Below are 229,642 nucleotides of genomic sequence, written 5' to 3'. Positions count from 1 at the left end.
CTGCTGGCGCGCCTGCGCATAGGCCCCGGCGGCGCCAGCCAGCGCCTGGTGGATGCCAAACGCCTCCTCGCGTCGGCCATAGGCCTGGCTGCTGACGTCGATCACCGCGACGATGGCGCGTTTGGCGCCCTCGCGATCCGCCGCGATGGCCTCATGCACGGACTGCGCCAGCGCCCAGCCTTCGATCAGCCCTGTCTCGCCGGTACGCGCACGCGGGTAGCTGCTTTCGGCATCCGGCACCACTGCGATGTAGCGCGCTGGCTGGCCGGCCAGCATCGCATCGGCCACGCGAACCGAGGGCGGATAGCCCCGCAACACGTCAGCGTTGTCGGTCAGGGCAGCCAGCCAGATGGCGCCACGGCTTGGGGTTTGCTCATTCATGTCCGGCTCCTGCGCTGTTGACGCGATTGACGCTATCGGTGTGAGTGACGTTGTAGACCTGCCGCACGATGTCGGGCGTGGCCTGCACGCCGGCGTCGTAAGACGACAGCCGCGCCAGGTAGTGCGCGTACTGGTCGCTGCGCTCGACGCCGGGGCGGCCGCGCGCCAGCAGGCCGACGACGGCGCTGCGGATGTCGCTGGTGTCGTCCTGGACATAGGCATCGACCAGCCCGGTGCGAAAGCGCTGCTCGCCGCCGGTGAAGCTCCAGATGAAGGGCCGGTCGCGCGAATCGTATTCGGCAATGCCGGCTTCCTGCTCGATCACCTGCGGCCCGTTCAGGCCCAGCCGCGCCTCGCGCGTGGCGACCAGGTAGCTGCACAGGCCCGCGGCAATCGACATGCCGCCAAAGCAGCCCACGCTGCCGGCAATCACGCCGATGACCGGCTGGTACTGCCGCAGATCGACAATGGCCGAATGGATCTCGGCAATGGCGGCCAGGCCCAGGTTGGCTTCCTGCAGGCGAACGCCGCCGGTTTCAAACAGGATGACGGCGCGCATCGGCACGCCTTGGCGGTTGTCATCAGCCGCCAGTTCCAGCGCGCCGGCCATCTTTGCCCCGCCAACCTCGCCCAGACTGCCGCCCTGGAACGCGCCTTCAATCGCCAGCACGACGGCCGGCTGGCCGTCGATGCAGCCCTTGGCAACCACCACGCCGTCGTCCGATTGCGTCACCACGCCTTGGCGGGCCAGCCACGGCGAGGTCATGCGCTCGAACGGGTCGATGAGTTCGCGAAATGTCCCGGCATCGAGCAGCGCGCGCACCCGGGCCCTGGCGTCGAGTTCGACAAAGCTGTCATGGCCCGTCAGGCCCAGGGGCAAAGCGCTCATGATTTTTCTCCTGGGGCCGCATCACCCAGCGTCTGGAAGGCCTGCGCCACGCGCATGCCGACCACGCCCGGTGTCGCGCCAAAATCGTTGATCTCAAGCGCTACCGCAGGCCAGCCCTGTGCATCGGCCTTGAACAACCGGTCGAGCTGCGCCTGCCAGACAGCGCCATAGCCATTGACCGAGGTCGTCACGCGCACGCGGGTTTGCCCCGCCGTGCCCGGCTCCAGCAGCACTTCAAGGTCGCCGGAGCCAACAACGCCGACCATCACCCGCCCACCAGCGGGCTGGCCTGCAGGGTATTGAAAATCAAAGGTTTCCATATCAGCTTTCAATTAAGTGAAGGCCTGCAGACCGGAAGGTCCAGGCGATCGAGAAACAAGGTGGCGGCCAGCAGATCGGCCGCACCGCCCGGCGAGGCATTCAAGGCCAGCGCTCGTGCATCGAGTTGATGCAGCAGACGCCGGCCCGTCAGGCTGGCCACGCCGCCTCCGGCCAGCACGTCGGCGGCATCGTCTTGCAGCGCCCGCAACGCGGCCGGCCCGGCCCGGGACAGCACGCAGGTGTCGTCCAGACCACTCAAAATGGCCAGCAGCGCATTGAGGCGGGACGCCGTTTCGCTATTCCCGCGCGCGCGGCTGCGCTGCAGTTCGGGCAATCCGCGCTCGATGACCTGCGGAAATCCGGCCTGAGCCTGGCCGCGTGCGCCAGTGACGCCAAAGTCGCGGCAGGCGCGTTCACCCTTATTGCCGGTCACTTGCGGTGCATGGCAGTCCGGCATGCGGGCAATGGCGGCGGCCAGCTGCGCCGTTCGCGCCGGGCTGGTCGCCTCGGACTCCAACGCTGCGCCGGCCACCAGCAGGCCCAGCGCCCAGATCGCGCCTCTGTGGGTGTTGACGCCCTGTGTCGTCTGCATCATGGCGGCCTCGGCTTCGCGGCCAATCCGGCCCAGCGATTCGCGCAGCCCCAGCGTGGGCGCGCCGGCGTCGCGTGCGACCTCGGCCATTTCAATGAATGCCGGCGCCAGCGCGCAGGCCGAGCGGCACATCAGCTCCAGGTCCAGGTCGGTGTGCGCGCCCCGGCCCCGGCGGTCCACCAGCCCCGGCTTGGGCGTCAGCCGCGCTTCGTCGAGCAGCGCATCGACCGCCTGCACTGCCAGCCTTGACGAGTGGCTTGGTGCAGGGAGGAATTCAAGGTCCAATGCCTTCATTACCAGCTCCTGAACCGGGCCGGCGGCTCGTACAGCCCGCCCGACCAATCCACCAGATCGGCCATGCTCTTGGCCGCGAGCAGCGAGCGTGTGGCTTTGGATCGGTCCACGCCCAGGTCTTCCGGCAGCGCGATCAGCCCTTCGCTGCGCATCTGCCGCGTCTGCGCCGGGTCATGGCGCAGGCCAATCGGCGTGACGCCCGCGACGGCTGCGATCATCGCCTGGCGCTGCGCCAGCGACTGCGCCTTGTACAGGTAGGCAATGCCCTCCTCCGTCAGCACATGGGTCACGTCGTCGCCGTAGATCATCACCGGCGCCAGCGCCATGCCTGAATCTTTGGCAACCTGCACTGCGTCGAGTTCCTCGACGAAGGTCGGCTTGCCGCCGGCCTGGAAGGTCTCGACCATCTGCACTACCAGTTTGCGGCCCTTTTCCAGCGGGCTGTCGGTCTGCAGCATGTCGAGCCAGGCGGGCGTGCAGTGGCGCCGGCCGCCGGGCTGGTGGCCCATGTTGGGCGCGCCGCCAAAGCCTGACAACCGGCCCCGGGTGACGGTCGAAGAGTGGCCGTCGCCGTCAACCTGCAGGGTGGAGCCGATGAACAGATCGACCGCGTACTGGCCCGCCAGCTGGCACAGCGCGCGGTTCGAGCGCATCGAGCCGTCGGCGCCGGTGAAGAACACATCGGGCCGCGCCGCGACGTACTTTTCCATGCCGAGTTCGCCGCCAAACGAATGCACGCTCTCGACCCAGCCCGACTCGATGGCCGGAATCAGGGAAGGGTGCGGATTGAGCGCCCAGTGGCGGCAGATCTTGCCCTTGAGCCCGAGCGACTCGCCATAGGTCGGCAAGATCAGCTCGATGGCGGCGGTGTTGAAGCCGATGCCGTGGTTCAGCGACTGCACCTGATGGCGCTCGTAGATGCCGCGAATCGCCATCATCGCCATCAGGATGTGCACCGGCTTGATCAGGCGCGGGTCGCGGGTGAACAGCGGCTCGATGAAGAAGGGCTTGTCAGCTTTCACCACAAAGTCGATCCATGAGCCCGGAATGTCAACGCGCGGCAGGTCGCCCACATCGTCCACGATCTCGTTGACCTGCGCGATCACGATGCCGTCGCGAAACGTCGCCGCCTCGACCAGCGCGGGCGTGTCCTCGGTGCTGGCGCCCGTGTACAGGTTGCCGGCACGGTCGGCCGTGAAGCCGGCGATCAGTACGACGTTCGGCGTCAGGTCGATGTACAGGCGTGCATAGAGTTCGATGTAGGTGTGGATGGCGCCGATCTCTAACTGCCCGTCTTCGAGCAGTTGCGAGATGCGCAGGCTTTGCGAGCCGGCGTAGGAAAAATCGAGCTTGCGGGCAATGCCGCTTTCAAACAGGTCCAGGTGCTCGGGCCGGCTGACGCTGGGAATAATCATGTGCAGGCCGTTGACCTTGGCTGCATCGACTTGCGCCAGCGAGCGCGACAAAAAATCCGCCTGCTTCTGGTTGTTGCCCTCCAGCACCACGCGGTCGCCGGGCGCGATCAGCGCTTCAAGAAAGGAAACAATGTCGGCTGTCGGAACCACCCGGCCGTCAGTGAAGGCGGCGGCACGCGCCAGGCGCCGTTTTTTTTCGGTCCGGCGGGTGTCCCATGACCGGCTGCTGGGTTGAGTCTGCATTTTTGCTCCATAAAATCGCTTTGACAGCAAAGATATTCGAGCGGGCTGGTCGGGTCAATGAACCTTGCCGTGGATTCATTACGCTGGGCGCAAAGGTTGCGGCCGGGAAAGACCTCAAATCCATGAACGGCGGCGGCAGGCAGGCCAGCCTCAGCGCCTTCTGCCGCGCCGTTTCGCCATCGTCCGCCAGCGCCAGACCAGCGAGATCAGTGCATAACTGAGCAGCCCCATCAGGACGGCGGTGATGCACAGCCCGACCACCAGCGGCTTGCCCAGGGCGGCAATGCGCTGCCACAGGCTCAGGGTATTTTCGATCTCCTCCGCGCCGATGACTTCGAGGTCTTTGTGCACTGCCTTCTCGCCCGTGACCCAGATCCCCAGCCGGTAGGCGCCGTAGTAGATCGGCGCGAAGGTCAGCGGATTGCTCACGAGCGTGCTGGCCACGGCAGCCGGCACGTTGACGCGCAGCACAATCGCCGCGCCCACCGACAGCGGAATCTGCGCAAGTGGCACCAGCAGGCCAAAAAAGACGCCCACGGCCACGCCCATCGCCACACCGCGCCGCGACCAGTGCCAGAGCTTGGGCTGGTCCAGCCACGGGCCGAGCCAGGCCAGCCAGCGGTTGCGGCTGATCTGCTGACGGCTCGGGATGCGGGCACGCAATCGATCAAGCAGGCTCATATGCCATGGTTTCCCGGTGGACAAGCAGCTCTTGCGTTACGCATCACCGCTGCCGGCTGAAAAAGACAAGAACAAGGCGCTCATCAATGTAAGCCCGCTTAAAAGAGCAGGGTTTCAACGCCGTCATCCGTTCCCAGCAAGCACACATCCGCCTTCTGGAAGGCAAACACCCCCACCGTCACCACGCCAGGCCACTGGCTGACCAGCGACTCGAAGGCCAGCGGATCGGTCATCTTCAGGCCGGTCACGTCCAGGATGTGCTGGCCGTTGTCGGTCACCAGCGGCTGGCCGCCCTTGTGGCGCACCGTGGCGGCGCCACCCATGGCCTCGAACTGGCGCGCAATGCGCCGCGCGGCCATCGGAATGACCTCGACCGGCAGGGGAAAGCCGCCCAGCGTGGCAACGTATTTGGACTTGTCGGCAATGCAGATGAAGCGGCGCGACTGCGCGGCGACGATCTTTTCTCGCGTCAAGGCCGCGCCGCCGCCCTTGACCATGTGGCCGGCGTGGTCGATCTCGTCGGCGCCGTCGATGTAAACCGCCAGTTCGTCTACTTCGCTGGCATCGAACACCTTGATGCCCAGCGCCTGCAGCCGCTCGGTCGAGGCGTTCGAGCTGGACACGGCCCCTTGAATCCGGTCCTTCATGCTGGCCAGCGCGTCGATAAACTTGTTCACCGTCGAGCCGGTGCCGACGCCGACGATGCTGCCGTCCTCGATGTAATGCAGGGCCGCCTGGCCCACCAGGGTTTTGAGTTCGTCTTGGGTCATGGTGTGCTTTGTTGGGAAATGCGGTTGGGGTGAAGCAGTTTTTGCGACAATCGCGGCTCATGCCTTTCGGGGCCAAGCGCTTTGCCAGGCCCATAAAAATCCACTGCTCTCTGCCCGAATTATCCAATGCCCCTGCTCCCCTATGCCCTGGCCCGCCCCTTTTTATTCGGATTCGACCCCGAGACCGCCCATGACCTGACCATGGCGTCACTGGCGCGCACCCAGGGCACGCCGCTGTCAGCCCTGTATTGCGGCACGCGGGTCAGCGATCCGATCGAGCTTGCCGGCTTGAGCTTTCCCAACCGGGTGGGCTTGGCCGCCGGGCTGGACAAGAACGCCCGCTGCATCGACGGACTGGCAGCCATGGGATTCGGCTTTGTCGAGGTCGGCACGGTGACGCCGAAAGCCCAGCCTGGCAACCCGAAGCCACGCATGTTCCGCCTGCCCGAGGCCAATGCATTGATTAACCGCCTGGGCTTCAACAACGACGGGCTGGACGCTTTCCTTGCCAACGTGCAGAAGTCGAGCATCCGCAAGCCAGGCGCGAAAAGCCCGTTGCTGCTGGGCCTGAACATCGGCAAAAACGCCGCCACGCCGATTGAAAACGCGGTGGACGATTACCTGATCTGCCTCGACGGCGTGTACCCGCATGCCGACTACGTGACCGTCAATATTTCCAGCCCCAACACCAAGAACCTGCGCGCGCTGCAAAGCGACGAGGCGCTGGACGCCCTGCTTGGCCAGATTGCCGAACGCCGCGAGACACTGGCGGGCCGGCATGGCAAGCGGGTGCCGATTTTTGTCAAGATTGCGCCCGATCTCGATGACGCGCAGGTCGAAGTGATTGCCGCCACTTTGAAACGCCACGCGATGGACGGCGTCGTCGCGACCAACACCACGCTGAGCCGCGACGCCGTCAAAGGCCTGCGACATGCCGAAGAAATGGGCGGCCTGAGCGGCGCGCCAGTGCTCGACGCCAGCAACCGCGTCATCGGCCAGTTGCGTGCCGCGCTGGGCACGAATTTTCCCATCGTCGGCGTGGGCGGCGTGATGAGCGGGCTGGATGCAGTGTCCAAGATCAAGGCCGGTGCCGACGTGGTGCAGATCTACACCGGCCTGATCTACAAAGGCCCGGCACTGGTCGCCGAGGCTGCAAATTCAATTAAAAAGTGCCGCTAGCTCAATACTGGCGGGCGCAAGCAGCTACTATTTTGATAGCTTAAAACACTTGAAAAGTGGCTTGAAGGTTGCCTGAAAGTGCGTAGGGCGTGCATGTCGATTTCCATGCTGTTGTGATGCATGCGTTAGCGCATGGCGGGGCACCACCTGGTTGGCACGCTGCCGCTTTGCCCGCACTCAGCGCGGCATCCACCCCAGGCCAGCCGAAGTTCCTCCTGGCTCGCCGCCCTTTTTCGGGCGGTATTCGCAGCCAATCCAGCCGTCCCAGTTGCAGCCCGCCGACACCTCGTCGATCACTCTGAACAGGTAGGAATAATTCATTTCGCCGATGTCCGGCTCGTGGCGCTCGGGCACACCGGCCACCTGAAAGTGCCCGACAGCGCCCGTGGGCAGGTACTTGCGGATTTTCATGGCCACATCGCCTTCGACAATCTGGCAGTGGTAGAGGTCCATCTGCACCTTGAGGTTGGGCGCGCCGACCTCGGCAATGATCTCGTGTGCGTGGTCCTGCCGGTTCAGGAAGAAACGCGCAATGTCCCGCGTGTTGATCGGCTCAATCAACACGTCGCGCCCACACTTCGCCGCCTCGCCCGCCGCCCAGCGCAGGTTTTCCACATAGAGCGGCTGTGTGTCCTCGCGCTCCTGCCCTTCGGCCACCAAACCGGCCATCACATGAATACGCGGGCAATCCAGCGCTTCGGCGTAGTCAAGGGCGAGCAGCACACCGGCACGAAACTCCGCCTCGCGGCCAGGCACGCTGGCTGTGCCTCGGTCACCGGACTTGTCCCAGGCCATGGCAATGGAGGCGGCATCGACGCCACCGGGTGGCGCATTGAACAACACCTGCTGCAATCCATTGGCTTTCAAGCGCGCAGCCAGTTCAGGTTTGTCGAAGGCATACGGAAAAAGAAACTCTACCGCTTTGAAGCCGTCAGCGGCTGCCGCTTCAAAGCGGTCCAGAAACGGCAGTTCGGGGTACATCATGGACAGGTTGGCTGCAAATTTCGGCATGGCGATCTTTGTGAGGTGATAAAAAAACCGTTTAAATTGATAGCTGCTTGCGCATTCAGGGAAAGGGCTACAGCCTGATTGAACCCATATTCAGCCTACCAGCGCGCTCCGAAGGTCTGGCGCAACGCGTCGATCTGCTCTGCGCTCAGGGGCAGCGGCGGCGACGCTGCCAACACCATCAGCCGTGCGGTTTCTTCCAGCTCTTCCAGCACGGCCATGGCGGATGCGGGACTGTCGTGCCAGACATTCGGTCCGAGCCGGGCCAGCATCACTGCGCGTACGGGCGTTCCTTGCTGCCCGTAATGCGTGATGGCCTGCGCCACTTTGGCTGCGGCTGCGCAATCGCCGGGCCGGTGGTAGTCAATGAGCGGCACATGACCCACCTTCATGACAAAGTAAGGCGTGATGGGCGGCAACAACTCTTCACCCGTGGCGCACAGGCTCAATGCGACGCAGTGCGTGCTGTGGGTATGAATCACGCACTGCGTTGCCGGGTCAAACGGTTCGGCCGAGGCATAAACGCCGGCATGCAGCGCAAGGGTCTTGCTGGCGGTGTCGCCACTTAGCTGCCTTGCGTTGGCGTCAAGCCGCGCCAGACGTGCCGGGTCCAGATAACCCAGGCAGGCATCGGTGGGTGTGATCAAAAAGCCCCCGCCTTCGGATGCCGCCAGCCGCACGCTGATATTGCCTGCAGTGGCATGCACGTAACCCCGGTCAAACAGGCTTTTTCCCACGCGGCAAATTTCTTCGCGCGCCCGGGTTTCGCTCAGCCCTGTCATGTCGCCCGCCAGGCAACCGCAAGAAAGACCGCTGTTCGCATCGGTGGCAACGCCGCTATAAAACGGCAAACGTGGTGGCGGTGCTTCATGCCAGCATGGTAAAGGCTTTGGTGAAGAAATCGTCGCTGCCGAAGTTGCCGGACTTCAGCGTCAGGTGCAGTCCATCGTGGCTGGCCATGGCCGGCACGTACTGGATCGCAGCAGGGACATCGTCAGCCACTGGGGCGTCGGCGATGACCTTCGGAGCAGATCGCGGGGACGCTGGTCTGGCGTGACACCACGGCACACCGGGATCAATCTGCGGGCCGATCTGTAGTTGCGTGACGCCCAGCGCCTGCACACAGGCGCCCGAGGTTTCACCCCCTGCCACCACAAGCTGCCCTACACCGCATTCCACCAGGCCGCGCGCCACTGTCGCCAAGGTACGCTCGACCAGCGCACCGGCTTGTTCGGCACCCAACCGTGACTGCACGGCTTTGACGTCAGCGCTATCGGCCGTGGAATACACCAGCACCGGACCCTGCGCCAGCAGCGGACGGGCCCACGCCAGCACTTCGGCCGCCACATCGACGCCGGAGGCGACACGCAACGGTTCGATGGCGAAGGCGGGATGGCCCCGCTTGATGAAATCCAGCACCTGCCGGTTGGTCGCCAGCGAGCAACTGCCAGACACCACCGCCTGCAGCCCCCCTGCAGCCGGCAAACGGCTGGCCTGCAGCGAAGGGGTGATGCCAAAGTTGGCCGGCAACCCGATCGCCACGCCGGAGCCTGCCGTTACCAATGGCATGCCCTTGAGGGCGCCGCCAAGAAGCAACAGATCCTCGTTGGACACGGCATCCACAATCGCCACGCCCACCCCTTCGGCTTGAAGTCGGGCCATGCGCTCGCGCACTGCGACTTCACCGAGCGCCACCACCCGGTGGTCGATCAGTCCGACACGTCGTCTGGTCTGGGCCTGCATCACCCGCACCAGGTTGGCGTCTGCCATGGGCGTCAGTGGGTGGTTCTGCATGCCGCTTTCGTTGAGCAGCACGTCGCCGACGAACAGATAACCCTTGAATACGGTGCGCTGATTGTCGGGAAAAGCCGGGGTGGCAATGGTGAACCCGGTGTCAAGCGCGTCCATCAATGCATCCGTCACCGGTCCGATGTTGCCCTGAGCCGTGCTGTCGAAGGTTGAGCAATATTTGAAATAGATCTGCTGCGCGCCCCGGCCCTGCAGCCAGGCCAGCGCGGCCAGCGACTCCGCCACCGCCTGCTCAGCCGATACGGTGCGCGACTTGAGGGCCACCACCACGGCGTCAACATCGGCGTCCAGGGGGCCGTCAGGCACACCAATGGTTTGCAGCACCCGCATGCCGGCGCGCACCAGGTTGTTGGCCAGATCCGTGGCGCCGGTGAAATCGTCGGCGATGCAGCCGAGGCTGATCGGACTCATGCTTTTTTTGGCAACTCAATGCCCGGGAAAATCTTGATTACGGCACTGTCGTCTTCATTGGCAAAACCGGCCGTCGAAGCCTGCATGAACATCTGGTGCGCGGTGGACGACAGCGGCAGCGGAAACTTGCTGGCGCGCGCCATGTCTAGCACAAGACCCAAGTCCTTGACAAAGATGTCCACTGCCGAGAGGGGCGTGTAGTCAGCCGCCAGCACGTGCGCCATGCGGTTTTCAAACATCCAGCTGTTCCCGGCGCTGTGCGTGATGACCTCGTACAGCGCAGCTGCATCCACCCCTTCGCGCAGTCCCAGTGCCATCGCTTCAGCAGCGGCCGCGATATGAACACCGGCCAGCAGCTGGTTGATGATCTTCACCTTGCTGCCCGCGCCGGCCGAATCGCCAAGTTTGTAGACCTTGGCAGCCATGGCATGAAGCACCGGTTCGGCTTTTGCATAAGCCGCTGGCGCGCCCGAGGTCATCATGGTCATTTCGCCACTTGCCGCCTTGGCCGCCCCGCCAGAGATGGGCGCGTCGATATAGAGCAGACCCAGTTCATTGAGGCGCTTTTCCAGGGCAATGGACCCGTTGGGGTCCACCGTCGAACACATCACGAAAACACTGCCTGGCCGCATGGCCGCAGCACAGCCGTCGGGGCCAAACAGCACCGCCTCGGTTTGCGCGGCGTTAACCACTACCGAAACAATCACATCACATTGCCGGGCCAGTTCCGCCAGCGAAGGGCTGGCAAAAGCGCCGCCTTCCTCGGCAAACGCGCTTGCGATTTCTGGCCGAACGTCAAACACATGCGGTGCATATCCGGCGCGGCGCAGCGACTGCGCCATGCCTTTGCCCATGGCACCCAGACCCACCAAACCTGCGACTGGTGTCATGTTCACTCCTTCAACCAAGGGTAATTTTTGCAAAGCTGGCAACGCGTTTCCACTTTTGCGCGTCGGCCGCCATAAAGGCGCCCATGTCTGCGGCCGGCATGAAGCCAACCTCGGCACCACGGGACTCCATGGCGCGGATAACTTCAGGCTCACGCATGATCTTTTGCAGCGCCTGCTCCAGGGCACTGACAACAGCAGGAGGGGTGCCTGCGGGCGCCGCGACGCCGTACCAGGCGCTGACGTCAAACTCCGGCATGCCCAGCTCGACCAGCGTGGGCACGTCAGGCAGCGTCTTGCTGCGGCGAAGGGTTGTCACGGCAAGGGCTTTCACCGTACCGCCCTGGATCTGCCCCAGCACCGAAGGCAGGTTCTCGAACATCATCTCGACCTCCCCCGCGATCAGGCCTGTCACCGCGGCAGCGGCACCGCGGTAGGGAATGTGCGTGACAAACGTTCCCGACGTGCTTTTGAAAAGTTCGGCACTGAGGTGCAGCGAGGTGCCGTTGCCGTTCGAGGCGTAGTTCAACTTGCCGGGTTCGCGTTTGGCGCGTGCCAACAGGTCGGCAACCGAACCGATGCCGCTTTTGGGGTTGACCACCAGCACATTGGGCACACGGCCCAGCAAGGCAACCGGCGCAAGCTGCTCGGGCTTGTAGGGAAGGCTCGCATACAGCGCCGGGCTGATGGTCAGCGGCGGCGAAGCCATCAACAAGGTGTAGCCATCGGCTGGCGAGCGGGCCACTTCAGCGGCGCCCACATTGCCGCCCGCCCCGGGTTTGTTGTCGATGACCACCGCTTGCCCGAGTTCCTGCGCCAGCCGGGAGCCGACGAGACGCGCCATGTTGTCGATCAACCCACCTGGCGGAAAAGGCACGACCAAACGAATTGGCCGGGAAGGCCAGGTTTGTGCCATGGCAAGCTGTGGGGCGGCGAGTGCGGTGCCGCTCCACACAATGGCCTGTCGCCGCGTGATGGGTTTCATGATTTTCTCCAGGTATTAAAAAAGGCCGCTGCGAGAACGGTGTGCAGATGCACGCGAACAACGAACACTCAAGATAAAAATTTCGTTTTTCATGGCTTGCCTGTTGGTCTCACAACAGGGGATAACTTAAATTTCAGCCAATATTTATATGGTCATCCTACAACTTTTTGGTGGTTTGCTCATCCTTGTTTACCCTGAGCATTTTGCAAACCCTCACTGATCTGGCTGAACATGCCGCGCCAGCAGGGTTCAAACGGGTTCTATAAAACCATGATCAGACGGAGCGTCGAGCGGTGCTGCAAGTGGATGTAGCGGCAAATATGCGTGCCAGGGCGCATCGCGTCTTTGGGGAGTTCACACGGTATGAAAATCGTCTGATCGAATGCTGAGGCTTCAATTTTTCACACCGCCGTGTGCCGGCGAGGGATGCGAAACAAGCGTCCATGCACTGGGTGCGAGGCTTACCGCCGGGTGGCGCCGGACACCAGGGGGCTTGCCAATTGCACACCGGCCTCTTTCCAAAAGTCTGGATCGGCCTGCTCGATGCGCTCGATGGCGTTGTCCATGTGCTGTGCCGCAGCCCGGCGCGCCATGGTGGGGTCGCCCGCCTCTATGGCCGCAGCGATGGCTTCGTGTTCGTCGCGAACCTGGCGGGCAAAATCCGCTCGCCGGGCCTCGTTGGCGCGGGTCACACGCGTCACCCCGCGCAAAAACTGGCGCAGGTAATCCAGCGTGCTGATGAGAAACGGATTTTGCGCAGCATCTGCAATAGCACGGTGGTAGTTCACGTCTTCATCGGCACCGTCGCCCCCGGCCTTGACCGCCTCGTCCAGGGCCACAATCGCCTGGCGAATGCGCGCGATGTCGGTTGCATTTCGGCGTTGCGCAGCAAGCGCCGCCACCTCTGCTTCCAGTGCGCGACGCACCTCCACCATTTGAATGACAGCCTGCCTGGACGCAGCCGAGCGGGTGTCGAAATTCAGCGGCGCAAACGCAGCCTGTCGCACAAACACCCCGCTGCCCTGGCGCGACTCGACCACGCCCAGCGACTTCAGCCGCGACACCGCCTCGCGCACCACTGTGCGGCTGACCGCAAACTGCTCGACCAGCGCAGCTTCGGTCGGCAGCTTTTCACCAGCGGCCGGCCGGCCCGCGCGGATTTCGGCAGACAGTGCCTCGGCCACCCGTTCGGACAGATGCACGCCGGGCGTGATGGAATGAAAACGTTGGGTCATGGAATGCTGAAACTTGTCATATCACTTTACAACATTCTTGCGCCATGGCGCCGCCCTTACTGGCCGACCCGGATTTCCTCAACAATGCTGCGCAGGGACGAAGCCAGGACTAAAACATTTGTATTGCCTGAAACGAGGCCTGACTGGACCACGTCTTGAAGGCCAGCCGGGCGGGTTGCCTGGTCAATCCACCCGATGGGCATGAAACCGAACGGGTCATCCACATCGCCCCGGCCAAAACGCAGGGTGGTGATGGGCGCCGGTCAGAAACCATTTCGCGAGTGTCTGGAGCTGCTGCGCGCCGCAGGCATGAAGACGCACCTGATCGGCGGCGCCGGCGAGTTCAATGCCAAGCAGGCGAATGACCAGGAAACGCGGCTCGCGGCAGGGCTGGAGCAGTCTGAGCGTCCGGCCGGCGTACTGCCAGCCAACGGCTCTGGCGGTCACCATACCCTCATCCACTTCACTGCGTAACATCAGTTACTTGATCCGGAAACTTTCTGCACGCTGGAATGCCGCTGTCCACCGGCTCTGCGTTTAGAGTTGGCTAGCATCCGGCCGATGCCTGCCTAATTGCGCCACGGTTCTTGCCATCGATGGGCGAGCAGACAGTCTGCCGGAACGGCGTGAAACACATCGGGGTGGCGGCCATGGAACTGCTTCAGCGGCTCAAGGAATCGATTGCCTGGCTTGGCGGTGCCTTGGCGGCATTGACCGCCATCTGCTATGCCACCGGCTACTACGCCTTTCATGCCCACCTGACAATGCTTGGGCTGGGCCGGGTGGTGGACTTCAAGCACGAGGACATGCTGCTGGAGGGCGCACGCTTCTTTTTCGCCGTCACCGCCCACCTGCTGCAGATGGTGCTGGCCCTGGGCGCCGGCGGCGTCGGCGTGCTGGTGCTGCTGGCGCTTCTGGGTGAAATCGGACCGCTGGCCCGAGGTGGGCGGCGTGCGGGCGAATGGCTGGCCCAACGGCGCGCCGCGCTGGCTGCGGCGCGTCCGGCGCTCAAGGGCACGCTGCTTCTGACGGCGCTGGTGGTCTTGCTGATTGCGCATACCGACCGCTTTTTCTACCCGCTTTTGGCGCTGGGGCGCATTGACAGCCTGCTGTTTCGCAGCGGCGTGCAGGCCGCAGCAGACTGCCGGGCCTTGATTCCGGTGGCCGGCAGTGGATTGCCTCCGGATGTGGCGGCTTCGCTCCTGATGCAGGGCGAGCGCTGCAATGTGTTCCTGCTGGCCGAGTTCAGGCGTCTGCTCGACGGCTACCTGGTGCTGCTGATCGCCATAGGCGCGTCGTTTTCCTTCACTGCGGCCATCCGGCCCGAGATGCTGGCGCGGGCCTGCCGGCTGGTGCTGGCCGTCTATGGCATGGTCTATACGCTCTTGCTGCCGGTGGCTTTCGGCATCCTGGTGCGGGCGGCGGTCTATCCGCTGGCCAGCCTTGAATTCAGGGACGGTGCGCTGGCCAGCGGCAACCTCATGACGCGCAACGACAAAAACCTGCTGCTGTGGCTGCCTGCCGAGCGAAAGGCCGTGTGGTACCCGAGCGAGACGATTGCACGGCTCCAGGTGACGGGCCAGACCAACCTGTTTTTAATCCCGGAAGGAGGCGCCAGATGACCCTGAACCGTATTCTCTATCCGTCCAGCCGCTTCGGGCTGGTCTTGCTGCTTGCGCTGCTGCCGGCATGCGCTCCCCTGCCGCCAGCCCCTGCGCCCGTTCCCGCCAGCCAGGGGCAGGCACCCGTGCTGCGCCCGGTCGGCCGCATCACCTTCATCGAGGGACCGAATGCGTTTGTCGACCGGGGCAACCATGGCGCCGGGCAGCCCGCCCAATTGGGCCAGGCGCTGCTGGCCGGCGACCGCTTTTATACCGGCCCGGGAACGCGCATGAAGATCGATTTCTGGAACGGCGGCTATATCGAAATCGACGAAAACACCGACCCCAGCCTGTTCCAGGACCTGAACTGCCTGGTCGTCAGCCTGTTTCGCAGCGGCCGGATTTTTATCGACAAGTCCAATGCCTGCGTGGAATCGCTGGGCACCAAAAGCCAGCAGTTCAGCAAGGTGGCTTATTCCGTAATGCCGGCGGGCGCCTACCTTCAGATCACCGTGGTCGAGGGCGAGGCCCGCACCCTGGAACCCGCGCCGGCCACGGTCCCGGCGGGGTGGCGCATCGACCTGACGGGTCGCGGCCTGCTGGGCGACGGCCGCGCCTACCGGGTGCCAGAGGAAGCCATCCGCCAGTCCATCGGCTGGACGCAGTACTACCGCAATCGCATCCGCAGCACGCCGGCGCCTGAATTCCCGCCGTTCAGGTTTCCCCGTCCGCAGTATCCAACGCCCCAGGTGCCGCGCAGGCCAGGATGAATATAAAAATACAAAATTAATAGCAAACTATGCTCGCAGTACATGCGCAAAGTGCCATTTACTTCATAAATATCCAGGCGTTTTCAGTCCAGCTTGATGCTGGCCTGCTCGACGACCTTTGCCCAACGGGCTTTTTCGCGGTTGAAGAATTCGTCCTGCTGCACCGGCGCCATGGTCACCACCTCGGCCCCCTGCCCCGCCAGCTTGGCGCGGATGTCGGGATGGCGGATGACCTTGATCAGTTCGCTGTTGAGGCGGTTCAGGATCGCGGGCGGCGTGCCGTTGGCTACCAGCATGCCCTGCCAGGTGCCAGACTCGAAACCGGTCAACCCCTGTTCGGCCAGCGTCGGTACATCGCCAATCAAGGGCATGCGGCTGCTTTTGGAAACGCCCAATATCTTGAGCTTGCCGCTTTGCACAAACGGCAGGGTTGCCAGCATGCCGTTCATCAAAATCTGGGTCTGGCCGGCAATCGTGTCGGTGATGGCCTGCGAGCCGCCCTTGTAAGGGATGTATTGCCATGTGGCGCCGCTGGCACGCTCGACCGCCACGCCGGCCAGGTGCGGCGCACTGCCCATGGCGGTGACGGCAAAGTTCAGCTCGGTTTTCTTCGACAGCGCCACCAGCTCCTTCAGGTTGCTGGCCGGCACTGACGGATGCACCACCAGCAGGTGCGGCGAATAGGCCAGCATGGTCACGCCGCGCAGGTCTTTGGACGGATCGAAAGGCAGCTTGGTGTACACGGACGGGCTGATGGCCAGCGCGCCGGTGTCGCACAACAGCAGCGTGTAGCCGTCAGGGGCCGACTTGGCGACGTAATCGGCGCCCAGGTTGCCATTTGCGCCGGCCTTGTTTTCCACGATGACGGACTGCTTGAGCGCTTCGGACAGGGGCTGGGCAATCGACCGGGCAATGATGTCGGACGAACCGCCTGGCGGGTAAGGCACCACGATGCGGATCGGTTTGACGGGCCAGTTGGCTGGCTGCGCGTTGGCGGCGCCCAGGCCAAGGGCCAGTGAAGCGCCTAAAAGATCACGTCGATTGAGGGTCATGTCTGTCTCCTTGAACAGTGTGGAAGCAGCGGCTGGCTCAGGCCACCGTGTGGTTGGCCATGATTTCCAGGCTGCGCACCAGTGCGGAATGGTCCAGGTCCTGCAGGCCGTTGGCAGCGCACACCTGCATCAGTTGCGCCGCGCCGGCGGTTTGCGGCAGCGCCACACCCAGCGTTTTGGCACCGGCCAGCGCCAGCCCCAAGTCCTTCTGGTGCAGGCCGATGCGAAAGCCCGGATTGAAGGTCCGCTTGATCATGCGTTCGCCATGCACTTCCAGGATGCGCGACGCGGCAAAACCGCCCATCAGCGCCTGGCGCACCTTGGCCGGATCAGCGCCGGCCTTGCTGGCGAACAGCAGCGCTTCGCCGACGGCGGCAATGTTCAGCGCCACGATGATCTGGTTGGCGACCTTGCAGGTCTGGCCGTCGCCGTTGCCGCCGACCAGCGTGATGTTCTTGCCCATCAGTTCGAACAGCGGCTTGACCAGCTCGAACGTTGCATCGGGACCGCCGACCATGATGGTCAGGCTGCCGGCCTTGGCGCCGACTTCGCCGCCCGACACCGGCGCATCGAGGTAATCGCAGCCGAGCGCATTGATTTTTTCAGCGAACTCCTTGGTGTCCATCGGCGAAATGGAACTCATGTCCACGACGGTCTTGCCCTGGCTCAGGCCGCTGGCCACGCCCTCGCCTTCGAACAGCACCTTGGCCACATCGGGCGTGTCGGGCAGCATCAAAAAAATGATATTGGCTTTTTCAGCGACTTCCCTGGCCGAATCGCAGGCCGTGGCCTGGCCGGTCAGCAGGTCCGCGGGAACGTTGCTTCGGGTGTTGAGGAACACTTCATGCCCCGCAGCGATCAGGTGGGCGGCCATTGGCGCGCCCATAATGCCGAGGCCGATAAATCCAAGCTTGCTCATTTTTTTGCTCCAGTCAAAAAGAAATTGAAAATGTGGGAATCAGCTGCGGTAGCGTTCGCACAGGGCCTGCGTGGCCGAACGGAAGGCGCCCAGGTCGCTGCCGACGCCGACAAAGGTCGCGCCCATCGCCAGGTAGCGGCGGGCGTCCGCCTCGACCGGCGCCAAAATGCCTGAAGGTTTGCCGCAGGCCTTGGCATCGGCAAACACGGCGGCAATCACAGCCTGCACGTCAGGATGTCCGGAGTTGCCCAGGTGGCCCATGCCGGCGGCCAGGTCGGACGGTCCGACAAAAATGCAGTCCACGCCGTCGATGGCGGCAATCTCGCGCGCCGCCGCCACGCCGGCATGGCTTTCGATTTGCACCATGACGCAGATATGCTCGTTCACCGACTTGAAGTAATCAGGCACCGTGCCGTAGCGGTTGCTGCGCTGCGACACCGACACGCCACGAATGCCCTGCGGCGGGTAACGCGTGGCAGCCACCGCGCGCCGCGCCTCGTCGGCGCTTTCGACAAACGGAATCAGGAAGTTGTAGAAACCCGCGTCCAGCAGGCGCTTGATTTCCACCGCGTCGTTGCAGGTCGGCCGCACCACCGGCGCGCTGACGCTGTCTTTTAGCGCCATCAATTGCGGAATAAAGGTCGTCACGTCGTTGGGCGAATGCTCGCCGTCGAGCAATATCCAGTCAAAACCGGCCACGCCCAGCACTTCGGTGGTGATGGCATTGGAGAGCGACGACCAGCAGCCGATCAGCTTTTTGCCAGCCAGCAGGTCCCGCTTGAGGCTATTGGGAAAACTTTGGTAAGCGCTCGCTTGTGTCATGGAAGGTCTCCTTTTTCAGCCTGCCGGTTTTCACGGCCGGGCCGTTGACGAATCGATGGGCCGGTTGCGTTGCGCCTCACGCCAGCGTGTAGGCGGTCTTGACGACGGTGTAAAACTCCTGCGCATAGCGGCCCTGCTCGCGCGGCCCGTAGCTCGAACCCTTGCGGCCGCCAAACGGCACGTGGTAGTCCACGCCGGCGGTCGGCAGGTTGACCATCACCATGCCGGCCTGGCTGTGGCGTTTGAAATGCGTGGCGTATTTCAGGCTGGTGGTGGCGACGCCGGCGGCCAGGCCAAACGGCGTGTTATTGGCTTCAAACAGCGCTTCGTCGTAACCCTTGACGCGGATGATGCTGGCGACCGGGCCGAACACTTCCTCGCGGTTGATGCGCATATCTGCCGTGGTGTCGGTCAGCAGCGCCGGCGCCATGAAGAAGCCGTCGGTGGCCAGCTTCAGGCGCTCGCCGCCGGCCAGCAGCACCGCGCCTTCCTTCTGGCCGATGTCCACATAAGACAAATCCTGCTCCAGCTGCGCCAGCGACGACACCGGGCCGATGTCGATGCCGGCGGCCAGCGCGTCGCCGACCTTGAGCGTCGCCATGCGCGCCTTCATCGCCAGGGCGAATTTCGGGTAGATGCCTTCGGTGACGATCAGCCGGCTCGACGCGGTGCAGCGCTGGCCGGTCGAGAAGAACGCGCTTTGCACGCTGAGTTCCACCGCTTGCGCCAAGTCGGCATCGTCCAGGATGACCTGCGGGTTCTTGCCGCCCATTTCCAGTTGGACTTTTTTCAGGTTGACCGCGCATTGCTGGGCAATGCGGGCGCCTACAGATTGCGAGCCAGTGAAGCTGATGGCGTCCACGCCGGTGTGGTTGACCAGCGGGTCGCCGATCACGCTGCCCCGGCCCATGACCAGGTTGAACACACCGGCCGGAATGCCGCTGCGGCTGATGATCTCTGCCAGCGCCCAGGCGCAGCCCGGCACCAGATCGGCGGGCTTCATCACCACGCAGTTGCCATAGGCCAGCGCGGGGGCGATCTTCCATGCGGGAATCGCAATCGGGAAGTTCCACGGCGTGATGATGCCGACCACGCCAACGGGTTCACGGGTGATTTCAACGCCGATGCCGGGGCGCACCGAGGGCACGACCTCGCCGGTCAGGCGCAGGCATTCGCCGGCGAAGAACTTGAAAATGTTGCCGGCTCTGGCGGCTTCGCCAATGCCTTCAGCCTTGGTCTTGCCTTCTTCCCTGGCCAGCAACGTACCGAGTTCCTCGCGGCGCGCCAGGACCTCGGTGCCGATCTTGTCGAGCGCGTCGGCCCGGGCCTGGATGCTGGACACGGACCAGTCGGGAAAGGCGGCGCGGGCGGCCTGCACGGCGGCGTCGAGCTGCCCGGCGCTGGCCTGGGTGTACTCGCCAATCACATCGGAAAGGTCCGATGGGTTGATATTGAGCGAATAGCCGGTGCCGGCCAGCCACTGGCCGGCTATCAGGTTGTCGTGTTTCTGGGTCATTTCGTAATCCTTGAAGTTTGTTGTTGGGTTGTTGTTCTGGTCACGTCACGGGCGCCGGGTTGAACAGCACCAGCGCGTTGTGCAGCTTCCAGTGTTCGGCCCAGGTTTTCTTGCGGCCGCTGGCCACGTCGAGCATGAACTGGAACAGTTCGCGGCCCACGTCCTCGATCGTTGCGTCGCCGTCGGCAATGCGGCCGGCATTGATGTCCATCAGGTCATGCCAGCGCCGCGCCAGGTCGGTGCGCGTCGCCACCTTGATCACCGGCACTTCGGCCAGGCCATAGGGTGTGCCGCGTCCGGTGGTGAACACATGCAGGTTGATGCCGGCGGCCAGTTGCAGCGTGCCGCAGATGAAGTCGCTGGCCGGGGTGGCGGCATACACCAGTCCCTTCAGGCCTTTTTGCTGGACTTTCTCGCCCGGCGACAGCACGCCGCTGATCGGCGCACTGCCCGACTTGACAATCGAGCCCATGGCTTTTTCAACAATGTTGGACAGGCCGCCTTTCTTGTTGCCCGGCGTGGTGTTGGCGCTGCGGTCGACCTGGCCTTTTTCGAGGTAGGCGTCGTACCAGGCCATTTCGCGGATCATCGCCTGTGCCACTTCCGGCGTGCTGGCGCGCGACGTGAGCTGGTCGATGCCGTCGCGCACCTCGGTGGTTTCGGAAAACATCACGGTGGCGCCGGCGCGCACCAGCAGGTCGGTGCAATAGCCGACCGCCGGATTGGCGGTGACGCCCGAGAACGCATCGCTGCCGCCGCACTGCACGCCGACCACCAGCTCGCTGGCCGGCACGGTTTCGCGCCGGCGCGCATCGAGCCGCTCCAGGTGCAGCTCGGCAGCGCCCATGATGGAGTCGATCATCGACATGAAGCCGACATGGTGTTCCGACTGCAGGCAGACCACATCGAGCGGTGCCTCCGCCGTCATGCCGACATCGGCGACGTTGCGCTCATCAACAATCTGAATCGTGCCGGGCGGCAGCAGACGCTCGGGCTGCAGCTTTTCACAGCCCAGGCTGACGACCATGACCTCGCCGCCAAAGTTCGGGTTGAGCGTGATGTTGCGCAGCGTGCGGATCGGGATGATGGCGTCGGGTGCGTCAATCGCCACGCCGCAACCGTAGCTGTGCTCCAGCCCGACCACGTCATCGACGTTCGGGAAGCGTGGCAGCAGTTCGTCCTTGATGCGCTTGACGGCGAACTCGACCACGCCGGCCACGCACTGCACCGTGGTGGTGATGGCCAGGATGTTGCGGCTGCCGACCGAGCCGTCGGCATTGCGGTAGCCCTCAAAGGTATAGCCCTCCAGCGGCGCCATAGGCTCGGGTTTCACCGTGGCGATGGGCAGGTTGTCCAGCCCGCGCGCGGCCGGCATGTCGAGCAGCCGCTCGTGCACCCAGCTGCCGGCCGGGATGTCTTTGACGGCATAGCCAATAGGCACGTTGTAGCGCCGCACGATGCCACCCTGCGGCACGTCGTTCAGCGCGACCTTGTGGCCTTGCGGGACCTTGTCGCGCAGGCTCAAGCCGCTGTCAAAAACGGTGCCTGCAGGCAGGCCGCCGTCATTCACGACGATGGCCACGTTGTCGGCCTCGTGCATGAGGATGTAGCGGGGCTGGGCGCTTGGCAGGAGGGTCATGAAAAGCTCCGGTTGATTACTGCGGGCCGAGCGTCTTGATCAGCGCGGCCAGCGCTTCCATCTCGGCGGGCTTAAGGTCAATCAGGGGCGGACGCACCGGGCCGGCACTGTGGCCGACGAGGGTCGCGCCGGCCTTGACGATGCTGACGGCGTAGCCTGGATTCTTGTTGCGAATCGCCAGATAGGGCATGAAGAAGTCCTTGAGCAGGCGGTGCTGGGTCGCCATGTCGTCACTCGCCACGGCATGGTAGAAATCCATGGCGGTTTTCGGGATGAAGTTGAACACCGCCGATGAATACACCGGCGTGCCCAGCGCCTTGTAGGCGGCGGCATAGACCTCCGCCGTGGGCAAGCCGCCCAGGTACGAGAAGCGATCGCCCAGCTTCAGGAAGATGGATGACATGGTTTCAATGTTGCCCACGCCGTCCTTGAAGCCGATCAGGTTCGGGCAGCGGTCGGCCAGGATGGCCAGCGAATCGGCAGTCAACTTGCAAACGTTGCGGTTGTAGACGATGACGCCGAACTTCACGCTCTTGCAGACGGCTTCGACATGGGCAATCAGCCCTTCCTGGCAGGCTTCCATCAGGTAGTGCGGCAGCAGCAGGATACCGTGGGCGCCCAGGCGCTCGGCTTCCCTAGCGCAGGCAATGGCAAAACGGGTCGAGCCGCCGACGCCGGCAATGATGGGCACCTTGCCGGCGCAGGTGTCAACCGCCGTCTTGATGATGGACGGGTACTCGTCGCCGGTGAGCGAGAAGAATTCGCCCGTGCCGCCGGCGGCAAACAGCGCGCTGGCGCCATAAGGTGCCAGCCATTCCAGACGCCCGGCATAGCCCTTGGGATTGAAGTCGCCCTGCGCGTCAAAGTCGGTGACGGGGAAAGACAAGAGACCGGAACTGACGATGGTTTTGAGGTCTTGCGGGTTCATGGATGGTTGTTCAGGAAAATTTTGTGTGGGATCGAGGAAAAACAAAAAAAGCAGCGGCCAGCACGCCATGAATTTCATGCCATGGCAAGAACCCTTCTCCAACAGGCCGCTAGCGACGGTTCGCAAGAGAGGGGTGAAACTAAAGAGTTTTAGCCGGCAAACACCTTTAAGAAAGTGCCCGCTTATTTCAAGAGCAGGTTCGGCAGCCACAAAGACAATGCCGGGATATAGGTCACTGCCAGCAGCACCAGCAGCAGCGCGCCAAAGAAGGGGTACAGCGCCTTGACCACTTTTTCAATCGGCAGCTTGGCCACGGCAGCGCCGACAAACAGCACGCCGCCCACCGGAGGCGTGATCAGGCCCATGCCCAGGTTGACCATCATGATCATGCCGAAATGCACCGGATCAACACCCATGGCGGTCACGACGGGCAGCAAAATGGGCGTCATGATCAGGATCAGCGGCGCCATGTCCATCAGCGTGCCCAGCACCAGCAGCAGCACGTTGATCATCATCAAAACCACATACTTGTTGTCCGACACACTGGTGAACAGCTCGGTGATCTGCTGCGGAATCTGCATCAGCGTCATGACGTAGCCGAAGCTGGCGGCAAAGCCGATCAGGATCATCACGATGGACAGCGTCTTGACCGTGCGGTGCACCAGCTTGGGCAACTCGTTCCATTTGTAGTCGCGGTAGATGAACATGGTGACAAAGAAGGCCCATATCACGGCAATCGCGGCCGACTCGGTGGCCGTGAAGATGCCTGACAAGATGCCGCCCAGGATGATCACCATGGTCATCAGGCCCCAGAGTGCATCGACGCAGATCTTGAGGGCCTGGCGCATGGGAATGCGCTCGCCCTTGGGGAAATTGCGTTTTTTGGCAATGAACAGGCACATGATGGCCAGCGTCAGGCCCAGCAGCAGCCCCGGCAAGATGCCCGCCAGGAACAGCGCGGCAATCGACACGCCGCCGCCCGCCGCCAGCGAATAGATCACGGCATTGTGGCTGGGCGGAATCAGGATGGCCTGCACCGAGCCGCTGACCGTCACGGCCGTGGCGAAGTCACGCGGATAGCCCTTCTTTTCCATCTCGGGAATCAGCACCGATCCAATCGAGGCGGTGTCGGCCATGGACGAACCTGAAATCGCGCCAAAAAAGGTTGACGCCAGGATATTGACCAGCGACAGTCCGCCCTGGATGAAGCCAACCAGCACGCTGGCAAAGGCCACCAGCCGGCGCGACATGCCGCCCTCTGCCATGATGGCGCCAGCCAGCACGAAGAAGGGAATGGCCAGCAGAGAAAACTTGTTCACGCCGCTGGAAATGGCAATCATGATGGCATCGAGCGGAATGTCGATCCACCAGGCGCCCACCAGCGCGGCCAGGCCCAGGGCATACGCCACCGGCATGCCGATGATCATCAGGCTCAAAAATGAGCCCAGCAGTACAAAAGCATCCATCAGGTCGCTCCCACTTCAATTTTTTCATGGTCAAAGGTGACCACTGCACGCTGGCCCTGGTAGCCGATAAATATGTGCTCCAGAATGAACGCCAGCGTCAGCAGGCCACCCACCGGCACCGGCAGGTAGGTTGCGCCCACGGGCATCCACGGCAGGTCGCCGATGGTCTGGCCCCAGGTTCCCAGGACCAGCTTGAAGCCATAGAACACCATGAACAGGGCCACGGCCAGCATCAAAAGATCTACCGCACGGGCGCACAGCCAGCGCAGACTGGCAGGCAGGCGGTCGGTGATCATGGCCACGGCAATATGGGCGCCGGCACGGTAGGTGGCGGCTGCGCCAAAAAAGGTGAACACCACCATCAGCAGGATGGAAACGGGTTCGGGCCATTGGGAGCCGGTGCCCAGCACATAGCGGGCAAAGATGCCCCAGGGAATGATCAGCGACATCACGAAAACCGCCGCACCGGAAATCCAGATGCAGGCCAGGTAGAGGATGTCGTTAAAACGAAGAAGGTTGTTTTTCATGAGGGTATCCGGTCGGACATGACCGGGGCAAAGCCATTGCTGGCAGCCGCCCCGGTCAGGCCGCAGTTCTTAGTTGGACTTGGTGGCGTCGATGCGCTTCATCAGGTCAGCGAACTTGGCGCCGTACTTGGCACGGACCGGCGCCGTGGCATCAAAGAACAGCTTCTGGTCCACCGGCACGAACTCGACGCCAGCGGCCTTGAGCTTGGTGGTGTAGTCGGCGACGCTCTTGTCCCACAGCACGCGTTGCTCCATCTGGGCTTCGCGGGCGACTTTCTTCATCAGCACCTTGTCGTCGGCCGACAGCTTGTCCCAGGTCACCTTGGACATCACCAGCAATTCCGGAATGATCAGGTGGTTGGTCTGGGCGTAGTACTTCATGCCCGTGGTGTAGTGGTTCGATGTGAAAAAGCTGGGGGGATTGTTTTCAGCACCGTCAATCACGCCGGTCTGCAGGGCGCTGAACACCTCGCCGTAGGCCATCGAAATACCGTTACCGCCCATGGCGTTCATGGTGTCGACAAACAAGGGGTTGCCCATCATGCGGACCTTGATGCCCTTCATGTCAGCGGGCGTCTTGACCAGTGTCTTGGTGTACAGGCTGCGGGCACCACCATCCATCCAGCCCAGGGCCACCAGGCGGGCCGGGCTGTTGGTGACTTTTTCCAGCAGTTCGTCGCCGATCGGGCCGTCAATCACGGCGCGCATGTGGGCAATGTCGCGGAACACGAAGGGCATGTTGAACACATCGACGTCAGGTGCGACGGGACCGACCACGCCCAGCGAGATACGGGCAATCTGCAAGGCGCCAATCTGGACCTGCTCGACGGCTTCCTTTTCCTGGCCCAGCACGGCGCCGGGGAACATTTGAATCTTGATGCGACCGTTGGTGGCGGCATCGAGCTTTTTGCCCATGTTTTCAACAGCGACCACGGTCGGGTAACCGGCCGGGTGGGTATCCACCGCCTTGAGCACCATCTTTTGCGCCATTGCGCCGAAGGAGGTGGAAAGGACCACGGCGGCGACAGCGGCAGCAATAAAGTTTCTACGGAAAGTCATGGTTGTCTCCTTGAAGGACCAGTTAAAAGTTATGAACAGGAACAGGTGAAAAAACAGGCTCAGGCAGCCCGCGCACGCCGGGGCGCAGCGCAAACACACCGCCGGCCAGCGGCTGGTCAGATAAATCGATGCCTTCGGGACGGATCGATGTCACGAACAGGGTGTCCAGGCCGGCGCCGCCAAAAGCGCACATGGCCGGCTTCTTGACCGGAACGGCCAGCGAGCGGTCAAGCTTGCCTTCCGGCGTGAAGCGGTGGATCAGGCCGGCGTCGTTGCCGCAGATCCAGTAGCAGCCGTCGGCATCGACCGCCGCGCCGTCAGGGCGACCGGGCAGCGGATTCATGTCGATGAACAGCCGGCGGTTCGAAGGTGTGCCCGTCTCGATGTCGTAGTCATAAGCCCAGACCAACTGCACCGAGGGATGCGAATCCGACAGGTACATCGTGCAGCCATCCGGGCTGAAAGCCATGCCATTGGGCGTGATGAAGCCCTCCAGCAGCGGCGTCAAACCACTACTCTTTTGATAGCTGTAGATGCAACCTGTGCTTGCGCCAACGGCCATATTCATCAACATCGTTCCGGCCAGAAAGCGGCCTTGCCGGTCGCAGCGGCCGTCGTTGAATCGCATGCCGGGCATGGCATGGCTGACAGGGGCCAGGCTTTCAAAGCCGAGCTGTCCGTCGTCCTGAAAATGCAGCGAGAAAATTCCGCTTTCGGCGCCGGCAATCCAGCCATTCGATCCGCCCATGCGCGCAACGCAAGCCAGCATCTCGGGCGCCAGCCAGCTGCGGCTCTCACCAGTGGCGGGCGTCCAGCGGCACAGGGAGCGCGCCGGAATATCCACCCAGTACAGCGCCTGCTCCGCGCCGTGCCAGACCGGGCTTTCACCCGTTCCGTTGCGCGCGTCGAGCACCAGCTCGGCCTTGATGTTGTCGTCAACCATGATTTGATCACTCGCCGAACGGGCCGGCCACCACGAAGCCGCCGCCCTGGTACCGGGCCACCGGATCGTTCAGGTCCGGATTCGTGGTGCGCGCATAGACGGCGTCGCGGAACACGTCCGAGCTGTCCTGCGGCACAAAACCAATGTGGCGGGCGCGGCTGTTGTCCCACCAGGTCACGGCGTTGTCGGACATGCCGAAGATGATGCTGTGGCCCAGGATCGGCGTAGTCAGGCAGGCGGTGATCAGGCGGTGCAGGTCGTCAAAGCTCAGCCAGGTGGCCAGCATGCGGCGGTCCCTGGGCTCCGGGAATGACGAGCCAATGCGCACGCAGGCCGTTTCGATGCCGAAGCGGTCAAAGTAAAAACGCGACAGGTCTTCACCAAAAGCCTTGCTCAAGCCATAGAAGCCGTCAGGCCGGGCCGGATGGTCGGCTGTGATGGTTTCGTCCTGGCGGTAAAAGCCGGTCACATGGTTGGAACTGGCGAAGATGATCCGCTTGACGCCATGCTTGCGGGCCGCTTCATAAAGGTTGTAGACGCCCACGATGTTGGCCTGCAGGATCGGTGCGAACGGGCCTTCGACCGACACGCCGCCCAGGTGAACAATGGCATTCACGCCAGCCACCATGGCATCGACTGTCGCTGCGTCTGCCAAGTCCCCCAAGGCGATTTCCTCGCCTGGGGCGGCCTCGCCAAAAGCCTGAATATCGGACAGGCGCAGAACCGAACAATTGGCTTTGAGCCGTTCTCGCAAGGCTTTTCCCAAACCGCCGGCCGCGCCGGTCAGCAACAGTTTGTCATGCACTTTTATCGTCATTTATCGAGGCCGTTTCTTTGTAAAACACTGGACAATTCCATCAGATTTGATAGAGTCAAACGCATCGGTCATCAGTCGTACGTTGTCTGATGACTCAAATTGTCTAATTGTCTTTTTAACTTGTCAATGGTTTTTAAATGAGCTCATGGAAAACACCTAGTCCAGCCAAAACCGTCGATTACGGCAATGCGCACCCGGCCCGCGACGAACTGCCGCGTGCGCGCCGGCCGCGCGGACTGGTGGGCGAAATTGTCAGTAGCCTGGCGGCCAGCATTCGCGCGGGACAGCTGAAGCCGGGCGAAAAACTTCCGACCGAAGCCGAAATCATGGCGCAGTTCGATGTCAGCCGCACGGTGGTCCGGGAGTCCCTGTCCAAGCTCCAGGCTTCCGGGCTGGTCAAGACGCGGCATGGCATTGGCACCTTTGTGCTGTCTCCCGAAGAATCGGGAAATTTCAAGATTGCAGCGGACGACTTCGCGACCATCACCGATGTCATTTCGGTACTGGAGCTGCGCATCAGCCTGGAAACCGAAGCGGCTGGTCTGGCCGCGCAAAGAAGAACGCCCGACAACCTGACGGCACTGGAAACCGCGCTGCATGCGTTTCGGGACTCGATCAACCGGGACTCGGACGCCGTGCCTCCCGACTTCCAGTTCCACATGGAAATTGCGCGCTCGACCGGAAACCGGCACTTTGCCGACCTGATGACCTACCTGGGCACCATGATCATTCCACGCACCCGGGTGAACACGGCGCACAACGCCCCCGAGGGGCGGATGAAGTACCTGCAGCGCGTCAACACCGAACACGAAAGCATTTACAACGCCATCCGTGACCAGGACCCGGAAGCCGCCCGCACCGCCATGCGGACCCATTTGTCAAACAGCCGTGAACGCTTGCGCAAGGGAAACAACGCCCACACCCTGCAGCCTTCGGATCAGCCTGACAAAGGCGCTTTGAAGTAAGCGGTGTGAAATCAGTCCATTGGTATAAATCGGTTGAAGTTGCGGGCCAACATGCAGGTTTACGTTCGCAGGCAACACAAACCTTTCAGGAAGACCCTCAAGTGCACATGCAAGATCAACCGGTCGCTTACGCCCCTCCCCCGAATCGTCTGCGCCTGGCCGTCATTGGCGCCGGGCTGGGTTCGGCGCCTCACTTTCGCAGCCTGGAGGACCTGGCCGGGGAAGCCGAACTGGCTTGGGTGTACGGGCGAAGCGCCGAGCGGCTTGCCGGCGTCCAGGTGCCGGCGCACACACGCAAGACCACCCGGCTTGAAGACATCCTTGAAGATGCCAGTGTGAAGGCCGTACTGGTACTGACACCGCCGAACACGCACCTGGACATCGTCCAGCGGGCGGCGCAGGCCGGCAAGCACGTGCTGGTCGAAAAACCGCTGGAGATCGACCTTGAGCGGGCCACCCGGCTGGTGCAGGTTTGCGAAACCGCAGGCGTCACGCTCGCAGTGATGCTGCAGCACCGCCTGCGTGAAGCCGCCGTGGGCCTGAAGGCCTTGCTCGACGCGGGCGAACTCGGCCGGCTGATCAGCGCGAGCGCGTCGGTGCGCTGGTGGCGTGCGCAAAGTTATTACAACGAACCGGGGCGAGGCACACTGGCGCGGGACGGCGGCGGCGTGCTGATCACCCAGGCCATCCACACGCTGGACCTGCTGCTCAGCCTGACCGGTTTGCCCGAGCGCGTGACCGGCCTGACGGCGACCTCTCCAGTGCACCGCATGGAAAGCGAGGACACGGCAGCGGCGCTGCTGCATTACGCGGGCGGCGTCATCGGCGTGGTGCAAGCCACCACGGCAGCCTACCCAGGGTTTCCGGAGCGCATTGAATTCAATGCCACGCTGGGCACCGCAACGCTGGAATCGGGCGAGCTGCAGGTTTTGTTTGCCAGCGGCAAGCGCTTGGCGCTGGGCGCGCGCCAAGGCTCGGGCGGTGGCGCCGACCCCATGGCATTCGACCATGCGGCTCACCGAACGGTGCTGCAGGATTTCATCCGTGCAGTGCAGTCCGGACGAACGCCGGCAGTCAGCGGACGCTCAGCGCTGGGTGTGCAACAGGTGATTGAAAGCATCATGGAATCGTCAAGGGCCGGCTGCACGATCAGCCTGCCGACCGCGCACCAGCCAGCATGAATGCAGCGCTGAAGTAATCACGACCTCTGAATCGAGCGACTCCGGAAATGCACAGACAGACCATGACAGCACGCATATTTTTGCCAGTTTTGTCTCGGAATGCACACAGCACGGGCATTACCAGCTATAGAACTCGTAGCAAAATGAATTTTGCGTTATATTTACCGACAGGCCTTTGCAAGGCTTGATTTCCATTCCCTGTGACCGACCTGAGGAGATAAACCAATGAGTGTCAAAGAAAACGCTGCCGTAAGCCAGTTGCTTGAACTGCTGGAGTCGCGCTACGCACTGCGTGTGCTGTGGGCACTCAAAGACGGCCATCCGCAAACCTTTCGCCTGCTTCAGGACAGTATTGGCAACATCACGCCCAATACCCTGAACACCCGCATCAAGGAGCTGCGCGCAGCAAGCCTGCTCAGTCATGGTGAAAAAGGCTACACCGTGACGTCACTCGGGGCTGACCTGCTCAAACGCTTGAACGACCTGCAGGCTTTCGCCGGAAAATGGGTGGTCAGCCAGGCCAAGGTCAACGCAGACAAAGTCACCCCGGAATAAGCAACTCGCCACTGCCGCAAAGAAAAAAAACAGGCAAGAGGCCTGTTTTTTTGTATCCGGCTGCGGCTGCTTTGCGAATGGATGGCACATTGGCAAACACGTTCACTGGCTTGGCCGAAGCCTGGAAACCCGGCATCGAATCTTCAAACAAGGTTGGTGCCGGACCTTGACGCCTCTACAATCTTTACGCACCGAGCCGGACTTGCCGGCGCTGCCCTCACGCTTGTAGTTCAGGCGACATTTCATTACCAATCCCCAAATCCCTGTCTTGAAAAGGGGCTTGTGGTCCCAAGTTAGTTAACTTACCAGCTTTGGAAACTTCACTACCAACATGTCCGAGAACAAACAAACCGAACAAAATGACGGCCTGACAGGCGCGCCCAGCGCTGAAGAACTCGAAGCCGCTCAGGCCGCCAACGAGTTTGAAGCCATGAACGCCCTCACCGACGTCCAGGCCCAACTGGCCGTATTTCAGGCCAAGAACACCGATTTGTCGGACAACTACTTGCGCGCCAAGGCGGAGTCTGAAAACGCCCGGCGCCGTGCCGACGACGAGATTTCCAAGGCACGCAAGTTCGCCCTTGAAAGTTTTTCCGAGAGCTTGTTGCCGGTGCTCGACAGCTTTGAAGCAGCCCTGGCGTTGAAAGAAGCCACGCTGGAGCAGCTCCGCGAAGGCTCCGAAGCCACCTTGAAGCAGCTCAAAAGCGCACTGGAGCGCAACAAGGTCTTGGAGATCAATCCCGCAGCCGGCGCCAGGTTCGACCCGCACCAGCACCAGGCCATCAGCATGGTGCCTGCGCCGCAGCAGGAAGCCAACACCGTAGTCACCGTATTGCAAAAGGGCTACCTGATCGCCGAGCGTGTACTGCGCCCTGCGCTGGTCACCGTGGCGGCGCCGCAGTAAGTACAAATAAACGGCCAAAACATGTTGACTGCTCTTGAACTTGCAAAACTTATCCGCAATTCTTCAGCAGCCTGATGAACCCGGCAGCCAACAGTGACTGAGCCGGCATCAAAAACCTAACGAAATAATAAACTGGAGTAAATCATGGGAAGAATCATCGGCATCGATTTGGGCACGACCAACAGCTGCGTCTCAATCATGGAAGGCAACACGCCCCGCGTCATTGAAAACTCGGAAGGCGCCCGCACCACGCCGTCGATCGTCGCCTACCAGGAAGACGGCGAAGTGCTGGTGGGCGCCTCGGCCAAGCGCCAGGCCGTGACCAACCCACGCAACACGCTGTATGCCGTCAAGCGCCTGATTGGCCGCAAGTTCGCAGAAAAAGAAGTCCAGAAGGACATCGGCCTGATGCCTTACGCCATCGTGCCCGCCGACAACGGCGATGCCTGGATTGAAGTGCGCGGCAAAAAACTGTCTGCCCAGCAGGTCAGCGCCGACATCCTGCGCAAAATGAAGAAGACGGCCGAAGACTACCTCGGCGAACCCGTCACTGACGCGGTCATCACCGTGCCGGCCTACTTCAATGACGCCCAGCGCCAGGCCACCAAGGACGCCGGCCGTATTGCCGGCCTGGATGTCAAGCGCATCATCAACGAGCCGACCGCTGCCGCCCTGGCCTTTGGCCTGGACAAGCAGGAAAAGGGCGACCGCAAGATTGCCGTGTATGACCTGGGTGGCGGCACGTTTGACATCTCGATCATCGAGATTGCCGACGTTGACGGCGAAAAGCAGTTTGAAGTGTTGTCCACCAACGGCGACACCTTCCTGGGCGGCGAAGACTTCGACCAGCGCATCATTGACTACATCATCGACGAGTTCAAGAAGGACTCCGGCGTCAACCTCAAGAACGATGTGCTGGCCCTTCAGCGACTGAAGGAAGCGGCTGAAAAGGCCAAGATCGAACTGTCGAACAGCGCGCAGACGGACATCAACCTGCCTTACATCACCGCCGATGCATCGGGTCCAAAACACCTGAACATCAAGATGACCCGTGCCAAGCTGGAAAGCCTGGTCGACGAACTGATCGAGCGCACGATTGCCCCGTGCCGCGTGGCCGTCAAGGATGCCGGCATCAGCGTGGGCGACATCCACGACGTGATTCTGGTCGGCGGCATGAGCCGCATGCCCAAGGTGCAGGAGAAGGTCAAGGAATTCTTCGGCAAGGAGCCGCGCAAGGACGTCAACCCCGATGAAGCCGTCGCCGTAGGCGCCGCGATTCAGGGCCAGGTGCTGTCCGGCGACCGCTCCGACGTGCTGCTGCTTGACGTGACGCCTTTGTCCCTGGGTATTGAAACCATGGGCGGCGTGATGACCAAGATGATCAAGAAGAACACGACCATCCCGACCAAGTTCGCCCAGACCTTCTCGACCGCTGAAGACAACCAGCCGGCAGTGACGATCAAGGTGTTCCAGGGCGAGCGCGAGATTGCCTCGGGCAACAAGGGCCTCGGCGAGTTCAACCTCGAAGGCATTCCGCCAGCATCGCGCGGCACGCCGCAAATTGAAGTGTCGTTCGACATTGACGCCAACGGCATTCTGCACGTCGGCGCCAAGGACAAGGGCACCGGCAAGGAAAACAAGATCACCATCAAGGCCAACTCGGGTCTGTCGGAATCTGAAATCCAGCAGATGGTGAAAGACGCTGAACTGAACGCCGAAGACGACAAGAAAAAGGTCGAATTCGTGCAGGCCAAGAACAGCGCCGAAGCCATGGTCCACAGCGTTAAAAAATCCCTGGCCGAATACGGCGACAAGCTTGACGCAGGCGAAAAGGAAAAGATCGAGTCCGCCATCAAGGACATGGATGAAGCCCTCAAGTCTGACGACAAAGACGCGATTGAAGGCAAAAACGCTGCACTCATGGAAGCCAGCCAGAAACTGGGCGAAAAAATGTATGCCGACATGCAGTCCTCACAAGGCGCTGACGGCAATCCAGCCGGTGCCGAGCAGGCCCAGCCCAAGCCCGCCGCCGATGACAATGTCGTGGACGCCGAAGTCAAGGAAGTCAAGAAGGGCTAAGACAAGCCGGCCGGAAACGGCCTGCTGACTGCATGAAAATGCATGGTTATTGCAAGAGCGGAAACCAGGAGCAATCCGGGATTTCCGCTTTTGTCATTTGCCGCTGCATGCATCGTCAGCGTCTTGCCTGCCCCACCTGCCTTGGCCAACTGCTGAATTTTTAACAATGATTGCCTGACCAGACATGGCCAAAAAAGACTATTACGACACGCTTGGCGTTCCCAAGAACGCCAGCGACGATGACATCAAGAAAGCGTACCGCAAGCTCGCGATGAAACACCACCCTGACCGCAATCAGGGTGACAGCAAGGTCTCGGAAGAAAAGTTCAAGGAGGCCAAGGAAGCCTACGAAATGCTTTCCGATGCGCAAAAACGCGCCGCCTATGACCAGTACGGTCATGCCGGCGTCGACCCCAACATGCGTGGCGGCGGTGGCCCGGGCGCTGAAGGTTTTGGCGGCTTTGCCGAGGCATTTGGTGACATTTTTGGCGATGTGTTCAGTGGCCAGCAGCGTGGCGGCCAGGGCGGCGGGCGGCAGATTTACCGTGGCGGCGACCTGAGCTATGCAATGGAAGTCACGCTTGAAGAAGCGGCCACCGGCAAGGATGCACAAATCCGAATCCCGAGCTGGGACGATTGCAGCATCTGCCACGGCAGCGGCGCCAAGCCCGGCACCAAGGTGGCCACCTGCACGACCTGCCACGGCCATGGCGTGGTGCAGATGCGCCAGGGATTTTTCAGCGTGCAGCAGACGTGTCCGCAGTGCAAGGGCAGCGGCAAGCTGATTCCTTCGCCCTGCATGGCCTGCCACGGCGTGGGCAAGACCAAGTCCAACAAGACGCTGGAAGTGAAGATTCCGGCTGGTATCGACGACGGCATGCGCATCCGCTCGACCGGCAACGGCGAACCGGGCACCAACGGCGGCCCGCCTGGCGACCTGTACATCGAGATCCGGCTCAAGAAGCACGACATCTTCGAGCGCGATGGCGACGACCTGCACTGCTCGATGCCGATCAGCTTCACCACGGCGGCGCTGGGCGGCGAAATCGAGGTGCCAACGCTGGCGGGCAAGGCGGCCATCGACATTCCCGATGGCACGCAGGCCGGCAAGCAGTTCCGGCTGCGTGGCAAGGGCATCAAGGGTGTGCGTTCAAGCTATCCGGGTGACCTGTATTGCCACATCTCGGTGGAAACGCCGGTGAAGCTGACCGAACACCAGCGCAAACTGCTCAAGGAGCTCGACGAGTCGATCAAGAAAGGCGGCGCCAAGCACTCACCCAGCGAGGAAGGCTGGACCGACAAGCTGAAGAACTTCTTCGGCGCCTGACAAGCTGCCTTTGATGTTTCGAAATGCCGGATTGAATCCGGCATTTTTCATGGCCTATCCGCACCAAGCCTGGATTAAGAACGAAACATGCCATTTGCGCAATATGGGCGGGCGTAACGTGCTTCTTTTTTCATAGCATTATGCAATTCAGGCCGAGGCACAGCCAAAAAAATCAGCTCAGGGAGACTTTTGCCGGTTTTGCAAAAAACCGCCCGTAAAATCCTCGGGCCATGCCCCTCGCCACGCTCATCCTTCTTCCGTTAATCGGCAGCCTGCTTGCAGCGTTGCTGCCGGCGAATGCGCGCAACACGGAATCGACGCTGGCAGGCCTGATTGCACTGTTCTGCACCGTGCAGGCGGCGCTGTACTTTCCGCAAATCACGGACGGCGGCGTGCTGCGGCAGGAAATCGAGTGGCTGCCAGCCCTTGGCCTGAACCTGGTGATCCGGCTGGACGGCTTTGCCTGGATGTTCTGCATGCTGGTGCTGGGCATCGGCTCGCTGGTGGTGCTGTATGCGCGCTACTACATGTCGCCGAGCGACCCGGTGCCGCGCTTTTTCTCCTTCTTTCTGGCGTTCATGGGCTCGATGGTGGGCATCGTGCTGTCAGGCAACCTCATCCAGCTGGCCTTTTTCTGGGAATTGACCAGCCTTTTTTCGTTTCTGCTGATCGGCTACTGGCACCACCGCAAGGATGCGCGGCGCGGCGCCCGCATGGCGCTGACCGTGACCGGCACCGGCGGGCTGTGCATGCTGGCCGGCATGCTGGTGATTGGGCACATCGTCGGCAGCTACGATCTGGACCAGGTGCTGGCCGCCGGGCCGCAGATCCGCGCGCATCCGCTTTACCTGACCTGCCTGGTGCTGGTGCTGCTGGGCGCGCTGACCAAAAGCGCGCAGTTTCCGTTTCACTTCTGGCTGCCGCACGCCATGGCCGCGCCCACGCCGGTGTCGGCCTACTTGCATTCGGCCACCATGGTCAAGGCCGGTGTGTTCTTGCTGGCCCGCATGTGGCCGGTGCTGGGCGGCACGGAACCGTGGTTCTGGCTGGTCGGCGGCGCCGGCCTGATCACGCTGCTGATTGGCGGCTATGCGGCGATGTTCCAGAACGACCTGAAGGGCCTGCTGGCGTATTCGACGATTTCGCACCTCGGCCTGATCACCTTGCTGCTGGGCCTGAACAGCCCGCTGGCGGCGGTGGCGGCGGTTTTCCACATCATGAACCATGCGACTTTCAAGGCGTCGCTGTTCATGGCGGCCGGCATCCTGGACCATGAAAGCGGCACGCGCGACATTCGGCGGCTCTCAAGCCTGCGCACCCTGATGCCGGTGACCGCCACGCTGGCGATGGTGGCCAGTGCGGCCATGGCGGGCGTGCCGCTGCTGAACGGCTTTTTGTCAAAGGAAATGTTCTTTGCCGAAACCGTCTTCATCCAGGCCACGCCGCTGGTTTCACTGATCCTGCCGGTGGCCGCCACGCTGGCCGGCATGTTCAGCGTGGCGTATTCGCTGCGTTTCACGGCCGATGTATTTTTTGGCCCGCCAGCCACCGACCTGCCCCGGCAGCCCCACGAACCGCCGCACTGGATGCGTGTACCGGTCGAACTGCTGGTATTGGCTTGCCTGGTGGTGGGCATCTTTCCGAGCTGGAGCGTGGGCCGATTCCTCGCGGCGGCGGCGCGCCCGGTGGTGGGCACCGAATTGCCGTTTTACAGCCTCGCCGTATGGCATGGCATCAACACCCCCTTGCTGATGAGCATCGTGGCGATGGGGGGCGGCATTGCGATGTACCTGATCCTGCGCCACTACCGTTCGCGCGGCCAGGTGGATGCCCCCATCTTGCTCCACCGCATCAACGGCAAACGCCTGTTTGACGGCTCGTTGGCCCTGCTGACCCTGGCTGGTCACAAGGGCCGGCGGATGATGGACACACAGCGTCTGCAGTGGCAGATGCTGTGGTTGGTCAGCGCCACGCTGGTGGCGGGTGTCCTGCCCTTGTGGACGCGCGGGCTGTATGTGGGCGACCGGGCGTCGCTGGCCTTGTCGCCCGCCTTCGCCGTGCTCTGGGTTGTCGGCGCAGTCTGTGCGGTCGCCGCCGCCTGGCAGGCCAAATACCACCGCATGGCAGCACTCGCGCTGATGGGCGCGGCCGGGCTGTGCACCTGCATCACTTTTTTATGGTTTTCCGCGCCCGACCTGGCGCTGACCCAGCTGGTGGTGGAAATCGTCACCACCGTGCTGATCCTGCTGGGTCTGCGCTGGCTGCCCAAGCGCCATGAAAGCCTGCGGCTGCCAAACCGGGCCGAACGGCGCGGCACGCGCTGGCGCCGGATACGCGATTTGTTGCTGTCCGTGGGCGCAGGCACCGGCATGGCGCTGCTGGCCTGGGCCATGCTGAGCCGGCCTTTTCCCGAAAGCACCTCGACCTTCTTCCTGGAACGCGCCTTCACCGAAGGCGGCGGCAGCAACGTGGTCAATGTGATGCTGGTGGACTTCCGGGGCTTTGACACCTTCGGCGAAATCGTCGTGCTGGGCATCGTCGCGCTGACGGTCTATGCACTGCTGCGGCGCTTTCGCCCGGCCCTCGAAACCATGGACCTGCCCGAGCAGCAGCGCGCTGTGCCCGCCGACCTGGCCACCGATTTGCTCAATCCGCGCCAGGCCACGGACACGGCCGTGGGCTACCTGATGGTGCCGGCGGTGCTGGCCCGGCTGCTGCTGCCGGTAGCGGTCATGGTGGCGATCTTTTTCTTCATGCGCGGACACAATGAGCCGGGCGGCGGCTTTGTGGCCGGTCTGGTGCTGTCGGTGGCATTGCTGCTGCAGTACATCGTTTCGGGCACCCACTGGGTCGAGGCGCACATGCCGCTGCGGCTGCGCCGCTGGATGGCCGCCGGACTGCTGACCGTGCTGGCCACCGGGCTGGCCCCACTGGTCTGGGGCTACCCTTTCCTGACCAGCCACACGGCGCATTGGGACCTTCCCCTGATCGGTGAACTCCATGTCGCCAGCGCGATATTTTTTGACCTTGGCGTGTTTGCCCTGGTGGTGGGCTCGACGCTGATGATCCTCACCTCGATTGCCCACCAGTCGGTGCGCGGCCATCGCCACCACGACCGCATGGCCGAAGAAAAGCGTGAGGCTGCAGCTGTGCCCCCCGCCCTGGAAACCGTTTAATGGAAATCGTTCTGGCTCTTGCCATCGGCGTGCTGACCGGCTCGGGCGTGTGGCTGCTGCTGCGCCCGCGCACGTTCCAGGTGGTCATGGGCCTGGCGCTGCTGTCATATGCCGTCAACCTGTTCATCTTCAGCATGGGCCGGCTGGGGCTGGCCCTTGGCAAGGCGCCGGTGCTTGAGCCTGGCGTGGCGCAAACGCTGGTGAACTATGCCGACCCGATGCCGCAGGCGCTGACGCTGACGGCGATTGTCATCGGCTTTGCCATGACGGCGCTGTTCCTTGTGGTGTTGCTGGCATCGCGCGGCATGTCGGGCACCGACCACGTGGACGGCAGCAAGGTCGACGCACAGGAATTGCAATGAGTGCGTTGGGAGCCCTGAACGAAGTCATTGCGCCACTGATGCCGCACCTGATGCTGGCGCCCATTCTGCTGCCGCTGCTGACCGCCGCGTTCATGCTGCTGATGGGCGAGCGCCAGCAACGCGCCAAGCTGCTGCTGAACATGGCGTCCACCCTGCTGGGTCTGGGCGTGTCGGTGGCGCTGCTGGGCTGGGCCAACCAGCAGGGGCCGGCGTCGACCATGGACGTTTACCTGGCAGGCAACTGGCCGGCGCCCTTTGGCATTGCGCTGGCGCTGGACCGCCTGTCGGCCATGATGCTGGTGCTGACCAGCGCCATCGCGCTGGCGTCAAGCGTATTTGCCGGCGCCCGCTGGCACCGCGCGGGTGTTCACTTTCACCCGCTGTTCCAGCTTCAGCTGATGGGCCTGTGCGGTGCTTTCCTGACAGCCGACCTGTTCAACCTGTTTGTTTTTTTCGAGGTCATGCTGGCGGCGTCCTACGGACTGCTGCTGCATGGTTCGGGCCGGGTCCGGGTGCAGTCGGGTCTGCATTTCATTGCCATCAACCTGGCCGCATCGTCGCTTTTCCTCATCGGCGCATCAATGCTTTACGGCATCACCGGCACACTGAACATGGCCGATCTGGCGCAAAGCATTCCGGAGGTGCTTGAGGCCGACCGGGGCCTGCTGCATGCGGCGGCGGGCATCCTGGCCACGGCATTTTTGATCAAGGCGGCCGTCTGGCCGCTGAACTTCTGGCTGGTGCCGGCCTACAGCGCGGCAACCGCACCGGTTGGCGCCTTGTTCGGCCTCATGACCAAGGTCGGGATCTACGTGATCCTGCGGCTGTGGCTGCTGCTGTTCGGCGTGGATGCCGGTGCTTCGGCGCAATTCGGCAGCCTGTGGCTGATCGGTGGCGGCATGCTGACGATGGCCTTTGGTGCCATTGGCATGCTCGGCTCGCAGCGGCTGGGCTACCTGGCCGGGTATGGCGCGATTGTCTCGTCAGGCACCTTGCTGGCAGCCGCCGGATTTGGCCTGCCCCAACTGACGGCCGGGCTGCTGTATTACCTGCCCAGCTCGACCCTGGCGATCAGCGCGCTTTTCCTGCTTGCCGACCTGATGGACCGCTGGCGCAACGACGGCGCCAGTCTGGCGCCCTATGAGCAAGACGACACGCCGTTCCTGACCGCCGAGCTGATGCCCGGCAAGGGGCTGAACCTGGACGACGACGAGGAAGTGCTCACCGGCCGGGTGATTCCTGCCGCCGTGGCCCTGCTCGGCCTGGGTTTCATGGCTTGCACGCTGGTGATTGCCGGACTGCCGCCGCTGTCGGGCTTTGTCGGTAAGTTTGCCATGCTGACGGCCTTGCTCAACCCGTCCGGGCTGGGCCTGTCAGCCAGCCAACCGCCAGAGGCAGCCGGCTGGATGCTGCTGGCCCTCCTGATTGGCACCGGCCTGCTGGCGCTGATTGCGCTGACGCGGGCTGGCATTTTGCATTTCTGGGCGACGTACGACCGGGCAGCGCCCAAGCTGCGCGTGCTTGAAGGCCTGCCCATCGCCTTTTTGCTGGGCGCTTGTGCCGTCATGACGCTGCAGGCCGGTCCGGTGATGGGCTACATGCAGGCCACGGCCGATGCGCTGCACACGCCTCGACTATATGTACGTGCAGTCATGTCCGCCCGGCCGATCCCCGGACCACAAGCGCCACGGGTCGATTCGGCCCAGGAGACCCCATGAAAAAAATGTTCCCCGCACCGCTGCTGTCCGCCGCGCTGTTCGTGCTGTGGCTGCTGCTGAACCGCACGCTGGGCGTGGGTCACCTGCTGCTGGCCGGACTTCTGGCGGTGGCCATTCCGCTGATGACCGCCGGCTTGCGGCCGGTTCGTGTGCGCATGCGAAGGCCGGGCGTGGCGCTGCGTCTGCTGCTCACCGTGGCGGCCGACTCGACGCGCTCGAACATTGCCGTGGTGCGTCTGCTGCTCCGGCCGGGCAGCCGGCGCCATCCGCCCGGTTTTGTGCATGTGGCACTCGACCTGAGGGACCCGAACGGGCTGGCAGCGCTGGCCATGATTGTCTGCCTGACGCCTGGCACGGCCTGGGCCGAGTTGTCGCTGGACCGTGCCACCTTGCTGCTGCATGCGCTGGAATTAGATGATGCCGGCGCCATGGCCGCGCACATCAAAACGCGCTACGAGCGCCCCCTGATGGAGATTTTTGAGTGATGAACCCGATTCTTTCCTGGGCGTTGCCGCTGGCCTTGTTCATGCTGGTGCTGGCCATGGTCTGCACCATGGTCCGGTTGCTCAAGGGACCGGCGGCGCAAGACCGCGTGCTGGCGCTGGACTGCATGTACCTCAACGGCATGCTGGCGATACTGGTGCTGGGCCTGATCTACGGCAACCGGCATTATTTCGAGGCAGCGCTGCTGATCGCCCTGCTGGGCTTTGTCAGCACCACGGCGATGGCCAAATTCTTGCTGCGTGGCGAGGTGATTGAGTGAGCGACGCGGGCGTTGCCCTGCCGCTGTGGGTTGAAATCGTCGTTGCCGCGGCGGTGCTGGCGGGCGCAGCACTGGCGCTGCTGGGCTCTTTGGGTCTGCTGCGCCTGTCGACTTTTTTCGAGCGGGTCCACATGCCAGCCATCGTCGCCACGCTGGGCTGCTGGTGCGTGACGTGGGGAACCGTGCTTTTCTTCTCTGTCCAGCAAGGTGAACTGGCTGTTTTTGCGCTGTTGACAGCTGTGTTCATCGCCATCACCGTGCCCATTCCGACCATTTTCCTGATGCGCGCTGCACTGTTCAGGGCGCGGCAAATGGGCAAGGCAGTGCCCCCCAGCGTCAGCCGTGTCGTCCCGCCCGATGCCCAGGACTCCTGATTTAATAGCTGCTTGTGCAATCTGGGATTGCGCTACAAGCTTATTTGACTCTTGAATCTTGGCTTAAACGGCGTAGTCCGCCACAAACTTGCGGTCAATCCGGTCTTTCCAGCGCCAGACCCAGGCGCCTTCGACGCTAAGGCCGCCCCACACGGCAATTGCATGGCGACCGCCGCATGACAGCAGGTTGAGCGTGCGCTTTTGCGGTGCATAGGGCTTGAGCGGCCGGCCTTGCCATGCGGCGCGCAAATTGGCCAGCAGTGGCGGACCGGCGCGCACCGCGTACACACCGCTTCGCGGATGCGGCGCATCAACGCGGCTGGCCACATCGCCAGCAGCAAATACCGCCGGATGGCTGGTGCTTTGCTGAAAGCCGTTGACCGCCACAAAGCCCCCTTCGTCAAGGGCCAGTCCGGTGCCAGCCAGCCATGCCGGCGCCTGAGCGCCCAAGGCCAGCAACGGCACATCGCAAGCCAGGCGCTGGCCGCTGCCCAGCTTGATGCAGCCTGAATCCAGCCCGACGCAGGTCTCTGGCAGCACCTCGATCCGAAGGCGTTGCAAGGCCTTGGCAAGGCGGCGCTGCACGCCAGCCGTGTAACTGGCACCCGGCGGATTCGCGCCACTGAGCAATGTCACCCGGCTGCCCGGCGCAAACGACGCACCTTTTAACGCATGGGCAGCGGCCATGGCCAGTTCCAGCCCCGCCGCACCTGCGCCCACCACCACCAAGTGAATTTTTTTCTGTCGCGCCACCGCCATCACCCGGGGCCAGAGCTGGCCGAAGGCTTCGATGGGTCGCACGAACAAGGCATGCTCTCGCGCGCCGGGCATTTTTTCCTCAATCTGTTGGCGGTCCATGACCGGGCCGGTGTTCAGGCTCAGCCAGTCGTAAGGCAGGGTCGCGCCACTGGCCAGGGTCACGCTGCGCGCTTCAGCATTAATGCCCGCCGCACTGCCTTGCACATAGCGCGCGCCGCAGCGGGCAAGCAGCCCCTCAAGCGGAATCATGCAGTTGTCCAGCGTGTAATGCCCGGCGACAAACCCCGGCACCATGCCGGAATACAGCTGGCGCGCATGTGGCGCGACCACCGTGATGGCCAGATCGGCCGGCCGGTCTTGCGCCAGGCCTTGCAGCACATGCACGTGCGCATGGCCGGCGCCCAGCAGCACCAGATGCCGCTTGACGGCTGGCGCAGCGCTTGCCGAGAAAAGGCCTGCGTCTTCAGCAGGCTTGGCTTTGCTTGCAGCCTGGGTCATGGGGACAGCGTGACATCGCCCACGTAACCCAGACTTTGGCCGCCGGTGTTGTCCGAATCGCCGCCTACCAGCAGGCTTTGCAAGGGCGGCAAGGTTGCGGACTCCTGACCGAAGGCGCGTTGGAAATCAGCGGCCAGGTCTTGCGAGTGCGTGATCCATTGGCCCAGATGCTGCTCGCCGCTGTCAGCCACGATCATGCGCATGCGGTGCGTGTAGGCGTTGTCGAGCAGGGTGCCGGCCGGCAGGCTGGCGTCCCAGACATAGCACAAGGTGGCGGCTGGCAGGTTTTCGCCACTCACCGAGCGGGCAACCCGCATCATGTTGCGCTCGACAAAGCCAAGCTGCTCCAGCGGCATGTTGAACAGGGCGCAGACCTTGAGCGGCGTGTCATCGCCGGATTTTTGCCGCAGGTCGGTGCCGCGCAGCGGTTGGTCAAGCCGCCAGCGCCAGCGCAGTTTCATGCCAGGCACCAATGCAAGGTCTGGCAAGTCATGCACCAAATTGGCATAGGAATGGTCAGTCTGCACCCGCAATACCGGGCGGCCGTCCATGGGCACCAGGTCAAAGCGGGTGGGCGGTTTGGCTACCTTGGGCAGGCCAACCACGCGCCAGGGTGATGGTGGCACCGTACCGCTGGCGGATGAGAAAGGATGCAGATTCGCCGTCATTGCGACAGAATCTTGAGCAAATACCGGATTCGGGCATATCCACAGGGCACTTGCAGCTATGAAAATAGTAGCGCTTGAAAAATAAGGTATGCGCCTTGTGGCGGGATGCAGTGTCATGTCAGCTTCGTTTCCAGTCGTGGTATTTACGCACCCATTCAAGCAGCCGCACGGGTTGGTGCGCACGCTTCCACTCACCGGCTGCGTACTTATTGGCTTCCGACAGCGTTGGGTAGGTGTGAATGGTCGAGAGAATCTTGTTCAGCCCCAGCCCGTGCCGCATTGCCAGCACGTACTCGGCCAGCAAATCGCCGGCGTGGGTGCCGACGATGGTGACGCCAAGGATTTTGTCCTTGCCCGGCACGGTCAGCACTTTGACGAAACCGCGCGCTTCGCTGTCGGCAATGGCGCGGTCCAGGTCGTCGATGTTGTATTTCGTGACCTCGTAAGCCACGCCTTTTTCGGTCGCCTCGGCTTCGCTCAAGCCCACGCGCGCGACTTCCGGGTCAATGAAAGTGGTCCACGGAATCACCGAGTAGTCGGCCTTGAACAGCCTGAACTCGCCAAACAGCGCATTGACCGCGGCGTACCACGCCTGGTGGGCCGCCACGTGCGTCAGCTGGTAAGGCCCGGCCACGTCGCCAGCCGCATAGATATTGGGGTAGATGGTCTGCAAATAGTCGTTGGTGGGCACCGTGCGTTCGGTCGAAATGCCGAGCTCTTCAAGGCCGTAACCGGTCAGGCGCGCCGCGCGGCCGACGGCGCAGATCAGCTGGTCGAATTCAATGGCGATTTCCTGGTCCTGGTGCGTCACCCACAGGGTTTTGACGTCGCCCATTTTCTCGCAGCGCAGCGCCTTGTGGCCGGTCAGCACCTGCACGCCGTCGGCAGCCAGTGCATCGCGGACCAGCGCAGACACTTCTTCGTCCTCACGGCCCATCAGGCGCGGCGCCATTTCCACCTGCTTGACCTCAGCGCCCAGCCGCGCAAAGGCCTGCGCCAGTTCGCAGCCAATCGGCCCACCACCCAGTATCACCAGGCGTCGCGGCACGGCGTCCAGCTGGGCAAACACGTCCCACAGCGTGTCGCTGGTGACATAACCCACGTCGTCCAGACCGGGCAGCGGCGGCACGAATGGCCGGGCGCCGGCAGCGATCACGATGCTGCGGGTGGTCAGCGTTTGCGTGCCGCCACCGTTCAGCGCAATTTCCACCGTCCACGGGTTGACGATGCGGGCGTGGCCCTGAAGCACTTCGACGCCCAGGCTGGTGTAGCGCTCGACGCTGTCGTGTGGGGCAATGGCACGGATCACATCCTGAATCCGCTGCATGATGGCCTTGAAGCTGAACTCTGGCGTGACGTTGCTCAAGCCATAGTTGGCACCGTGCCGCATCTGCTGCGCCAGCTTGGCGCTGCGGATCAAGGCCTTGGACGGCACGCAGCCGTAGTTCAGGCAGTCGCCGCCCATCTTGTGCGCTTCCACCAGCGTCACCCTGGCCTTGACCACGGCGGCAATGTAGGCCGACACCAGCCCGCCCGCGCCGGCGCCAATCACCACCAGGTTGCGGTCAAAACTTGACGGTTTCACGCCCTTCCAGCGCGCATACACCTTGCGGCGCTTGACCAGCGCCAGCACCTTGCTGACCGCCAGCGGCAGCAGCCCCAGCAGCACGAATGAGCCAATCAGCCCCGGCGACAAGATCGACTGCAGCGAGTCGATCTTGGCGATTTGCGTGCCTGCGTTCACATAGGCCACGGTGCCGGCGAACATGCCAACCTGGCTGACCCAGAAGTAAGTCCAGACCTTGATGCGCGTCAAGCCCATGAGCAAATTGAGTGCAAAAAACGGCACAACCGGGATCAGGCGCAGGGAAAAAAGATAGAAAGCGCCTTCTTTTTCAATGCCCTTGTTGATGTCATCCAGGCGCCGGCCAAAGCGCGCCTGAATCGTATCTCGTAGCAGGTAGCGCGCCACCAGCATGGCCAGCGTGGCACCCAGGGTCGAAGCCAGCGACACCACCACTGTGCCCAGAACCAGCCCGAAACTGGCACCGCCTGCCAGCGTCAAAATGGCGGCTCCCGGCAACGACAGCGCAGTCACGGCCACATAGACCGCAAAAAATACCAGCGTCACCATCACCGGCCGTTCGTTGAACAGCGTCGTGAACGATGCCTGGCTGTCCTTGATGAACGCCAGGCTGAAATAGCGGCCCAGGTCCAGTACGAAAAAAGCGATGATGGCGGCCAGCAGCAAGGCGGCGATCAGAAGTTTGCGCAGATTCACGGTGATCCTTGAGGTTTATTCTTTTTTTGCGTCGGACCAAGAGGTGATTTTTACAAAAAAAAACGATTCTCCGTGTAGGAGGAAGTCCAGTTCGCCTGCCAACAGAGCAAAGGGACTTTATCCCAGGAGCCGCCTGCTGCTTGACAACTCGGACAGAATTAAAGGCGAACCGACACATACTCCGTCTCAGAACGCTGAAACGGCCACACTTCAAACAGGAATTCAAAGCATGAACCAGGCATTGGTCGGCATCATCGGAGGCAGCGGTCTTTACCAGATGGACGCGCTGGAAGGCGCGCAAGAGCAGGTTATCAGCACGCCGTTTGGCGCTCCGTCCGACGTGCTGGTCACCGGCCGTGTGCATGGCGTACCGGTGGCTTTCCTGGCCCGGCATGCGCGCGGCCACCGTCTGCTGCCCTTTGAAGTGCCCTACCGCGCCAACATCCATGCAATGAAGCAGTTGGGCGTGCGCTACCTGCTGTCGGTGTCGGCCGTGGGTTCACTGAAAGAAGACTTCCGGCCACTCGACATGGTGCTGCCCGACCAGTTCATTGACCTGACCAAACGCCGCGAAAGCACATTTTTTGGCCAGGGCGCGGTGGCCCATGTGTCGATGGCGCAACCGGTCTGCCCGGCAACCGCCGGCGTGCTGGCGCAGGCAGTGCGCAACGTTCTGGCACTCGAGGCGCCCGGCCACGGCGTGACGCTGCACGAAGGCGGTACCTATGTGTGCATTGAAGGCCCGCAATTTTCCAGCCTGGCTGAATCGAACTGGTACCGCAGCATGGGCGGCGGCGTGATCGGCATGACCAACATGCCCGAAGCCAAGCTGGCCCGTGAGGCGCAAATCGCCTACACCACGCTGGCACTGGTGACCGACTTTGACTGCTGGCACCCGCGCGAGGCGCATGTGAGCGCCGACATGGCGCTGGCCAACCTGTTCAAGAACGCCGGCCGGGCACAGCAGGTTGCCAGTGAAGCCATTCGGCTGCTGGGCGCCAGGCAGCCTGCGAGTGAAGCGCACACGGCCCTTAAAAACGCGCTGGTGACCCAGCCTGACGCCATGGCGCCCGAGGTGCGTGCGCGCCTTTCTGCATTGCTGGGCTGAACTTTTCGGCCGCTCAACGACCCATAGACTTATGCACGCCACCTTACCCCTGCTCAAAAAAATCCAGTTCCCGGCGATTGACCGCTCGCGTCTAGACACGCTGCAGGTCAACCTGGGCTACAAATGCAACCAGAGTTGCGTGCACTGTCACGTCAACGCCGGGCCCAACCGCACCGAGATGATGGACGCGGACACCATGGCCCTGATTCCCGAAGTGCTGACGGCGCGCGGCCTTTCCACGCTGGACCTGACCGGCGGTGCGCCCGAGTTGCACGACGGTTTTCGCGGCCTGGTGCGCGCTGCGCGGGCGCAAGGCGTGCGCGTCATCGACCGCTGCAACCTGACGATCCTTTTCGAGCCGGGCCAGCAAGATCTGGCGCAATTCCTGGCCGATCAGCAAGTCGAGGTTGTGGCCTCCATGCCCTGCTATTCAGCCGCCAACGTCGACAAGCAGCGCGGCGACGGCGTGTTTGACCTGAGCATTGCCGCGCTGCAGCAGCTCAATGCACTGGGCTATGGGCAACCCGGCTCGGGCCTGGTGCTGAACCTGGTTTACAACCCGCAGGGCGCTTCGCTGCCGCCCGAGCAGCAAACGTTGCAAGCCGATTACAAGCGCGAGTTGCTGGCCCATTTCGGCATCGTCTTCAACGAGTTGTTTGCGCTGACCAACATGCCGATCCAGCGCTTTGGCTCCACGCTGGTGTCCAAGGGCTCGTTTGACAGCTACATGGAGCTGCTCAAAAGCAGCTACCAGCCGCAGAACCTGCCCGGCGTGATGTGCCGCAGCACGGTCAGCGTCGACTACCAAGGCTGGCTGTCGGACTGCGACTTCAACCAGCAGCTCGGCCTGCCACTGGGCAACTCCGGCGTACAAAGGCATTTGCGCGACCTGCTGACGACCAGCCTGGACGGCAAAGCCATCCGTGTGGCGGGACACTGCTACGGCTGCACGGCCGGCCAGGGCAGCAGCTGTGGCGGCGCGCTGGAACACTGAACGCGCCATGACGCCCGTCCGCCTGTCCGTGGTGATTCCTGCCCTGAACGAGGCGGCTGGCATGTCGGCCACACTGCAGGCACTGGCGCCAATGGCGGCACGCGGCGCGCAACTGCTGGTGGCTGACGGCGGCAGCGTTGATGGCACTGCAACTTTGGCGCAGGCTGGCGGCGCGCAAGTAGTCCACGCCCCGCGCGGCCGTGCGCTGCAGATGAACGCGGGCGCTCAGAAGGCCAACGGAGGCATCCTGCTGTTCCTGCATGCCGACACCCGGCTGCCGCCAGAGGCCGACCGCTTGATTACCCTGGCACTTGCCAACGGCGCGCAAGTCTGGGGTCGTTTTGATGTGTGCATTGAAGGCCGGCCCCGAATGCTGCGCGTGATTGCCGCATTCATGAACTGGCGCTCGCGCTTGACCGACATTGCGACCGGCGATCAGGCGCTGTTCATGACCCGCGCCGCATTCGACGCCGTCGGCGGATTCCCGGTCCAGCCGCTGATGGAAGACATCGAGATGTCAACCCGGCTGCTGAAAATTTCGCGTCCTGCCTGCCTGCGCGCACGCGCCATCACCTCGGGCCGGCGCTGGGAAACGCAGGGCGTGTGGCGCACGGTGCTGCTGATGTGGCGACTGCGCCTGGCCTACTGGCGCGGTTCGACGCCCGAGCGGCTGGCCGCGCTGTACCGGTGATGCGGCCATGACCCGTCTGGTGGTGTTTGCCAAGGTGCCGCAGGCCGGAGTGGCCAAGACACGGCTGATTCCGGCTTTGGGAGCCGAGGGCGCGGCAACCCTGGCGCGGCGCATGCTGTGCCACACGCTGTCACAGGCACTGGCTGCAAACGTGCAGGCGGTGGAGTTGTGCATGAGCCCGGCGCCGTCCGATGCAGCATGGCATGCAGTAGCGTTGCCCCTCGCCATCGAGCGCAGCGATCAGGGCGACGGTGACCTCGGCGCGCGCATGGGCCGGGCAATGGCCCGTGCCTTGGCGCAGCAGCAGGGTCCGGTCCTGCTGATGGGCACGGACTGCCCGGCGCTGAGCAGCGCCCACATCGCCGAAGCCGGCCGCCAGCTCGAACAACACGACGCCGTAGTGGTGCCGGTGGCCGATGGCGGCTATGTGCTGATTGGTTTGCGGGCGCCCTGCCCCGGCCTGTTCACCGACATGGCCTGGAGCACGCCGGTGGTGGCGGCCGAAACCCTGCGCCGCATGGCAAGCCTGGGCCTGCGTGTGTGGCAAGGCCCGCAGTTGCATGACATCGACGAGCCGGCAGACCTGGCACACCTGCCCGCGGCTTTCACGAATCCGCCATTCCTTGAAAACAACAAGCCCTTGGCGCAATAAATACGGGCATTAGCCGCTTCGTTTTCCATAGCGTTTTCATTCCAGCAGAAAATTATCTGCTCACCCCATCCTGCCGGATTACCGTTCTTTTTTTCATCTGGAGTCAGCCCATGCGCGTCATCACCCAACTCATCATCACCCTGTTTTTCGGGTTCACCGCGGCGAGCGCCATGGCCGAGGAACCGCTGAAACTCGGAGTTGGACTTTTCCAGCCCAACAAGGACAAAAACGACGCCACCTACCGTCCATTGGCCGCGTATCTCGCGGACAAGCTCGGGCGCACGGTCGAATTGCGCACCGTCGACAGCTGGGAAGGCCTTGCCAAATCGCTCGCCAGTGGTGAAACCGACCTGGCCCTGATGGGACCGTGGGGCTACGTGCTGGCCAACCAGCAAGCCGGTGCCCAGGTGGTTTCCACCATCCTCTACGACGGCAAGCCGGAGTATTTCGGCATCATGGTCACCCACCCCGATTCGGGCATCAAGAGCCCCAAAGACCTGAAAGGCCGCACCTTCGCCTTTGGCGATAAAGGCTCCACTTCCGGCTATCTGATCCCCCTGCACTACTTCATGACGCAGGGGATTGACCCTGAAACCTATTTCAGCAAGGTTCTGTACACCAGCCATCAAGCCATAGAGACGCAAGTCACCCGGGGCGCGCTGGATGCCGGTGCCGACTACAACCGCAATCGCAACGCAATGATCGAGCAAGGGCTGATCAAGGCCGATGCATCGCGCATCATCTGGCAGTCCGCGCCGCTGCCCAACGACGCCTTCGCCGTCAGCAGACAGCTGGCAGGCGACAAAGGCTTCGTGGTTCGCCTTCAGCAGGCGCTTGCAGGCATCGGGGATCAACTCAAGGTCCAGCCCGACTTGCTGCCGCCGCACTACACGGGGTTTGTGAGCCGTGACAACGCCTTTTACAAGCCAATCCGGGATGCCGGACTGGCCACCGGAAAATTGCAGACCAAATAAGCATGTGGCATCGGATTTCACGGGTCTTTGCCGGCCGTATTGGTTTTCTGACACTGGCCGTGGTGTATGCCATTTTGGTGGCTGGTTGCCTGGCCACCTTCATGGCGGAAGGCGAGTTGTCATTGGGCCGAAGGCCGCTGGAAAACCTGATTCGAACGGCAGGCGAATTTGCCCATCCCAGTTTTCTCGATGTCTGGTTTGGCAACACTAGCCTTGAATACCGCAGCGACGACGGCACGGTCTTGCGGGTGGAAAACCGGCAGGACGTCGAGGCAAATTACCTGTCGGGGCTGGCCAGCGCCACCTGGACCACCTTTCGCATCGCGACACTCGGCTCATTATTGGGTGCCGCGCTGGCGTTGCCCCTGGGCGTACTCACCGCCCGCAACCTGGCCGCGCCCCGCTTTTTGCGCCTGCCGGCCAAAGGCATTCTCGACATCGCACGGGCTGTCCACACGCTGGTTTTCGGTCTGGTGCTGGTCGGCATTGTCGGACTTGGACCCACGGCGGGAATACTGGCAATTGCCTTTCACTCCATGGGCACCTACGGAAAACTGTTTGCTGAATCCATCGAAGCGCTGGACATGGCGGCGATCGAAGCGGTGCGCAGCGTGGGTGCATCGCCCGCGCAGGTCTTTTTCAATGCGGTGTGGCCCGCCGCATTGCCGCAGTTTGTCGCCAGTCACCTGTACATCTGGGAGTTCAACATTCGCGACTCCACCATTCTTGGCGTCATCGGCGCAGGCGGGCTGGGCTTGCTCATCACCGAGGCAACCTCTTTGTTTCAATGGGGCCGGCTGTCGACGGTGTTGATCGTGATCGTCCTGCTGGTGTCAAGCTTCGATGCGCTGAGCCGGCGCATCCGCAAGGCGCTCTCATGAGCCGGGCTGCCGTGGTGCTTCTGGACGATGTCCGCTGCCCCACAGGCGGACCGATGAGCCTGCAGATCAAGCACCTGGAGATCAACCTGGGCGAACGTGTTGCCATCGTCGGACCGAATGGCGCGGGCAAATCCACGCTGCTTCGCCTGATCAGCGGTTTTGTGCGCCCGGCCGCAGGGCAGGTGGTCGTGCTCATTTCGTTATACACAAGTCCCCTGAGCCTGAAGCTCGCGTGAGAACCTGATGCCGGCGGCAAAGTCCAGAATGCGCTGCATGCCCAACCAGATGGTTTTCACGCCCGGCTCACCATCACCCGTGCGCGCTAGAAAGCCACCGAGTCTGGCAACCAAGCGCACCACCTCGTTGAGCGTGGGCGGCTTGCTTGGCAGCTTCTGCTTGTTCAGGATGTAGGCTGCTTTCCACTCATCGGGCTCGAACATCAACTGGGCATCCAGGTCCGGGCAACTTCGCCCCAGCCGCATCAGCCGGGCGATACGCCAGGCCACCACCATGTACAGCACCAGCGCGCGCTCAATCTTCTCGATGCTTCCCAGTTGCAGCGCCTCGATGCGGCAGCCGTTCTTCAGGACATGAAAGAACATCTCGATTTCCCAGCGGGCCCGGTACCAGTCAATCATGCGCGCGGCCTGCTCCAGGCTCTGCACCGGTAGATTGGTCAGCAGCCGCCACTCGACAGGCTTGTCGCCTGCGGCAGGCTGCATTTCCTTGGCCACGATGCAACTGGCCTGCACAAAGTGGCCTTTGCCATCGGGCAGTTCGAGCATTTGCGCCCACACCTGCTGGACCACTTCACGGGCGCGCTGGCCCTTGCGCGAGGCCATTACAAAGCGTATTTCGCCCAGAGGCTCGCTTTGTAACACAGAGATCCAGAGTTTGTCGCCGCTGGACATGGTGCGGTTGTGTTGGGAGCGCAGCAGCCAGTCCACAGGCGTGCCCAGCGCGCACGCGCGCCGCATCAACTCCATGATGTCGGCCTCGCGGTCAGCCAGGTACACCAACCGGGTGCCGGACAACTCGGCGGCCATTTCGGCCAGCCGCTCGTAACCTTCCACCCAGCGCACACTCTCCTTGATGCCGGGGCGGCTGCCGTCCTTGTTTTTGGGTTCGCGTGCCCACATCCACGCGTCGAGCACGCCCAGCGGTTCGCGCGAAGTCGACACGGCGTAGGTCGGATGCGCGTACATGCCGCGCTGCGCTTCATAGCTCAGCGGCCCCAGGCCGCTGGCCTCCTGCCCGTTGAAGTCCAGCTCGGTCGTGTCCTGAATGCACAGCACCACCTCGTGCCCGGCCATGCGCGTCTTGGCGCAGTCCGTGTGCGCGCCCAAAATCGCACGCCAATCGACTTCCTCGTTGCCGAAGAACCGGTACGCCGCCATGGTGTCGGCCCAGTCCCCGCAGGCTTGCGGCACGCTCGCCATGGGCTGGGCGCTCAAGCGCTCCACCAGCCGGATGGCCCGCTTGTTGCGCCGCTCATCGCCCAAGTCTATCGTCTCAAATTCAGTGCCTGCCCAGCCCATCGTTTTCCTTCAAATCTTTCTTGAGGAGAATTTTGCCGGAGTTGTGTATAACGAAATGGGTCGTGCTGGGCCGGTCGCTGGCCGTGCCCCTTTCGGCGCAAGGCATGCGCGCATTGCGCTGTGAAGTAGGCCAAATCATGCAGGACCTGCACCCGGTGGAGCGCTTGAGCGTCCTGGAAAATGTGCTGATCGGCTGCCTTGGCCGCACGCGCGGCTGGCGCGGCTGGACACGTTGCTTTGCGCCGCACGAGGTCGCGGCCGCAGAAACAGCGCTGAGGGCTGTCGGCCTGATCCAGCGGGCCGGTACGCGCACCGACGCGCTGTCGGGCGGCGAACGCCAAAAAGTTGCCCTGGCCCGATTGCTGATGCAGCGGCCCCGCCTGATTCTTGCCGACGAGCCGACCGCCGCACTCGACCCGGCGGCAGCCCGCGAGGTCTGCCAACTGCTGGTCGAAGCCAGCGCGGGCGCGACTCTGGTTTGCGTCGTGCACAACCCTGCCCTGCTGCCCTTGCTGGCCAATCGCGTCATCGGCATGAAAAACGGCGGTATCGATTTCGACCTGCCAATGGCCGAGTTGAACGGTTCTGGACTGGAGGCGTTTTACAGCCGCACAGAGCCTTGCCTGCAGGACACCGAGGCAAGGCAGCAGCTATCTGGAAACGCAGCGCTGATTTAAAACTCCTGAATTAATAGCTGCTTGATCCCGCTACATAAGCGCTAAAGCGCTATTTCATTCATAAATTTAAACTACTCAGATCGCTTTTCAGTTTAAAGCGCAATGAAGTCAGCCTCTGTCATCCCGGCCCCGGATCAAGCCCGGGGTTTCAGCACCTGGGAACCATGACTTCTCCCCAAACGGGGTCATGGATTGCCCCGGATCAAGTCCGGGGCAGGCTCTTCAAGTCCGCAATGACAAAAGAGATTACGGAGAGCTTCGAGGGAACTGAGTAATTGCCATAAATTTCACGCGGGAAAGGCACCAGCCAACCGCGCGTCAAGGCTTGCCGAAGCCGCCGCCGCCCGGCGTGTGAATCTCGAATATGTCGCCTGGCCGCATCTCGGCCTGGCCGATATGCGCCAGTGCTTCGATTTGGCCATCGGCCCGCACCACAGTGTTTTGACCGACCTGCCCCGCCTCGCCGCCAGCCATGCCGAAGGCGCCGTGTTTTCGGCCGTTCGACAAGATGCTGGCCGTCATGGCTTCGAGGAACCTGACCCGGCGCACGCCACCATTGCCGCCGTGCCACTGGCCTGCACCGCCCGAACCCTGGCGAATCTCGTAGCTTTCCAGCCGCACCGGAAAGCGGAATTCCAGCACTTCCGGGTCGGTCAGGCGCGAGTTGGTCATGTGGGTCTGCACCACGCTGGTGCCGTCAAAGCCGTCACCCGCGCCGCTGCCACCCGAGATGGTTTCGTAGTACTGGTGCTGGTCGTTGCCGAAGGTGAAATTGTTCATCGTGCACTGGCTGGCGGCCATCACGCCCAGTGCGCCATACAGCGCGTTGGTGATGCAGCTCGACGTTTCCACGTTGCCCGCCACCACCGACGCCGGCGGGTTCGGGTTCAGCATCGAGCCCGCCGGGATGATCACTTTCAGCGGCTTGAGGCAACCGGCGTTCAGTGGAATGTCGTCATCGACCAGTGTGCGGAACACATACAGCACGGCGGCCATGCAGACCGCCGTCGGCGCGTTGAAGTTGTTGGTCTGCTGCGCCGACGTGCCGGTGAAGTCGATCTCGGCGCTGCGCTTGTCTGTGTCGACGCGAATCGCCACCTGGATCTGCGCGCCGTTGTCCAGCGGCAGCGTGAACGCACCGTCTTTCAAGCGCGTGATGACGCGGCGCACCGACTCTTCGGCGTTGTCCTGCACATGGTTCATGTAGGCCAGAACCACATCCAGGCTGAATTGCGCGACCATCTTGCGCAGTTCCTGCACGCCTTTTTCATTGGCGGCAATCTGGGCTTTCAGGTCGGCCATGTTCTGGGCCGGGTTGCGTGACGGGTATTCGCCGCTTTCCAGCAGCGCCACCATTTCGGCCTCGCGCAACACGCCACGGTCCACCAGCTTGACGTTGTTGATCTGCACGCCTTCTTCTTCGATGCGCGTGGAAAACGGCGGCATCGAACCTGGCGTGATGCCGCCAATGTCGGCATGGTGGCCACGGCTGCCAACGTAGAACGTGGGCTCGGCGGACTCATTCAGGTACACCGGCGTGATGACGGTGATGTCAGGCAGGTGCGTGCCGCCGTGGTAGGGGTCGTTCAGCACATAGACATCGCCGGGCTGCATCTTGCCGGCGTTCTCGCGGATCACGGTCTTGATGCTCTCGCCCATCGAGCCCAGGTGCACCGGCATGTGCGGTGCGTTGGCGATCAGGTTGCCTTCGGTATCGAACAGCGCGCAACTGAAGTCCAGCCGCTCCTTGATGTTGACCGAGTAGGCCGTGTTTTGCAGCTGCAGCCCCATCTGCTCGGCAATGTTCATGAACAGGTTGTTGAACACCTCCAGCAGCACCGGGTCGACCGTCGTGCCAACTGCAAATTTGATAGCGCGCGGCACCCGCCGGTCAAGCACCAGGTGGTCAAACGACGTCAGATTCGCTTCCCAGCCGGGCTCGACCACGGTGGTGGCGTTCTGCTCGGCAATGATGGCCGGGCCGGCAATGGTGTCGCCCGGCTGCAGGTCTTCGCGCACGACCAGCGCGGCATCCAGCCACTGGCCGCCCGAATACATGCGCACGGTTTCACGGCGAGGCACCTCACGCGGCGCATGCACCGCGTGGCGCGGCTCGGCGGGTGCATCGCCCGCCACCACCGCCTCGACCGACACGGCTTCGACGACCAGGCCCTTGCCTTGCATCAGGAAGGCAAAGCGCTGGCGATAAGCGGCTTCGAAACCGGCTTCGATCTGCGGCAAACTGCCAAACGGCACGATCAGCGCCGAGTCGCTGCCGTCGTAACGCACATGCACGCGCTGATGCGTGGTGATGGCGCCCGTGCTGACCTGCTGGCGCTGCAGTTCGGCTTCGGCCGTGGCGGCCAGCGTCTTGAGTGCGTCGGCAATCTCGGGCAAGGCAGCGTCTGTCAGCTTGAGTTCCACCGCCTGCTCGCGAATCACGTTCTGGTCGGCCAGCCCCATGCCGTAGGCGCTCAGGACACCGGCCAGCGGATGCACAAACACCTTGGTCATGCCCAGCGCATCGGCCACCAGGCAGGCGTGCTGTCCGCCCGCGCCGCCAAAACACTGCAGCGTGTAGCGCGTCACGTCGTAGCCGCGAGCGACCGAAATTTTCTTGATGGCGTTGGCCATCTGCTGCACGGCGATGTTGATGAAGCCCTCGGCCACGTCCTCGGCGCTGCGGCCGGTTTGCACAGCCAGATCGCCGAACTTTTCATGCACTGCTTCAAGGCTTAGTGATTCATTGGCCTGCGGCCCAAACACCTTGGGAAAGTAGCGCGGCTGGACCTTGCCGACCATCACGTTGGCGTCGGTCACGGCCAGCGGCCCGCCGCGCCTGTAGCTGGCCGGGCCGGGGTTGGCGCCGGCGCTTTCGGGCCCGACGCGAAAGCGCGCGCCATCAAACGCCAGCACCGAGCCACCGCCGGCCGCCACGGTATGGATGCTCATCATCGGCGCGCGCATGCGCACGCCGGCCACCTGGGTTTCAAACTCGCGCTCGAATTCGCCGGCGTAGTGCGACACGTCGGTCGATGTGCCGCCCATGTCAAAACCGATCACCTTTTCAATGCCCGCAATCGCCGCCGTGCGCGCCATGCCGACGATGCCGCCGGCGGGGCCACTCAAAATCGCGTCTTTTCCCTGGAACGCATGCGCGTCACTCAAGCCGCCCGAGGACTGCATGAAGAACAGCTTCACGCCGGGCATTTCGGCCGCCACCTGCTCGACATAGCGGCGCAGGATGGGCGACAGATACGCATCAACCACGGTGGTGTCGCCCCGGCTGACGAACTTCATCATCGGGCTGGTTTCATGTGAGGTGCTGATCTGCGTGAAGCCCACGTCCCGGGCAATACGTTTGGCGGCTTTTTCATGGTCGGTGAAGCGGTAGCCGTGCATGAAGACGATCGCAACACTGCGCAGCCCTTTCTGGTATTGTTCCAGCAGCTCTTCTTTCAATAGCGCTTCGTCCAGTGGCTGCAGTACGCCACCCTGCGCGCTGACGCGCTCCTGGGCTTCAACCACGGCGCTGTAGAGCAGCTCGGGCAGCACGAGGTGGCGGTCAAACAGGCGCGGACGGTTCTGGTAGGCGATGCGCAGCGCATCCCTGAAACCCCGGGTGGTGACCAGCAGCGTCGGCTCGCCCTTGCGCTCCAGCAGTGCATTGGTGGCGACCGTGGTGCCCATCTTCACGCACTCCACCACCTCGGCACTGACCGGTTCGCCGGCCTTCAAGCCCAGCAGGTGGCGAATGCCGGCGACGGCCGCGTCGCGGTATTGCTCGGGGTTTTCGCTCAGCAGTTTGTGCGTGACCAGCGAGCCGTCAGGGCGCTTGCCGACCACATCGGTGAATGTGCCGCCCCGGTCTATCCAGAACTGCCAGCGCTTGGTGCCATTTTTTTCCATGAGGTGCCTAGAGGGTAAAAAGGGTGAAGGGATTGAGTGGACTAAAGGCTGGCAGCCGAGCGCGCCGCCTGGTCGTAAATGCCCGACAGCAGGCGCAACAGGCGTGCCAGCTCGCCGATGTCGCGGTTCAGTCCGTCGTCGGCATTGAGGGCATTGATCAGGCAGGACTCGCGGATCTCGCGGTAGCGGTTCACGTGGTCCAGCCCCATCTCGGTGCAGGCATAGGTCACGTCCTTGCCGCTTTTGTTTGAGATCACCACACCCAGGTTTTGCAGTTTCTTGAGCGAATAGTTGATCAAATGCGTGTCTTCGACATTCATGATGAAGCAGATGTCAGCCAGGCGCTTGTTGCGCGCGCGGTGCGTGACATGGTGCAGCACCAGCACGTCCAGCGGCGTCAGGTCCGGCAGGCCGGCCGCACTCATGCAGTGCACCACCCAGCGGTGAAAGGCATTGCCGGCCACGATCAGGCCAAACTCGAACTCGCTCATCTCGGCGCTGCGCGGCGACACCAGGTGGGCCGACGAAACGATGGACGGCTTGCCGGGCGAAACACCAGCAGGCGCGGTGGCGACGGATTTTTTGACCATGAACAAGCTCCGGGTTGGCATCTTTATTGCGTGAACAAATTGTAGGCAGTTAAAGCTCAATTCATCAACAATTTGTTGACGTTTAGGGAAAACACCAACCGACAGCGCACAAATGCGATTTACATTTACTTGTCATTTTTTCACCTTGAACGACGTTGCCTCATGAGCCCCGCCCTGCCTTTACCCACCGTCCCATGCGCCTGAACGATCCGTCCACCCCCACCTCCCCGCTGCTGTCCGTTCGTTCTCTCGCAGTGGAATTCGAGGTCCCCGGCGGACGCTTTCGTGCGGTGGACGGCCTGAGTTTCGATGTCACGGCCGGGCGCACGCTGGCCATCGTTGGCGAGTCCGGTTCAGGCAAGTCCGTGACCTCGCAGGCCATCATGCGGCTGACCGATTATTCGGGTGGAAAAATCGTGGCGGGCCAAGTGCTGTTCCAGTCGCCGGGCAGCGGGCTGCTGGACCTGACGCAAGCCAGCGATGACACGCTGCGCGCCATTCGTGGCAATGAAATTGCCATGATCTTCCAGGAACCGATGACGTCGCTGAACCCGGTGTTCACCATCGGCAACCAGATCGCCGAAACGCTGATCCTGCACCAGGGCCTGAGCCCGTCGCAGGCGCGCGCACAAGCCCGCGCGCTGCTCGACAAGGTGCGCCTGCCCGATGCACAAAGGCTGCTCGACACTTATCCCCATGCACTGTCCGGCGGCATGCGCCAGCGCGCCATGATTGCGATGGCGCTGGCCTGCCAGCCCGCGCTGCTGATTGCCGACGAACCAACCACGGCGCTTGACGTGACGATTCAGGCGCAAATTCTCAACATCATCCGCGAGCTTCAGCGCGACCTGAACACCGCTGTCATGTTCATCACGCACGACATGGGCGTGGTGGCGCAAATGGCCGACGACGTGGTCGTGATGTGGCGCGGCCGCCAGGTCGAGCACGGCTCGGTCGACCAGATTTTCAACGCGCCCCAACACCCCTACACGCGGGCCTTGCTGGCAGCCGTTCCCCGGCTGGGCAGCATGCGCGGCCAGGCCTTGCCCAAACGCATGCCGCTGACCGTGCTGGAAGGCGACGAACTGCGAGAAACCGGCACCGAGCAACTCCAGGACACGGTCGACAAGCGCGCGCCCCTGCTGTCGGTCGAAAAACTCAGCACCCGCTTTGACGTGGCCCACAACCTGCTGGGACGCGCCACGCACCGCGTGCATGCGGTTGAAGCCGTCAGCTTTGAGATTTACCCGGGCGAAACGCTGGCGCTGGTTGGCGAGTCTGGCAGTGGCAAGTCGACCATCGGCAAGACCCTGCAGCAGCTGGTCGAATCAACCAGCGGCGCCATCCGTTTCAACGGCCATGACATCGCCACGCTGGGCGCTGCCGGCAAGCGGCAGCTGCGGCAAGACATCCAGTACATCTTTCAGGACCCGTTTGCCTCGCTTGATCCACGCAAGACGGTCGGCTTCAGCATCGCCGAGCCCATCGTCACCCACCGCTTGCTGACCGACCCCAAAGCCATCGAAAGGCGCCTGGCCGAATTGCTGGACTGCGTCGGCCTCAAGCCAGAGCACGCCAGCCGCTATCCGCACGAATTTTCGGGTGGCCAAAGGCAGCGCGTGTGCATTGCCCGCGCACTGGCCTGCAATCCGAAACTGATCATCGCCGACGAATCCGTTTCGGCGCTCGACGTGTCGATCCAGGCGCAGATCATTGACCTGCTGATGGCCTTGCAGGCCGAGCGCGGCCTGTCCTACCTGTTCATCACGCACGACATGGCGGTGGTCGAAAAAATCAGCCACCGGGTCGCCGTGATGTACCTCGGGCAGATCGTCGAAATCGGCCACCGCCAGGACATTTTCGAAAACCCCCAGCATGCCTACACGCGCAAACTGCTGGCGGCCGTGCCAGTGGCCGAGCCAGGCCGGCAGATTGATGCCCGCCTGGTCCATGGCGAAATCCCCAGTCCGGTGCGCCAGGTCGGCCAGGAGCCGGACATCCTGCAACTCGTCGACGTTGGCCCGGGCCACCGCGTGGCGCAGCCCGTCGCCGTGGCTTGACGCCCCCGCTAGCGCTGGCCTCCTTTTCATTTTTCACACTTACTCAGGAAATCGCATGAAGCTGAAAATCCTTTTAGCCACCACCAGCCTGGTGCTCACCTGCCTGGTGACGCCCGTCACCCACGCCGCCGGAACACTGACCGTGGCGCTGCACCAGGACCCGGGCAACTGGGACCCGATTGCCACTTTCCTGGTGTCCTGGGGCGCTGTCGGCAGCCAGGTGTTTGACGGCCTGATCATGCGCACGCCCGACATGAAGCTGGTGCCCGGCCTGGCGACCAAATGGGAGTTCCTGGACAAGAACACCAAGCTGCGCTTTACCCTGCGCCAGAACGTCAAATTCCACAACGGCGAGCCCTTCGATGCCGAAGCCGTCAAATTCACATTTGACCGGCTGCTCGGCGAAGAGGGCAAAAAAGGCCCGCAGCAGTCCAACTACAACGCGATTGAAAAAGTCGTGATCGTCAACGCCACGACGGTTGACTTCATTCTCAAGAGTCCTGATCCGGTGCTGCTGACCAAGCTGGCAGGTTACGGCGCCATGATTGTTCCGCCCAAGTACATCAAGGAAAAAGGCAGCCAGTTCTTCGGCATGAACCCGGTCGGCACCGGCCCGTTCAAGTTCACCGAGTACAAACCCAAGATCAGCCTGTCATTCGAGCGCAACAGCGCTTACTGGGGTGGCGCGCCCAAGCTGGACGAACTGGTTTACCGCTTCATCAGTGAGCCCGCGACCCAGGCGGCCGAACTGCAGTCGGGACGCCTGGATGTGGCCAACCAGATTCCGCTGGCGATGATCGAAACGCTCAAGAAAGACCCGCAGCTCACCGTTGCCAGCATGGATGGCCCGGTCGCGCTGGCGCTGCGCTACAACACGCAGCGCGGCATCATGAAGGATCCCGAGGTGCGCAAGGCGCTCACCATGGCGGTGGACCGCGACACCATCATCAAGGTCATCCTGCTGGGCCATGCCAAGCCCATCGCCAGCTTCCAGGGCATGCTGTCGTTTGGCAACGACCCGGCGCTCAAGCCCCTGCCGTTCAACCCGACCCTGGCCAAGAGCATGCTGAAAAAAGCCGGCGTCAAGCCAGGCACACAGATCCAGCTCGACTTTCGCGGCCCCGACAGCAACTTCCGCGAAGTGGCGCAGGCCGTCGCCGGCTACCTGCAGGCCGTCGGCATCACGGTGTCGCTAAAACCGTATGAAACCAATGTGCTGCTCAACGACATCATCCCCAACGGCAAGACCGGCGAGATGTGGCAAAACCAGTGGGGCGGCTGGACGTTTGACTACGACAACACGGCCTACGCGATGTACTACACCAAGCAGCGCTGGAATCCGTATGACGACGACGCCAAACTCAACGCCCTGCTGCACACCCAGCGCAACACCTGGGACCAGGCGGTGCGCAAAACAACGCTCCATGAGATTGGCCGCTACGTGGCCGACCAGGCGCTGGAGATGCCGCTGTACAGCCTGAACACCACCTACGGACTGAACAAACGCGCCAAGAATCTTTCGCTGCCTGCCGACGGCCGCTTCCGTTTTGTGGATGCCACCGTCGACTGACACGTTTTTTGATCTGACAGGTTGCCAACACCATGAGTGGATTTCTTATCAAGCGACTGCTGCAGGCGATCTTCGTCGTGCTGGTGGTGGTCCTGTTTGTGTCTTATGCCGTGCGCCTGTCAGGCGATCCGGCGCTGATGCTGAGCCAGGGGGCTGGAAGCGTAACGGAAGAAGACCTGCAGAACATCCGCACCGGCCTGGGGCTGGACCGTCCATTCCTGGTGCAGTACGGCGACTTTCTGGGCGGCGCCGTACGGGGCGACTTTGGACAGAGCTTCATGGGCGGAACGCCGGTGGCGCGGCTGATAGGCGACGCGCTGCCCGCCACGCTGGCGCTGGCCTTTGTCTCGCTGCTGCTGTCGATCGTGGTGTCGGTGCCGATGGGCATCAAGGCCGCCGTCAACAAAGGCAAAGGCGTTGACCAGTTCATCCGCATCATCTCGCTGGTGGGGCTGTCGTTTCCCAACTTCTGGCTCGCCATCATGCTGGTGCTGCTGCTGTCGATCACATTTCCCTTGCTGCCGCCTTCGGGCTGGGACGGGCCCATCAGCCTGGTCTTGCCGGCGCTGACCATGGCGATCATCCTCTCAGCCACCAACGTGCGGCTGGTGCGCACCGCCATGCTGGAAACGCTGTCAGCGCAGTACATCATGGTGGCGCGCAGCAAGGGGCTGCGGGAACGCGTTGTGCTCTATAAGCATGCGCTGCGCAATTGCGCCATTCCCCTGATCACCTACATCGGCCTGCAGTTCGGCAACCTGATTGGCGGCTTGGTCGTGGTGGAAAAAGTTTTTAACTGGCCCGGGCTCGGCACGCTGGCCTTTGACGCCATCGCCAACCGGGACTACCCGGTCCTGCAAGGCACCGTCACCGTACTGGCCGTGATCATTGTGGCGGTGAACCTGCTGGTTGACATTGCTTACGGGCTGGTCGACCCCCGCATTCGCAACAAATGAATTCCATGCAAACAGCCATTCCCGCCACCGTGCCTGCCCGCGCCATGCAGTGGCGCTCGCTTGAATTCATCCTGGGCGCCCTGCTGACCGGGGCCATGCTCACGCTGGTGCTGCTGTCGGTCTGGATTTTCCCGGACCGGGGCTCGCTGATGGACCTGGCGGCTCGCCTGACGCAACCCTTTACCGCGTGGGCACATCCGCTGGGCACAGACCCCTTGGGGCGCGATGTGCTGGCGCGCGTGCTGGTAGGCGGCCGGATTTCGCTGATGGTCGGTTTTGTCTCGGTGCTGGGCGCCTCGGTGCTGGGCATCACCGTGGGACTGATCGCAGGGTATTACCGGGGCTTCTGGGACATGCTGCTGATGCGCTGCGTCGATGTGCAGCTGGCCCTGCCCTTTATTCTGGTGGCGCTCACCTTCATTTCAATTTTGGGCGGCGGCTTAAGCAACATCATCCTGTTCATGATCGTCTCGCAGTGGGTGCAGTATGCACGGCTGGTACGCGGCATGGTGCTGTCGGTGCGCGAGCGCGAGTTCGTCCAGGCGGCGCGGTCTTTTGGCGTTCGGGATTTCGCCATGATTCGCCACCACATCCTGCCCAACATCATTGGTCCGGTCATCATTTTGATGACGCTGAACGTGGCCAACAACATCCTGCTGGAAAGCAGCCTGACCTTTCTGGGCCTGGGCGTTGATCCATTGATTCCCAGCTGGGGCGGCATGCTGGCCGATGGCCGCACCTACATGCAGACGGCCTGGTGGGTCACCGTCTTCCCCGGCCTGGCCATCATGTTCACGGTGCTGGGCCTGAACCTGCTGGGTGACTGGCTGCGCGACCGCATCGACCCCACCGGAAAACTATGATGACTGACAAGTTGCTCCTCGATGTGATCCTGCCGCGTACGCTGGACGACTGGGTCGGCCAGTTTGAACACCCCGAATGGCGCGGCGCCCAGGTGGAAGGCTGGCTGTTCGAGGGCGTGGCTGCGCGCCGCGCTGCCGAGCGGCAACTGGCTGCTGCCGGGGTCACGGTGACATTGCGCAGTGCCTACAAGCCGCTGCTGCACTACTTTCTGGAAGAAGTCGACTGCGCTGCGCTGGCCAAGGCGAGCGTTACCTACCCCGTGCATCCGGCTGCATCGCCGCGCCGTTTTCTGCTGGAAGCCTATCCGCTGGCCGCATTGCTTGCGGGCTGCCAGCTGGCGTTTGAACCCGGCACCGACGACCTGCACTACTGGCTGGCACTCACCTTCAAAGATGGCCGTCAGCTGAACGCCAAGGTGTGGGCTCCCAACCGCGTTCATGTCGACCACCTGGACGTCAACTTGCTTTCCCCCACCGGCTGGCTCAGGACCCGGACCACATCCGGCCCACTGGTCCAGATGGACACAGCCCAGAAAACCGATTACGAACAGGTTTTCGAGAAAATCATTCAAATCGTTCAGCAGCAGCCCTGGCCGGCCCGGGAGCCCTACTTCGAGCGGCTCGACATTCGCGTGGACCTGCCCTGTTTTGAACAGCCCTTGCCGGTCGACCATGAATGCATAAGCACCAGCGAGGCGCTGCACGAAGACATCTATTTTTCGCTGCTGGAAGTCTTCCAGCGCCAGTCAGGACGCGCCACCAGCGACAGAAGATTGCAACCCGGCCAGATCGTGCCGGATGTGCGCCCCGGCAACAAGGCGCCGCGCTTGCGCATGGCACTGAGCCGCTTTGACGTGCTAGCGCAAGACCTGCGCGCGTGCCCAAGTCCAGCGCCAGAGCAAGTGCTAGACCTTCTTGGTGCGGCACCTCACCCCGAGCGAATTGCCGCAGAGATGCGCGCGTTGGGCGGCCAGCGTTTTGGCGCGTTGTCGCGCCAGGGCCGGGCCGTCGAAGGTCTGTACCACGCAGGACCGGGCGCAGCCGTCATCATCAGCGGCGGCCAGCATGCCAACGAAACCTCGGGCGTGGTCGGCGCACTGCGTGCCGCGCAACAGCTCAAGGCCAGTGGCAAGGCGCACTTTGCGTTAATCGCGCTCGAAAATCCAGATGGCTATGCCCTGCACCGCGAGCTGTGCTTACAGCACCCACGCCACATGCACCACGCTGCCCGCTACAGCGCACTTGGCGATGACATTGAATACCGTGAGCAAGCGCCACTGTACGAGCGCGAGGCCCGCGAACAGGCGCTTGCGCTGTCAGGCGCCCAGCTGCACGTCAACCTGCACGGCTACCCGGCCCACGAATGGACGCGCCCGCTGTCCGGCTACGTGCCGCGCGGATTTGAGTTGTGGATGATCCCGAAAGGGTTTTTCCTGATCCTGCGCCACCACCCAGGCTGGCAAGCGCAGGGACGCGCCCTGCTGGAGCAGGTCAGTGCAGCGCTGCGTCAGGTCGGCGGCCTGTCCGCCTACAACGCCCGCCAGATGGCGCTCTACGAACGCCATGCCGGCGAGTTGCCTTTCGAGGTAATCAACGGCACGGCCTGCAGCCTGTCGGAAACCACGCGCCCCGGGCCGCCCGTGACGCTGATCACCGAGTTTCCCGATGAAACCGTGGCAGACGAGCGTTTTCGCTTCGCCCACACGGTACAAATGCAAACCGTTCTTGCCGCCGTGAGCGCCTGGCAAGGGTTGGCGAAAACTGACATTCAATGAACAAAATCATGCGCCAAAACCTGATTTTCGGGGTATGCACGGGGACGCTGGCGCGTGATTTGCTTCTACCATTCCCGTATCCCGATACCGCACGCAAGCCATTACCTGGAGTCTTTATGAAACTGAAAATTGTCCTGACCGCCGCTGCCCTCGCCATGGGCGCATCAGCTTTTGCCCAAACCAAATGGGACTTGCCGGCCGCCTACCCGGCGACCAACTTTCACAGCGAAAACCTGGTCCAGTTTGCCGCCGATGTCGACAAGGCCAGCGCCGGCAAGCTGAAAATCACGGTGCATGCCAACGGCGCGCTGTTCAAGGCGCCCGAAATCAAGCGTGCCGTGCAGGGCGGGCAGGCGCAGGCCGGCGAAATTCTGCTGGCCAACTTCCAGAATGAATGGCCGCTGTTCGGCGTCGATGGCCTCCCCTTTCTGGCCGACAGCTACGAGCAGTCGCAAAAACTCGCCAAGGCGCAAAAACCTTTCCTGGAGAAAAAGCTGGCCGAGCAAGGGATGGTGCTGCTGTACACGGTGCCATGGCCCACCCAGGGAATTTTCACCAAGAATCCGGCCAACTCGGGCGCTGACCTGAAGGGCGTGAAATGGCGCGCTTACAGCCCGTCCACCGCACGCATTGCCGAGCTGGTGGGCGCCCAGCCGGTCACTGTGCAGGCGGCCGAGTTGTCGCAGGCCATGGCCACTGGCGTGATCGAGTCCTACATGTCCTCCGGCTCCACCGGCATGGACACCAAGACCTACGAAAGCCTGAAGTATTTCTACGACACCCAGGCCTGGCTGCCGAAAAATGCGGTCATCGTCAACAAGGCGGCTTTCGATGCGCTTGATGCGCCGACAAAGCAGGCAGTGTTCAAGGCAGCGGCGGACGCCGAAGTGCGCGGCCTGGCGGCGTCGAAAAAGACCAACGCCGACTCGCTCGACAAGCTCAAGGCCAACGGCATGACCGTGTTGCCGCCGTCGCCGCAGCTCAAGGCCGACATGAAGAAGGTCGGCGATGTGATGCTCAAGGAATGGCTGGAAAAAGCCGGACCCGATGGCAAGGCGCTGATCGACGCGTTCAACAAGTCCTGAAGCACGGCCAATGCGAAAAGCGCTTGATGCCCTGTACAACGGCGCCGCTGGACTGGCCGCGCTGTTTCTGGTCGGCCTGCTGACAATGGTGGTGCTGTCCATCGTCAGCAGGCAGCTGCACTTTCATGTGCCGGGCACTGACGCCTACGCTGGCTACCTGATGGCGGCCAGCGGCTTTCTGGCGCTGGCCCACACCCTCAAGCGCGGCGAGCACATCCGGGTGACGCTGATCCTCGGGGCGCTGACCGGGCGCTGGAAAAAAGGGCTGGAGCTGTGGGCGCTGGGCTTTGCCAGCGCCTTAAGCGCCCTGTTTGCCTATTACTGCTGCCGCCTGGCCTGGCAGTCGCACAGCTTTCACGACATTTCCACGTCGAGCGACGCCACGCCGCTGTGGATTCCGCAGATTGGCATGGCTGTTGGCGCGGTGATCCTGGCGATTGCCTTTGTCGATGAGCTGGTGCTTGAAATCACCGGCAAGCGCGTGGTCCACAGCAGCGCTGAGGCATCGCGCAATGAATAAACCGATCCACTTTCCCCCCACAAGCGACTTTTCATGAACGACCTTGCCATCACCGCCGCCCTGCTGGCGGCCCTGCTGTTGATTCTGGGCAGCGGCGTCTGGGTCGGCTTGAGCCTGACCGGCGTGGCCTGGCTGGCGGTGACGCTGTTTTCCTCGCGCCCGGCCGGCGACGCCATGGCCGTGACGGTCTGGGGCTCGTCTTCGAGCTGGACGCTGACCGCCCTGCCCCTCTTTATATGGATGGGCGAAATCCTGTTTCGCACCCGGCTGAGCCAGGACATGTTCAAGGGCCTGGCGCCCTGGGTGCAAGGCCTGCCGGGGCGGCTGCTGCACACCAACGTGATCGGCTGCACCATTTTTGCCGCCGTGTCGGGGTCGAGCGCCGCCACCTGCGCCACCATCGGCAAGATGACGCTGCCCGAACTGACGCGGCGCGGCTACCCCGAGCACATGGTCGTCGGCACGCTGGCCGGCGCCAGCACGCTGGGCTTGTTGATCCCACCATCGATCATCATGATCGTCTATGGCGTGGCGGCCGAGGTGTCAATCTCCAAGCTGTTCATCGCCGGCGTGTTTCCGGGGCTGCTGCTGGCCGCGCTGTTTTCGGGCTACATCATGTTCTGGGCGCTGCGCCATCCCGAACAGGTACCAGCCGCCGACGGCAAGACCACCTTCATGCAAAAAATCGCCAGTTCGCGCAGCCTGATTCCGGTGGTGCTCCTGATTGCCGCCGTGCTGGGCTCAATCTATTCCGGCGTGGCCACGGCCACCGAAGCGGCTGCCGTCGGCGTGGTCGGCTCGCTGGTGTTGTCCGCGCTGCAGGGTTCGATGAACTGGGCGACGTTTCGCGATGCGCTCATGGGCGCGACCCGGCTGTACTGCATGATTGCACTGATCCTGGCGGGCGCGGCCTTTTTGACACTGGCCATGGGCTATGTCGGCCTGCCGCGTCACCTGGCCGAATGGATTGGCACTTTGGGCCTGAGCCGGGCGCAATTGATCGTGGCGCTGGCGGTGTTCTTCATCATCCTGGGCTGCTTTCTGGACGGCATCTCGATGGTGGTGCTGACCATGGGCGTGCTCACGCCCACGGTGCAGGCGGCTGGCATCGACCCCATCTGGTTCGGCATTTTCGTCGTGCTGGTGGTCGAGATGGCGCAGATCACGCCGCCGGTCGGCTTTAACCTGTTCGTGCTGCAGGGCATGACCGGGCGCCAGCTGACCTGGATTGCCAAGGTCACGATGCCGATGTTTTTGCTGATGTGCGCGGCGGTGGCACTGATTTATGTCTTTCCCGGCATCGTCACGTGGCTGCCGCAAAAAATGGCCAACTGACGCCATGGGCGCGGTACTGGCGATTTGCATCGGCGCCTCGGCGGGCGCGCTGTCCCGATGGGGATTGGCGCTGTGGCTGTCGCCCGGCGGATTGATTCCCTGGGGCACGCTGGCCGCCAACCTGCTGGGCGGCTACCTGATCGGCATCGCCATTGCAGTGTTCCAGGCCATCCCGCAGATCGACCCGGTCTGGCGCCTGCTCTTGATTACCGGATTTCTGGGTGGGCTGACGACGTTTTCTACCTTTTCGGCCGAAGTCGTGGATTACCTGCTCGAAGCCCGCTATGGCATGGCGGCAGGCGTGGCACTGATCCATGTGGCGGGGTCGCTCTTGATGACTGTGGCAGGCATCAAGACTGCTACGTTTTTCATAGCTTCCCGAATAAGCTAGGCAAACGCAAAAGCACTATTTTCCTTGAATTTCAAAGGACTTACCATGGTTGCGGCAACAGCGGCTGCGCAGTCCTGACGAATCAGCTGCTGCCCAGCCCAATCGGCGCCGGAGCCCGCATCACGATGCGCGTGAACAGGCGGTCATAGGCCGGATCGGGCGGGTATTTGCCGGTCAGCGGATCGCAGTTCTTTTCAAAGGCGGCATCCAGCTCCTTCCAGTCGGCATCGGTCAGCACTTTTTCGGCTTCCGGCAGGATCACGGCTTCCTCAAGCCGCATGTGGTCCAGGTAAAAAGCGATGTACTGCTTGCATTGCACCGTGAACGCGGGCCGGCGCGGCTCGCCCAGCAGCTCCCACGCCAGCAGCAGGTGCTGGAGTTCGCGAACGGCTTTTTCGCCGTTCATGTGGTCGCTTTCGAGCCGCTCAACTGCGGCCATGAGCGATGGCGACGCCCGCACCACGCGCGGGAACAGCAGGTCGGACTCTTTCGGATGGTGCAGGCGCTCGGGAAACTCGTCAATGTAGAACAGCATGGCCTGCAGCACGTTGAAAAACTGCTCAGGATTGTCTCCGGGGCCGCGATCCACCATCATGTTCATGGAACGGAGCATGGCGGCCAGCGACGAATGTTCGTCGCGGATGATTTGCAGGCTGGTGTGTTTGATGACAGGCTCCTCAAATTTTCATAACGAGTGCACAGCATGCCCCGCGCCCGGTCCGCACGCCATGACGCAGGTCAAGTTTTCATCAACTTCAAGGCCTGCGAAAGCACGCAGTTACAGACACCCCGGGCATTTCCCGCGGTGCGATTTCCCTGCAAATTTCGCCATGCTGCCCGTGGTCAGGGCTTGTGGGCGCCGTGGTCTGCCGCTTTTCCTGCCATGCTGCCTGCCGGGGCCACTGTGCTGACAGGCACGCTGACCAGTTGACTGATTTCCACACCCTGCGCATCCTGAAGGCGCAACGTCAGCGGCACCGTGCTGCCCTTGGGCAAGCCCTGCTTCAGGTCCATCAGCATGACGTGGTAGCCGCCGGGCTTGAGCTGCACGGCTTGACCCGCGGGCAGTTCCAGCACGGGCACGGCGCGCATCTTCATGATGTCGTTGTCCATCTTCATTTCATGCACTTCCGCCACGCCGGCCACCGGCGATGAAACGCCCACCAGACGGGCGCCGTCCCTGGCGGTGATGTTCATGAAAGCACCCGTGCCTTTCTGGCCCGGCACGGTGGCGCGGGCCCAGGCGCCGCTGACATCAACGGTTTGGGCCTGCAAAGCGCCGCAGGCAAGCAGCAGGGAAGCGGTCAATAGTTTCAGTTTCATGGGAGTCTCTCAAGGCAAAGTTAAAAAATCCAGTCCGGAATTATTTCCGTCTGAACAGGAATCAGTGTTGATGCGCGCCGGGCGCATGCGCCGGGGCAGAATCTGTCGCGGCAGCAGTTTCAGGGCCAGTGACATCCAGCAAGAGCGCCGGAAACTTCAATCCTTTCGAGGATACGCCTGCGGCGGGAACGTCACCCCAGTCAAGGCTGCCGCTTGCGCAGGTTTGCAGCACCTTGAACCACAGCGGTCCGGCGGTTTCCGGCAGTTTTCCGCGCAGCATGAAGTCGTCGAAAAAGGCATCTGGCAGCGCCGCGTCCTGGCTGGCAGCCGTCCAGCTCACCACGCTCACGTCCTCCGTCACCGGCTTGCCGTGGCTAGCGTAGGGTTGGGCAAGTTTTTCCTGCTTCACCGCCAGCGTCCAGCCGGCTTTCGGGTAAGGCTTGGCGCCCTGGAAACCGGCGGGAATCCGCACCGTGATGCCGGTGGTGGCCGAGCCCTCGCAACCATGACCCACCTGGAAAACCGCTTTGTAGTTGCTTCCAGACGGAGCCGTTTTGGTTTCCAGAAGAACATGAGAAAAAGCGGGCATGGCAGTCATGCACGTTGCGCTATAGGCTATTAATTTTGTAGCAGTTGAAAATTTCATGTTCAGCTTTTTGATGGATCGGAGCTATGGCTAGCAGGAAGGACCGCAGCACGAAGTTCAGTTCAGCCGGATCAGTGCGCGGGATCAGGGGCTTACTGGTCTGCCCATGCAAAACGAACATCGATGGCAATTACGTTGCCGTTGCTGACGTTCGGGCTGAAGAACCGCGATGTGATTTAACGTACGCTAAACGTGCAGGAAGCCTGGGGCAGACGGCGGATATTTGCCCCGTGTGGCACCAGCCAGCCTGACCCGAATACGGTCAGGCTTAATCGCTTCGGCACAGGCGGATCAGTTCAAAGTGCAGGAGGTCCGCGACTGAAAGGCAGCCCGGGTATGGCGGCGGAGAAGTTCGCCGGAAAATCAAACGCGACCACTTGCAGGCTGGGAAAGCTGGGAATTGCCAGCACCGCCAGCGGCGACGACGCCCAGCCCAGCGATGCGCACAAATTGCAATGCGCGGCAGCCGGCGGCGCATCATTCAGTCCCGCATCGGAAGCACTGGACAGGTTGGTGCTGACGCTGCAAATGCCGCTCAGTTGCCCGCTGCGCACATCCTGGGCCAACATCGACACCGGCGCCCACAAGGCCGACAGCACGGCGAGAAAACCCAGCCAGGCAGCCAGTCGTGCCCACACGGCATGTGTCGGGCGGGAATGGGGGTGGTAAGGCACGGCGAGATTATAGGGACAGGCGCCATGGCCAGCGCGTCGAAATCTGCATCATCTTAGCCAGCTACAGCGATCACAACAGCGGACTCGTCGATGAAAGCCAGCGCCGGGCGGCCTGCTTTCAAACCGCTGTCCGCGCCGCAAAAACCCACCAGCTGCAGGCCACCGGCGAGTTCCAGCGCCACTTCGCCACCACCGGCAGCACGCGAAACGCGTGTCGCCCGACCGTGCAGCCAGTTGCCAGCTTCAGCCGGCAGATCGCCGGCGGACACCTTGACGGCGGTGGCCTTGCACAAAGCCAGCAGTTGCTGGCCGGGATGCAGCGCCAAGAGTTGCGCGCTTTCCCGGGTGATGCGCGACACCAGCCGCAGTGCACCGGCCAGTTCCAGTTGCACGCGCACCGTCTGGCCATGGGCGTGCAGGCGCACGATGGTGCAAGGCAGCTGGTTGCGCATGCTGGTGCGCAAACCAAGTGCGGCCAGCGCAGAAGCCTTGGGCAAATGATCGCCTTCACCCGCTCTTCGCGCCAGACGCGCCAGCACCTGGGCGCGCGCCTGCGCCAGTTCATCCGCAGCACGCAACAGTTCCTGGCCCGCATCACTCAGGCGCGCACCGCCGCCGCCCACGCCGCCCACCACCCGCTCGACCAGCGCAATGCCCGCAAGGTTGCTCAGCGTGTCAATCGCCTGCCAGCCCGCCTTGTAACTGACACCGGCGGCGCGTGCCGCTTCGGAAATTGAGCCGGTCTCGCCAATGCGGCGAAGCATGTCGATGCGCTTGTCAGCGGCCTCGTGGCCTAGCGCGCCCGCCAGCTGGAGTTGGGGTTTTTGCATGCCCGCATTGTCGGTCTGCCAGAGCATCGGTTGGCTATACTTTCGCTATTCCATTTTTGAATAGCGAGCCCGCCATGATGAAGTTTTTCTGCCGTTGGATCGCCATTGCCGCTCTGACGCTGGGCGTTTCCCATGCGGCAGAGGTCTCGGTGGCCGTCGCCGCCAACTTCACCGCGCCGATGCAAAAAATTGCCGAAGCCTTTGCGCAAGACACTGGCCACAAGGCGGTTTTGGCCTTTGGCGCCACCGGAAAGTTCTATGCGCAAATCAGGAACGGTGCGCCATTTCAGGTACTGCTGGCCGCCGACAAGGAAACCCCCGCCCTGCTCGAAAAAGAAGGCTTTGCCGTGGCAGGCACACGTTTTACCTATGCCACGGGCCGGCTGGTGCTGTGGAGTGCGCAGCCGGGCGTGGTTGACGACAAAGGCGACGTGCTGCGCACCAGCACCGACGGCAAAGTCGCGCTGGCCGATCCCAAGCTCGCCCCTTACGGCGCTGCCGCCATCGAGTCGATGACGCGGCTGGGCTTGCTGCAGCGCCTGCAGCCGCGTTTTGTGCAGGGCGAAAGCATTGCCCAGGCCTACCAGTTCGTCGCCACCGGCAATGCGCCCGTGGGCTTTGTGGCCCTGTCCCAGGTCATGGCCGATGGCCGCATTGCCAAAGGCTCTGCCTGGGTGGTTCCGGCCAGGCTGCATGCGCCGATTCTGCAGGACGCCGTGCTGCTGAACCCTGGCAAGGACAACCCTGCAGCGCTGGCGCTGACCGGCTATTTGCGCGGTGAAAAAGCCCGCGCCATCATCCTTTCCCACGGCTACGAGTTCTGAGCAGCACGTTCCATGCCGTTCAGCGCAGAAGACCTGGCCGCCGTCTGGCTCACGCTCAAGCTGGCGAGCCTGACCACCGTATTGCTCTTGCTGCTGGCGACACCGCTGGCCTGGTGGCTGGCGCGTACCCCATCGCGCTGGCGGGCGCCCGTGGGGGCCGTTGTGGCACTGCCGCTGGTGTTGCCGCCCACGGTGCTGGGTTTTTACCTGCTGGTGTCGCTGGGGCCGAACGGATGGGGCGGACAGTTCACGCAGGCCCTGGGACTGGGCTTGCTGCCCTTCAGCTTTGGCGGGCTGTTGATCGGCTCGGTGATTTATTCGCTGCCTTTCGCGGTGCAGCCGCTGCAGCACGCTTTTGAAGCCATTGGCAGCCGCCCGATGGAGGTCGCCGCCACACTGCGTGCGCGGCCACTGGATGCTTTTTTCAGCGTTGCGCTGCCGCTGGCCAAGCCAGGCTTCATCACTGCCGCCATTTTGAGCTTCGCCCATACGGTCGGCGAGTTCGGTGTGGTGTTGATGATTGGCGGCAACATTCCCGGCCAGACGCGGGTGGTGTCCACCCAGATTTACGGGCATGTCGAAGCCATGGAGTATGCGCAGGCGCATTGGCTGGCCGGTGGCATGGTGCTGTTTTCATTCACTGTGCTGCTGGGCCTGGCCTTGCTGAACCGGCGCAATGCGCGCGTGCTGGCGTGACCGGCATGGACAACAACCGCATTCGCCTGTCGCTGCAGCGGCCCGCCTTCACGCTGGAGGCCGACCTGTTGCTGCCGCCGCGCGGCATCGCCGTGCTGTTTGGCCCGTCGGGCTCGGGCAAGACCACGCTGCTGCGCTGTGTGGCCGGCCTGGAGCGGGCCGATGGCGCACTGATCGAGATTGCCGGCCAGACCTGGCAGGACGACAGCCGCCGCATTTTTCTGCCCACCTGGCAACGCCCACTCGGCTATGTCTTCCAGGAAGCCAGCCTGTTTGACCATCTCGATGTTCAGGGCAACCTGAGTTACGGCCTGCGCCGCGTCAAGTCAGGCGAAAGCGCGCTGGCGCTGGAAGCGGCCATCAAGCTGCTGGGCATTGGCGGCCTGCTGGCGCGCCGTACCCACCAGCTCTCGGGCGGTGAACGGCAGCGCGTGGCGATTGCCCGCGCCCTGGCAACCCAGCCCCGGGTGCTGCTGCTCGATGAACCACTGGCCGCGCTGGACCATGCGCGTCGCCAGGACATCCTGCCCTGGCTGGAGCGGCTGCGCGACGAGTTGCACATTCCGATGCTTTATGTCACGCATTCGGCCGACGAAGTGGCGCGGCTGGCCGACACGCTGGTGGTGCTGGACCAGGGACGCGTCGTGTCCGCCGGCGCCGTCACCGACGTCTTGGCGCGCATTGATCTGCCGGTGGTGCTGGGCGAAGACGCCGGCGCGCTGCTCGAAGGCGCGGTGGTGGAACGCGATGCGCGCTGGCACCTGATGCGCATGGCGTTTGCCGGCGGCAGCCTTTGGCTGCGCGACAGCGGCCTGGCGACGGGCACCCGGGTGCGGGTGCGCGTACTGGTACGCGACGTGAGCCTGTCCACGCAAGCGCCAAGCGCCACCAGCATTCAGAACCTGCTGCAGTGCGAGGTCAAGGCCATCGTGCCGGACACCCATCCTTCGCAGGCACTGGTGCAGCTGACGTGCGGCGAATCGGTGCTGCTGGCGCGCATTACCGCGCGGGCCGCCGATGCGCTGGGCCTGGAGCCCGGCAAGCCGGTCTGGGCGCAGGTGAAGTCTGCTGCGCTGGTCGGTTAGCCCGACACCCGACAGGCAGCAGCCAGCGGCGCATCACCTCTCTGCGTTCGGAAAGAACAGCTGCTGGCCCCCAATTTTGTAGCTGGCAATCACGCCCTGCCCGGCGGGGGAAATCACCCAGTCCACAAACTTCTGCGCTTGCGCGCCCTTGACCTGCGGATGCTTGGCCGGGTTGACGACCATCACGCCGTACTGGTTGAACAGTCGCTTGTCGCCCTCGACCAGCACCGCCAGATCGGCTCGGTTCTTGAAGTTCAGCCAGGTGCCCCGGTCGGCCAGCACATAAGCGCCCAGGCTGGAAGCCATGTTCAGCGCCGGCCCCATGCCGCAACCGCAGGCCTTGTAGCCGGCAAAGGCGGTCGGCTCGACACCCGCCGTTTTCCAATAGCGCAATTCGGCCGCATGGGTACCGCTCTTGTCACCGCGCGAAATGAAACCGGCATTGGCAGTGCTGAGCTTTTTCAGCGCTTCGCTGATGTCCTTGCCCTTGACCTTCGCCGGATCAGCGGCCGGGCCAATCAGCACGAAGTCGTTGTACATGACCGGGTAGCGCTTGAGGGCAAAGCCTTCGGCCACCACTTTTTCTTCGGCCGCCTGGTCGTGGACGAACAGCACATCGGCATCGCCCCGGCGGCCCATGTCGATGGCCTGGCCGGTGCCGACCGCCACCACTTTCACGTCGATGCCGGTGGCTTTCTTGAATTCCGGCAGCAAATAGGTGAACAGCCCCGACTGCTCGGTCGAGGTCGTGGACGCCATCACGATGCTGGGCGTCTGCGCTATCGAAACAGTAGCTGCCAGGGAAAGCGGGACGAGCGCAAGAAGCCTGAAAGGCTTGAAAAACCTGTTGAAACCATTCATCCGAGTTCTCCTTTTAAAAAATGGGCAGCAGCCGGCGGCAAAGGCCCCCCGAAAAAAGCAGCGTTCGGCAAATCGGCAATCAAGCGGCCCTGCTCCAGATACATCACGCGGCTGGCCAGGCGCTTGACCTGGCCCAGGTTGTGGCTGCTGAAAATCAGCGTCATGCCATCGTCGGCAAATTCGGCCATCAGCCGCTCGACCTCGCGCTTGGCCGCCGGGTCCAGGCTGGACGTGGGTTCATCGAGCAGCAAGACCTGCGGCTTCAGGGCCCAGGCCCGCGCCAAGGCCACGCGCTGTTGCTGACCGCCCGACAGGGCTTTGGCTGAACGGTTCGTCAAATCGGCCAGCCCGACGCGCTCCAGCGCCTGCAGCGCCTGCGCCTTGGCGCTTTTCCAGGACACCCCGTTGAGCCACAAACCCAGGGCCACGTTGTGCAGCACGCTGGCGCGCAGCATATAAGGGCGCTGGAACAGCATGGCCTGGCGCACCCGCAGATCCTGCTGAAAACTGCCCGCCGCTGGCGTGATCAGCCCATGCAGCGTTCGCAGCAAGGTGCTTTTTCCACTGCCGTTGGAGCCCACCAGCGCCAGCCGTTCGCCAGCGTTGATGTGCAGCGTGCAGTGGCGCAAGGCCTGCACAGGGCCAAAATTCACACTGACAGCGTCCAGGCTGAAGATCGGTGTCATGGCGCAGCGCTGGGTGCCACTGTCTGCGCCAGCAGCAGTTTTTCAGCGGTGGGCAAAGGGTCGTCGAGCCGCTCGCGCCAACCCCGAACCACGGCAATCAGGACATTGAGCAGCAGCACCACGCCCAGCAGCACGATGCCCAGCGCCAGCGCCAGCGGCAAGTCGCCCTTGCTGGTTTCCAGCGCAATCGACGTCGTCATGACCCGCGTGAAGCCTTCAATATTGCCACCCACCACCATCACTGCGCCGACCTCGGATATGGCCCGGCCAAACGCAGCCATCAGCACCGTGAGCAAGGCATAGCGCTCGTCCCACAGCAAAATCAGGCTGCGCACAAAGCGCCCCGCGCCCATCGACTGGAACTGCTCGCCGTGGCTGCGGTCGGCGTCGTCGATCGTCTGGCGTACCAGCGCCGTCACCATCGGCAGCACCAGCACGGTTTGCGCCAGCACCATCGCCTTGAAGGAAAACAGCCAGCCCAGAAAACCCAGCGGCCCGGTGCGTGACAGCAGCAAATACACCACCAGCCCGACCACCACCGAAGGCAGGGCCAGCGCGGTATTGAGCAGCGCCAGCACGACAGCCCGACCGCGAAAGCGCGCCACACCCAGCCAGGCGCCCAGCAGCAGCCCGACGCTGCAGGCAATCAGGCAGGCCAGCGCGCTGACAGACAACGACAAGCCAACGATGCCGGCAAACAGCGGATCCAGTGAGGTGATGAGCGAAAAAGCGGTAACGACGCTGTCGGAAAAGGTGTTCATGGGTCAGGGGTGGCGAGACTGTAGCGCAGCTTTCCTACTTTCCCGGCCCTTAGGTATTTGTCGTTAGGAAGCTGTTTGCATAGGAAAAACGGACGGCGACAAACCGTGCAGCGCCATGGCCCGCATCGATAATCCGTGCACACCCCATGCATGCACAAAGTCGAACTCTCTTACCTCCTGAGCCCCCAGCGCGGCAAAGACGCGCTGATCCGCAACCCGATGATGGACATCCTGCATGCCGTCAGCGAGCAGGGCTCGATCTCAAAAGCCGCCAAGGCGCTCGACTTTTCTTACCGCCATGTCTGGGGCGCGCTCAAGGAATGGGAGCAGACGCTGGGCCGCAGCCTGATCGTCTGGGACAAGGGCCAGCGCGCGCGCCTGACGGAATTCGGCGAAAAGCTGCTCTGGGCCGAACGCCAGGCGCAGGCCCGGCTGGCACCGCAGATCGAAGCCCTGCGTGGCGACATCGAACGCGCTTTTTCAACCGCTTTTGACGACAACGCCCATGTGCTGACCCTGTTTGCCAGCCACGACGCGGCGCTGTCGGCGTTGCGCGACCAGACCAGCGCACACGGCCTGCACCTGGACATTCGCTTCATGGGCAGCGTCGATGCCATGGCAGCGCTGAACGACGGGCGCTGCATGATGGCCGGGTTTCACGTCCGCGACCAGCCGGCGCGCCATTTCGGCGTCGGCGCGCACCTACCGCAGTTTGCTCAAGCCCGGCCTGCACAAGCTGATCGGCTTTGCACACCGCAAGCAAGGCCTGATGGTGGCCAGACATAATCCGCTGCAAATTGAGGGGCTGGCCGATCTGGCGCTGCCCGGCATGCGCTATGTCAACCGGTCCGAAGGTACGGGAACGCGTGTACTGCTTGACGACCTGCTGGCCGAAGCCGGCCTGGCGCCGTCCGCTATTGAAGGCTACGACAGCCAGGAACCGTCGCACACCGCCGTGGCGCAAGCCATTGCCAGCGGCGCGGCCGACGCCGGCCTGGGCATCGAAGCCGCCGCCCGGGAAAAAGGCCTGGGGTTTGTGCCCCTGGTGCAAGAGCGCTACCACCTGGTCTGCCTGAACTCCGAACTGCCCACGCCGCAAGTGCAGGCGCTGATCAAGGAACTGCAAAGCGACGAATGGCAAACCACGCTGAACCAGCTGCCCGGCTACAGCGGCGCGCAGGCCGGGAGCGGCAAGGTGCTGTCCCTGCGCGCGCTGTTGCCTTGGTGGAGCTACCGCAAAGCGAAAGCGGCTTGAGGATGGGTGGGTTGCTGCGCAAAGTGTGACGACACAGCATGGCTGCGTGATAGCAACTTTTCAAGCCGCCAAGCAGGAGCAGCCATGTTTTCCCACGAAATGCGCGTCTGTTTGACGATTCAGATGACGGCGCAACACAGGAAATCCATACTATTTCGGACCCGACCCGGGAACCATGCCTTTCACCCAGCCGGGTCATGGATTGCGGATCAAGTCCGCAATGACAAAACAGATATCAAACCAAATAAGCTTCCGGCGCAATACCAGATTGGGTAAGCAGTTATTTATTTCATAGCGCGCAAGACCTGAACCCACAAAACATATCGTCCCGCCCAGGCATATAGAAATTACGGTATTTCGGATATTTCATGCGCGCACGGGTCGCAAACGAGCCGCCGCGCAACACCTTGTGCGTGCCGAACCAGGGCTCAGAATAGGTTTGGTACGGATCTGGCGCAAAACCCGGATAAGGCCGGAACGTCGTGCCCATCCACTCCCACACCCCGCCCCAGCGAAAACCCCGGCGCGACGCGGTGTGGGCCGCCACTTCCCATTCCACCTCGGCGGGCAGCCGGCGGCCGGCCCAGCGGCACCAGGCGTCGGCTTCCCACCAGGTCATGTGCATGGCGGGCTGGGTGCCCTGCATGCGCATGGGCTGGCCAAACCGCGTCTGGATGACCGCACCGCTGCCGATGCCGATCTGCTCGACGTAACGCGGCCCCCGGCGGCCCTCGCTCGCCGCTTGCGCCTGCAGCCATTGCCAGCCGTCCGGGTGCCACAATTCCTGCCGGTCGTAACCGCCATCGGCCACAAACTCGACGTACTGCGCCCAGGTCACAGCCTGGGCGTCAATTTCAAACTCGGGCACGTTGACGGTGTGGCCCTGCTTTTCGTTGTCAAACGCGAACCCTGAACCGGCGCCGGCGCCTGAGGCAGTGCCCATCTGCCAGGTCGTGGCAGGAATCAGCATTGGCTCGCGCAGCGCCATCGGTGGTGGCGTAAAGGCCGACTGCAAGGGCTTGTCCAGCGGCAAGCCAATGGTCTGCGCCATGATGGTCAGCGCTTCGCCGTGCATGTCTTCATGAAACAGGCACAGGCGGTAAAAGTACAAGGCGTCATCGTCGCTGTCGGCTTTTTCAAGCAACTCCAGTGTGCTTTCCAGCGTGTTCAACAGATACGCCCGGCAATTGGCCATGTCCGGGACATCCAGTGTCCAGCGCGAATCATGCGGCACCTGGTCCGAATCCCACCAGCGGTCTGCGTTGGGCTCGATGGACGCCTGGCGGGCCTGTGCCGGGTCGCAACGCGTGCCCCGCGCCCGCTGCAGGTTGCGGCCAATCCAGCGCTCCTGAAACCAGGCCACATGGCCCAGTTCCCACAGCGGCGGATTCAGCGTGGCAAGCAGGGGCACGGCAAATCCGGTTTTCTCCAACGCGTTCTGGTACTGCCCGAAAAGGTGCAGCGTATGATTGCGCGCGTCCATCAGCGCGAGCGACAGGAGTTCCCGGTCCGCCTTGCGCATGAGAGGTGAATCGATCAAATTGGGTGATGTATTGGGTATGGAATCTAAAGCCAAAACAGTGGTCCTGGTAAGCCCGGCGATGGCCGAATCAAATAACGGCAACTGGCACACAGCTTACCGCTGGGCAAATTTCTTGTCGAATCATTGTGACATTGCGCTGTTGCCGCACTGGCCATCGCCGTTGCTGCAGCGCACACCACAAGCGCTGGTGGCGCTGCACGCCCTGCGTTCGGCAGCTTCGATCCGGGCCTGGGCCAAGGCCTGGCCCGACAAACCGCTGGTTGTGGTGCTGACCGGCACCGACCTGTACCGCGACATCCACAATGATGCTCAAGCGCAGCAGTCGCTGGCGCTGGCGACGCATCTGGTGGTGCTGCAGGACGCCGGACTGGCGGCATTGCCGGAAGTGTGGCGGAGCAAGACACAGGTGATTTACCAGTCAGCCCCGGCGTTGAAGCCTGCCGACAAGTCCACCCGCCGTTTTGGCGTGCTCATGGTCGGCCATCTGCGTGACGAAAAAGACCCGCTGACCTTCATGCGGGCTGCGGCCTGTGACTTTGCCGCCGGTGTTCATTTTGAACAGATCGGCATGGCGCTGGCGCCGACTTTTGCAGTCGCTGCCCGCGCCACGGAACAACACACCGCGCGCTACCGCTGGTTTGGCGGCTTGAGCCGCGCGGCCACCCGCCAGCGCATCAAGCGCGCGCACGTCCTGGTGAACTGCTCGCTGATGGAGGGCGGCGCGCAGGTCATTCTGGAAGCCGTGCAGTCGGGCACGCCGGTGCTGGCGACGCGCATCAGCGGCAACATCGGAATGCTCGGCGAAACCTATGCCGGTTACTTTTCACCCGGCCATGATGCGCAGCTGGCGGCGCTGGTGCGGCGCTGCGCGGCGGAGCCGGATTTTCTGGCGCTGCTGCAAAGCCAGTGCAGCGCACGGGCAGTCTTGTTTTCGCCACAGCAAGAAAAGCGCCTTGTCATAAACTTGCTGGCTTCTGCGCTGGGTGCCCCTGACAGCCTGCGCGACCGGCCTACCCTGTCTTTTTCGCCTTTGAAAGCATCCTGATGACGACATCCGACACCCTGAAAATTCCCGCTGTCCCCCGCCTGACCAGCCTGTCGCACGGCGGCGGCTGCGGCTGCAAGATTGCGCCTGGCGTGCTCAGTGAAATCCTGAAAAATTCCAGCAATATGCCGGGGCTGAACTTGCCACCCGAGCTGCTGGTAGGCATTGAAACCGCCGACGATGCCGCGGTTTACAAGCTCAACGACGAGCAGGCCCTGATTGCCACCACCGACTTCTTCATGCCGATCGTTGACGACCCCTATGAATTCGGCCGCATTGCCGCGACCAACGCCATCAGCGACGTGTACGCCATGGGCGGCACGCCCATCATGGCGCTGGGCATCGTTGGCATGCCGATCAACGTGCTGCCCCTGGAAACCATAGGCGCCATCTTGCGCGGTGGCCAGGACGTGTGCCGCGATGCCGGCATTCCGATCGCGGGCGGCCATACGATTGACTCGGTCGAGCCGATTTACGGTTTGGTGGTGATGGGGCTGATCCATCCTTCGCAGGTCAAGAAAAACTCCGGTGCCAAGCTGGGCGACGTGCTGATTCTGGGCAAGCCGCTGGGCGTCGGCATCTTGTCGGCCGCGCTGAAAAAAGAAGCGCTGAGCGCCGAAGGCTACGCACAGATGATTGCCGTCACCACCCAGCTGAACAAGCCGGGCATTGAGTTGTCAAAGATGGATGCGGTGCATGCCTTGACCGACGTGACCGGCTTTGGTTTGCTCGGCCATGGGCTTGAACTGGCGCGCGGCGCCGCGCTCAAAATGCAGATTCAGCTCGACCAGGTTCCGCTGCTGCCCGGCGTGCTCGAACTCGCGGAGCAAGGCATGGTCACCGGCGCTTCAGGCCGCAACTGGGAAGGCTACAGCGCAGAAGTTTCACTGCCGGCCGATATCAGCGTGGCCCGCAAAGCCCTGCTGAGCGACCCGCAAACCAGCGGCGGCCTGCTGGTGGCCTGCGCGCCCGAGGCAGCCGATGCAGTGCTGGCGTGCTTTCAACGCCACGGCTTTGAAGGCGCGCGCCAGATAGGCACGATGGTCGAGGGCAGCGGCGTCGAAGTCGTCTGATTTTCAGCGCAGCAAACCCGGTGACTGGCGCGCAGGAAGGCCAGCGCCACGCCACCAACCCAGAACCACTCTGACCTGCTGGCCAAATTTATATAAAAAAGGCATTTTTCGCATGCTGCAAAATCGTTTACAGCTATTAATTAAATAGCAAGCTCACCACAGGGAATTTTGCTTTTTGCTTAAAGCGGTTGCCGGTCAGATCGCTATCGCTTCGAATTCAGCGGGCCCGCGCAATAAAAAAAAGGCTTCAAGGGACAACACTGTTCATCAGTGGCAAAACAGTTCTTTAGAATCCTTCCCGTTACACAAAACTGTATCGACCAGACTCATCCAGCCTGGCCTGATCGCTTGATGTGACGTCGTTCTTTAATCCGGAGACAAAAAATTGCGCGCATTACTTAAACTCTCACAGGCCGTGGATGGCCTGAACACCCTGGTCGGGAAAGTCACCATGTGGCTGATCCTGGCGACCACGCTGATCAGCGCAGGCAATGCCATCGTTCGAAAAATCTTCGACTCCAGTTCAAACGCGCTGCTTGAAATCCAGTGGTACCTGTTTGCCGGGGTGTTTCTGCTAGGCGCTGGCTACGGTTTGCTGAAAAATTCACATGTGCGCATCGATTTTCTTTCCTCGCGCTTCAGTGACCGGACACGCAACTGGATCGACGTTGTTGGCATCCTGGCGGTGCTGTTCCCGTTTTGCGTCATCATCATCTCGCTGAGCTGGCCGCTGTTCATGCAGGCGCTGGAATCAGGTGAAATGTCGCACAATGCCGGCGGCCTGATCCGCTGGCCGGTGTACGGCCTGGTGCCGCTGGGCTTTGCCCTGCTCATGCTGCAAGGCCTGTCCGAGCTGATCAAGCGCGTGGCGTTTCTGACAGGCCAGGGGCCGGACGTCATATCGGGCGAGGACGTCAAGTCCGACGAACAAAAACACATTGAAGAGCTGGAGGCCGTTGCCGCCCGCAAACTGGCCGGGAAATCCTGAATGCAGACCACCTTTTTGGCACAACAGTTTGTGCCGCTCATGTTCGGGGGGCTTTTGCTCCTGCTGCTGACCGGTTTTCCGGTGGCTTTTGCACTGGCTGCCGCCGGCCTGGGGTTTGGCTTTATCGGCATTGAGTCCGGAATTTTTCCGGCCGCACTGTTCCAGGCACTGCCGCTGCGCATCTTCGGCATCATGCAGAACGACACACTGCTGGCGATTCCGTTTTTCACCTTCATGGGCATCATCCTGGAGCGTTCCGGCATGGCCGAGGACCTGCTGGAAACCGTCGGCCAGGTGTTTGGCCCGCTGCGCGGCGGACTGGCCATCGCGGTGATCCTGGTGGGCGCGCTGCTGGCGGCCACCACCGGCGTGGTAGCCGCAGCGGTGATCTCGATGGGCCTGATCTCGCTGCCCATCATGCTGCGCTATGGCTACAGCCGGGTGATTGCCACAGGCGCCATCACCGCGTCGGGCACGCTGGCGCAGGCGGTTCCGCCTTCCCTGGTGCTGATCGTGCTGGCTGACCAGCTCGGCCGATCAGTGGGCGACATGTATTCGGGCGCGCTGGTGCCCGGCCTGCTGCTGGTTGGCCTTTACATCCTGTTCATCGTCGTGGTGGCCCTCTTCAAACCGGCCCTGGTGCCGGCGCTGCCGCAGGAGGCGCGCATTTACCGCGAGCCCACGGGCAGTTCGGGCCACCGTTCCTTGCTGGTGCTGGCGTTGATCTGCACGGCAGTCGGCTTTGGCTGGGCGCAGGTGCACAACCAGTTGCTGACGGTCTGGCTGGAGCGCAGCATGCCTGCACCGGGGGATGAAATCGTCATCCTGTCGATGACGCTGGCGTCGCTGACCGGCTTGGCGCTGGCCATCATCAACAAGGTCAGCCGCCTGGGCCTGCTGTCGCGTCTGGCCGAGCAGGTGACATTTGTGCTGATGCCGCCACTGATCCTGATCTTTCTGGTGCTGGGCACGATTTTTCTGGGCGTGGCCACACCCACCGAAGGCGGCGCCATGGGCGCGCTGGGCGCGTTGATTCTGGGACTTGGCAAAAGGCGCCTGTCGTGGTCGCTGCTCAAGCAAGCGCTTGACAACACGGCCAAGCTGGCGTCGTTCGTGCTGTTCATCCTGATCGGCTCGACGGTGTTCAGCTTCGTGTTCAATGCCGCAGACGGCCATATCTGGGTCGAGCATCTGTTTGACAGCATTCCGGGCGGCGGCTGGGGCTTTTTGATCGTCGTGAACATCCTGGTGTTCATCCTGGGCATGTTCATCGACTTCTTTGAAATCGCCTTCATCGTGATTCCGCTGCTGGCGCCGGCGGCTGAAAAAATCCTGCCAGGCCTGGTTCCGGGCATGACGCCGGATGCGGCGATGATCTGGTTTGGCGTCATCATCGCCATGAACCTGCAAACCTCGTTCCTGACGCCGCCGTTTGGCTTTGCGCTGTTTTACCTGCGCAGCGTGGCGGCCAAAAAGGACTACAAGGACCGCGTGACGGGCCAGAACATCAAGGCCGTCACCACCAACGAGATTTACAAGGGCTCCATCGCCTTCATCTGCCTGCAACTGATCATGGTGGCTTCCATCATGATCTACCCGTCACTGGTGACCGGCGGCATCGTGAAGGAAAAAAGCCTGAGCAACTCGGAAATCATGGACATCCTGCGCATGCCGGAACCTGAGCCTTTTCCTGTCGATCCGGAGATGCCTGGCGGCGAGGCAGTACCGGCAGAAAACGATGCTGAAGCGCCAGCCGCCGAGGCAATCGATCCAATGAAGGCGATGCAGGAGGCGCTTGCGAGAAGCGCCAAGCCGGCCCGGTGATTTTCACGGTGAACCGGGTGGCCGGCGCTGTTGGCCAAACCAAAAAAAGCCTGGCCGCAGAGATGCAGCCAGGCTTTTTAACGGGTACTGACTGGTCAGCGTTTAGATCTTGACCGACGCCATGTAGTTGCTGAAAGCCGATTCAGAGAAACGTGCCCACAGTAACTGGTCACGCTGGAACGCACGCATGTCGGTATGAATCTTCTTGAACTCGGGCGACTTGGCCTCGTGCTCGGCAAACACTTCCATCGACGCCTTGTAGCCGGCATCCATGATGGCTTTGGGGAAGGCCTTGAGCTGGGTCTTGGCGCCGACCAGCTTTTTCAGGGCAATCGGGTTGACGGCATCGTACTTGGCCGTCATGTCGCGGGCCGCAACGGCGGTGGCCGCATCGACGATGGCCTGGAATTCGGGGCTCAGCGCTGCATAGGCTTTGGTGTTGATGAAGAACTCCAGCTCGGCGCCGCCTTCCCACCAGCCGGGGTAGTAATAAAACGGCGCAACCTTGTTGAAGCCGAGCTTTTCGTCGTCGTAAGGACCGACAAACTCCACCGCGTCAAGCGTGCCTTTTTCAAGAGCCTGGTACACCTCGCCCGCCGGCATGTTCTGCGGCACGACGCCGAGCTTTTGCATGGCTTCGCCGAACAACCCGCCGCCCAGGCGCATCTTCAGGCCCTTCAGGTCAGCGACAGTCTTGATTTCCTTGCGGTACCAGCCGCCCATCTGGGTGCCGGTGTTGCCGGCGCTGCGGCTCTTGATGTTGTACTGGGCGTAGAACGCATCCATCAGCTTGCGGCCGTTGCCGTGTTCCATCCAGGAATCCATCTGGCGGGCCGTCAGGCCGAAAGGCACGGCGCAGCCAAAAGCAAAAATCGGGTCCTTGCCAGAGAAATAGTAAGACGCCGTTTGCGCCATCTCGACGGTGCCGTTTTGCACGGCATCGACGACGCCAAAGGCCGGCATCAGTTCGCCGGCCGCATGCACCGACACTTCAAACTTGCCGCCTGACAGGGCTTTCACCGTCTTGGCGAACATTTCGCCGCTGCCAAAAATGGTGTCCAGCGATTTGGGAAAGCTGGACGCCATGCGCCAGCGAACAGCGGTCTGCGCATGCACGGCGGGTGCAATGCCTGCAGCCAGCACACCGGCAATGCCAGCGTTTTTAATGAGTGATCGACGATCCATGAGTGCTCTCTTTTTGAAAAGTTAACGATTGCTTGTGTCGTATTTGCCTGTCGGTCAGCACCCAAGATTTCTTGCGGCCATGCCCGTGACAGTCACGATGGCCGCCGGTAGCGGCCTGTCTGACATTTTGTCAGTTTTTGTACCGCTTTCGCCCCGTTGTTACCCGTAGAAAAGCGCAAAAACGGCAGGCAGGTGCCAAACGCGGTGGACAAGTTCTTCTGTGCCCCTGCTTGGTCAGGCCACCGATTTCAGTATGACCTTGGCCAGCGGGTCGTGAACCTTGATGTCACCAAAACGCTGGCGGATGGCGGCCTCAATGCCGGCGGCATCCAGGCCCTGCAAGGCGAGCAGATGAGCCGGGTCACCGTGCTCAATGAACTCGTCGGACAGCCCGAGCTGCAATAGTGGCCTGAGAATGCCTGCTGCCTGCAATGCTTCACCGACTGCGCTGCCTGCACCGCCCATGACGGCACCCTCTTCCACTGTCACCAGGGCTTCATGGCTGGCGGCGATTTTCAGCAGCAGTTCAGTGTCCAGCGGCTTGGCCCAGCGCATGTTGACAACGGTTGCGCCAAGCTTTTCAGCCGCCTGCAGCGCCGGGTACAGCAGCGTTCCGAAAGCGAGAATGGCAATGTGATGGCCTTCCCGGCGCACCTCGCCCTTGCCAAACGGAAGCGACTTCAAACCCGCCTCGGGCTCGACACCCACGCCAGCGCCACGCGGATAGCGAACGGCCACCGGCGAGTTCTGCTCGAATGCGCTGGTCAGCAATTTGCGGCACTCGTTTTCGTCAGCCGGGCAGGCAATGCCCATGTTGGGAATACAGCGCAAAAATGGAATGTCGTAGGCACCGGCATGGGTGGCACCATCGGCACCCACCAGCCCGGCGCGGTCAAGGGCAAACACCACCGGCAGGTTTTGCAGCGCCACGTCGTGAATCAGCTGGTCGTAGCCGCGCTGCAAAAAGGTCGAGTAAATCGCCACCACGGGCTTGAGGCCCTCGCAGGCCATGCCGGCGGCAAAGGTCACCGCATGCTGCTCGGCAATGCCGACATCGTGGTATCGCTTGGGAAAGCGGCGGTGGAACTCCACCATGCCCGAACCTTCGCGCATGGCCGGTGTGATGCCGACCAGGCGCGGGTCGTGCTCGGCCATGTCGCAAAGCCAGCGGCCAAACACCTGGGTAAAGGTTTGCTTGGCGGGCGTGCTGGACTTCTGCAAGCCCAAGGATGGATCGAACTTGCCGGGGCCGTGATAGGCAATCGGATCGGCTTCGGCGAGCTTGTAGCCCTGGCCTTTTTTCGTCACGACATGCAGGAACTGCGGCCCTGCGCCGGTCGCCAGCAGGTGCTTGATATTTTCCATCGTGGGAATCAGTGATTCCAGGTCATGGCCGTCGATCGGGCCGATGTAGTTGAAGCCAAAGTTCTCGAACAGCGTAGCCGGCACGACCATGCCCTTGGCATGGGATTCGAGCCGACGGGCCAACTCCAACAGCGGCGGCGCCACGCGCAGCACCTGCTTGCCGACCTGCCGGGCCGACGCATAGAAGCGTCCGCTCATCAGTTGCGCAAGGTGGCGGTTGAGCGCGCCCACGGGCGGACTGATGCTCATGTCGTTGTCGTTGAGCACCACCAGCAGGCGGCTGTCGTCATGCACACCGGCATTGTTCAGCGCTTCAAACGCCATGCCGGCGCTCATCGAGCCATCGCCGATGATGGCCACGGCATTGCGCTCTTCGCCCTTGAACTGCGAAGCCAGCGCCATGCCGAGTGCTGCCGAGATCGAGGTCGATGAATGCGCGGTACCGAACGTGTCGTACTCGCTCTCGTCGCGCCGCGGAAAACCCGACAGCCCGCCAAACTGGCGCAAGCTGGCCATGCGTTCGCGTCGGCCCGTCAGGATCTTGTGCGGATAGGTTTGGTGGCCCACGTCCCAGACCAGGCGGTCGTCGGGCGTGTTAAAGACATAGTGCAGGGCCACCGTCAGTTCGACCGTGCCCAGGTTGGAGCTTAGATGCCCACCGGTTTTGGAAACGCTGTCGAGCACGTAGGCGCGCAATTCGTCGGCCAGCGTCTTGATCTGCGCGCGTGGCAGCCTGCGCAGGTCAGCCGGACTGTTGATGGTTTCGAGCAATGAGTACATCGTGGTGTGTTTCCTTTATGGCCGGGCCAGGCCGTGATCAGTGCTGCCGGTTGACCAGCATGTCGGCCAGTGCCCGCAAGGCGTGGGTATTTTCAAGCTGGCTGGCCTGAAGACTGGCCAGGGCTTTTGCCAGCAATTCTTGTGCATAGCGCTGCGAAGCCTCCAGCCCCATCAGCGAGACGAAGGTGGGTTTGTTTTGGGCCGCATCCTTGCCGGCTGTCTTGCCCAGCGTGGCGGCGTCGGCCGTCACGTCCAGAATGTCGTCGACGACCTGGAACGCCAGGCCGATAGCGGCACCGTAGTCCCGCAAGGCATCGAGCGCCAGCGGGGCGGCGCTGCCGCAGGCAGCGCCCATCATCACACTGGCTTGCAGCAATGCGCCGGTCTTGAGGCGGTGCATTTCGTGCAATTGTGCAGAGGTCAGCGGCAAGCCAATGCTGGCCAGGTCAATGGCTTGACCGCCGGCCATGCCCTGATAACCGGCCGCCATGGCCAGCAGGCGGCACAGGCGCGCCTGCGTCGCGGCGTCGACTGACGCATCGTCGGGGGTCAGCAGCTCGAACGCCAGCGCCTGCAGGGCATCGCCGGCCAGCAGCGCCTGCGCTTCGCCAAACTGCACATGCACCGTGGGCTTGCCGCGGCGCAATACGTCGTTGTCCATGCACGGCATGTCGTCATGCACCAGCGAGTAGGCATGAATCAGCTCGACCGCGCAGGCCGGACGCAAAGCCACCGGCGCAGCGCCATTGACCGCGTTGCAGGCCGCCATGACCAGCAACGGACGCAGCCGCTTGCCGCCGTCAAGAACGGCATAGCGCATGGCGTCACCAAGGCCGGCCGGTGCTGGCGCATCGGCCGGGCTGGCCACCCATCGGGACAAGGCGCCTTCGATGGCGGCGAGTTGCCCAGCGCTCCAGGCGTCCAGGTCAAACAGGGGAATATGTTCAGGAGCGTTCAATTCAGTGGTCTTTTGCGCTGGGGCGGTGACGCCGTTGATAACAGGAAACATGGGAACGTATTCAGTACAAGCCAGCCCGCTGCATGTTTGCCTGCAGCGCTACGCGCAAGGTCAAGCATGGGCGGGTTGCATTGAAAATGCCAAACAATGGTCTAAGCCTGGGTCCAGGGTTTGAGCTCGGAGCCTTCGAGCACCTTGATCTGGGTTTCAACTGCTTCGAGCCGGTCCCGGCAAAACTTGAGCAACTGCGCGCCGCGCTGATAGCCCGTGAGCAACTGGTCCAGCGGCAACTGGCCAGATTCCAGCCGTGCAACCAGCCCTTCGAGTTCCTGCAGCGCGGCCTCGTAGGTGGCAGGCAGCGCTGGCAAGGGCGTGGCACTGGCAGTTAAGCCCGGCGCAGGCGAAGAGGCAGTAGAGGAAGCGGAGCTTTTGGCCATGTGAATAAGGTTCTGTGGCTGATTTTAAAGGTTTGCAGTTATTTTGAATGTAGGCACCCGCAAAGCCGGGTGGTCAGGCATTATCCCGCTGGCTGCAGATGGGCACTTGAAGGCAGGCTGCGCAGGTACACTTGATAACCATTCTTGATGCCGGATCTGGCCATATACATGGCGAATTCACCCTATTTTTTGTCCGCAGGCTGCTTACTGCCTGCTTGTTCACCCGGCTTTTATACCGTTGCCTCGCCTGGCTTCGGCCGCCTGTTGAGAGAAACCCGATGACCGATAAAAGCCTTCGGCTGTTGCAAGCCACCAGCCAGCTTCCCATTTCCAGCTATTTTGATACCGGGCTTTACCAGCGCGAACAGCAAAAACTGTTTGCGCACGGACCGCGTTACCTGGGCCATGAACTCGCTGTGCCCAACCTTGGCGATTACTACACGCTGCCTCAGGAAGGCGATGGCCGCGCGCTGGTGCGCAATGCCTCGGGCATCGAGCTGATTTCCAACGTCTGCCGGCATCGCCAGTCCATCATGCTGCAGGGACGGGGCAACACCGGCAGCAACATCGTCTGCCCGCTGCACCGCTGGACCTACAACACCTCGGGCGAACTGGTTGGTGCGCCGCATTTTGAAGTTGACCCCTGCCTGAACCTGAACCGCTACAAGACAACGACCTGGAACGGCCTGGTGTTCGAAGACACCGGCCGCGATGTGGCCACCGACATGGCAGCGCTGGGCCATATGGCTGACCTGGATTTTTCGGGTTATCAGCTCGACAAGGTGCATCGGCATGAATGCAACTACAACTGGAAGACCTTTATCGAGGTCTACCTGGAGGACTACCACGTCGGCCCCTTCCATCCCGGGCTGGGCGGCTTCGTCACCACCGACGACCTGCGCTGGGAGCTGGCGTCCACATATTCCATGCAGACCGTGGGTGTGTCCGACAAACTCGGCAAGCCTGGCACCGATGTTTACAAGCTCTGGCACGACGTGGTGCTGCAGTACCGAAATGGCCAGCCGCCCAAGTACGGTGCGATCTGGCTGACGTGCTACCCGCACATCATGATCGAGTGGTACCCGCATACGCTGGTGGTCAGCTCGTTGCACCCGCAAGGGCCGGACAAGACGCTGAACGTGGTGGAATTTTTCTATCCCGAGGAAATCTGCGCCTTCGAGCGCGAGTTCATCGAAGCCCAGCAGGCCGCCTACATGGAAACCTGCGTGGAAGACGATGAATTGGCCTTGCGCATGGACGCCGGCCGCAAGGCGCTGATGCTGCGCGGCGACAACGAATTCGGTCCCTACCAGAGCCCGATGGAAGACGGCATGCAGCACTTTCACGAGTGGTACCGCCGTGAAATGGGCGCCAGCAAAACTACCCAGATGATTTGAGGGCATGCATCCGTCAGCTTGATGCTATTTATTGAATAGCTGCCCACGCATGCTGGGCATGCGCAAAAGACATTTTTAACCCACAAAATCCGAAAATCAAACGATGCAAGCCGTCTGGATGGTCCTGTCCGCTTTCCTGATCGCCTCCATGGGCGTGTGCGTCAAGTTTGCGTCCGCGCACTTCACCAGCGCCGAACTGGTGTTTTACCGGGGCGTGGTGAGCGTTGTCTTCATGGCAATGTATGCGCGTGTCCACGGCACGTCCCTGCGCACGGCCTACCCGGCCATGCACGCCTGGCGCAGCGTGATCGGCGTGATGTCGCTGTCGGCCTGGTTTTATGCGATTGCCCACTTGCCCCTGGCCACTGCCATGACGCTGAACTACATGAGCAGCGTATGGATTGCCGCTTTTCTGGTCGGCGGCGCGCTGATGCTTGGCAAGCCGGGCAAAAAGGGACCGAAACAGGGTCCGCTGGTGTTGGCGATTCTGGCCAGCTTTGGCGGCGTGGTCATGCTGCTGCGCCCCGCGATGGACCAGAACCAGAGTTTTGCCGGCCTGATTGGGCTGCTGTCGGGGTTGGGTGCCGCCTTTGCCTACATGCAGGTCATGGCGATTTCACGCATGGGAGAGCCCGAAATACGCACGGTGTTTTACTTTGGCGTTGGCACCGCGGTCGCGGGCGGCCTGGGCATGGCACTGACCGGCACTTCGGCGTGGAGCTGGGAGCAGGCTTTGTGGCTGCCCCCCATCGGCATCCTGGCATCACTCGGACAACTGGCCATGACCAAGGCCTACGCAATGTCGAAAAACCATGGCAGCACCTTGATGGTCGCCAATCTGCAATATTCGGGAATTGTGTTTGCCGCGCTCTACAGCCTGGTCCTTTTTGGTGACACTATTCCCCTGACGGGCTGGGCCGGCATGGCACTGATCGTTGTCAGCGCTGTGGCTGCCACGATGCTGCGGGCCCGCGCGGCACCCAATGCGCCGGCTGAAGAACATTGAGACTGCTTTACCCAAGGAACCCTCATGACAAACTACACCACCCTGATTTCAGCCGAACAATTGCAAGCCCTGACGAAAAGCGGTCAGCCACTGCGCATCTTCGACTGCAGTTTTGATTTAATGCAGCCCCACGCGGGAATGCAAAACTACCTGAAATCGCATATTCCCGGCGCCATCTACGCGGATCTGGAAACCGCCCTGACGGCGCGTCACGGCGTGCCCGGTGCGCATGGGTTGATTACGGCCTCGGGCGCCGATGCGCCGGCCTCGGGAGGACGCCATCCGCTGCCCAACCGCGAAAAGTTCGCCACCTGGCTGTCCAGCGTCGGCATGGGCAATGAAATGCAGGCGGTCGTCTATGACTGCAACCAGGCCAACTACTGCGGCCGCTTGTGGTGGATGCTGAAATGGGCCGGCCATGAAAATGTCGCCATGCTTGATGGCGGTCTGCAGGCCTGGCAAGCAGCAGGCGGCGCAGTCAACAGCGGCGAAGAGCCTGGCCACTTCCAGACCAACTTTCTGACCGGACCGGAACGCGCCCTGTTGGTGGATGCGCAAACCATTGTCAGCCAGCTCGGCCGTCCAACCCAGACCTTGATCGATGCACGGGCCACGCCGCGCTTCAAAGGAGAAATCGAGCCGCTTGACCCGGTCGCCGGGCATATTCCGGGGGCGCTCAACCGCCCTTTTGGCTTGAACCTGATGCCAGACGGAAAATTCAAGCCTGCCGATCAATTGAAAGCCGAATTCATGGCCCTGCTGGGTCAGCGTGATCCGGCCAGCGTGGTTCACCACTGCGGCAGCGGCGTCAGCGCCCTGCCCAACCTGGTGGCGATGGAAATTGCGGGACTGGGACGAACGGCGCTGTACGCTGGCAGCTGGAGCGACTGGTGCAAGGATCCGGAGCGTGCTGTCGCGCAAGGTTGAAACGCGCCAGAACCCACTGCATGGCAAAAAAGCCTGATGCGTGATGAGCGCATCAGGCTTTTTTAAAATTGGAGAATCAAATATATTTGATTTGGTATCAGCCGCCAGAGCCGCTAGCGGCTTTGGCAGGCGGCATGGCGGAGCCATTTCCCATCGACCCTGATCCGGTACCAGATGAACCCATGGGCGGGCTGGTGGAAGAAGTCCCTGGTGTCCTGGGAGTCGAAGTGTCTGATGTCTTGTTGCAGCCTGAAAGGGCCAGCGCAGCAACCAGAGCCAGCGCAGCAGCGGTTCCGGTTTTCAGTTTGGATGGATGCATAGGGGTTTCCTTTGAAAAAGAGGGGCGGCTAACTAACTGTCAGCCAGTGGTCAATTTAGCGGGTCTTCTTTTAATTGACACATGAGACACCGGCTTCTCGAAATGTAGGAATTTTTCGCCTTGGCGTCTTGGAATAAGACCAGACATCTGCACGGATCAAGACAAAACCGATCTTTTTGATTCCTGCTGTCCTACACAAAAAAATCATCCAATATCGACAAAATTGATAAAAATTATATTTAAAACAATAATTCAAAAAATATAGCGCAGGTTACTTTCGTCCATGAGGCGCTGACATGGATTGCGAATTTCAAAGCGTGTATTTAAAGGAGATACTGAAATGGCAAATAGCAAGCAAGACAGTAAATTCACTGGCAATCCAGGTGGAAAAGGCGAACGTGGCTTTGCGGCCATGGACCCCAAGCGACAGCGTGAAATTGCCAGGGAAGGTGGCAGGGCGGCACACCAAAGCGGCAACGCGCATGAGTTCACTTCGGAAGAAGCGCGCATAGCCGGTCGCAAAGGGGGCCAGGCAAGTACCAAGCAGCGCTAAAAAGCCGTATCGGCCAGCAGCAAAGGGCAATTCAGGCGCTGTTTTGTGCTTGCACTTTGTCTGAAAATAATCAACTGTTGCATTCAGACGGCTTGCGCAGATAGCGGTAATTAGCCAACGCTTTTTAAATGGTCGCCACAGGCTGAAGTATTAAAAATTTACTTTCAACTTGAAACCCCTTCTACGATCTTCAGGGAAAAACCGGAACCAAGATTTGGTTGAAATGTTTAAATCCAGGCTTTCAACTGATCCAATCCGGCTGTGCATGAAAACCGGAAGACATTGGCCGTCAGTGTTTTAATTGATCAACCATGCGTGACGTGCCAGACCCAACGATTTATGTGGATTGTCTTTCAACTGCTCTGAATTCGGACCCTGCTCTTTGCAGCCCTTAGTGCCGTTATCGGGACGCTCTGGCTGGCTTCTCGAAGGTTTCGACTCTCGCCCGCTGTCTGGCTTGTAAGTTTTCACGATGCCCTCCCTACAGATTGGCAACCGACCCGAAACGAAAAACAGGCAGCTACAGAACGCCAATGTCTGGCACTTACTTTAAGCAACACAGCAAGTCCGCTTTGTAGGAATTTATTGAAATGGCATTAAGGAAATTCTTAACTGCTGACCAAACAGACATGACAGTTGAAAGACTTCAAAGCATTTGATGCTTTAGTCCTGCTAACCCCATAAACAGCGGGTCAAGTTACTTTTCCGATTGGCTTGAAACTGAGCCAGTTCAGGAAATCATAGGCATTGGAGTGGGTTGCACTTCCCCAGGTTCAGGGGGTGTAGACAAAGGCTGAACAGGTTCCGGAGGAGGTACGTTTGGGTTGGTGGCCATATGTTGCTTTCAATTTTCTTGAGTAAATGGGTCTGGCGGGTTGGGCGACTCGCGCAATTCGGGACGTTGTTTCAAATCACGGATCATGGCCTCGCCAACAACGTCCCGGCCGTCTGAAGGCAGATCGGGTTCAAGTGCCATATTGGGTTCTTCGTCCGCGACAGCCTGGTTCGATGGCGTAGTCGAAATCTCTGCATCGGGTTGATGAACCGATGCTGCAGTCCCTTTGCTGGAAATGTTTTCGTCAATAGAAACAGCTGCGCCGTCTGATCCGCTTGCGCCACGGGGTTCAGCAGAAACATTCATTTCAAAATCCTCCAAGGACCAAGGGAACGTCATGGCTGGCAACGGTCGCGGCTGCCATCAGTGAAACAAGTACAGCCGCGCCGAAAGCGATGTGACCTGCAAACCTGGCATGCAGCTTTCCGGACTGACGAGCGCGGATTGCGGATTTTTTGCACTTGCCTGTCACGGTGACACAGGGCTTGTTTGCAATTGAAATGTCTGAAAGCTTGTTCATGCCGGCCTGCCTTCATTGCAGAGTAAATTGTTCTATGGCTTAGTTTGTGATGTTCAGTGCAAGTGGTTCATAGGCCGTAATGCCCTGACGATGTAAGCGTTGGGCTGAAGCCCGGGAAAGCACAAATCGGCACAGCCAGAAATGTTCAGAAATATCTGGCGCAGCATTCAGCCAAGGGCCGTTATTGCTGCGGTGCCAAATTTTGCGTTGGCGCAAAATTTGGCGAAGAACACAGTGCGTCATGAACGCCAGGGCTGACACATCAGCCAGCATTAAATTTTATAAAAACAGGCTTTTCGCTAACATCACCTTGTTTCTTTGCTATAAAAATAGAAGCAAGAACAAGTTCTTGCCGGCCTGTTGGCGGTGCTACCATTCCTGAAACTGGTTTCAACACTGCGTCAAAAACTTTCTGCTTTTCACTCCCGCTCTGTCCATGTCTTTGCCAAAAATCCAGCCTTCCATCACACGCTCCCCTGCACGGGCCACGATTGCAGATGTCGCTCGCAAAGCCGGTGTTTCAAAAGCCACGGTGTCGCGCTTCCTGAACCACCGTGAAACCCTGCTCACGCCCGACATTGCCGCGCGCGTCGAGGTGGCGGTGGCCGCACTGTCTTACAGCCCCAGCCCGATGGCGCGGGCGCTCAAGCGCGGCCGCTCACGGCTGATCGGCCTGGTGGTGGCCGACGTGACCAATCCTTTTTCAGTGGCTGTTTTGCGTGGCGCCGAAAAGGCCTGTCAGGAAGCCGGCTACCTGCTGATGCTGTTCAACCTCGGCAATGACAGCCGTTGCGAGGGCAAAGCCATTGAAGCACTCTCGGCGTATCAGGTCGAAGGCTTCATCCTGAACACACTGGGCGGCGACGCCGGCGCCGCCGCCGATGCAGCCCGTCACGGCAAGCCCGTGGTGCTGGTGGACCGGCGCCACCAAAACATGCAGGCCGACTTTGTCTCCCTCGACAATGCGGGCGCCGTGCAGCTCGGCGCGCGCCATCTGGTTGAAGCCGGCTACCGCGAACTGCTGTTTATCTCGGAGCCGGTCAAAAACGTGAGTTCCCGTGTGGAACGCGATACGGCGTTTCGCAGCTTCATTGGCAATGCCAAGCCAGAGTTTCCAGACCTTCAGGGCCATACTTTTGAAAGTACGGAAGACAGCGACGACGCGCTGGACCAGGCGCTGCGCGACCAGCGGCAGCGCGCCGGCGGGCAATTGGCAGGTGTCATTTCAAGCAATGCCGTGGTCACGCTGCGGGTGGTGGCCAGCATGGCGCGACTTGGCTGGCAACTGGGCGGCGACCTGGGGCTTGTGGGTTTTGACGACACCGAATGGTCGCCTTACATTGGCCCCGGCCTCACCACCATCGCCCAACCCACTGACGAAATCGGCCGTTTGGCGGCCAATTGCTTGATGGAACGGCTCCAGGGTCTGGACCTGCCGCCGCGCCAGATTCTGTTGTCAGGCCGCCTTTTGCCGCGCGGCTCATCGGTTCCATCGGTATCGGTGGCACCGTAGTTATTTCAACAAGCTAGGGTTTTCACGGAGTTACAGACCCCGTACCCTTGATTTTATAATTCAATGAAACCGGTTTCAGGATTAACAAAAACCAACGCCTCGCCATGTTTCCAGAGCAACTTATCTTTTCCACCGTCCATAAGGCCATGACGTTTTTTACGACGCCAGCGCTCCACCCATGAACTACAGCTTCCAGTTCTGCGACGTTTTTGCAGCCTGGCCGCTGCTGCTCAAGGGCACATGGAACACCATTGAGCTGTCGTTGCTGGCGATGCTGCTCGGGCTGGTGGTGGCCATCGTTTGCGCCTGGGGCAAGACCGCCGGGCCGAAACCGCTGCGCTTTGTCATTAACGCCTACATCGAACTGATCCGCAACACGCCGTTTCTGGTGCAACTGTTCTTTTTCTTTTTCGCCCTGCCAGCGCTCGGCCTGCGCTGGTCGGCCTACACAGCGGCGCTGACGGCGCTGGTCATCAACCTGGGCGCCTACGCAACCGAAATCATCCGCGCCGGTATCGAGTCGATTCCCAAGGGTCAGATCGAAGCCGGCCTGGCGCTGAACCTGAAGCGCCACGAGATTTTTCGTTTTGTCATTTTGAAGCCGGCGCTCAAGGCGATCTACCCCGCGCTGACCAGCCAGTTCATCCTGCTGATGCTGAGTTCGGCAGTGGTGTCGGCCATTTCCGCAGAAGACCTGACCTCGGTGGCCGCCAACCTGCAGTCGCAAACCTTTCGCAGCTTTGAGATCTACATCGTCGTGGCAGGCATTTACCTGCTGCTGGCGATGTCGTTCTCGGCGCTGTTCCGCGCGATCTACAAGATCAGCCTCAACTACCCGGATCGTCGGTAATGCGTACTTTCGGATTTCCTGAATTCCTGTTCATCCTCCAGGCGGCGCAGTGGACGGTATTGCTGTCGCTGATCGCCTTCATCGGCGGCGCCATCGGGGGCCTGCTGGTGGCGCTGGCACGCACGTCTGAAAACCAGCTGGCCCAGTTTGTGTCGGGTGTCTTCATCCAGATATTCCAGGGCACGCCGTTGCTGCTGCAGCTGTTTTTGGTGTTTTTCGGCGCGCCGGTGCTGGGCTTTGACATCAACCCGTGGGTTGCGGCCGGTGTGGCGCTGATATTGAACAGCAGTGCCTTCCTGGGCGAAATCTGGCGCGGCTGCATTCAGGCGATTCCTGCCGGCCAGGTGGAAGCGGCGCACGCGCTGAGCCTGTCCTATGTCTCGCGCATGCGCTTTGTCGTCCTGCCGCAGGCCTTCAAAATTGCGCTGGCGCCTACGGTCGGCTACATGGTGCAAATCATCAAGGGCACGTCGCTGGCGGCGATCATCGGTTTCACTGAAATCACACGTGCCGGCCAGATCATCAACAACGCCACCTTTCAGCCGCTGATCGTGTTCAGCGTGGTGGCAGCGATTTATTTTGCACTGTGCTGGCCCCTGTCACTGCTGGCTGCGCGCATGGAACGCCGGCAGGCCGCGGCGCTGGCACGCTGATTCGGCCCCACTTTCGACTTGTTTTTCAATACCAACTGGAGACTTCACCATGACCAAGCATCTGCAACGCCGCATTTTCACCAGCACTGCGCTGGCCCTTGGCTTGGCCGCCACCCTGGGCGTCTGGGCACCCGCCGCCAACGCGCAAAGCGTGGCCGAGATCAAGAAAAAAGGCGAGCTGACCGTCGGCATGCTGGTGGACTTTCCGCCCTACGGCACAATGAACAGCAGCAACCAGCCCGACGGCTACGACGCTGACGTGGCGCGCCTGATGGCCAAGGATTTGGGCGTGAAGGTCAATCTGGTGCCGGTGACCGGCCCGAACCGCATTCCATTTCTTCTCACCAACAAAGTCGATCTGCTGGTCGCCTCGCTGGCCGTCACACCCGAGCGCGCCAAGCAGGTGCAGTTTTCCAAGCCGTATGCTGCCGCCAGCATTGTGCTGTATGGCGACAAGAAGGCTGACCTGAAGTCGCCGGCCGATCTGAAGGGCAAGCGCGTCGGTGTCGCCCGTGCCAGTACGCAGGACGTGGCGCTGACCGCCGTGGCGCCCGAAGGCACCGAAATCCGCCGCTTCGACGACGACGCATCGGCCATGCAGGCGCTGCTGTCGGGACAGGTGGACGCCATCGGCTGCTCGACCACCGTGGCCGCGCAGATTGCCAAGCGCGCCCCGGCCAATACGTATGAAAACAAGTTCCTGCTGCGCCAGCAGGTCATGGGCGTGGCCATGCGTCCCGGCCAGGACGAGTTGCTCAAGACTGTGGACGACTTTGTCGCCCGCAACACGGCCAATGGCGAACTCAACAAGCTGTACCAGAAATGGCTGCAGACAGACCTGCCCAAGCTGCAGTAATCCTTGAGACGCAACGGACCACGGTGCTTTTATGACAGACACAATGCATTCCCCCTCGCCGGCTGACGGCGCTGAACCCATCATCCGCATCGAGGCGGTGGACAAGTGGTATGGCAAGTTCCAGGTGCTGACCGGCATCAACCTGAGCGTTGCGCCGGGCGAGCGCATTGTGGTCTGCGGGCCCTCCGGGTCGGGCAAGTCAACGTTGATTCGCTGCATCAACCGGCTCGAAGTGGTGCAAAAGGGGCGCATCGTCGTCAATGGCATTGACCTGACGGCCGGCGGCAAGAATGTCGATTCGGTGCGTCAGGAAGTCGGCATGGTGTTCCAGCAGTTCAACCTGTTTCCGCACCTGACGATTTTGCAGAACTGCACGCTGGCGCCGATGCGCTCGCGCGGCTTGAAGCAGGAGGAAGCCGAAACCATCGCCATGAAATACCTCACCCGCGTGCGCATTCCCGAGCAGGCGAAAAAATACCCGAGCCAACTGTCAGGCGGCCAGCAGCAGCGCGTGGCCATTGCGCGCGCCTTGTGCATGACGCCCAAGATCATGCTGTTCGACGAGCCGACGTCGGCGCTCGACCCGGAAATGGTCAAGGAAGTGCTGGACACCATGATCAGCCTGGCCGACGACGGCATGACCATGCTCTGCGTCACGCACGAAATGGGCTTTGCCCGCAGCGTGGCCGACCGGGTGATCTTCATGGCCGACGGCCAGATCATCGAGCAGGCGCCGCCGCAGCAGTTCTTCAGCAACCCGCAAAACGAAAAAACCCGTAATTTCCTCGGCCAGATCCTGAATTCGCAACATGCGCACTGAAGTCCCAGTAGCCCCGGGCGCGCCGCCCATCCTGGTTTCCCTGACCGCTTTTGGCGCCGCTGAAGTGCGCCGCCATGGGCAGCTTTGGTTTACCCGACTGAGCCACGAAGCCGGCGCTGACGGCATCGAAGTGCGCAGCGAACTGCTGGTCGATGCTGCCAGGGAACTACCCGCCCTGGCCCAAGCGCTTCACGACACCAAAATGCGCGTGGTGTATTCAAGTGCTGACGGCCTTTGGACGGCTGACGGCGCGCTGGACAGGACGGCACTCCAGAACGCCCTGCAGGCCGCCAAAACTTTAGGCGCACCACGGCTGAAAATGGCGATTGGTGGTTTTAGCGCTGCGTCCCGCGCCAGCCTGATGACGCTGCGGGATAGCCTGCAGACGGCCAAGATCGAACTCGTGATCGAGAACGACCAGACACCCACGGCCGGCACCCTGCCCGCACTGCAGGACTTTTTTGATGCGGCCAATGACCAGGGCCTTTTCGTGGCCATGACCTTCGACATGGGCAACTGGCACTGGACCGGCGAATGCCCGCTGCTGGCCGCTGCCGCGCTGGCCACCCAGGTACGCTACGTGCATTGCAAGGGCGTGCAGCGCCTGCCGCATCGCTGGGTGGCCGTGCCGCTGGCTGAATCCAGTGCGCCCTGGCGTGCCGTGCTGCGCGCCCTGCCGGCCGATGTGCCGTGGGCCATCGAATACCCGCTGATCGGCGACGACATCCTGGCCGTCACGCGGCACGAAATCGACCAGTTGCGCAGCGTGGCTGCCGTCATGGCAAACCGTTCTCCTTTTCCGTTATCGCAAAAATGAAGCTCCTATGACACCCGCCCTGGACGTGATCACCTTTGGCGAAGCCATGCTGTTGCTGGTCGCTGACCGGCCCGGCCCGCTGGAGCAGGCCGAAGCTTTTTACAAGCGCACCGCCGGTGCCGAAACCAATGTCGCCATCGGCCTGGCGAGGCTGGGCCTGAAGGTCGGCTGGGGCAGCCGCCTGGGCACCGATTCCATGGGCCGGTATTTGCTGGCCGCCATGCAAAAGGAAGGCATCGACTGCACGCACGTGGTGTGCGACCCATCACAAAAGACCGGTTTCCAGTTCAAGTCCATGGTGTTGAATGGCACTGACCCGGAGGTGGAATACCACCGACATGGTTCGGCGGCCAGTCATATGTGTGTAGATGACATTGACGAGGCCTGGCTGCAGTCGGCGCGCCACCTGCATGCCACCGGTGTGTTTGCCGCCATTTCGGCCAGCACCCTGCCCGCTGCGCGCAAGACCATGGACTTGATGCGCGCGGCGGGCCGCAGCGTCTCGTTCGACCCCAACCTTCGCCCGACCTTGTGGTCCAGCCCCGAACTGATGCGTGAATCGATCAATGACCTGGCCAGGCGCGCCGACTGGGTGCTGCCCGGGCTGGAAGAAGGCCGTTTATTAACAGGCGAAGCCAGCGCCGAAGGCATTGCCCGCTTCTACCGCGAACGAGGCGCCAAACTGGTGGTCGTCAAGCTCGGCGCGAAAGGCGCGTACTTTGACAGTGACACCGCCGGCAGCGGCTATGTGCCGGGCTTTCCGGTGGACCAGGTGGTGGACACCGTGGGCGCAGGCGATGGGTTTGCGGTCGGCGTGATCAGCGCATTGCTAGAAGGATTGGACGTTGTCGAAGCGGTCAAGCGCGGTGCCTGGATTGGCGCCCGCGCGGTACAGGTACTGGGCGACAGCGAAGGCCTGCCGACCCGCGCCGAACTCAATGAATTCACTGAATTCCATCCGACAGGACTTTGACAATGGCTGCTACCACTCAACGCCAGAAGGTTCTGGTCTTCAGGGAATTGCCCCCGGACCAGCTGGCACGGCTGCTGGCGCAGCACGACGTGACGATCGCCAACCCTCGCCTCCCCGAGCAGCTGGCGGCCTTCGAGGCCGGGCTGGCGACCGCTGAAGGCCTGATCGGTTCCAGCTACCCGGTGGACGCAGCGCTGCTGGCCAGGGCGCCGCTGCTCAAGGTCATCTCCAGCGTATCGGTCGGCGTGGACAACTACGCGCTCGATGCTCTGGCGGCGCGCGGCATCATGCTGTGCCACACGCCCGGCGTGCTGACCGAAACCACCGCCGACACGGTTTTTTCCCTGGTCATGGCGACCAGCCGGCGCATTGTCGAGCTGGCAAACCATGTGCGCGAAGGCCGCTGGACACGCAACATCGGTGAAGACCTGTTCGGCTCGGACGTGCATGGCAAGACGCTCGGACTGCTGGGGTTCGGCCGCATCGGCCAGGCCGTGGCGCGACGTGGCGCCTTGGGCTTTGGCATGCCGGTGCTGTACCACAGCCGCCGCCCGGTGGACCTGGCCAGTCAGGCGCCAGACCTGGCGGGCAAGGCGGCGCACACACCGCTCGATGAACTGCTGCAGCGTGCCGACATCGTGGCTGCTGTATTGCCGCTGTCGCGCGAAACCCGGGGCCTGATGGGCGAGCGCGAGTTCAGTCTGATGAAACCTGGCGCAATTTTCATCAACGGCGGACGCGGCGCTACCGTTCAGGAAACCGCCTTGCTCCATGCGCTGAACAACGGAACACTGCGCGCGGCCGGCCTGGACGTGTTCGCCACCGAACCGCTGCCGATGGATTCGCCGCTGCGCCTGCATCCCAAGGTGACGGCGTTGCCGCACATTGGCTCGGCGACGTTTGAAACGCGTCACGCCATGGCGGTGCTGGCGACCACCAATCTGTTGCAAGCGCTGGCCGGCGAGAGCCCTACGGCAGTTTTTGCCGAATCAGCGTCCTGAGCCCAATCCTTTGGTTGATATTCAAATATTGATTAAATCTGCCTTATGCGCAATATCATCAAGCGTATTCAGCTATTAAAATAGTAGCAATTAAGTCTAGACTTGAGCTGTTCATCATGCTGGCTTGATCAGTACCGCGCGCATTGACACGAGCGCCGTGCTTTTTTTGCGCTTTCCGCCAGTCGGCGCTTGATTCAGTGCGCGTGCGCCAGGCGGCTGACCGCCATCACCATCCCGATACCAATGGCCAGCCAGGCAATCTGCGCGGCGGTTTCCTGCATCGAGGCGCGTTTTTGCAGTTGTGGAATCAGGTCGGCCAGGGCCACATACATGAAGCTGCTGGCCGCCAGAACCAGGAAAAACGGCAGATAGCCATACAACTGGTCCACCAGAACATAACCGACCACGCCGCCCAGGGCTGTGACAGCGCCTGCCAGCGACACCTTGACGATGGCAATTCGCCGGTTGTTGGCGCTCTGGCGGCGCAGCACGATCAGATCGCCCATGTGGTGCGGCACTTCATGCACCAGCACCGCCAGGGCGGCGACAAAGCCCAGGCGCATGTCGGCAATGAAGGCCGACGCAATCAGGATGCCGTCACCGAAGGCATGGACACTGTCGCCAGCCAGGATGGCCCAGCCACCGGACGGATGGCTGTGGCCATGCGCGGCATGGTGGTGGTGGGGTGCATGCGCGTGGCCCGAGCCTTCGCCATGGTGTTCATGGCTGTGGTGCCACAACTCCGCCTTGTCCAGCAGAAAGAAAAACACCAAACCGACCAGCAGCGTGGCAAACAAATCGTCAGGGGCGACCTGACTTTCAAACGCTTCGGGCAGCAGATGCAGGAAGGCCGTGCCAAGCAGTGCGCCAGCCGCCAGGCTGAGCATGTGCTGGGTGTAGCGGGCCAGTGCGCCAAAACTGAGCAGCGCCGCCAGCCAGACACTGCCAATGCCGGCCGCCATGGTGCCCAACAAGATTGCCATTAAAACCATAGCTGCCTGCGCCCGTCCTGATTGGGCCAGAGCCCGAAATGATCGATAAACATGAAAAACCCGGTTTTGGCGTCCACCGCAAAATCGGAATCCGTGCCGATTATCAAGGGTGACTGGGACAGCGCCTGAAAATGCGCTCCACTTTCAGTGGAGCGCAGCAGTGCATCATCGCAATTCAGCCAATGCCCCAGCATCCCGTCAAGCACTGGTCAGCAAGTGCTGCGCTAACAACAAAAAGGTGAAAACTTCAGGCAATGACCGGAAGTGCAGGCAATACCTTGTCGAGCGTCAGCGGGTAGTTGCGAATGCGCACGCCGCAGGCGTTGAACACCGCAATGGCCAGCGCTGCACCGGCGCCGCAGATGCCAAGCTCGCAGACGACCTTGATCTTGAGCAGATTGATCTTGTCATCAACTCCGGGCAAGAAGATGGCTTCGATGGCCGGTATGTCGGCATGCACGGGCACATGGTATTCAACCAGGTTGTGGTTGACGAAAAAACCGAATCGCGGGTCAATGATTGCTTCTTCGTGCAGCGCCGAACCCACGCCCCAGACTCATGCGTTCGCGGATTTCCTCGTCGGTCAATGCATCTGCTTTGGACATGCCGGAAATGTCGACTGTGGCATGGCTGGGCACGCTGAGCCAGACTTCGGACAACATGCCTGCCGCTGAACAGATCAGCCCCGGCGTGCAGTAGCCGCACTGAAAACCGTCATGCTGCAGAAATGACGCCTGCAGCTGATGCAGCACGTCGCCCCGCGCCAGCCCTTCGATGGTGGTGACGGCCTGGCTGTCGTGCATTGCCACCAGCGTCAGGCAGGCATTGATTCGCCGACCTTCCACCAGCACCGTGCAGGCGCCGCACTGGCCGTGGTCGCAGCCTTTTTTGGAACCGGTCAGCTGCAAATGCTCGCGCAGGACATTGAACAGCTTGGTGCGTGTATCGGCCTTGAGGGTGTGGCTTTTTCCGTTCACGGTCAGCTGCGTGCTCAACATGTGCGGCGCCTGCAGTCAAAACAGAAGCCGCCGGGACCTGAAAAACGTCGCGTCGCGTGCAGCCAGCTGTGAAACCGAGGCATTCATTCATGGGCAACATTCCTGAAACTGTTTTGATGAATAGTCCAAAAATATCCGATGCAGCAAGGTTAGCAGTGCAAGACGCGCCTGATCGTGCGCTGTTTCGTACAAGTCAGCGGCAACTCCCGTATGCCATGTCAGGAAATGGCGCGTTTCAGTGTGCCTGTTCCCAGTTCGGCCCGAAGCCAATTTCAGCCAGCAGCGGCACCTTCAGCTCGGCCACGCCGGCCATGAGGCGAGGAATCTCGGTGCGCACCCATTCGGCCTCGGCCTCGGGCACCTCGAACACCAGTTCGTCATGCACCTGCATGATCATTCTGGTCTGGCGCTGTTCTTCGTCCAGTGCCTGCTGCACCCTGACCATGCTCAACTTGATCAGGTCGGCAGCTGTGCCCTGCATCGGCGCGTTGATGGCGGCCCGTTCGGCGCCAGCGCGGCGCGGGCCATTCGGCGAGTTGATCTCGGCCAGGTACAGTCGCCGGCCGAACACCGTTTCTACATAGCCCTGGTCCTTGGCCAGCTGGCGCGTTTCATCCATGTAACGCTTCACGCCGGGGTAGCGCTGGAAATAGCGGTCAATGTAGGCGGCCGCCGCTTTGGTTTCAATTCCCAGGTTTTTCGCCAGTCCGAAGCTGCTCATGCCGTAGATCAGGCCGAAGTTGATGACCTTGGCATAGCGGCGCTGCTCGCTGCTGACGGCATCGAGCCCCACCCCGAACACCTCGGCAGCCGTCGCGCGGTGCACGTCCAGCCCGGCGGTGAAGGCATGCAGCAAGGCCTCGTCCCCGCTGATATGCGCCATGATGCGCAGCTCGATCTGCGAATAATCAGCGCTGGCGATCTGGCTGCCAGCAGGCGCCACGAAGGCTTCGCGCACGCGTCGGCCTTCGGCGGTCTTGACCGGAATGTTCTGCAGGTTCGGGTCGTTGCTCGACAGCCGGCCGGTCACGGCCACAGCCTGCGCATAGTGGGTATGCACCCGGCCGGTGCGCGGCAACGCCAGTTGCGCCAGCTTGTCCGTGTAGGTGCCCTTGAGTTTGGACAGGCCCCGGTGTTCCAATATCTTGGCGGGCAGCGGAAAGTCTTCGGCCAGCTTTTCGAGCACTTCCTCGTCGGTGCTGCGCGCGCCGCTTGGGGTTTTCTTGACCACCTTCATGCCCAGCTTGTCAAAGAAAATCTCCGCCAGCTGCTTGGGGCTGCCCAGGTTGAAAGGCTGGCCGGCGATTTCATACGCTTCGGTCTCCAGCTGCAGCAGGCGCTGGCCAAGTTCATGGCTTTGCCTGGCCAGCATCGGCGCGTCGATCAGCACGCCGTTGCGCTCGATGCGGTAGAGCGATTCACTGCTGCGCATTTCCAGTTCATAGATAAACAGCAGTTTTTCATTTGCCTGCAGTTGCGGCCACAGCACGCGGTGCACGTCGAGCGTCTGGTCGGAGTCTTCGCAGGAATATTCGGCCGCCTTGGCAATCTCGACCTGGTTGAACTTGATCTGGTTCACCCCCTTGCCGCACAGGTCTTCGTAGTGGATGCCGCTGCGTCCCACGTGCCGCTCGGCCAGGCTGGACAGCCCGTGCGGCTTGTGCGCCTCCAACACATAGCTTTGCAGCATGGTGTCGTGGGCATAACCCTGCACCTCGATGCCATGGTTGGCGAACACGTGCCGGTCGTACTTGACGTTTTGGCCGAGCTTGGAACGGGCCGGGTTTTCAAGCCAGGGCTTGAGCCGGGCCAGCACCTCGTCGATGGGCAACTGCACCGGCGCATCGGGGTAGTCGTGCGTCAGCGGAACATAGCCAGCCTCGCCCGGCGTGACGCTGAAGCTGATGCCGACGATCTGCGCCCGCATCTCGTCAAGCGAGGTGGTTTCGGTATCGACTGCCACCAGTTCGGCGGCTTCGATTCTTGCCAGCCAGATTTCAAACGCTTCCCACGTCAATATCGTTTCATACAGCAGGTTGCTAGCGCGCCCGGCCAGCGGCGCATCGGGCTGTGAAGCCTCTTTGTCTTTGTCTTCGTCGTCGTCAAACAGTCCGGGCGAATCCGGCGACACCACGGGCGTGCGCGGCTTGCGGCGCTCGGCACCGCCGACCAGTTCGGGCGGCGTGCTTTCGGCGTCGATCTGGCCGGCCAGCCCCTTGAAGCCGTATTTAAGATAAAAAGTCCTCAATGCGCTCGTCTGCTGTTCGCCTATAGCTACTGATTCCATAGCAGGAAGGCCATCGATGTAGTCGGCCAGATCGCAGTCTTTCTTGATCGTCAGCAGCTCGCGGCCCTTGGGCAGCCAGTCCAGCGACTTGCGCAGGTTCTCGCCGACGATGCCCTTGACCTCGCTGGCCCGCGCCACCAGCGCATCGAGCGAGCCGTATTCGAGCAGCCACTTGACGGCGGTTTTCGGGCCGACCTTGGGCACGCCCGGCACGTTGTCCACCACATCGCCGACCAGCGCCTGATAGTCCACCATCAGGCGCGGCGGCACGCCGAACTCGGCCTCGACGCCGGCCAGGTCGCGACGGCGGTCATTCATGGTGTCAATGACGGTGATGTGCTCATCGACCAGCTGGCTCAGGTCCTTGTCGCCGCTGGAGATGATGACCTCGATTTGCTGGGCGGACGCCATGCAGGCCAGAGTGCCGATCACGTCGTCGGCCTCGACGCCGGGCACGGCCATCACTTTCCAGCCCAGCAGTTGCACCACCTCATGGATCGGCTCGACCTGGCTGCGCAGGTCGTCCGGCATCGGGGAGCGCTGGGCCTTGTACTCGGGATACAGCGCATCGCGAAAGGTCGGGCCCTTGGCATCGAACACGCACACCGCGTAGTCAGCCCGCACGTCCTTGCGCAGCTTTTGCATCATGTTGACCATGCCGCGAATCGCGCCGGTGGCCGGGCTCGCCGGGTCGCCAGGGTTGACGCGCAAATCGGGCATGGCATGAAAAGCGCGGTACAGGTAGCTGGAGCCATCGACCAGCAGCAAGGTTTTTTTGTCAAGGGTCATAAGGCGAGATTGTCGGGGATATCGGCCAGACGCTTGCGGCCCGTGAACACAGCCATTTGGCGGCGTTTCGGCATGGGCCTGGCCGTGGCATTCAAAGAGTATTTGACAAGGTGCCATGCCGTTTTATTCCTGCCTGGGCCAGGCTTCGCACGCCTACAATACAAGCATGAAAACCGCTCTTCGCCTTCTCTTTGTCGCTGCCCTTGCAGCGCTGCCGCTGGCTGCGGCCGTGGCTCAAACGCCGGCACCTGCCGAGGCGGCGGTTCGCGAAAAACAAGCCCGGCCCGACAGGAAGATTGAGCGCATCCGCACCGAAGATGGCGGCACGCGCATCGACGAGTTGCGCGTCGGCGGCGAAACCCAGCAAATCACGGTGCAACCCAAAACCGGCGGCGCCGCCTACGAAGTCATGCCGGCCGAAGGCGCCCGGGGCACGGCGCCTGCAGCCAGCAACAATGACACCAACGGTTCGCGCGTCTGGAATGTGCTGAAGTTCTGATTTCCGATTCTTTTTTTCTTCAGCACAAGGTTCTTTTTCACGCATGGCCGTATTCACCGAGGTCTCGTTTGACGAGGCTGCAGCGTTCTTGCGCTTTCTAGATTTGGGTCAACTGCAGCACCTCAAGGGGGCATCAGGCGGCATCGAAAACACCAATTACTTCGTCGATACCGACCAGGGCCAGTATGTGCTGACGCTGTTTGAACGCTTGAGCTTCGAGCAATTGCCGTTTTACCTGCACCTGATGAAGCACCTGGCGACGTGTGGCATTCCCGTGCCCAACCCTGCGCCTGACGCCAAGGGCAATCTGCTGCATCGCCTCAAGGGCAAGCCTGCCTCCGTGGTGCACAAGTTGCGCGGCCATAGCGAGCTTGCGCCCACTCCGGCCCATTGCGCCGGGGTCGGCGACATGCTGGCCCGCCTGCACCTGGCCGGCCTCGACTACGAGCGCCAGCAGCCCAACCTGCGCGGCCTGCCGTGGTGGAACGAAACCGTGCCGGTGGTGCTGCCCCACCTGGATGAAGACCAGCGCAGCCTGATTATGGGCGAACTGGCGTATCAAAACCATGTTGCCGCGTCGCCCGGCTACCGCAGCCTGCCGCGCGGTGTCATCCATGCCGATTTGTTCCGCGACAACGTCATGTTCGAAAACGGCCAGCTCACGGGATTTTTCGATTTTTACTTTGCCGGCTGCGACACCTTTTTGTTCGACATCGGCATCTGCCTGAACGACTGGTGCATTGCGCTGGAAACCGGCAAGCTCGACACAGTGCGTGCCGATGCCTTCATGACGGCTTACCAGAAAGTCCGGCCCCTGACGGCGCAGGAACGCACGCTGCTGCCCGCCATGCAGCGTGCCGGCGCGCTGCGTTTTTGGGTATCGCGGCTGTGGGATTTCCACCTGCCGCGCGATGCCGCCATGCTGAAAGCCCATGATCCGGGCCATTTCGAGCGCGTGCTGCGCGAACGGCTTGCACAGCCCTATCTTTTGTAGCCCCTTGCCATGAAATTGAATATTGTTCCCGCCCGCACCGGCCTGACCTGGGTCAAGCTGGGCATCAAGACCTTCATAAAGCAACCGCTGGCCATGGCCGGCCTGTTCTTCATGTTCATGGCGATGCTCTCGATCGCCACGCTGGTGCCCTTCATCGGCGCGGCCCTGGCCCTGGCGCTGCTGCCCGCTGCCACCCTGGGACTGATGGCGGCGACCCAGGAAGCGGCCAAAGGCAAGTTCCCCATGCCATCGATCCTGATCAGCGCCTTTCGCGCCGGCCAGCAGCGGATGCGCGCCATGATGGTGCTGGGCGGGCTGTATGCCGCAGGCTTCCTGGCATTGATGGGCATTTCCGCGCTGATCGATGGCGGGCAGTTTGCCAGCCTGTACCTGGTGGGCGGAAAGATTACCGAAGAGCTGGTCATGCAGGACAGCTTCCAGATGGCGATGTGGGTGGCAATGGCGTTGTATCTCCCGCTGTCGCTGCTGTTCTGGCATGCGCCGGCGCTGGTCCACTGGCATGGCGTGTCGCCGGTCAAGAGCCTGTTTTTCAGCGCCATGGCCTGCTACAAGAACTTTGGCGCCTTCACCATTTTTGGTCTGGCCTGGACTGGTGTGTTCGTGCTGGCAGCCATTGTGGTGTCGCTGATTGCCACGCTGCTGGGCAATCCGATGCTGGCCACCGTCGCAATGTTTCCGGTGGCGCTGGTGATCGTCGCCATGTTCTTCACCTCGATTTATTTCACGTTTCGCGACTGTTTTTCAGAGACGGACGAGTTGCTGCAGGACGAACCGGCCTGATTTCCTGGCGTCCCGGGGGCAGAGCGTATTTGCGCTGACCAGAAATCAATTTCAAGTATTGAAAAGGCTTTTTTCGCCGGCTGAATATGTGCTCAAAGCTATTGATTCAATAGCAAAAAAGCTGGATTTTTTGATTGCAACGGTGGTCAGCAAGCAAACTCACCGGATTCCGCGCTAAATCACCGTCAGCTTGGCTACGCCCAGCGCCAGCCATTTCACGCCATGCCGGGTAAAGTTGATTTTTGCCCTGGCGTCGTCGCCCGTGCCTTCGAGCATTTCCACCCGGCCTTCGCCAAACTTGGCATGGAACACATTGGTTCCGTTTTTCAGCCCGTGCGAAGGCGTGCTTTTTTGCGCCGGCACGGGCGGGCTGGCCGCACGTTCTGCGCTGCCGGATCTTGAAGCAAACAGGCTGCTGGCCCAATCGCCGCGGCCATGACCCGCGCCTGAATTATCAGCACCAAAGCCCGATGAAAATCCCTGTTTCTTCGGCGTGATCCATTTGAGCGCTGCGTCGGGCAGTTCTTCATAAAACCGGCTCTTGACGTTGTAGCGCGTCTGGCCATGCAGCATGCGCGTCTGCGAATGGCTCAGATACAGGCGCTTTCTGGCGCGCGTGATGGCGACGTACATCAGCCGGCGTTCTTCCTCGATGCCGCCGGCGTCGCTCAAGGCGTTTTCATGCGGAAAGATGCCGTCTTCGAGGCCGGTGATGAACACGCAGTCGAATTCCAGCCCTTTGGATGAATGCACCGTCATGAGCTGCACCGCATCCTGGCCGGCCAGCGCCTGGTTGTCGCCGGCTTCCAGCGCGGCATGGGTCAAAAAGGCGACCAGCGGCGACAGCGTTTCGCCGGTCTCCAGGTCCGGCGCCAGCCCTTCGGGTGAAGGCTGGTCAATCACCGGCGCGCTCAGGTCCAGCCCCTGACTGACGGGCGACTGGCTCAAGCCGCTGCCCAGTTCATCAACCGGCAAGGCGACTGCATCGCGGCCAAAGCCTTCATGGCTAACAAAGGCCTCGGCTGCATTCACCAGCTCGGCCAGGTTTTCCAGCCGGTCCTGGCCGTCCTTGTCGGTTCTGTAATGTTCTTCCAGGCCACTGTGCTGCAGCACGAGTTCGATGATTTCGCGCAGCGTAGCGCCTTCGGTCTGTTCGCGCACCACGTCCAGCTTCGCCACAAACGCGCCCAGATTGGTGCCCGCCTTGCCCGGCACCGCGCTCACGCCGTCATGCAGCGAGCACCCCGAGGCACGTGAAATGTCTTGTAACTGCTCAATGGTGCGGGCGCCGATGCCGCGCGGCGGAAAGTTCACCACGCGCATGAAGCTGGTGTCGTCGTTCGGGTTGTCGAGCAGGCGCAAATAAGCCAGCGCATGCTTGATTTCAGCGCGCTCGAAAAACCGCAGGCCGCCATACACACGGTAAGGAAGGCCGGCATTGAACAGCGCGGTTTCCATCACCCGGCTTTGCGCGTTGCTGCGGTACAGCAGCGCAATTTCCTTGCGCTCGGTGCCGTCCCGCACCAGTTGCTTCACCTCATCGACAAACCACTGCGCTTCGGCAAAGTCACTGGCCGACTCATGCACCCGAACCGGTTCGCCCGGCCCGGCTTCGGTACTCAGGTTCTTGCCCAGGCGGTTGGTGTTATGGCTGATCAGTTCATTGGCTGTGTCCAGAATATTGCCGAAACTGCGGTAATTGCGCTCCAGCTTGATCTGGTGCGTCACCTCGAACTCGCGCACGAAATCGGCCATGTTGCCGACGCGCGCGCCGCGAAAGGCATAGATGCTCTGGTCATCGTCACCCACCGCCACCACCGAGCCGCCCGGCATGCCCTGCACACTGTGCGAAGCTTCATCGCCCTGCCCGGCCAGCATCTTGATCCAGGCGTATTGCAGCTTGTTGGTATCCTGGAACTCGTCAATCAGGATATGCCGGAAGCGCCGCTGGTAATGCTCGCGAACGGCTGGGTTGTCCCGCAGCAGCTCGTAGCTGCGCAGCATCAATTCGCCAAAATCGACCACGCCTTCTCGCTGGCACTGCGCTTCATACAGCGCGTAAATCTCGGCTTTCTTGCGGCTGTCCTCGTCGCGAACCGGGACATCCTTGGCGCGCTGGCCGTCTTCCTTGCAGGCGGCAATGAACCATTGCAGTTGTTTTGGGGGGAAGCGGTCGTCGTGGACATTGAACTGCTTGCACAGCCGCTTGATGGCCGACAGCTGGTCCTGCGTGTCCAGTATCTGGAACGTCGAAGGCAGATTGGCCAGCTTGTAGTGCGCCCGCAGGAAACGGTTGCACAGCCCGTGGAAGGTGCCAATCCACATGCCGCGCACATTGATCGGCAGCATGGCCGACAGGCGGGTCAGCATTTCCTTGGCCGCCTTGTTGGTAAAGGTCACCGCCAGAATGCCGCTGGACGACACCTGACCGGTTTGCAGCAGCCAGGCGATGCGCGTGGTCAGCACGCGGGTCTTGCCCGATCCGGCTCCCGCCAATATCAAGGCATGCGTGGCCGGCAGCGTGACGGCGGCGAGTTGCTCGGGATTGAGGTTGTGCAGCAGCGGCGACGGGGACAATGGGGAAGATGAGGAAGAGGCTTCTGAGAACATCGCTTATTGTAGAAAGTCCCCTGCGCCCTGCTGCGCGAATGGCCTGAACCCGCGCTTGTGGCGACACCGGTGCGGGGCTTTTCTGCGCCAGCCGGCACGATTTTTCAAAAACAACAATGATGGCGCGACTTTCAACAATCCCGGACCGCGCCACCGAACCTCCTGGCTACCCTGCTGCACCATGACATTTCCAAATACGCAATTTTTTACGCCCCTGCTTCTTGCTGTGGCACTGGCAGCGCCCGGGTTTGCCGCACAAGCGCAATCGTTTTGCGCCAGCGATGGCCAGCCCCGGCCGGTCCAGCTCATGGAGCGCTTCATCAATGCCGACTGCGACACCTGCTGGACCGATGCAGCCACGCCGGTGCCAGAAAGCCATGCCGTGGCGCTGGATTGGGTCCTACCCAGCCGCCAGGGCGACGACGCGCCCCTGTCAGCCGTGGCCACGCGCGATGCGCTAACCCGGCTGGAGGCACTCGGGCAAGGCGTGCCCGCCGAAAGCAAAACGATTTCGCATGCAGTCAAGGGCATCAAGGGTGCGGCGCTCCGCGTGGCCCACGGTTTGCCGGTTGCCGATTACCTGGGCGCCTCCATTGAACTCAAGCCGCTGTCGCCAGCCGCCCGGCAGTCCATGACCGCCTGGCTGGCACTGGTGGAAACACTGCCGGCGGGCGTTGAAGGCTCGCCCGTGGAGAGAAATCTTGTCCGAAACGTGCTTTCGCGCAATTGGGACGGGCGCAAGAGGCTATCAAAAGATGAGCAAAACAGGTTGTTTGAAAGCCGCTCCATGAACATTGCGCCAGCGGCAAATCCTGACCGCCTTCGCGTCGTCGGCTGGGTCGAGGATGAAAGGGGCCGGGTGCTGCTGGCAGCGCAATCGCGTTGTATTGCACCTTGACGCACCAGCCTGCAGGGATATTGCTGCCAATCCCGTTTAGCGGGCCGCCAGGCCTCTAGAATCAGTCACCGGGCCCAAGCAATTGCGCCCGGTTTTTTTTTGGGAATTTCACACCTGCGGTGAATATTTCTTCAAAAACCGGCCAGTCCAAGCGCCTTCTGTTCATCAACAGTTTTTTTCTGGAGCTTGGGGAAATCATGGAAATATTCGACTACGACAACATCCTGCTGCTGCCGCGCAAATGCCGCGTGGAAAGCCGCTCCGAATGCGATGCCAGCGTGACGCTGGGCTCGCGCAGTTTTCGCATTCCGGTGGTGCCGGCCAACATGAAAACGGTGGTCAACCAGGACATTTGTGTCTGGATGGCGCAAAACGGTTATTTTTACGTGATGCACCGCTTTGACCTGGACAATTTGCAGTTTGTCCGCGACATGAAGGCCAAGGGCGTTTATGCATCCATCTCACTGGGCGTGAAGCAACCCGACTACAACACCGTGGACCAGCTGGTGGCCGAAGGCCTGGCGCCTGACTACATCACCATCGACATTGCCCACGGCCATGCCGACACCGTGCAGAAAATGATCCGCTACCTGAAGGACAAGCTGCCGGCATCCTTTGTGATCGCCGGCAACGTGGCGACGCCAGAGGCGGTGATCGACCTGGAAAACTGGGGCGCCGATGCGACAAAGGTCGGCATTGGCCCCGGCAAGGTCTGCATCACCAAGATGAAGACCGGCTTTGGCACGGGTGGCTGGCAGCTGTCGGCGCTCAAGTGGTGCGCCCGTGTGGCCACCAAGCCGATCATTGCCGACGGCGGCATCAGGGAGCATGGCGACGTTGCCAAGTCGATCCGTTTTGGAGCGACCATGGTGATGATCGGCTCCATGCTGGCCGGCCTCGAAGAAAGCCCTGGCCAGACGGTTGAGGTCGATGGCCAGCAGTTCAAGGAATACTACGGCAGCGCCTCGGACTTCAACAAGGGCGAATACAAGCACGTCGAGGGCAAGCGCATTCTGGAGCCGATCAAGGGCAAGCTGGTCGACACGCTGCGCGAAATGGAAGAAGACGTGCAAAGCGCCATCAGCTACTCGGGCGGCATCCGGCTGATGGACATCCGCAAGGTCAATTACGTGATTCTGGGCGGTAAAAACTCGAACGAAGACCTGATGATGTGAACCAGGCCGCGCCGCCTGTCAGTGGCGCGGCATTTCGTCAAGACCAAGGAGTTCCAGCGTCAGCTGGTGGAGGCGGTGACCAGGCGCAATCATCGCCTCCAGCACGCTGAAATGGTTCAGACCCGGCAGCGATTCGCAAACCGGGACAGTATCCATCCCCCAGGTTTGCTGAATCAGCAGGTTCTGGCGTAAAAACTCTTCGCTTTCGTCACCGCCCGCGACCGAGCAAAGCGTGCCTTGCCTTGGACGCGGGAGCAACACCGGGCTTGCTTGCCTGACCTGTTCAGGCGTCAAGTTCAAATCCTGCAGGAAAGGCGTCTGACGAATCGGTTCCAGATCGAACAGGCCCGAAATAGACAGCGCGCTCTTCACCAGGGTTTTCGGCAAATCGGTTGCGTGGGCCGGCCAGGCGCAGGTTAGCAGCATCGCGGCCAGGTGCCCTCCCGCAGAATGTCCGGCCACTGTGATGCGTGCGGGGTCACCGCCCTGCGCTTCGATATGCCGCCACGTCCAGGCTAGCGCCTTCACCATTTGACTGACGATTTCAGGAATCGTCACCGCCGGACATAAAGTGTAGTTGAGCACCACAACGCAGGCACCGGCCTGCGTGAACGTGGGTGCAATGAAAGAATGATCGGCTTTGTCCAGCGCACGCCAGTAGCCACCGTGTATGAACACCAGCACTGGCGCGCCTTTGGCCGGACTGACGCCGCTGGCCGGAAAGATATCCAGCGTTTCGCCAGGCTGCTCGCCATAAGCCACGTCAAGCAGGCACGGCTGCTTTTGGCGCGCATGTTGGGAATCTGTCACCCAGCGCGTGAAGTGCGTTGCATAACCGGGCACCAGCAACCGGTTGTTGTACATGCTGTCAAGCCACAGCGGGTTCCACGTTTGTTCTTGGCTTTTCATGGGGGTATCTTTGGGAGGTTTACGAAAACCGTATCTTGGCACAAGCCTTTGCTGGAATGCCCATGAAAAAGGCCGCTGCCCACCTTTCGGTGGGCAGCGGCCTTTTGTTGTGAAGGCTGATTAAAAAATAATCAGCGGTTCACACCATGATCAGTCGCGAAAAGGCTTGGTGAACTTGCCACCCGGCTTTTTAGCCGCATCACGGGGAACGAACACCTTGCCGGCAGGACGGGCAAATGCGGGCTTGCGGTCTGCAAAATCGCCACGAGGCGCAAAGCCTTCGTTGCCACCGCCAAAGTTGCCACGGTCTTCACGCGGTGCAAAGCCGGCGTTGCTGTTGTTGCCGCCGCTAAAGCCACGGTCATCGGGGCGACGGGCATTGCGGTCATTGAAGCCCGAACGGTCGGCGTAGTTGTTGCCTTGAGGCGCTGGAGGACGACCCTGGAAGGCGCCGCCACGGTCATCGCGGTTGCCGCCGAAGCCACCACCGGAATTGCCGCCAAAACTGCCTGCATTTCCGCCACCGAAACCACCGCCGGCTGGCTTGCGGCCGCCGAAGCCGCCACGGTCGCCACCACCACCGAAGCTGCGGCCGCCACCACCACGGTCATCGCGACCACCGCCGAAATTGCCACGTGGACGCTCGGAGGTTGGGGCAAAACGCTGCTGTGGCTCCAGGCCTGGAATGGTGCTGGCCTTGAGGTTTTGCTGGGTGTAGTGCTCGATGTCCTGGATCTTGCGGCGATCGCGGAATTCGGCAATCGTGATCGCCTGGCCTTCGCGACCGGCACGGCCGGTACGGCCAATGCGGTGCACGTAGTCTTCGGCTTTCATCGGCAGGCCGTAGTTGATGACGTGGGTGATGGTTGGAACGTCCAGGCCACGGGCAGCCACGTCGGTAGCGACCAGAATCTGCACTCGGCCATCGCGGAACGCCATCAGGCGGCGGTTGCGCAAGCCCTGGCCCAGCGCACCGTGCAATGCCACGGCGCTGAAGCCTTCTTGCACCAGGTCATTGGCCAAACCATCGCACTCAACTTGCGTGCAGGCAAAAACGATGGCTTGGTTGATGGTGGTGTCGCGCAGCCAGTGGTCCAGTAGCTTGCGCTTGTGGGTCATGTTGTCGGCCCACAGCAAAGACTGGGTGATCGACGCATGCTTTTCGTGCGGCGAGTCGATCTCGACGCGCTGTGGCTGGCGCATCACGCGGGTCGCGAGTTGCATGATGCGCGGCGCAAACGTGGCGCTGAACATCATGGTCTGCTTGCGCTCGATGGTGAGCTGGTTGACTTCGGTCAGGTCGTCGGCAAAGCCGAGGTCGAGCATGCGGTCGGCCTCGTCAACGACAAGGAATTGCACCTTGTCGAGCTTGATCTGCATGCTGCGCTGCAAGTCCAGCAGACGTCCGGGCGTGGCCACGACGAGGTCGGCGTTTTGCAGTTTGGCAATTTGCAGCTGGTAAGGAATGCCGCCAACGACGTTGGCAACACGCAGGCCGCGGCAATGGCGAACCAGGTCAATTGCGTCGGCGCAGACCTGTTGGGCCAGCTCGCGCGTCGGGCACAGGATCAAGGCACCGGGCGTGGCGGCCTTGAAGTTGCGCATGTTGGTCGGGTCCTTGCGCTTTGGCTTCTTCAAAGGCGCTTCGCCGCGGGCGACGGCTTCGGCGCTCAGGCGTTCAAATTCTGAACGCTCAAAAAGCTCGGCTTCTTCCTGCTGCTTCAGCAGGGTGTGCAGCACGGGCAGCAGGAACGCAGCGGTCTTGCCGCTACCGGTCTGGCTGGACACCAGCAGGTCAGTAAATTTTGGCGCTTTAGGGTCAGCATCGAGGGCTTGCATGGCCTTCGGGATGGTGGCCATCTGCACGGCGGTGGGCTGGGTGAAACCCATGTCGGCAACAGCTTGCAGCAGTTCCTTGGCCAGGCCGAGTTTCACAAAGCCGTTGGGCTCGGCCGCAACGGCTTCCAGCGAAGTTGCCACGGCAACAGGCTCGTCGGACGAGAAATCGGGAATCACGTGGATGTCCAGATCGGAAATGGTTTCGGTATTTTCGGACGCAAAGTCGCCGCGAGTTTCAAAAGAGTCAGTCATGTTTTCTTCTCACTAATCCCCTGTCCGCTTCGTTTGTGGCGAATGAACAGGAAACTCCACCCCCGCGATGCGAGAGGCTTCGTTCATGGTTAATAAAACATCAACCATCAAACGAATATACGGACCAAGAACGGAACTGCCTTGGTGCGTCGACTCTGAAAAAAGAGTCCAAAAGTGTGAGGTAGATGTACAAATGCGGTTGGCACTGTGTGCAACTGCAAGCCACTGATTATGGCATGATTTACGGGTTTCTACCAGTTACCTTTGATAAATCAGTGTTACTTCTGCGCATCATCAATTTTAAAAGCAATTCCCATTGCTAAAAAAAATATCATTTTGATAGCGACAATCACATACCGCATATCCGCAAACTACCAAAAGAGCTTTGAATTACTTCAAAAAATGATCGCGGTAGTGCTGCAATTCGTCAATTGACTCGTGCACATCTGCCAGCGCTGTGTGGAGCTGACGTTTCTTGAAAGCACTGCAGACCTCGGGCTGCCAGCGCTTCGCCAGTTCCTTGAAGGTGCTGACATCGACATTGCGGTAATGAAAAAAGATTTCAAGCTTGGGCATGTACTTGACCAAAAAGCGCCGGTCCTGGCCAATGGAGTTGCCGCACATCGGCACCTTGCCCTTGGGAACGTACTTTGCCAGGAAGGCGAGCAATTGCGTCTGGGCATCTTCTTCGTTCACCGTGCTGGCCTTGACCTTGTCGATCAGACCACTACGGCCATGCGTGCCCTTGTTCCATTTGTCCATCTGCCCCAGAAGTTCGTCGGACTGGTGAATGGCCAGTACCGGGCCTTCGATGCGCGGCGTGAGTTGCGGGCCGGTCACGACGACGGCAATTTCAATGATGCGTTCCTTTTCAGGGTCCAGCCCGGTCATTTCGCAGTCCAGCCAGACCAGGTTCTGGTCGGATTTCTTTAATAAGGGTTCAGTCTCTAACATCTTGCAATTCTCGCCTATCGCCTAAACTCGTTGCCATGACTGACCCCTCTTTTGTATTCACATTACTGTTCGCCGCACTTCTCATGCTTGGGCTGCTGACGAAGTTCTACCTGGCCTCGCGGCAGATTCGCCATGTTGCACGGAACCGGAACCAGGTGCCGGCGGCTTTTGCATCCACCATCAGCTTGGCTTCGCACCAGAAGGCGGCGGATTACACGATTGCCAAGACACGCCTGGGAATGCTGGAAATGGCCTTTGCAGCCGCGCTGCTGATGGGCTGGACGCTGCTGGGCGGCATCGACACGCTGAACCAGACTTTGGTGCGCTCGGGTCTGGCTGACTATGGCGCGCTGGTGCCACAACTGGCGCTGCTCGCGGCATTCGGCGCGATCAGTGGCTTGCTTGACCTGCCGTTCACGCTCTACAAGACGTTCCGGCTTGAGGAGCGGTTTGGCTTCAACAAGATGACGCTCAGGCTGTGGCTGGCCGACCTGGTGAAGTCCACGGCCGTTGGCGCGCTCGTCGGCCTGCCCATCGTGGCGCTGATCCTGTGGCTCATGGGCAGCGCGGGCGCGCTGTGGTGGTTGTGGACCTGGATCGTCTGGATGGGTTTCAACCTGCTGGTGCTGGTGCTGTTTCCAACGGTGATTGCGCCGCTGTTCAACAAGTTCAAGCCGCTGGACGACGAAGCCCTGAAAACGCGCGTCACGGCGCTGATGCAGCGCTGCGGCTTTGCCGCCAAGGGCCTGTTCGTGATGGACGGAAGCAGGCGCTCGGCGCATGCCAATGCCTACTTCACCGGCTTTGGCGCGGCCAAACGAGTGGTGTTCTACGACACGTTGCTCAACCAACTCAACCCGGCCGAGGTCGATGCCGTGCTGGCGCATGAACTGGGCCATTTCAAGCACAAGCACATCATCAAACGCATCGGCGTGATGTTTGCCATGAGTTTGGTGGGGTTTGCTTTGCTCGGCTGGCTGTCAACCCAGGTCTGGTTTTACACCGGGCTGGGCGTGCAGCCCAACCTGGAGGGCAGCAACGACGCGCTGGCGCTGCTGCTGTTCCTGATGGTCGTGCCGCTGTTCACCTTTTTTGTTTCCCCGCTCTTGGCGCAGTCGTCGCGCAAGCATGAGTTCGAGGCAGATGCCTACGCCATTTCGCAGACCGACGGCCGCGACCTGCAAAGCGCGCTGCTCAAGCTTTACAAGGACAATGCCAGCACGCTCACGCCTGATCCGGTATTTGTGAAGTTCTATTATTCCCACCCTCCAGCCTCCGAGCGGCTGGGACGCATGGCGACTCTCAGCACCCTCACCCCCTCTCCAGAAAGCGCAGCCGCATGAGCAACCCGATCCATCAAAACCGTCGCGCCCTGAGCGCCACAGAAATCGTCACCCATCTGAGCAACCTCAATGGCGAGCAGGCCTCGGGCTGGCGGCTGATCGACGGTGCGCTGGAGCAAACCTTCAAATTCAAGAATTTTTACGAAACCATCGGTTTTGTGAATGCGGTGGCATTCATTGCCAACGCAGAAGACCATCATCCCGACCTTGAAGCCAGTTACGGGCAGTGCAAGGTGCGCTTCAACACGCACGATGTCAAGGGCATTTCCGTAAGCGACTTTTTCTGCGCGTCGAGGGTTGACGCCTTGCTGGCTTGAGCAAGCCCTCTCGTCCGGCGCGTGCCGGCACAGCAGCGCTTGCCGGCACGCAATCGGGTCTGGTGGTGGCCGGCTTTGGACGCCATGTGATGGTCGAAACCGAATCCGGCGAGCGGGTGATCTGCCATCCACGCGGCAAGAAAAGCCAGGTGGTTGTGGGCGACCGCATTCGCTGGCTGCCGTCGCAGGATGAAGGCACGATCGAAAAGATCGATGAACGCAGCAACCTTTTTTACCGCCAGGACGAAATGCGCACCAAGTCGTTTGCGGCCAACCTGGACCAGGTGCTGATCCTGATCGCGGCAGAGCCCGAATTCTCTGAAAGCCAGCTGACGCGCGCTTTGATTGCAGCAGAAGCCGAGCACATCAAGCCTGTCATTGCCTTGAACAAGAGTGACCTGGCCGAGCCCTTCGGTCGGGCCTGGAACAAGCTGGCGCCCTACCGCACCATGGGCTACCAGATACTGCCGCTGGCAATCAAGCCAAAAGCCGCGACCGTGCCTGAAGATTCGGTGCAGACTCGCGAACTGATGGAATTGCTGCGCGGAAAAAAAACCCTGGTGCTCGGCCCGTCGGGTGCAGGAAAAAGCAGCCTGACCAACTTGCTGGTGCCGCAGGCCAAGGTATTAACCGCCGAGATTTCGCAAGCCCTGAACTCGGGCAAGCACACCACAACCAGCACGACGCTGTACTGGGTTGATGAAGACAGGACAACGGCGTTGATCGACTCGCCGGGCTTCCAGGAATTCGGATTGCACCACATTGAGCCGATGCAACTGGCCAACTACATGCCGGACTTCAAAGCGCATGCGCAGGACTGCAAGTTCTACAACTGCACGCACTTGCATGAACCGGGCTGTGGCGTGATTTCAGAAGTAAAATCGATCGATCACGCAAGCAGCATAAGCGCTAATCGCTATCGTTTGTATAGCGAGTTGTTCGAAGAGCTGTCGCAGACGCGGTATTGAAAAAGTACGCCGGGCGCTGCCAGGCTTTCAGCCCAGCAGCCGCGCCAGCGTCAGCAGCGCCAGCAGCACCATCCACAGAACTACCGAGCGCCAGACCAGGCCCACGACGCTGCGCAGGTGGGCTACCTCAGGCTCGCGGCAGGTCATTGCTGCCGCGACGGGGACATCGCCAACATCGACCAGTCCACCGACCTCGAATTCCTGCGCGGCAGGGGACACCTGAACAGCATCGAGCGCCACGCCTCCAAGCCGTACATTCACCGCGCCTGATGTGGCCGCCAGAATTAGCCCATCGTTACGGCTGGCTGTGGCCAGAGCGGCACCTGATGGAAAGCGTTGCGTGTAATTTCGCCATGAATCGATAGCGTCTTCGAAACTGCCAACCACGGCAAACCCCAGTGACGTGATACGCGAAGGCACGAAATCAATGACGCCCCAGGCAAGGTTGGCCACCTGCTGCAGGGCCGGGCTGGCGCCCTCTCCCGGTGTTCTGCTTTTGTAGCTCCAGTAACGCGCCACAAATTCGCTCATGCGGTAAAGCACAGCACCGGCTGGTCCGAACCCCAAAGCGGCCAGCACTGAGAACCAGCCAAGTACGCCAAACACATGGCGGTGTGCGGCGAGCACTGAATACTCGATCACATGGCGAACGATTTCGCTTCGCGGCAATTCGCTGGCATCCACCTGGCGCCATTCAGCCAACAACTCGCGGGCGATGTCTTCGTTGCCATCGTCCAGTGCATTGCGAATGTCAGTGAAATAATGGCTGAACTGGCGAAACCCCAGCGTGACATACAGGACCGCCACGCTCCAGACAAAGGCCAGCAAGATGTTGACCTGCCAGAGCAACCAGTGCATCAGCAGTGTGAGCAGTGTAGGCACCATGACGGCAAACATCCAGGTGATCCATCCGTGGTGCGGCTTGCCAGCGTCCAGGCTGCGGTGGCCCCAACGCGACCAGCCCAGGAAAGCAGCATGAACCCAGTTGCCACGGGCCAATGGACGGGCCTGTTCCAGGATCAAGGCAAACAAAACGGCAAAAAAGCTCATGGCAAATCATAACTGGCCCCCACGCTCTCCACTGTGTGGTTCGTGGCCACCCCGGATGGGGCTGCTGCGCCTGCGGCCCGGCGAAGGCGGTTCCGGCCCCCTGGCTGGTCTTGAAAGCTGCATGCGCACTTTGGCGCTATTGCGCCCCAATGCGTTTGGTTTGCTGCAATGCGAAGGCTTTAGGCGCTGAGAAAACGGTAAAAGTTGCGCAGCATGCCGGCGGTTGCGCCCCAGATGTAGCGCTCCCTGGTTTCGCTGCCCGCCATGTGGCTCATCGGGTCGTTGTAAGGCATGGACAGCCACTGGCGCAGCACGCCGTTGAACTCTGATTCATGACGCTGATGGTGCGCGGGGTTCATCAGGAATCTGAGCGGGACTTCAAACACATCGGCCACTTCTCCCGGGTTGGGATGCAGCTGAAAACCTGGCGTGACCAGCGCCACGACCGGCGTGATGATGAAGGCCGAGCCTGTGACATAGGTCGGCAAGGTACCCAACACCTCGACATGGTGGCGCGGCAAGGCTATTTCCTCGTGCGCTTCCCGCAGCGCGGTGTCAACCGCATCCTGGTCGGTGTCGTCGGTACGACCACCCGGAAAGGCAATCTGGCCTGAGTGCGTGGACAGGTTGGTCGAGCGCTCGGTCAGCAACAGCATGAGTTCCTCACGCATCACCAATGGCAGCAAGACGGCGGCCAGCGCCGGTTGCCGGTCGGAAAAGCTCATCTCTACGCTGTGTTCAGGCGTCCACATAGGCGGATGACGAAAGCGGTCACGCAGCGCTTGCGGCGTTAGCCGGTCAGAGCCGACGCCGGCCATGTGGCTGTCACTGCCAAGGACAGGAATGGAGCGCGGATCAAATACGGGCAGGGAAAAAGACTTGACGGGGTTCATGGCAAGGCAGGATAACAAAGCATAAAAAAAGCCGCTCCACAGAGCGGCTTTTCAAAAGCAAAAAATGCTTGACGGCTGCTTTTACGCAGCCTGTGCAGGCTGCACGACCTTGGCTGTCTTGACAGCCTTGATGCCCAGCTTTTCCTTGATACGCGCCGACTTGCCGCTGCGGCTACGCAGGTAGTACAGCTTGGCGCGTCGCACGTCACCCTTGCGCTTGACTTCAATCTTGGCGATCAGCGGGCTGTACACCTGGAATGTACGCTCGACGCCTTCGCCATTGGAGATCTTGCGAACAATGAAGCTGGAATTGAGACCGCGATTGCGCTTGGCAATCACGACGCCTTCAAAAGCCTGCAAACGCTTGCGCGTGCCCTCAACCACATTCACGCTCACGATGACGGTGTCGCCAGGCGCATAAACGGGAATGGTCTTGTTCAAGCGGGCAATTTCTTCCTGCTCAAGAGTCTGAATCAGATTCATGATTTTTCCATCTAACTAATTTCGCTCATGCACGCGCTACGCTAAAGACCGCAAATCCAGTAATTGATTCAAAAAATCAGGTGGTTGCAGTGGCCGCCAGAGGATCGAAAAGCCCATGATTATAGCAATTCAGGCGTCCGGCTCCGGATTTTTTGGCAAATCAGCCAGAAAAGCTTCGTCGCCCATGCTCAGCTGTCCAGCTCTGCGCGCTGCACGGACCAGTTCGGGGCGCTCGCGTTGCGTCAGGGCCAGCCGTTGATCGCGTCGCCAGCGTTCAATGTGCGCATGGTTACCTGACATCAGGATTGGCGGCACGGCTTGACCACGCCAGGCTTCGGGGCGGGTGTAGTGCGGGCAGTCCAGCAAGCCATCAAGCGCCGGATTAAAACTGTCCATCTGATGGCTTGCCTCGTCATTCAACACGCCCGGCTGAAGCCGCGCCACCGCATCCAGCAGGGCCATGGCGGCGATTTCACCGCCCGACAGCACAAAGTCGCCCAGGCTGACCTGAAGATCGACATGGGTTTCAATGAAGCGCTGGTCCAAGCCTTCGTACCGGCCGCAGATCAGCACCGCGCCGCAGCTAGAGCCAGACCAGCGCTCGACGCTGGCATGGTTCAGCACCTCGCCGACAGGAGAAAAAAGAACCGTGGGCGCATCGGGTGCACCCAGAGCGGCGCGGTCAGCACGAATGCTTTCTAGGCACAGCGTGAGCGGCTCAGCCAGCATGACCATGCCCGGGCCACCGCCAAAGGGCCGGTCATCGACCCGCCGGTAACGTCCATCTGCAAAGTCGCGCGGGTTCCAGAGCCGGACATCGACCAGGCCGGATTCATAGGCGCGTCGCGTCACGCCGCAGGTCAGGAAGGGCGCAAAAAGTTCGGGAAACAGGGTGATGACATCAAAGCGCATGAAAACCTACTTTGAGTACCAAACGAGTGGCTGGAAACGACAAGGCATGACGCCCGGGCGCAGCATCAAGCCTCAGTAGTCGGGTTGCCAGTCAACCGTGACGCATTTGCCGGCAATATCAACCTTGTCCACATAGGCTGCAACAAAGGGAATCATGCGCTCGGCTACGGCACTGCTGCCGTCTTCCTGCGTCATCGTGTATTCGATGCACAAGACCGATTGGGGGCCAGTCGTCATCAAATCGCGAACGCAGCCCAAGGCAACGCCTTCGCGGTTAACCACGTTCAGGCCGATCAAATCGACCCAGTAGTATTCATCAGGGGAAGCGGCTGGAAAGCTGCTGCGCGACAAGAATATACGGGCGCCGCGCAAGGCTTCAGCAGGGGTGCGATCGTCAAGATTTGCGAACTTGACCACCACCGAGCCGGAATGAATTTTTGATTCGTCCACCTTGAGGGAGACGGTGCCGGAAAAAAGGCTGAAACCGGGTCGGAACTTGGCATCAGGCGCCTGCAGGTACCAGGTTTTAGCGGAAAGAAGCGCTTCTGGATCGTTGCTATGCGGCAGGACCTTGAGCCAGCCCTTGACACCCCATGCATCCAGAATGCGCCCGACCTCAATCGCGTCTTCAGGCAGCTTTGACGGTGTCAAATCCACGGACGGTTGAAGGCCAGGCATCATTGAAAAGCAGCTAAATCAGGCTGCTGCGACTTCAGCAGGCAGTTCAGCGGCAGTAACTGCAACCGAAGCGCCGCCTTGCTTGATCAGGCGCAGAACGGTCGGAGACGCCTGGGCGCCAACACCGATCCAGTGGGTCAGGCGGTCCTGCACGATGCGCAGGCCTTCTTCGCCGCCTTTGGCAATCGGGTTGTAAAAACCGATGCGCTCGATGAAACGACCATCGCGGCGAACGCGCTTGTCAGCCACAACGATGTTGAAAAATGGACGGTGCTTAGAACCGCCGCGTGAAAGCCGGATGACGACCATGATTTATCCTTGGGTGGCGGGGTAAAAATAACCCCAATGTTCCTGCAGCGCTTGAGACACACGACATGGCCACCCGGCCAGCGAAATGCTGCAAAGCCTGCGATTATAGCTTGCGCTCCCGGTTACATCGCGTGCCGGGCCGTTTTCAATGGAAAATCGTCCCCGTGATCTTCGCCACCGATGAAAAAATCGAAAATTCATCAACCTCTTTGCTTAGCATCCCGCATGCCCCTCCTACGCCCCAGCCGCGATGAAGATATCGCGGCCATCACCGCAATTTATGCACACCATGTCCTTCACGGCACCGGCACTTTTGAAACCGAGCCGCCAAGTACCGCCGACATGGCGACCCGGCGGACCGATGTGCTGTCCAAAGGCCTGCCCTATCTGGTGGCCGAGCAGGACGGAAATATTTTGGGCTTTGCCTACGGCAATTGGTTCAAGCTGCGTCCCGCCTACCGGTATTCGGTCGAGGACTCTGTATATCTTGCACCTGGTTTGGACCGTAAGGGCCTGGGCCGCGCCCTGCTGGCCGAACTCTTGGCGCATTGTGAGGCAGTGGGGATACGCAAGGTCATGGCCATCATTGGTGATTCGGCCAATGCCGGCTCGATTGGCGTGCATCGCGCAGTGGGCTTCGAACAAGTTGGCACCGTCAAGGACTGCGGCTGGAAATTCGGCGCTTGGCGCGACATTGTGATCATGCAAAAGACCTTGGGACTTGGCAGTTCGGAGCCACCAAACGAGCCGTCCACCCCATAATCCAGCGCATGCATTCATCTCGTCAGAAAAACAAAACACTCGCCACCTGGCTGGCTTTCATCGGCGGCCAGTTGGGGCTGCACCGCCTTTACCTTTATGGCTGGCGTGACCTGTGGGCTTGGGTGCACCCCCTGGCAGCGGCATTGGGTTGGTGGGGCGTCGAGCGGGTACGGATGTACGGCCAAGACGACCACCTCGCATGGATACTGATTCCCCTGCTGGGTTTCACGCTGGCAGGCACAGCGCTGACCGGAATTTATTACGGCTTGATGGCGTCTGAAAAATGGAACGCGATCCACAATCCGGCGACGCCCGATGCACGCGCCGGCAACACCAACTGGTTGACGATAGGCGCCGTGGTGTTTGCCTTGCTGTTTGGCACCATCTCTTTGATGTCGAGCATTGTCTTCAGCTTCCAGCGCTACTTCGAATATCAAGTCGAAGAAGCCCGAAAAATCAGTCAATAGTGCAACCTGTAAAACCGCTTTCATGCGGAACCGGCGACAACTGGCAGGCATTTGGCGAGAATCTATGGCATGACGTCTTTTCACACTTCTAGAGATCGCTGGCTCAGCGCCGCAATTGACCGTATTGAGGCGGACTTTCAGCGCAGTGCAGACACCCACCTCATCGCCTTGCCGTTGCCTGAATTTGCGTCACAGGGTATTGATTTTTACCTAAAGGACGAATCAACGCATCCGACTGGCAGTCTGAAGCATCGGCTGGCACGCTCGCTTTTTTTGTATGCGTTGTGCAATGGTTTCATCCATGAATCGTCAACCATCGTCGAGGCATCCAGCGGCTCCACGGCAGTCAGCGAAGCCTATTTCGCCCGTCTGCTGGGCCTGCCTTTTGTGGCCGTCATGCCGCGCAATACATCGCCAGAAAAAGTGGCGCAAATTACCTTTTACGGCGGGCGCTGCCACTGGGTCGACAGCGCCTCGCAGGTACATGACGCCGCCCGCCAGTTGGCCAGCGACACACAGGGCCATTACATGGACCAGTTCACCTACGCCGAACGCGCCACCGACTGGCGCGGCAACAACAACATTGCCCAAAGTATGTTCAGCCAGATGGCGCGTGAACGCCATCCAGTACCGCGCTGGATCGTGGTGGGCGCCGGCACGGGCGGCACCAGCGCCACGATTGGCCGTTATGTGCGTTACCAGCGCCACGCCAGCCAGTTGTGCGTGGCCGACCCGACCGGCTCGGTTTTTGGCGAATACCACCGCACCGGCAACGCCGAGCTGACCGGTCCAGGCTCGCGCATCGAAGGCATTGGGCGGCCGCGTGTGGAAGCCAGCTTTATTCGGACCGTCATCGACCGGATGCTTGAAGTGGCCGACACCGACTCACTGGCTGCCATGCAAGCGCTTGGCCAGTTACTGGGGCGCCGCGTCGGCCCGTCCACCGGCACCAATTTTTTCGGCATGCTGACGCTGGCTCATGAGATGCTGGCGCTTGGCGAGCAGGGCTCGCTGTTATCGCTTCTGTGCGATGCGGGCGAGCGCTACCTGCCAACGTATCACGACGCCAACTGGGTCCTTCACCAATTGGGCGACTGCATACCGGCACGCCATCGCATCGAACGGCTGATGCGGCCCATGCTGGAGTGCTGACATGGGCGCCGATCTGATCGCCTCCATGCCAATGCCGCCTAGCAATGCGCTGCACCGCCGCCAGATGCTGGCCAGCTTGGCCGGAATGGGCTGCGCAGTGCTCAGCACATCCGTTCTAGCCCTGCCCACCAAAACGCTGGTGTTTCCACGCGACCGCGGCGCACACGCCGACTTTCGCACAGAATGGTGGTACATCACCGGCCAGGCCAGCACCGACAACGCCAGTGCACGCCGTTTTGGTTTCCAGCTCACCTTCTTTCGCTCGCGTGTGGACGGCACAGCGCAAATGACATCGAACTTTGCCGCCCGGCAACTGATTTTTGCGCACGCTGCCGTGACAGACCTAGAGGGCGGTAAGCTCTGGCATGACCAGCGTATTGCCCGCGAAGGCTTTGGCGTGGCGTCTGCCAGCCAGCAGGACATGGCGCTCAAGCTGCGTGACTGGACGCTGACCGCCAGCGGACCGCGCTACATCGCCGAGCTGCCGGCCACTGACTTCGGATTCAGCCTGCAATTTGAGGAAACGCAAAGCATGCTGCTGCAAGGCAAGCAAGGCCTGTCGCGCAAAGGCCCGGAAGAAAAACAGGCCAGCTACTACTACAGCCAGCCGCAACTGGCAACGCGCGGACGGCTGCAAATTAAAGGGCAGACATTTGAAGTTACCGGCAAAGCCTGGCTGGACCACGAATGGAGCGAGGAAATCCTCGCCCCCGGCGCGGTGGGTTGGGACTGGACGGGCATGAACCTGGACGACGGCGGCGCCCTCACCGCCTTTCGGCTGCGCGACAAAGACGGCAAGGCCATATGGGCCGGCGGCTCTTGGCGATCGGCCAGCGGCGAATTGCGAATTTTCGGCGCAGGCGACGTCACCTTCAGCCCCCTGCGGCATTGGACCAGCCCGCTCACACAAATCAGCTACCCAGTACTGTGGCGCGTACAAACGCCCGCAGGCCTTTACACGATTAAAGCGCTGCTCGACAACCAGGAACTTGACAGCCGCAACTCCACGGGCTCGATTTACTGGGAAGGACTGAGCGATTTGCTAGACGGCCAAGGCAAGCGCGTCGGGAACGGATATCTGGAAATGACGGGGTATGGACAGGCACTGAGGCTGTGAAGATAAACCACTTGATGCCGACCATTGCTGAATCTGTGCGCGATCAAGTTTTTTCGTGCGGTTAGTTTAATTTTTTCATGGACGATTGATGACGCCTATATCAAGGTCAAAGGTGTCTGGAAATACCTCTATCTGGCCATGGGCAAGGAAGGCAAGACAGTTGAGTTTTTGATAGCAGTGCGACAAGGCCGCACCTCTGCGATTCTTTCAAAAATTTGGAATTGGAGTTCCCGAAGTACCGCCGTGCATTGCGCAAGGAATATCTGGTGGTTTACCCCATTGCCAGACCCGGTCAAAAGCGCTTGAATGCGGATAAAGTTCAACATACATTTTTCAGAACGGAGTTCCATTTTGAGCGCAGAAAAATCCATCGGCAGCGGGTTGAGGCTCGAAGATGGGCAAGCTGGGGCAGCACTTCCCCTTACCCCAACCAGACAAGCCCGAAAGCCCAAGGAAGACCGGCATTTCGTGACTGCACTTGCGCGTGGTCTCGAAGTGTTGTCCTGCTTTAGTCACGGCGAAATCACCCTGAGCAACCAGGAACTGGCTCAGCGCTGCAAACTGCCCAAATCCACCGTGTCGCGCCTGACCATGACGCTGACCAAACTAGGCTATCTGATCCACGTGCAGGAAAGCGGCCGTTATCGCCTGGGCACGGCCTGTCTGGCGCTGGGCAGCGCACTACTCAACAAGCTCGATGTACGCAAGATCGCTCGGCCAATGATGCAGGAGCTGGCCGAATTCTCGGGAGCTTCGGTATCGCTGGGCCTGCGCGACAAACTGTCCATGATCTACGTGGAAAACTGTCGCAGCTCTGCTGCCCTCACACTGACGCTCGACGTGGGTTCGCGCATGCCGCTGTCTACGTCGGCCATGGGACGGGCGTGGCTTGCTGCTGTCACCCAGGATGATCGCTTGGAGGCAATGAAACAGATTTGCGAGCTGGATCACCTCGCCTGGCCGAAGGTCAAGGCTGGCGTGGACAAAGCACTGGAAGACTACAAAACGCTGGGTGTTACCTGCTCGTTTGGTGACTGGAACAAAGAGGTCAACGGAGTGGCTCGCGCGTTCGATCCGGGTAATGGCCTTCCCATCATGGCAGTCAACGTAGGTGGCCCTTCATACAACCTGTCGCCGCAGTTTCTGCTGGACGAAGTGCGCCCACGCCTGTTGCAGGTGGTGCGCTCCATTGAGAATGCGTTGCCCACCTGACCGGCCTGGAGCCATGCCCAGTGCCGGGCGGCCTGCAGGTTTCATGCGGTTTCTTAGAGACGACGCAACAAGCTGCGCAGTGCGCCGAAACGCGTTCACTCCCAACGATAAAAATCCATCTCAATGCTGCGACTTGTCCGGTAAAAAACCTCGTCAGCGCGGCCACAAGCGGCTGAAAATGGCGAACTGCGCCAACACCACTTTGCTTTGCGTCCAGTCATAACGGCGAGTTTTTATCCAGTTATGGCGGTGTCAGCCAAGTTGCAGACCCATGCCAGCGCTACCTCACGGCCCTGGCACCCGTCAAACATTGTTTTGATCTGGCAGACAACAAGTATCCCGGTAGCCGGCTACTCAAAAAAGTTGGCTAGAACTGGTAATCATTTTCCAAGATATGCGTTGTGCACTACTGCCTGCATACCCTTCGCCATCTCCAATATCCCGCCCACCACATACGGCTCGGCTCCGTCTGCCACCCGGTTGTGTAATGCAAACGTGTCTTTGGCGAAGCGATGCGTCGTCGGCGAGGCTTTGAAAATTTCGTGTCTGTGATCGGCATGATGAAAATGCTGAATCGGTCTTTGTGCGTGCTGCATCTTAAACAAACAAAGCACACATTGCCGTAAGGATTCAGTTTTTCGTCCAGAGGAAACCCGCCTTTACGTTCAAGATGAATACGGCTATTATCATAATTCGTTTGGAATGATGTTCTGCACAGCAGTCCTAAAGTCAAATAATTTTTGATTTAGCCCTTCAAAAGAATGGAGACATACCATGAACCCAGTGGATTACAAGCTGCGCGGCTCGGTGGCTGTGCTGACCCTGAACAACCCGCCCGTCAACGGCCTAAGCTTCGCACTGCGCAGCAGCATTGTGGTCAGTCTGGACCGCGCGCTGGCAGATCCGGCCGTGACCGCCGTCGTGCTTACCGGTGGCGAAAAAATTTTCTCGGAAGGTGCCGACATCAATGAATTTGGTACCTCGAAATCGTTGACCTCGCCCAGCCTGCCAGATGTGGTCAGTGCACTGGAGCAATCACCTAAACCGGTGGTGGCTGCGATCGCCGGACACGCACTGGGTGGTGGTCTTGAGCTCGCCCTCGGTTGCCATTTCCGCTTGGCGAAGCAAGATGCCACTCTGGGCCTGCCCGAAGTGAAGCTAGGCTTGTTGCCGGGCGCTGGTGGCACACAGCGTCTGCCGCGTGCGATCGGTCTGGAATTGGCGCTCGACATGATCGTCTCGGGCACACTGCAAAAGGCAGCCAGCTTCGCTGGCACTGATTTGGTCGACGAGTTGGTAAGTGCGGACGTAGTCGCCGCAGCCGTGGACTTTGCAGAGCGAGTCGTGAAAGAAAAACGTCCTCTGCGCCGCCTGCGCGACGTGCAGATGCCCACCGCCGGAGCCGACGCCTTTCTGCAATTCGCCCGAAACAGTGTTAAGACGGCCGCCAAGGGCCTACCCGCCCCGCTGTTATGCATGGAGTGCGTGGCTGATTCAGTGACGCAACCGTTTGAAGAAGGCCTTAAGCGCGAACGCGCCGCCTTTTTTGCCCTGATGGCTACACCCGAATCGCGCGCTGCGCGTCATGTGTTTGCGGCCGAGCGCGCCGCCGGCAAGCTGCCAGACATTCCAGCCGACACGCCGCTGCGCGCCATCGAGACCGTGGGCGTCATCGGTGCCGGCACGATGGGCGGCGGCATCGCCATGAACTTCCTTAATGCTGGTACGCCGGTGGTGCTGCTGGAGACCGCGCAGGAAGCGCTGGACCGAGGCTTGGCCACCATCCGGCGCAACTATGAGAACAGCGCCAAACGCGGCAAACTCACGAAGGCGCAAGTCGAGCAGCGCATGGGCTTGCTCACGCCGACACTTGACTACACCGCCTTCGCCGACGTGGACCTGGTGATTGAAGCAGTGTTCGAGCAGATGGATGTGAAAGAAAAGGTGTTCACCCAGCTCGACGCCGTGTGCAAGCCGGGTGCCATCTTGGCCTCCAACACCTCCTACCTCGACATCAACAAAATTGCCAGCTTCACGAAGCGCCCGCAGAATGTGCTTGGCCTGCATTTCTTCAGCCCGGCCAACATCATGAAGCTGCTGGAGATCGTGCGCGGCGAAAAGACCGCCAACGACGTGATGGCCACGGCGCTTGCGCTGGGCAAGCAAATCGGGAAGGTGGCTGTGGTCTCGGGCGTATGCGATGGCTTTATTGGCAACCGCATGTTGGCCCGCTATGGCGCTGCGGCTCACGCAATGGTGGTAGCGGGAGGTATGCCCCAGCAGATCGACAAAGCCATGGAACGCTTTGGCTACGCCATGGGCCCTTTCCGTGTGGGCGATCTCGCTGGCCTGGACATTGGCTGGGCCACACGCAAGCGCAAGGCGGCTGAAGCCGGTGTGCCCCACGACCCGACCATCGCCGACAAAATCTGTGAGCTGGACCGTTTCGGCCAGAAAACCGGGGCAGGCTGGTATCGCTACGAATCCGGTGTGCGTGAACCGCAGACCGATGCACTGATTGAAAAGCTTATCGTCGACTACCGTAATGCCAAAGGCGTCATCGTGCGCAAGGTTAGTGACGAAGAAGTGGTCGAGCGCTGCATCTTCGCCTTGGTCAATGAAGGCGCGCGCATCCTCGCCGAGGGGATTGCCGTGCGCGCCTCGGACGTAGACCTGGTCTACCTGAACGGCTACGGCTTCCCGACCCGCCGTGGCGGCCCCATGTGTTATGCCAACGAAGTCGGCTTAACCAACGTGGTGCGTGCCCTGCGCCGATTCGCCGGCGAGCCCGGCGCCGATGCGTCTTGGCAACCTGCACCCCTGCTGGTCCGGCTAGCCGAAAACAGCAAAACCTTCGTTTAACCACACCTATTACGGAGCATTCCATGATCGATGCAGTCATTGTTTCCACCGCACGTACCGGTCTGGCCAAGAGTTGGAAAGGTGCTTTCAACATGACCTATGGCGCCACGCTCGGCGGCCATGCCGTGCAGCACGCAGTCGCCCGTTCTGGTGTTGATCCCAACGAGATCGAAGACTGCATCATGGGTGGTACCTTTGGAGAAGGCACGACCGGCGGCAATATTGCCCGCGCCATTGCCCTGCGCGCTGGCCTGCCGGTAACCGTGGGGGGCGTGAGTGTCAACCGCTTTTGTTCCTCGGGCCTGCAGACTATCGCCATGGCCGCGCAGCGGGTCATCCTGGAGGGCTGCCCTGCCATTGTGGCCGGCGGCGTAGAGAGCATCAGCTGCGTGCAAAACGAAGCCAACGTCCACATGCGCCGCGATCCTTGGTTGATTGAGCACAAGCCCGAGCTGTACTGGAGCATGCTGCAGACAGCTGAAACCGTTTCACAGCGCTACAAAATCAGCAAACAGGCGCAAGACGAATACGGCGTACGCAGCCAGTTGCGCGCCGCCGCAGCCCAAACCGCAGGCAAATTCAAGGACGAGATCTTCGCTATGACCACCACCATGGGCGTGGCCGACAAAGCCACAGGCCGAATCAGCAGGAAAGAAGTGACCATCGATTCCGATGAAGGTATTCGTCCCGATACAACAATCGAAGCGGTACAGAAGATTCGCGCTGCCTTGCCAGGAGGCGTGGTTACAGCAGGCAACGCCAGCCAATTCAGCGACGGTGCCTCGGCCTGCGTGGTGATGAACGCGAAACGCGCCGAACGGCTCGGCATCCAGCCCCTCGGCATCTTCCGCGGCTTCGCCATTGCGGGTTGTGAGCCAGACGAAATGGGCATTGGCCCGGTCTATGCCGTACCACGCCTGCTGCAGCGAGCGGGTCTGAAGGTGGAAGATATCGGCCTGTGGGAGCTCAACGAGGCCTTTGCCTGCCAAGTGCTCTACAGCCGCGACAAGCTAGGTATTCCAGACGAACTGCTCAACGTCAACGGCGGTGCTATTGCCGTGGGCCACCCCTACGGCGTGAGCGGCGCGCGCCTGACCGGCCACGCGCTGATCGAAGGCAAGCGGCGGGGCGTTAAATTCGTGGTGGTCACCATGTGCATCGGCGGTGGCCAGGGAGCGGCCGGCCTGTTCGAAGTCTGCTGATCCCAATCCAATGTCAAAGACAAAGATAACAATAAGGAGACAAGCATGAGCGTCAAACAACTGTTCCAGCTCGACGGCCAGGTCGCCCTGATCACCGGCGGCTCACGCGGCCTGGGCCTGCAAATGGCCGAGGCCCTGGGTGAAATGGGTTGCAAGGTGGCGATCAGTGCGCGCAAGGCCGATGAGCTTGCTGAAGCCAAGAAACACCTGGAGCGCAAAGGCATCACTGTGTTCACCGTAGTGAACGACCTGCAGAACAGCGAAAGCATTCCCGCATTGGTCGACGAAGTGCTCAGCGCCTTGGGGCCGATCGACATACTGGTCAATAACGCGGGCGCCACCTGGGGAGCGCCCGCCGAAGACTACCCCGATGCCGCTTGGCACAAGGTGATGAACCTGAATGTGAACGCACCCTTCTTCCTCGCACGCGAGGTTGGCAAGCGCTGCATGATTCCGCGTCAAAAGGGGAAAATCATTACCATCGCTTCGGTGGCTGGACTAAAAGGCATGGGTGCTGGTGTGCAGACTGTGGCGTACAACACTTCCAAGGCAGCCGCCATCAACCTGTCCCGTGCGCTGGCCGGGGAATGGGGGCAATACAATATCAACGTGAACGCCATCTGCCCCGGCTTTTTCCCGTCCAGAATGTCGGCCGGTTTGCTGGACACGATCGGCGAAGCCGTGATCGCCCGTTCACCGCTCAAGCGTCTGGGCGGTGACGAAGACCTGATGGGTACAGTGGTGTTCTTGGCCAGCGAGGCCTCGCGCCATATCACCGGCCAATACATTGCAGTCGACGGTGGTAGCTCGGCAGTATGAGCCAGCCCGCATCAAACGACGTGCAATCGCAGTTCACCGGCACCCAACCGGTGGGACCCTACAACGCCTTCGACGAAGCGCGCCTCGCCACCTGGATGGCTGCCAACGTGCCCGGCTTCCAGGGCCCGATGTCTGTGGCCCAGTTCAAGGGCGGTCAGTCCAACCCGACCTATCTGCTCACTGCAGGTGGCCAACGCTACGTGTTGCGCCGCAAGCCACAAGGCGATCTCCTGCCCTCGGCACACGCCGTCGACCGAGAATTCCGCGTGATCAGCGCGCTGGCCAGCACCAACGTCCCCGTGGCAAAAACGCATGCCTTGTGCGAAGACGCCACCGTCATCGGCTCGATGTTCTACGTGATGGACCATGTGGAAGGCCGCATACTCTGGGACCCCACCCTGCCCGGCATGGAAGCGACTGAGCGCGGCGCTTATTACATTGAGATGAACCGTGTCATGGCAGCGCTGCACAACGTTGACCCAGTCGCCATTGGCCTGGCCGACTACGGCCGTCCCGGCGCCTACCTGGAACGCCAGATCGCACGCTGGACGCGCCAGTATAAAGCGGCCGAGACCGAGCCGATCGAAGCAGCCGACCTCCTCATCGACTGGCTGCCCCGCCATATGCCCACAGAGGGCCAGAGCCGCATCGTGCATGGCGACTATCGGCTCGACAACGTGATCTTCCACCCCACCGAGCCGCGCATCGTCGCAGTACTCGACTGGGAGCTATCAACCCTCGGGGATCCACTGGTGGACTTCGCCTACCACTGCATGACCTGGCACATGCCCGCCGGACGCTCGCGCGGCCTGCGGGGTGGCAACCTGGCCACGCTCGGTATTCCGTCTGAGTCCGACTACCGAGCGCAGTACATGCAGCGCACGGGCCGCAGCACAGCGGTGGCTGAAGCCGACTGGACTTACTACCTGGTGTTCAACATGTTCCGCCTGGTCGGCATCCTGCAAGGCATTGCCAAGCGCGCTGAATTGGGCACAGCGTCGAATGCTTCGGCCGTCGAAACGGCCAAGCGCGCCCGGCCCCTGGCAGAGCAGGCCTGGAATCTGGCTCTGACACTGCACCACAACCGCTAATCGCATATAAAACTATTGGAGACCCCATGGATTTTGATCACTCACCCAAGGTTCAAGCGCTACAGGCTCGCGTGAAAGCTTTCATGGTCGACCACGTCTACCCTGCAGAGCCGCAATTCGCCGACGAGATGAACGCTTTCCGTGCGGCAGGCAACCCGTGGCAGGAACCGCAGGCGATGGAAGCGCTGAAAGCAAAGGCTAAAAGCGCGGGCCTGTGGAATCTGTTTCTGCCCGAATCATCACTCGGCGCAGGCCTCACCAACCTTGAATACGCGCCACTGGCCGAAATCATGGGCCGCTCGGCCATTGGCTCCGAGCCCTTCAACTGCTCGGCTCCCGACACCGGCAATATGGAAACCATCGTGCGCTACGGCACACCCGAACAGCGAGAAAAGTGGTTAAAACCTTTGCTCTCCGGCACCATCCGCTCGGCCTTCGCCATGACCGAGCCCGCAGTGGCCTCCAGCGACGCCACCAACATCGAAGCAAGCATCCAGCGCGACGGCGACCATTACGTTATCAACGGCCGCAAGTGGTGGACCTCGGGCGCCAACGACCCGCGTTGCAAGATCATGATTTTCATGGGAAAGACCGATCCCGAAGCCTCGCGCCATTCGCAGCAGTCAATGATTCTTGTGCCCATGGACACACCTGGCGTGAAGGTATTGCGGCACCTGACGGTGTTTGGCTACGACGACGCACCCCATGGTCACGCTGAAGTCGAATTCGTCAACGTGCGTGTGTCCGCCAGCAACATGCTGCTAGGCGAAGGCCGTGGCTTCGAGATTGCCCAAGGCCGCCTGGGACCAGGCCGCATTCACCACTGCATGCGCGTCATCGGCCGCGCTGAACGTGCGCTGGAAGACATGTGCAAACGTGCCACGCAACGCACCGCCTTCGGCAAGCGCATCGCCGACCAGGGTGTCACGCGCGAGCGCATTGCCCAGTCGCGTATCCTGATCGACCAGTCGCGCTTTCTGGTACTGCACGCCGCCTGGAAAATGGACAAAGTGGGCAACAAACAGGCGCGCCAGGAAATTGCCATGATCAAGGTTGCCGCGCCCTCGATGGCTTTGCAGGTGATCGACTGGGCCATGCAAGTGCATGGCGGCGCTGGCGTCAGCGACGATTTCGGTCTGGCCAAAGCCTATGCCAGCGTGCGCACCCTGCGCTTCGCAGACGGCCCGGACGAGGTGCACCGCAACGCGATTGCCAAAGAAGAGCTGGCCCGCCACACCACGAAATTCTGAGCCCATGAGCCATTTAAATCATGTCTGAACCACACGAACTTCACTGGCCGAAAGATCTCTCCAAGCATCTGACGCTGCCCGAAACCGGCCTGTTCTACAACGCCGAGGTCTCGGCCCGGCGTTATGCCAACAAGCCCTACCTGATCTACTACGGCTCGACCCTGAGCTTCGCCGAATTTCACGATGAAGCCACACGCCTGGCTGGCTACCTGCAGCAGGTGTGTGGCGTTAAGTCTGGCGACCGCGTATTGCTGTATCTGCAGAACAGCCCGCAGTGGGTGCTGGGCTACTACGCCATATTGCGCGCCAATGCCGTCGTGGTGCCGGTGAACCCGATGAACATGAGCGAGGAGCTGGCGCACTATGTGGCCGACACTGGCGCAAGCGTGGTCATCTGCGCGCAGGATCTTGTGTCGCAATTGACGCCGCACCTGAACCCTGCTGCGGTTGAAGCGCCCGTGTTGAAGCATTTGGTGGTCGCCACTTACAGCGACTACCTGACCGAAGTCACAGATCTGCGCCTGCCCGATTTCGTGAGCGCAACGCGTCAGCACCTGTCAGGCGACGGTCTTCATGCCTGGAGAGATGCCCTCGCTGCTTCGCTCCAGCCTGGCCCAGTCAGCACCGGTCCTGACGACCTCTGCGTCATGCCCTACACCTCGGGCACCACTGGCCACCCCAAGGGCTGCATGCACACCCACCGTAGCGTGCAGTGCACAGCCATTGGCGGCATGCATTGGTTCGCCCGAACCCAGGACGCGGTGATGCTCTCGGTACTGCCCTTCTTTCACGTTACCGGCATGGCTGGTGGCATGAATGGGCCGATGTTCATCGGTGCCACCATCGTGGTCATGTCACGCTGGGACCGTGAGACCGCTGCCGAACTTATGCAGCGCCATGGCGTGACCAGCTGGCAAGCCATCTCCACCATGGTGGTGGATTTTCTGGCAAACCCCCGTATCGCAGAATACGACTTGTCAACACTGAAAGGCATTCGGGGCGGTGGCGCAGCGATGCCAGCGGCAGTAGCAAAAAAGCTGCGCGAGCTCACGGGCCTCGATTACATTGAAGGTTACGGCATGAGCGAGACCATGGCGGCCACCCACATCAACCCGCCGCACCGGCCCAAGCCGCAGTGCCTGGGCATTCCGATTTTCGACGTGGATGCTCGCATCATCGATCCCATCACTCTGGCCGAACTTCCGCAAGGGGAAACAGGCGAAATCGTGGTGCACGCACCGCAGGTCATGCAGGGCTACTGGCGCAACGAAGGTGCCAACGCCCAAACCTTCATCATCCTAGATGGCAAACGCTTCCTTCGCACCGGCGATCTGGCACGCATCGACGAGGAGGGTTACTTCTTCATGATGGACCGACTCAAGCGCATGATCAATGCGTCGGGCTTCAAGGTTTGGCCGGCCGAGGTGGAAGCACTCATGTACCACCACCCCGCGATTCACGAGGTGTGCGTGATCGGCGCACAAGACGCCAAACGTGGTGAAACCGTCAAGGCCTTCGTGGTGCTAAAGCCAGACCAGGTGGGTCAAATCCGTGCGCAAGACATTACGGCCTGGGCCCACGAACACATGGCAGCCTACAAGAGCCCCCGCTTGGTGGAATTTGTGGACATCCTGCCCAAGTCGGGCACTGGCAAAATCATGTGGCGCGAACTGCAGGAGCGCCAAGCAGAAAACGACAAAAAGGAAACCGGTTCATAAAAGAAAGCCCGAGCCGCCATTGCCCGCTCAGTTGGGACACCCATGGTTGTCGATGACATCTGGGTCGATCCACCCCAACCAGGCGTAATCATGGTGAAGATGCAAGCCTGTGGTGCACGCCATAGCGATCTCTACACAGCCAGAGGCATCATTCCTGGGCGCTGTCAAGGAAGATGCCGCATAAAGTTCGATGCTCAAGTGGCTAGTTTTTCGGGTTGATTCTGCTCCTTTGGTGTTTGCGGGTTGAGGCGCACTTCGGTGATTGGCGACCAGTTACGAGTCCCCCCTGACCAGCCGTTGGGATTGGCGTTTGCGGCCGCGGCTTAGACCTTGGCGCGCTCATCCAGAATGACCTCATCTAGTTTGAAGTGCCGCTGCGCTGGGGTCACCATTCGAATGGTACTGTGCCGATGCTCGTGGTTGCACCAATACACCAACTCGGTGACCCAGCGCCGCGCCTGCAGCAGGCCACTAAATGGTTTGACGGGTATTCATGCCGGTACTTCAGTGTCCTGAACACGGACTTGGAGAAAGGGTTGTCGTTACTGACCGCCGGTCGGGTGCGAGAACCCGCCACACCCAGACGCTGCATGGTGGCGATCACGGGCGCTTTGTTGTCGGCTCCTGTGAGCTTGCCCTGCCCATGGGACTTGACTCAGTTAAACAGCGTCTGATCGACAATTCCCAGCGTGCGCGCCACCGCCGTGATTCTTAGGCCGTTCTCCACCACCCGACTGCCTATTGCTTGAATTCGAGCGTGCAGCACGCCCTTGATGTTTTCGTCATTTCCGTTTTCCTTGTATGAATTGAACCAGTCAGCAAGGAATAGGTTTTCAGGGGTAAGGTCATACAGTCTTGATGTCGCCTGTAAACCAACTTGAGGGTTAACCCCCTATTTAAAATTCCACTGTGCAGTTTATAGTTTTGAAATCAGGCAATTGCTTGATGGAACATAGGTGTTTCTTGCAACCCATCCAGAGGCGCATTCACAGTGGATATCTTTCTTCAACAAGTGCTCAACGGCCTGACTCTGGGCGGCATTTACAGTCTGGTAGCGTTGGGACTGACCTTGGTCTATGGCATCCTGCACGTGCCCAACTTTGCCCATGGTGCGTTCTACATGGTGGGCGCTTTTGTGGCGCTCAAGCTAATGACTGGCTGGGAGGTGAATTACTGGATCGCCATGATGGGAGCTGCCGGGATAGTGGCTGTAATCGGTGCCCTGTCCGAGCGTCTCGTGTTCCACCCGTTGCGACACCATGCTGGACTTCACTCGATGATCGCTGCTATCGGCCTGTTGCTTTTTCTCGAAGCCGGTGCCCAAGCGTTGTGGGGAGCCGACTTCTTGAGAATGCCTACTCCCTTCGGCGGAATTATTGAAGTTGCTGGCGTTACTGCGCCAGTTCAGCGATTGATGATCATTGCCGGAGCATTCACGCTGATGGCTGTCCTGCAGTTGTTCCTTACACGCACCGTCGCGGGCTCCACTATCGTGGCCATGGCGCAAAACCGCGATGGTGCCTCGCTAGTGGGGATCGATGCCAACCGCGTTGCTATGCTCACATTCGGCATCTCCGGTGCGCTCGCGGCAGTCGCTGCCACGCTATACGCTCCCATAAACCTCGTCTATCCGGCCATGGGCAATCTGGTGATAACCAAAGCCTTCGTGATCATCATCTTGGGTGGCATGGGCAGTGTGCCAGGCGCTATCGTCGGTGGGCTGATCATCGGCTTTGCTGAGTCGTTTGGTGCCTATTACATATCTACCGATTACAAGGACATTATCTCGTTCGTGTTGCTGGTGGTGATTCTTTCGCTGCGCCCGCAAGGCCTTTTCACCAATGGAGCGCGCTAAGATCATGATAAAAATTCTTGAAGGAAAATTGGGGTGGGGGCTGCTGTTGGTGGCTGGCCTGTTGTACCCCTGGCTGGCGAGCAATGACTACCACCTCACAGTAATGTCCACTGCCTACATCTTTGCGATTGCCACACTGGGCCTTAACCTTATCACCGGCTACACAGGGCAGTTCAACCTGGCCCACGCTGGCTTCATGGCTGTTGGTGCGTACACACTTGGCATCCTGACCGTGGACTACGAAGTTTCTTTCTGGCTTGCGTTTGTACTTGCCGGTGTCGTCACGGTGCTGGTCGGTTTGCCGCTCGGATGGGTGTCACTGCGCTTGCGCGGACACTACTTCTCAATCTTCACCTTGTGCGTTGGCACCATCATATTTCTTGTGATCGAAAAGTGGGAAAGCCTCACGCACGGCACGGTGGGCATCATGGGAATTCCCGCGCCTTCGGCCATAGGCCCGCTCACCTTCGACACTCCGCGATCGATCTACTACCTAGTTTTTTTCTTCTTGGTGCTGGGTGTGTGGTTGATGCGCCGCATTGTGGATTCCTTGATGGGCCGCACGTTCATGGCGATCCGCAATGGTGACGAACTAGCTGAGGCTCTGGGTGTGAACCTGATGCGCAACAAACTAATCGCATTCCTGCTATCCGTTTTGTATGCCGGACTGGCGGGCGCGTTGTACGCGGGATTCGTGCGTTTTCTTGGGCCCGATCTGGCGGGAACTACACACGCTTTCGACATGACCGTGTACATGATCATCGGTGGGCTGGGTACGGTCCTAGGCCCATTGTTGGGCGCATTGATGGTGCCTTGGGCGACGCAGTATTTACAGTTCTTGCAAGAATTCCGTTTCTTAATCTTTGGTCCGGTGCTCATCTTACTGGTGATCTTCGTGCCCAACGGCATTGTGGGCACTTGGGTGGCTTGGCGTGCCCGCCAAGCCTCAGGTGCTGATGTGGCTGAACAAAAAGCCAAGCGGCAACAATCCAAAAGCGATGCCGTTAAAGAGGAGTCGAGACGTGCTTGAGATCGAACACCTTACCAAACGCTTTGGTGGCAACACTGCTGTCAACAGCGTCAGTACCAGCATCGAAAAGGGCAAGATTAATGCCATCATTGGCCCGAATGGCGCGGGCAAAACCACCTTTTTCAACCTTATCAGCGGTGTGCACAAGCCCAGCGAAGGCACGATCACTTTCAACGGTCGCGACATCACTACGCTGCGTACTGATGAAGTTGCGCGTCTGGGAATTGCACGCACCTTCCAATCCACCACGTTGTTTGACACGGCATCCGTGCTGGACAACCTGATCGTGGGTCACCGCTTGCGTACGCGATCGGGCCTGATCGATGTGCTCTTCGGCTCGGCCCGCCTGAAAGAAGAAGAACGCGTGTGTCGCGAGAAAGCGCGTGAGGCGCTCGACTTCGTAGGCATTGCTCACCTTGAAAACCGCGTGGCAGGTGACATCACGCAGGAAGAACGCAAGCGCGTTGCTTTTGCGCTGGCGCTGGCTACCGCCCCCAAGCTGCTGTTGCTCGATGAGCCTGCCGGTGGTGTGAATCCCGACGAGACGCTGGGCCTGGCCGAGCTTATTCGAAAGATGGTTAAGCACGAACTGACAGTCTGCCTGATTGAGCACAAGATGGACATGATCATGAGCTTGGCCGACAAGATTCTAGTGCTCAGCTACGGCGAAAAAATCGCCGAAGGTACACCTGCTGAAGTACGCGCCAATCCGGCGGTGATCGACGCCTATCTGGGGAGTGACCATGCTGACCTTTGACAATGTGTCGCTTTCCTATGGTAGTTTCCTTGCGCTCGACGGCGTGAGCCTGCATGCCGAAACAGGTGAGCTGGTGGTTTTGTTGGGCGCCAACGGCGCGGGCAAGAGTTCAATTTTCCTGACCGCCAGTGGAATTCACAAAGCGGCAGGCGGCAGCATTCGTTTCCACGATACCGAACTTGTGGGCCGCAAGCCCTCGCAAATCGTTTCGAACGGTCTGGTTCAGTGCCCCGAAGGCCGAAAGCTGTTTCCACAAATGTCGGTATTCAAAAACCTTATGCTCGGCGCCTACGTACACCGCAGCGATAAGGCGGGAAACCGTCAGCGACTGGAAGAAGTGATGGCGTTGTTCCCTATCCTCGACGAAAAGAAGGACGATGCAGCAGGTTCGCTCAGCGGTGGACAACAACAAATGGTGGCCATCGGCCGCGCCATGATGGGGCGCCCCAAAGTCCTGTTGCTCGACGAACCCTCGCTGGGCTTGGCGCCGCTTGTTGTCAAACAGGTGTTTGAGGTTATTCAGCGCATCAACAGGGCTGGTACGACCGTCTTGCTTGCCGAGCAAAATGCCTACGCCGCTCTCAAGATCGCCAACCGCGCTTACGTAATGGAGCGTGGTCGTATTGTGCTCGAAGGCGATCGCGACAGCTTGATGAACAACGATGCCGTTCGCCGCGCCTACATCGGCGCCTAGAAATGCACCCAAAACCACGTTTGACGCAATTTTTCGGTCACGCATTTCCTTTCTCGATCTTTTACCCTCGATTTTTTACCCTCGATTTTTTCATCGCAACCCAGGAGACTCTCATGATCATCAGAAGACAATTCACCCAAATCGCCACCGCGCTCGCGTTGGGTGGAATGCTCGTCTCTGTTCCGGTGTTTGCGCAGGAGGTCGTGAAAATCGGCTTTTCGGGCCCTTTAAGCGGCGGCGCTGCGCAGTACGGTAAAAATACCCTTGATGGGCTGAAGTTCGCGATCGACGAGCTCAACACCACAGGCTTCGAAGTGGCTGGCAAGAAAGTGAAATTCGAGGTCGTTGCACTGGACGACAAGTACAACCCCAGCGAGACAGCAATTAACTTTCAGCGCCTGGTGCAAGAGAGCAAAACCCCCGTCGTGATGTGCCCGCACTCTGGTGGCGGTTACGCTATCCAGACAAGCAACGAGCGCCTCAATGCCTTGTTGCTGTCCTATACCAGCGTGCCCAAAATCACCCAGAGTGGCAACAAGCTCACTTTTCGCATTCCACCGGACTTCTCGACCTATATCAAACCCTTCGTCAGCTATGCAATGAAGAAGTTTGGCAAGAACCTCGCCATTGTCAATGCCGACCACGACTATGCCAAAGCCTGGACCGCGTTGTTCAAGCCCGCATGGGAAGCAGCTGGCGGCAAGATCGTTGCCGACAATCCTATGAGCTATAACCGCTCAACTGACTTTTACAGCGGTGTAAGCAAGGCTCTGGCGGGAAAGCCTGATGTGCTGTTTATCGGCGGCGCTTCCGAACCTACCGGTCTGGTGGCTAAGCAGGCGCGTGAGCTTGGGTTCAAAGGTGGCTTTGTGATTATGGACCAAGCCAAGATGAATGAAATGAAGCCCATCGTCGGCAGCTATGCAGCGCTCGAAGGTGCGATTGGCGTGTTGCCAGTGATCGACGATCCACAGCCAGCGGTGAAGGCTTTCGTGGAGCGCTGGATGAAGGTTTACCCCGGACGTGAACCTGGGTCGGAAGCCACCTACAACTATACGGCCATGATCGCCACCGCCCATGCGATGAAGCTCGCCGGCACTACCACGGACGCCATGGCAATTCGCGGCAAGCTCAATGCTGCCATTAAGGCGCTGCCTGCGGCACAGAACCTGGCCAATTACGAAGGCATTGACGCCAATGGCGGCTCAATGATGGATACCCTTGTAGGCGTGATTGAAGGCGGCAAAGTCAAGGAAGTGAAACTGAGCGACCTAGTGAAGTAATCGCTTCAAAGCGTTTTCGGTAGCTGTCAAGGAAGTTGTCGCCTAAAGTGAAGTGAGTAGGCTACTTTTTGCGTGTTTTGAGGTTCCTTTATTTGTGGGGTTTCCTGGTTGAGGTGAACGACATCGACATACGCCCACTGGCTGGCCTGCCCTGACCAGCGCTGAGGATTTGCCTGGCGGGCTCGTTCATAGACGAGCGCAGGCGCCTCAAGCAATGCCCGGTCCAGGCCGGCATGGCGCTGCGCAGGTGTCACCAAGCCGATGGCGCTGTAGCGATGCTCGTGGTTGTACCAGTGCGCCAGCTCCGTGACCCAGCGCCGCGCAGCCAGCAGGTTTTCAAACGGCTTGGCGGGCAGCTGGGGGCGGTACTTCAAGGTTCTGAACGCCGATTCCACATAAGAGTTGTCATTACTCACGGAGGGCCGGCTTCGCGTGTGCGCGACTCCCAGGCGCTGCATCGTGGAGAGCATGGTTTCGCCCTTCATGGGCGCGCCGTTGACGCCCTTCTGTTTGTCAAGCGGCAATTTGAGATTGCGCAATTTCTTTTGCGCGTTGACGGATCAGGCCAAATACCTCCCGAGCAATGAAGCGTTTGAGGCAACGGATCGCCTCCAGCTTGGAGTGACCTTCAGCGACTCGGCGGGCGACATAGGCCTGCGAACGCGGATCAGTGCGAAGCCGTCCAATGGCAATGATGTGCAATGCGCTGTTCGCGGCTCGATCGCCGCCGCGATTTAGGCGATGACGCGTGACCTTGCCAGACGAGGCCGGCACCGGGCTGACGCCGCACAGCGCGGCGAAGCTCGCTTCAGAGTTGATTCGTTCAGAATTGTCGCCAGCGGTCAGCAGGAGTTGGGCAGCCGACTCCTTTCCAATCGAGTTGCACGCCAGAAGATTTGGGGCCAGCTCTTGGACGATGGCGCCGATCATCACGTCCAGGTCGGCAATCTCATCGTGCAGCTCAAGATAGCGCCGACCCAGCGACTTGAGGCCGATCCGGTAGGTAGATGCGACACGGCGATAGTCCGACAGATCGGGTCGCCAGGCGGCCAGCGTCCTGATCAGTTGCATGCGCGTCATATTTCGCAGCGGCTCGCGCAGTTCATCAGGCGCGCAGATGATCGTATTCTGAATGAGCTGCAAGGCCACCTTGCGCGCCGCGATGGCCGTCTTGCGGCAGACCTTAAGGACTCTGAGGGATTCGATCATCCCATCTCGCGTTTTGGGGGTAACGGTGCGCTTGCCGGCAAATGCGGCGTGCGCTGCATTCTCAGCGTCCAGGTCGTCGTCCTTTCCACGGCGACGGCGATCCTGTTTATCTGGCGAAGTGACCTCCAGGACTTCGATCCCGGCAGCTTGAAGATGGCGCAGCAGACCAGCGCCATAAGTGCCGGTCGATTCAACCCCCACCCGCAAGACATCGCCCAATGAGCTCATCCATTGCACCATCTGCCGATAGCCTTGCCGCGTGGTGGCGAAACTCTGCGTCCCGAGGACCTGGTCACGCTCATCAACAACAGACGCGACATGAAGGTCCTTGTGGGTATCGACCCCGCCGACCACGCGCCTGCCAGTGTTTGACTTTTCTTCCATGGTTAACCTCCAGGCTTGAACAAGACAAAAAAAACAGCTTGGCCACGACCGAATGCCTGGGAACAGGACAGTAAGGAGACAAAACCGTCAGGCCCTTCTTGGGTGACACGCATCAGCGAGGCAAAGCCCCGCTGCAAGATGCTCCTGGGCGGCCGACAGGTCCGGGGAAAGACACAGGCGGTCAGTCAGAGTGGGGGTCAAGCCACCCAGGCGCAATTCGCAGCACCAACCCCAGTTGGTCTATCGCTGTGTGAGTCAGACCGCCCAGGAACAACTGGCACTGATATTCTTACTGTCCGAGTGCACCGTCAGCTGGCCCGGAGCGATACTCTGGCGCGTGCAGATACTCCGTCGCGCGCGCCGGTATCGACTTCTACGCGCTTGATCCACTCATTGAGCGTGTGCGGCACGCAGCCAATCTTGGGGGCGATGGATTCAATGGCTGCCCACAAAGAGGGGTACTCCCCTCGATGCTCTTGCACCATCCTCACAGCACGCTCCCTGACTTCAGGTGAAAACTTGTTTGACTTCTTCATGGCTCAATCCTCTCAGAGATTTGAGCCTCCTCAAAACTCGGGGCGGTTCAATCCAGGGGCAAGGTCAAATAGGGGAACAACAACTCCCAAAACCCGATATACCCCCACTTGTTCCCCCGGACGTTCCCCTGCTTTGCTGTGCCTGTCAATGTCTTGCTTTGTACGCCGTTGCAACGTAAGACACTGATTTACCAATGAAAAAGGCCGCTAACTGTATGTCGTTAGCGGCCTCTGTCAGAATTAATGGTCAGTGTGAGAGGACTCGAACCTCCGACCCCTTGCACCCCATGCTAGAAAACTTGATTCCAGCCCCATCCAGCACGTTTTAAATAAACTAAAATTATCTTTATAAATCAATAGCTTGCAGATATTTTACATTTTCACGTAGTCCAACACAGTCCAGCAAGTTACACTGAAAGCCAGCCCTACGGTGTGGCTAAAAGTGTGGCTAAATTTGCAGGGTTTTTGATATGGCGGTGATTACGGTCAAAGAACTACAGGCTCTAGGCGCTGCCGACAACGGTCGGCGGGTCAGCATGGGGAATTCCCTTTACGGCACTGTCAGAGCCGTTTCTGATGGTGTCGTGAGTGTCTATGTCGTGTGGCGCTACAAGGTGGGGGGCAAAGTACGACAAATTCCTGTCGGCACCTGGAAAGACAAGGGTGGTCAATCCCTCCTGGCGCTGCGTGCCAAGCGGAACGAACTCGCTGCCGAACTGAAAAAAGGCTCAGACCCCATCGAGCGTAAAGCCGCCGACAAACTCAAGATCGAAATTGACAAGGTGGAAGCGCACCACCATCAGCTCGACCGGCTGGAAGAAATCGCAGAGAAAAAAGCCAGATTGACCGTCAGGGGCTTGTTTGACCTATGGCGAGGGCTATCCCTTAAACACCGCGTTGACGGCGGGACAGAAGCGCAACGGGCTTTTGAGCGTGATGTGTTTCCACTCATCGGTGATATGGCCGTGGCTGATGTGAAGAAAGCGCACGTTCAACAGATTGTTGATTCCATGATGGCGCGGGACATTGCTCGGATGACAAAACGAGTCCTGTCAGACCTGCGACAAATGTTCGGGTTCGCGCTCGACCGGGATTTTGTAGAGGCAGATCCGACCGCCCGAATCAAGAAAGCCAAGATCGGGCCGGACGGTGAACGCGACCGGGTTCTGAACGAAGCCGAATTAATTGACCTCTTTAAAAAACTGCCCTTGTCAGGGCTGGCAGCAACATCGCAATGCGCCCTCCTCCTTCAAATGGCGACCATTGCCCGCATCGGTGAAACAGTGGCCGCACGGTGGGAGAACGTAGATTTTGAGCGGCGGCTTTGGGTTCTGCCTGATACTAAAAACGGCAAGGCGCATCAAATCTGGCTCAGTGACTTTGCATTGCGTCAGTTTGAAATTCTGCGAGACATTACCGGCGCGACGGCGTGGGTTTTCCCCAACTCCAAGCTGAACGGGCCGCTTGACTCCAAGACCGTCACAAAACAGGTTGCAGACCGTCAGCGCACTGACGGGCCTATGTCGGGCCGCACAAAGCAGATTGACGCGCTACAGCTTGCAGGCGGTCACTGGCGGCCTCACGACCTGCGCCGGACGGGCGTAAGCACAATGGCCGAACTAGGCGCTTTGCCGGACGTTATCGAGAAGTGTCTGAACCACACCGAAGAAAACAAGATGAAGCGGATTTACCAGCGTGCAACCTATGAAGGGCCAATGCGTGACGCGTGGCGGCTCTGGGGAGAACGGCTCGATCTGCTGGCGAACAAGCCTGATAACGTCCGCGTACTGCGAGTAGCTTAAAAACACCATCAACTACAGTTAGGGTCTGCATTGGACAAATACGTGCTATAAAGTCGGCGCCTGGACCAACCGAACTGTATAAAAACCCATACTGGTTTTTTAGTGGTCCAGATGAAAGGCAAGAATGAAACGAGTTATTAACGTCAGGAATTTCGATAATCTGAGTATGGTTGAGCCGTTTGGTAACGGTTCTGTTCGGGAAACGTACAACGCATTGATGACCGGCACCCGTTCTGTGTATGTTGAAAGTAAAAAGTCAACGTTATCAATTACAAATGATTTGCCAGAATGCGGCGGCGGTGAATCATCGGCTGGTGTAACGGATGGTCCTGAAGTGGGAGCAAGTGATGACGATGACGGCGGCGACAGCGACGGCGAACCTGCCAGACGACTCCGAAAGGAATCAAAAAACAGAACCCTAAAAGCTGGCGCTAATTCGCGCAAGCCCCCTCACTCCTTAACGTCGGATGACGCCGGAAACAACATGACCAATTCAAATAGCGGTAAACACCGCATCGTCACCGTATCGGCTGGCGCTCTTTCAATTCTTCCCCAAAATCCAGACATAGCACTGTGGCGTCTGCCCACGGTTTTAGCGCATATCCCCGTCAGTCGGTCGGGATGGTGGCAAGGCGTCAAAACAGGCCGCTACCCTGCTCCAGTGAAGCTCTCGACTCGCTGCGTCGCATGGCGTTCTGCGGATATTCGCGCTCTTATCGCGTCCTTTTGATCGGTCAGCATCATGACCAATATCAAAAACGGCACGACGCCGGGAAAAGTCACGCCCAATAAAAAAGCCGCCGGGGGCATTCAATCCACCACGGCGACCAATTCAGTCTCGCACACTGATTCTACCGGCTCACACCCGGCGCAACTTCACCTCGACCTCGACGTTAGGCACGCAGCTGCTCCACCGACTGCTCGACAACCAGCACGCCGAATCTCGACCAGCGCGACCCTGCCAAACGACAAGCCAGTAACCAAGCTTGAAACCATACTGCTGCAATTCGTGATGGGTCGCAACATGAACAGGTTTGAGGCTGAACATCATCACGACCACTGCCTTCACTCGACAGTTAGCACGCTGCAAAACGATTACGGCATCCTAATCGCCCGCCAAAGCGAAACCGTCTCATGCTTGCGCGGTCGGTCAAAGGTGCGGTGTATGCGTTATTGGCTCGATACTACCCCCCCCAACATCACGGCGGCGCGGGCGCTGCTATCCATGTTGGAGACACGCGCATGAGCCGCCTAAATGCGCTTTTCTTGATGGCCTGGTGCGCTGCTCCGTCAACGTGGTTTAAATCGCTCTGGCGACGTTTAACGGGGTCGGCATGAGCGAAGAACTGTTCTTCGCCGTCAAGACCATCGGCCTTTCAAAACGCATGAAGCGCAAGCCGCAAACGTTGCTTCAGGCTGACAAACACAACCGGCGCGAAACCCAGAAGGAGCGCGGCTCTCGCAGCCACATCGACCCGGCGCGCAGCCATTTAAACCGGCGCATCGCTGGACCCGCGCTGTCGGCCGACGTGGTGGCGCTGGCGCAGGCGCGCATGGCGGGCGCGGGCTACAAACCCTTTCGCCACGACTACACGCAGGCGTATGAGGCGCTGTTCTCCCTGCCTGCCGGAACGAGCATCGACACCGCCGTTTATTTCGCACAGTGCCTGCAATGGGCAATTGCTCAGTTCGGACTCGACAACATCCTGAGCGCCGACGAGCACCACGACGAGGGTGCGCCGCATCTTCACATCCTGGTGCTGCCGATGGCTGGCGTTCGATACCTTGGAACCAAGCTGATTGACCGGGTTCGGCTGGCGGGCCTGCGCGATTCGTTCGCAGAGCTGGCGCTATCGTTCGGACTGAAAGAGCCGACCCGACGATTGCACGGCGCAATGAAGGAGGTGACGGGTAAGCGTCCGACGAATACCATTCTTGCGCGAGGTTGATGGGCCGGGCAGTATCCGGGGAGTTGCACGCCATCATGGTGTGCACTCAACCCGGACAAGTGCACACCGTCATGGAACCTCCCAAAGATCCCCTCAAGGCCACCAAGCGCAGACACAGCGCAGCCTTCAAACGCAAGCTCGTCAAGCTGACCGAGCAGGCCGGCGCCTCGGTCGCGGCCATCGCGCTGGCGCACGGCATCAATGCCAATTTGCTGTTCAAGTGGCGGCGCGCACAATCTGGCCGCCCGGCGCGGCTCAAGCCCGTCACGCAGGCCGTACTGCTGCCGGTCACGATGGATCCCTTGCCACCGGCAAGCGCGGTCATCGATTTGCCAGCGCCAACGGTGCGGGCACCGGCGGCCGGCGTCATCGAGATTGAAGTGGGCGGCGCGCGCGTGCGACTGCGCGGCAGCGTCGATCCGGCCAGTGTGCGCTGCGTGCTCCAGGCCCTGCGGGACGCGCCGTGATCGGCCTGCCGGCGGGCACGCGCGTGTGGCTGGCCGCTGGCCTGACGGACATGCGCCGAGGCTTTGACGGCCTGGCCGCCTTGGCGCAAGGCGCGCTGGCGCAAGATCCCTTCTCGGGCCATGTGTTTGTCTTTCGGGGCCGGCGCGGTGACATCGTCAAACTGCTGTGGTGGGACGGCCAGGGCATGTGCCTGTTTGCCAAGCGCCTGGAGAGGGGCCGCTTCGTCTGGCCGCAGGCCGACGCCGGGGCGGTCTCGCTGAGCCCGGCGCAGTTGTCCATGCTGCTCGAAGGCATCGACTGGCGCATGCCGGTGCGCACCTGGCAGCCCACGCTCGCTGCCTGAGTTCATGAACGGATGACCTGCTCTGCCGAAGGGGCGCGCACGGGGAGCCGGGTGGAGGTAACACCACATGCGGGGGCTACCCGCAACCGTGAAACCCCTTCTTTTGGCGTGCCGGTTTTGCTGGCAAAGTGGCGCCCATGAGTTCACACGCGCTGCTGCAACAAATCGATGCCTTGAAGCAAGGCGTCGCGCAGCGTGACGAGCAGATCGGCGCGCTGCGCCTGGCCATCGACAAACTCACGCTGGAGCTGTTCCATCTCAGGCGCATGCGCTACGGGCGCTCGAGCGAGAAGGTGGACAGCGCCCAGTCACAAGTGCAGGCGCCTGGCGTGGCACTCGTGCCAGCGGGTGACGCGGGGGAGGCCTTGCAAGGCGCCCCCGTCGCCGACCTTGAGGACGCCCGCAAAAAGCGCCAGGCCGCTTCCCGCCGCACCGCCCCCCGCCAACTGCCCGGGCATCTGCCGCGCCAGGAGATGATTCACCTCGCATCAAGCGACTGCACTTGCCCGGGGTGCGGCACCGAACTGCGCCAAATTGGCCAGGACACCTCCGAAGTGCTGGAGTACCAGCCTGGCAGCTTCCGGGTCGTGCGCCACGTGCGCCCCAGACTCGCCTGTGTCCGCTGTCACACGATCGTGCAGGCTTCCGCGCCGAGCCGTCCCATTGATCGTGGCCTGGCAGGCGCCGGACTCATCACGCAGGTGTTGGTGGGCAAGTTCTGCGACCACCTGCCGCTGTACCGCCAGAGCCAGATCTACGCCCGCCAGGGCGTGGTGCTTGAGCGCTCCACGCTGGCGGACTGGGTGGCCGGCGCGGCGCGGCTGCTCCAGCCTTTGGCCGATGCCGTGCGCCGCTACGTCCTGCGGGCGGGCAAGATCCACACCGATGACACGCCCGTGCCGGTGCTCAGCCCGGGCCGTGGCACGACCCGCACGGCCCGGCTGTGGGTGTACGCGCGCGATGACAGGCCAAGCGGCGATGCGTCGCCGCCAGCGGTGTGGTTTCAGTATTCCCCGGACCGCAAAGGCGAGCATCCCAGGGGCCACCTCGCGGGCTTTGCCGGCACCTTGCAGGCCGACGCGTTCGCGGGCTACGACGCCCTGTTTGCCGATGGCCAGGTCGTCGAAGCGGCTTGCTGGGCTCATGCCCGGAGAAAGTACTATGAAATCCACAAGGGACAGGACGAGATGCCCGGCACGCTGGCCCATCAGGCGCTGCTGCGCATCGGGGTGCTGTACGCCATCGAGAAAGACATTCGGGGCAAGCCCGCAGAGGAACGCCGGCGCCAGCGGCAAAGCCGCGCCAAACCCCTGGTCGAGGCGATGCACGGCTGGCTCCATGACGCCCTTGGCCAGCTCTCGGCCAAGTCGTCCATGGCGCAGGCCATTGGTTACTCGCTGAACCATTGGCAGGCGCTCACGCGTTTCGTGGACGACGGGCACATCGAGATGGACAACAACGCGGCCGAGCGGGCGCTGCGCGCAGTCGTCCTCGGGCGTAAGAATTACCTGCACTTTGGCTCAGACGCCGGCGGCGAGCGCGCCGCCGTGATTTACACCCTGATCGGCTCGTGCAAGCTCAATGGCATTGATCCCCAGGCCTACCTGCACCATGTGCTGGAGCGCATTGCCGACCATCCGATCAACCGGATTGACGAGTTGCTGCCCTGGCGGGTGGCCGAGCGGCTCCGGCCTGCGTGGCCAGCAGCCCAGCAAACGCAGGACATGGCGCGCGCAGCCTGATGCGGGCCACGGCCTGTCCACCGATTTCGCTACAGTAGCCAAACATGACTGCCAAGCTGCACCGACTGCCAGGAGGCGCGAAGAAACCCGGGGCCAAAACCGCAGCCAATGCAAATGGCGAACTGCGGGCGTACCAACTCCATGTCGAGCTTGAATGGGTGTACCCCAAGGTCTGGCGCCGCCTCTTGGTGCCCACCACGATCGACCTCTCGCGCCTGCATGTCGCGCTCCTGTGGGGCACGGGCTGGCAAGGCGGGCATCTGCATGAGTTCGTCTTTGCCGATGCTAATTACGGCCCGTTGGAGCCGGATTGGGACTTGCCTGAAGGCGTGATCGATGAGGCCAGCGTCACGCTTGAAGAGGCGCTGTGCGCGCGCAGGACGTTCCTCTACGTCTACGACTTCGGGGACAACTGGCGCCACAAGGTCAAGGTGGAAAAAACCGTCACGCTTGACGCGCCGCTGTCGCTGGCGTTGTGCCTGGCCGGAGAAAACGCCTGTCCGCCTGAGGATGTAGGCGGCGCGCCGGGCTACGAGGACTTCGTGCAGGCATTGGCCGATCCAGCCCACCCGGAGCACGACGAACTTAAAAAATGGATCGGCCGCCCGTTTGACCCTGCCGCATTCGACGTGGCCCAAATCAACCAGTGGCTCAACCACACAGAGTCTTGAGTTTCAATACGGGTACTGGGCGGACGCTTACGGTGACGGCGCGCATGGTGCTGGCGCACCTTGAATCGACGCAGGACGCGATTTTGAAGAGCGTTATGTGGTTCACAGCCAAGCAGGACATTGAACGCAACCCAGGTCGATATGCGGCTGCGCTGGGTCTGGTGCTGCCTGTAGTGGCCGCACCAGTGAAGAAGGTCAAGACGCTGGCCGAACTGGTCGTAAGCAGGGGCAGGAGTCCACGGTACGAGCGCGCTGAGAAACCTATTGGTTTTGGTGGCGGCTCAGTGGCTGGGCTGGCTGACGACGTTGTGAAACCTATTGGTTTTGGAAACGACCTCGAAAAGATCGAAACCATAGCTCTGATGGTTTCCGCGCCAAAACCGCCTTCACCACCACCAGCTCGACCACCAGCGATTGAACTGCCTGATCCTCAAATGGAGGAGGAGCGTCAAGTGGAGCACGACCTGGACAACGTGAGCGAAGTGGAGCACTTCCTGGACGCGGTGCGGGACCGCGATGACGACCACGACCCGGCGCTGTACGACCCCGACACGGGCGAATTCTTCAAGCGACCACCTGCTGCTCGACGACGCCGGCAAGCGGCTGACGGCTGGGTGAAGTCGGCATTGATGACAAAGACGGCCGGCGCTGCTGCCGCACGACCATGAAAGACACGAACATGCCTCTCCTTCGCAGAACCTGCTCGACCTGCTGCGCGTTCAACCCTGCGCCGGAGGGTGACGACCCGGGCTGTTTGAACCTGACTTCAATCATCGAGCAATACCGCACGCCGAAAGAGTTTCACCGCGAGCCATTGCCGAACGACTACTGCGACAGCCACCAGACGCACGAGGAGGACAGCGCTGAAGATGCCGCCATTGCTGTGTTCTGGATGACGTTGGGCATCGAGCCGCGGCTGGGCCGGAGTGCCGACTAAGCCGGTTTCCACGAATGGTTTCCACGAATGGTTTCCACGATGGTTTCCACGATGGTTGCCAGCCAAACATGACTTTTCAGGGCGGTGGAAACCTGAGGTTGGACGCGAATTAATACAGCAGTACGCACACGCGCGAGGCTGGGCTGATGACGGGGCGGAAAACCTAACAAAACCTAACATTCGGCTGCTCGAAAAACTCACGTTGCAGGCCGGTTAAACAAACGAATTCGTTTTCTGTGAAGGACTGATTGATGGGAACAGGCGGCACACGGTGCGGGGCAGGACGGCCCGGGCAGCGACTGAAAGCAGAGCACACGCTGAAAGTGGATCTCCGGAGCTGGCGCAAGCTCGGCTATCTGGTCAACGGTCATTCATTCGCATGGCAATGGTCACGCGGCGGGGAGGTGACGGGCAATATCGGCGTATCGGTGCGCGCCGATTCCATCCGGCTGGGGTACGCTGCGAACGGCCAGGACGCATCGCAGACCATCCGGACGACCACGACACCCTGCCGCTACGGTGGCGCGAGAACGTGGTTTCAGTGCCCATGCTGCGGTGGGCGCTCCGTGGTGCTGTTCCTGCGCGTCGGGCGCTTTGCCTGCCGCCAGTGTCAGAAGGTCTCCTACTCATCGCAAAGCGGCTCGGCGCATGACCGGGCGCTTACCCGCTACCACCAACTCCACGCGCTGATCGAGGCCGGCAAACCGAAGTGGCAACGCTGGACGACCTTCGAGCGGCTGGAAGATCGTTTCGAGCGCGTCAATGAACAGGTCAACCGCTCGTTGATGACGTTCATTCAACGCTTGCAGGCGGGCCGGTGTTGACCCGGTAGGGGGTGAAAACTTCAGAGCCTGGGCGGAATGGGACACCCCAGTAGAAGCCACGCGCAGAAAATACCTCCCGTTTGAATCAATTCAAAATCCAGCAAAAGCCGATTCGATTCCTCGACAGGGAATTGAATAACGGCCTGCAACCCGCATGGATGCTGGATTTTTACAGATGAGCTTTGAAAAGTACCGCCAAAAGTACCGACAAAAAGAAAAGTGTTCTGTCTACTTGGTGGGCAAAGCAACTTCGGGATCGAGTACCCAAGGACCAGGAACCGGCGTCTCCTCGAATTCCAGTGGCCCCTCTTTTGGATCAAGCACCCCTAGAGCGACGACTTTTCCCTTTTCCAAGGTAAAGAAAAGCTGATATTTCAAATAGCTCAGAGTTCGTCGTGTTTTGTCTTTATTCACCGATACATGATCAGGGGCACCGAACTTATTTTCAATGTCTACTTGAGTTGAGTAGTAAGAAATTCCTTGAAGTGATGGAAGAGACGACATGTTGCCATCCCATGCTAAAGCTGTGACGCTCCTAACTTTTGAGTTTCTGAAGGCGACAACATGAAAAATTTCACCGCTATTACCGTAGAGCCAGTGCTCTCCTCCGTCACCACTTGGCTTGCCTTTGAGAAAAACCAACTCATCGACAGATATTCCCGGCTTAATTCCCCACAATGCTTGCTCGACTTGAGGTCTTTCAGATAGATAACTGAGCGCTGCCAGCCATAAGCCGAATCCAACAATTGGCACCACAACCACCACAACAGTCCATTTTGCAAGTCGCTTCCAATTCCACCGATCTTTTGTTACTGAGTACAGGCCAATTAGCCCAAGAACGAGAAAGCCATAAAAAATTCCTTCACCCGTAGTCATGCTGGCGTCCCTGATTTTTTGAACTCGCTGTACAGGCCAGCATCGCAAGCGGTGTGGCTAAAGGTGTGGCTAAATTTGCATTACACACCGCACAAAACAAAAAGACTTAGCCCCTTTCGAAGCTAAGTCTTTGATTCATATGGTCGGTGTGAAAGGATTCGAACCTTCGACCCCTTGCACCCCATGCAAGTGCGCTACCAGGCTGCGCCACACACCGATTAAGTAAAATTATACCCTTACAAATACTGCCATCAATTGATCGAATCAAGCAGATCGCGAATGCTGATCAACTCGTAACGAATCGAACAAAGGAATCTCTCCGTAACAGTTGAATCTGAAGGCATTGCGTTGTCAATCGGAATATTTTCAGCCTTGGCTGCATTTTGCGATAAGTTGCGAAGAGAACAGTTGTCATTTTTCTGCGCTAGCAACTTCAATGAAAGAGACCCTAAATCCTTGCCAAAATCCTGTCCAGATGCAGTCATCATCATTTCTTGCAGTTTGTTGCGGGCACCAACGATGGTGAATCCCTGCTCATATAACAACTGGCGTATTTGGCGAATCAATTCGACCTCATGAAGTTGGTAGTAACGGCGATTACCGCGTCTTTTCATAGGCCGCAATTGTGTAAATTCCTGCTCCCAATAACGAAGCACATGTGGCTTCACTCCGCACAGCTTACTGACTTCGCTGATCGTAAAATAGCGCTTTTCAGGAATAGGAAGAGAAGAATACTGCAATTAATTCAATGCCCTTCGAAAGATTCCTCGAATCTACCTCAACTTGCACAGCATGGCAAAGTGAATCAGATCACGCAATATTATCTGCAGCAAAAACGGTCTCAATTTCCGTGTCGCCGATAGCTATTTCCTGGATTTGGTCCTTGAGCTTGTGACTGGCGTGAAAGGTCACCACCCGCCTTGATGCAATGGGAATTGCTTCGCCCGTTCGCGGGTTACGCCCCGGCCTGGGCGCCTTGGTGCGTATTTGAAAGTTGCCAAAACCCGATATCTTCACATCATTGCCATCAATCAGACATTCTGAAATAAGTTCAAAAAATGCATCGATCATTTCCTTGGACTCGCGCTTGTTGAGCCCTATCTGCTCAAACAGCAACTCAGCCAGATGCGCTTTGGTCAGCGCTGGTGTCTCCAGGCTTTCAACAGAAAATTCCATGGGCATCTTTCTGGCTATTGTTGGCTTGAAATCGTTTTTATTGAAGACTTAAGCGCGCAGGCGGGCTTGGAACCGGGAATGCAGCATTGCCACAACGTTCTGAACCGCTGCATCAATCGACTCTTCAGTCAAAGTGGCCGCATCGCTTGAAAGGACTAAACGCACTGCCAGACTTTTTTCACCCAGTTGGACATTCAGGTTGGCTTGCTGCGGTCGGTACACATCAAACAAGGTCGCCTTCTTGAGTAAGCCTTGCGTTTCGGCATTATGAATTGCAGACATGAGCCCTTCATGGCTAACACTTTCCTGCACGATCACAGCAATATCCCGCTCGACAGGCTGAAACTTGCTGACAGCCTTGAAAACCGGCACATGACGCCGCAGAACAGCATCGAGTTCCAGTTCAAACAGCAGGGGCGCCTGTGAGAACTCGTAACCTTGTCGCCACTGCGGATGCAGTTCACCAACAAAGCCAATCTTTCTTCCAGCAACAGATACGCTGGCGCACCGTCCCGGATGCATGGCAGGATGGGATGCAGGTGTAAAAACAGGTTGAAGCGGTGCCAGCAAGGCTTCAACATCTCCCTTAACATCGAAAAAATCGACACTTTTATCAGCCTGTCTCCAATGCAGCGCAGCTCGTGGGCCATAGGACAGCCCCGCAACCCGCATGGGCTGGTTAAATCCAGAAACGGTTGTATCTGTATCTTGTCTTTGCGGGTCGCGCAGAAACACCCTGCCCACTTCAAAGACATTGACACGCGAGGCCTTACGGTCCAGGTTGAACTTGAGCACCTGCAGCAACGATCCCAACAGCGACGAGCGCATGACGCTCATGTGGCTGGCAATCGGGTTGAGCAGTTTGATGGGATTGGGATTGCCCGCCAGTTCGTTTTCCCAGCGCGTCTCGACAAAGCTGTAATTGATGGTTTCCTGGTAACCCAGCAAAGCTAGGGCACGTTGTACGGCAAACGGACTGCGTTCAGTTTCAGAACGAAGTCGAGGAGTGATAGGGGCGAGCGGCGGCGTTTGCGGCAACTGCTCATAACCAACAATGCGCACCACCTCTTCAATCAGGTCTTCCTCTATTTGCAGGTCGAAACGATAGCTTGGTGGCGTCACGGTCAACGTGCCATCGCCTGCTTTGACATCCAGTCCCAGGCGCACCAGTGCATCTTGACATTGCGCCTGCGTGAGCGGCATGCCAATGACCTTGGCTGCACGCGCCACGCGCATGGTGACCGGCACAGCCTTGGGAAGGTTGACCTTAAGGTCGTCAACCGGCCCGCAGACCGTCTCTGGCGTTCCGCAAATGTCGAGGATGAGTTTAGTGATGCGTTCTAAATGATCCACGGTTTTTCCGGCGTCGACGCCGCGCTCGAAACGGTGGCCGGCATCGGTGGAGAAGTTGTAGCGGCGTGATCGCCCTGCAATTGCCTTGGGCCACCAAAATGCAGCTTCAACATATACATTTTTCGTGTCATCAGACACTGCAGTGGCATCGCCTCCCATGATGCCAGCCAGCGATTCAACCTGATGGTCATCGGCAATTACGCCAACCCGTTCATCGACCGCGACGGTACTGCCGTTTAGCAGCGTGAGTGTCTCCCCTTGCTTTCCCCAGCGAACATCCAGCCCGCCTTGAATCTTGTCAAGGTCAAAGATATGGCTGGGTCGGCCCAATTCAAACATCACATAATTGGAAATGTCCACCAGCGCCGTCACGCTGCGCTGGCCGCAGCGCGCCAAGCGGTCAATCATCCATGATGGTGTCACCGCTTGCGGATTCACGTTGCGTACTATACGGCCTGAAAAGCGCCCACACAGGTCGGGCGCGCTTACCTTGACAGCCAATGTGTCTTGATTGCCAACCCGGACTGCAGGAAAAGACAGCGTTTTCAAGGCAGCACCCGTCAGTGCTGCAACTTCACGGGCCACCCCGTAGATGCTCAGGCAGTGCGCCAAATTGGGCGTTAGCTTGAGAGTGAACAAGGTGTCATCCAGCTTGAGATGCACTCGGATATCTTGCCCCACTGGCGCATAAGAGGCCAGTTCCAAAAGGCCGCCATGGTCCTCTGAAAGCTTTAGTTCCCGTGCCGAGCACAGCATGCCTTCGCTCTCCACACCTCGCAGTTTGCCAATTTTGATCGGGAAAGGTTTGCCATCTTCGCCAGGAGGCAATTCAGCCCCTACCAGTGCGCAAGGCACCTTGATACCGACTCGTGCATTGGGCGCTCCGCAGACGATGGTGAGCAATTTGTCTTGACCCACATCAACCTGACACACGCGCAGGCGGTCGGCATTGGGATGCTGCATAGCTTCCATGATTTCACCGACCACGATGAGATTGAACGGAGGTGCAAACGGCTTGAGCTCTTCAACTTCAAGTCCTGCCATGGTCAGGGTTTCAGCGAGTTGCTCAGTGCTGATGGGTGGGTTGCAAAATTCGCGTAACCAGGATTCTGGAAATTGCATGGTGTGGCCTTGTTCTTTCGTTTGCTGTTCTTGTTGTTATGACTGGAACTGCGACAGGAAGCGGATGTCGCCATCAAAGAAGAGGCGCAAGTCATTGACGCCGTAGCGCAGCATGGTCAACCTGTCCGGCCCCATGCCAAATGCAAAACCGATGTACTTTTCTGGATCGAGTCCCATGTTGCGCACCACATTTGGGTGCACCTGTCCCGAACCTGCCACTTCTAGCCATTGACCCGACAGCGGCCCCGACTGGAACTGAATGTCAATTTCTGCGCTTGGCTCGGTGAACGGGAAAAAACTGGGGCGAAAGCGGAGCACCAGATCGTTGCTCTCAAAAAAGGTGCGGCAAAAATACGTGAACACATACTTCAAGTCCTTGAAACTCACGTTCTCGCCAATCCACAGCCCTTCGCACTGGTGGAACATCGGCGAATGTGTCGCATCGCTGTCAACGCGGTAAGTACGGCCCGGGGCAATCACACGAATTTCAGGCATGCGGCCACCAGCGTCGATTAACGCCCGGTGTTTTTTGACATGCTGGACGGCATAGCGGATCTGCATTGGGCTGGTATGGGTACGCAGCAAATTAGGCGCATTTTCCGTACCGCCCTCGACATAAAAAGTGTCATGCATCGATCGCGCAGGATGGTCTTCTGGTGTGTTGAGCGCTGTAAAGTTAAACCAGTCGGTTTCAATCTCAGGGCCCTGCGCTACATCAAAACCCATGGAGCCGAAGATGTCTTCAATCCGCTCCAGCGTAAGCGATACAGGGTGCAAGCCGCCCTGCACACGCTGGCAGCCGGGTAGGGTTACATCAAGCGCTTCGGCTTTTAACTGCTTTTCGAGCTCTGCTTTCGCAAGCGCCTGGCGCCGCTCATTCAAAGCGGTTTCGATCGCTTGTTTGGCAAGATTGACGGCAGCACCGCGGGATTTTTTCTCTTCCACCGAAAGCTGCGCCATACCCTTCATGAATTCGGTGATGCGGCCTGATTTACCAAGAAATTGTGCTTTGGCATTTTCCAGATCCGCAGGCGTTGCAGACTGGGAAAAATTGGTTTTGGCAGTAGCGATCAGTTCATTGAGGATATCGGCGTCGTTCATAAGTTCTCTTGTACGGGTGCAGGAAGAAACACATCAGCGTTATTTTTGGTCATATGACCATGACGAAGACGCTACACAAAAGGCCATGAAAAAAGGGCCAGAGCCTTTTCAAGCTCCAGCCCTCTATTTTCCTACGCAAGTAGCTATTTATTTAATAGCGTACTTTCCTGAAAATCAGGCGGCCAGCTTGGCTTTGGCCTGCTCGACGATAGCGCCAAAAGCAGCACTGTCATGGATCGCCATGTCGGACAGAACCTTGCGGTCAATCTCGATGCCGGCTTTTTTCAGGCCATTGGCGAACTGGCTGTAAGTCAGTCCAAATGAACGACTTGCGGCATTAATACGGGCAATCCACAGACGGCGGAAAACACGTTTTTTGTTGCGACGGTCACGGTAGGCGTATTGCCCGGCCTTCATTACCGCTTCTTTAGCGATCCGGAAGACATTACCGCGGCGACCGCGAAAACCTTTTGCAAGGGCTAAAACTTTTTTGTGGCGGGCGCGAGCCGTTACACCACGTTTGACGCGAGGCATATATTACTCCTTGTTCGTCGTTAAATTAAATGCCACGGCCTGGCAGCATCTGTGCCATATGACCCATATTGGTCTCATGAACAGCTACCGAACCACGCAATTGGCGTTTGTTTTTGGTGGTCTTCTTGGTCAGAATGTGACGTTTGAAGGCTTGGCCACGCTTGACGGTACCACCTGGGCGAACGCGGAAACGCTTCTTAGCGCCGCTTTTGGTCTTCATTTTGGGCATGTATATGCTCCTTTTCGTTTGTGCTCGTGAGGCGCTGCGAAACTTTCGCAAACTTGATGGCCCCGAGCCACTTGTAATGGCAAGATTTGACAATTGCCATTGGCGCAACGGCTTTTGTTCCGTCACTTTCGAAAGCCCGGTTAAGACCTAAGCTCACAGGAACATCGTTCAGATGCACCTTTGTTATTTTTAGGAAGCCTTCTTACTGAAACCGGCAACCCTGCTTATCTGTCAGTACTCACGCGACCTCTGCCGATACCTTGGAAGCAACTTTTTTTCGTCCTGGGGCAATCATCATGACCATCTGCCGGCCTTCAAGCTTTGGAAACTGCTCCACCAAAATCAAATCCGCCAATTCGTCACGAATTCGTGCCAGCAAGGCCAAACCCAGTTCTTGGTGCGTAATTTCTCGACCACGAAAGCGCAGCGTAATCTTGCATTTATCGCCATCATCTAGAAAACGCTTGATGTTGCGTATCTTGATGTTGTAGTCGCCGTCATCGGTGCCTGGCCGGAACTTAACTTCCTTGACTTCGATGACTTTTTGTTTGGACTTGGCCTCTGCAGCTTTTTTCTGTTCAGCGTACTTGAATTTTCCGTAATCCATCAACCTACAAACAGGCGGCATGGCAGTAGGAGAAATCTCAACCAAATCCACGTCCGCTTCACCGGCCAGACGCAACGCCTCCATCAGACTCACGACGCCCAAAGGTTCGTTGTCTGGCCCGGAAAGGCGTACTTCAGGGGCCATGATTTCACGGTTCAAGCGGTGCTTGCGTTCTTCACGGTGACGGCGGTCACGAAATTCTGTAGCGATGGTGGGAATCCTTCAATATTTGCTATAAAAGCTATAGCTGCTTACATATACCCATCAAGGGAATTAGACTTTATTCAAAAAATTTATTAGGATCAGGCTTTTTGTGCAATGTCGGAGGCAATTTGTTGGACAAACGCATCGAGGGACATTACGCCAAGGTCTTTATTGCCCCGGGCACGCACTGAAACTGCGCCTACGGCCATTTCCTTGTCACCTATAACTAGGATGTAAGGCTGCTTCTGCAATGAATGTTCACGTATTTTATACGTAATTTTCTCATTACGTAAGTCAAGGTTGACCCTAGTACCATGATTTTGCAGCGTTTTAGCAACGTGTTTTGCATAATCAGCTTGGGAATCGGTAATGGTCAGCACAGAAACTTGCTCTGGCGCCAACCATGTGGGAAGTGCGCCGGCATGTTCTTCGATCAAAATTCCGATGAATCGCTCCAGGCTCCCAACAATCGCCCTGTGCAGCATGACAGGCCGATGGCGCGCACCATCTTCTCCGACATATTCTGCATCCAGCCGCTCGGGCATCGAGAAATCGACCTGGATCGTGCCGCACTGCCACTGCCGGCCAATGGCATCTTTCAGTGTGTATTCGATCTTTGGACCGTAAAACGCACCCTCGCCCGGCGAAACCTCAAACTCGCAGCCTGAGGCGCGCAGACTTTCGATCAGTGCGGCCTCGGCCTTGTCCCAGCTTTCATCGGAGCCAATACGGGCATCGGGCCGCGTTGCAACTTTATAAATAATGTTTTTGAAGCCAAAGTCGGTATAGACCTTTTGCAACAGCGTCGTGTAATCGACGCACTCTTTCAGAATCTGTTCTTCGGTGCAAAAGATGTGGCCGTCGTCCTGAGTGAAGCCGCGCACCCGCATGATGCCGTGCAGGCCACCGGTTGGCTCGTTGCGGTGGCACTGCCCAAATTCACCATAGCGCAATGGCAAATCGCGGTAGCTTTTGATGCCCTGCTTGAATATGAGAATGTGGCCAGGGCAGTTCATTGGCTTGAGAGCGAAATCACGCTTTTCGCTCTCGGTCGTGAACATGTTGTCGCGGTATTTGTCCCAGTGGCCAGTTTTTTCCCACAACGTCTTGTCCAGGAGTTGCGGCCCTTTAACCTCCTGGTAGCCGTTGTCCTGATAGACCTTGCGCATGTATTGCTCTACGCCCTGCCAAACCGTCCAGCCCTTGGGATGCCAGAACACCAAGCCTGGCGAATGGTCGTCAATATGGAACAGATCCAGTTCCTTGCCCAGTTTGCGGTGATCGCGCTTGTCTGCTTCTTCGAGCATCGTCAAATACTGTTGCAACTCGTCTTTGGTGGCCCAAGCCGTGCCATAAATACGTTGCAGCATCTCGTTGCGGTGATCGCCGCGCCAATAGGCACCGGCCACCTTCATGAGCTTGAAAAATTTGAGCTTGCCTGTGCTGGGCACGTGGGGACCGCGGCACAGGTCTTCAAACGCGCCTTCGCTGTAAAGCGACACATCCTGATCGGCCGGGATGCTGGCAATGATTTCGGCCTTGTAATGCTCACCCAGGCTTTTAAAATATTCCACCGCCTCATCGCGCGGCAACACGCGGCGCGTAATCGGCTCGTCAATAGCCGCCAGCGCTGTCATGCGCTTTTCAATCGCCAGCAAATCTTCGGGGGTAAATGGACGCTTGTAGGCAAAATCGTAGTAGAACCCGTTTTCAATTACCGGACCAATGGTGACCTGCGCTTCTGGAAACAAGTCCTTGACGGCATAAGCCAGCAAGTGAGCCGCGCTGTGGCGTATCAGTTCTAGGCCGTCAGCGTCTTTGGCGGTGACGATGGCCAGTGCGCTGTTTTTTTCAATCAGGAAACTGGTGTCGACCAACTTACCGTCAACCTTGCCGCCCAGGGCCGCTTTGGCCAAGCCGGTGCCGATAGACGCAGCCACGTCGGCCACGGTCAGTGCGTGGGCAAAGTCGCGGTGGGAACCATCGGGAAGCGTTATCTGGATCATGGCAAAGGGCAAAAAATGGGAGGGGAAAATGAGATGCAACGGATTTACGGCGATTGCAAATCGTTGCCGGATCGACAACACTGAATGATCGATTCTAACTGGCCGCCCTGATCTTCCGGCAATAACAAACGTCTTGTAAAACTCCGGTAAAGAAGCGCTGGCTGGTTTGCCGTGCGTCGGCCAGCCCACACAAAGGCGCGTTGATCAAAGCGCGCCTCAAGCGCTTTGAGTTGATCAAACCCAGGAAATACATGACGAATTCAAGACCGATTTTTCGTATCGTTGTCGTTTGCGCGATAGCCACACTGACACTGTCGGCGTGCGTGGTGGCGCCGCACCCTCGCACAGTTTACGTCCAGCCAGCGGCAGTGCAGCCCGAGATCGTGGTGGGCGTCGCACCGCCGCCGCCTTATGTCGAAATCATTCCAGTGGTGCCGTTTGCAGGCGCTGTCTGGATAGGTGGCTACTGGGGCTGGTCAGGCGGACGTCACCAATGGGTACCAGGGCGCTACGACTACGCACGGCCCGGTTATCGCTGGCAAGCCCACCAGTGGAGCCCGGGCTTGCACGGCAACTGGTACCTGCGAGGCGGCGGCTGGATTCGATAAACGTTAAAAAAGGCCAGGACGAAAGTCGCTGGCCTTTTTGAAGGGGATGACTTGGAAGCCCCGCTTGGGGTCTTCGTCTCAGACGATCAGTGGAACTGCTCTTCTTCGGTCGAGCCGGTCAGCGCGGTCACACTGGACTTGCCGCCCTGAATCACGGTGGTCACTTCGTCGAAATAGCCGGTGCCGACTTCCTGCTGGTGCGACACAAAAGTGTAGCCGCGGCTGCGGGCTGCGAATTCGGGCTCTTGCACCTTCTCGATATAAGCTGTCATTCCGCGCGCCACGTAGTCCTGCGCCAAGTCGAACATGTTGTACCACATGGAATGGATGCCAGCCAGCGTGATGAACTGGTACTTGTAGCCCATGGCGCCGAGTTCTTTCTGGAACTTGGCAATGGTCGCGTCGTCCAGGTTCTTCTTCCAGTTGAACGAAGGGGAGCAGTTGTAGGCCAGCATCTTGCCGGGGTGCACCGCATGCACGGCATCGGCGAATTTCTTGGCAAACTCGAGGTCGGGCGTACCGGTTTCGCACCACACCAGATCGGCGTAATGAGCGTAGGCCACAGCGCGGGAAATCGCCTGATCCATGCCTTTTTTGGTTTTGTAGAAACCTTCAGCGGTGCGCTCGCCGGTGATGAAGGGCTTGTCGTTTTCATCGTAGTCGCTGGTCAGCAAGTCGGCGGCTTCGGCATCGGTACGGGCAATCACCAAGGTAGGCACGCCGCAAACGTCAGCAGCCATGCGGGCAGCGATCAGCTTCTGACAGGCTTCTGCCGTAGGCACCAGCACTTTTCCGCCCATATGGCCACATTTCTTGACGGAAGCAAGTTGGTCTTCAAAGTGGACGCCGGCCGCACCGGAGTTGATCATGGCTTTCATCAGCTCGAACGCGTTCAGCACGCCACCGAAACCTGCTTCGGCATCGGCCACGATGGGCGCGAAGTTGTCGATGTAGCCGGCGTCGCCTGCGTCAATCCCCTTGGAATGCTGGATTTCGTCGGCACGGCGGAAGGTGTTGTTGATGCGCTCGACCACTTTTGGCACCGAGTCCACTGGGTACAGCGACTGGTCAGGGTACATGGCGGCATAACCGTTGTTGTCGGCGGCAACTTGCCAGCCTGACAAATAAATGGCTTTGACGCCGGCTTTCACCTGTTGCATCGCCTGACCGCCGGTCAGCGCGCCGAGGCAGTTAACGTAAGGCTCGTTGTTCACCAGACCCCAGAGCTTTTCAGCGCCACGGCGAGCCAGCGTATGCTCGATTGGGAATGAGCCGCGAAGGCGAACCACGTCGGCTGCGCTGTAGCCGCGCTTGATGCCTTTCCAGCGTGGATTGGTTGCCCAGTCTTTTTCAAGGGCGGCAATTTGCTGTTCGCGACTGAGTTGTTCGGTAAAGCTTTGTGGCATGGTGAACTCCATTAGTAGAAAAAAATAAGTGGGTTTATTCTAAGTCTTCTACAAGACTTAAACACAATCTTATGTCTTATATAAGACTATATATTTCTTTAAAAATCAACTACTTAGATTTGTATTTCACTATACGAAATTTAGTTCTTCATTGCGCAAATTAATCACAAGCAGCTTTTGCCTTTATTTCGTCTTGTGATAAAAACTTTTGCCTTGTGAAAAAATTAAACTCGGGTTGACGACATCCAAGCTATCAGTTGAGCCACGAATTAGACCTATGACAGGTCTAAACAGTATTTGACTCAATGAATTAGGTCCGGTTGGCAGCGGCAATTTCGCGTTCGCGCTGCCGGGTTTTCCGCGCCACCCAGACGCTGTAGCTGACGATGACCACTGTCACAGTGGCAATCAGCAGTGTCGCGGCCGCATAGATGGTCGGGTTAATGCCGCGTCGCGCATAGCCAAAGATCACTTGCGGCAGCGTGTTGACGCCGGGACCGGATAAAAATTCGGCAATCACCACATCATCGAAAGACAGGGTGAAAGACAGCAGAAAAGCCGCCAGCACGGCCTGGAAGATATTCGGCAGCGTGATGAGGAAAAAAACCTGATGCGGCCGTGCGCCCAGGTTCATGGCAGCTTCTTCAATCGAGCGGTCCATTTCCAGCAGTCTTGACTGGACGACCACCATGGCATACGCCATGCCCAGCAGCGTATGGCCCAGGACAATGGTGAGCATGCCGCGCTGCGGCCATCCCAGAAAATTTTGCGCACCGACCATCAACAGGAGCAGCGACAGGCCAATGACCACTTCCGGCATGACCAGCGGTGCGTTGACCATGCCGGAGAAGGTGGTACGGCCTGGAAAACGGCGATACCGCACCAGGACAAAAGCGCAAAACGTGCCCAGCGTGGCAGAAAGCAGGCCGGACACCAAGGCGATTTTCAGCGAAAGCCAGAAGCCGTCGACGATCTTGGTATCGCGCGTCAATGCCTCATACCAGCGCAGCGAAAACCCGGTGAATTCCGCATCTTGGCGGGTGCTGTTGAACGAAAAGACGACCATGAAAATCAGCGGCAGGTACAAGAACAGGTAAACCAGTGCCAGCCACAGCTTGCCGAAGTGCTTTTCCATCATGCTTTTCATGGCCGGGTTACTTCCCTGGCTCGGCCGCATCGCCGGTGTAATGGTAGTAAATCGCCAATGGCACGACGATCAGACCGATCATGACCACCGCGAGCGCCGTCGCCCGTGGCCAGTTGTTGCCGGTGAACATTTCATCCCAGACCACGCGTCCGATCATGATGTTTTCAGGCCCGCCCAGCAGCGAAGGAATCACGAACTCGCCCACGCATGGAATGAACACCAGCATAAAGCCGGCGACGATGCCAGCCCGAGACAGCGGCACAGTGACCAGCCAGAAGGACTTGAACGGCGAAGCGCCCAGGTCATAAGCCGCTTCCAGCAATCGGAAATCCATCTTCACCAGATTGGCATAAAGGGGCAGCACCATGAAAGGCAGGTAGACGTAGGTCATGCCTACCATCATGGACACATCGGTGTAGAGAAGCTGGAGGGGTTCAGCCGTCAATCCCAGCGCCATGAGCGCCCGGTTGAACACGCCCTGGTCAGCCAGGATGCCTTTCCAGGCATAGACGCGCAGCAGGAACGAGGTCCAGAATGGAAGCATCACCATCATCAACAAAGCAGGCCTCACGCTTGACGGCGATCGCGCAATGAAATAGGCGAACGGGTAGCCGATAACCAGGCACAGCACGGCGGTGCACAGCGCATACCAGAGCGATCGCAAATAAGCCTCGACGTAAAGCGTCTGGAACAGCGCGCCACCTTCGCTGCTGCGAAAAATCGACCCGTAGTTCTCGTACTTGAGCTTGAGCAGGCCGGATTGCGAATCCCACAGAGGCTTGAACGGATTGATGTCGTTGCCCATGTCGACAAAGCTGATGTACAGCAGGATGAGGAAGGGCAGGAAGAAAAAAACGATCAGCCACAGATAAGGCACGCCGATCACGAAGCGTTTTCCGGGCATGGGAAAGCGTGAAGCGGCCATGGCGTTGGTGGGCTCCTTTAATCGCGCAGCACAATGCCGGCGCGGTCGTCCCACCAGAAAAACACCTTGTCTTCCCATGTGATGTTGCTCAGGTCCTGCCGCGAGGTATTGGCTTCGGTGATGCGCACCCGGGAGCCGTCGACTGCCACGACGATGTAGGTGTTGTAAGAGCCAAAGTAGGCAATTTCCTGGACTTTTCCGGTGAAGACATTGCGGTCCACATCGGGGCGCTGCTTGCTGATTTCGATTTTCTCGGGCCGCACGGCAATGGCCAGTGGCATGTTCCATGAGCCGCTCACGCCGTGGCCGACCTGGATTTCACCGATACCGGTGATGGCGGCGCAGCGGTCTGTCTCGTCCACGCTGAGGCGGCCTTCAAACATATTCACATTGCCAATAAAGTCTGCAACAAAGCGGTTGGCCGGATGCTCGTACACCTCTTCGGGCGTGCCCACCTGCAACACCCTGCCCTTGCTCATGACGGCGATGCGGCCCGCCATGGTCATGGCTTCTTCCTGGTCGTGGGTCACCATCACGCAGGTCACGCCGACTTTCTCGATGATGTTGACGAGTTCGAACTGGGTCTGTTCGCGCAGCTTCTTGTCCAGCGCGCCCAGTGGTTCATCAAGCAACAAAAGCTTGGGCCGCTTGGCCAGGCTGCGGGCCAACGCCACCCGCTGCTGCTGGCCACCGGAGAGCTGGTGCGGCTTGCGTTTGGCAAACGCGCCAAGTTGCACCAGATCCAGCATTTCGCCTACCCGCTGCTGAATGTCGGCCTTGGGCAGGCCTTCGCGCTTGAGGCCGAAAGCAACGTTTTCCCAGGTATCGAGGTGCGGAAACAAGGCATACGACTGGAACATCATGTTGATGGGACGGTCATAGGGCTGCAGCCCGGCCACGTCCTCGCCACCCAACAGGATACGGCCCGAGGTGGGCTTCTCAAAGCCCGCCAGCATGCGAAGCAAAGTGGATTTACCGCAGCCTGAACTGCCCAGCAACGCGAAAATCTCGCCACGGTTCACCGACAGCGACACCTCGTCGACCGCCAGCGCCTCGTCAAAGCGCTTGACCAGTTTCTCGGTGACCAGGTAGCCCGCTTTTCCATCGTTTTCTGCCATGCATCCGTTCCTGCGTTTTTTTGTACTTCGGAATCCACAGCCTCATTGATCTGACTGAAAAACTCAATTTCATCATCAAAAAGGCTATTTCCGCAATACCAGCAAACCTAACCAGCTATTGATTCAGTAGCGTGATGCCGCTGGTTGCTTGCCGCACCACCATCAACACTGAAAGCAGGGCCAATGGCATGTCCCAAGTGCTGATGTCAGGCACGGGAAATTGACGTCACCGGCCTTTTTTGACGCTGTTGTAGGCGTTGGCCAGGGCTTCACGGGCTTCGTTGGTGAAACTGCTGGGCGCGATCATCTTGCTGAAGTACGCGGGCTCGACAAAGATGGTCTTGTTGCCTGAAATCTCCGGCTTGATCTGGGCAATCGCTGCCTTGTTGGCGGTGGGATAGTTCATCGTGTTGGTCACCGACGCAGCGTTTTCGGGACGCAGGTAGAAATTGATGAAAGCCTGGGCGTTGTTTGGATGCCTGGCGTCCTTGGTCAGGGCCATCGTGTCGGCGAAAAGCAATGCGCCGGTGCTCGGCAGCAGGGCTTCAATGACGTCCTTCGAGCCGTTTTCCCTGGCGCGGTTGGCGGCGATGTTGATGTCGCCCGACCAGCCGATGACCGCGCACGCTTTGGCGCCGGCCACATCATCGATCATGGTGGCGCTGAACAGGCGCACGTCCTTGCGAACCTTGAACAGCATTTCGGCGGCTGCCTTGAAGTCGGCAGGGTTGTTCGAATAGGCGTCCTTGCCGATGTAGTGCAGCGCCGCCGGAATGATTTCGGTGGGTGAATCCAGGTAGGCAATGCCGCAGGATTTGAGCTTGGCGGTGTATTTGGGGTCAAACACCAGGTCCCAGGCGTTTTCCGGCATGGGCATGCCGGCCAGCGCCTTGTCCACCCTGGTCTTGTTGATGCCCACGGTGGTGAAGCCCCAGGCCCAGGGCACCAGGTACTTGTTGCCTGGATCGGCCTTGGTCAGGGTGTCCATGATGGCCGGCTCCAGATTGGCAAGGTTGGGAATCTTGGCCTTGTCCAGCGGCTGCAGCAGCCCGCCTTCTATCTGCGACTTGGCAAACACGGTACCCGGCACAACGATGTCATAACCGGTGTTGCCAGCCACCAGCTTGGCATGCAGGGCTTCATTGGTTTCAAAGGTGTCGTAATTGACCTTGATGCCGGTTTCCTTTTCAAAGGCGGCTGTCATGCCTTCGGGAATGTAGTCAGGCCAGTTGTAGATATTGAGCACCTTCTCCTCGGCATTGACCGGTAGCGCCGGGGCTGCAGCCACAGCCGCAGGCGCGGGAACAACCGCCACCGGTTCTTCTTTTTTGCCGCAAGCGGCCAGCAAAAGCGCTGAAATGGCGGTCACCAGTACAAGTTTTTTCATGGGGGGGATGGGCTCCGGAGAAAGGTAAACAACGAACAAATTGCCAGTTCAAAAAATGGCCAGAATACACACCGTAGGCAATGCAATATCCGGACCTGCTGGAGCCCGACGAACTGCAGTATTTATTTTATTCAATCCATCTGGCCGGCAGCTTGTAAATCAACCAGGGTGGCGTCCAGGCAACGGCGGATCAGCGTCATCATCTCGTCGATTTGTTCGTGCGTCATCACCAGCGGCGGCGCAATGATCATGCGGTCGCCCACGGCGCGCATGATCAGCCCCAGCCGGAAGCAGTGGCCGCGGCACAGCATGCCCACGCCCAGTTCGGGGTCGAACGCTTCATGCATTGCCTTGTTTTTGCTCAACACCAGACCGCCCATGAAGCCGCACGTCTCGGCCAGCCCCACCAGCGGGTGCTCGCCCAGTTCGGCAAAGCGTTTGGCCAGGTAAGGCCCAATGTCGTCCTTCACGCGCCCGGGCAGGTTTTCCTTTTCCATGACGTCCAGGTTGGCCAGGGCCACGGCACAGGCCACCGGATGGCCGCTGTAGGTGTAGCCGTGGTTGAATTCTCCACCCTGCTCGATCAGCACCTCGGCGACCCGGTTGCCCACCATCACGCCGCCCAGCGGGATGTAGCCGCTGGTCACACCCTTGGCAAACGTCACCAGATCGGGCCGATAGCCGAATTTTTCGTAGGCAAACCAGTGGCCCACGCGGCCGAAAGCGCAGATCACCTCGTCGCTGATCAGCAAAATGCCGTACTTGTCAACAATGCGCTGGATCTCGGGCCAGTAGCTGTCGGGTGGAATGATCACGCCGCCGGCACCCTGCACCGGCTCGGCGATGAACGCCGCCACCTTGTCCGCACCCAGCGCCAGGATTTTGTCTTCCAGCCAGCCGGCGGCGCGCAGGCCGAATTCGGCGGGGGTCTCGCCAGGCTGGCCCATCTCGTAAAAGTACGGCTGCCCGATGTGGGTGATGTTGGGAATCGGCAGGTCGCCTTGTGCATGCATGCTGGACATGCCGCCCAGCGAGGCACCGGCCATGGTGCTGCCGTGGTAGCCGTTGATCCGGCCAATAATGATTTTGCGCTCCGGCTGGCCCAGCAGATCCCAGTAACGGCGCACCATGCGCACGTTCGAGTCGTTGCTTTCAGAGCCGCTGCTGGAATAAAACACGTGCTTGAAGCTGCGGCCGCCCACCTCGGGCGCCAGCGCTGAAAGCCGGGCCGCCAGCTGCACGGCGGGCACATTGGTGGTCTGGAAAAAGCTGTTGTAGTAAGGCAGCGTCATCATCTGCCGGTAGGCGGCGGTTGCCAGTTCTTCGCGGCCATAGCCCACATTGACGCACCACAGGCCGCTCATGGCATCGAGTAGCTTGTGGCCATCGGAATCCCAGACGTAGATGTTCTCGGCCCGGGTAATGACCCGCGCGCCGTGCGCCGCCATGTCCTTGAAGTCGGTGAAGGGGTGCAGGAAATGTTCGCGGTCCAGGGACTGGATCAGGGCGGTGTCGACAGGCGTGTTCATGGTGGATACCTCTTGGTTGCGGTGGATCGGTTACGGCTTAGACCAGCAGCAGCAGGTGTTCACGCTCCCATGGCGAGATCACCTTCATGAACTCGGCAAACTCCATTTCCTTGATTTCGGAATACACCGTGACAAAATCTCGGCCCAGCACTTCATGCAGGTCCGACTCGCGGCGCAGCCAGTCCAGCGCCTCGCCCAGGCTGCGCGGCAGCGAATAAGGCGACAGGTAGGCATCGCCCTTCATCTCGGGCTTGGGCTTGATCTTGTTCTTGATGCCCAGATAACCGCAGGCCAGCGTCATGGCCAGGGCGATATACGGATTGGCGTCAGCACCGATCACCCGGTTTTCCACCCGGCGGGCTTGTGGCGTGGAAATCGGCGAGCGAATGCCGACAGTGCGGTTGTCGTGTCCCCAGGCGATGTTGATCGGTGCGGCCGTGTCGCGCGACAGCCGCCGGTAGCTGTTGACATAAGGCGCGACCAGCGCCATAGCCGCCGGAATGTAGCGCTGCAGCCCGCCGATGTAATGAAAGAAAGCCTCCGACTCGCTGCCATCCCGGTTGCTGAATATGTTCTGGCCGGTTTCGCGGTTCAGGATGCTCTGGTGCACATGCATGGCGCTGCCGGGCTCGGTTGCAATCGGCTTGGCCATGAAGGTGGCATACATGTTGTGGCGCAGGGCCGCTTCGCGCACTGTGCGCTTGAACAGGAACACCTCGTCGGCCAGGCCCAGCGGATGGGCATGGAAAAAATTGATCTCCATCTGCCCTGCGCCGACTTCATGAATCAGCGTGTCGACATTGAGCTCCATCTTTTCACAGTAGTCGTAGATGTCCTCGAACAGCGGGTCAAACTCGTTCACCGCGTCGATGCTGTAGGCCTGGCGCGAAGTTTCGGCGCGCCCGCTGCGGCCAACTGGCGGGCGCAGCAGCGTGTTGGGGTCGGTGTTGCGGGCCACCAGGTAAAACTCCAGCTCGGGCGCCACCACCGGCACCAGGCCTTCGGCTTCATACAGTTCGCACACCCGGCGCAGCACGCTTCTGGGCGCAAACGGCACCAGCTTGCCGGCCGGGTCGAAGCAGTCGTGGATCACCTGCGCCGTCGGGCTCGACGCCCACGGAACAATCCGTGCCGTGGACGGGTCGGGCCGCAGGTGCATGTCCTTGTCGGTCGGGCTGATCACATCGTAGTAAGGGCCGCTCTCGGGGAACTCGCCGGTCACGCCCATGGCCACCACCCCCTCGGGCAGGCGCATACCCCGGTCCTCGGTGAATTTGCCGCGCGGCAGGATCTTGCCCCGGGCCACGCCCGTCAGGTCAGGCACCAGGCATTCGACTTCGGTGATCCTGCGTTCATTCAGCCAGTTTTCCAGTTCCGTAAAGGTCGTTGCTTTTGTCATGCTCATGTTCAGACTCATCGCGCGCTCCTGTTTTTCGACGCCTGTCGGTGGATTGGAATAACCTGGGTTCAACTTGAGGGGCAGCCCTTTCCAGCATGCGGCCGGCATGACGGCGTTCGCAAGCCTGGCCAAAGGCCGCAAAAATGGCTCGGTAGAAAGGATTTTCCTGGCAGTTCCACTCGGGGTGCCATTGCACGGCATAGGCAAACGCGGCAGCCCCCTTGATCTCGAAGGCCTCGACCAATCCGTCGGATGCATGGCCCAGCGCGTGCAATCCGTTGGCCAGCCGGCCAATGCCCTGACCATGCAGCGAATTGACCTGGGCCGTGCCGCCGCCGGCCCACTCTGCAAACGCACAGCCCGGCACAAAACGCACCGCATGTGCAGGTCCGTAGGCCTCTTCAAGGCTGACGCCTTCGGGATCGCGATGGTCGAAGTGCCCTTCCCGCGCATGCACACTTTGTTCCAGAGAGCCGCCCAAGGCCACGTTGATTTCCTGAAAACCACGGCAAATGCCCAGCAGCGGCACACCAGCGGACTGACATGCCCGTACCAGCGCCAGCGTGAGCGCATCGCGCTGCGGGTCGAGCGGCAAGCCGGTGTCCAGCACGTCCTGGTCAAAATGAGAGGGATGAACATTCGACGGCGAACCGGTCAGCATGACGCCGTCGACCAATTCCAAAAGCGCCGGTATCTGTGCCGCATCTGCCAAGGGAAACAGCACAGGCTGGGCACCAGCGCATTGCGTGACGGCACGGGCATATTTCTCTCCCAGTACCAGAAAAGGGAACTGGTGACCTTCCTCACCCAGAAGCCGATGGTCGGCAGGCAACCACACCAGCGGCAGGTGACGGTGCTGCGAAGAAATCAACAGGGTTTGCCGCATGAGTGATGGGTGTTGAGGGAGTTCCAGCCAGTGTAACCAGCCCCACCATGGCGCCGATTAAACGGTGGCGGCGTGCCTGCAAGTGTTTTGCGGTGCGAATTCTGATTCGGGCCAGGAAGGTACGAACTCGCCTGCCCAACAGTCGAACGCACGGTGCAGCAAGTTATGGGTCGACCATGGAGGCGAGAGGCGAGGTGTGAATGGATGGCCCGGCCGGCCGAACGCCTATCAATTCATTTGCAGCCGCCGGCATGCACATGATGACGGTGGATGGAAAAGGCACAGCGCCAACCGAATATGACGCGACGGAAGAGGCGCTTCATCCTGGAAGAAATTCAGGATTGGCAAGCAATTTTTCAAGTCGAAACAGCGCTTCCCGCTATATATACCGACACAAGCTGCTATCTTTTTTAAAAAATTATGGCAGGATTTTTCTGTTGGGCACAAGCCTGTCAGCCACCATGCTTCCTTCTGTCAAGCCATTTGCCTGAAGAATGGTGCCTTGGCTTGTCTACGCAAAGATTGATATATGCCGTATCAATCCAGCATGCCTCCTAACTTAACTTCAGGGTTTTTACCATCAACAAAAACGCTTCACATTGGTCCGTTTGGGGGGTTGCGGCATCAAAAATATCAAATTAACATTTGTTTTGTGAGGATAAGTTATTAACAGCGATATTTGTATGTTATTAGGCCCGGCCTAACAACTGAAAATCAACCAATCAGGACGTTATATATGGCAATTTTAATGGTGCCCAGTTCGCTGCGCCGTTACACCAACCAGCAGAGTCGTATCACCCTTGCTGTCAGTTCCATCGAGGAGGCACTCAAGCGCTTTTCCGAAGATTCAAGCGAGCTTCGCAATCACCTGTTTAGCGGTCAAGTCCTGCGCAAATTCATCGTCGTTTGCAAAAACGGCCAGGACATCAGGCTTCTGGACGGACTGCAGACATTGGTGAGCGATGCCGATGAAGTCCAGATCATTGCGAGCGTTGCCGGAGGATGAACGCGCTACTTCAACCCGACATACTGCCAGAACTCTCCAGCAGCGAACTTCGGCGTTTCAACCGCCAGATCATCCTGCCCGAATTTGGCATCGAAGCGCAGCGACGCCTCAAGGCGGGCAGCGTTCTACTGATTGGCCTGGGCGGCCTGGGCAGCCCGGCTTCGCTTTATTTGGCGGCTGCAGGGGTCGGGCGAATCGGCCTGGTGGACGGCGATGTGGTCGAAGAAACCAATCTTCAGCGCCAGATCGTGCACGGCCAGTCAGCGCTCGGGCGCTTGAAAAATGAAAGTGCCGAAGCACGCTTGCTGGACATCAACCCGAACGTCCAGATCGAACGTCACGATGTGCGGCTGAATATTGACAATGCGCTGGCGCTGATCTCCCAGTACGACGTGATCATTGACGGCTCCGACAATTTTCCGACGCGCTACCTGGTCAACGATGCCTGCGTAAAGCTTGGCAAGCCTGACGTTTATGGCGGCGTATTGCGTTTTGACGGCCAACTCAGCGTGTTCGATGCGCGCACGGGACCGTGCTATCGCTGCATGTTTCCCGAACCACCACCGCAGGAGTTCGCGCCCAATTGCTCAGAGGCTGGCGTGCTGGGTGTGCTGCCCGGTGTGATTGGGTCACTGCAGGCGACCGAGGCGCTCAAGTTGTTGAGCGGCGTCGGCTCGCCCATGATCGGCCGCATGCTGATCTATGACGGACTGGACCTTTCCTTCAACACGGTCCACATCGCCAAGGACCCCGACTGCCCGGTCTGCAGTCGTGCGCCGCAAGACATCGCGCTCAAAGAAACCGTCATGGTTTGCGCTGCGCCGGTTGGCCAGTCCATCTCGTCTGGTGGACTCCAGGCGAGGCTGCAGGCACAGGACGATTTGGTCATCGTCGATGTACGCAATCCGGCCGAATGGCTGCCCGGCCGAATTCCGGGCGCTATCGGATGGCCCAAGCCGGAACTCGAGCGCGCGCTGAATGAATCTGGCGCAAGCCAATTGCCCAGAGACCGCGACATCGTGCTGGTGTGCCAAAGCGGCATGCGGAGCAACAGCGTCATCAAATCGCTGGTCGCGGCAGGTTATGACCCGCTCCGGCTCTACAGCCTTGAACAAGGCATGGCGGCATGGCCGGGGGATGTTCAACTTGTCTGAAACGGTGGCAGCTTCCATACCCACGCGGCATGGGTTGCTGCACAACCGTTTATATGGGGCCCGGCGGATGGCCACACGCATCCGCAACGATTTTTTTGAAAGGATGGTTCTTCATGTCCATTAATGAAGCCCGCCCCGATGTATCCAGCGACGACCTGGTTCGCCAGATCATCACCCTCGCGCCCACCGGCGTCCCCATTACCCCTGCTATTGCAGAACAGCTTCAGGCGGCGACGCAAGCCCTTTTGGCACTGGCCAATGTTGACGGAAAGCTCGAACACAGTCCCATGAAACTGGCGATGGAGCGGACGGTAGACCTGCACCGTGAGTCCGCTGAAAAACGACTCACGGGTCAACGCGTGTTGGTCACCGGCGGCGCCGGCTGTGTCGGCTCGCATTTGATTCCCCTGCTCTTTGAACTCGGTGCAATGGAAATTATCATTGCAGACATTGCCGTCGAAAATGGCAGCATTGCCATGGAAGGCAACAGTGTCGGCTCGCCCACCCGGCAACTGATAAATTGCCAGGTCGACATCCGGGATGCGGCCCTGCTCGACGCGGTGTTCGCCCAGACCAAACCACATGTCGTTTTTCACCTGGCCAGCATCCGCGAGCCCGGCCGTGCCGAGGCGGTGATACGCGAAGCCATCGAAACCAATGTGTTTGGTACGCGCAATGTCATAAACGCCTGTCTTCGCCATGGCGTGGAGGATGCGATTTACTCTTCTACCGGCAAGTGTTTTGCCTATGTCTCCGATCACGTCTACACCGGCAGCAAAAAACTGGCCGAAGCGCAGTGGGCCGCTGTTGCACGCCGCAGCAACTCGACACGGTTTCGCTGCACTCGCTTTACCCATGTCATGGAAAACGGCGTGGTTACGCAGAACATCGTCGACGGCATTGCGAGCGGGCTGGTCGGCCTGCACGGCCCCGACCGTTATTTCAATATTCAGAATCTGCGACAGGCGGGCCATTTGCTGGTCAACGCCCTGGCGCTCGCTGAACAGACACCGGTGGATGGCTTCTGGGCTGCCGTTGATCTGGGCTGGCCTGTGAACACGCTGGAACTGGCCCTTTACCTTATCCAGCAAAGCGGCAAACCGGTGGCCTTGCATTTTCTGGGCGTGCCCAAGGGCTATGACGAGGTGTTCTTCCGTGGCCAGTTCTGCTGGAGCGGTGAAACCGCTTACCACCCGCTGGTCAATGCGCTTGAAGCGCCCAGCGGCTTTGGCGACCGGAGCGGCACCATGATCGGCGCACGCGTGCAACCCTTCAGCGAAGACGCGCTGGCTGTTGAATTGGAAACTCTCAAAATAGCGCTGGACGACCAAACGCTCGACGTTCTGGAAGTCAAGGCGGCACTGAACCAGGCAGTAGGCGGCCTGGCACGGTCCATCTTTGCTGCAACCGACCTGCCACGCCTCATCGATGTGCTCTGGTGGGGTGCAGCCCCGGCGTGGATCGGAACATCAACCAGGGAGGCCGGGCGTTTCGAAGTGGTCATTCAACTGCTGATCGACACCGTTTTGGCCGGGTTGCGCCAGACCAATGGACCGATGTTGATTGCAAACCGGCAAAAGCTGCAAGAGGTACACCAGACCCTTGTGCGTATTCCCGGCCTTGCGGCTCAGTCCAGCAGACTGGAAAGCCTGCTGGAAGATTCGGCTGTGACAGTAGCAACAAATTAGGCAGGCGGCTCAAGCGCCTGCCTACTGCGTGCTTTGCCACGAAACCGAGCCAGCCCATTTGCCAATGAAGGCTGAACGCCCATGGGCAGGCCGGTAAAACAGCGCACATCTTGATGCGATACTTTACGCAAGCCGGCTGTGCGCTGCCGCTATGGATGGCATGACCATTTTTCGCGTCGCAGGCGAACGGCTAAAGGCAAACTCTGCAGCGTTTTGATTCTGTGATCAGATCAATACGATCATGGGCGCGCTACTTACTGGGCAAGAGGCTCTTTATTGCTCCAGCAAAAAAGCCACTTCTTCCAGTATTTTCCTGTTCTCGTCCTGGAGTTTTCAACGTGTCGCACCGCCCCGCTTCCCCGTGGATTGCCTATGCCTGCCTGGCGCTCAGCATGTCACTCGTCGGCAGTTATGTTGCCTTGTCCAAGCCACTGGTGACCGCTTTGCCGGTGTTCTTGCTGGCCTGGCTGCGGTTTGGCATTGGTGGACTGGCAATGGCGCACTGGCTGAAAAAGCCGGCATCCGAAATGCCGATGAGCCCGCAAACCCGCCGGCTGGTGTTCCTGGAGTCCTTCCTGGGTAATTTCCTGTTTTCGATCTGCATGCTGTTCGGCGTGAGCCTGACCAGCGCGGTGGCCGCCGGTGTCATCATGGCAGCGATTCCGGCTACGGTGGCGCTGCTGAGCTGGACTTTTTTGCGCGAGCGGATCAGCGCCCGCGTCTGGGCCGCCGTGGCCTGCGCTGTTCTGGGCATCGCCCTGGTTTCGCTCTCAAAAAGTGAGCTGCCTGTGCAGATGGGTAATGCGCAAGAGGCCGATTTGGCATCAAAAAACGCTTGGCTGGGCAATCTGTTGCTGGTAGGTGCGGTGCTGTGCGAAGCGGCGTATGCGGTGATCGGCAAGAAGCTGACCGGCGTGCTCAGCCCCAAGCGCATCTCGGCGCTGATCAACCTGTGGGGTTTTGCGCTGGTCACGCCTTTCGGGCTGTGGATGGCCTGGGGCTTTGACTTTGCCGCCGTCGCGCCGGCCAGTTGGACGCTGCTGGTGTTTTATGCGCTGGCCGCGAGCGTCTGGACGGTGTGGCTGTGGATGACCGGCCTGAAAACCATTCCCGCCAACGAGGCTGGGGTGTTCACCGTGTTGCTGCCGGTGAGCGCGGCGGCAGTCGGCGTGGGGGTGCTCGGTGAAAGCCTGAACGGCACGCAAGTCGGCGCCTTTGCGATTGCGCTGGTGGGCGTGGTGCTGGCGACGCTGCCCCAGCGCAAGCCACGTGCAGGCACTTTGTTGCCTTAAGGCGGCTTTGGTGCAGCGGCGGCTGCGTTTAATAAGGCATTGAATTCGGGATAGATGGACCCCGGGTCAAGCCCGGGATGACAGGCCATACGACGGGGACAGATAAGCGAATGGACAGGTCACCGAATGGACGACTCACCGCACCTCAGGCGAACAGCGCCTTGTACTGCTCGCGCAAGACATTCTTTTGCACCTTGCCCATGGCGTTGCGCGGCAGTTCGCTAACCAGGAAACATTGTTTGGGCACCTTGAAGTTGGCCATTTTTGACTTCATCTCGGCCATGATCTGCAGACTGTCGGGTGTGGCACCGGGCTTGGCAATCACCACGGCCACGCCGACTTCGCCGAAGTCGGCATGCGGCACGCCGACCACGGCGCTTTCGGCCACGCCAGGCAACTCGTTGATAAAGCCTTCTATCTCGGCGGGATACACGTTGTAGCCGCCGCTGATGATCAGGTCCTTGCTGCGCCCGACGATGGTGATGTAGCCGTCCGTGTCGGTTTTTCCGACATCGCCAGTCTTGAAATAACCGTCAGCAGTGAATTCCTCGGCGGTTTTTTCAGGCATGCGCCAGTAACCTGAAAATACATTCGGGCCCTGGACCTGAATGTTGCCAATGTCGCCCACCGGCAGCGGCTGGCCGTCGTCGCCCTGCACCCGCAGGTGGACGCCCGGCAACGCAAAGCCGACCGTGCCGCCGCGCCGCTCGCCATTTTGGCAAGGGTTGGACGTCAGCATGGCGGTTTCGCTCATGCCGTAGCGCTCCAGGATGGTGTGTCCGGTGCGCGCCTGCCATTCGAGGAAGGTATCCAGCAGCAGCGGTGCCGACCCGGCGATGAACAGGCGCATGTTGCGGCACGCGTCCCGCGTCAAACCGGGCTCGGCGAGCAGGCGCACATATAAGGTCGGCACACCCATGAACACGGTCGCTTCAGGCAGTTTTTCAATCACCTTTTTCGGATCGAATTTGGACAGCCAGATCATCTTGCTGCCGTTGATCAGCGCGCCGTGAATGGCAACGAACAGGCCGTGGACATGAAAAATCGGCAAGGCATGGATCAGCACATCGCCGCCCTCCGCCCGCGTCCGCCAGCCCCAGTAGTCTTTCAGCACGCGCGCGTTGCTCAGCAGATTGCCATGCGACAGCATCGCGCCCTTGCTGCGCCCGGTCGTGCCGCTGGTGTAGAGGATGGCGGCCATGTCGTCCGGCTGCTTGAGCGCCGCTTCATGCCGGTCGCTGCAATGCGCGGCGCGGTCCAGGAGCGAGCCGCTGCGGTCATCGTCCAGCGTGAAGACGTTTTGCGTGCCAGCCTTGAAGGCGATTTTGCTGACCCAGCCAAAATTGGCGCTGCTGCAGACCACCACCGCCGGCTCGGCATTGCCGATGAAATACTCGATTTCGGCGCTCTGGTACGCGGTGTTCAGGGGCAAAAATACAAAGCCGGCCCGCAGCGTGGCCAGGTACAAGACCATCGCCTCGACCGATTTTTCGACCTGCACGGCAATCCGGGCGCCTTCGGGCAGGCTCAGGGATTGCAGCAGATTGGCCATCATGGCGCTGCCGTGGTCCAGGTCGCGCCATGAATACAGCAGGCCATTGCCGGTTTCAATGGCGACTTCGTCCAGGTCGGCGGGAAAGGCGGCTCGCAGCGCGGCAAAGAGGTTGTGGTTGTTCATGGAATGGATGATGTCAGGAGTAGAGGATGCAGCGATTCAGGCGCTGAACGCCGGCGGACGCTTTTCCATGAAAGCGGTAATGCCTTCACGGTGTTCTGGAGAAGCTGCGTAGTCATAAGCGATCGCTATTGTATTTATAGCTGCTTGCGTAGGCAGGATATGCGCCAGCACCCTAAATGATGCTTTATTCAGGCGTGCGGCCTGCGGCGCCAGTTGCCCGATGCGCTGGATGCGCTGCTGTACTGCAGTGTCCAGTGCGTCGGTCGCCAGAACCTCGTTCAAAAAGCCGCGCTGCTTCATCTCGGCCGCGTCCAGAACGGCGGCGGACAGCAGCATCTCGCGCGCCGTCAGCTCGCCCACGGCGCGCATCACCAGCGCCGCCTCGCGCGGCGCCATCGGAAAGCCGAGCTTCGCAATCGGTGCGCCGAACCGCGCGCTGCCGGTTGCCAGCCGGATATCGCAACAGCTGGCAATCTCCACCCCTGCGCCCATGCAATGGCCCTCGATCTGCGCGACGATGGGCACGTCGCAGTCAAGCATGGACTGCAACCCGCCCCAGACGTCGTTTTCATGAAAGTCGCGCAGGCTGACCGTGTTGAAGCGGAAACCGGCATATTCTGAAATATCGCCGCCCGCGCAAAAGTGTCCGCCTTCGCCGCGAACCAGCACGCAGCGCACGTCGCTTCGCTGCTGGATCACTTCAAAAGCAGTGCGCAGTTCGCGCCACATCAGCCGCGACATGGCGTTGAACTTGCCGGGGTGCGACAGCGTGACCGTGGCCAGGGAAGCAGAAACCTCAAAAAGAACAGCACCGCTCATTGAATCAGTTTCTTCCAGTGAGTATCAGGCGTAAAAGCCAGCCCGCCAGCCAAAGCAGCGGTACCAGCCTGCCCACGCCATAGGCGCAGAGGCGGCCATCCCAGCCCAGCAGGGGCCGTGGAACCGGCATTGCCGGGCCGCAGGCGCAGTGGCCCCCTCGGGGGGCAGCGAACCACACACAGTGGGGAGCGTGGGGCCATGCCTAGTCCAGCTTGGCACCGGAGGCTTTGACCACGGCCGCCCAGCGTTTGACTTCGGCGCTGACAAACGTGCCGAACTGCGCCGGCGTCAGGTTGCCGAACTCGGCGCCGTTGCTGGCCCAGATGGTTTTCAGCTCGTCGGTGGCGGCCACCTTGCGCAAATCCTCGACGATGCGCGCCTGCACATCGGGCGGCGTCCCCTTGGGCGCCCACATTCCATACCACGTGGTGACGGTGTAATCGGGCAGGCCCAGTTCGGCGGCGCACGGCACATCGGGGAAAGCCGGGTTGCGTTTGGCGCCCGAGACCATCAGCGCCTTGATGCGGCCGCCCTTGATGTGGCCCGCCGATGAACCCAGGCCGTCGAACATCATGTCCACATTGCCAGAGATCAGATCCTGCAGCGCCGGGCCCGCGCCCCGGTAGGGAATGTGGGTGATGAAGGTATTGGTTTGCTGCTTGAACAGCTCGCCCGCCAAGTGGTGCGACGTGCCCGCGCCAGCGGAGCCGTAGTTGAACCTGGCCGGCTTGCTGCGCACCTGCGCCAAGAAATCTTTGAAGTCGCCCGGAATGTTCTTCGGATTGACAACCAGGACCTGCGGCACATTGGCCACCAGCGCCAATGGCACAAAATCTTTTTCAATGTCGTAGTCAAGCTTGGGGTACATCGACGGCGCAATCGCATGGTGCACGGCGCCCATGAAAAGCGTGTAGCCGTCGGGCTGCGCGCGCGCTGCAATGCCGGCGCCCAGCGTGCCGCCAGCCCCGCCCCGGTTGTCAATGATGAGCTGCTTGCCGGTCAGCTTGGCAAACTGCGCCGACAGCGGCCGGGCAAAGGCGTCGGTGCCGCCGCCGGCCGGAAACGGCACGATGACGGTAACCGGTTTGACCGGCCAGACCGACTGGGCATGGCTGCCCCAGGACAGCGCGGCCATGCTGGCAGCAGCAGTACGCAAAAGGCTGCGGCGGGTAGCGCCAGGCTCGAAGTTAAATGTCATGCAAGTCTCCTTTTTTAATTTTTTCTCGGGATCGATCAGTTCAAGTCGTCAAATATACAAATCATGGACCTCGGTGGATACCGGGACTTTCCCCTGCGCCAGCATGGCCCGGTGCTTGTCCAGACGCTTGAGGTCGTAAAGGTAGTTCACCATCAATCCGTACGATTGCTTGACGCCTTTGGGCGAAGGATCGGCGGCCCAGTTGAGCCGCTCGACCCGCGCACCGTTGCCCAGGTGGAACCGCGCCACCGGGTCGAGCGGCTGGCCGTTCTTCAGCCCCTGCCCGAGGTAGTGCGACGCGCACTGCAGCAGAAAGTGGCGCACCGGAGACTTTTCCTGCAGGTCTTGGGGATGCTCAATCGCCGCCAGAAAGCGGGCTGGCATGGGCGTGCCGCTGCCCAGCGCCTGTCCCAGCACGGCGCGTTCCTTGTCTGACAGCTTCTCAAGCAGCGCTGCGGCATTTTTGCCCAGCCAGTTCCTCAAGCCCGGAATCGGCGAGAGCGTGGCGAACACCTTGAGCTTGGGAAATTCGTCCTTGAGCGTTTCCACCACGCGCTTGATCAGAGAGTCGCCAAAACTCACGCCGCGCAAGCCGCGCTGGGTGTTGCTGATCGAATAGAAAATGGCGGTGGTCGCCTTGCCCAGGTCGGCCGCTGCCGCCTGCTCATCAAGCAGCGGCATGATGCCTTCGGTCATTTCATCAACCAGCGCAACCTCGACAAAAATCAAGGGCGTGCCGGGAAGGCGCGGATGAAAAAACCCGTAGCAACGGCGGTCGCTGTCCAGCCGGTTCTTCACATCGGCCCAGCTCTTGATGTCATGCACGGCTTCGTACTGGATCAGTTTTTCAATCAGCGATGCCGGCGAATCCCAGCTGATGCGGCGCAGTTCCAGAAAGCCTACGTCGAACCAGGTCGAGAACATGTACTCCATTTCCACATCCAGCGCCATCAGCCGCCCGTCGGCCTTGAGGAAAGGCAGCATTTCGGCACGCAGCTCGACCAGGAACTGAACGCCCTGCGGGTAGACGCTGAAGCGCTGCAGCAGGCGCCGACGCGGCGACACGGTGGCGCGGCGGTAATGCACCTCGGCCACGGCTTCGTCGGGGGTGCCGACGGCGGCGGCAAACCGCGCTTGGGCTTCCCTGGTTTTTTGCGCATCGGCAACAAACATCTCGCTCATCAGCAGCCACAGGTCGCAGCGCTGCGCCAGCGGGGCGGCAGCATGGCCGGCGGCCACTTCCATGGCACGCCGTCCGCCTTCAACCTCACTCACGCGCGGATCGATGATGGCCTGGAGCTCCTCGAAAGCCCGGCGCAGCAGGCGTGGCGAAAGTGCCTCGCCTTCCTGGCGCAGGGTGGCGTCCAGGCGCTCGGCAATGGACCGGGCAAGCGGACATTCCTTGGCAAGAGGTGTTTGCAGGGGTCCACTTTTATCCGGCGGGTCAGCTGCCGGTTTGGACGACGCAGCAGGCAGCAAGCGCGAAACGCGGCCAAGCCAGCTGGTGCTGCTCATGCCAGTTTGCTGTTACGGTTTGCAAACGCATTCACATCACTATCGGCAACGCAGAAAGGCAATGAATTGCAGACAAGACCCATGGCGTGAACTCCTTGTAAGGGTGGAATCCCGGTCCGCCGACACCCAAGAAAGGCAGACTGTCGCATCACTATTAAATAAATAGCGCACCGCGCCCGTGCTATTTGCGCAAATGGCGGTTTGATGCCCAAACCCACAACCAGATACCAGCGCCGATCATGGGAATGCACAGCCACTGGCCCATGCTCATGCCCAGCGCCAGAATGCCCAGAAAATCATCGGGCTCGCGGAAAAATTCGGCGATGAAACGGAACACCCCATAGCCGACCAGAAAGGCACCCGAGACCTGGCCCATTTTGCGCGGGCCTCTGGCGTACAGCCACAACAGCACGAACAGCAGCAGCCCTTCCAGCAAAAACTGATACACCTGCGACGGGTGGCGCGGCAACATCGAGCCGCTGTTTGCAAACACCATGCCCCACGGCAAATCAGGCGAACTGAAGCGGCCCCACAGTTCGCCGTTGATGAAGTTGCCCACGCGCCCGGCCGCCAGGCCCGTGGGCACGCAAGGCGCGATGAAGTCCATCACCTGCAGCCACGGCCGCTGGCGCGTGCGTGCAAACCAGAGCTGCGAGGCCAGCACGCCAAGCATGCCGCCATGAAAGCTCATGCCGCCCTGCCAGACGAAAAAGATTTCCAGAGGATGCGCAAGGTAATAACCCGGCTTGTAGAACAGGCAGTAACCCAGACGCCCGCCAATCACCACGCCCATCACGCCCAGAAAAAGTATGTCCTCGATGTCCCGACGCGACCAGGCGCCCGGCCCGGTGATGGACGCATACGGTTCATGGCGCAAGCGCAGGCTGGCAAGGAAAAAAAACAGGCCAAAAGCGGCCAGGTAGGTCAGGCCGTACCAGTGAATGGCCAGGGGGCCGAGTTGCAACGCAACAGGATTGATTTCGGGATGGATGAGCATGGGGTGCCATTGTGCATGCAAGCCACAGCATTACCAGCGTCGTGCACTTTCAGGCCAAAGGCCCTGCGGCTTGCGTCTGGCTGGCCTGCAACTCAAGTTGTTCGCCAACGGTTGCCAGTATTTCCTCGACCTCGCGCACTTTGGCCGGCTTGACCAGATGGTAGGAAAAACCGGAATTTCTGGAGCGCTGACGGTCTGACTCGCGTCCATAGCCAGTCAGGGCAACCAGCACCATAGCGTTCAGCGCAGCGTGCTGGCGCAACTGCTTTGCCACTTCGTAACCTGTGAGCCCCGGCAGGCCAATGTCGAGCAGCACCACATCGGGGCACATGGCCAGGGCAGTTTGTACGGCGCTGGAGCCGTCATGGGCAACCTCGACTTCATGCCCGGACAGCTTGAGCAGCTTGGCCAGGAACTCCGCCGCATCCACGCTGTCATCGACAACCAGCACCCGGCAACGCCTGCCAACGGACACGGACGGCGTTGCCGAAGGGGGCGGCAAGGACAGCGCCAGTGGCGCCGCGATGACCGGCAAGCGGACGATAAATTCGCTGCCTTGCCCCAGAATGCTCTGTACCTCGACGCTGCCACCGTGCAGTTCGAGCAGTTGCCGGACCAGGCGCAAGCCGATGCCCATGCCGCCTTGCGAGCGGTCAATGGCGCGTTCGGCTTGCGTGAACAACTCAAAGATGTGGGGCAGCAGTTCTGCAGCGATGCCCATGCCGGTATCGCGCACCTTGATGACGGCCAACGCGCCGTGAGCCGCTGATCCGGTATCGCCTTCCTGCACAACACTCAGCCACAGGTGGCCGCCCTCATCGGTGTACTTGGCGGCGTTGTTTAAAAGGTTGACCAACACCTGCTCAAGCCGGGTGGCATCGGCATTGAGCCAGACCGGTTCCGGCGGCAGCGAAAGCGACAGCTGTTGCCGGCGCCTGGCCATCAGTGGTTGGGCTGTTTCCAGCGCCCTTTCGACGATATCGCCCATGCGGACCGGCGCCTTGCGAAGCCGCACATTGCCGCTGGTTATACGGGAAACCTCGAGCAGGTCATCGATCAGGTGCTTCATCTGTCCCACCTGCCGTTCGATGACCTGGCAGGCCTTCTGGTACACCGGGCCTTGATTTTCTTGCCGTCCCAGCAGTTCTACTGCGCTGGTCAGCGGCGCCAGCGGGTTGCGCAGTTCATGGCTGAGCATTGCCAGGAATTCGTCCTTTCGCCGGTGCAGATCGGCCAGGGCCTGCGTTTGCGCCTGCATTTGCCGCTCCAGCCGGGTACGTTCAGTGATGTCGTAAAAGCAGTTGATGGCGCCGATGATTTTCCCTTGGCAGTCCTTGAGCGGCACAATACTGGCAATGACGCTAATGCGCGAGCCATCGGGCCGTTCCATCACAGCTTCGACCTCATCAACCTGCGGCATTACGCCCTTGAGCACTGCAATCATCGGATTCTGTTCTTCGCTCAATAACACGCCGTCAGGACGATACACCTTGGAAACGCCGCAAAAGCGCTCATCCACATCGCTGGGCTGGGGCTTGCGCCCCCACAACTTCACAGCACAGGCATTGAATTCCAGAATCATTCCGGAGGTGTCACACGAATAGGTTGCCACCGGCCCGCGGTCGAACAAGGCGCGGAACCGCTGTTCGCTTTGGCGCAGGGCTTCTGCTGCCTTGGCGCGTTCAGTGATGTTGTTGAGGACAACAGCCACTTTTCGACTGTCAGTGCTGCCCAGCCGCGCGACATACACATCAAACTGGCGATCTAGCGCTTTTGCGTGGTGTTTAAACCTGACCGGCGTGCCTGTCAGGACCACGCAGGCGCATGTTTGCAGCCATCCCGCTTCATGGCCAGATGAAAATTCAGACCAGCATTTTCCGGCAACGTCATGCATACCCGTCTGCAAAGCAAAAGCCGGATTGACTTCCACAAAGCGGCAATCCACCGCTAGCGCCCGATCGTCAAACACAATGTCGATGATGCAAAAACCCTCGTCCATCGAATTGAACAGGTTGCGATAACGCTCTTCGCTTTCGCGCAGAGCGTTTTCAGCCATTTTTTGCATGGTGCAGTCATCGTGCACGATGACAATTCGGGCCTGCCCGGCACTCTGGAATCGCGTGACCCGCATGACAAACCAGCGTTGCTCGGTCGGCGAGTGACAGGCGTATTCCATTTCGTAACGCGTGCGCCGTCCTGCGATGATGTCCTGGATAGCCAGCGCATAAGCCGGGGCATTACCCCCCTGCAGCAATGTCTGCTGGCAATGGCCGAGGTAGTTGACGCCGATTCCAATTCCGACACCCGGAGCCGACCCACCCGGTGGCTGATTTTCATCGGAGAATCTTTGCCAGGATTCGTTGATTTCCAGAATCGTTCCCGATGCATCGAGTACGACAATGTGGCCGGACAAGGCATCGAGTGATGAGCGCAAAAACTGTTGTGATTCGCGCAGGGCTTTTTCCACCTGCTTGCGTTTGGTGATGTCGCGAACAAGGACCGCAATCGTTGTGCCTTCCGGTCCGCCGATTCGGCTGGCATAGCCTTCAAGATAATGGTCCGCTGCTTTCGACTGATTCACAAAGCGCGTTGCCTCGCCTGTTTTAAGGACCTTGGCGCACATCCCGATAAAGTTTACGGTCTGATCCGGGACAATTTCGCTGATCCGACTTCCTGCAGCGCCGGTGATGCCGGTGTGACGCTCAAACGCTGGATTTTCCTCCAGACAGTGGCCATCAACCGGCTGTCGGTTTTCGTCGTAAATCAATTCAATAATGCAAAAGCCTTCGTCCATCGAATTGAACAAGCAGCCATAACGCACCTCACTGGCGTTCTGCAGCTTTTCAGCGCGGCGTCGGCTCGCTTGCTCCCATCGCAGGCAGACCAGCAACTTTATGAGGGCGAAACCGCCCAGCGTGCTGGCCAGAAAAAGAGATTGGGTTGCATTGCTGCTGTCAGCCTGCCTTGCAATAACGCGGTCTCTCAAGAGTTGTGTTTCCTGCGCCTGCGACCGCGCCACCAGCAGGCTAATCTGGTCCATGGTCTTCTTGCCTGACTGCACCATCGCCGACGCGGTGGCCGCCTGCAAGCCTTGTGTCTCGCGCAGTGAAATAAGCGCTTTGATAGTGGCAAATTCAGATGCGGCCAAGGGTTCGAGCACGGCGAGCCGCTGCTGCTCCACTGGATTGTCTGCGGTCAGGCGACGCAACTCCGCCAATCGCATGGGAAAGGTTTTCAGACTTTCCTGGTACGCCACCAAGTGCTCAGGATTGCCCGTGATGACAAAGCCACGCTGCCCGATTTCTGCGTCCTTGAGGCTGGACAGCAGTTCACCGAGTTCCTGGATCACCGCACGAGAATGTGTTTCCCTGCGTTCCGACTCGGTTGCGTTGTGCAGGTTTCGATACGCCAGACTGCCCACGCCCGCCAGGCAGGCAAGGACAAATACCAGCAGGACCTCAACCAGCAAGCGTTTATTGACGCACTGCATGGCTTTGCCAGAAAAGCTTGCAAAAATGCCAGCAATGCCTGGACCGCGCGAAGTCTTGTCCGTTTTGGGACCGGGCGCTGTCATGCCAGCATCCCTACCTTAATAAAAGCGTTCATCATGGCGCAAGATCTTTCAGAGAATGGGACAACTCCCCATCAAGTAACAAAAGTAATTTTTTGTCCTTATCTGGCCCAGATTACACCTTTTATCCTTCGCGCAGCTTGCAAACGTCAATTTGCGGCCAGCCCCAGTCAACCCGGCATTGCGCACTCCGTCTAACGAAACACTGTCAGCTTGGTGCAAATGCCATGAAGCGCTGCAGCGCAGGACTGGCAACTCCAGGACGCCACACCAAACTGGTCTCGCATCCGGGAATACCCTGACCTTTGGCTACTGATACTTTGCGATAAACGACGCCCGGCCTTTGAAACTGCCGCACGCTGTCAGGAACCCAGGCCACACCGATGCCAGCGGACACCAGGTTGACGATGGTCTGCATCTGGATGGCTTCCTGCGCCACGCCCGGCAGATAGCCCGCCGCGTGGTACATCGCAAAAATGGCGTCATACAGCGAAGGCAGAATCCGACGTGGAAACATCACCAGCGGCTGGTCAAACAAATTCTTCAGCGTTAGCGTGCCGCTGGTGGCCAGTTCGCTTTGCCCGGACACAGCCAGTACCAGAGATTCCCGGGCAATCAACTGGCAGGCCAGGCCGGGCGGTGAAAATCCTGGCGAATGCAGGATGAAGCCAGCATCGATTTCACCGCGCCCGATGGCCTCTAACTGGACATCACCCGTTGCCTCAAGCAGTTCAAGCTGAACTTTGGGGTGCTGCTCGCGAAAGGCACGAATCCAGCGCGGCAGCACATCAAACCCGACCGTCGAGACAAAAGCCAGCCGCAAGCGCCCTGCTTCGCCGTCAGCGCTGGCGCGTGCAAAAACCGGCAATGCGCCGGCGCGGGCCAGCAGGTCGCGCGCTTCGGGCACCAGGGCGGCGCCCGCCGCCGTCAGTTGTACGCTGCGCTTGGTGCGGTCAAACAGCCTGAGACCCAATGCCGTCTCCAGTTGCGCAATGGCTTGGGTGAGTGGCGGCTGGGTCATGTTCAAGCGTTGGGCAGCCCGGCTGAAATGAAGTTCTTCGGCCACCGCAATAAACTGACGCCATAGCCGAAGCTCGATTAAATGGGGTGTGCGTACGTCTTTGGATGGTTGTTCTTTCATATGCAAAACATATTAGTCCAGCTTGAAAAATGGATTGGAAAGAATCACTCAACGCACGGATACTTGGCGTTTCGCATTAATCCAGCAACATACCTAGGCCAAACCCATGGAAACCAAAGTCATCGCCATCAACCGCCGCTCGGCCAATATCACCGAAGGCAAGTCCCGTGCGCCCAACCGTTCCATGTACTACGCCATGGGCTACGAGGAAAGTGATTTCAAGAAACCCATGATTGGCGTGGCCAACGGCCACAGCACCATCACGCCGTGCAACAGTGGCCTGCAAAAGCTCGCCGATGCGGCTATTGCCGCAATTGAAGAAGCTGGCGGCAATGCGCAGGTATTCGGCACGCCGACGATTTCTGACGGTATGGCCATGGGCACCGAAGGCATGAAGTATTCGCTGGTAAGCCGAGAGGTCATTTCGGACTGCATCGAAACCTGCGTGCAGGGTCAGTGGATGGATGGCGTACTGGTGGTCGGCGGCTGCGACAAAAACATGCCCGGTGGCCTGATGGGCATGCTGCGCGCCAACGTGCCGGCCATCTATGTCTATGGCGGCACGATTCTGCCGGGCCACTACAAAGGCAAAGACCTGAACATCGTCAGCGTGTTTGAAGCCGTGGGCGAAAACGCCGCTGGCCGCCTGAGCGACGAAGACCTGCTGCAGATCGAGCGCCGCGCCATTCCCGGAACTGGCAGCTGCGGTGGCATGTACACCGCCAACACCATGTCCAGCGCATTCGAGGCCCTGGGCATCTCGCTGCCCTACTCCAGCACCATGGCCAATCCGCATGACGAGAAACTGAACTCGGCCAAGGAGTCGGCCAAGGTGCTGATCGAGGCGGTCAAGAAAGACATCAAGCCACGCGACATCGTGACCCGTAAATCGATCGAAAACGCTGTGGCGGTCATCATGGCCACAGGCGGCTCGACCAATGCGGTGCTGCATTTCCTGGCCATTGCCCATGCGGCCGACGTCGAATGGACGATTGACGACTTCGAGCGCGTGCGCCAGAAAACCCCGGTGCTGTGCAACCTCAAGCCATCGGGCGAATATCTGGCGGTCGACCTGCACCAGGCGGGCGGGATTCCACAGGTGATGAAAATGCTGCTGGTCGCCGGCTTGCTGCATGGCGACTGCATCACCATTTCAGGCCAGACGATTGCCGAAGTGCTGGCTGACGTCCCTGATGCGCCACGCTCAGATCAGGACGTGATCCGCCCTATCAACAAGCCGATGTATGCCCACGGCCACCTGGCGATTTTGAAAGGCAACCTGTCGCCCGAAGGCTGCGTGGCGAAAATTACCGGCCTGAAGAATCCGGTCATGACCGGACCTGCGCGCGTGTTTGAAGATGAGCAGTCGGGCCTGAAGGCGATTCTGGACGGCAAGATCGTGGCCGGCGACGTGATGGTGCTGCGCTACCTTGGCCCCAAGGGCGGCCCGGGCATGCCGGAAATGCTGGCACCGACTGGTGCACTGATTGGCGCCGGCCTCGGCGAAAGCGTCGGCTTGATCACCGACGGACGGTTCTCGGGGGGCACCTGGGGAATGGTGGTTGGCCATGTCGCGCCTGAAGCGGCGGCTGGCGGAAACATCGCATTCATCCGCGAGGGCGATTCAATCACGATTGATGCCAACCAGTTGCTGCTGCAACTCAACATCAGCGACGCTGAACTCGACAGCCGCAAGGTCGGCTGGACGGCACCTGCACCGCGTTACACGCGCGGCGTGCAGGCCAAGTTTGCGTTCAATGCATCAAGCGCCAGCAAAGGAGCCGTGCTGGACGACTATTGATGCATGAGCATTGAATTGCGACATTAAAAGCCTGTGAAATACCCACCTCACGGGCTTTTTACCTTTGTCAAGGCCGCCGCAGTCAGCGTGGGAGCAACAGCTTCAAGACCGTTTTTTGGAGATCAAGCCCATGGCCGCGCGCTGCTTGTCGATGCGTTTTTGCTTGCGGTCATCCATTTTTTTAATTTCCTTGCGCCTGGAGTAGCCCGAGGCATCAGCCCATGCCCACCATGCAGCAGCCAGCGCAAATGGCAACAAAATAAGCCACCAGCTCAAACCGGCCACCGGTTCAGTTTCCAGGTATTTCAGGGCCAGGCCCAAAACGCCGATCAACAAAAAATACATACTGAACTCCTGAAATCGGACAGATTACCTGGAAATTGTGGCCATGGTCCTTGGTCAACTCCCGCCTCTACAATCGCGTTAAATCACTGTAACCGAATCCATCACCCTTTACGAATGAGGCCAACATATGAAACTGAAACGCACTCTTTTGGCAATCGCTTCCATTGCGGCAGGTTTTGCAGTCTGCGCTCCGGCCATGGCTGACCTGCAATTGGCAACGGCCAAAAACTGCATGGCCTGCCACGCCGTTGACAAAAAACTGGTGGGACCATCTTATAAGGATGTGGCGGCCAAATATGCGGGCCAGGCAGACGCCGTCGCGAAACTGGAAGCCAAAGTTCTCAAGGGCGGTGGCGGTGTCTGGGGACCCGTTCCCATGCCAGCCAATTCGCAGGTCACGCCAGCAGAGGCCAAACAATTGGTGGCCTGGATCCTGACGCAAAAGTAATCATCCTGCGTGTGGTTGCCGCAGTGGCAACCCACAAACTCGAAGTCACAAAAAAGCCCGTCAATTGACGGGCTTTTTTGTAGGCAGACCCCATCGGCCCTGCAAAGACTTTACAGGTTCTGCATCAGTTGTTCCAGAATCGCCGGATTTTCAAGCGTCGAGGTGTCCTGTGGGGCTGTTTCGCCCTTGGCCACGCCGCGCAGCAGTCGGCGCATGATCTTGCCGCTGCGTGTCTTGGGCAGGTTGTCGCCAAAGCGGATGTCCTTCGGTTTGGCAATCGGGCCAATCTCTTTGCCCACCCAGTCGCGCAGTTCCTTGGCAATCGCCTTGGCTTCGTCACCTTCAGGACGTGAACGCTTGAGCACCACAAAAGCCACAATCGCTTCACCCGTCAGGTCGTCGGGACGGCCCACCACGGCGGCTTCAGCCACCAGCGGATGCGCCACCAGCGCCGACTCGATTTCCATCGTGCCCATACGATGACCCGACACGTTCAGCACGTCGTCAATGCGGCCGGTGATGCGGAAGTAACCGTTGTCGATATTGCGCACAGCGCCGTCGCCGGCCAGATAAATCTTGCCGCCCATTTCTTCGGGGAAATAGCTTTTCTTGAAACGCTCGGGATCATTCCAGATGGTGCGGATCATGGCTGGCCACGGACGCTTGAACACCAGCATGCCGCCCGAACCATTGGGCAGGTCCTTGCCGGTTTCGTCGACGATGGCGGCCATGATGCCCGGAAGCGGCAGCGTGCAGCTACCGGGAACCAGCGGTGTTGCGCCTGGCAGCGGCGTGATCATGTGGCCGCCGTTTTCGGTTTGCCAGAAGGTGTCGATCACCGGGCAGCGCTCATGGCCGATGTTTTTGTAGTACCACATCCAGGCTTCGGGATTGATCGGCTCGCCGACCGAGCCCAGGATGCGCAGGCTGCTCAGGTCTGACCGGTCCGGATGCACCGCTGCGTCTGCATCGGCGGCCTTGATCAGCGAACGAATGGCGGTGGGTGCGGTGTAGAAAATCGTGACCTTGTGTTTTTCGATCATCTGCCAGAAGCGCCCGGCGTTCGGGTAAGTCGGAACGCCTTCAAACACCACCTGCGTGGCGCCAGCAGCGAGCGGGCCATAAGCGATGTAGGTGTGCCCGGTGATCCAGCCAATATCTGCGGTGCACCAGAACACGTCCGACGGCTGCAGATCGAATGTCCAGTCCATGGTCAGCTTGGCCCACATCAGGTAGCCGCCCGTGCTGTGCTGCACGCCTTTGGGCTTGCCGGTCGAGCCGGACGTGTAAAGCACGAACAACGGATGCTCGGCACCCACGAATTCAGGATCGCAGACAGGGTTGGCCTTGGCCGTGACCTCATGCATCAGGCTGTCGCGGCCGGCCACCATGTTGCAGGCAGTCGGCGTGCGCTGGTAAACGATGACGTTCTTGATCGACTCGCAACCACCCATTGCAATGCCGTCATCGACGATGGCCTTGAGCGGCAACTCCTTGCCACCACGCAGCTGGAAGTTTGCGGTGATGACCGCAACGGCACCGGCGTCCTGAATGCGGTCTTGCAGGCTCTTGGCCGAAAAGCCGCCGAACACCACCGAATGCGTGGCGCCGATGCGGGCGCAGGCCTGCATGGCAACAATGCCTTCAACCGTCATCGGCATGTAGATGACAACGCGGTCGCCCTTTTGAATGCCCATGTCTTTCAACGCGCTGGCGAACTGGCTGACCCTGGCGTGCAGTTCCTTGTAGGTGACGTTGGTCACCTTGCCATCATCGCTCTCGAAAATGATGGCTTTCTTGTTTTCTGTTGGCGTGCCCAGGTGGCGGTCCAGACAGTTGTAGGAGGCATTCAACTCGCCATCGGCAAACCACTTGTAAAACGGGGCATTGGATTCATCCAGCACCTGCGTGAATGGCTTTTTCCAGCTCAGGTTTTCGCGTGCCAACCGGGCCCAGAAGCCTTCGAAGTCATTGGCAGCTTCTGCGCACAGGGCGTTGTAGCCCTCCATGCCGGAAATCCGGGCAGCCTTCACGGTGGCATCACTGGGTGGAAACACGCGGTTTTCAACCAACGTGGACTGGATGGAATTGTCAGGGGTGCTCATTAATCATGTCTCCTTGGGTCATTGAATCGGTCGTACTTTCGGGCCTCGCACTTACAGGCCACTGACGTGCTTCCAGCTTAATCCATGTGATTCGGCAGGTGTTCAGCGCATCCTACAATTCCCACCCTCTAGTAACGGTTTGTCCATGTCTCTACCTACTCCCCCAAAACTCACGCCGCTGCGTCCTTTGCCTAATCTGATCTTCGCCAGCCGCTGGTTGCAGGTGCCGCTGTATTTGGGACTGATCGCAGCCCAGGGCGTCTATGTCTTCCATTTCCTGGTGGAATTGATGCACCTGGTCGAGGCGGTCTTTGGCAGCCAGACAGCATTGCAGGCGCTGATCACGAGCATTGGCTACAAGACCAGCGCACCGGTGACCACGCTGAACGAGACCGTCATCATGCTGGTGGTGCTGGCACTGATTGACGTGGTCATGATTTCCAACCTGCTGATCATGGTGATCGTCGGAGGTTATGAAACCTTTGTCAGCCGCCTGAATCTTGAAGGCCACCGCGACCAGCCAGAGTGGCTCAGCCATGTGAACGCCTCGGTGCTCAAGGTCAAGCTGGCCACCGCCATCATCGGCATCAGCTCGATTCATCTGCTCAAGACATTCATCAATGCCGACAACTACACCGACCGGGTGCTGATTGCACAAACGGTGATCCACATCACGTTCCTGCTCAGCGCCCTGGCAATTGCCGCGACCGACCGGATGATGTCGCACAGCCAGAAACCCTACTGAATCCTTCAAAAGATTTTTCATGACCTTTTTGCTGTTCATAGGCGGCCTGATCGGCTTGGTTCTAGGGGCCGAGCTGCTGGTGCGTGGCGCGTCCAAACTGGCGCTGTCGTTCGGCATCTCGCCGCTGGTGGTGGGCCTGACCATCGTGGCTTTTGGCACGAGTGCGCCTGAAATGGCCGTCTCCACAGCTGCGGTGCTCAATGGCCAGACCGACATTGCCATTGGCAACGTGGTCGGCAGCAACATTTTCAACGTGCTGTTCGTGCTGGGCGTGTCGGCGCTGATCACGCCCTTGATCGTCAACATCCAGCTGATACGCCAGGAAGTGCCGATCATGATTGGCGCGTCGCTGCTGCTGCTGGCATTGGGCCTGGACGGCACGATCAGCCTGATGGATGGGGTACTTCTGTTTTGCCTGGCATTGGCCTACACGGTGTTTTTGATCGTGCAATCGCGCGCCGAAGGCAAGGCTGCGCAAGACCATTACTCGGCTGAAGCCACGCCTGCGCCGTCAGGCGGCTGGGACTCGAAACTTCCGGCTCAACTGCTGCTGATCGTTGCCGGCCTGGGCCTGCTGGTGCTCGGTTCGGACTGGCTGGTCACGGCATCGACCATTTTTGCCAAGGCACTGGGCGTGAGCGACCTGGTAATCGGATTGACCATCGTGGCTGCCGGAACGTCCATGCCCGAAGTGGCCACCTCGGTCATGGCAGCCATCAAGGGTGAGCGCGACATCGCGGTCGGCAACGTGGTCGGCAGTTGCACCTTCAACCTCTTGGGCTGCCTGGGCCTGGCGGGCCTCGTATCGGGCAACGCGGGTCTGGTCATGCCGGCGGCCATCCTCAATTTCGACATATGGGTCATGATTGCCGTTGCACTCGCCTGCCTGCCGATTTTCCTGACCGGGCGCGAGATTGCCCGTTGGGAAGGCGGTGTATTTGTTCTTTACTACGCAGCCTATGTCACCTACCTGATTTTGGCCACCCGGCAGCATGAAACGCTGGGCGTGTTCTCGATGGCGATGATGAGCTTCGTGATTCCGATCACGCTGATCACGCTCATCGTGATGTTGATAAAGCGAAAAAAGACCCCGGACCGTCCGGACTGAACAACGGCCAGTTCCACCTGCAGGCACGTAGCGTTTTGCCGGCGGATCAATTCCACATGCGCTGGCTTGAAAAACCAGCCAACTAGAATGACCGCTCCCTAAAGGACGACCCCCAACCTTGCTACTGCTGATCATCCTCCTGCCGCTGCTGGCTGGCACCCTCCTCACCGGCTGGTCCGGCGCCAAACTCTCTAAGAACCACCGTGGACGCACGGCCTGGCTGGCCGCTGCAGTCACGGCCGCCAGCCTTGCCTTACTCATGGTCCGCGCGCCCGCCGTGATGCGCGGCAAGGTGATCCACGACTTCATCCCCTGGGTGCCGGAAATCGGCCTGAACCTGGGCCTGCGGCTCGACGGCCTGTCACTGATGTTCGCGTTGCTGATCACCGGCATCGGCCTGCTGATCATCGTGTACGCGCATTTTTACCTTGGCAAGGACGATCCGGTCGGCAAGTTCTACAGCACGCTGATGCTGTTCATGGCGGCGATGCTGGGCATTGCCCTGTCGGACAACCTGCTGCTGCTGATCGTGTTCTGGGAACTCACCAGCATTTCGTCGTTCTTGCTGGTCGGCTATTGGCAGCACCGGGCCGACGCGCGCGACGGCGCGCGCATGGCGCTGGCCATCACCGGCGGCGGCGGCCTGGCGATGCTGGGCGGCTTTGTCCTGCTCGGCCAGATCGCCGGCACCTATGAGCTGAGCCAGATGCTGGGCCAGGGCGCGGCCATTCAGGCCGATCCTCTTTATCCCGCCGCGTTGCTGCTGATCCTGCTTGGCTGCTTCACCAAAAGCGCGCAGTTTCCGTTTCACTTCTGGCTGCCGCAGGCGATGGCGGCGCCGACCCCGGTATCGGCCTACCTGCATTCGGCCACCATGGTCAAGGCGGGAATTTTTTTGCTTGCCCGCCTGACGCCGGTGATTGGCGGCACTGACCTGTTTGCCGGGCTGGTCAGCACCACTGGCCTGGTGACGATGGCGTTTGCCGCCTTCATTGCGATTTTCAAGCACGACCTCAAGGGCCTGCTGGCCTATTCGACCATCAGCCACCTGGGGTTGATCACGTTTTTGATCGGCCTGGGCTCGCCGCTGGCGGCGGTGGCGGCGCTGTTCCACATCCTGAACCATGCCAGCTTCAAGGCTTCGCTGTTCATGATTGCCGGCATCATCGACCATGAAACCGGCACGCGCGACATGCGCCTGCTGGGCAACCTGGGGCGCCTCATGCCCTGGACAGCAACGCTGGCAATGGTCACAGCGGCGGCCATGGCGGGCGTGCCGCTGTTCAACGGCTTTGTGTCCAAGGAAATGTTCCTGACCGAGGCCGTGACGTTTGGCCAGGCCGGCGGCTGGCGCTGGCTGGTTCCCGCCCTGGCGACCCTGGCGGCGCTGTTCAGCGTGGCGTATTCGGTGCGGCTGGTGCACGACATTTTCTTCAACGGCCCGGCGCGCGATATGCCCAAGGCCCACCCGCACGAGCCGCCGCTGGGCATGAAGGTACCGGTCATACTGCTGGCGGTGGTCTGCATCGCGGTCGGCATCCTGCCGTCGCTGCTGCTCGGGCCCCTGGTGCTGGTGGCCGCCACGTCCATGCTGGGAACGGCGCCGCCGGCCTTTACCCTGGCGATCTGGCACGGATTCAACTTGCCACTGGTGCTCAGCGTGCTGGCGCTGGCCGGTGGTGCTGCGCTGTATTTCACGCTGGCGCGCGGTGGCCGGCTGCACCGCCTGAATTCCGAAAACTGGTTCGGCCTGCTGACCGGGCTGAAGCTGTTCACGCGGGGAAGCGACCGCCTGTTTGAAAGCGCCGGCCGGCTGACGGGGCTGCTCGAAACCGCGTCGCTGCAGCGCTACATCGCCTGGATGCTGATCGCCACCGTGGTCGTGGCCAGCACGCCCTTGCTGTTTGGCGACGCTCCGGGCACGGGCTCGCGCGTCCTGCTGCCGGTTAACCTGCCTGCCCTGGTGTTGTGGGGACTGGTGCTGATGTGCTGCGGATGGCTGGCGCTGCGCCACCACGACCGCTTCCAGTCGGTGGTGGTGGCCGGGGTGATCGGCCTGGTGACGGCCATGACCTTCGTCGGCTTCTCGGCTCCCGACCTGGCACTGACGCAACTGACGGTCGAGCTGGTCGCCACCGTGCTGCTGCTGATGGGGCTGGCGCTGCTGCCCCAGAAAACGCCGCGCGAATCGAGCGTGTCCCGCCGCTGGCGCGATGGTGTTCTGGCGCTGGCGGGCGGCTCGGGCATCGCCTGGCTGGCCTGGGTGATGTTGACGCGCGACCATGACTCGATTGCCTGGTATTTCTTGAACAACTCGGCCGTGGCCGGTGGCGGCACCAATGTGGTCAACGTCATTTTGGTGGACTTCCGGGGCTACGACACCTTCGGGGAAATCACCGTGCTGGCAATTGCCGCTGTCGGCGTGCTGGCGCTGATGGACGGCATGCGCGCACGCCGCCCGGCGACGGATGGCGGCGGCCTGCCATGGACCTTTGCCACGCAGCCGCTGATGCTGCGCGTGGCCGCGCGCATGCTGCTGCCACTGGCCCTGGTGGTGACGCTCTACATCTTCATGCGCGGCCACAACCAGCCAGGCGGCGGATTCATTGCCGGGCTGATCACTGCCGTGGCGCTGGTGCTGCAGTACATGGCCAGGGGCCAGTCGCGTGCTGAAGCGTTGCTGCGGGCCGATGGCGGCAACCGCTTCGTGCGCTGGATCGGCATCGGGCTGGGCATCGCCGGGCTGACGGGTATCGGCGCCTTCGTGCTGGGCCAGCCTTTTCTGACCAGTGCCCACGGCCACCCTGATGTGCCGCTGCTGGGCCAGTTGCCGCTGGCCACCGCCGCGCTGTTTGACCTGGGGGTTTACATCACCGTGGTCGGCGCGACGCTGCTGACGCTTTCCACCCTGGGCACCGTGTCCCGCGAAACCGGTACGCCAGTGCCGGCACGCCGTTCCAAAGAAGTCACACCATGAGCCTCGAATTCCTGGTTGCCAGCGGCATTGGCGCTGTCACCGCCACCGGCATCTACCTGATCCTGCGCGGGCGCACCTGGCCCGTCGTGCTGGGCATGAGCCTGCTGGGCTATGCGGTGAACGTGTTCATCTTTGCCATGGGCCGCCTCTGGCAGGATGCAGCGCCGATTCTTTCAGCCACCGGGCGCGTGGCCGACCCGCTGCCGCAAGCGCTGGTTCTGACCGCCATCGTCATCGGTTTTGCCACCACCGGCTTTGTGGTGGAACTGGCGCTGCGCAGCCGCCATGAATCGGGCAGCGACCATGTGGACGGGCATGAGCCCGGCCACCGCCCAGGCCCTGCCCGGAACGACGCCGCATGAGTGAACTCCTGAGCCTCTTTTTTCAAACGCATCTGCCGGTGCTGCCGGTGTTGCTGCCAATGTTCACCGCCGTTGCCCTGCTGCTGATGGGCGACAAGGGCGGCGAAGCCAACCACGGCGGACGGCTGCTGCAACGCCGGCGGCTGCTCAGCTTTTCTTCAGTGGCACTGGGGGCTGTACTGGCCTGGCGGCTGATGACCGAAGCCTCCATGGGGTCGCTCAATGTCTATCCCCTGGGCGGCTGGCCCGCGCCGTTTGGCATCGTGCTGGTGGTGGACCGCCTGAGCGCGATGATGCTGGCACTGACCTGGACCATTGCGGTGCCGGTGCTCTGGTATGCCGCTGGCGGCTGGGATGCGCGTGGACGGCACTTTCACACCATGTTCCACTTTTTGCTGATGGGCCTGTCGGGCGCCTTCGTCACCGGTGACCTGTTCAACCTGTTTGTGTTTTTCGAGGTGCTGCTGATCGCGTCGTATGTGCTGCTGGTGCATGGCCAGGGCCGCGAGCGCTTCAAGGCCGGCGTGCATTACGTGGTGCTCAACCTGGTGGCCTCGGCGCTGTTCCTGGTTGGGCTGGCGATCATTTACGGCGTGGCCGGCACGCTCAACATGGCCGACCTGGCATTGCGCGTCGGTCGGCTTGACCCCGAGCAGGCATCACTGTTCAAGGCGGGGGCCATGGTGCTGCTGGTGGTGTTTGGCCTGAAGGCCGCCATCGTGCCGCTTTACATGTGGCTGCCCAACACCTATGCCGCGGCCAGTGCGCCGGTCGCCGCCATGTTTGCCATCATGACCAAGGTCGGTGTGTACAGCATCATCCGGGTGCACGGCGTGATGCTGGGCGACGGCGCGGGACATGCCGCGCTGGCGGCCCAGCCGTGGCTGCTGCCGATGGCGCTGCTGACCATTGCACTGGGCGTGCTCGGCGCGCTCGCCGCGCACAGCCTGGCGCGGCTGGTGGCGTACCTGACCGTGGCCTCGGTGGGTACTGTGCTGGCCGGTGTCGGCCTGTACACGCCGGCCGCCTTGTCTGCGGCGCTTTACTACATGATGCACAGCACGCTGGTGGCAGCGGCGCTGTTCCTGCTGGTCGAACTGGTGGCCACCCAACGCGGCGACACCGGCGACCGGTTGCAACCTGCAGCGCCCGTGGCCCAGCCCATTTTGCTGGGCATGATGACCCTGCTGGGTGCAGCCTCTGTGGCGGGCCTGCCGCCGCTGCCCGGCTTTCTGGGCAAGCTGATGATTCTTGAAAGCTCGGCGCTGACACCTGCCCATGCCTGGGTTTGGAGCGTGGTGCTGGCCACCAGCGTCATGACGATGATCGGGCTGGCACGTGCCGGGTCCATACTTTTCTGGAACGTGCTGCCCGAAGGAAAACACACCATCCGCCCCGGCTCCAGCATGCGCCTGACCCGCGCCACGCTGGCTTTGCTGGCCTTGAGCCTGCTGCTGGCTGTGGCGGCTTCTCCGCTTAAACGCTACACCGATGCCGCAGCGTTGCAACTGGCCGACCGGGCCGCCTATGCGCAAGCGGTGCTGGGCCCCGTGGGGGGTGCCGCGGCCGACACGACCCGGCCTTACCGGGCCGGCGAAGGCGAAGTGGTGTTACCAGCACAGAAAGGAACACCATGAACAAGACACAAAAAGCAGGCTGGTTCGGTCACCCCTGGCTGTCGGCGCTTCTGGGTATCACCTGGCTGCTGCTGCAGCAGACGCTGGCGCCCTTTCACCTGATTTCAGCGGTGCTCATCGGTCTCATCGTGCCGCGACTGTTGCACGGTTTCTTGCACATTTCATCGCCCATGCGCATGTTGCCGGCCGTGCGGCTGCTGGGGGTCGTGCTGTGGGACATCGTGGTGTCCAACATCACAGTGGCGCGGCTGGTGCTGGGGCCAATGGCGCAGTTGCAACCCGCCTGGATCACGGTGCCGCTGGCGCTCAGCCATCCCACCGCCATTTCACTGCTGGCCAGCATCATCACCACCACACCTGGCACGGTGTCGTGCACCATTGACGAGCAGCGCCGCCATATTCTGGTTCACGCATTGGACTGCACCGATCCCGCGCAAATGGTGGCCGACATCCAGGCACGTTACGAGCGTCCACTGCAGATCATCTTTGAATCACGGTTGCAAAAGCCGCAGAACCCACAAGGCGCGCCCAAAGGAGAAAGCCCATGAACGTCAACTTCCTGGCGCTGGCGCTCGACATTGCCACAGGCGCCGTGTCGCTGGCCCTGCTGCTGTGCGCCTGGCGTCTGGCGCGCGGCCCCCACATCATGGACCGCGTGCTGGCCATCGACACGCTGTACATCAACGCCGTGGCGCTGGTGGTTTTGCTGGGCATCCGCCTGGACACGGCACTGCTTTTCGAAGCAGCCCTGATCATGGCCATGCTGGGTTTTGTTTCCACGGTGGCGCTGGCGCGTTACCTGACACGCGGCGACGTCATCGAATGAAGCAAAAGGCATCACCATGAACTTTCACACTGTTGTTGAAGGGCTGGCGGCCGCCCTGCTGCTGGTGGGCTCTTTTTTCCTGCTGGTGGGCGCCATCGGGCTGGCCCGGTTGCCGGATTTTTTCATGCGGCTGCATGCGCCCACCAAAGCCTCCACGCTGGGCATCGGCAGCCTGCTGGTGGCCAGCATGCTGCTGGCCGCCGACCAGGGGCGCGCCGGTTTTGCAGAACTGCTGATCACGCTGTTTGTATTTGTGACCGCCCCTGTGTCGGCCAACATGATGGCGCAGGCGGCGTTGCACCTGCTGGTGCCTGGCAAGGCAGCGCCGCCGAAAGATTCAGTGCCCGAACGCCGGCCTTCATGAACTGAAAAGCGTATGCCGTGCGGGTAGCCAGGCCTGTTTTCCATTTTCTCCTGTCCGAATCGGCTTCGATGGCTGTCCCATTGCCAAAGCAGTCAGATTTTTGAGTATTTTTAGCACTTTGCGCATGCCAGACATGCTTAAAGTGCTATTTTTTTGATAGTTAGAAAAGACGAAAGGTATTGACTGGGATACCGCCAAAACCCTTATTAATGGACTCAAAAGCCATGGCTATTGACTTTTAAATAGCCAATAGCTATAATACGCATCCGCTTTACTACTGGCAAGCATGTAGTCAAATTCCTACAAAAACCAAATGCCAGCACCGTATTCTGGATACTGTCTCGGCAACTGAATCTTTTTTCTTACAGCCAACGTTGTGCATCACACAACGCATGCGCCCTTAAAAGTGTTCTGAACAGGCCTTTTTAATCAAACGCCTTCCATGGCGTGAGCGCCATGAACGCCGACAGGTCACAGCAATGTGACCGCGCCTTTTTTGTAGCCCCTGTGTGCATGCACCCGGGCGTAACGATCAGATCAGGGACACATTTCCGGAGCTTCTTGCCTGGCATTCGTGCTGGCAAGTTGATTATTCCTTTCAACGTAAAAAAGAGAGTTCGCCTGCATGGCCAAACAAATCATCATCGATCATGTGTTCAAGGTTTTCGGCGACAGCCCGCAGGCCGCACTTGATCTCGTCAGCCAGGGCTGCACCAAAGAAGAAATTCTGGCCCAGACAGGCGCCACCATCGGCGTTTTCGACGCCAGCCTGACCATTGAAGCAGGCGAGATTTTCGTCGTCATGGGCCTGTCAGGTTCAGGCAAATCCACGCTGGTGCGCCTGCTCAACCTGCTGATCGAGCCCACATCGGGCCGCATCCTGGTGGATGGCGCCGACATCAGCAAATTGAAAGACAAGGAATTACGTGCCCTGCGCCGCAAGGACATCAGCATGGTGTTCCAGTCGTTTGCGCTGATGCCGCACATGACCGTGCGGGACAACACCGCGCTGGGTCTGGAACTGGCCGGCGTGAGCAGCGCCGAGCGCCACGCCGCAGCCGAGCAGGCCCTTGAACAGGTCGGCCTGGCCGGCTGGGGTGCCAGCTACCCGGACGAGCTTTCAGGCGGCATGCAGCAGCGCGTGGGCCTGGCCCGGGCCATGGCATCGGACCCTTCCATCTTGCTGATGGACGAGGCGTTTTCAGCACTGGACCCGATCATCCGCACTGAAATGCAGTCTGAGTTGCTGCGCCTGCAACAGGTCAAGCGCCGCACCATCGTTTTCATCTCGCATGACCTGGACGAAGCCATGCGCATCGGCGACCGCATTGCCATCATGAAAGATGGCCACGTGGTGCAGGTCGGCACGCCGGACGAGATTTTGCGCAACCCGGCTGACGCCTATGTGCGCAGCTTCACCCACGGGGTCGATGCCGCAGCGGTCTTCAAGGCCGCCGACATTGCCCGAAAGTCCCAGGTCGTGGTCGCCGAACATGCCAGCAGCGGCTCGCGCGCCGCACTCAAGATGCTGGAAGACCGTGACCGTGACTACGCCTATGTGGTCAGCACCAAAGAGCAGTACCTTGGCGTGGTCTCGGCAGAATCACTGCGCAAGGCGCTGCATGGCCATGTCGGGCCGCTGGGCCTGGCGCATGCTTATCTGCCGGATGTGCTGACGATTGCCGCTGACGATTCGGTCAACGGCCTGTATGGCCAGGTGGCGCAGTCCCCTTACCCGGTGCCGGTGACGGACGCCGACGGGAAGTTCCATGGGTCCATCAGCAAAACCACTTTGCTGAAATTCCTTGACCGCGACACCCCTTCCGTACCCGCACAGTGATCATGAAAGAACGCTTATGAACGAAACCAACACCCCCATCATCCTGGCCGCCGCTGACAGTGCAACGCCTGTGATGGCCGCCGCACCGCAGCAGCTCGATCCCTGGGGCATGCCGATACAGTCCACCCCCGCCATCAACAGCGCCAGCACGGCGCCTGCGCAGCTCGACGCCTGGGGCATGCCGATCGAAAGCGCACCGGCCGCTGCCTCTGGAGACGCGTGGCAAACCGCCACGCAACCGACAGAAGCCGTCAGCGGCGGTAGCGACTGGCTCGATGCGCCCGCCATGGACACCGACGTGGTCACCGGTTTTCAGATCCAGCAACTGTGGGACGGCTCGCTGCCCGTCGAGAGCTGGATCAACAGTGGCCTGGCCTGGGTGGTCGACAACTTCCGTCCCTTTTTCCAGACCGTACGTGGGCCGATCGACAGCACCCTGACCAGCGTTGAAGGCCTGCTGCAAAGCGTGCCTTCACTGGCAATGATTGCCTTCATTGGTTTGGTGGCCTGGCAGTTCACCGGCCGCGGGCTGGCGATTGGCGCCGTCGTGTCGCTGCTGCTGGTGGCGATGCTGGGCATCTGGCCCGAAGCCATGGTGACGCTGTCGCTGGTGCTGACCTCGCTGGCATTTTGCCTGGTCGTGGGCCTGCCGCTGGGCATCTTGCTGGCCAGCAGCGACCGCGCCATGCGTTTGATGCGCCCGATACTGGACGCGATGCAGACCACGCCTGCTTTCGTCTACCTGGTGCCGGTGGTGATGCTGTTCGGCATTGGCAACGTTCCTGGCGTGATTGTCACCATCGTCTTTGCGCTGCCGCCGCTGATCCGCCTGACCAACCTGGGCATTCGCCAGGTGCGGCCTGACCTGATCGAGGCCGCACGCGCCTATGGTGCTTCGCCGCTGCAGATGCTGGTGAAAGTCCAGCTGCCACTGGCCATGCCGTCCATCATGGCCGGTGTCAACCAGACGCTGATGCTGTCGCTGTCGATGGTGGTGATCGCCTCGATGATCGCCGTGGGCGGCCTCGGCCAGATGGTCTTGCGCGGCATTGGCCGGCTCGACATGGGCCTGGCCACCGTTGGCGGACTGGGCATTGTGCTGCTGGCCATCACGCTGGACCGCATCACCCAGTCCCTGGGTCAGCCACGCCGCGGTGTTCGCCATTGGTGGCAGACCGGCCCGTCCGGCCTGGTCTGGTCGCTGATGCACCGTGCTGACAAGTCCGAAGTCGCTGCCCAAGCCGGGGCCAAGGCCGACCCGGAATCCCAAACGGTGCAGGCCACGCCCGGCCTGACGCCAGCCGCGCATTGATGCTTCTGGCACCGCTGCACCCTCCGCTGAATTCACTCACTCAAAAGGAAACTTTCAAATGATGACAACCCTCCATTTCACACGCACCCTGCTCGCCACCGGACTTCTGAGCCTCGGTCTGGCCGCCACGACGGCCAGCGCCGCTGACTTGCCCGGCAAAGGCGTCAAGGTTCAACCCATTCAAAGCGCGATTGCCGAAGAAACCTTCCAGACGCTGCTGGTCAGCCGCGGGCTGGAAAAACTGGGTTTTGACGTGCAGCCGATCAAGGAAATCGAAGCGGCCACCGGCCATGTTGCGATTTCCAACGGGGATGCCACCTTTCTGGCCGACCACTGGGACCCGCTGCATGCCGACTTCTACAATAACGGTGGCGGTGACGCCAAGCTGTTTCGTAAGGGCGTGTACTCTAGCAATGCCGCGCAGGGCTACCTGATCGACAAAAAGACCGCTGACAAATACAAGATTACCCGCATCGACCAGCTGAAAGATCCCAAGCTGGCCAAGCTGTTTGACTCCACAGGTGACGGCAAGGCTGACATGACCGGCTGCAATCCCGGCTGGGGCTGCGAAGCCGTGATTGAGCACCAGCTCACCGCCTTCGGCTTGCGCGAGACCGTCTCGCATGCGCAGGGCACCTACTCGGCATTGATGGCAGACACCATCACCCGCTTCGAAAAAGGCCTGCCGGTTCTTTACTACACCTGGACCCCGTACTGGATCAGCGGCGTGCTGCGTCCCGGCAAGGATGTGGTCTGGCTCGAAGTGCCTTACTCGTCGCTGCCTGGCGCGCAATCCAAGCTCGACACCAAGTTGCCCAATGGCAAGAACTACGGCTTCACGCTGAACACCCAGCGCATCGTGGCCAACAAGGCCTTCACCGACCAGAACCCGTCGGCTGCCAAGTTGTTCGAAGTGATGAGGCTGCCCGTCGGCGATATCAACGCCCAGAACCAGCGCATGAAAAATGGCGAGAACTCGCAAAAAGACATTGAGCAGCACACCGATGCATGGATCAAGGGACACCAAAAGACCTTTGACAGCTGGATTGCACAATCCATGGCCGTCGCCAAGAAGTAAGAAAAATCAGACACGCACACTGATTCTCAAAGCACAAGCAGCTATATAAACCATAGCGCTTGTGCGCTGCGCAAATGGGCAGGTTGTGGGCGGTAACTCACGCGACGATGTCACCTTTGCACCCTCCGCTCAGTAAAAAAAGGATTCCCTTGGCAATGACGATCAAAACGCGCAACTTCACCCGACCCTTGCTCGCGGCATGCCTGCTGACGCTGACCTTGGGCGCACATGCCGCCGCCGACTTACCCGGCAAGGGCATCAAGGTGCAGCCACTCAAGAGCTCGCTGGCCGAAGAGACCTTCCAGACACTGCTGGTCAACCGCGCACTGGCAAAGCTTGGCTATGACGTTCAGCCCATCAAGGAGGTGGAGTACGCCACGGCGCATATCGCCATAGCCAACGGTGATGCGACTTTCATGGCCGACCACTGGAATCCACAACAGGACGACTATTTCAAGAACGCCGGCGGTAAAGACAAACTCTCGCGCCAGGGTGTGTACTCAAACAACGCTGCGCAGGGCTATGTGATCGACAAAAAAACTGCAGACGCTTACAAGATCACCAACATCGGGCAACTCAAGGACCCGAAGATTGCCAAGCTGTTTGACACCGACGGCGATGGCAAGGCCGACCTGACAGGCTGCACGCCCGGCTGGGCCTGCGAGAACATCATCGACCACCATATCGACGCCTACAAATTGCGTGACACCGTGTCGCACAAGCAAGGTACCTACGCAGCGCTGATTGCCGACACCATCACGCGCTTCAAACAGGGTGAACCTGTCATCTACTACACGTGGACGCCGTACTGGGTCAGCGCCGTGCTGCGCCCTGGAAAGGACGTGGTGTGGCTCGACGTGCCGTTTTCGTCACTGCCGGGCAAAGGGCCCCAAGTGGACACCAGGCAGCCTTCTGGCAAAAACTACGGCTTTGTCGTGAACACGCAGCACATCGTCGCCAGCAAGGATTTCGTGACCAAAAATCCGGCCGCAGGCAAGCTGTTCGAGATCATGAAGGTGTCGGTCAACGACATCAACGCGCAAAACCTGCGGATGAGCCAGGGCGAGAACACGCTGCAGGACATCGAACGGCATACCGACGGATGGATCAGGTCGCACCAAAAAACCTTTGACAGCTGGATATCCAAAGCCATGGACGCGGCTAAAAAATAAGCCAAATCAGCCTCTGGCGCACATCTATATTGCATAAGCAGCTATTCATTAAATAGCATATATGTCTGTGCGAGTGGTCCCGACTCAGGCAGGGACTGGCACCACCGGGCAGCCTGCCCGCGCTCACCTCACTTCACTTCACTTCAAAAGGAAACCCCCAACAGATGATGATCGACACCTGCCATTTCACCCGAACCCTGGTCGCTTCAAGCCTGCTGGCATTGGGCCTTTCTGCACAAGCCGCTGCCGACCTGCCTGGCAAGGGCGTCAAGGTGCAGCCGCTGCAAAGCTCCACCGCCGAAGAAACCTTCCAGACCCTGCTGGCCAGCCGCGCCATGCAAAAACTGGGCTTTGACGTGCAGCCCATCAAGGAAGTCGACTACCCGGCCGCCCATGTCGCGATTTCCAACGGCGACGCCACCTTCATGGCCACCCATTGGGACCCGCTGCACGCCGACTTCTACAAAAATGCCGGGGGTGACAGCAAGCTGGTGCGTCTGGGCAGCTATGTATCCAACGCCGCGCAGGGCTACCTGATCGACAAAAAGACCGCTGAAAAATACAACATCACCCGCATCGACCAGCTGCAGGACCCCAAGCTGGCCAAGCTGTTTGACACAACCGGCGACGGCAAGGCCAACATGACCGGCTGCAACCCCGGCTGGGGTTGCGAAGCCGTGGTGGAGTACCAGTTCACCGCGTACAAACTGCGCGACACCGTGACGCACATGCAGGGGAACTATGCCGCGCTGATCGCCGACACCCTGGCACGCTACAAAGAGGGCAAACCCGTTCTTTACTACACCTGGACGCCGTACTGGCTGAGCGGCGTACTGCGTCCCGGCAAGGAAGTCACCTGGCTCGAAGTGCCGTTCACGGCGCTGCCCGAGGACCAGGGCACGGTTGACACGAAACTGCCCAACGGCAAGAACTATGGATTTCCGCTGAACACCCACCGCATCGTGGCGACCAAGGCCTTTGTCGAAAAGTACCCTTCGGCCGGCAAACTGTTTGAAGTCATGGTCCTGCCCATCGGCGACGTCAATGCCCAGAACCAGCTGATGAACAGCGGCCAAGGCTCGCAGCAAGACATCGCACGCCATACCGACGGCTGGATCAAGGCACACCAGAAAACCTTCGACGGCTGGATCGCGCAAGCCCTGAAGCTCGCCCAGAAATAGTCGCTGCTGAACCAGTGACATGAAACAAGGCAACCCTGCCTTCACCCCCGCCGTGAATCCGCGGCCTTAAAGCGCCATCCGCTATCGAATAAAAAATAAATAGCAAGTGGCATCGCTTCGGCCTCATCCGGCGGCCTTTCCCCCGCTCCTGACTCAAAGGAAGATTCCGAATGATGAATACCCGCAATTTCACCCGCACCCTGCTGGCTGGCGGCCTGCTCGCCCTGGGCCTGGCGACGCCTGCCGTTGCCGCCGACCTGCCCGGCAAAGGCGTCAAGGTGCAGCCGCTGCAAAGCAATCTGGTCGAGGAAACCTTTCAAACGCTGCTGGTCAGCCGCGCCCTGACAAAGCTCGGTTACGACGTCAGCCCGATCAAGGAAGTCGCCTACCCCACGGCGCACATCGCCGTGGCCAACGGCGACGCCACCTTGATGGCCAACCACTGGAACCCGCACCATGCCGAGTTCTATAAAAACGCCGGTGGCGACGCCAAGCTGTCGCGCAAGGGCGTTTATTCGGCCGGTGCGGCACAGGGCTACATGATCGACAAGAAAACTGCCGACCAGTACAAGATCACCAGCATCGAACAGCTCACGGACCCAAAACTGGCCAAGCTGTTTGACACCACCGGCGATGGCAAGGCCAACCTGGTGGGCCCCAGTGCCGGTTGGGGCGGTGAAGCCGTCGTCGAGCACCAGCTCACCACCTTCAAGCTGCGCAACACCGTCACCTACACGCAGGGCAACTACCCCGCGCTGATCGCCGACACCGTGGCCCGCTTCAAGGCCGGCAAGCCTGTGCTGTACTACGCGTGGACGCCTTACTGGCTGAGCAATGTGCTGCGCCCCGGCCAGGAATCGGTGTGGCTGGAAGTGCCGTTTTCAGCCATGCCCGGCGTACAGGCTGGCATGGACACCAAGCAGGCCAATGGCAAGAACTACGGCTTTCCACTGAACAACGAGTACATCGTGGCCAACAAAGTGTTTGTCGAAAAAAACCCGGCAGCGGCCAAGCTGTTTGAAATCATGGTGCTGCCGATTGGCGACATCAGCTCGCAAAACAGGCGCCTGAATGATGGCGAGAACAGGCAGCAAGACATCGAGCGTCATACCGATGGCTGGATCAAGGGGCACCAGAAAACCTTTGACGGCTGGATCGCTCAAGCCATGGCTGCTGCCAAATAAGCATTAAAAATGCCTTCTGCGCAAGCGGGACGGGCGCTGCCAGCTATTTAAATAATAGCGGCAGCGCTTTTTTCATGACCGCTTCAAATTCTGTTCGGCAGTGCGATCCTTCACTGGCTTTTGGCTACCGGGCACCGCGCATCCCGCAGCCGGTTCAGCCAGGCCGGGCCTGACGCTCTGACAGCGCGGCTTCACGCAGGCACTCCAGATCGGGCTCGAACAGGCCGGCATGCTCGGCCCGCCGGATGGCATCCCGGGACAGCTGGTCAAGCATCGCGTTGAATGCCGTGTGGTTCAGCCGCCTGAGAGAGGCCAGCGCGTGCTGCAGCGCCACGCCCACATCCACCGCCAGCGCGCCATGCCGGGCCAGCGGATCAAACACATCGGTCAACATGCAGGCCTCATGCATATGAGGCGCGGACACATGGTCGAACTCGGGATGGTTTGCCTGTGCAGCTTCGGATTCCATGCAGTTGATTTGCGCCCGCTGTTCATCGACCCAGTAGATCATCGTCCTGACGGCGGTTGCCAGGACTTCAATCGCCGTGCCGGGGTCATTCACCGCAGGCGACAAGGCGCGCGCAGCAATCTCGCCCATCACCCGCAGCCCAAAACGCGGGTCGTGGTCAAAGGTTCTTGACGCACCAATCAACACGGCATCAGCCACCGCCTTGCAATCTTTCTGGTCAAGCACCCGCGTGCTGGTGGCAATCGCCATCGAGGTCTCGACAAAATCCCCTGGCTGGACATGCAGGTGAATCATGGCTCCGGTGCGCTGCGCGCATTCCTGCAAGATATCCATCGATACATGTTGCACAAAACCGGTGGCCGGCGCACGCAGGGTGTGCTCGCCACGGGCGCCTTCGGCTTGTTTCATGCCACCCATGAAAGGCTTTTTCAGGCGTTGCGCCATCGCCTTGGTGGTGGCCGCTTCGACCCGGCTGATGGTTTCGCCCAGACGCCCCAGCACCGACAGATAGTCTAGCCAGCGCAGCAGCACGATCACCACCACCAGCAAGACCAGAAGCGTGAAACCAAACAGCACCAGCCGCCCACCACCGGCATAAATCTGGGCATTGAGTCCGATCAGCGCGATCACGCTGTAGAGAAAAGCCCCGACAAACGTGGCCAGCGCATTCTGGATGGTGCTGTCTTCGATCAACAGCTGGGACGCGCGCGGCGTGGCCGTGCTGGCCACCGCCGAAAACGAGGCCACCATGGTGCTCGCAGAAAAAACTGACACGGTCAGCATGCTGGTGGCCAGAATGTTGAGCAGGCTACTGATGGAGTCAGACCCCAGCTTGAACGCAATGTCTTCGGGAATGAGCGGACCGAGGACCTTTGCCAGCGTTACGGCCAGCAGCGCCAACAGAGAAAACAGAGCGCACCGCACCCAGGTTTTGTGCAGCAGCCGCTGCAGCAGATAGAGAAGCTTTTCCGACATGACGAAAGTGTCGCTTTGAAGGCTATCGACCCACCATGCTGGCCGCATCGACCCAGGCGTCGAATTCCTCTGCCGTGACATGGCTTGATGCAATCGCCGCTTCGCGCAGGCTGACTCCTTCCTTGTGCGCCTTCTTGGCGATGAACGCCGCCTTGTCATAGCCAATGTGCGGGTTCAGCGCGGTCACCAGCATCAGCGAACGGCTCACCAGTTCAGCGATTCGCTCGTGGTTCGGTTCGATGCCCACGGCGCAATGGTCGTTGAAGCTGACCATGCCGTCGGCCAGAAGGCGAACGGATTGCAAAAAGTTGTACGCAATCATGGGCCGGAACACGTTCAACTCAAAATTGCCCGACGCACCACCAAAATTGATCGCCACATCGTTGCCGAACACCTGCGCGGCCAGCATGGTCAGCGCTTCACTCTGCGTCGGGTTGACCTTGCCCGGCATGATGGACGAGCCGGGCTCGTTTTCGGGAATGCTCAATTCGCCAATGCCGCTGCGTGGCCCGCTGGCCAGCCAGCGCACGTCATTGGCAATTTTCATCACGCTGGCCGCCAGGGTTTTCAGCGCGCCGTGGGCATGCACCAGCGCGTCGCACCCCGCCAGCGCCTCGAACTTGTTGGGCGCGGTGACAAACGGCAGCCCCGTCAGCAGCGCCAGCTCGGCCGCAACCTGCTCGGCATAGCCTTTCGGTGCGTTCAGCCCGGTGCCCACGGCGGTGCCGCCCAGCGCCAGTTCATGCAGGTGCGGCAATGCATCGCGCAGATGCTTTTCGCCATGCGCCAGCTGGGCGGCATAGCCCGAAAATTCCTGACCCAGCGTCAGCGGCGTGGCGTCCTGCAAGTGGGTACGGCCGATTTTCACGATGTCGTCGAAGTCCAGCGCTTTTTGCGCCAGCGTGCCGCGCAGTTTTTCCAGCGCCGGCAGCAGCCGGTTGGTGATGCCGATGACCGCCGACACATGCATCGCTGTAGGAAACACATCATTCGACGACTGGCTGCGGTTCACATCGTCATTCGGATGGATGAGCCGTGCATCGCCGCGCTCGCCGCCCAGCAATTCGCTGGCACGGTTGGCCAGCACTTCGTTCATGTTCATGTTGGTTTGCGTGCCCGAACCGGTCTGCCAGACCACCAGCGGGAACTCGTCCGGGTGGCGGCCGGCAATGACTTCATCGGCCGCATTCACGATGGCCCGGGTTTTCTTCTCGTCCTGCAGGCCCAGCGCCTGGTTGACCAGCGCCGAAGACCGCTTGACCTTGGCCAGCGCCCGGATCAACTCGACCGGCTGGCGTTCGCCCGAAATGTCGAAGTTCTGCAGGGAACGCTGGGTCTGCGCGCCCCACAGCCGGTCTGCAGGGACGTCAATGGGGCCAAAGGTGTCGCGCTCGCTGCGCGTGGTGGAGGGTGTACTCATGGTGTAAGGCCTGACCTGTCAAAATGGAGGGTGGTTTCAGCATAGCCGCTAATAAAAGTAAACAAAAGCAACCGCCATCACCGGGCGTTGCGTCACTTCATCGAAAAGCCATGACCACGATCAAACAAGCCGACCTCATCGAATCCGTTGCCGCTGCCCTGCAGTACATCAGCTACTACCACCCGGCCGACTACATTGCTCACCTGGCGCGTGCCTACGAACGCGAACAAAGCCCGGCGGCGAAGGATGCGATTGCCCAGATTCTGACCAACAGCAAGATGAGCGCCACCGGCCACCGCCCGATCTGCCAGGACACCGGCATCGTCAACGTGTTTTTAAAAGTCGGCATGGACGTTCGCTGGGACGGCTTCACCGGAAGCATAGACGACGCCATCAACGAAGGCGTTCGCCAAGGCTACAACCACCCGGACAACACGCTGCGCGCTTCGGTCGTGGCCGATCCGCAGTTTGACCGCAGAAACACCAAGGACAACACGCCGGCGGTGATCTCGACTGAAATCGTTCCCGGCAACATGCTGGAAGTGACCGTTGCGGCCAAGGGCGGCGGCTCCGAGAACAAAAGCAAGATGGCCATGCTCAACCCCGGCGACTCGGTGGTGGACTGGGTGCTCAAGACCGTTCCAACAATGGGTGCCGGCTGGTGCCCGCCCGGCATGCTCGGCATCGGCATTGGCGGCACCGCTGAAAAAGCCGTGCTGATGGCCAAAGAAAGCCTGATGGACGACCTGGACATGTATGAATTGCAAGCCAAGGCCGCCAGCGCCAAGACCGGCGGCGAAGCGCTGACCAAGGTCGAGGCCCTGCGGCTGGAATTGTTCGACAAAGTCAACGCCCTGGGCATTGGTGCGCAGGGCCTGGGCGGCCTGACCACCGTGCTCGACGTGAAAATCAAGATGTACCCGACGCACGCCGCCAGCAAGCCGGTCGCGATGATCCCGAACTGCGCCGCCACGCGCCACGCGCATTTCGTGATGGATGGCAGCGGCCCGGTCTACCTGACGCCACCATCGCTTGACACCTGGCCCGACGTGAACTGGGCGCCTGACTACGTCAAGAGCAAGAAGGTCGATCTGAACACCCTGACCAAGGAAGAAGTCGCCAGTTGGACACCCGGCCAGACGCTGCTGCTCAACGGCAAGATGCTGACCGGCCGCGACGCCGCGCACAAGCGCATTGCCGACATGCTGGCCAAGGGCGAAAAGTTGCCGGTCGATTTCACCAACCGCGTGATTTACTACGTTGGCCCGGTCGATCCGGTCAAGGGCGAAGCGGTCGGCCCGGCCGGCCCGACGACATCGACACGCATGGATGGCTTCACCGAAATGATGCTGGCGCAGACCGGCCTGATCTCGATGGTCGGCAAGGCCGAGCGCGGCCCGGTCGCCATCGAAGCCATCAAGAAGCACAAGAGCGCCTACCTGATGGCTGTCGGCGGCGCCGCTTACCTGGTGTCCAAGGCCATCAAGCATGCCGAAGTCGTCGGTTTTGCCGACCTGGGCATGGAAGCGATCTATGAATTTGACGTGGTCGACATGCCGGTGACCGTGGCGGTGGACTCGGGCGGGACCAGCGCCCATATCACCGGCCCGGCCGAATGGCAGAAAAAGATTGCGATGAACGAGTTCAAGGACATTGCTGTCACCAGCATTTGAACCGCAGCGGGATGCGTGAGGCCGCCATTTCAAACAAAAGTCGCCGATGCGGCTTTGCCAGCCGGCAGGTGGAGCCGCCCCGCTCGGGAGAAGAGAGCTGCTCGCAGTGAATGAACGCGGGGGCCAATCCATCGGTGTGTTTGACAGCGGCATCGGTGGCCTGAGCGTGCTGAGGGCGTTGCGCGCCGAGATGCCGCACGAGGACTTCATTTATATCGCCGACAGCGGCCACGGGCCCTACGGCGAGCGCGACACGGCGCATGTACTCGCGCGTTCACGCGCCATCGTTCATTATTTGGTCAGCCAAAACATCAAGGCGCTGGTGATGGCCTGCAACACGGCCACGGCCGCCGCCATTCATTGGCTGCGCGCCGAGCATCCGGGGATGGAACTGATCGGCGTCGAGCCGGCGCTGAAACCGGCCGTGGCGCTCAGCAACACCAGGCGTATTGGCGTTTTTGCAACCCGCAGCACGCTTTGCAGCGCCAAGTTCCAGGCACTGCTGGCGTCGCATGCCGCGCAAGCCGACTTTGTCATGCAACCCTGCGACGGACTGGCCCACGCCATCGAGCGCAGCGCGCAAACTGGCGACACTTCAGAAACCATAGCACTCTGCGCCCGCTACATAAGCGCAGCAGGGATTTTTGGCACTAAAAATGGCCAGATCGACACGCTGGTGCTGGGTTGCACGCATTACCCACTGGCCAGCGAGCAGTTGCGCGCATTGACAGGCCCCAGCGTGCGTCTGATTGACAACGGCGAAGCAGTCGCCCGGCAGACACGCCGGCGGCTGTCCGCCTGTTTGACGGCAGCGAATGCGCCGCCGGGCCGGGTCAGCCTGTTGACGACCGGCGATCCTCAGCTATTGCAGTCCGCCACCAGGCGCTGGCTGGATCTCTCGACATCTGTCGATTTGCTATTTATTTGATAGCTTCTTGCACATGCCGGATATGCGCAAACAGCCTTTTTCGAACTAAGGCTGAAGCGGCAGCGCTGCATTCGCCACGGGCACTGCCTCGCCCGGCTCCTTCCAGCCGCCTCCCAGCGTCTTGTACAGCGTGACCTGGCTTTGCAGTTGCGCCAGCCGGGTCTGCACCACCGCCTGCTGCGCAGCAAACAACGAGCGCTGCGCGTCCAGCAGGTCGAGCTGGCTGGCAATACCGTTCACGTAACGCAGATTGGACAGCTTGTAGCGAACGCCTTCGGCATTGGCCTGGGCCTGCTGCGCGCGCAACTGCTCGCCCAGCGTGGCGCGGCCGGCAAGCGCATCGGCCACTTCCCGAAACGCCGTCTGGATGGATTTTTCGTACTGCGCCACGGCAATATCACGCTGCACCCTGGACGACTCCAGACCGGCGCGGTTGCGTCCCGCGTCAAAAATTGGCAGGAACAACTGGGGGGCCAGCGTCCAGCCGAAGCTGCCGCTCTTGAACAGGTCGCCCAGGTGCGAACTGGCGCTGCCGGCGCTGGCCGTCAGCGAAATCCGCGGGAAAAATGCGGCCCGCGCCGCACCGATATTGGCGTTGGACGCCAGCAGCAACTGCTCGGCCTGGCGTACGTCGGGACGCCTGGTCAGCAAGTCGGACGGCAGGCCCGCCGGTACGTCCACCATCACCGGCATGTCCGCCAGGCCCTTGCCCGCCGGCAGGGCCACAGCCAGTTCGCCAGTGGCGGGCTGGCCCAGCAGCAGGACCAGCGCGTTCTGGTCAAGCGCGCGCTGACGCGTCAGCTGCGCCAGCGAGACGCGCGCCGCTTCAATCAGCGACTCGGACTGGCGAACGTCGAGTTCCGAGCTGACGCCGTTGTCAAAGCGCAGCTTGCTGAGGCGGAACGAGTCCTCACGTGTGGCCAGCGTCTGCCGGGTGATACTGATGAGTTGTTCATCGGCCAGCAGGCTGAGGTAGGTATTGGCAACCGCCGCGACCAGGCTGATCTGCGCGGACTTGCGACCTTCCTCGGAGGCCAGGTACTGGCCCAGTGCGGCTTCCTTCAGGCTGGCAACGCGGCCGAAAAAGTCGAACTCGTATGACGTCAGCGCCAGGCCGGCGGTGTAGACGCTGGTAATGCCTTGGTTGGCCGCAGGCTGGCGCGAGCCGGTCATGGCGGCGCCCACAGTCGGGAACTGGTCGGCCCGGCGAATCTGGAACTGCGCCCTGGCCTGCTCGATGTTGAGCACCGCGATGCGCAGGTCGCGGTTATTGCGCAGCGACGCGTCGATCAATTGGCGCAACCGGGCGTCGCTGAAAAACTCCTGCCACTCGATGTCGGCAGCTGCCACGTCGTTGCTTGTCGTTGCGGACGCGGCGGTCGTGGCGCTCAGCGCGGGCCAGTCGGTGGCGATGGGTGCCGCCGGACGCTCGTAGGTTGGAATCATCGAGCAGCCGGCCAGCAACACCGCAGCGCTCACGGCCAGGCGCTGGAAAATTTTCGTCTTATTCATGTGCTGGCTTTCCTTCTTGTCCGCCCATGCCTGCCGCCTTGGCATGCTCGTTGTAGATTTGCTGCTGCCGCGCGCTGCCCTTGAAAAAACCGCGCACCACGACAAAGAAAATCGGCACGAAGATCACGGCGAGTGCGGTGCCGGTGATCATGCCGCCAATCACGCCGGTGCCGATGGCCCGCTGGCTGGCCGAACTCGCGCCAGTGGCGATCGCCAGCGGCAGCACACCCAGCATGAAGGCCAGCGAGGTCATGATGATGGGCCGAAAGCGCAGGTGCGCAGCCGTCAGCGCCGCCTCAACCACACCCTTGCCCTGCGCCTGCAGGTCCTTGGCGAACTCAATGATCAAAATCGCGTTCTTCGCCGACAGGCCGATGATGGTGATCAGCCCCACCTGGAAGTACACGTCATTGGCATACCCTCGGAACAAGGTTGCCAGCAGCACACCAACCACACCCAGCGGCACGACCAGAATCACGGCCAGAGGAATCGACCAGCTTTCATAAAGCGCGGCCAGACACAAAAACACCGCCAGAATCGCAAAGCCGTACAGGATCATGGCCTGCGAGCCGGCGAGTTTTTCCTCGCGCGACTGCCCGCTCCATTCAAAGCCGAAGCCCTGTGGCAACCGGGCCGCCATCTTTTCCATCTCGGCCATGGCCGCGCCCGTGCTGTAGCCTGGCGCGGCGGCGCCGCTGATGCGCATCGCCGGATAGCCGTTGTAGCGAACCGTCTGCATGGGACCTTTGGCCCAGTGCGTGCTCGCAAAAGCCGACAGCGGAACCGATTCGCCCTTGCTGTTGCTGGCGTTGATCTTCAGCAGGTCGTCGGGCTGCATGCGGGCCGGCGCATCAGCCTGCACGATGACACGCTGCAAACGGCCCTGGTTAGGGAAGTCGTTCACATAGCTCGAACCCAGCGAGGTGGACAGTGCCGTATTGATGGCGTCAAAGCTCACGCCCAGGGCGTTGGCCTTGTCACGGTCAATGTCGAGCTGCAGCTGTGGCGCATCTTCCAGGCCATCGGGCCGTACCTGCGCGAGCACAGGATTTTTGCCCGCCATGCCGAGCAGCTGGTTGCGTGCTGCCAGCAGTGCCGCGCCACCCGCGCCCGAGCGGTCCTGCAGACGGAAAGTAAATCCGCTGGCAGAACCGAGTTCGGGAATCGGCGGCGGGCTGAGCGGAAACACGGACGCGTCGCGAATGCCTGAGAGCGCGCCAAAAGCCCGTCCAGCCAGCGCATCGGCCTGCTGGCTGGCTTCCTTGCGCTCCGACCAGTCCTTGAGCGTCACGAAGGCCAGTCCGGCGTTTTGTCCCTGACCGGAAAAGCTGAAACCCATTACGCCGACCATACTCTCGACCTCGGGCTGCTTCAGCATGAATCCTTCGACCTGTTCCATCACAGCCTGAGTGCGTTCCCGCGTGGCGCCCGGCGGCAGTTGCACGTTGACCAGCAGCGTGCCCTGGTCTTCGGCCGGCAAAAAGGATGTCGGCAGGCGCGTGTAGACCAGCGCCACCACGCCGATGATGGCCGCGTAGATGATCAGGTAACGGCCAGCGCGTTTAAGCAAGCGCGCGACCAGGCTTTCGTAGCCCTTGGCGGTGCGTGAAAAACCCCGGTTGAACCAGCCGAAGAATCCGGTTTTCTCATGGTGATGACCGGCTTCGACCGGCTTGAGCAGCGTGGCGCACAGCGCAGGTGTGAGCGACAGTGCCAGGAAGGCTGAAAAACCGATCGACGCGACCATGAAGGCGGAAAACTGTCGGTAGATATTGCCCACTGAGCCGGCAAAAAACGCCAACGGCACAAACACCGAGATCAAGACCACCGTCACGCCAATGATGGCGCCCGAGATCTGGCCCATCGCCTTGCGCGTGGCTTCCAGCGGCGGCAAGCCTTCCTCGCTCATGATGCGCTCGACGTTTTCGACCACGACAATCGCATCATCGACCACGATGCCGATCACCAGCACCATGCCGAACATCGTCAGCACGTTGATGGAAAAGCCCAGCGCCAGCAGCGTGGCGAAGGTTCCCAGCAAGGCAATCGGCACGACGATGGTCGGGATGATGGTGTAACGCCAGTTCTGCAAGAACAAAAACATCACCAAAAACACCAGCACGACCGCCTCGACCAGCGTGATGGCGACCTGCTTGATCGAGATGCTGACAAAACGCGAGCTGTCGTAGGGAATCGCATAGTTCACGCCCGGTGGAAAAAAGGGCTTGAGCTGCTCCATCTTCGCGCGCACGGCCTTGGCGGCTTCCAGCGCGTTGCCACCCACTGCCAACTGCAGGCCGATGCCGGTGGCAGGCTGGCCGTTCAGCCGCGCCGAGGTGGCATAGGTCTGGGCGCCAAGTTCGATGCGGGCCACGTCCTTCAGGCGCACGGTCGAGCCATTGGTGTTGGCCCGCAGCACGATGTTGCCGAACTGCTCAACATTGGAGAGCTGGCCGTTGACCACAACGGTGGCGGCAATGCCCTGGCCGGCCACATTGGGCAGGTCGCCAATCGTGCCGGAAGCGATCTGGGCATTCTGGGCGCGGATGGCGCTGGTCACATCGGCCGCAGACAGTGCAAAGCCGGTCAGCTTGGCCGGATCGATCCAGACGCGCATGGCGCGCTCGGTGCCGAACAGCTGGGCCTGGCCGATGCCGGTCAGGCGCTGGAGTTCGGGAATCACATTGCGCGAGGCATAGTCGCCCAGTGCCACCGGATCAATTTCCGGGTTCTCGGACGAGAGCATGGTGAACATCAGGAAGTTCGAGCGCGACTTGTCCACCCGCACGCCCTGCTGTGTCACCGCCTGGGGCAGGCGCGGTGCAGCGCGCGACAGGCGGTTTTGCACATCGACCTGGGCCAGGTCGGGATTCGTGCCGGTCTCGAAGGTCAGGGTCAGCGTGCCGCTGCCGTTGGCTTGGGCAACCGACTCCATGTAGATGAGGCCTGGCGAGCCGTTCATCTCACGCTCAATCACGCTCAGCACACTGTCTTCAAGGATCTTGGCAGAAGCGCCCGGATAGCCGGCCGTCACCACGATGGAAGGCGGCGCCACCGGCGGATACTGGGAAATCGGCAATTGCGTGACAGCCACGCTGCCCAGCACCAGAATAAAGAGTGCGATCACCCATGCAAAGATGGGTCGATCAATAAAAAACTTGGCCATGCGGTGTGCTCCTTACTTCGCAGCGTCGGACGCGGCAGAAGCCGAAGGCGCAGCGCCGGCAGCCACCGGCGCCGAGGTGCCAGCGGCAGGCGCCGGAGCAGTGCCTGCCGGCTGCCATGGCACGGCCTTAACCAGCGTTCCGGGCGGCATCATCTGCAACTTCTGGAAGCCATCGACCATCACTTGCTCGCCGGCCTTGAGGCCGTCCAGAACCACCCATTTGGTGTCTTTGGCAGAGCCGATCTTGATCGTTCGCGGGGTCACTTTTCCATCGCTGCCTACCACCATAACCGTGTCGCCCTGCGCCGTGCGCGTGACGGCCTGCTGCGGCAAGGTGATGGCATTGGTGGCCTGAGCCTGCTCCAGCCGTACACGCACGTACAGGCCCGGCAACAGTTGCCCGCGCGGATTGGGGACTTCGGCCCGCAAGGTGATCTGCCCGGTCGTGGGGTCTACCGTCAGGTCTGAAAACAGCAGTTTTCCCGGTTGCGCGTACTCGGTACCATCCTCCAGAACGATACGAATACTGGCGGCATCGGCGCCGTTGGCCCGCTTGAACTGGCCGCTGGCCATCGCCGATCGCAGTTTCAACGCGTCGGAAGCCGACTGTGTGAAATTGACATACATCGGATTGATCTGCTGAATGACGGCCAATTGCGTCGCGTCGCCCTGCCCGACCAGCGCGCCTTCGGTCACCAGCGAACGACCGATACGGCCTGAAATTGGGGCCGTCACCGAGGCGTAGCCCAGCGTGATGTTGGCGGTCTGCACATTGGCCTTGCCCAAGGCCACATCGGCCGCTGCCTGCTTTTGCGAGGCGACGGCGTTGGCGTATTCCTGCTTGCTGATGGCGTTGGCTTCGACCAGCGGCTTGTAGCGATCGGCCAAGGCAGTTGCCTGCGCCAGGTTGGCCTCAGCGCGTGCCTGGCCGGCCCGCGCACTGGCGGCCGCAGCAGCGTACGGTGCAGCATCAATGGTGAACAACGGCTGGCCTGCCTTCACGTCACTGCCTTCGCGGAACAACCGCTTTTGCAGGATGCCTGCTGCCCGCGCCCGCACCTGAGCGACACGCGAGGCTTCCAGGCGACCGGGCAATTCGGTGACCAGGCCCACATCACCAGGCGTGACCGTCACCACCCCGACCTGAGGCGGTGGCGGAGGCGGAGCAGCGCCTGCATCAGGCGCAGTGCCTTTGCCGCAGCCAGCAAGAAACAACGCAAGAACCGCAGCCAGTACAAGCGACTGCCGGCGCCCGAACCTGATGGGCAAAAAAGTAGGGGCGACGCTGGGCTTAGGCATATCTATTCCTCGTATTTTTAGCCAAAAAGGCAGAAAAAGTTTGGGTGTGAATTCGGAAAAAAAAACAAATCGAATGAAAACCAAAAATCTGATGATAAGAGACTAAGGGTTTACGATGCTATAGTTTACATACGTTTTCGAATGTATGTAAAAACCCGATGAAATCGATTTCAGGAGATGCACATGGTCCGCCGAACCAAAGAGGAAGCGCTTGAAACACGCAACAAACTGCTGGATTCAGCAGAGGTTTTGTTTCAGTCCCAAGGCGTTTCACGCACCACGTTGCAAAATATTGCCCAGCATGCAGGTGTTACCCGGGGAGCCGTCTATTGGCACTTCAAGGACAAGGCCGACCTGTTTGACGCCATGATGGAGCGTGTCACGCTGCCGCTGGAAAGTTATTTCAGCCACGAACAGAGCTCGGAGGAAACCAGCAGCGACTCAGGCACCCAGGCCCTCATGCACACGCGTAATGCCATCCTGAAGGCACTCCATCAAATCGTCAACGATCCGCAGACACGCAGCGTCCTCGAGATCGCCACCCAAAAGGTGGAATACATCGAAGGCATCCGGAACATTCGCCTGCGGCACCTGACCGCCTGCAACGGTTTCTTGTGCCGGGTCACCCAAGGCCTGGACACCGCTTCGAGACAGAAAAACCTGACGCTGCCGGTGCCAAGTGTTCTGGCGGCCAGGGGGTTACACGCCCTGATTGATGGATTGATACAAAACTGGCTGCTTGACCCACAAGCGTTTGAATTGACGAAAGCCGGTCAAAGCACAATGGACATTTACTTCAAGGGCCTGGGATTCAAGGTCAGCTAGCAAAGCCTTAAACCCTGCAAGAGACCAAAAAAAACGCGCAATCAATAAAGATTGCGCGTCAGATTTGGCGGAAACGGAGAGATTCGAACTCTCGATGAGGCTCTACACCCCATACTCCCTTAGCAGGGGAGCACCTTCGGCCACTCGGTCACGTTTCCAATCGAAGCATTATCGCACGACTTCGGCGCTGATCAAGCTGACAGGCTGATCCAGATCAAAAGCCTTGTGCAGCGCGCGCACGGCAAGTTCCATGTATTTCTCGTCGATCACGACCGATGTCTTGATTTCGCTGGTGGAGATCATCTGGATGTTAATGCCCTCCTCGGCCAGCACGCCAAACATTTTGCTGGCAATGCCGACATGGCTGCGCATGCCGATGCCAACGATGCTGACCTTGCAGATTTTGGCGTCGCCGGTAACTTCCTGCGCGCCCAGTGCGGGTACCACCCTGGATTTGAGAAGGTCCAGGGTTTTGGCAAAGTCGTTGCGGTGCACGGTGAAGCTGAAGTCGGTCTTGCCGTCCTTGCTGATGTTCTGGATGATCACATCGACTTCAATGTTGGCCTCGGCCACGGCTCCCAGGATCTGGTAGGCAATACCCGGGGTGTCGGGCACGCCGAGAACCGAGATTTTGGCTTCGTCGCGGTTGAATGCGATGCCCGATACGATGGCTTGTTCCATGTTTTCGTCTTCCTCAAAACTGATCAATGTGCCTGATTTGGCTTCTTCGTCGATGTCGATATCCCAGTCGGTAAAGCTGGACAGCACGCGCAGCGGCACCTTGTACTTGCCCGCAAACTCGACCGAGCGGATTTGCAGCACCTTGGATCCCATCGAGGCCATTTCCAGCATTTCCTCGAAACTCACAGTTTGCAAGCGGCGCGCCTCGGGCACAACGCGCGGGTCGGTGGTGTACACGCCATCGACATCCGTGTAGATCAGGCACTCATGCGCCTTGAGCGCGGCAGCTATCGCCACGGCCGAGGTGTCGGAGCCCCCCCGTCCCAGCGTAGTGATGTTGCCGCCGGCGTCCATGCCCTGGAAGCCGGTGATGATCACCACCTTGCCTGCATCCAGGTCGGCGCGTACTTTTTCGTCGTCGATCGACTCGATGCGCGCCTTGGTATAGGCACTGCTGGTCTTGATGGTGACTTGCCAGCCAGCGTAACTGACCGCCTGCATGCCCTCGGCTTGCAGTGCAATGGCCAACAGCGCGCTCGAAGCTTGCTCTCCCGTGGCGGCCAGAGCGTCGAGTTCGCGGCTGTAGGAATTATCGGATCGGGCAGGCTCCAACTCTTTGGCCAAACCGAGCAGACGGTTGGTTTCGCCGCTCATGGCGCTGGGAACCACGACCATCTGGTGGCCGGCGCGCGCCCATTTGGCAACGCGTTTGGCAACATTGCGGATACGCTCGGTCGAGCCCATCGAAGTGCCGCCGTATTTGTGAACGATCAAAGCCATTGCGGTTGGTCAATCAGGAGTTGGTGGTGAATTGATCTCTCCTGCTGGCGACCCATAAAAAGCTTTCAAAAAATCCCGCTTTTTCAGCTCGGCAGCAAAGCTTTCAATTATAGCCAGCGCAATTTTTGATCATGGTTCTGCGTAACTGGCGGTGTAATGCAGTGCGCCTCCCTGCCGCGTCACGTGGCCATTGGCCACCTTGAGGTGAATCCGGTGGCCACGGGTGGTGCAGGCGGTAACTTGATGCAGCAATTGATCCAACTGCGCCGCACTCGGCGTGGCCTGCTGTAGCAGCAGCCAGTGGCGCAGCAGATTGGCCTGGCGTGCCGTGGACAAAGCTTGCAAAGCCGTGATGACAGGCGGATTGCCGGCGGCAGCCAGATCCTGAATGGCGACTTCTATCAACACCGATTGCGCCTGCGCGGCATGGCGCGCACTGCGAGCGAAAGTCGACCGAAACTGCGGAAAAGCTTGCGCCAGTACGGGCAACAAGCGTGCACGGATACGGTTGCGGGTGTAGCGTTCGTCGGTGTTGGTCGGGTCGTCAACAAACTCAACCGGCTGACACATGAGCCACTCGCGCAGGACGGCGGAAGGAATCTGTAGCAGCGGCCGGTAAAACACCATGCCGCCGCGCTCGAATTGCGCCGGCATGGCCGACAAGCCAGGCAAACCAGCTCCTCGGCTAAGCGCCAACAGCAGCGTCTCGACCTGGTCGTCAGCATGCTGACCAAGCAAAACGCCCTTCATACCTTGTGACAATGCTGAAGTAGCCAGCGCGGCATAGCGTGCGCGCCGCGCTGCATCTTCAGGGCTTTCTCCGGCAGCATGCTTGGCATCGACATTCACCACATGTATAGGCACGCGGAATTTTGCACATACGGCAGTGCAGACGCGCACAAACTCATCGGCAGACCTTTGAAGTCCATGGTGAACATGAAAGGCTTCGATCTGGCCAGGCCAGCATTTGGTTGCAGCAATCAGTAACGCGCTCGAGTCCGCCCCCCCGCTGTAGGCCACACCGATGGGCAGGGGTGGATTTAATCCCGCAAGAGCTGCTGCGATAGGTGATGTGCTCACTGAAATTCGATTAATTGATTTCAGGTTGGCTTAATTAAAGGGATAAAAAAATTTAAATCCCCAAAATAGCTGAATTAGCCAGAGCAAATTATTTTCATCAAAGAAAAATTAAATTAGTGGGAATATCCTTGGCAATTTGATCCAGTACAGCACCGTATTTGATACCCAAGCCAATTCGCATTCTCAGAGGATAACTGTCTTCAGCACGAACCCACAAATCAAAAATCCCGACAGAAGTATGACCTGAAAATCGAATCGCATTAATTTCTTTACCCGCAACTTTGACAAGTTCAGCTTTTGGAGAAAGACTGATTTGACGAATTCCTTTTCCGTCACTCACAGCAAGAAAACTGGGTTTGTTAGGAGCCGGCTTACCGAGAAAAGCATAGGGCGCCATTAGTAAGTCACTTGCAGCCACGTTGAAAGGTTCTGTGCCATTGGGTTTACCCCCCTTGCTGAATTCATACCGTTTGGCTGTTAGATTGGTAACAGATGTCAGTTCGTCGCTGCTTCCACGTTTATCCGTATAGCGAACGGTCAATGCGACACCATTAATAAATCGACCGTTGGACTGTCGAATTACTTTTAGATCGGAAAGGACAGTGGTCAACAAGCGTGCCCCTTCAATCTGGGAACGTAATGCATATGTATTTTTATCAATAGTTCCGGTATCTTGGCCAGTGCCAATTCCAACCGAACCCAAAAACCCTGCTGCGCCAACAATCAGTTTGGCTGCGGCATCGGGAGTAGGTGCTCCCGAAACAACTGAAACATTATAAATCCAATTTGTTGAAATAGTCGCAGCACTTACATTTATCAAAACACCTGTCAGCATAAACACTATGATGAGATGCGTCCGTCCAATCATAAAAAATTGGGGGATTTTATGATTGGACATCTATGAAGTTTTCAATACAGGCGCAAGACCTGTCAATTTGTTCAAGCCCATCTCTCCGACACTAGATTGGCGGATCAGCATTTTGATAGACCCACTAAATTGCCACAGCAACGCAAGAAATCCACCCAAAGCCGCAAACAAAACAATTATTTTTAAAGGTGACCTGACAGGCATTACTGGGAGAGTAGGCGAAACAATAAATCGACTTGGCGAAAAAGCACCTGTGACCATTCTTGAGTATTTGTTTTCATACTCCAGCAGCGCAATCAGTTCATAGCCTTTCTGGGCGGTTGGCACACGTGTCTGAATATCCTTAATCAAAGCGAAAGCTAAATCTTTACCCGAATTGGTTTTTTGAGTAATTTTTCCATGCGCTACGAGCATGGATTCTTCGCTAGGAAGCCCTTCAACCTGCCTTTGGGTTTTCGCCAATTTCTCTTTGATATCGAACCGCTCTCTTTCAATTGCTATTATTTGCATTGGTAATGGCATATAACGTTCGCCATTTTTTTCTATGCTAAATATTTGCCTTTCCGATGCAGTAGCAACTATAGGATAACTTGCTGCCAAACGTTTAAGGTCGTTAAGACGATTTTCTAAAAGACTCAGGTTATAGGCTTCAATGTCTCTTTCCAAAAGAGCTGCAGTAAGCAGTAAATTTTTAGCCGCCAAAGTATCCGTAACAAAATTATCAATTTGAATTTTTAGAGAAGCATCAGAGACATAATCAGCCAGAAGATCGACTTTTTCGCGCGCAGTTTCCGGTTCTGACGAGGTGTAGCTGATTTCGTATCCAACAAGATCGGAAAGATTAGAGGGATCTTTCAAACCACTGAGTTCTTTGGCATCCTTCTTACTGAATCTAAAAATCGGAGAAATCCAGTCACCAGAACGTACGATTTGGTTTCGAAGTTCAGTCCCTCCCGAAATAATTTTAGCGTCACCCAAGTAACGATCAAAAACTCCTACGCTACTAACCTGCTCTTGCAGAGTTCTGAATTCAGAAATACTCCTGTCGAACAAAACGACTGAGCGCGACTTGAATGAAAGAAGCACGCCGTAAGAAATACCAGCACCTATCGCTGCAAAAGCCAAAATTGTTATACAAACCAGCGGTGACAGGATCTTATTTTTGATGTAACCAAAACTCATAAATTCTTTCAAATACAAAGTTGAAACAATTTGTATTTTACTTTCATTTAGTTACACTACTTGATCAATTCAGCTTTTGTGTCAATAAAACGCCCATAGCTTTGCAACCGGTCATAGCGACGGTCGAGCAATTCCTTGCCCTTTAAATCGCTGACCTGACGGAAGGCATCGTTCAGGGCGCGCTTGAGGAAAGCCGACATCTGCTTCGGGTCGCGGTGCGCGCCGCCGACCGGCTCGTTGACGATCTTGTCGATGACGCCCAGCGCCTTGAGCCGGTGCGCGGTGATGCCCAGCGCTTCGGCCGCGTCCTGCGCCTTTTCGGACGTTTTCCACAAAATCGACGCGCAGCCTTCGGGGCTGATGACCGAATAGATCGAATACTGCAGCATCACCACCTGGTCGGCCACCGAAATGGCCAGCGCGCCGCCGGAGCCACCCTCGCCGATGATGGTGGTGATGATCGGCACTTCAAGCTGCGCCATTTCGAAGATGTTGCGGCCGATAGCCTCGGACTGGCCGCGCTCCTCGGCTTCGATGCCCGGGTACGCGCCCGGCGTGTCGACAAAGGTGAACACCGGCAGCCTGAATTTTTCAGCCGTCTTCATCAGTCGCAGTGCCTTGCGGTAGCCCTCGGGCTTGCTCATGCCGAAGTTGCGCAAACCGCGCTCCTTGGTGTCGCGGCCTTTTTGATGGCCGAGCACCATGCAGGCATTGCCGTTGAAGCGGGCAAGGCCGCCGACGATGCTCAGGTCGTCGGCAAAATGGCGGTCGCCATGCAGTTCGACAAAATCCGTGAAGATGTCCCGGATGTAGTCCAGGGTGTAAGGCCGCTCGGCATGGCGGGCGATCTTGGTGATCTGCCAGGGCGTCAGGACGCTGTAGATGTCCTTGGTGAGTTGCTGGCTTTTTTTGGCCAGCTGCTCTATTTCATCCGAAATATCGACCGCCGACTCGGTTTGCACATAACGCAATTCTTCGATTTTTCCTTCAAGCTCCGCAATCGGCTGCTCGAAATCGAGAAAGGTCTTTTTTGCCATGGTAATCCTCAGACTTTCAATGCTTGGTCAGGCAGGTTGCGAAGCGCGCGGCACACCGGCCCTCAGGCGCCGGGCACAATTTTCGGGTCCAGCGAACGCCAAATATACCAAGTCGCCACGCTGCAGTACGGCGCCCAGGCGGCGGCGACTTCACGCGCATCGCTGCGGCTGACCGATTCGCCGGAAAAATAGTTGTGGCTGATGCCGTTGATCAGCCCGACATCGTCGAGCGGCAGCACGTTGGGCCGCGTCAAGTAGAACATCAAGAACATCTCGGCCGTCCAGCGGCCAATGCCGCGAATGGCAATCAACTCGGCAATGATGGTTTCATCGTCCATCGCCTGCCAGTCCTGCACATGGACGCGGCCGGCGTCGAAATGGATCGACAGGTCGACCAAGTATTCGACCTTGCGCGCGCTCAGGCCGGCTGCGCGCATGTCGTGAATCTTCAGGCGCAGCACATGCGCGGGTGTCATTTCAGCGGGCAAGGCGGCAAAGCGGTGCCAGACGGTCTGCGCGGCCTTCACCGAAATCTGCTGGCCGACAATGCTGCGCGCCAGCGTGCTGAAGGCGTCGCCGCGCGACTGCAGGCAGGTGTTGCCGAACTGCGGAATCAGGCGTTTCATGACCCGGTCCTTCTTGACCAGGTGCTTGCACGCGTCATGCCAGTACGGCGGCACAACGATGGCCGGTTGGGGCGCGCCGGCCTTGTCTGTCAGTTCAATGGGCACCGAGGTGGCGACCTCTGAATTTACTATGTTTTTCATAGCTTAAAACACTCGTCAGATATGCGGGAACGGCCTAAAAGGCTTGAAAATATTGAATGTTTCACGATGTCACCTCCCAGGTGGTTCCCTGGGACGTGTCCTTCAGCACGATGCCCTGGTCCAGCAGTTCGCTGCGGATGCGGTCGGCAGCCGCGAAGTCGCGGGCTTTCTTGGCATCGGCGCGTTGCATGATCAGCGCCTGGATGCTGGCGTCGTCCAGCGTGGAGCCGGCTTGCAGGTATGCCGCAGGCTGGCCCTGCAGCAGGCCCAGGCAGCCGCCCAGGCTTTTCAGCAGCCCCGCCAGTTCGGCCGAACCGGTCCGGTTCACCTCGCCCGCCAGGTCAAACAGCACGGCCATCGCTTCAGGCGTGCCAAAGTCTTCGTCCATGGCCGCCTTGAAGCGGGCGGCAAACGGCTTGGACCAATCAATCACCACATCGGCCGGAGTGACCAAGCCTAACGCGGTATACAAGCGCTTGAGGGAATTGCGCGCGTCGTCCAGGTGCGCGTCGCTGTAGTT

The 229,642-nt window shown here is 60.3% G+C and carries 214 protein-coding genes, 2 tRNA genes and 3 pseudogenes (2 of these 219 only partly in view); 114 read left to right on the top strand and 105 right to left on the bottom strand.

Annotated features, from left to right (window positions below; translation table 11 throughout):
- The 7 genes from mdcE to rpiA form a co-directional block, all read right to left on the bottom strand.
- On the bottom strand, positions 1-381 hold the 5' portion of the coding sequence (mdcE, locus tag H4V98_RS09145) for a biotin-independent malonate decarboxylase subunit gamma (protein WP_196862786.1). It extends 426 nt beyond the left edge of the window; only the first 381 of its 807 coding nucleotides appear in the window; the start codon lies at positions 379-381; the stop codon falls past the left edge of the window.
- Positions 374-1,270, bottom strand: a complete 897-nt coding sequence (locus H4V98_RS09140) for a biotin-independent malonate decarboxylase subunit beta (RefSeq protein WP_196862787.1) — start codon at positions 1,268-1,270, stop codon at positions 374-376. The genes mdcE and H4V98_RS09140 overlap by 8 nt, the downstream gene beginning before the upstream one ends.
- A complete protein-coding gene (locus H4V98_RS09135; protein WP_196862788.1) occupies positions 1,267-1,590 on the bottom strand; it encodes a malonate decarboxylase subunit delta in 324 nt (107 codons plus the stop codon). The genes H4V98_RS09140 and H4V98_RS09135 overlap by 4 nt, the downstream gene beginning before the upstream one ends.
- 8 nt (positions 1,591-1,598) lie before the next feature.
- Complete coding sequence (locus H4V98_RS09130) at positions 1,599-2,477, bottom strand: triphosphoribosyl-dephospho-CoA synthase (RefSeq protein ID WP_196862789.1); 879 nt, start codon at positions 2,475-2,477, stop codon at positions 1,599-1,601.
- Positions 2,477-4,135: a malonate decarboxylase subunit alpha gene (mdcA, locus tag H4V98_RS09125; RefSeq protein ID WP_196862790.1), complete on the bottom strand. Its 1,659-nt coding sequence runs from the start codon at positions 4,133-4,135 to the stop codon at positions 2,477-2,479. The genes H4V98_RS09130 and mdcA overlap by 1 nt, the downstream gene beginning before the upstream one ends.
- 150 nt (positions 4,136-4,285) lie before the next feature.
- Entirely contained in the window at positions 4,286-4,816 is a 531-nt protein-coding gene (locus tag H4V98_RS09120; RefSeq protein ID WP_280757461.1) for a DUF2062 domain-containing protein, read from the bottom strand.
- A gap of 98 nt (positions 4,817-4,914) precedes the next feature.
- The gene (gene rpiA, locus H4V98_RS09115) at positions 4,915-5,586 is read right to left on the bottom strand and encodes a ribose-5-phosphate isomerase RpiA (protein WP_196862792.1); all 672 of its coding nucleotides are present in this window, start codon (positions 5,584-5,586) and stop codon (positions 4,915-4,917) included.
- A gap of 126 nt (positions 5,587-5,712) precedes the next feature.
- Here rpiA and H4V98_RS09110 point away from each other — a divergent pair, with 126 nt between their 5' ends.
- Positions 5,713-6,765, top strand: a complete 1,053-nt coding sequence (locus H4V98_RS09110) for a quinone-dependent dihydroorotate dehydrogenase (protein ID WP_196862793.1) — start codon at positions 5,713-5,715, stop codon at positions 6,763-6,765.
- Between the two features lie 177 nt (positions 6,766-6,942).
- Here the strand turns inward: H4V98_RS09110 and otnI are convergent, their stop codons facing one another.
- The 6 genes from otnI to H4V98_RS09080 form a co-directional block, all read right to left on the bottom strand.
- Positions 6,943-7,776 (bottom strand): 2-oxo-tetronate isomerase, encoded by an 834-nt coding sequence (gene otnI / locus H4V98_RS09105; protein WP_196862794.1) that lies wholly within the window; start codon positions 7,774-7,776, stop codon positions 6,943-6,945.
- Between the two features lie 95 nt (positions 7,777-7,871).
- Entirely contained in the window at positions 7,872-8,546 is a 675-nt protein-coding gene (locus H4V98_RS09100; protein ID WP_280757848.1) for an aldolase, read from the bottom strand.
- Between the two features lie 94 nt (positions 8,547-8,640).
- Positions 8,641-9,993: a 3-oxo-tetronate kinase gene (gene otnK / locus H4V98_RS09095; protein ID WP_280757460.1), complete on the bottom strand. Its 1,353-nt coding sequence runs from the start codon at positions 9,991-9,993 to the stop codon at positions 8,641-8,643.
- Positions 9,990-10,883 (bottom strand): L-threonate dehydrogenase, encoded by an 894-nt coding sequence (ltnD, locus tag H4V98_RS09090; RefSeq protein WP_196862796.1) that lies wholly within the window; start codon positions 10,881-10,883, stop codon positions 9,990-9,992. The genes otnK and ltnD overlap by 4 nt, the downstream gene beginning before the upstream one ends.
- A 10-nt stretch (positions 10,884-10,893) precedes the next feature.
- The gene (locus H4V98_RS09085; protein WP_196862797.1) at positions 10,894-11,865 is read right to left on the bottom strand and encodes a tripartite tricarboxylate transporter substrate binding protein; all 972 of its coding nucleotides are present in this window, start codon (positions 11,863-11,865) and stop codon (positions 10,894-10,896) included.
- Positions 11,866-12,326: 461 nt separating this feature from the next.
- Positions 12,327-13,100, bottom strand: coding sequence for a FadR/GntR family transcriptional regulator (locus H4V98_RS09080; protein ID WP_196862798.1), 774 nt, complete (start codon positions 13,098-13,100; stop codon positions 12,327-12,329).
- Between the two features lie 195 nt (positions 13,101-13,295).
- Here H4V98_RS09080 and H4V98_RS09075 point away from each other — a divergent pair, with 195 nt between their 5' ends.
- From H4V98_RS09075 to H4V98_RS09065, 3 genes are all read left to right on the top strand, one after another.
- Positions 13,296-13,574, top strand: coding sequence for a hypothetical protein (locus H4V98_RS09075; RefSeq protein WP_280757459.1), 279 nt, complete (start codon positions 13,296-13,298; stop codon positions 13,572-13,574).
- Positions 13,575-13,726: 152 nt separating this feature from the next.
- Complete coding sequence (locus H4V98_RS09070) at positions 13,727-14,722, top strand: hypothetical protein (protein WP_196862800.1); 996 nt, start codon at positions 13,727-13,729, stop codon at positions 14,720-14,722.
- On the top strand, positions 14,719-15,471 hold the full coding sequence (locus tag H4V98_RS09065; protein ID WP_196862801.1) for a hypothetical protein: 753 nt from the start codon (positions 14,719-14,721) through the stop codon (positions 15,469-15,471). Before H4V98_RS09070 ends, H4V98_RS09065 begins: the two co-directional genes overlap by 4 nt.
- 83 nt (positions 15,472-15,554) lie before the next feature.
- On the opposite strand, the gene H4V98_RS09060 is transcribed toward H4V98_RS09065, so the two are convergent.
- From H4V98_RS09060 to H4V98_RS09010, 11 genes are all read right to left on the bottom strand, one after another.
- On the bottom strand, positions 15,555-16,523 hold the full coding sequence (locus H4V98_RS09060) for a tripartite tricarboxylate transporter substrate binding protein (RefSeq protein WP_196862802.1): 969 nt from the start codon (positions 16,521-16,523) through the stop codon (positions 15,555-15,557).
- Between the two features lie 37 nt (positions 16,524-16,560).
- On the bottom strand, positions 16,561-17,442 hold the full coding sequence (glxR, locus tag H4V98_RS09055) for a 2-hydroxy-3-oxopropionate reductase (RefSeq protein ID WP_196862803.1): 882 nt from the start codon (positions 17,440-17,442) through the stop codon (positions 16,561-16,563).
- A gap of 39 nt (positions 17,443-17,481) precedes the next feature.
- Positions 17,482-18,264, bottom strand: coding sequence for a 2-dehydro-3-deoxyglucarate aldolase (gene garL / locus H4V98_RS09050; RefSeq protein ID WP_196862804.1), 783 nt, complete (start codon positions 18,262-18,264; stop codon positions 17,482-17,484).
- A gap of 76 nt (positions 18,265-18,340) precedes the next feature.
- The gene (locus tag H4V98_RS09045; protein WP_280757458.1) at positions 18,341-19,780 is read right to left on the bottom strand and encodes an aldehyde dehydrogenase family protein; all 1,440 of its coding nucleotides are present in this window, start codon (positions 19,778-19,780) and stop codon (positions 18,341-18,343) included.
- Positions 19,781-19,820: 40 nt separating this feature from the next.
- Positions 19,821-21,419: a galactarate dehydratase gene (gene garD / locus H4V98_RS09040; protein ID WP_280757457.1), complete on the bottom strand. Its 1,599-nt coding sequence runs from the start codon at positions 21,417-21,419 to the stop codon at positions 19,821-19,823.
- Positions 21,420-21,435: 16 nt separating this feature from the next.
- Positions 21,436-22,347 carry a 5-dehydro-4-deoxyglucarate dehydratase gene (gene kdgD / locus H4V98_RS09035; RefSeq protein ID WP_196862807.1) on the bottom strand — a complete coding sequence of 304 codons (912 nt, stop codon included), beginning with the start codon at positions 22,345-22,347 and terminating at the stop codon, positions 21,436-21,438.
- Between the two features lie 182 nt (positions 22,348-22,529).
- A complete protein-coding gene (locus tag H4V98_RS09030) occupies positions 22,530-23,813 on the bottom strand; it encodes a TRAP transporter large permease (protein WP_196862808.1) in 1,284 nt (427 codons plus the stop codon).
- Positions 23,813-24,340 (bottom strand): TRAP transporter small permease, encoded by a 528-nt coding sequence (locus H4V98_RS09025; RefSeq protein WP_196862809.1) that lies wholly within the window; start codon positions 24,338-24,340, stop codon positions 23,813-23,815. The genes H4V98_RS09030 and H4V98_RS09025 overlap by 1 nt, the downstream gene beginning before the upstream one ends.
- 69 nt (positions 24,341-24,409) lie before the next feature.
- On the bottom strand, positions 24,410-25,399 hold the full coding sequence (locus tag H4V98_RS09020) for a TRAP transporter substrate-binding protein (protein WP_196862810.1): 990 nt from the start codon (positions 25,397-25,399) through the stop codon (positions 24,410-24,412).
- Between the two features lie 22 nt (positions 25,400-25,421).
- Entirely contained in the window at positions 25,422-26,342 is a 921-nt protein-coding gene (locus tag H4V98_RS09015) for an SMP-30/gluconolactonase/LRE family protein (protein WP_196862811.1), read from the bottom strand.
- Positions 26,343-26,349: 7 nt separating this feature from the next.
- The gene (locus H4V98_RS09010; RefSeq protein ID WP_196862812.1) at positions 26,350-27,159 is read right to left on the bottom strand and encodes an NAD(P)-dependent oxidoreductase; all 810 of its coding nucleotides are present in this window, start codon (positions 27,157-27,159) and stop codon (positions 26,350-26,352) included.
- A 137-nt stretch (positions 27,160-27,296) separates the two neighbouring features.
- Between H4V98_RS09010 and H4V98_RS09005 the strand changes: the two genes are divergently transcribed.
- From H4V98_RS09005 to H4V98_RS08995, 3 genes are all read left to right on the top strand, one after another.
- Positions 27,297-28,124 (top strand): FadR/GntR family transcriptional regulator, encoded by an 828-nt coding sequence (locus H4V98_RS09005; RefSeq protein WP_196862813.1) that lies wholly within the window; start codon positions 27,297-27,299, stop codon positions 28,122-28,124.
- A gap of 107 nt (positions 28,125-28,231) precedes the next feature.
- Positions 28,232-29,305 carry a Gfo/Idh/MocA family oxidoreductase gene (locus tag H4V98_RS09000; RefSeq protein WP_196862814.1) on the top strand — a complete coding sequence of 358 codons (1,074 nt, stop codon included), beginning with the start codon at positions 28,232-28,234 and terminating at the stop codon, positions 29,303-29,305.
- Between the two features lie 225 nt (positions 29,306-29,530).
- The gene (locus H4V98_RS08995) at positions 29,531-29,860 is read left to right on the top strand and encodes a winged helix-turn-helix transcriptional regulator (RefSeq protein ID WP_196862815.1); all 330 of its coding nucleotides are present in this window, start codon (positions 29,531-29,533) and stop codon (positions 29,858-29,860) included.
- Here the strand turns inward: H4V98_RS08995 and H4V98_RS08990 are convergent.
- Positions 29,847-30,011 (bottom strand): hypothetical protein, encoded by a 165-nt coding sequence (locus tag H4V98_RS08990; RefSeq protein WP_196862816.1) that lies wholly within the window; start codon positions 30,009-30,011, stop codon positions 29,847-29,849. The two genes, H4V98_RS08995 and H4V98_RS08990, sit on opposite strands and share 14 nt — an antisense overlap.
- A gap of 180 nt (positions 30,012-30,191) precedes the next feature.
- Here H4V98_RS08990 and grpE point away from each other — a divergent pair, with 180 nt between their 5' ends.
- The 9 genes from grpE to H4V98_RS08945 all read left to right on the top strand — a co-directional run bounded on the left by grpE (position 30,192) and on the right by H4V98_RS08945 (position 40,563).
- A complete protein-coding gene (gene grpE / locus H4V98_RS08985; protein ID WP_280757456.1) occupies positions 30,192-30,764 on the top strand; it encodes a nucleotide exchange factor GrpE in 573 nt (190 codons plus the stop codon).
- 144 nt (positions 30,765-30,908) lie between these two features.
- Complete coding sequence (gene dnaK, locus H4V98_RS08980; RefSeq protein WP_196862818.1) at positions 30,909-32,843, top strand: molecular chaperone DnaK; 1,935 nt, start codon at positions 30,909-30,911, stop codon at positions 32,841-32,843.
- Between the two features lie 184 nt (positions 32,844-33,027).
- Positions 33,028-34,170, top strand: a complete 1,143-nt coding sequence (gene dnaJ, locus H4V98_RS08975) for a molecular chaperone DnaJ (RefSeq protein ID WP_196862819.1) — start codon at positions 33,028-33,030, stop codon at positions 34,168-34,170.
- A gap of 230 nt (positions 34,171-34,400) precedes the next feature.
- Positions 34,401-37,346 (top strand): monovalent cation/H+ antiporter subunit A, encoded by a 2,946-nt coding sequence (locus H4V98_RS08970; protein ID WP_280757455.1) that lies wholly within the window; start codon positions 34,401-34,403, stop codon positions 37,344-37,346.
- Positions 37,346-37,708, top strand: coding sequence for a Na+/H+ antiporter subunit C (locus H4V98_RS08965; protein WP_196862821.1), 363 nt, complete (start codon positions 37,346-37,348; stop codon positions 37,706-37,708). The genes H4V98_RS08970 and H4V98_RS08965 overlap by 1 nt, the downstream gene beginning before the upstream one ends.
- Entirely contained in the window at positions 37,705-39,426 is a 1,722-nt protein-coding gene (locus H4V98_RS08960; RefSeq protein ID WP_196862822.1) for a monovalent cation/H+ antiporter subunit D, read from the top strand. Before H4V98_RS08965 ends, H4V98_RS08960 begins: the two co-directional genes overlap by 4 nt.
- Entirely contained in the window at positions 39,423-39,911 is a 489-nt protein-coding gene (locus H4V98_RS08955; protein ID WP_196862823.1) for a Na+/H+ antiporter subunit E, read from the top strand. Before H4V98_RS08960 ends, H4V98_RS08955 begins: the two co-directional genes overlap by 4 nt.
- A complete protein-coding gene (locus H4V98_RS08950) occupies positions 39,911-40,189 on the top strand; it encodes a K+/H+ antiporter subunit F (RefSeq protein ID WP_196862824.1) in 279 nt (92 codons plus the stop codon). The genes H4V98_RS08955 and H4V98_RS08950 overlap by 1 nt, the downstream gene beginning before the upstream one ends.
- Positions 40,186-40,563, top strand: coding sequence for a monovalent cation/H(+) antiporter subunit G (locus H4V98_RS08945; protein WP_196862825.1), 378 nt, complete (start codon positions 40,186-40,188; stop codon positions 40,561-40,563). Before H4V98_RS08950 ends, H4V98_RS08945 begins: the two co-directional genes overlap by 4 nt.
- A 63-nt stretch (positions 40,564-40,626) precedes the next feature.
- Here H4V98_RS08945 and H4V98_RS08940 read toward each other — a convergent pair whose 3' ends face one another.
- The 3 genes from H4V98_RS08940 to H4V98_RS08930 all read right to left on the bottom strand — a co-directional run bounded on the left by H4V98_RS08940 (position 40,627) and on the right by H4V98_RS08930 (position 44,769).
- Positions 40,627-41,820 (bottom strand): FAD-dependent oxidoreductase, encoded by a 1,194-nt coding sequence (locus H4V98_RS08940; protein WP_196862826.1) that lies wholly within the window; start codon positions 41,818-41,820, stop codon positions 40,627-40,629.
- Positions 41,817-42,488 carry a DUF3047 domain-containing protein gene (locus H4V98_RS08935; RefSeq protein ID WP_196862827.1) on the bottom strand — a complete coding sequence of 224 codons (672 nt, stop codon included), beginning with the start codon at positions 42,486-42,488 and terminating at the stop codon, positions 41,817-41,819. Before H4V98_RS08935 ends, H4V98_RS08940 begins: the two co-directional genes overlap by 4 nt.
- A gap of 118 nt (positions 42,489-42,606) precedes the next feature.
- Entirely contained in the window at positions 42,607-44,769 is a 2,163-nt protein-coding gene (locus tag H4V98_RS08930; protein WP_196862828.1) for a bifunctional TVP38/TMEM64 family protein/FAD-dependent oxidoreductase, read from the bottom strand.
- 229 nt (positions 44,770-44,998) lie between these two features.
- On the opposite strand from H4V98_RS08930, the gene mtnP reads away from it, so the two are divergent.
- From mtnP to H4V98_RS08895, 7 genes are all read left to right on the top strand, one after another.
- Positions 44,999-45,877 carry an S-methyl-5'-thioadenosine phosphorylase gene (gene mtnP, locus H4V98_RS08925; RefSeq protein WP_196862829.1) on the top strand — a complete coding sequence of 293 codons (879 nt, stop codon included), beginning with the start codon at positions 44,999-45,001 and terminating at the stop codon, positions 45,875-45,877.
- Between the two features lie 31 nt (positions 45,878-45,908).
- Positions 45,909-46,871 carry an arsenosugar biosynthesis radical SAM (seleno)protein ArsS gene (gene arsS, locus H4V98_RS08920; protein WP_196862830.1) on the top strand — a complete coding sequence of 321 codons (963 nt, stop codon included), beginning with the start codon at positions 45,909-45,911 and terminating at the stop codon, positions 46,869-46,871.
- Between the two features lie 7 nt (positions 46,872-46,878).
- Positions 46,879-47,562: a TIGR04283 family arsenosugar biosynthesis glycosyltransferase gene (locus H4V98_RS08915; RefSeq protein WP_196862831.1), complete on the top strand. Its 684-nt coding sequence runs from the start codon at positions 46,879-46,881 to the stop codon at positions 47,560-47,562.
- 7 nt (positions 47,563-47,569) lie between these two features.
- Entirely contained in the window at positions 47,570-48,214 is a 645-nt protein-coding gene (locus tag H4V98_RS08910) for a TIGR04282 family arsenosugar biosynthesis glycosyltransferase (protein ID WP_196862832.1), read from the top strand.
- A gap of 110 nt (positions 48,215-48,324) precedes the next feature.
- On the top strand, positions 48,325-49,188 hold the full coding sequence (locus tag H4V98_RS08905; RefSeq protein ID WP_196862833.1) for a phosphate/phosphite/phosphonate ABC transporter substrate-binding protein: 864 nt from the start codon (positions 48,325-48,327) through the stop codon (positions 49,186-49,188).
- A 2-nt stretch (positions 49,189-49,190) separates the two neighbouring features.
- Positions 49,191-50,069, top strand: coding sequence for a phosphonate ABC transporter, permease protein PhnE (gene phnE, locus H4V98_RS08900; RefSeq protein WP_196862834.1), 879 nt, complete (start codon positions 49,191-49,193; stop codon positions 50,067-50,069).
- Entirely contained in the window at positions 50,066-50,305 is a 240-nt protein-coding gene (locus tag H4V98_RS08895; protein ID WP_280757451.1) for an ATP-binding cassette domain-containing protein, read from the top strand. The genes phnE and H4V98_RS08895 overlap by 4 nt, the downstream gene beginning before the upstream one ends.
- Here the strand turns inward: H4V98_RS08895 and H4V98_RS08890 are convergent.
- A complete protein-coding gene (locus tag H4V98_RS08890; protein ID WP_280757450.1) occupies positions 50,270-51,607 on the bottom strand; it encodes an IS4 family transposase in 1,338 nt (445 codons plus the stop codon). The genes H4V98_RS08895 and H4V98_RS08890 overlap by 36 nt on opposite strands.
- Positions 51,608-51,669: 62 nt before the next feature.
- Between H4V98_RS08890 and H4V98_RS08885 the strand changes: the two genes are divergently transcribed.
- Positions 51,670-52,284, top strand: coding sequence for an ATP-binding cassette domain-containing protein (locus H4V98_RS08885; protein WP_348535231.1), 615 nt, complete (start codon positions 51,670-51,672; stop codon positions 52,282-52,284).
- Positions 52,285-52,602: 318 nt separating this feature from the next.
- On the opposite strand, the gene H4V98_RS08880 is transcribed toward H4V98_RS08885, so the two are convergent.
- Both H4V98_RS08880 and H4V98_RS08875 read right to left on the bottom strand, forming a co-directional pair.
- A complete protein-coding gene (locus H4V98_RS08880; protein WP_196862835.1) occupies positions 52,603-56,193 on the bottom strand; it encodes a hydantoinase B/oxoprolinase family protein in 3,591 nt (1,196 codons plus the stop codon).
- Positions 56,194-56,234: 41 nt separating this feature from the next.
- A complete protein-coding gene (locus H4V98_RS08875) occupies positions 56,235-56,783 on the bottom strand; it encodes a winged helix DNA-binding protein (RefSeq protein WP_196862836.1) in 549 nt (182 codons plus the stop codon).
- A gap of 194 nt (positions 56,784-56,977) precedes the next feature.
- Here H4V98_RS08875 and H4V98_RS08870 point away from each other — a divergent pair, with 194 nt between their 5' ends.
- From H4V98_RS08870 to crcB, 9 genes are all read left to right on the top strand, one after another.
- Entirely contained in the window at positions 56,978-58,843 is a 1,866-nt protein-coding gene (locus H4V98_RS08870; RefSeq protein ID WP_280757449.1) for a dipeptide ABC transporter ATP-binding protein, read from the top strand.
- Between the two features lie 55 nt (positions 58,844-58,898).
- Complete coding sequence (locus H4V98_RS08865; RefSeq protein ID WP_196862838.1) at positions 58,899-60,413, top strand: ABC transporter substrate-binding protein; 1,515 nt, start codon at positions 58,899-58,901, stop codon at positions 60,411-60,413.
- A gap of 32 nt (positions 60,414-60,445) precedes the next feature.
- Positions 60,446-61,369, top strand: coding sequence for an ABC transporter permease (locus H4V98_RS08860; RefSeq protein WP_196862839.1), 924 nt, complete (start codon positions 60,446-60,448; stop codon positions 61,367-61,369).
- Positions 61,370-61,374: 5 nt separating this feature from the next.
- A complete protein-coding gene (locus H4V98_RS08855) occupies positions 61,375-62,232 on the top strand; it encodes an ABC transporter permease (RefSeq protein ID WP_231374651.1) in 858 nt (285 codons plus the stop codon).
- Positions 62,232-64,007 carry a peptidase M14 gene (locus H4V98_RS08850; protein ID WP_196862841.1) on the top strand — a complete coding sequence of 592 codons (1,776 nt, stop codon included), beginning with the start codon at positions 62,232-62,234 and terminating at the stop codon, positions 64,005-64,007. The genes H4V98_RS08855 and H4V98_RS08850 overlap by 1 nt, the downstream gene beginning before the upstream one ends.
- Before the next feature lie 116 nt (positions 64,008-64,123).
- Entirely contained in the window at positions 64,124-65,092 is a 969-nt protein-coding gene (locus tag H4V98_RS08845) for a TRAP transporter substrate-binding protein (protein ID WP_196862842.1), read from the top strand.
- A 10-nt stretch (positions 65,093-65,102) separates the two neighbouring features.
- Complete coding sequence (locus H4V98_RS08840; RefSeq protein WP_196862843.1) at positions 65,103-65,612, top strand: TRAP transporter small permease; 510 nt, start codon at positions 65,103-65,105, stop codon at positions 65,610-65,612.
- A gap of 33 nt (positions 65,613-65,645) precedes the next feature.
- Positions 65,646-66,947, top strand: coding sequence for a TRAP transporter large permease subunit (locus H4V98_RS08835; protein ID WP_196862844.1), 1,302 nt, complete (start codon positions 65,646-65,648; stop codon positions 66,945-66,947).
- Positions 66,948-66,951: 4 nt separating this feature from the next.
- Complete coding sequence (gene crcB / locus H4V98_RS08830; RefSeq protein WP_196862845.1) at positions 66,952-67,338, top strand: fluoride efflux transporter CrcB; 387 nt, start codon at positions 66,952-66,954, stop codon at positions 67,336-67,338.
- 82 nt (positions 67,339-67,420) lie between these two features.
- On the opposite strand, the gene H4V98_RS08825 is transcribed toward crcB, so the two are convergent.
- From H4V98_RS08825 to H4V98_RS08805, 5 genes are all read right to left on the bottom strand, one after another.
- Positions 67,421-68,005, bottom strand: coding sequence for a hemerythrin domain-containing protein (locus tag H4V98_RS08825; protein WP_196862927.1), 585 nt, complete (start codon positions 68,003-68,005; stop codon positions 67,421-67,423).
- Between the two features lie 176 nt (positions 68,006-68,181).
- Positions 68,182-68,661 carry a copper chaperone PCu(A)C gene (locus H4V98_RS08820; protein WP_196862846.1) on the bottom strand — a complete coding sequence of 160 codons (480 nt, stop codon included), beginning with the start codon at positions 68,659-68,661 and terminating at the stop codon, positions 68,182-68,184.
- A gap of 61 nt (positions 68,662-68,722) precedes the next feature.
- Positions 68,723-69,259, bottom strand: a complete 537-nt coding sequence (locus H4V98_RS08815; RefSeq protein ID WP_280757448.1) for a YcnI family protein — start codon at positions 69,257-69,259, stop codon at positions 68,723-68,725.
- Between the two features lie 344 nt (positions 69,260-69,603).
- On the bottom strand, positions 69,604-69,981 hold the full coding sequence (locus tag H4V98_RS08810) for a DUF2946 family protein (RefSeq protein WP_196862848.1): 378 nt from the start codon (positions 69,979-69,981) through the stop codon (positions 69,604-69,606).
- 53 nt (positions 69,982-70,034) lie between these two features.
- Positions 70,035-70,838 carry a TOBE domain-containing protein gene (locus H4V98_RS08805; protein ID WP_280757447.1) on the bottom strand — a complete coding sequence of 268 codons (804 nt, stop codon included), beginning with the start codon at positions 70,836-70,838 and terminating at the stop codon, positions 70,035-70,037.
- A 47-nt stretch (positions 70,839-70,885) separates the two neighbouring features.
- Between H4V98_RS08805 and modA the strand changes: the two genes are divergently transcribed.
- The 3 genes from modA to modC are packed head-to-tail and all read left to right on the top strand — an operon-like array spanning position 70,886 to position 73,416.
- Positions 70,886-71,635, top strand: a complete 750-nt coding sequence (modA, locus tag H4V98_RS08800) for a molybdate ABC transporter substrate-binding protein (RefSeq protein ID WP_231374654.1) — start codon at positions 70,886-70,888, stop codon at positions 71,633-71,635.
- Positions 71,636-71,647: 12 nt separating this feature from the next.
- Complete coding sequence (gene modB / locus H4V98_RS08795) at positions 71,648-72,331, top strand: molybdate ABC transporter permease subunit (protein ID WP_196862850.1); 684 nt, start codon at positions 71,648-71,650, stop codon at positions 72,329-72,331.
- A 5-nt stretch (positions 72,332-72,336) separates the two neighbouring features.
- A complete protein-coding gene (modC, locus tag H4V98_RS08790) occupies positions 72,337-73,416 on the top strand; it encodes a molybdenum ABC transporter ATP-binding protein (protein WP_280757446.1) in 1,080 nt (359 codons plus the stop codon).
- Between the two features lie 33 nt (positions 73,417-73,449).
- On the opposite strand, the gene H4V98_RS08785 is transcribed toward modC, so the two are convergent.
- The 3 genes from H4V98_RS08785 to H4V98_RS08775 are packed head-to-tail and all read right to left on the bottom strand — an operon-like array spanning position 73,450 to position 75,724.
- Positions 73,450-74,277 (bottom strand): substrate-binding domain-containing protein, encoded by an 828-nt coding sequence (locus tag H4V98_RS08785; RefSeq protein WP_196862852.1) that lies wholly within the window; start codon positions 74,275-74,277, stop codon positions 73,450-73,452.
- Positions 74,274-74,963, bottom strand: coding sequence for a phosphate ABC transporter ATP-binding protein (locus H4V98_RS08780; protein ID WP_196862853.1), 690 nt, complete (start codon positions 74,961-74,963; stop codon positions 74,274-74,276). The genes H4V98_RS08785 and H4V98_RS08780 overlap by 4 nt, the downstream gene beginning before the upstream one ends.
- On the bottom strand, positions 74,960-75,724 hold the full coding sequence (locus tag H4V98_RS08775) for an ABC transporter permease (protein WP_196862854.1): 765 nt from the start codon (positions 75,722-75,724) through the stop codon (positions 74,960-74,962). The genes H4V98_RS08780 and H4V98_RS08775 overlap by 4 nt, the downstream gene beginning before the upstream one ends.
- A 150-nt stretch (positions 75,725-75,874) precedes the next feature.
- Here H4V98_RS08775 and H4V98_RS08770 point away from each other — a divergent pair.
- Positions 75,875-76,979 (top strand): annotated as a pseudogene (locus tag H4V98_RS08770) (substrate-binding domain-containing protein).
- 289 nt (positions 76,980-77,268) lie between these two features.
- Here H4V98_RS08770 and senA read toward each other — a convergent pair.
- On the bottom strand, positions 77,269-78,501 hold the full coding sequence (gene senA / locus H4V98_RS08765; protein WP_196862929.1) for a selenoneine synthase SenA: 1,233 nt from the start codon (positions 78,499-78,501) through the stop codon (positions 77,269-77,271).
- On the opposite strand from senA, the gene senB reads away from it, so the two are divergent.
- The 4 genes from senB (at position 78,500) to H4V98_RS08745 (ending at position 83,452) form a co-directional block, all read left to right on the top strand.
- Complete coding sequence (gene senB / locus H4V98_RS08760) at positions 78,500-79,567, top strand: selenoneine biosynthesis selenosugar synthase SenB (RefSeq protein ID WP_348535222.1); 1,068 nt, start codon at positions 78,500-78,502, stop codon at positions 79,565-79,567. The two genes, senA and senB, sit on opposite strands and share 2 nt — an antisense overlap.
- Positions 79,567-80,640 (top strand): selenide, water dikinase SelD, encoded by a 1,074-nt coding sequence (selD, locus tag H4V98_RS08755; protein ID WP_196862857.1) that lies wholly within the window; start codon positions 79,567-79,569, stop codon positions 80,638-80,640. The genes senB and selD overlap by 1 nt, the downstream gene beginning before the upstream one ends.
- A 385-nt stretch (positions 80,641-81,025) precedes the next feature.
- Positions 81,026-81,628: a TRAP transporter small permease subunit gene (locus tag H4V98_RS08750; RefSeq protein WP_196862858.1), complete on the top strand. Its 603-nt coding sequence runs from the start codon at positions 81,026-81,028 to the stop codon at positions 81,626-81,628.
- Entirely contained in the window at positions 81,629-83,452 is a 1,824-nt protein-coding gene (locus H4V98_RS08745) for a TRAP transporter large permease subunit (RefSeq protein WP_196862859.1), read from the top strand.
- Between the two features lie 102 nt (positions 83,453-83,554).
- On the opposite strand, the gene H4V98_RS08740 is transcribed toward H4V98_RS08745, so the two are convergent.
- The 4 genes from H4V98_RS08740 to xseB all read right to left on the bottom strand — a co-directional run bounded on the left by H4V98_RS08740 (position 83,555) and on the right by xseB (position 88,177).
- A complete protein-coding gene (locus tag H4V98_RS08740; protein ID WP_196862860.1) occupies positions 83,555-84,637 on the bottom strand; it encodes a TRAP transporter substrate-binding protein in 1,083 nt (360 codons plus the stop codon).
- A 234-nt stretch (positions 84,638-84,871) separates the two neighbouring features.
- Positions 84,872-86,782 carry a 1-deoxy-D-xylulose-5-phosphate synthase gene (gene dxs, locus H4V98_RS08735; RefSeq protein ID WP_196862861.1) on the bottom strand — a complete coding sequence of 637 codons (1,911 nt, stop codon included), beginning with the start codon at positions 86,780-86,782 and terminating at the stop codon, positions 84,872-84,874.
- 37 nt (positions 86,783-86,819) lie between these two features.
- Complete coding sequence (locus H4V98_RS08730; RefSeq protein WP_196862862.1) at positions 86,820-87,791, bottom strand: polyprenyl synthetase family protein; 972 nt, start codon at positions 87,789-87,791, stop codon at positions 86,820-86,822.
- A gap of 101 nt (positions 87,792-87,892) precedes the next feature.
- Positions 87,893-88,177 (bottom strand): exodeoxyribonuclease VII small subunit, encoded by a 285-nt coding sequence (gene xseB / locus H4V98_RS08725; RefSeq protein ID WP_196862863.1) that lies wholly within the window; start codon positions 88,175-88,177, stop codon positions 87,893-87,895.
- A 278-nt stretch (positions 88,178-88,455) separates the two neighbouring features.
- On the opposite strand from xseB, the gene H4V98_RS08720 reads away from it, so the two are divergent.
- From H4V98_RS08720 to H4V98_RS08710, 3 genes are all read left to right on the top strand, one after another.
- Positions 88,456-89,574, top strand: a complete 1,119-nt coding sequence (locus H4V98_RS08720; RefSeq protein WP_196862864.1) for an aromatic ring-hydroxylating dioxygenase subunit alpha — start codon at positions 88,456-88,458, stop codon at positions 89,572-89,574.
- Between the two features lie 103 nt (positions 89,575-89,677).
- A complete protein-coding gene (locus H4V98_RS08715; protein WP_196862865.1) occupies positions 89,678-90,580 on the top strand; it encodes a DMT family transporter in 903 nt (300 codons plus the stop codon).
- A 24-nt stretch (positions 90,581-90,604) separates the two neighbouring features.
- Complete coding sequence (locus H4V98_RS08710) at positions 90,605-91,507, top strand: sulfurtransferase (RefSeq protein ID WP_196862866.1); 903 nt, start codon at positions 90,605-90,607, stop codon at positions 91,505-91,507.
- A 97-nt stretch (positions 91,508-91,604) separates the two neighbouring features.
- Here the strand turns inward: H4V98_RS08710 and H4V98_RS08705 are convergent, their stop codons facing one another.
- Positions 91,605-91,826 (bottom strand): hypothetical protein, encoded by a 222-nt coding sequence (locus tag H4V98_RS08705; RefSeq protein WP_196862867.1) that lies wholly within the window; start codon positions 91,824-91,826, stop codon positions 91,605-91,607.
- 340 nt (positions 91,827-92,166) lie between these two features.
- On the opposite strand from H4V98_RS08705, the gene H4V98_RS08700 reads away from it, so the two are divergent.
- Positions 92,167-92,379: a KGG domain-containing protein gene (locus tag H4V98_RS08700; RefSeq protein ID WP_196862868.1), complete on the top strand. Its 213-nt coding sequence runs from the start codon at positions 92,167-92,169 to the stop codon at positions 92,377-92,379.
- 844 nt (positions 92,380-93,223) lie between these two features.
- Here the strand turns inward: H4V98_RS08700 and H4V98_RS08695 are convergent.
- The 3 genes from H4V98_RS08695 to H4V98_RS08685 are packed head-to-tail and all read right to left on the bottom strand — an operon-like array spanning position 93,224 to position 94,007.
- Positions 93,224-93,520, bottom strand: a complete 297-nt coding sequence (locus tag H4V98_RS08695) for a hypothetical protein (protein WP_196862869.1) — start codon at positions 93,518-93,520, stop codon at positions 93,224-93,226.
- Position 93,521: 1 nt separating this feature from the next.
- Positions 93,522-93,734, bottom strand: coding sequence for a hypothetical protein (locus tag H4V98_RS08690; protein ID WP_196862870.1), 213 nt, complete (start codon positions 93,732-93,734; stop codon positions 93,522-93,524).
- Positions 93,735-93,773: 39 nt separating this feature from the next.
- Entirely contained in the window at positions 93,774-94,007 is a 234-nt protein-coding gene (locus tag H4V98_RS08685) for a hypothetical protein (protein WP_196862871.1), read from the bottom strand.
- 163 nt (positions 94,008-94,170) lie between these two features.
- Between H4V98_RS08685 and H4V98_RS08680 the strand changes: the two genes are divergently transcribed.
- From H4V98_RS08680 to H4V98_RS08645, 8 genes are all read left to right on the top strand, one after another.
- The gene (locus tag H4V98_RS08680) at positions 94,171-95,247 is read left to right on the top strand and encodes a substrate-binding domain-containing protein (RefSeq protein WP_196862872.1); all 1,077 of its coding nucleotides are present in this window, start codon (positions 94,171-94,173) and stop codon (positions 95,245-95,247) included.
- 178 nt (positions 95,248-95,425) lie between these two features.
- Entirely contained in the window at positions 95,426-96,097 is a 672-nt protein-coding gene (locus tag H4V98_RS08675; RefSeq protein ID WP_280757445.1) for an amino acid ABC transporter permease, read from the top strand.
- Positions 96,097-96,750: an amino acid ABC transporter permease gene (locus tag H4V98_RS08670; RefSeq protein ID WP_280757444.1), complete on the top strand. Its 654-nt coding sequence runs from the start codon at positions 96,097-96,099 to the stop codon at positions 96,748-96,750. The genes H4V98_RS08675 and H4V98_RS08670 overlap by 1 nt, the downstream gene beginning before the upstream one ends.
- Positions 96,751-96,799: 49 nt before the next feature.
- Positions 96,800-97,606, top strand: coding sequence for a transporter substrate-binding domain-containing protein (locus H4V98_RS08665; RefSeq protein ID WP_196862875.1), 807 nt, complete (start codon positions 96,800-96,802; stop codon positions 97,604-97,606).
- A 31-nt stretch (positions 97,607-97,637) separates the two neighbouring features.
- Positions 97,638-98,426, top strand: a complete 789-nt coding sequence (locus tag H4V98_RS08660; RefSeq protein WP_280757443.1) for an amino acid ABC transporter ATP-binding protein — start codon at positions 97,638-97,640, stop codon at positions 98,424-98,426.
- Positions 98,416-99,243 (top strand): TIM barrel protein, encoded by an 828-nt coding sequence (locus tag H4V98_RS08655; RefSeq protein WP_280757442.1) that lies wholly within the window; start codon positions 98,416-98,418, stop codon positions 99,241-99,243. The genes H4V98_RS08660 and H4V98_RS08655 overlap by 11 nt, the downstream gene beginning before the upstream one ends.
- 7 nt (positions 99,244-99,250) lie before the next feature.
- Positions 99,251-100,216 carry a sugar kinase gene (locus H4V98_RS08650; protein ID WP_280757441.1) on the top strand — a complete coding sequence of 322 codons (966 nt, stop codon included), beginning with the start codon at positions 99,251-99,253 and terminating at the stop codon, positions 100,214-100,216.
- A 2-nt stretch (positions 100,217-100,218) separates the two neighbouring features.
- Entirely contained in the window at positions 100,219-101,217 is a 999-nt protein-coding gene (locus tag H4V98_RS08645) for a D-glycerate dehydrogenase (RefSeq protein WP_280757440.1), read from the top strand.
- 194 nt (positions 101,218-101,411) lie between these two features.
- Here H4V98_RS08645 and H4V98_RS08640 read toward each other — a convergent pair whose 3' ends face one another.
- From H4V98_RS08640 to polA, 4 genes are all read right to left on the bottom strand, one after another.
- The gene (locus H4V98_RS08640) at positions 101,412-102,209 is read right to left on the bottom strand and encodes a ZIP family metal transporter (protein WP_280757439.1); all 798 of its coding nucleotides are present in this window, start codon (positions 102,207-102,209) and stop codon (positions 101,412-101,414) included.
- A 247-nt stretch (positions 102,210-102,456) separates the two neighbouring features.
- Positions 102,457-102,756 carry a hypothetical protein gene (locus H4V98_RS08635; RefSeq protein ID WP_280757438.1) on the bottom strand — a complete coding sequence of 100 codons (300 nt, stop codon included), beginning with the start codon at positions 102,754-102,756 and terminating at the stop codon, positions 102,457-102,459.
- A complete protein-coding gene (locus H4V98_RS08630) occupies positions 102,722-103,207 on the bottom strand; it encodes a 2Fe-2S iron-sulfur cluster-binding protein (protein ID WP_348535221.1) in 486 nt (161 codons plus the stop codon). Before H4V98_RS08630 ends, H4V98_RS08635 begins: the two co-directional genes overlap by 35 nt.
- Positions 103,208-103,442: 235 nt before the next feature.
- Positions 103,443-106,283: a DNA polymerase I gene (polA, locus tag H4V98_RS08625; RefSeq protein WP_280757437.1), complete on the bottom strand. Its 2,841-nt coding sequence runs from the start codon at positions 106,281-106,283 to the stop codon at positions 103,443-103,445.
- A 166-nt stretch (positions 106,284-106,449) separates the two neighbouring features.
- On the opposite strand from polA, the gene H4V98_RS08620 reads away from it, so the two are divergent.
- The 3 genes from H4V98_RS08620 to H4V98_RS08610 are packed head-to-tail and all read left to right on the top strand — an operon-like array spanning position 106,450 to position 108,577.
- Positions 106,450-106,782: a hypothetical protein gene (locus tag H4V98_RS08620; protein ID WP_231374655.1), complete on the top strand. Its 333-nt coding sequence runs from the start codon at positions 106,450-106,452 to the stop codon at positions 106,780-106,782.
- A gap of 43 nt (positions 106,783-106,825) precedes the next feature.
- Positions 106,826-107,776 (top strand): homoserine kinase, encoded by a 951-nt coding sequence (locus tag H4V98_RS08615; protein ID WP_196862884.1) that lies wholly within the window; start codon positions 106,826-106,828, stop codon positions 107,774-107,776.
- 9 nt (positions 107,777-107,785) lie between these two features.
- Complete coding sequence (locus H4V98_RS08610; RefSeq protein WP_196862885.1) at positions 107,786-108,577, top strand: BPSS1780 family membrane protein; 792 nt, start codon at positions 107,786-107,788, stop codon at positions 108,575-108,577.
- 174 nt (positions 108,578-108,751) lie between these two features.
- Here the strand turns inward: H4V98_RS08610 and H4V98_RS08605 are convergent, their stop codons facing one another.
- Complete coding sequence (locus tag H4V98_RS08605) at positions 108,752-111,187, bottom strand: UvrD-helicase domain-containing protein (RefSeq protein ID WP_196862886.1); 2,436 nt, start codon at positions 111,185-111,187, stop codon at positions 108,752-108,754.
- Between the two features lie 181 nt (positions 111,188-111,368).
- On the opposite strand from H4V98_RS08605, the gene H4V98_RS08600 reads away from it, so the two are divergent.
- Positions 111,369-112,085, top strand: coding sequence for a hypothetical protein (locus tag H4V98_RS08600; protein WP_231374656.1), 717 nt, complete (start codon positions 111,369-111,371; stop codon positions 112,083-112,085).
- A gap of 197 nt (positions 112,086-112,282) precedes the next feature.
- The gene (locus H4V98_RS08595) at positions 112,283-113,260 is read left to right on the top strand and encodes a GMP reductase (protein ID WP_196862931.1); all 978 of its coding nucleotides are present in this window, start codon (positions 112,283-112,285) and stop codon (positions 113,258-113,260) included.
- A gap of 18 nt (positions 113,261-113,278) precedes the next feature.
- Here H4V98_RS08595 and H4V98_RS08590 read toward each other — a convergent pair whose 3' ends face one another.
- The 3 genes from H4V98_RS08590 to orn all read right to left on the bottom strand — a co-directional run bounded on the left by H4V98_RS08590 (position 113,279) and on the right by orn (position 117,214).
- A complete protein-coding gene (locus tag H4V98_RS08590; RefSeq protein ID WP_196862887.1) occupies positions 113,279-114,169 on the bottom strand; it encodes an alpha/beta hydrolase in 891 nt (296 codons plus the stop codon).
- 150 nt (positions 114,170-114,319) lie between these two features.
- Positions 114,320-116,260 (bottom strand): DEAD/DEAH box helicase, encoded by a 1,941-nt coding sequence (locus H4V98_RS08585; RefSeq protein WP_196862888.1) that lies wholly within the window; start codon positions 116,258-116,260, stop codon positions 114,320-114,322.
- A gap of 390 nt (positions 116,261-116,650) precedes the next feature.
- Entirely contained in the window at positions 116,651-117,214 is a 564-nt protein-coding gene (gene orn / locus H4V98_RS08580) for an oligoribonuclease (RefSeq protein ID WP_196862889.1), read from the bottom strand.
- 35 nt (positions 117,215-117,249) lie between these two features.
- Between orn and H4V98_RS08575 the strand changes: the two genes are divergently transcribed.
- From H4V98_RS08575 to rsgA, 3 genes are read left to right on the top strand one after another with little or no spacing between them, the layout of a single operon-like run.
- The gene (locus tag H4V98_RS08575) at positions 117,250-118,557 is read left to right on the top strand and encodes a M48 family metallopeptidase (RefSeq protein WP_196862890.1); all 1,308 of its coding nucleotides are present in this window, start codon (positions 117,250-117,252) and stop codon (positions 118,555-118,557) included.
- On the top strand, positions 118,554-118,874 hold the full coding sequence (locus H4V98_RS08570) for a 4a-hydroxytetrahydrobiopterin dehydratase (RefSeq protein ID WP_196862891.1): 321 nt from the start codon (positions 118,554-118,556) through the stop codon (positions 118,872-118,874). Before H4V98_RS08575 ends, H4V98_RS08570 begins: the two co-directional genes overlap by 4 nt.
- Positions 118,871-119,842, top strand: a complete 972-nt coding sequence (gene rsgA, locus H4V98_RS08565; protein WP_196862892.1) for a ribosome small subunit-dependent GTPase A — start codon at positions 118,871-118,873, stop codon at positions 119,840-119,842. Before H4V98_RS08570 ends, rsgA begins: the two co-directional genes overlap by 4 nt.
- A gap of 27 nt (positions 119,843-119,869) precedes the next feature.
- Here rsgA and H4V98_RS08560 read toward each other — a convergent pair whose 3' ends face one another.
- From H4V98_RS08560 to rpsP, 6 genes are all read right to left on the bottom strand, one after another.
- Positions 119,870-120,892, bottom strand: a complete 1,023-nt coding sequence (locus tag H4V98_RS08560) for a CobD/CbiB family protein (protein WP_196862893.1) — start codon at positions 120,890-120,892, stop codon at positions 119,870-119,872.
- Between the two features lie 179 nt (positions 120,893-121,071).
- Positions 121,072-121,785, bottom strand: a complete 714-nt coding sequence (locus H4V98_RS08555; protein WP_196862894.1) for a CoA pyrophosphatase — start codon at positions 121,783-121,785, stop codon at positions 121,072-121,074.
- A gap of 81 nt (positions 121,786-121,866) precedes the next feature.
- A complete protein-coding gene (gene rplS / locus H4V98_RS08550) occupies positions 121,867-122,268 on the bottom strand; it encodes a 50S ribosomal protein L19 (protein WP_196862895.1) in 402 nt (133 codons plus the stop codon).
- A 129-nt stretch (positions 122,269-122,397) separates the two neighbouring features.
- Entirely contained in the window at positions 122,398-123,180 is a 783-nt protein-coding gene (gene trmD, locus H4V98_RS08545; RefSeq protein ID WP_280757436.1) for a tRNA (guanosine(37)-N1)-methyltransferase TrmD, read from the bottom strand.
- A gap of 72 nt (positions 123,181-123,252) precedes the next feature.
- Positions 123,253-123,861: a ribosome maturation factor RimM gene (gene rimM / locus H4V98_RS08540; RefSeq protein WP_196862897.1), complete on the bottom strand. Its 609-nt coding sequence runs from the start codon at positions 123,859-123,861 to the stop codon at positions 123,253-123,255.
- Positions 123,862-123,876: 15 nt separating this feature from the next.
- Positions 123,877-124,167, bottom strand: a complete 291-nt coding sequence (rpsP, locus tag H4V98_RS08535) for a 30S ribosomal protein S16 (protein ID WP_196862898.1) — start codon at positions 124,165-124,167, stop codon at positions 123,877-123,879.
- Positions 124,168-124,392: 225 nt separating this feature from the next.
- Between rpsP and H4V98_RS08530 the strand changes: the two genes are divergently transcribed.
- From H4V98_RS08530 to H4V98_RS08450, 17 genes are all read left to right on the top strand, one after another.
- Positions 124,393-124,929 (top strand): GNAT family N-acetyltransferase, encoded by a 537-nt coding sequence (locus H4V98_RS08530; RefSeq protein WP_196862899.1) that lies wholly within the window; start codon positions 124,393-124,395, stop codon positions 124,927-124,929.
- Between the two features lie 8 nt (positions 124,930-124,937).
- Positions 124,938-125,396, top strand: coding sequence for a hypothetical protein (locus H4V98_RS08525; RefSeq protein ID WP_196862900.1), 459 nt, complete (start codon positions 124,938-124,940; stop codon positions 125,394-125,396).
- Between the two features lie 69 nt (positions 125,397-125,465).
- Positions 125,466-126,548, top strand: coding sequence for a PLP-dependent cysteine synthase family protein (locus H4V98_RS08520; protein WP_280757435.1), 1,083 nt, complete (start codon positions 125,466-125,468; stop codon positions 126,546-126,548).
- A gap of 1 nt (position 126,549) precedes the next feature.
- A complete protein-coding gene (locus tag H4V98_RS08515) occupies positions 126,550-127,665 on the top strand; it encodes a lipocalin-like domain-containing protein (RefSeq protein ID WP_231374657.1) in 1,116 nt (371 codons plus the stop codon).
- A gap of 24 nt (positions 127,666-127,689) precedes the next feature.
- A complete protein-coding gene (locus H4V98_RS08510; protein WP_231374658.1) occupies positions 127,690-127,971 on the top strand; it encodes a transposase in 282 nt (93 codons plus the stop codon).
- Positions 127,972-128,133: 162 nt separating this feature from the next.
- Positions 128,134-128,877: an IclR family transcriptional regulator gene (locus H4V98_RS08505; protein WP_280757846.1), complete on the top strand. Its 744-nt coding sequence runs from the start codon at positions 128,134-128,136 to the stop codon at positions 128,875-128,877.
- Between the two features lie 774 nt (positions 128,878-129,651).
- A complete protein-coding gene (locus H4V98_RS08500; protein ID WP_196862903.1) occupies positions 129,652-131,739 on the top strand; it encodes a 3-hydroxyacyl-CoA dehydrogenase NAD-binding domain-containing protein in 2,088 nt (695 codons plus the stop codon).
- A 23-nt stretch (positions 131,740-131,762) separates the two neighbouring features.
- Positions 131,763-132,941, top strand: a complete 1,179-nt coding sequence (locus H4V98_RS08495) for an acetyl-CoA C-acyltransferase (protein ID WP_196862904.1) — start codon at positions 131,763-131,765, stop codon at positions 132,939-132,941.
- Between the two features lie 45 nt (positions 132,942-132,986).
- On the top strand, positions 132,987-133,760 hold the full coding sequence (locus tag H4V98_RS08490; protein WP_196862905.1) for an SDR family oxidoreductase: 774 nt from the start codon (positions 132,987-132,989) through the stop codon (positions 133,758-133,760).
- Positions 133,757-134,851: a phosphotransferase gene (locus H4V98_RS08485; protein WP_196862906.1), complete on the top strand. Its 1,095-nt coding sequence runs from the start codon at positions 133,757-133,759 to the stop codon at positions 134,849-134,851. Before H4V98_RS08490 ends, H4V98_RS08485 begins: the two co-directional genes overlap by 4 nt.
- A 26-nt stretch (positions 134,852-134,877) precedes the next feature.
- Positions 134,878-136,101, top strand: coding sequence for an acyl-CoA dehydrogenase family protein (locus tag H4V98_RS08480; RefSeq protein WP_196862907.1), 1,224 nt, complete (start codon positions 134,878-134,880; stop codon positions 136,099-136,101).
- A gap of 20 nt (positions 136,102-136,121) precedes the next feature.
- Entirely contained in the window at positions 136,122-137,819 is a 1,698-nt protein-coding gene (locus H4V98_RS08475) for a long-chain fatty acid--CoA ligase (RefSeq protein WP_196862908.1), read from the top strand.
- A 991-nt stretch (positions 137,820-138,810) separates the two neighbouring features.
- Complete coding sequence (locus H4V98_RS08470; RefSeq protein WP_196862909.1) at positions 138,811-139,674, top strand: branched-chain amino acid ABC transporter permease; 864 nt, start codon at positions 138,811-138,813, stop codon at positions 139,672-139,674.
- 4 nt (positions 139,675-139,678) lie between these two features.
- Positions 139,679-140,704: a branched-chain amino acid ABC transporter permease gene (locus H4V98_RS08465; protein ID WP_196862910.1), complete on the top strand. Its 1,026-nt coding sequence runs from the start codon at positions 139,679-139,681 to the stop codon at positions 140,702-140,704.
- The gene (locus H4V98_RS08460) at positions 140,697-141,461 is read left to right on the top strand and encodes an ABC transporter ATP-binding protein (RefSeq protein ID WP_196862911.1); all 765 of its coding nucleotides are present in this window, start codon (positions 140,697-140,699) and stop codon (positions 141,459-141,461) included. Before H4V98_RS08465 ends, H4V98_RS08460 begins: the two co-directional genes overlap by 8 nt.
- The gene (locus H4V98_RS08455; protein WP_196862912.1) at positions 141,448-142,155 is read left to right on the top strand and encodes an ABC transporter ATP-binding protein; all 708 of its coding nucleotides are present in this window, start codon (positions 141,448-141,450) and stop codon (positions 142,153-142,155) included. Before H4V98_RS08460 ends, H4V98_RS08455 begins: the two co-directional genes overlap by 14 nt.
- 167 nt (positions 142,156-142,322) lie before the next feature.
- A complete protein-coding gene (locus H4V98_RS08450; RefSeq protein ID WP_231374670.1) occupies positions 142,323-143,438 on the top strand; it encodes an ABC transporter substrate-binding protein in 1,116 nt (371 codons plus the stop codon).
- Positions 143,439-143,587: 149 nt separating this feature from the next.
- Here H4V98_RS08450 and H4V98_RS08445 read toward each other — a convergent pair.
- The 3 genes and pseudogenes from H4V98_RS08445 to H4V98_RS08435 form a co-directional block, all read right to left on the bottom strand.
- Positions 143,588-143,935, bottom strand: a pseudogene (locus H4V98_RS08445) (integrase core domain-containing protein); the annotation flags it as partial.
- A gap of 16 nt (positions 143,936-143,951) precedes the next feature.
- Positions 143,952-145,031: an IS110 family transposase gene (locus tag H4V98_RS08440; protein WP_280757434.1), complete on the bottom strand. Its 1,080-nt coding sequence runs from the start codon at positions 145,029-145,031 to the stop codon at positions 143,952-143,954.
- Between the two features lie 338 nt (positions 145,032-145,369).
- A pseudogene (locus H4V98_RS08435) lies at positions 145,370-145,567 on the bottom strand (transposase); the annotation flags it as partial.
- Between the two features lie 470 nt (positions 145,568-146,037).
- Here H4V98_RS08435 and H4V98_RS08430 point away from each other — a divergent pair.
- The 11 genes from H4V98_RS08430 (at position 146,038) to H4V98_RS08380 (ending at position 154,303) form a co-directional block, all read left to right on the top strand.
- Entirely contained in the window at positions 146,038-147,369 is a 1,332-nt protein-coding gene (locus H4V98_RS08430; RefSeq protein WP_196861809.1) for a tyrosine-type recombinase/integrase, read from the top strand.
- Positions 147,370-147,493: 124 nt separating this feature from the next.
- The gene (locus H4V98_RS08425) at positions 147,494-148,099 is read left to right on the top strand and encodes an AlpA family phage regulatory protein (protein WP_231374359.1); all 606 of its coding nucleotides are present in this window, start codon (positions 147,494-147,496) and stop codon (positions 148,097-148,099) included.
- 12 nt (positions 148,100-148,111) lie between these two features.
- Positions 148,112-148,615: a hypothetical protein gene (locus tag H4V98_RS08420; RefSeq protein ID WP_196861808.1), complete on the top strand. Its 504-nt coding sequence runs from the start codon at positions 148,112-148,114 to the stop codon at positions 148,613-148,615.
- A gap of 88 nt (positions 148,616-148,703) precedes the next feature.
- A complete protein-coding gene (locus H4V98_RS08415; RefSeq protein ID WP_280757433.1) occupies positions 148,704-149,318 on the top strand; it encodes a plasmid recombination protein in 615 nt (204 codons plus the stop codon).
- Positions 149,319-149,389: 71 nt separating this feature from the next.
- Positions 149,390-149,785 (top strand): transposase, encoded by a 396-nt coding sequence (locus H4V98_RS08410; RefSeq protein ID WP_280757188.1) that lies wholly within the window; start codon positions 149,390-149,392, stop codon positions 149,783-149,785.
- Positions 149,782-150,129 carry an IS66 family insertion sequence element accessory protein TnpB gene (tnpB, locus tag H4V98_RS08405; protein ID WP_280757187.1) on the top strand — a complete coding sequence of 116 codons (348 nt, stop codon included), beginning with the start codon at positions 149,782-149,784 and terminating at the stop codon, positions 150,127-150,129. Before H4V98_RS08410 ends, tnpB begins: the two co-directional genes overlap by 4 nt.
- Before the next feature lie 137 nt (positions 150,130-150,266).
- Positions 150,267-151,871, top strand: coding sequence for an IS66 family transposase (locus H4V98_RS08400; protein WP_280757186.1), 1,605 nt, complete (start codon positions 150,267-150,269; stop codon positions 151,869-151,871).
- A gap of 44 nt (positions 151,872-151,915) precedes the next feature.
- On the top strand, positions 151,916-152,542 hold the full coding sequence (locus H4V98_RS08395; protein WP_280757185.1) for a plasmid pRiA4b ORF-3 family protein: 627 nt from the start codon (positions 151,916-151,918) through the stop codon (positions 152,540-152,542).
- A complete protein-coding gene (locus H4V98_RS08390; RefSeq protein WP_280757432.1) occupies positions 152,539-153,210 on the top strand; it encodes a hypothetical protein in 672 nt (223 codons plus the stop codon). Before H4V98_RS08395 ends, H4V98_RS08390 begins: the two co-directional genes overlap by 4 nt.
- An 11-nt stretch (positions 153,211-153,221) precedes the next feature.
- Complete coding sequence (locus tag H4V98_RS08385) at positions 153,222-153,479, top strand: hypothetical protein (RefSeq protein ID WP_196861806.1); 258 nt, start codon at positions 153,222-153,224, stop codon at positions 153,477-153,479.
- Positions 153,480-153,730: 251 nt separating this feature from the next.
- Complete coding sequence (locus H4V98_RS08380; RefSeq protein ID WP_280757431.1) at positions 153,731-154,303, top strand: hypothetical protein; 573 nt, start codon at positions 153,731-153,733, stop codon at positions 154,301-154,303.
- 228 nt (positions 154,304-154,531) lie between these two features.
- On the opposite strand, the gene H4V98_RS08375 is transcribed toward H4V98_RS08380, so the two are convergent.
- The 10 genes from H4V98_RS08375 to thrS form a co-directional block, all read right to left on the bottom strand.
- Positions 154,532-155,179, bottom strand: coding sequence for a hypothetical protein (locus H4V98_RS08375; RefSeq protein ID WP_196861804.1), 648 nt, complete (start codon positions 155,177-155,179; stop codon positions 154,532-154,534).
- 140 nt (positions 155,180-155,319) lie between these two features.
- Positions 155,320-155,396, bottom strand: a tRNA-Pro gene (locus H4V98_RS08370).
- Positions 155,397-155,430: 34 nt separating this feature from the next.
- Positions 155,431-155,919 carry a MerR family transcriptional regulator gene (locus H4V98_RS08365; RefSeq protein ID WP_196861803.1) on the bottom strand — a complete coding sequence of 163 codons (489 nt, stop codon included), beginning with the start codon at positions 155,917-155,919 and terminating at the stop codon, positions 155,431-155,433.
- A gap of 70 nt (positions 155,920-155,989) precedes the next feature.
- The gene (locus H4V98_RS08360) at positions 155,990-156,355 is read right to left on the bottom strand and encodes an integration host factor subunit alpha (RefSeq protein ID WP_196861802.1); all 366 of its coding nucleotides are present in this window, start codon (positions 156,353-156,355) and stop codon (positions 155,990-155,992) included.
- A gap of 48 nt (positions 156,356-156,403) precedes the next feature.
- Positions 156,404-158,830 (bottom strand): phenylalanine--tRNA ligase subunit beta, encoded by a 2,427-nt coding sequence (gene pheT, locus H4V98_RS08355; RefSeq protein WP_280757430.1) that lies wholly within the window; start codon positions 158,828-158,830, stop codon positions 156,404-156,406.
- 36 nt (positions 158,831-158,866) lie between these two features.
- Entirely contained in the window at positions 158,867-159,931 is a 1,065-nt protein-coding gene (pheS, locus tag H4V98_RS08350; RefSeq protein ID WP_196861800.1) for a phenylalanine--tRNA ligase subunit alpha, read from the bottom strand.
- Positions 159,932-160,105: 174 nt separating this feature from the next.
- Positions 160,106-160,465, bottom strand: a complete 360-nt coding sequence (gene rplT / locus H4V98_RS08345) for a 50S ribosomal protein L20 (protein ID WP_196861799.1) — start codon at positions 160,463-160,465, stop codon at positions 160,106-160,108.
- A gap of 25 nt (positions 160,466-160,490) precedes the next feature.
- Positions 160,491-160,694, bottom strand: a complete 204-nt coding sequence (rpmI, locus tag H4V98_RS08340; RefSeq protein ID WP_011802230.1) for a 50S ribosomal protein L35 — start codon at positions 160,692-160,694, stop codon at positions 160,491-160,493.
- Between the two features lie 238 nt (positions 160,695-160,932).
- Positions 160,933-161,520 carry a translation initiation factor IF-3 gene (infC, locus tag H4V98_RS08335; RefSeq protein WP_196861844.1) on the bottom strand — a complete coding sequence of 196 codons (588 nt, stop codon included), beginning with the start codon at positions 161,518-161,520 and terminating at the stop codon, positions 160,933-160,935.
- An 83-nt stretch (positions 161,521-161,603) separates the two neighbouring features.
- A complete protein-coding gene (gene thrS, locus H4V98_RS08330) occupies positions 161,604-163,511 on the bottom strand; it encodes a threonine--tRNA ligase (RefSeq protein ID WP_196861798.1) in 1,908 nt (635 codons plus the stop codon).
- 251 nt (positions 163,512-163,762) lie between these two features.
- Between thrS and H4V98_RS08325 the strand changes: the two genes are divergently transcribed.
- Positions 163,763-164,119: a hypothetical protein gene (locus H4V98_RS08325; RefSeq protein ID WP_196861797.1), complete on the top strand. Its 357-nt coding sequence runs from the start codon at positions 163,763-163,765 to the stop codon at positions 164,117-164,119.
- Positions 164,120-164,205: 86 nt separating this feature from the next.
- On the opposite strand, the gene aceA is transcribed toward H4V98_RS08325, so the two are convergent.
- From aceA to H4V98_RS08285, 8 genes are all read right to left on the bottom strand, one after another.
- Positions 164,206-165,525, bottom strand: a complete 1,320-nt coding sequence (gene aceA, locus H4V98_RS08320) for an isocitrate lyase (protein ID WP_196861796.1) — start codon at positions 165,523-165,525, stop codon at positions 164,206-164,208.
- A gap of 310 nt (positions 165,526-165,835) precedes the next feature.
- Positions 165,836-166,672, bottom strand: coding sequence for an ABC transporter permease (locus H4V98_RS08315; protein ID WP_196861795.1), 837 nt, complete (start codon positions 166,670-166,672; stop codon positions 165,836-165,838).
- 7 nt (positions 166,673-166,679) lie between these two features.
- Positions 166,680-167,597 carry an ABC transporter permease gene (locus H4V98_RS08310; protein ID WP_196861794.1) on the bottom strand — a complete coding sequence of 306 codons (918 nt, stop codon included), beginning with the start codon at positions 167,595-167,597 and terminating at the stop codon, positions 166,680-166,682.
- 17 nt (positions 167,598-167,614) lie between these two features.
- Positions 167,615-168,715 carry a polyamine ABC transporter ATP-binding protein gene (gene potA, locus H4V98_RS08305; RefSeq protein WP_196861793.1) on the bottom strand — a complete coding sequence of 367 codons (1,101 nt, stop codon included), beginning with the start codon at positions 168,713-168,715 and terminating at the stop codon, positions 167,615-167,617.
- Positions 168,716-168,941: 226 nt separating this feature from the next.
- Positions 168,942-170,102, bottom strand: a complete 1,161-nt coding sequence (locus H4V98_RS08300; RefSeq protein ID WP_196861792.1) for an extracellular solute-binding protein — start codon at positions 170,100-170,102, stop codon at positions 168,942-168,944.
- Positions 170,103-170,233: 131 nt separating this feature from the next.
- Positions 170,234-171,631, bottom strand: coding sequence for an aspartate aminotransferase family protein (locus H4V98_RS08295; RefSeq protein ID WP_280757429.1), 1,398 nt, complete (start codon positions 171,629-171,631; stop codon positions 170,234-170,236).
- Between the two features lie 37 nt (positions 171,632-171,668).
- Positions 171,669-173,036, bottom strand: coding sequence for a glutamine synthetase family protein (locus H4V98_RS08290; protein WP_231374349.1), 1,368 nt, complete (start codon positions 173,034-173,036; stop codon positions 171,669-171,671).
- On the bottom strand, positions 172,984-173,916 hold the full coding sequence (locus tag H4V98_RS08285; protein ID WP_280757428.1) for a gamma-glutamyl-gamma-aminobutyrate hydrolase family protein: 933 nt from the start codon (positions 173,914-173,916) through the stop codon (positions 172,984-172,986). The genes H4V98_RS08290 and H4V98_RS08285 overlap by 53 nt, the downstream gene beginning before the upstream one ends.
- Before the next feature lie 200 nt (positions 173,917-174,116).
- On the opposite strand from H4V98_RS08285, the gene H4V98_RS08280 reads away from it, so the two are divergent.
- The 5 genes from H4V98_RS08280 to H4V98_RS08260 all read left to right on the top strand — a co-directional run bounded on the left by H4V98_RS08280 (position 174,117) and on the right by H4V98_RS08260 (position 179,056).
- Positions 174,117-174,407 (top strand): hypothetical protein, encoded by a 291-nt coding sequence (locus tag H4V98_RS08280; protein WP_196861789.1) that lies wholly within the window; start codon positions 174,117-174,119, stop codon positions 174,405-174,407.
- Between the two features lie 245 nt (positions 174,408-174,652).
- Positions 174,653-174,922, top strand: a complete 270-nt coding sequence (locus H4V98_RS08275) for a MoaD/ThiS family protein (protein WP_196861788.1) — start codon at positions 174,653-174,655, stop codon at positions 174,920-174,922.
- Positions 174,919-176,076: a molybdopterin-synthase adenylyltransferase MoeB gene (gene moeB, locus H4V98_RS08270; RefSeq protein WP_196861787.1), complete on the top strand. Its 1,158-nt coding sequence runs from the start codon at positions 174,919-174,921 to the stop codon at positions 176,074-176,076. Before H4V98_RS08275 ends, moeB begins: the two co-directional genes overlap by 4 nt.
- Before the next feature lie 113 nt (positions 176,077-176,189).
- Positions 176,190-177,764: a polysaccharide biosynthesis protein gene (locus H4V98_RS08265; RefSeq protein WP_196861786.1), complete on the top strand. Its 1,575-nt coding sequence runs from the start codon at positions 176,190-176,192 to the stop codon at positions 177,762-177,764.
- Positions 177,765-178,102: 338 nt separating this feature from the next.
- Positions 178,103-179,056: a DMT family transporter gene (locus H4V98_RS08260; protein WP_196861785.1), complete on the top strand. Its 954-nt coding sequence runs from the start codon at positions 178,103-178,105 to the stop codon at positions 179,054-179,056.
- A gap of 145 nt (positions 179,057-179,201) precedes the next feature.
- Here the strand turns inward: H4V98_RS08260 and H4V98_RS08255 are convergent, their stop codons facing one another.
- The 7 genes from H4V98_RS08255 to H4V98_RS08225 form a co-directional block, all read right to left on the bottom strand.
- The gene (locus H4V98_RS08255) at positions 179,202-180,734 is read right to left on the bottom strand and encodes a malonyl-CoA synthase (protein WP_196861784.1); all 1,533 of its coding nucleotides are present in this window, start codon (positions 180,732-180,734) and stop codon (positions 179,202-179,204) included.
- A gap of 36 nt (positions 180,735-180,770) precedes the next feature.
- Complete coding sequence (locus tag H4V98_RS08250) at positions 180,771-181,553, bottom strand: enoyl-CoA hydratase/isomerase family protein (RefSeq protein ID WP_280757427.1); 783 nt, start codon at positions 181,551-181,553, stop codon at positions 180,771-180,773.
- A 202-nt stretch (positions 181,554-181,755) separates the two neighbouring features.
- Positions 181,756-182,751 (bottom strand): tripartite tricarboxylate transporter substrate binding protein, encoded by a 996-nt coding sequence (locus H4V98_RS08245; protein WP_196861782.1) that lies wholly within the window; start codon positions 182,749-182,751, stop codon positions 181,756-181,758.
- 48 nt (positions 182,752-182,799) lie between these two features.
- Complete coding sequence (locus H4V98_RS08240; protein WP_280757426.1) at positions 182,800-184,266, bottom strand: malonyl-CoA decarboxylase; 1,467 nt, start codon at positions 184,264-184,266, stop codon at positions 182,800-182,802.
- Between the two features lie 181 nt (positions 184,267-184,447).
- A complete protein-coding gene (gene lgt / locus H4V98_RS08235) occupies positions 184,448-185,263 on the bottom strand; it encodes a prolipoprotein diacylglyceryl transferase (RefSeq protein ID WP_196861780.1) in 816 nt (271 codons plus the stop codon).
- Positions 185,264-185,312: 49 nt separating this feature from the next.
- Positions 185,313-188,753: a CHASE3 domain-containing protein gene (locus H4V98_RS08230; protein ID WP_280757425.1), complete on the bottom strand. Its 3,441-nt coding sequence runs from the start codon at positions 188,751-188,753 to the stop codon at positions 185,313-185,315.
- A gap of 289 nt (positions 188,754-189,042) precedes the next feature.
- On the bottom strand, positions 189,043-189,975 hold the full coding sequence (locus tag H4V98_RS08225) for a LysR family transcriptional regulator (protein WP_280757424.1): 933 nt from the start codon (positions 189,973-189,975) through the stop codon (positions 189,043-189,045).
- 106 nt (positions 189,976-190,081) lie between these two features.
- On the opposite strand from H4V98_RS08225, the gene ilvD reads away from it, so the two are divergent.
- The gene (gene ilvD, locus H4V98_RS08220) at positions 190,082-191,776 is read left to right on the top strand and encodes a dihydroxy-acid dehydratase (protein WP_196861777.1); all 1,695 of its coding nucleotides are present in this window, start codon (positions 190,082-190,084) and stop codon (positions 191,774-191,776) included.
- 102 nt (positions 191,777-191,878) lie between these two features.
- Here the strand turns inward: ilvD and H4V98_RS08215 are convergent, their stop codons facing one another.
- Positions 191,879-192,121 (bottom strand): TIGR04438 family Trp-rich protein, encoded by a 243-nt coding sequence (locus H4V98_RS08215; protein ID WP_196861776.1) that lies wholly within the window; start codon positions 192,119-192,121, stop codon positions 191,879-191,881.
- 133 nt (positions 192,122-192,254) lie between these two features.
- Here H4V98_RS08215 and H4V98_RS08210 point away from each other — a divergent pair, with 133 nt between their 5' ends.
- Positions 192,255-192,569, top strand: coding sequence for a c-type cytochrome (locus H4V98_RS08210; RefSeq protein WP_196861843.1), 315 nt, complete (start codon positions 192,255-192,257; stop codon positions 192,567-192,569).
- Positions 192,570-192,679: 110 nt separating this feature from the next.
- On the opposite strand, the gene acs is transcribed toward H4V98_RS08210, so the two are convergent.
- The gene (acs, locus tag H4V98_RS08205) at positions 192,680-194,674 is read right to left on the bottom strand and encodes an acetate--CoA ligase (RefSeq protein WP_196861775.1); all 1,995 of its coding nucleotides are present in this window, start codon (positions 194,672-194,674) and stop codon (positions 192,680-192,682) included.
- Positions 194,675-194,819: 145 nt separating this feature from the next.
- On the opposite strand from acs, the gene H4V98_RS08200 reads away from it, so the two are divergent.
- The 14 genes from H4V98_RS08200 to proX (H4V98_RS08135) all read left to right on the top strand — a co-directional run bounded on the left by H4V98_RS08200 (position 194,820) and on the right by proX (H4V98_RS08135) (position 210,460).
- The gene (locus tag H4V98_RS08200) at positions 194,820-195,419 is read left to right on the top strand and encodes a YqhA family protein (protein ID WP_196861774.1); all 600 of its coding nucleotides are present in this window, start codon (positions 194,820-194,822) and stop codon (positions 195,417-195,419) included.
- 19 nt (positions 195,420-195,438) lie between these two features.
- Complete coding sequence (locus H4V98_RS08195) at positions 195,439-196,527, top strand: calcium/sodium antiporter (RefSeq protein WP_196861773.1); 1,089 nt, start codon at positions 195,439-195,441, stop codon at positions 196,525-196,527.
- A 118-nt stretch (positions 196,528-196,645) separates the two neighbouring features.
- The gene (locus H4V98_RS08190) at positions 196,646-199,504 is read left to right on the top strand and encodes a monovalent cation/H+ antiporter subunit A (RefSeq protein ID WP_196861772.1); all 2,859 of its coding nucleotides are present in this window, start codon (positions 196,646-196,648) and stop codon (positions 199,502-199,504) included.
- Positions 199,501-199,866, top strand: a complete 366-nt coding sequence (locus H4V98_RS08185; RefSeq protein ID WP_196861771.1) for a Na+/H+ antiporter subunit C — start codon at positions 199,501-199,503, stop codon at positions 199,864-199,866. The genes H4V98_RS08190 and H4V98_RS08185 overlap by 4 nt, the downstream gene beginning before the upstream one ends.
- Positions 199,863-201,503: a monovalent cation/H+ antiporter subunit D gene (locus H4V98_RS08180; protein WP_196861770.1), complete on the top strand. Its 1,641-nt coding sequence runs from the start codon at positions 199,863-199,865 to the stop codon at positions 201,501-201,503. Before H4V98_RS08185 ends, H4V98_RS08180 begins: the two co-directional genes overlap by 4 nt.
- Positions 201,500-202,051, top strand: a complete 552-nt coding sequence (locus tag H4V98_RS08175; protein WP_196861769.1) for a Na+/H+ antiporter subunit E — start codon at positions 201,500-201,502, stop codon at positions 202,049-202,051. Before H4V98_RS08180 ends, H4V98_RS08175 begins: the two co-directional genes overlap by 4 nt.
- The gene (locus tag H4V98_RS08170) at positions 202,048-202,329 is read left to right on the top strand and encodes a K+/H+ antiporter subunit F (RefSeq protein WP_196861768.1); all 282 of its coding nucleotides are present in this window, start codon (positions 202,048-202,050) and stop codon (positions 202,327-202,329) included. The genes H4V98_RS08175 and H4V98_RS08170 overlap by 4 nt, the downstream gene beginning before the upstream one ends.
- Before the next feature lie 16 nt (positions 202,330-202,345).
- On the top strand, positions 202,346-202,693 hold the full coding sequence (locus tag H4V98_RS08165) for a Na+/H+ antiporter subunit G (RefSeq protein ID WP_196861767.1): 348 nt from the start codon (positions 202,346-202,348) through the stop codon (positions 202,691-202,693).
- Positions 202,694-203,318: 625 nt separating this feature from the next.
- Positions 203,319-204,533, top strand: coding sequence for a glycine betaine/L-proline ABC transporter ATP-binding protein ProV (gene proV, locus H4V98_RS08160; protein ID WP_196861766.1), 1,215 nt, complete (start codon positions 203,319-203,321; stop codon positions 204,531-204,533).
- Positions 204,534-204,642: 109 nt separating this feature from the next.
- A complete protein-coding gene (proW, locus tag H4V98_RS08155) occupies positions 204,643-205,845 on the top strand; it encodes a glycine betaine/L-proline ABC transporter permease ProW (RefSeq protein WP_255532091.1) in 1,203 nt (400 codons plus the stop codon).
- Positions 205,846-205,903: 58 nt separating this feature from the next.
- On the top strand, positions 205,904-206,923 hold the full coding sequence (gene proX / locus H4V98_RS08150; RefSeq protein WP_196861765.1) for a glycine betaine/L-proline ABC transporter substrate-binding protein ProX: 1,020 nt from the start codon (positions 205,904-205,906) through the stop codon (positions 206,921-206,923).
- A gap of 155 nt (positions 206,924-207,078) precedes the next feature.
- Complete coding sequence (gene proX / locus H4V98_RS08145) at positions 207,079-208,095, top strand: glycine betaine/L-proline ABC transporter substrate-binding protein ProX (RefSeq protein ID WP_196861764.1); 1,017 nt, start codon at positions 207,079-207,081, stop codon at positions 208,093-208,095.
- 164 nt (positions 208,096-208,259) lie between these two features.
- Positions 208,260-209,276 (top strand): glycine betaine/L-proline ABC transporter substrate-binding protein ProX, encoded by a 1,017-nt coding sequence (proX, locus tag H4V98_RS08140; protein WP_196861763.1) that lies wholly within the window; start codon positions 208,260-208,262, stop codon positions 209,274-209,276.
- A 170-nt stretch (positions 209,277-209,446) separates the two neighbouring features.
- Positions 209,447-210,460, top strand: coding sequence for a glycine betaine/L-proline ABC transporter substrate-binding protein ProX (gene proX / locus H4V98_RS08135; RefSeq protein WP_196861762.1), 1,014 nt, complete (start codon positions 209,447-209,449; stop codon positions 210,458-210,460).
- A 154-nt stretch (positions 210,461-210,614) separates the two neighbouring features.
- Here proX (H4V98_RS08135) and H4V98_RS08130 read toward each other — a convergent pair whose 3' ends face one another.
- The gene (locus H4V98_RS08130) at positions 210,615-211,904 is read right to left on the bottom strand and encodes a DUF2254 domain-containing protein (protein WP_196861761.1); all 1,290 of its coding nucleotides are present in this window, start codon (positions 211,902-211,904) and stop codon (positions 210,615-210,617) included.
- 22 nt (positions 211,905-211,926) lie between these two features.
- On the bottom strand, positions 211,927-213,324 hold the full coding sequence (fumC, locus tag H4V98_RS08125) for a class II fumarate hydratase (protein WP_196861760.1): 1,398 nt from the start codon (positions 213,322-213,324) through the stop codon (positions 211,927-211,929).
- Between the two features lie 110 nt (positions 213,325-213,434).
- Between fumC and H4V98_RS08120 the strand changes: the two genes are divergently transcribed.
- Both H4V98_RS08120 and murI read left to right on the top strand, forming a co-directional pair.
- Positions 213,435-214,997 (top strand): fumarate hydratase, encoded by a 1,563-nt coding sequence (locus H4V98_RS08120; RefSeq protein ID WP_196861759.1) that lies wholly within the window; start codon positions 213,435-213,437, stop codon positions 214,995-214,997.
- Between the two features lie 106 nt (positions 214,998-215,103).
- Positions 215,104-215,925 (top strand): glutamate racemase, encoded by an 822-nt coding sequence (murI, locus tag H4V98_RS08115; RefSeq protein WP_280757423.1) that lies wholly within the window; start codon positions 215,104-215,106, stop codon positions 215,923-215,925.
- 45 nt (positions 215,926-215,970) lie between these two features.
- On the opposite strand, the gene H4V98_RS08110 is transcribed toward murI, so the two are convergent.
- The 3 genes from H4V98_RS08110 to H4V98_RS08100 are packed head-to-tail and all read right to left on the bottom strand — an operon-like array spanning position 215,971 to position 221,902.
- Positions 215,971-217,437 carry an efflux transporter outer membrane subunit gene (locus tag H4V98_RS08110; RefSeq protein WP_196861757.1) on the bottom strand — a complete coding sequence of 489 codons (1,467 nt, stop codon included), beginning with the start codon at positions 217,435-217,437 and terminating at the stop codon, positions 215,971-215,973.
- Entirely contained in the window at positions 217,430-220,603 is a 3,174-nt protein-coding gene (locus H4V98_RS08105) for an efflux RND transporter permease subunit (RefSeq protein WP_280757422.1), read from the bottom strand. The genes H4V98_RS08110 and H4V98_RS08105 overlap by 8 nt, the downstream gene beginning before the upstream one ends.
- Before the next feature lie 12 nt (positions 220,604-220,615).
- The gene (locus H4V98_RS08100; protein ID WP_280757421.1) at positions 220,616-221,902 is read right to left on the bottom strand and encodes an efflux RND transporter periplasmic adaptor subunit; all 1,287 of its coding nucleotides are present in this window, start codon (positions 221,900-221,902) and stop codon (positions 220,616-220,618) included.
- A gap of 183 nt (positions 221,903-222,085) precedes the next feature.
- Between H4V98_RS08100 and H4V98_RS08095 the strand changes: the two genes are divergently transcribed.
- Positions 222,086-222,727: a TetR family transcriptional regulator gene (locus tag H4V98_RS08095; RefSeq protein WP_280757420.1), complete on the top strand. Its 642-nt coding sequence runs from the start codon at positions 222,086-222,088 to the stop codon at positions 222,725-222,727.
- A 65-nt stretch (positions 222,728-222,792) separates the two neighbouring features.
- Here the strand turns inward: H4V98_RS08095 and H4V98_RS08090 are convergent.
- From H4V98_RS08090 to cysS, 8 genes are all read right to left on the bottom strand, one after another.
- A tRNA-Ser gene (locus tag H4V98_RS08090) sits at positions 222,793-222,885 on the bottom strand.
- A gap of 10 nt (positions 222,886-222,895) precedes the next feature.
- Positions 222,896-224,188, bottom strand: coding sequence for an aspartate kinase (locus tag H4V98_RS08085; RefSeq protein WP_196861753.1), 1,293 nt, complete (start codon positions 224,186-224,188; stop codon positions 222,896-222,898).
- Between the two features lie 129 nt (positions 224,189-224,317).
- On the bottom strand, positions 224,318-225,268 hold the full coding sequence (tilS, locus tag H4V98_RS08080) for a tRNA lysidine(34) synthetase TilS (protein ID WP_280757419.1): 951 nt from the start codon (positions 225,266-225,268) through the stop codon (positions 224,318-224,320).
- 97 nt (positions 225,269-225,365) lie between these two features.
- Positions 225,366-226,166 (bottom strand): hypothetical protein, encoded by an 801-nt coding sequence (locus tag H4V98_RS08075; RefSeq protein WP_196861751.1) that lies wholly within the window; start codon positions 226,164-226,166, stop codon positions 225,366-225,368.
- Positions 226,167-227,318: a hypothetical protein gene (locus tag H4V98_RS08070; RefSeq protein ID WP_196861750.1), complete on the bottom strand. Its 1,152-nt coding sequence runs from the start codon at positions 227,316-227,318 to the stop codon at positions 226,167-226,169.
- A gap of 56 nt (positions 227,319-227,374) precedes the next feature.
- Positions 227,375-228,355, bottom strand: a complete 981-nt coding sequence (locus H4V98_RS08065; RefSeq protein ID WP_196861749.1) for an acetyl-CoA carboxylase carboxyltransferase subunit alpha — start codon at positions 228,353-228,355, stop codon at positions 227,375-227,377.
- 62 nt (positions 228,356-228,417) lie between these two features.
- On the bottom strand, positions 228,418-229,122 hold the full coding sequence (locus H4V98_RS08060) for a DNA-3-methyladenine glycosylase 2 family protein (protein WP_196861748.1): 705 nt from the start codon (positions 229,120-229,122) through the stop codon (positions 228,418-228,420).
- Positions 229,123-229,183: 61 nt separating this feature from the next.
- Positions 229,184-229,642 carry the end of a cysteine--tRNA ligase gene (gene cysS / locus H4V98_RS08055; RefSeq protein WP_196861747.1) on the bottom strand. 933 nt of this gene lie beyond the right edge of the window, so only the last 459 of its 1,392 coding nucleotides appear in the window; its start codon lies beyond the right edge, outside the window — the gene reads right to left on this strand; it ends in the stop codon at positions 229,184-229,186.

The sequence above is a fragment of the Polaromonas sp. CG_23.6 genome, from assembly GCF_029892315.1.
Lineage (GTDB): Bacteria > Pseudomonadota > Gammaproteobacteria > Burkholderiales > Burkholderiaceae_C > Polaromonas.
The sequence above is the reverse complement of the archived record's forward strand: the minus strand, read 5'-3'. Positions and strand labels throughout refer to the sequence as shown.

Coding starts and splice junctions, on each gene's coding strand:
- dnaK (WP_196862818.1), top strand. CDS start 30,909: ATGGGAAGAATCATCGGCATCGATTTGGGCACGACCAACAGCTGCGTC.
- ilvD (WP_196861777.1), top strand. CDS start 190,082: ATGGAAACCAAAGTCATCGCCATCAACCGCCGCTCGGCCAATATCACC.
- H4V98_RS08740 (WP_196862860.1), bottom strand. CDS start 84,637: ATGGATCGTCGATCACTCATTAAAAACGCTGGCATTGCCGGTGTGCTG.
- H4V98_RS08200 (WP_196861774.1), top strand. CDS start 194,820: ATGTCTCTACCTACTCCCCCAAAACTCACGCCGCTGCGTCCTTTGCCT.
- H4V98_RS08955 (WP_196862823.1), top strand. CDS start 39,423: ATGAAAAAAATGTTCCCCGCACCGCTGCTGTCCGCCGCGCTGTTCGTG.
- H4V98_RS08180 (WP_196861770.1), top strand. CDS start 199,863: ATGAGTGAACTCCTGAGCCTCTTTTTTCAAACGCATCTGCCGGTGCTG.
- H4V98_RS09005 (WP_196862813.1), top strand. CDS start 27,297: ATGAGCTCATGGAAAACACCTAGTCCAGCCAAAACCGTCGATTACGGC.
- H4V98_RS08175 (WP_196861769.1), top strand. CDS start 201,500: ATGAACAAGACACAAAAAGCAGGCTGGTTCGGTCACCCCTGGCTGTCG.
- H4V98_RS08665 (WP_196862875.1), top strand. CDS start 96,800: ATGACCAAGCATCTGCAACGCCGCATTTTCACCAGCACTGCGCTGGCC.
- H4V98_RS08555 (WP_196862894.1), bottom strand. CDS start 121,785: ATGAACCCCGTCAAGTCTTTTTCCCTGCCCGTATTTGATCCGCGCTCC.
- H4V98_RS08775 (WP_196862854.1), bottom strand. CDS start 75,724: ATGAACACCTTTTCCGACAGCGTCGTTACCGCTTTTTCGCTCATCACC.
- H4V98_RS08645 (WP_280757440.1), top strand. CDS start 100,219: ATGGCTGCTACCACTCAACGCCAGAAGGTTCTGGTCTTCAGGGAATTG.
- H4V98_RS08860 (WP_196862839.1), top strand. CDS start 60,446: ATGAGTGGATTTCTTATCAAGCGACTGCTGCAGGCGATCTTCGTCGTG.
- H4V98_RS08110 (WP_196861757.1), bottom strand. CDS start 217,437: ATGAATAAGACGAAAATTTTCCAGCGCCTGGCCGTGAGCGCTGCGGTG.
- H4V98_RS09015 (WP_196862811.1), bottom strand. CDS start 26,342: ATGGTTGACGACAACATCAAGGCCGAGCTGGTGCTCGACGCGCGCAAC.
- rimM (WP_196862897.1), bottom strand. CDS start 123,861: ATGATGCCTGGCCTTCAACCGTCCGTGGATTTGACACCGTCAAAGCTG.
- rpsP (WP_196862898.1), bottom strand. CDS start 124,167: ATGGTCGTCATCCGGCTTTCACGCGGCGGTTCTAAGCACCGTCCATTT.
- H4V98_RS08520 (WP_280757435.1), top strand. CDS start 125,466: ATGACGTCTTTTCACACTTCTAGAGATCGCTGGCTCAGCGCCGCAATT.
- proV (WP_196861766.1), top strand. CDS start 203,319: ATGGCCAAACAAATCATCATCGATCATGTGTTCAAGGTTTTCGGCGAC.
- H4V98_RS08430 (WP_196861809.1), top strand. CDS start 146,038: ATGGCGGTGATTACGGTCAAAGAACTACAGGCTCTAGGCGCTGCCGAC.
- H4V98_RS08710 (WP_196862866.1), top strand. CDS start 90,605: ATGACAAACTACACCACCCTGATTTCAGCCGAACAATTGCAAGCCCTG.
- H4V98_RS08075 (WP_196861751.1), bottom strand. CDS start 226,166: ATGTCCAATCATAAAATCCCCCAATTTTTTATGATTGGACGGACGCAT.
- H4V98_RS08255 (WP_196861784.1), bottom strand. CDS start 180,734: ATGAACAACCACAACCTCTTTGCCGCGCTGCGAGCCGCCTTTCCCGCC.
- H4V98_RS09140 (WP_196862787.1), bottom strand. CDS start 1,270: ATGAGCGCTTTGCCCCTGGGCCTGACGGGCCATGACAGCTTTGTCGAA.
- H4V98_RS09010 (WP_196862812.1), bottom strand. CDS start 27,159: ATGACGATAAAAGTGCATGACAAACTGTTGCTGACCGGCGCGGCCGGC.
- senB (WP_348535222.1), top strand. CDS start 78,500: ATGAGAGGTGAATCGATCAAATTGGGTGATGTATTGGGTATGGAATCT.
- H4V98_RS08515 (WP_231374657.1), top strand. CDS start 126,550: ATGGGCGCCGATCTGATCGCCTCCATGCCAATGCCGCCTAGCAATGCG.
- H4V98_RS08380 (WP_280757431.1), top strand. CDS start 153,731: ATGGGAACAGGCGGCACACGGTGCGGGGCAGGACGGCCCGGGCAGCGA.
- H4V98_RS08785 (WP_196862852.1), bottom strand. CDS start 74,277: ATGAATGGTTTCAACAGGTTTTTCAAGCCTTTCAGGCTTCTTGCGCTC.
- H4V98_RS08895 (WP_280757451.1), top strand. CDS start 50,066: ATGAGCCGGGCTGCCGTGGTGCTTCTGGACGATGTCCGCTGCCCCACA.
- H4V98_RS08630 (WP_348535221.1), bottom strand. CDS start 103,207: ATGTTGAGCACGCAGCTGACCGTGAACGGAAAAAGCCACACCCTCAAG.
- H4V98_RS09085 (WP_196862797.1), bottom strand. CDS start 11,865: ATGAAACCCATCACGCGGCGACAGGCCATTGTGTGGAGCGGCACCGCA.
- H4V98_RS08715 (WP_196862865.1), top strand. CDS start 89,678: ATGCAAGCCGTCTGGATGGTCCTGTCCGCTTTCCTGATCGCCTCCATG.
- H4V98_RS08410 (WP_280757188.1), top strand. CDS start 149,390: ATGGAACCTCCCAAAGATCCCCTCAAGGCCACCAAGCGCAGACACAGC.
- H4V98_RS08855 (WP_231374651.1), top strand. CDS start 61,375: ATGCAAACAGCCATTCCCGCCACCGTGCCTGCCCGCGCCATGCAGTGG.
- H4V98_RS08475 (WP_196862908.1), top strand. CDS start 136,122: ATGTCTGAACCACACGAACTTCACTGGCCGAAAGATCTCTCCAAGCAT.
- thrS (WP_196861798.1), bottom strand. CDS start 163,511: ATGATCCAGATAACGCTTCCCGATGGTTCCCACCGCGACTTTGCCCAC.
- H4V98_RS08685 (WP_196862871.1), bottom strand. CDS start 94,007: ATGCTGGCTGATGTGTCAGCCCTGGCGTTCATGACGCACTGTGTTCTT.
- pheS (WP_196861800.1), bottom strand. CDS start 159,931: ATGAACGACGCCGATATCCTCAATGAACTGATCGCTACTGCCAAAACC.
- H4V98_RS08130 (WP_196861761.1), bottom strand. CDS start 211,904: ATGTCGGAAAAGCTTCTCTATCTGCTGCAGCGGCTGCTGCACAAAACC.
- H4V98_RS08780 (WP_196862853.1), bottom strand. CDS start 74,963: ATGACACCGATCTTCAGCCTGGACGCTGTCAGTGTGAATTTTGGCCCT.
- H4V98_RS08465 (WP_196862910.1), top strand. CDS start 139,679: ATGATAAAAATTCTTGAAGGAAAATTGGGGTGGGGGCTGCTGTTGGTG.
- H4V98_RS08100 (WP_280757421.1), bottom strand. CDS start 221,902: ATGCCTAAGCCCAGCGTCGCCCCTACTTTTTTGCCCATCAGGTTCGGG.
- H4V98_RS08745 (WP_196862859.1), top strand. CDS start 81,629: ATGCAGACCACCTTTTTGGCACAACAGTTTGTGCCGCTCATGTTCGGG.
- H4V98_RS08225 (WP_280757424.1), bottom strand. CDS start 189,975: ATGAAAGAACAACCATCCAAAGACGTACGCACACCCCATTTAATCGAG.
- ltnD (WP_196862796.1), bottom strand. CDS start 10,883: ATGACACCAGTCGCAGGTTTGGTGGGTCTGGGTGCCATGGGCAAAGGC.
- H4V98_RS08960 (WP_196862822.1), top strand. CDS start 37,705: ATGAGTGCGTTGGGAGCCCTGAACGAAGTCATTGCGCCACTGATGCCG.
- H4V98_RS09065 (WP_196862801.1), top strand. CDS start 14,719: ATGACCCTGAACCGTATTCTCTATCCGTCCAGCCGCTTCGGGCTGGTC.
- H4V98_RS08880 (WP_196862835.1), bottom strand. CDS start 56,193: ATGGAAAAAAATGGCACCAAGCGCTGGCAGTTCTGGATAGACCGGGGC.
- H4V98_RS08385 (WP_196861806.1), top strand. CDS start 153,222: ATGCCTCTCCTTCGCAGAACCTGCTCGACCTGCTGCGCGTTCAACCCT.
- H4V98_RS08720 (WP_196862864.1), top strand. CDS start 88,456: ATGACCGATAAAAGCCTTCGGCTGTTGCAAGCCACCAGCCAGCTTCCC.
- trmD (WP_280757436.1), bottom strand. CDS start 123,180: ATGCGCTTTGATGTCATCACCCTGTTTCCCGAACTTTTTGCGCCCTTC.
- moeB (WP_196861787.1), top strand. CDS start 174,919: ATGAACGCGCTACTTCAACCCGACATACTGCCAGAACTCTCCAGCAGC.
- otnK (WP_280757460.1), bottom strand. CDS start 9,993: ATGAGTCCGATCAGCCTCGGCTGCATCGCCGACGATTTCACCGGCGCC.
- H4V98_RS08570 (WP_196862891.1), top strand. CDS start 118,554: ATGAGCAACCCGATCCATCAAAACCGTCGCGCCCTGAGCGCCACAGAA.
- H4V98_RS08360 (WP_196861802.1), bottom strand. CDS start 156,355: ATGGAATTTTCTGTTGAAAGCCTGGAGACACCAGCGCTGACCAAAGCG.
- potA (WP_196861793.1), bottom strand. CDS start 168,715: ATGGCAGAAAACGATGGAAAAGCGGGCTACCTGGTCACCGAGAAACTG.
- senA (WP_196862929.1), bottom strand. CDS start 78,501: ATGCGCAAGGCGGACCGGGAACTCCTGTCGCTCGCGCTGATGGACGCG.
- H4V98_RS08970 (WP_280757455.1), top strand. CDS start 34,401: ATGCCCCTCGCCACGCTCATCCTTCTTCCGTTAATCGGCAGCCTGCTT.
- H4V98_RS08590 (WP_196862887.1), bottom strand. CDS start 114,169: ATGAAAAGCCAAGAACAAACGTGGAACCCGCTGTGGCTTGACAGCATG.
- proX (WP_196861763.1), top strand. CDS start 208,260: ATGATGATCGACACCTGCCATTTCACCCGAACCCTGGTCGCTTCAAGC.
- H4V98_RS08935 (WP_196862827.1), bottom strand. CDS start 42,488: ATGACGGCGAATCTGCATCCTTTCTCATCCGCCAGCGGTACGGTGCCA.
- H4V98_RS08910 (WP_196862832.1), top strand. CDS start 47,570: ATGACCCGTCTGGTGGTGTTTGCCAAGGTGCCGCAGGCCGGAGTGGCC.
- H4V98_RS08060 (WP_196861748.1), bottom strand. CDS start 229,122: ATGAAAAACATAGTAAATTCAGAGGTCGCCACCTCGGTGCCCATTGAA.
- H4V98_RS08420 (WP_196861808.1), top strand. CDS start 148,112: ATGACCAATATCAAAAACGGCACGACGCCGGGAAAAGTCACGCCCAAT.
- H4V98_RS08615 (WP_196862884.1), top strand. CDS start 106,826: ATGGCCGTATTCACCGAGGTCTCGTTTGACGAGGCTGCAGCGTTCTTG.
- H4V98_RS08490 (WP_196862905.1), top strand. CDS start 132,987: ATGAGCGTCAAACAACTGTTCCAGCTCGACGGCCAGGTCGCCCTGATC.
- H4V98_RS08440 (WP_280757434.1), bottom strand. CDS start 145,031: ATGGAAGAAAAGTCAAACACTGGCAGGCGCGTGGTCGGCGGGGTCGAT.
- H4V98_RS08605 (WP_196862886.1), bottom strand. CDS start 111,187: ATGTTCTCAGAAGCCTCTTCCTCATCTTCCCCATTGTCCCCGTCGCCG.
- H4V98_RS08675 (WP_280757445.1), top strand. CDS start 95,426: ATGAACTACAGCTTCCAGTTCTGCGACGTTTTTGCAGCCTGGCCGCTG.
- crcB (WP_196862845.1), top strand. CDS start 66,952: ATGGGCGCGGTACTGGCGATTTGCATCGGCGCCTCGGCGGGCGCGCTG.
- H4V98_RS08805 (WP_280757447.1), bottom strand. CDS start 70,838: ATGCTCTGGCAGACCGACAATGCGGGCATGCAAAAACCCCAACTCCAG.
- garL (WP_196862804.1), bottom strand. CDS start 18,264: ATGACACAAGCGAGCGCTTACCAAAGTTTTCCCAATAGCCTCAAGCGG.
- H4V98_RS09025 (WP_196862809.1), bottom strand. CDS start 24,340: ATGAAAAACAACCTTCTTCGTTTTAACGACATCCTCTACCTGGCCTGC.
- H4V98_RS08295 (WP_280757429.1), bottom strand. CDS start 171,631: ATGAACACGCCTGTCGACACCGCCCTGATCCAGTCCCTGGACCGCGAA.
- proX (WP_196861765.1), top strand. CDS start 205,904: ATGATGACAACCCTCCATTTCACACGCACCCTGCTCGCCACCGGACTT.
- H4V98_RS08230 (WP_280757425.1), bottom strand. CDS start 188,753: ATGCAGTGCGTCAATAAACGCTTGCTGGTTGAGGTCCTGCTGGTATTT.
- H4V98_RS08290 (WP_231374349.1), bottom strand. CDS start 173,036: ATGAGCATGACAAAAGCAACGACCTTTACGGAACTGGAAAACTGGCTG.
- H4V98_RS08300 (WP_196861792.1), bottom strand. CDS start 170,102: ATGAAAAAACTTGTACTGGTGACCGCCATTTCAGCGCTTTTGCTGGCC.
- H4V98_RS08395 (WP_280757185.1), top strand. CDS start 151,916: ATGACTGCCAAGCTGCACCGACTGCCAGGAGGCGCGAAGAAACCCGGG.
- rplS (WP_196862895.1), bottom strand. CDS start 122,268: ATGAATCTGATTCAGACTCTTGAGCAGGAAGAAATTGCCCGCTTGAAC.
- lgt (WP_196861780.1), bottom strand. CDS start 185,263: ATGCTCATCCATCCCGAAATCAATCCTGTTGCGTTGCAACTCGGCCCC.
- selD (WP_196862857.1), top strand. CDS start 79,567: ATGACGACATCCGACACCCTGAAAATTCCCGCTGTCCCCCGCCTGACC.
- H4V98_RS08280 (WP_196861789.1), top strand. CDS start 174,117: ATGGATGGCCCGGCCGGCCGAACGCCTATCAATTCATTTGCAGCCGCC.
- H4V98_RS08525 (WP_196862900.1), top strand. CDS start 124,938: ATGCATTCATCTCGTCAGAAAAACAAAACACTCGCCACCTGGCTGGCT.
- acs (WP_196861775.1), bottom strand. CDS start 194,674: ATGAGCACCCCTGACAATTCCATCCAGTCCACGTTGGTTGAAAACCGC.
- H4V98_RS08670 (WP_280757444.1), top strand. CDS start 96,097: ATGCGTACTTTCGGATTTCCTGAATTCCTGTTCATCCTCCAGGCGGCG.
- H4V98_RS08325 (WP_196861797.1), top strand. CDS start 163,763: ATGACGAATTCAAGACCGATTTTTCGTATCGTTGTCGTTTGCGCGATA.
- H4V98_RS08240 (WP_280757426.1), bottom strand. CDS start 184,266: ATGAGCAGCACCAGCTGGCTTGGCCGCGTTTCGCGCTTGCTGCCTGCT.
- H4V98_RS08815 (WP_280757448.1), bottom strand. CDS start 69,259: ATGACTGCCATGCCCGCTTTTTCTCATGTTCTTCTGGAAACCAAAACG.
- H4V98_RS08940 (WP_196862826.1), bottom strand. CDS start 41,820: ATGACCCAGGCTGCAAGCAAAGCCAAGCCTGCTGAAGACGCAGGCCTT.
- H4V98_RS08185 (WP_196861771.1), top strand. CDS start 199,501: ATGAGCCTCGAATTCCTGGTTGCCAGCGGCATTGGCGCTGTCACCGCC.
- H4V98_RS08530 (WP_196862899.1), top strand. CDS start 124,393: ATGCCCCTCCTACGCCCCAGCCGCGATGAAGATATCGCGGCCATCACC.
- proW (WP_255532091.1), top strand. CDS start 204,643: ATGCCGATACAGTCCACCCCCGCCATCAACAGCGCCAGCACGGCGCCT.
- H4V98_RS08610 (WP_196862885.1), top strand. CDS start 107,786: ATGAAATTGAATATTGTTCCCGCCCGCACCGGCCTGACCTGGGTCAAG.
- H4V98_RS08690 (WP_196862870.1), bottom strand. CDS start 93,734: ATGAACAAGCTTTCAGACATTTCAATTGCAAACAAGCCCTGTGTCACC.
- H4V98_RS08870 (WP_280757449.1), top strand. CDS start 56,978: ATGCGCCTGAACGATCCGTCCACCCCCACCTCCCCGCTGCTGTCCGTT.
- H4V98_RS08600 (WP_231374656.1), top strand. CDS start 111,369: ATGACATTTCCAAATACGCAATTTTTTACGCCCCTGCTTCTTGCTGTG.
- H4V98_RS08655 (WP_280757442.1), top strand. CDS start 98,416: ATGCGCACTGAAGTCCCAGTAGCCCCGGGCGCGCCGCCCATCCTGGTT.
- H4V98_RS08425 (WP_231374359.1), top strand. CDS start 147,494: ATGAAACGAGTTATTAACGTCAGGAATTTCGATAATCTGAGTATGGTT.
- fumC (WP_196861760.1), bottom strand. CDS start 213,324: ATGAGTACACCCTCCACCACGCGCAGCGAGCGCGACACCTTTGGCCCC.
- H4V98_RS08585 (WP_196862888.1), bottom strand. CDS start 116,260: ATGACTGACTCTTTTGAAACTCGCGGCGACTTTGCGTCCGAAAATACC.
- modA (WP_231374654.1), top strand. CDS start 70,886: ATGATGAAGTTTTTCTGCCGTTGGATCGCCATTGCCGCTCTGACGCTG.
- H4V98_RS08650 (WP_280757441.1), top strand. CDS start 99,251: ATGACACCCGCCCTGGACGTGATCACCTTTGGCGAAGCCATGCTGTTG.
- H4V98_RS08065 (WP_196861749.1), bottom strand. CDS start 228,355: ATGGCAAAAAAGACCTTTCTCGATTTCGAGCAGCCGATTGCGGAGCTT.
- dnaJ (WP_196862819.1), top strand. CDS start 33,028: ATGGCCAAAAAAGACTATTACGACACGCTTGGCGTTCCCAAGAACGCC.
- H4V98_RS08400 (WP_280757186.1), top strand. CDS start 150,267: ATGAGTTCACACGCGCTGCTGCAACAAATCGATGCCTTGAAGCAAGGC.
- H4V98_RS09110 (WP_196862793.1), top strand. CDS start 5,713: ATGCCCCTGCTCCCCTATGCCCTGGCCCGCCCCTTTTTATTCGGATTC.
- H4V98_RS08660 (WP_280757443.1), top strand. CDS start 97,638: ATGACAGACACAATGCATTCCCCCTCGCCGGCTGACGGCGCTGAACCC.
- H4V98_RS08375 (WP_196861804.1), bottom strand. CDS start 155,179: ATGACTACGGGTGAAGGAATTTTTTATGGCTTTCTCGTTCTTGGGCTA.
- rplT (WP_196861799.1), bottom strand. CDS start 160,465: ATGCCTCGCGTCAAACGTGGTGTAACGGCTCGCGCCCGCCACAAAAAA.
- H4V98_RS08310 (WP_196861794.1), bottom strand. CDS start 167,597: ATGGCCGCTTCACGCTTTCCCATGCCCGGAAAACGCTTCGTGATCGGC.
- rpiA (WP_196862792.1), bottom strand. CDS start 5,586: ATGACCCAAGACGAACTCAAAACCCTGGTGGGCCAGGCGGCCCTGCAT.
- pheT (WP_280757430.1), bottom strand. CDS start 158,830: ATGCAATTTCCAGAATCCTGGTTACGCGAATTTTGCAACCCACCCATC.
- H4V98_RS08165 (WP_196861767.1), top strand. CDS start 202,346: ATGAACTTTCACACTGTTGTTGAAGGGCTGGCGGCCGCCCTGCTGCTG.
- H4V98_RS08250 (WP_280757427.1), bottom strand. CDS start 181,553: ATGAGCGGTGCTGTTCTTTTTGAGGTTTCTGCTTCCCTGGCCACGGTC.
- H4V98_RS08840 (WP_196862843.1), top strand. CDS start 65,103: ATGCGAAAAGCGCTTGATGCCCTGTACAACGGCGCCGCTGGACTGGCC.
- grpE (WP_280757456.1), top strand. CDS start 30,192: ATGTCCGAGAACAAACAAACCGAACAAAATGACGGCCTGACAGGCGCG.
- proX (WP_196861762.1), top strand. CDS start 209,447: ATGATGAATACCCGCAATTTCACCCGCACCCTGCTGGCTGGCGGCCTG.
- H4V98_RS08695 (WP_196862869.1), bottom strand. CDS start 93,520: ATGAATGTTTCTGCTGAACCCCGTGGCGCAAGCGGATCAGACGGCGCA.
- H4V98_RS09045 (WP_280757458.1), bottom strand. CDS start 19,780: ATGACCCAGAAACACGACAACCTGATAGCCGGCCAGTGGCTGGCCGGC.
- H4V98_RS08245 (WP_196861782.1), bottom strand. CDS start 182,751: ATGACATTTAACTTCGAGCCTGGCGCTACCCGCCGCAGCCTTTTGCGT.
- proX (WP_196861764.1), top strand. CDS start 207,079: ATGACGATCAAAACGCGCAACTTCACCCGACCCTTGCTCGCGGCATGC.
- H4V98_RS08700 (WP_196862868.1), top strand. CDS start 92,167: ATGGCAAATAGCAAGCAAGACAGTAAATTCACTGGCAATCCAGGTGGA.
- H4V98_RS08575 (WP_196862890.1), top strand. CDS start 117,250: ATGACTGACCCCTCTTTTGTATTCACATTACTGTTCGCCGCACTTCTC.
- H4V98_RS08450 (WP_231374670.1), top strand. CDS start 142,323: ATGCTCGTCTCTGTTCCGGTGTTTGCGCAGGAGGTCGTGAAAATCGGC.
- H4V98_RS08680 (WP_196862872.1), top strand. CDS start 94,171: ATGTCTTTGCCAAAAATCCAGCCTTCCATCACACGCTCCCCTGCACGG.
- H4V98_RS08085 (WP_196861753.1), bottom strand. CDS start 224,188: ATGGCTTTGATCGTTCACAAATACGGCGGCACTTCGATGGGCTCGACC.
- aceA (WP_196861796.1), bottom strand. CDS start 165,525: ATGCCACAAAGCTTTACCGAACAACTCAGTCGCGAACAGCAAATTGCC.
- H4V98_RS08835 (WP_196862844.1), top strand. CDS start 65,646: ATGAACGACCTTGCCATCACCGCCGCCCTGCTGGCGGCCCTGCTGTTG.
- H4V98_RS08415 (WP_280757433.1), top strand. CDS start 148,704: ATGAGCGAAGAACTGTTCTTCGCCGTCAAGACCATCGGCCTTTCAAAA.
- H4V98_RS09075 (WP_280757459.1), top strand. CDS start 13,296: ATGGGCATGAAACCGAACGGGTCATCCACATCGCCCCGGCCAAAACGC.
- H4V98_RS08595 (WP_196862931.1), top strand. CDS start 112,283: ATGGAAATATTCGACTACGACAACATCCTGCTGCTGCCGCGCAAATGC.
- H4V98_RS08915 (WP_196862831.1), top strand. CDS start 46,879: ATGACGCCCGTCCGCCTGTCCGTGGTGATTCCTGCCCTGAACGAGGCG.
- arsS (WP_196862830.1), top strand. CDS start 45,909: ATGCACGCCACCTTACCCCTGCTCAAAAAAATCCAGTTCCCGGCGATT.
- modB (WP_196862850.1), top strand. CDS start 71,648: ATGCCGTTCAGCGCAGAAGACCTGGCCGCCGTCTGGCTCACGCTCAAG.
- H4V98_RS08485 (WP_196862906.1), top strand. CDS start 133,757: ATGAGCCAGCCCGCATCAAACGACGTGCAATCGCAGTTCACCGGCACC.
- H4V98_RS08890 (WP_280757450.1), bottom strand. CDS start 51,607: ATGGGCTGGGCAGGCACTGAATTTGAGACGATAGACTTGGGCGATGAG.
- H4V98_RS09080 (WP_196862798.1), bottom strand. CDS start 13,100: ATGACCCAACGTTTTCATTCCATCACGCCCGGCGTGCATCTGTCCGAA.
- kdgD (WP_196862807.1), bottom strand. CDS start 22,347: ATGAACCCGCAAGACCTCAAAACCATCGTCAGTTCCGGTCTCTTGTCT.
- H4V98_RS08120 (WP_196861759.1), top strand. CDS start 213,435: ATGACCACGATCAAACAAGCCGACCTCATCGAATCCGTTGCCGCTGCC.
- H4V98_RS09120 (WP_280757461.1), bottom strand. CDS start 4,816: ATGAGCCTGCTTGATCGATTGCGTGCCCGCATCCCGAGCCGTCAGCAG.
- H4V98_RS09130 (WP_196862789.1), bottom strand. CDS start 2,477: ATGAAGGCATTGGACCTTGAATTCCTCCCTGCACCAAGCCACTCGTCA.
- H4V98_RS08105 (WP_280757422.1), bottom strand. CDS start 220,603: ATGGCCAAGTTTTTTATTGATCGACCCATCTTTGCATGGGTGATCGCA.
- orn (WP_196862889.1), bottom strand. CDS start 117,214: ATGTTAGAGACTGAACCCTTATTAAAGAAATCCGACCAGAACCTGGTC.
- glxR (WP_196862803.1), bottom strand. CDS start 17,442: ATGAGCAAGCTTGGATTTATCGGCCTCGGCATTATGGGCGCGCCAATG.
- H4V98_RS08500 (WP_196862903.1), top strand. CDS start 129,652: ATGAACCCAGTGGATTACAAGCTGCGCGGCTCGGTGGCTGTGCTGACC.
- mdcA (WP_196862790.1), bottom strand. CDS start 4,135: ATGCAGACTCAACCCAGCAGCCGGTCATGGGACACCCGCCGGACCGAA.
- H4V98_RS08865 (WP_196862838.1), top strand. CDS start 58,899: ATGAAGCTGAAAATCCTTTTAGCCACCACCAGCCTGGTGCTCACCTGC.
- garD (WP_280757457.1), bottom strand. CDS start 21,419: ATGACCCTCCTGCCAAGCGCCCAGCCCCGCTACATCCTCATGCACGAG.
- H4V98_RS08095 (WP_280757420.1), top strand. CDS start 222,086: ATGGTCCGCCGAACCAAAGAGGAAGCGCTTGAAACACGCAACAAACTG.
- H4V98_RS09020 (WP_196862810.1), bottom strand. CDS start 25,399: ATGACTTTCCGTAGAAACTTTATTGCTGCCGCTGTCGCCGCCGTGGTC.
- H4V98_RS09030 (WP_196862808.1), bottom strand. CDS start 23,813: ATGGATGCTTTTGTACTGCTGGGCTCATTTTTGAGCCTGATGATCATC.
- H4V98_RS09135 (WP_196862788.1), bottom strand. CDS start 1,590: ATGGAAACCTTTGATTTTCAATACCCTGCAGGCCAGCCCGCTGGTGGG.
- H4V98_RS08905 (WP_196862833.1), top strand. CDS start 48,325: ATGCGCGTCATCACCCAACTCATCATCACCCTGTTTTTCGGGTTCACC.
- H4V98_RS08820 (WP_196862846.1), bottom strand. CDS start 68,661: ATGAAACTGAAACTATTGACCGCTTCCCTGCTGCTTGCCTGCGGCGCT.
- H4V98_RS08995 (WP_196862815.1), top strand. CDS start 29,531: ATGAGTGTCAAAGAAAACGCTGCCGTAAGCCAGTTGCTTGAACTGCTG.
- H4V98_RS08705 (WP_196862867.1), bottom strand. CDS start 91,826: ATGCATCCATCCAAACTGAAAACCGGAACCGCTGCTGCGCTGGCTCTG.
- xseB (WP_196862863.1), bottom strand. CDS start 88,177: ATGGCCAAAAGCTCCGCTTCCTCTACTGCCTCTTCGCCTGCGCCGGGC.
- H4V98_RS08285 (WP_280757428.1), bottom strand. CDS start 173,916: ATGCGGCAAACCCTGTTGATTTCTTCGCAGCACCGTCACCTGCCGCTG.
- H4V98_RS08950 (WP_196862824.1), top strand. CDS start 39,911: ATGAACCCGATTCTTTCCTGGGCGTTGCCGCTGGCCTTGTTCATGCTG.
- H4V98_RS08315 (WP_196861795.1), bottom strand. CDS start 166,672: ATGAAAAGCATGATGGAAAAGCACTTCGGCAAGCTGTGGCTGGCACTG.
- H4V98_RS08495 (WP_196862904.1), top strand. CDS start 131,763: ATGATCGATGCAGTCATTGTTTCCACCGCACGTACCGGTCTGGCCAAG.
- H4V98_RS08850 (WP_196862841.1), top strand. CDS start 62,232: ATGACTGACAAGTTGCTCCTCGATGTGATCCTGCCGCGTACGCTGGAC.
- H4V98_RS08195 (WP_196861773.1), top strand. CDS start 195,439: ATGACCTTTTTGCTGTTCATAGGCGGCCTGATCGGCTTGGTTCTAGGG.
- mtnP (WP_196862829.1), top strand. CDS start 44,999: ATGAACCAGGCATTGGTCGGCATCATCGGAGGCAGCGGTCTTTACCAG.
- modC (WP_280757446.1), top strand. CDS start 72,337: ATGGACAACAACCGCATTCGCCTGTCGCTGCAGCGGCCCGCCTTCACG.
- H4V98_RS08640 (WP_280757439.1), bottom strand. CDS start 102,209: ATGGTTTTAATGGCAATCTTGTTGGGCACCATGGCGGCCGGCATTGGC.
- rpmI (WP_011802230.1), bottom strand. CDS start 160,694: ATGCCCAAAATGAAGACCAAAAGCGGCGCTAAGAAGCGTTTCCGCGTT.
- H4V98_RS08275 (WP_196861788.1), top strand. CDS start 174,653: ATGGCAATTTTAATGGTGCCCAGTTCGCTGCGCCGTTACACCAACCAG.
- H4V98_RS08875 (WP_196862836.1), bottom strand. CDS start 56,783: ATGGTCAAAAAATCCGTCGCCACCGCGCCTGCTGGTGTTTCGCCCGGC.
- H4V98_RS08265 (WP_196861786.1), top strand. CDS start 176,190: ATGTCCATTAATGAAGCCCGCCCCGATGTATCCAGCGACGACCTGGTT.
- H4V98_RS08965 (WP_196862821.1), top strand. CDS start 37,346: ATGGAAATCGTTCTGGCTCTTGCCATCGGCGTGCTGACCGGCTCGGGC.
- H4V98_RS08620 (WP_231374655.1), top strand. CDS start 106,450: ATGAAAACCGCTCTTCGCCTTCTCTTTGTCGCTGCCCTTGCAGCGCTG.
- phnE (WP_196862834.1), top strand. CDS start 49,191: ATGTGGCATCGGATTTCACGGGTCTTTGCCGGCCGTATTGGTTTTCTG.
- H4V98_RS08560 (WP_196862893.1), bottom strand. CDS start 120,892: ATGAGCTTTTTTGCCGTTTTGTTTGCCTTGATCCTGGAACAGGCCCGT.
- polA (WP_280757437.1), bottom strand. CDS start 106,283: ATGACCCTTGACAAAAAAACCTTGCTGCTGGTCGATGGCTCCAGCTAC.
- otnI (WP_196862794.1), bottom strand. CDS start 7,776: ATGCCGAAATTTGCAGCCAACCTGTCCATGATGTACCCCGAACTGCCG.
- dxs (WP_196862861.1), bottom strand. CDS start 86,782: ATGTACTCATTGCTCGAAACCATCAACAGTCCGGCTGACCTGCGCAGG.
- H4V98_RS08480 (WP_196862907.1), top strand. CDS start 134,878: ATGGATTTTGATCACTCACCCAAGGTTCAAGCGCTACAGGCTCGCGTG.
- H4V98_RS08170 (WP_196861768.1), top strand. CDS start 202,048: ATGAACGTCAACTTCCTGGCGCTGGCGCTCGACATTGCCACAGGCGCC.
- H4V98_RS08455 (WP_196862912.1), top strand. CDS start 141,448: ATGCTGACCTTTGACAATGTGTCGCTTTCCTATGGTAGTTTCCTTGCG.
- H4V98_RS08070 (WP_196861750.1), bottom strand. CDS start 227,318: ATGAGTTTTGGTTACATCAAAAATAAGATCCTGTCACCGCTGGTTTGT.
- H4V98_RS08215 (WP_196861776.1), bottom strand. CDS start 192,121: ATGTATTTTTTGTTGATCGGCGTTTTGGGCCTGGCCCTGAAATACCTG.
- H4V98_RS09060 (WP_196862802.1), bottom strand. CDS start 16,523: ATGACCCTCAATCGACGTGATCTTTTAGGCGCTTCACTGGCCCTTGGC.
- H4V98_RS08845 (WP_196862842.1), top strand. CDS start 64,124: ATGAAACTGAAAATTGTCCTGACCGCCGCTGCCCTCGCCATGGGCGCA.
- H4V98_RS08730 (WP_196862862.1), bottom strand. CDS start 87,791: ATGTTTCCTGTTATCAACGGCGTCACCGCCCCAGCGCAAAAGACCACT.
- H4V98_RS09000 (WP_196862814.1), top strand. CDS start 28,232: ATGCAAGATCAACCGGTCGCTTACGCCCCTCCCCCGAATCGTCTGCGC.